This window comes from Leptothrix ochracea (assembly GCF_041083635.1).
GTDB classification, from domain to species: Bacteria; Pseudomonadota; Gammaproteobacteria; order Burkholderiales; family Burkholderiaceae_C; genus Sphaerotilus; species Sphaerotilus ochraceus.
In genome coordinates, this window is sequence record NZ_JBFPHB010000005.1 from 1 (window position 1) to 224,904 (window position 224,904).

General features: G+C 60.4%; 187 protein-coding genes, 5 tRNA genes, 4 pseudogenes and 1 riboswitch. Of the genes and pseudogenes, 102 read left to right on the forward strand and 94 right to left on the reverse strand.

The genetic code is table 11. The features are described from left to right. The 3 genes and pseudogenes from AB3X39_RS01550 to coaBC all read right to left on the reverse strand — a co-directional run. Positions 1–262: pseudogene (locus AB3X39_RS01550) on the reverse strand (ABC transporter substrate-binding protein); the annotation flags it as partial. A 27-nt stretch (positions 263–289) separates the two neighbouring features. Then, positions 290–2,143 carry a TonB-dependent receptor domain-containing protein gene (locus AB3X39_RS01555; RefSeq protein WP_369415599.1) on the reverse strand — a complete coding sequence of 618 codons (1,854 nt, stop codon included), beginning with the start codon at positions 2,141–2,143 and terminating at the stop codon, positions 290–292. A gap of 78 nt (positions 2,144–2,221) precedes the next feature. Beyond that, positions 2,222–2,483, reverse strand: a riboswitch (cobalamin riboswitch). Between the two features lie 6 nt (positions 2,484–2,489). Next, a complete protein-coding gene (gene coaBC / locus AB3X39_RS01560; RefSeq protein ID WP_369415600.1) occupies positions 2,490–3,761 on the reverse strand; it encodes a bifunctional phosphopantothenoylcysteine decarboxylase/phosphopantothenate--cysteine ligase CoaBC in 1,272 nt (423 codons plus the stop codon). A gap of 81 nt (positions 3,762–3,842) precedes the next feature. Between coaBC and AB3X39_RS01565 the strand changes: the two genes are divergently transcribed. The 9 genes from AB3X39_RS01565 to AB3X39_RS01605 all read left to right on the forward strand — a co-directional run bounded on the left by AB3X39_RS01565 (position 3,843) and on the right by AB3X39_RS01605 (position 11,648). Further along, complete coding sequence (locus AB3X39_RS01565) at positions 3,843–6,059, forward strand: TonB-dependent receptor plug domain-containing protein (RefSeq protein WP_369415601.1); 2,217 nt, start codon at positions 3,843–3,845, stop codon at positions 6,057–6,059. A gap of 46 nt (positions 6,060–6,105) precedes the next feature. Further along, positions 6,106–6,273, forward strand: coding sequence for a hypothetical protein (locus AB3X39_RS01570; RefSeq protein WP_369415602.1), 168 nt, complete (start codon positions 6,106–6,108; stop codon positions 6,271–6,273). A 106-nt stretch (positions 6,274–6,379) separates the two neighbouring features. Next, positions 6,380–7,372: a TRAP transporter substrate-binding protein DctP gene (gene dctP, locus AB3X39_RS01575; RefSeq protein ID WP_369415603.1), complete on the forward strand. Its 993-nt coding sequence runs from the start codon at positions 6,380–6,382 to the stop codon at positions 7,370–7,372. Further along, the gene (locus AB3X39_RS01580) at positions 7,369–7,818 is read left to right on the forward strand and encodes a TRAP transporter small permease (RefSeq protein ID WP_369415604.1); all 450 of its coding nucleotides are present in this window, start codon (positions 7,369–7,371) and stop codon (positions 7,816–7,818) included. The genes dctP and AB3X39_RS01580 overlap by 4 nt, the downstream gene beginning before the upstream one ends. Next, positions 7,815–9,110: a TRAP transporter large permease gene (locus tag AB3X39_RS01585; protein ID WP_369415605.1), complete on the forward strand. Its 1,296-nt coding sequence runs from the start codon at positions 7,815–7,817 to the stop codon at positions 9,108–9,110. The genes AB3X39_RS01580 and AB3X39_RS01585 overlap by 4 nt, the downstream gene beginning before the upstream one ends. A gap of 161 nt (positions 9,111–9,271) precedes the next feature. Continuing rightward, on the forward strand, positions 9,272–9,604 hold the full coding sequence (locus tag AB3X39_RS01590; RefSeq protein ID WP_369415606.1) for a hypothetical protein: 333 nt from the start codon (positions 9,272–9,274) through the stop codon (positions 9,602–9,604). Positions 9,605–9,720: 116 nt separating this feature from the next. Further along, on the forward strand, positions 9,721–10,542 hold the full coding sequence (gene queF, locus AB3X39_RS01595) for an NADPH-dependent 7-cyano-7-deazaguanine reductase QueF (protein WP_369415607.1): 822 nt from the start codon (positions 9,721–9,723) through the stop codon (positions 10,540–10,542). 51 nt (positions 10,543–10,593) lie between these two features. Further along, positions 10,594–10,971 (forward strand): ArsC/Spx/MgsR family protein, encoded by a 378-nt coding sequence (locus tag AB3X39_RS01600; RefSeq protein ID WP_369415608.1) that lies wholly within the window; start codon positions 10,594–10,596, stop codon positions 10,969–10,971. Between the two features lie 26 nt (positions 10,972–10,997). After that, positions 10,998–11,648, forward strand: a complete 651-nt coding sequence (locus tag AB3X39_RS01605; RefSeq protein WP_369415609.1) for a riboflavin synthase subunit alpha — start codon at positions 10,998–11,000, stop codon at positions 11,646–11,648. Between the two features lie 56 nt (positions 11,649–11,704). Here the strand turns inward: AB3X39_RS01605 and AB3X39_RS01610 are convergent, their stop codons facing one another. Beyond that, complete coding sequence (locus AB3X39_RS01610) at positions 11,705–13,381, reverse strand: MFS transporter (protein ID WP_369415610.1); 1,677 nt, start codon at positions 13,379–13,381, stop codon at positions 11,705–11,707. Between the two features lie 100 nt (positions 13,382–13,481). Next, positions 13,482–14,330 (reverse strand): hypothetical protein, encoded by an 849-nt coding sequence (locus tag AB3X39_RS01615; RefSeq protein WP_369415611.1) that lies wholly within the window; start codon positions 14,328–14,330, stop codon positions 13,482–13,484. 428 nt (positions 14,331–14,758) lie between these two features. Between AB3X39_RS01615 and AB3X39_RS01620 the strand changes: the two genes are divergently transcribed. Genes AB3X39_RS01620 through AB3X39_RS01630 form a run of 3 tightly spaced genes read left to right on the forward strand, consistent with a single transcriptional unit; the run spans position 14,759 to position 18,451 of the window. Next, entirely contained in the window at positions 14,759–16,453 is a 1,695-nt protein-coding gene (locus AB3X39_RS01620; RefSeq protein ID WP_369415612.1) for a Na/Pi cotransporter family protein, read from the forward strand. Positions 16,454–16,509: 56 nt separating this feature from the next. Next, positions 16,510–17,214, forward strand: coding sequence for a GTP cyclohydrolase I (folE, locus tag AB3X39_RS01625; RefSeq protein ID WP_369415613.1), 705 nt, complete (start codon positions 16,510–16,512; stop codon positions 17,212–17,214). Positions 17,215–17,221: 7 nt separating this feature from the next. Continuing rightward, complete coding sequence (locus tag AB3X39_RS01630) at positions 17,222–18,451, forward strand: BaiN/RdsA family NAD(P)/FAD-dependent oxidoreductase (protein ID WP_369415614.1); 1,230 nt, start codon at positions 17,222–17,224, stop codon at positions 18,449–18,451. Positions 18,452–18,497: 46 nt separating this feature from the next. Here the strand turns inward: AB3X39_RS01630 and AB3X39_RS01635 are convergent, their stop codons facing one another. Beyond that, positions 18,498–20,054, reverse strand: a complete 1,557-nt coding sequence (locus tag AB3X39_RS01635; RefSeq protein WP_369415615.1) for a substrate-binding domain-containing protein — start codon at positions 20,052–20,054, stop codon at positions 18,498–18,500. Further along, positions 20,051–22,762, reverse strand: coding sequence for a hypothetical protein (locus tag AB3X39_RS01640; RefSeq protein WP_369415616.1), 2,712 nt, complete (start codon positions 22,760–22,762; stop codon positions 20,051–20,053). The genes AB3X39_RS01635 and AB3X39_RS01640 overlap by 4 nt, the downstream gene beginning before the upstream one ends. Positions 22,763–23,339: 577 nt before the next feature. Between AB3X39_RS01640 and AB3X39_RS01645 the strand changes: the two genes are divergently transcribed. From AB3X39_RS01645 to AB3X39_RS01670, 6 genes are all read left to right on the forward strand, one after another. Further along, a complete protein-coding gene (locus tag AB3X39_RS01645; RefSeq protein ID WP_369415617.1) occupies positions 23,340–23,660 on the forward strand; it encodes a c-type cytochrome in 321 nt (106 codons plus the stop codon). A 190-nt stretch (positions 23,661–23,850) separates the two neighbouring features. Further along, on the forward strand, positions 23,851–24,063 hold the full coding sequence (gene rpsU / locus AB3X39_RS01650; protein WP_007833691.1) for a 30S ribosomal protein S21: 213 nt from the start codon (positions 23,851–23,853) through the stop codon (positions 24,061–24,063). A gap of 135 nt (positions 24,064–24,198) precedes the next feature. Beyond that, on the forward strand, positions 24,199–24,657 hold the full coding sequence (locus AB3X39_RS01655) for a GatB/YqeY domain-containing protein (RefSeq protein WP_369415618.1): 459 nt from the start codon (positions 24,199–24,201) through the stop codon (positions 24,655–24,657). Between the two features lie 51 nt (positions 24,658–24,708). Beyond that, positions 24,709–25,059, forward strand: coding sequence for a protein tyrosine phosphatase family protein (locus AB3X39_RS01660; RefSeq protein WP_369415619.1), 351 nt, complete (start codon positions 24,709–24,711; stop codon positions 25,057–25,059). A 109-nt stretch (positions 25,060–25,168) separates the two neighbouring features. Next, on the forward strand, positions 25,169–25,774 hold the full coding sequence (locus AB3X39_RS01665) for a TRAP transporter small permease subunit (RefSeq protein ID WP_369415620.1): 606 nt from the start codon (positions 25,169–25,171) through the stop codon (positions 25,772–25,774). Beyond that, complete coding sequence (locus tag AB3X39_RS01670) at positions 25,771–27,456, forward strand: TRAP transporter large permease (protein ID WP_369415621.1); 1,686 nt, start codon at positions 25,771–25,773, stop codon at positions 27,454–27,456. The genes AB3X39_RS01665 and AB3X39_RS01670 overlap by 4 nt, the downstream gene beginning before the upstream one ends. A 98-nt stretch (positions 27,457–27,554) precedes the next feature. Here the strand turns inward: AB3X39_RS01670 and AB3X39_RS01675 are convergent, their stop codons facing one another. From AB3X39_RS01675 to AB3X39_RS01695, 5 genes are all read right to left on the reverse strand, one after another. Then, positions 27,555–27,752 carry a hypothetical protein gene (locus AB3X39_RS01675; RefSeq protein ID WP_009453563.1) on the reverse strand — a complete coding sequence of 66 codons (198 nt, stop codon included), beginning with the start codon at positions 27,750–27,752 and terminating at the stop codon, positions 27,555–27,557. A 103-nt stretch (positions 27,753–27,855) separates the two neighbouring features. Further along, a complete protein-coding gene (locus tag AB3X39_RS01680) occupies positions 27,856–29,154 on the reverse strand; it encodes a DUF3422 family protein (protein ID WP_369415622.1) in 1,299 nt (432 codons plus the stop codon). Between the two features lie 51 nt (positions 29,155–29,205). Continuing rightward, positions 29,206–30,927 (reverse strand): GspE/PulE family protein, encoded by a 1,722-nt coding sequence (locus AB3X39_RS01685; protein ID WP_369415623.1) that lies wholly within the window; start codon positions 30,925–30,927, stop codon positions 29,206–29,208. Next, a complete protein-coding gene (locus tag AB3X39_RS01690) occupies positions 30,924–31,760 on the reverse strand; it encodes a spermine/spermidine synthase domain-containing protein (protein ID WP_369415624.1) in 837 nt (278 codons plus the stop codon). Before AB3X39_RS01690 ends, AB3X39_RS01685 begins: the two co-directional genes overlap by 4 nt. A 16-nt stretch (positions 31,761–31,776) precedes the next feature. Next, the gene (locus AB3X39_RS01695) at positions 31,777–32,622 is read right to left on the reverse strand and encodes a TatD family hydrolase (RefSeq protein ID WP_369415625.1); all 846 of its coding nucleotides are present in this window, start codon (positions 32,620–32,622) and stop codon (positions 31,777–31,779) included. A gap of 48 nt (positions 32,623–32,670) precedes the next feature. Here AB3X39_RS01695 and AB3X39_RS01700 point away from each other — a divergent pair, with 48 nt between their 5' ends. The 5 genes from AB3X39_RS01700 (at position 32,671) to AB3X39_RS01720 (ending at position 37,742) form a co-directional block, all read left to right on the forward strand. After that, positions 32,671–33,579, forward strand: a complete 909-nt coding sequence (locus AB3X39_RS01700) for a hypothetical protein (protein WP_369415626.1) — start codon at positions 32,671–32,673, stop codon at positions 33,577–33,579. A 272-nt stretch (positions 33,580–33,851) separates the two neighbouring features. Next, complete coding sequence (locus AB3X39_RS01705) at positions 33,852–35,114, forward strand: hypothetical protein (RefSeq protein WP_369415627.1); 1,263 nt, start codon at positions 33,852–33,854, stop codon at positions 35,112–35,114. Positions 35,115–35,242: 128 nt separating this feature from the next. Continuing rightward, positions 35,243–35,923 (forward strand): c-type cytochrome, encoded by a 681-nt coding sequence (locus AB3X39_RS01710; protein WP_369415628.1) that lies wholly within the window; start codon positions 35,243–35,245, stop codon positions 35,921–35,923. Beyond that, the gene (locus AB3X39_RS01715; protein ID WP_369415629.1) at positions 35,920–36,720 is read left to right on the forward strand and encodes a c-type cytochrome; all 801 of its coding nucleotides are present in this window, start codon (positions 35,920–35,922) and stop codon (positions 36,718–36,720) included. The genes AB3X39_RS01710 and AB3X39_RS01715 overlap by 4 nt, the downstream gene beginning before the upstream one ends. Before the next feature lie 266 nt (positions 36,721–36,986). Further along, a complete protein-coding gene (locus tag AB3X39_RS01720; protein ID WP_369415630.1) occupies positions 36,987–37,742 on the forward strand; it encodes a hypothetical protein in 756 nt (251 codons plus the stop codon). Here the strand turns inward: AB3X39_RS01720 and AB3X39_RS01725 are convergent. Both AB3X39_RS01725 and AB3X39_RS01730 read right to left on the reverse strand, forming a co-directional pair. After that, on the reverse strand, positions 37,717–38,421 hold the full coding sequence (locus AB3X39_RS01725; protein ID WP_369415631.1) for an ABC transporter ATP-binding protein: 705 nt from the start codon (positions 38,419–38,421) through the stop codon (positions 37,717–37,719). The two genes, AB3X39_RS01720 and AB3X39_RS01725, sit on opposite strands and share 26 nt — an antisense overlap. Next, positions 38,414–39,673 carry a lipoprotein-releasing ABC transporter permease subunit gene (locus tag AB3X39_RS01730; protein ID WP_369415632.1) on the reverse strand — a complete coding sequence of 420 codons (1,260 nt, stop codon included), beginning with the start codon at positions 39,671–39,673 and terminating at the stop codon, positions 38,414–38,416. Before AB3X39_RS01730 ends, AB3X39_RS01725 begins: the two co-directional genes overlap by 8 nt. Positions 39,674–39,768: 95 nt before the next feature. Here AB3X39_RS01730 and AB3X39_RS01735 point away from each other — a divergent pair, with 95 nt between their 5' ends. The 3 genes from AB3X39_RS01735 to recJ are packed head-to-tail and all read left to right on the forward strand — an operon-like array spanning position 39,769 to position 43,927. Beyond that, a complete protein-coding gene (locus tag AB3X39_RS01735; protein ID WP_369415633.1) occupies positions 39,769–41,088 on the forward strand; it encodes a GGDEF domain-containing protein in 1,320 nt (439 codons plus the stop codon). Continuing rightward, positions 41,079–42,077 (forward strand): hypothetical protein, encoded by a 999-nt coding sequence (locus AB3X39_RS01740; RefSeq protein WP_369415634.1) that lies wholly within the window; start codon positions 41,079–41,081, stop codon positions 42,075–42,077. The genes AB3X39_RS01735 and AB3X39_RS01740 overlap by 10 nt, the downstream gene beginning before the upstream one ends. A 53-nt stretch (positions 42,078–42,130) precedes the next feature. Next, a complete protein-coding gene (recJ, locus tag AB3X39_RS01745; protein WP_369415635.1) occupies positions 42,131–43,927 on the forward strand; it encodes a single-stranded-DNA-specific exonuclease RecJ in 1,797 nt (598 codons plus the stop codon). Here recJ and AB3X39_RS01750 read toward each other — a convergent pair. The 5 genes from AB3X39_RS01750 to AB3X39_RS01770 are packed head-to-tail and all read right to left on the reverse strand — an operon-like array spanning position 43,897 to position 49,150. Beyond that, positions 43,897–44,658 (reverse strand): prolipoprotein diacylglyceryl transferase, encoded by a 762-nt coding sequence (locus AB3X39_RS01750; RefSeq protein ID WP_369415636.1) that lies wholly within the window; start codon positions 44,656–44,658, stop codon positions 43,897–43,899. The genes recJ and AB3X39_RS01750 overlap by 31 nt on opposite strands. Continuing rightward, the gene (locus tag AB3X39_RS01755; RefSeq protein WP_369415637.1) at positions 44,655–45,620 is read right to left on the reverse strand and encodes an NAD(P)H-dependent flavin oxidoreductase; all 966 of its coding nucleotides are present in this window, start codon (positions 45,618–45,620) and stop codon (positions 44,655–44,657) included. The genes AB3X39_RS01750 and AB3X39_RS01755 overlap by 4 nt, the downstream gene beginning before the upstream one ends. Continuing rightward, positions 45,617–47,404 (reverse strand): acyl-CoA dehydrogenase family protein, encoded by a 1,788-nt coding sequence (locus AB3X39_RS01760; RefSeq protein ID WP_369415638.1) that lies wholly within the window; start codon positions 47,402–47,404, stop codon positions 45,617–45,619. Before AB3X39_RS01760 ends, AB3X39_RS01755 begins: the two co-directional genes overlap by 4 nt. Before the next feature lie 46 nt (positions 47,405–47,450). Beyond that, entirely contained in the window at positions 47,451–48,398 is a 948-nt protein-coding gene (locus tag AB3X39_RS01765) for an electron transfer flavoprotein subunit alpha/FixB family protein (protein WP_369415639.1), read from the reverse strand. 2 nt (positions 48,399–48,400) lie between these two features. Further along, entirely contained in the window at positions 48,401–49,150 is a 750-nt protein-coding gene (locus AB3X39_RS01770; RefSeq protein ID WP_369415640.1) for an electron transfer flavoprotein subunit beta/FixA family protein, read from the reverse strand. A 101-nt stretch (positions 49,151–49,251) separates the two neighbouring features. On the opposite strand from AB3X39_RS01770, the gene murI reads away from it, so the two are divergent. After that, the gene (murI, locus tag AB3X39_RS01775) at positions 49,252–50,100 is read left to right on the forward strand and encodes a glutamate racemase (RefSeq protein WP_369415641.1); all 849 of its coding nucleotides are present in this window, start codon (positions 49,252–49,254) and stop codon (positions 50,098–50,100) included. 49 nt (positions 50,101–50,149) lie between these two features. On the opposite strand, the gene AB3X39_RS01780 is transcribed toward murI, so the two are convergent. Next, positions 50,150–50,225, reverse strand: a tRNA-Gly gene (locus AB3X39_RS01780). 51 nt (positions 50,226–50,276) lie between these two features. Here AB3X39_RS01780 and AB3X39_RS01785 point away from each other — a divergent pair. Beyond that, positions 50,277–50,810, forward strand: coding sequence for a hypothetical protein (locus tag AB3X39_RS01785; protein WP_369415642.1), 534 nt, complete (start codon positions 50,277–50,279; stop codon positions 50,808–50,810). Here AB3X39_RS01785 and AB3X39_RS01790 read toward each other — a convergent pair. The 4 genes from AB3X39_RS01790 to AB3X39_RS01805 all read right to left on the reverse strand — a co-directional run bounded on the left by AB3X39_RS01790 (position 50,756) and on the right by AB3X39_RS01805 (position 54,809). After that, positions 50,756–51,571 carry a hypothetical protein gene (locus tag AB3X39_RS01790; RefSeq protein ID WP_369415643.1) on the reverse strand — a complete coding sequence of 272 codons (816 nt, stop codon included), beginning with the start codon at positions 51,569–51,571 and terminating at the stop codon, positions 50,756–50,758. The two genes, AB3X39_RS01785 and AB3X39_RS01790, sit on opposite strands and share 55 nt — an antisense overlap. A 4-nt stretch (positions 51,572–51,575) precedes the next feature. Continuing rightward, positions 51,576–51,959, reverse strand: coding sequence for a hypothetical protein (locus AB3X39_RS01795; RefSeq protein WP_369415644.1), 384 nt, complete (start codon positions 51,957–51,959; stop codon positions 51,576–51,578). A gap of 6 nt (positions 51,960–51,965) precedes the next feature. Beyond that, entirely contained in the window at positions 51,966–53,891 is a 1,926-nt protein-coding gene (locus tag AB3X39_RS01800; RefSeq protein ID WP_369415645.1) for an MFS transporter, read from the reverse strand. A gap of 66 nt (positions 53,892–53,957) precedes the next feature. Beyond that, the gene (locus AB3X39_RS01805; protein WP_369415646.1) at positions 53,958–54,809 is read right to left on the reverse strand and encodes an amidohydrolase family protein; all 852 of its coding nucleotides are present in this window, start codon (positions 54,807–54,809) and stop codon (positions 53,958–53,960) included. 144 nt (positions 54,810–54,953) lie between these two features. Between AB3X39_RS01805 and AB3X39_RS01810 the strand changes: the two genes are divergently transcribed. Further along, the gene (locus AB3X39_RS01810) at positions 54,954–55,751 is read left to right on the forward strand and encodes a helix-turn-helix domain-containing protein (protein WP_369415647.1); all 798 of its coding nucleotides are present in this window, start codon (positions 54,954–54,956) and stop codon (positions 55,749–55,751) included. Here AB3X39_RS01810 and AB3X39_RS01815 read toward each other — a convergent pair. The 3 genes from AB3X39_RS01815 to AB3X39_RS01825 all read right to left on the reverse strand — a co-directional run bounded on the left by AB3X39_RS01815 (position 55,700) and on the right by AB3X39_RS01825 (position 58,283). Next, entirely contained in the window at positions 55,700–56,533 is an 834-nt protein-coding gene (locus AB3X39_RS01815) for a DUF2145 domain-containing protein (protein WP_369415648.1), read from the reverse strand. The two genes, AB3X39_RS01810 and AB3X39_RS01815, sit on opposite strands and share 52 nt — an antisense overlap. Before the next feature lie 26 nt (positions 56,534–56,559). Further along, positions 56,560–57,018, reverse strand: coding sequence for a hypothetical protein (locus AB3X39_RS01820; RefSeq protein WP_369415649.1), 459 nt, complete (start codon positions 57,016–57,018; stop codon positions 56,560–56,562). A 71-nt stretch (positions 57,019–57,089) separates the two neighbouring features. Beyond that, positions 57,090–58,283 (reverse strand): CaiB/BaiF CoA transferase family protein, encoded by a 1,194-nt coding sequence (locus AB3X39_RS01825; protein WP_369415650.1) that lies wholly within the window; start codon positions 58,281–58,283, stop codon positions 57,090–57,092. A 192-nt stretch (positions 58,284–58,475) separates the two neighbouring features. Here AB3X39_RS01825 and AB3X39_RS01830 point away from each other — a divergent pair, with 192 nt between their 5' ends. After that, positions 58,476–59,390: a DUF535 family protein gene (locus AB3X39_RS01830; protein WP_369415651.1), complete on the forward strand. Its 915-nt coding sequence runs from the start codon at positions 58,476–58,478 to the stop codon at positions 59,388–59,390. On the opposite strand, the gene AB3X39_RS01835 is transcribed toward AB3X39_RS01830, so the two are convergent. Continuing rightward, positions 59,375–60,553, reverse strand: a complete 1,179-nt coding sequence (locus tag AB3X39_RS01835) for a glycosyltransferase (RefSeq protein WP_369415652.1) — start codon at positions 60,551–60,553, stop codon at positions 59,375–59,377. The genes AB3X39_RS01830 and AB3X39_RS01835 overlap by 16 nt on opposite strands. Before the next feature lie 195 nt (positions 60,554–60,748). On the opposite strand from AB3X39_RS01835, the gene AB3X39_RS01840 reads away from it, so the two are divergent. The 6 genes from AB3X39_RS01840 (at position 60,749) to AB3X39_RS01865 (ending at position 67,119) form a co-directional block, all read left to right on the forward strand. Further along, complete coding sequence (locus tag AB3X39_RS01840; protein WP_369415653.1) at positions 60,749–61,180, forward strand: ExbD/TolR family protein; 432 nt, start codon at positions 60,749–60,751, stop codon at positions 61,178–61,180. A 23-nt stretch (positions 61,181–61,203) separates the two neighbouring features. After that, positions 61,204–62,088, forward strand: a complete 885-nt coding sequence (gene tolA, locus AB3X39_RS01845) for a cell envelope integrity protein TolA (RefSeq protein ID WP_369415654.1) — start codon at positions 61,204–61,206, stop codon at positions 62,086–62,088. 12 nt (positions 62,089–62,100) lie between these two features. Next, positions 62,101–62,388 (forward strand): GNAT family N-acetyltransferase, encoded by a 288-nt coding sequence (locus AB3X39_RS01850; protein WP_369415655.1) that lies wholly within the window; start codon positions 62,101–62,103, stop codon positions 62,386–62,388. Positions 62,389–62,476: 88 nt separating this feature from the next. After that, a complete protein-coding gene (locus AB3X39_RS01855) occupies positions 62,477–63,892 on the forward strand; it encodes a TAXI family TRAP transporter solute-binding subunit (protein WP_369415656.1) in 1,416 nt (471 codons plus the stop codon). Then, positions 63,889–65,256, forward strand: a complete 1,368-nt coding sequence (locus tag AB3X39_RS01860) for a TAXI family TRAP transporter solute-binding subunit (RefSeq protein WP_369415657.1) — start codon at positions 63,889–63,891, stop codon at positions 65,254–65,256. Before AB3X39_RS01855 ends, AB3X39_RS01860 begins: the two co-directional genes overlap by 4 nt. Before the next feature lie 27 nt (positions 65,257–65,283). Beyond that, positions 65,284–67,119 (forward strand): aminopeptidase P family protein, encoded by a 1,836-nt coding sequence (locus AB3X39_RS01865; protein WP_369415658.1) that lies wholly within the window; start codon positions 65,284–65,286, stop codon positions 67,117–67,119. A 9-nt stretch (positions 67,120–67,128) separates the two neighbouring features. Here the strand turns inward: AB3X39_RS01865 and AB3X39_RS01870 are convergent, their stop codons facing one another. The 16 genes and pseudogenes from AB3X39_RS01870 to AB3X39_RS01940 all read right to left on the reverse strand — a co-directional run bounded on the left by AB3X39_RS01870 (position 67,129) and on the right by AB3X39_RS01940 (position 93,778). Then, entirely contained in the window at positions 67,129–68,310 is a 1,182-nt protein-coding gene (locus AB3X39_RS01870; protein ID WP_369415659.1) for a methyl-accepting chemotaxis protein, read from the reverse strand. A gap of 136 nt (positions 68,311–68,446) precedes the next feature. Further along, the gene (locus tag AB3X39_RS13535; RefSeq protein WP_473964881.1) at positions 68,447–70,024 is read right to left on the reverse strand and encodes a zinc-dependent metalloprotease; all 1,578 of its coding nucleotides are present in this window, start codon (positions 70,022–70,024) and stop codon (positions 68,447–68,449) included. Between the two features lie 228 nt (positions 70,025–70,252). Beyond that, positions 70,253–71,269 (reverse strand): annotated as a pseudogene (locus AB3X39_RS13540) (DUF5117 domain-containing protein); the annotation flags it as partial. A 19-nt stretch (positions 71,270–71,288) separates the two neighbouring features. Continuing rightward, positions 71,289–72,992, reverse strand: coding sequence for an NAD+ synthase (locus tag AB3X39_RS01880; RefSeq protein ID WP_369415661.1), 1,704 nt, complete (start codon positions 72,990–72,992; stop codon positions 71,289–71,291). Between the two features lie 149 nt (positions 72,993–73,141). Further along, the gene (locus tag AB3X39_RS01885) at positions 73,142–79,090 is read right to left on the reverse strand and encodes a DEAD/DEAH box helicase (RefSeq protein WP_369415662.1); all 5,949 of its coding nucleotides are present in this window, start codon (positions 79,088–79,090) and stop codon (positions 73,142–73,144) included. Next, the gene (locus AB3X39_RS01890; protein ID WP_369415663.1) at positions 79,071–82,493 is read right to left on the reverse strand and encodes a hypothetical protein; all 3,423 of its coding nucleotides are present in this window, start codon (positions 82,491–82,493) and stop codon (positions 79,071–79,073) included. Before AB3X39_RS01890 ends, AB3X39_RS01885 begins: the two co-directional genes overlap by 20 nt. Before the next feature lie 302 nt (positions 82,494–82,795). Beyond that, positions 82,796–82,885: transfer RNA gene (locus AB3X39_RS01895), tRNA-Leu, on the reverse strand. 79 nt (positions 82,886–82,964) lie between these two features. Then, a tRNA-Cys gene (locus AB3X39_RS01900) sits at positions 82,965–83,038 on the reverse strand. Between the two features lie 56 nt (positions 83,039–83,094). Then, positions 83,095–83,170: transfer RNA gene (locus AB3X39_RS01905), tRNA-Gly, on the reverse strand. An 88-nt stretch (positions 83,171–83,258) separates the two neighbouring features. Then, positions 83,259–85,676, reverse strand: a complete 2,418-nt coding sequence (lon, locus tag AB3X39_RS01910) for an endopeptidase La (RefSeq protein ID WP_369415664.1) — start codon at positions 85,674–85,676, stop codon at positions 83,259–83,261. A 68-nt stretch (positions 85,677–85,744) separates the two neighbouring features. After that, positions 85,745–87,067, reverse strand: a complete 1,323-nt coding sequence (gene clpX / locus AB3X39_RS01915; RefSeq protein ID WP_369415665.1) for an ATP-dependent protease ATP-binding subunit ClpX — start codon at positions 87,065–87,067, stop codon at positions 85,745–85,747. A 48-nt stretch (positions 87,068–87,115) separates the two neighbouring features. Next, complete coding sequence (gene clpP, locus AB3X39_RS01920) at positions 87,116–87,724, reverse strand: ATP-dependent Clp endopeptidase proteolytic subunit ClpP (RefSeq protein WP_369415666.1); 609 nt, start codon at positions 87,722–87,724, stop codon at positions 87,116–87,118. Between the two features lie 137 nt (positions 87,725–87,861). Then, positions 87,862–89,172 (reverse strand): trigger factor, encoded by a 1,311-nt coding sequence (gene tig / locus AB3X39_RS01925; RefSeq protein ID WP_369415667.1) that lies wholly within the window; start codon positions 89,170–89,172, stop codon positions 87,862–87,864. Positions 89,173–89,224: 52 nt separating this feature from the next. Next, positions 89,225–89,311: transfer RNA gene (locus tag AB3X39_RS01930), tRNA-Leu, on the reverse strand. 96 nt (positions 89,312–89,407) lie between these two features. After that, complete coding sequence (locus tag AB3X39_RS01935; RefSeq protein ID WP_369415668.1) at positions 89,408–92,596, reverse strand: efflux RND transporter permease subunit; 3,189 nt, start codon at positions 92,594–92,596, stop codon at positions 89,408–89,410. A gap of 21 nt (positions 92,597–92,617) precedes the next feature. Further along, positions 92,618–93,778 (reverse strand): efflux RND transporter periplasmic adaptor subunit, encoded by a 1,161-nt coding sequence (locus AB3X39_RS01940; protein ID WP_369415669.1) that lies wholly within the window; start codon positions 93,776–93,778, stop codon positions 92,618–92,620. Between the two features lie 80 nt (positions 93,779–93,858). Between AB3X39_RS01940 and hpnC the strand changes: the two genes are divergently transcribed. The 11 genes from hpnC to AB3X39_RS01995 are packed head-to-tail and all read left to right on the forward strand — an operon-like array spanning position 93,859 to position 106,616. Next, positions 93,859–94,707, forward strand: a complete 849-nt coding sequence (gene hpnC / locus AB3X39_RS01945; RefSeq protein WP_369415670.1) for a squalene synthase HpnC — start codon at positions 93,859–93,861, stop codon at positions 94,705–94,707. Further along, positions 94,704–95,540: a presqualene diphosphate synthase HpnD gene (hpnD, locus tag AB3X39_RS01950; protein WP_369415671.1), complete on the forward strand. Its 837-nt coding sequence runs from the start codon at positions 94,704–94,706 to the stop codon at positions 95,538–95,540. Before hpnC ends, hpnD begins: the two co-directional genes overlap by 4 nt. Positions 95,541–95,542: 2 nt before the next feature. Then, complete coding sequence (locus AB3X39_RS01955; RefSeq protein ID WP_369415672.1) at positions 95,543–96,562, forward strand: 2Fe-2S iron-sulfur cluster-binding protein; 1,020 nt, start codon at positions 95,543–95,545, stop codon at positions 96,560–96,562. Between the two features lie 14 nt (positions 96,563–96,576). After that, positions 96,577–97,350, forward strand: a complete 774-nt coding sequence (gene rfbF / locus AB3X39_RS01960) for a glucose-1-phosphate cytidylyltransferase (protein WP_369415673.1) — start codon at positions 96,577–96,579, stop codon at positions 97,348–97,350. 1 nt (position 97,351) lies between these two features. Further along, positions 97,352–98,434 (forward strand): CDP-glucose 4,6-dehydratase, encoded by a 1,083-nt coding sequence (gene rfbG / locus AB3X39_RS01965; protein ID WP_369415674.1) that lies wholly within the window; start codon positions 97,352–97,354, stop codon positions 98,432–98,434. Further along, the gene (gene rfbH / locus AB3X39_RS01970; protein ID WP_369415675.1) at positions 98,431–99,759 is read left to right on the forward strand and encodes a lipopolysaccharide biosynthesis protein RfbH; all 1,329 of its coding nucleotides are present in this window, start codon (positions 98,431–98,433) and stop codon (positions 99,757–99,759) included. The genes rfbG and rfbH overlap by 4 nt, the downstream gene beginning before the upstream one ends. Positions 99,760–99,788: 29 nt before the next feature. After that, entirely contained in the window at positions 99,789–100,328 is a 540-nt protein-coding gene (locus AB3X39_RS01975; RefSeq protein ID WP_369415676.1) for a dTDP-4-dehydrorhamnose 3,5-epimerase family protein, read from the forward strand. Positions 100,329–100,354: 26 nt separating this feature from the next. Continuing rightward, complete coding sequence (locus AB3X39_RS01980) at positions 100,355–101,218, forward strand: NAD-dependent epimerase/dehydratase family protein (RefSeq protein ID WP_369415677.1); 864 nt, start codon at positions 100,355–100,357, stop codon at positions 101,216–101,218. Continuing rightward, positions 101,211–102,173 (forward strand): glycosyltransferase family 2 protein, encoded by a 963-nt coding sequence (locus tag AB3X39_RS01985; protein ID WP_369415678.1) that lies wholly within the window; start codon positions 101,211–101,213, stop codon positions 102,171–102,173. The genes AB3X39_RS01980 and AB3X39_RS01985 overlap by 8 nt, the downstream gene beginning before the upstream one ends. After that, positions 102,170–103,459 carry a hydroxysqualene dehydroxylase HpnE gene (gene hpnE / locus AB3X39_RS01990; RefSeq protein WP_369415679.1) on the forward strand — a complete coding sequence of 430 codons (1,290 nt, stop codon included), beginning with the start codon at positions 102,170–102,172 and terminating at the stop codon, positions 103,457–103,459. The genes AB3X39_RS01985 and hpnE overlap by 4 nt, the downstream gene beginning before the upstream one ends. Before the next feature lie 16 nt (positions 103,460–103,475). Beyond that, positions 103,476–106,616 carry a hypothetical protein gene (locus tag AB3X39_RS01995; protein WP_369415680.1) on the forward strand — a complete coding sequence of 1,047 codons (3,141 nt, stop codon included), beginning with the start codon at positions 103,476–103,478 and terminating at the stop codon, positions 106,614–106,616. A 24-nt stretch (positions 106,617–106,640) separates the two neighbouring features. On the opposite strand, the gene AB3X39_RS02000 is transcribed toward AB3X39_RS01995, so the two are convergent. Both AB3X39_RS02000 and xseA read right to left on the reverse strand, forming a co-directional pair. Next, positions 106,641–107,225, reverse strand: coding sequence for a Fe-Mn family superoxide dismutase (locus AB3X39_RS02000; RefSeq protein ID WP_369415681.1), 585 nt, complete (start codon positions 107,223–107,225; stop codon positions 106,641–106,643). Positions 107,226–107,286: 61 nt separating this feature from the next. Continuing rightward, a complete protein-coding gene (gene xseA, locus AB3X39_RS02005; protein ID WP_369415682.1) occupies positions 107,287–108,504 on the reverse strand; it encodes an exodeoxyribonuclease VII large subunit in 1,218 nt (405 codons plus the stop codon). A 298-nt stretch (positions 108,505–108,802) separates the two neighbouring features. Here xseA and AB3X39_RS02010 point away from each other — a divergent pair, with 298 nt between their 5' ends. The 8 genes from AB3X39_RS02010 to dnaG all read left to right on the forward strand — a co-directional run bounded on the left by AB3X39_RS02010 (position 108,803) and on the right by dnaG (position 115,325). After that, on the forward strand, positions 108,803–109,429 hold the full coding sequence (locus AB3X39_RS02010) for a MotA/TolQ/ExbB proton channel family protein (RefSeq protein ID WP_369415683.1): 627 nt from the start codon (positions 108,803–108,805) through the stop codon (positions 109,427–109,429). A 21-nt stretch (positions 109,430–109,450) separates the two neighbouring features. After that, on the forward strand, positions 109,451–109,882 hold the full coding sequence (locus AB3X39_RS02015) for an ExbD/TolR family protein (protein WP_369415777.1): 432 nt from the start codon (positions 109,451–109,453) through the stop codon (positions 109,880–109,882). Then, a complete protein-coding gene (lpxK, locus tag AB3X39_RS02020) occupies positions 109,842–110,939 on the forward strand; it encodes a tetraacyldisaccharide 4'-kinase (protein ID WP_369415684.1) in 1,098 nt (365 codons plus the stop codon). The genes AB3X39_RS02015 and lpxK overlap by 41 nt, the downstream gene beginning before the upstream one ends. A gap of 9 nt (positions 110,940–110,948) precedes the next feature. Continuing rightward, positions 110,949–111,146, forward strand: coding sequence for a Trm112 family protein (locus AB3X39_RS02025; RefSeq protein WP_369415685.1), 198 nt, complete (start codon positions 110,949–110,951; stop codon positions 111,144–111,146). Beyond that, positions 111,143–111,925 (forward strand): 3-deoxy-manno-octulosonate cytidylyltransferase, encoded by a 783-nt coding sequence (gene kdsB, locus AB3X39_RS02030; RefSeq protein WP_369415686.1) that lies wholly within the window; start codon positions 111,143–111,145, stop codon positions 111,923–111,925. The genes AB3X39_RS02025 and kdsB overlap by 4 nt, the downstream gene beginning before the upstream one ends. 174 nt (positions 111,926–112,099) lie before the next feature. Then, positions 112,100–112,753, forward strand: a complete 654-nt coding sequence (gene adk, locus AB3X39_RS02035) for an adenylate kinase (RefSeq protein WP_369415687.1) — start codon at positions 112,100–112,102, stop codon at positions 112,751–112,753. 36 nt (positions 112,754–112,789) lie between these two features. After that, complete coding sequence (locus AB3X39_RS02040; protein WP_369415688.1) at positions 112,790–113,545, forward strand: 3-hydroxyacyl-CoA dehydrogenase; 756 nt, start codon at positions 112,790–112,792, stop codon at positions 113,543–113,545. 31 nt (positions 113,546–113,576) lie between these two features. Next, entirely contained in the window at positions 113,577–115,325 is a 1,749-nt protein-coding gene (gene dnaG / locus AB3X39_RS02045; protein ID WP_369415689.1) for a DNA primase, read from the forward strand. A 272-nt stretch (positions 115,326–115,597) separates the two neighbouring features. Here dnaG and AB3X39_RS02050 read toward each other — a convergent pair whose 3' ends face one another. Together AB3X39_RS02050 and AB3X39_RS02055 are read right to left on the reverse strand one after the other, a co-directional pair. Beyond that, complete coding sequence (locus AB3X39_RS02050; RefSeq protein WP_369415690.1) at positions 115,598–117,157, reverse strand: metallophosphoesterase family protein; 1,560 nt, start codon at positions 117,155–117,157, stop codon at positions 115,598–115,600. Between the two features lie 276 nt (positions 117,158–117,433). Then, on the reverse strand, positions 117,434–117,787 hold the full coding sequence (locus tag AB3X39_RS02055; RefSeq protein ID WP_369415691.1) for a helix-turn-helix domain-containing protein: 354 nt from the start codon (positions 117,785–117,787) through the stop codon (positions 117,434–117,436). Between the two features lie 83 nt (positions 117,788–117,870). Between AB3X39_RS02055 and AB3X39_RS02060 the strand changes: the two genes are divergently transcribed. Further along, complete coding sequence (locus tag AB3X39_RS02060; protein WP_369415692.1) at positions 117,871–118,746, forward strand: AEC family transporter; 876 nt, start codon at positions 117,871–117,873, stop codon at positions 118,744–118,746. Between the two features lie 26 nt (positions 118,747–118,772). Here AB3X39_RS02060 and AB3X39_RS02065 read toward each other — a convergent pair whose 3' ends face one another. Next, entirely contained in the window at positions 118,773–120,479 is a 1,707-nt protein-coding gene (locus tag AB3X39_RS02065) for a cation acetate symporter (protein ID WP_369415693.1), read from the reverse strand. After that, positions 120,476–120,799, reverse strand: coding sequence for a DUF485 domain-containing protein (locus tag AB3X39_RS02070; protein WP_369415694.1), 324 nt, complete (start codon positions 120,797–120,799; stop codon positions 120,476–120,478). Before AB3X39_RS02070 ends, AB3X39_RS02065 begins: the two co-directional genes overlap by 4 nt. A 257-nt stretch (positions 120,800–121,056) precedes the next feature. On the opposite strand from AB3X39_RS02070, the gene AB3X39_RS02075 reads away from it, so the two are divergent. From AB3X39_RS02075 to purT, 6 genes are all read left to right on the forward strand, one after another. Then, positions 121,057–121,410 carry a TA system antitoxin ParD family protein gene (locus tag AB3X39_RS02075; RefSeq protein WP_369415695.1) on the forward strand — a complete coding sequence of 118 codons (354 nt, stop codon included), beginning with the start codon at positions 121,057–121,059 and terminating at the stop codon, positions 121,408–121,410. Positions 121,411–121,433: 23 nt separating this feature from the next. Beyond that, on the forward strand, positions 121,434–122,015 hold the full coding sequence (locus AB3X39_RS02080; protein ID WP_369415696.1) for an ATPase: 582 nt from the start codon (positions 121,434–121,436) through the stop codon (positions 122,013–122,015). 4 nt (positions 122,016–122,019) lie between these two features. After that, entirely contained in the window at positions 122,020–122,625 is a 606-nt protein-coding gene (locus AB3X39_RS02085) for a DUF4337 domain-containing protein (protein WP_369415697.1), read from the forward strand. 257 nt (positions 122,626–122,882) lie between these two features. Further along, a complete protein-coding gene (gene rpoD / locus AB3X39_RS02090; protein WP_369415698.1) occupies positions 122,883–125,210 on the forward strand; it encodes an RNA polymerase sigma factor RpoD in 2,328 nt (775 codons plus the stop codon). A 116-nt stretch (positions 125,211–125,326) separates the two neighbouring features. Then, positions 125,327–126,268 (forward strand): adenylate/guanylate cyclase domain-containing protein, encoded by a 942-nt coding sequence (locus tag AB3X39_RS02095; RefSeq protein WP_369415699.1) that lies wholly within the window; start codon positions 125,327–125,329, stop codon positions 126,266–126,268. 95 nt (positions 126,269–126,363) lie between these two features. Then, positions 126,364–127,584, forward strand: a complete 1,221-nt coding sequence (gene purT / locus AB3X39_RS02100; RefSeq protein WP_369415778.1) for a formate-dependent phosphoribosylglycinamide formyltransferase — start codon at positions 126,364–126,366, stop codon at positions 127,582–127,584. A gap of 6 nt (positions 127,585–127,590) precedes the next feature. On the opposite strand, the gene AB3X39_RS02105 is transcribed toward purT, so the two are convergent. Then, positions 127,591–128,352 carry an HAD family hydrolase gene (locus tag AB3X39_RS02105; RefSeq protein WP_369415700.1) on the reverse strand — a complete coding sequence of 254 codons (762 nt, stop codon included), beginning with the start codon at positions 128,350–128,352 and terminating at the stop codon, positions 127,591–127,593. Between the two features lie 76 nt (positions 128,353–128,428). Between AB3X39_RS02105 and AB3X39_RS02110 the strand changes: the two genes are divergently transcribed. The 9 genes from AB3X39_RS02110 (at position 128,429) to AB3X39_RS02150 (ending at position 141,451) form a co-directional block, all read left to right on the forward strand. Beyond that, positions 128,429–129,373 carry a hypothetical protein gene (locus AB3X39_RS02110; RefSeq protein WP_369415701.1) on the forward strand — a complete coding sequence of 315 codons (945 nt, stop codon included), beginning with the start codon at positions 128,429–128,431 and terminating at the stop codon, positions 129,371–129,373. Between the two features lie 325 nt (positions 129,374–129,698). After that, positions 129,699–130,946, forward strand: a complete 1,248-nt coding sequence (locus AB3X39_RS02115; RefSeq protein WP_369415702.1) for a CmpA/NrtA family ABC transporter substrate-binding protein — start codon at positions 129,699–129,701, stop codon at positions 130,944–130,946. 25 nt (positions 130,947–130,971) lie between these two features. After that, the gene (gene ntrB, locus AB3X39_RS02120; RefSeq protein ID WP_473964878.1) at positions 130,972–131,805 is read left to right on the forward strand and encodes a nitrate ABC transporter permease; all 834 of its coding nucleotides are present in this window, start codon (positions 130,972–130,974) and stop codon (positions 131,803–131,805) included. 20 nt (positions 131,806–131,825) lie between these two features. Next, positions 131,826–132,623 carry an ABC transporter ATP-binding protein gene (locus AB3X39_RS02125; RefSeq protein ID WP_369415704.1) on the forward strand — a complete coding sequence of 266 codons (798 nt, stop codon included), beginning with the start codon at positions 131,826–131,828 and terminating at the stop codon, positions 132,621–132,623. Between the two features lie 266 nt (positions 132,624–132,889). After that, positions 132,890–134,608: a ShlB/FhaC/HecB family hemolysin secretion/activation protein gene (locus tag AB3X39_RS02130; protein ID WP_369415705.1), complete on the forward strand. Its 1,719-nt coding sequence runs from the start codon at positions 132,890–132,892 to the stop codon at positions 134,606–134,608. A gap of 20 nt (positions 134,609–134,628) precedes the next feature. Further along, positions 134,629–135,753, forward strand: a complete 1,125-nt coding sequence (locus tag AB3X39_RS02135) for a filamentous hemagglutinin N-terminal domain-containing protein (RefSeq protein ID WP_369415706.1) — start codon at positions 134,629–134,631, stop codon at positions 135,751–135,753. After that, positions 135,650–140,176 carry a hemagglutinin repeat-containing protein gene (locus tag AB3X39_RS02140; protein ID WP_369415707.1) on the forward strand — a complete coding sequence of 1,509 codons (4,527 nt, stop codon included), beginning with the start codon at positions 135,650–135,652 and terminating at the stop codon, positions 140,174–140,176. The genes AB3X39_RS02135 and AB3X39_RS02140 overlap by 104 nt, the downstream gene beginning before the upstream one ends. Beyond that, on the forward strand, positions 140,173–140,793 hold the full coding sequence (locus AB3X39_RS02145) for a hypothetical protein (RefSeq protein ID WP_369415708.1): 621 nt from the start codon (positions 140,173–140,175) through the stop codon (positions 140,791–140,793). The genes AB3X39_RS02140 and AB3X39_RS02145 overlap by 4 nt, the downstream gene beginning before the upstream one ends. A 61-nt stretch (positions 140,794–140,854) precedes the next feature. Further along, positions 140,855–141,451: an outer membrane beta-barrel protein gene (locus AB3X39_RS02150; protein ID WP_369415709.1), complete on the forward strand. Its 597-nt coding sequence runs from the start codon at positions 140,855–140,857 to the stop codon at positions 141,449–141,451. A gap of 59 nt (positions 141,452–141,510) precedes the next feature. On the opposite strand, the gene AB3X39_RS02155 is transcribed toward AB3X39_RS02150, so the two are convergent. After that, positions 141,511–142,827, reverse strand: coding sequence for a type IV pili methyl-accepting chemotaxis transducer N-terminal domain-containing protein (locus AB3X39_RS02155; protein ID WP_369415710.1), 1,317 nt, complete (start codon positions 142,825–142,827; stop codon positions 141,511–141,513). A 216-nt stretch (positions 142,828–143,043) separates the two neighbouring features. Here AB3X39_RS02155 and nirB point away from each other — a divergent pair, with 216 nt between their 5' ends. The 5 genes from nirB to AB3X39_RS02180 are packed head-to-tail and all read left to right on the forward strand — an operon-like array spanning position 143,044 to position 150,248. Further along, the gene (nirB, locus tag AB3X39_RS02160) at positions 143,044–145,548 is read left to right on the forward strand and encodes a nitrite reductase large subunit NirB (protein ID WP_369415711.1); all 2,505 of its coding nucleotides are present in this window, start codon (positions 143,044–143,046) and stop codon (positions 145,546–145,548) included. Continuing rightward, entirely contained in the window at positions 145,545–145,874 is a 330-nt protein-coding gene (nirD, locus tag AB3X39_RS02165) for a nitrite reductase small subunit NirD (RefSeq protein WP_369415712.1), read from the forward strand. Before nirB ends, nirD begins: the two co-directional genes overlap by 4 nt. Then, on the forward strand, positions 145,871–148,681 hold the full coding sequence (locus AB3X39_RS02170) for a nitrate reductase (RefSeq protein WP_369415713.1): 2,811 nt from the start codon (positions 145,871–145,873) through the stop codon (positions 148,679–148,681). Before nirD ends, AB3X39_RS02170 begins: the two co-directional genes overlap by 4 nt. 31 nt (positions 148,682–148,712) lie before the next feature. Then, the gene (gene hemH / locus AB3X39_RS02175; protein ID WP_369415714.1) at positions 148,713–149,798 is read left to right on the forward strand and encodes a ferrochelatase; all 1,086 of its coding nucleotides are present in this window, start codon (positions 148,713–148,715) and stop codon (positions 149,796–149,798) included. Between the two features lie 21 nt (positions 149,799–149,819). Further along, positions 149,820–150,248 (forward strand): RNA-binding S4 domain-containing protein, encoded by a 429-nt coding sequence (locus AB3X39_RS02180; protein WP_369415715.1) that lies wholly within the window; start codon positions 149,820–149,822, stop codon positions 150,246–150,248. Here AB3X39_RS02180 and AB3X39_RS02185 read toward each other — a convergent pair. Together AB3X39_RS02185 and AB3X39_RS02190 are read right to left on the reverse strand one after the other, a co-directional pair. Then, positions 150,245–151,783: a DUF5666 domain-containing protein gene (locus AB3X39_RS02185; RefSeq protein WP_369415716.1), complete on the reverse strand. Its 1,539-nt coding sequence runs from the start codon at positions 151,781–151,783 to the stop codon at positions 150,245–150,247. The two genes, AB3X39_RS02180 and AB3X39_RS02185, sit on opposite strands and share 4 nt — an antisense overlap. Before the next feature lie 2 nt (positions 151,784–151,785). Further along, positions 151,786–152,718 carry a DUF6502 family protein gene (locus AB3X39_RS02190; RefSeq protein ID WP_369415717.1) on the reverse strand — a complete coding sequence of 311 codons (933 nt, stop codon included), beginning with the start codon at positions 152,716–152,718 and terminating at the stop codon, positions 151,786–151,788. 251 nt (positions 152,719–152,969) lie between these two features. On the opposite strand from AB3X39_RS02190, the gene grpE reads away from it, so the two are divergent. The 3 genes from grpE (at position 152,970) to dnaJ (ending at position 156,747) form a co-directional block, all read left to right on the forward strand. Next, a complete protein-coding gene (gene grpE / locus AB3X39_RS02195; protein WP_369415718.1) occupies positions 152,970–153,491 on the forward strand; it encodes a nucleotide exchange factor GrpE in 522 nt (173 codons plus the stop codon). A 94-nt stretch (positions 153,492–153,585) separates the two neighbouring features. Beyond that, positions 153,586–155,541, forward strand: coding sequence for a molecular chaperone DnaK (gene dnaK, locus AB3X39_RS02200; protein ID WP_369415719.1), 1,956 nt, complete (start codon positions 153,586–153,588; stop codon positions 155,539–155,541). A gap of 63 nt (positions 155,542–155,604) precedes the next feature. Further along, entirely contained in the window at positions 155,605–156,747 is a 1,143-nt protein-coding gene (gene dnaJ, locus AB3X39_RS02205) for a molecular chaperone DnaJ (protein ID WP_369415720.1), read from the forward strand. An 18-nt stretch (positions 156,748–156,765) separates the two neighbouring features. On the opposite strand, the gene AB3X39_RS02210 is transcribed toward dnaJ, so the two are convergent. The 5 genes from AB3X39_RS02210 to AB3X39_RS02230 form a co-directional block, all read right to left on the reverse strand. Continuing rightward, the gene (locus tag AB3X39_RS02210; RefSeq protein WP_369415721.1) at positions 156,766–158,703 is read right to left on the reverse strand and encodes an LTA synthase family protein; all 1,938 of its coding nucleotides are present in this window, start codon (positions 158,701–158,703) and stop codon (positions 156,766–156,768) included. A 6-nt stretch (positions 158,704–158,709) separates the two neighbouring features. Then, complete coding sequence (gene hisD / locus AB3X39_RS02215; protein WP_369415722.1) at positions 158,710–160,038, reverse strand: histidinol dehydrogenase; 1,329 nt, start codon at positions 160,036–160,038, stop codon at positions 158,710–158,712. 21 nt (positions 160,039–160,059) lie between these two features. Continuing rightward, positions 160,060–160,701 (reverse strand): ATP phosphoribosyltransferase, encoded by a 642-nt coding sequence (gene hisG / locus AB3X39_RS02220; RefSeq protein WP_369415723.1) that lies wholly within the window; start codon positions 160,699–160,701, stop codon positions 160,060–160,062. Continuing rightward, the gene (murA, locus tag AB3X39_RS02225; protein ID WP_369415724.1) at positions 160,698–161,984 is read right to left on the reverse strand and encodes a UDP-N-acetylglucosamine 1-carboxyvinyltransferase; all 1,287 of its coding nucleotides are present in this window, start codon (positions 161,982–161,984) and stop codon (positions 160,698–160,700) included. The genes hisG and murA overlap by 4 nt, the downstream gene beginning before the upstream one ends. A gap of 84 nt (positions 161,985–162,068) precedes the next feature. Next, positions 162,069–162,356 carry a BolA family protein gene (locus AB3X39_RS02230; RefSeq protein ID WP_369415725.1) on the reverse strand — a complete coding sequence of 96 codons (288 nt, stop codon included), beginning with the start codon at positions 162,354–162,356 and terminating at the stop codon, positions 162,069–162,071. A 64-nt stretch (positions 162,357–162,420) separates the two neighbouring features. On the opposite strand from AB3X39_RS02230, the gene AB3X39_RS02235 reads away from it, so the two are divergent. Both AB3X39_RS02235 and AB3X39_RS02240 read left to right on the forward strand, forming a co-directional pair. Further along, positions 162,421–164,733 (forward strand): UvrD-helicase domain-containing protein, encoded by a 2,313-nt coding sequence (locus AB3X39_RS02235; RefSeq protein WP_369415726.1) that lies wholly within the window; start codon positions 162,421–162,423, stop codon positions 164,731–164,733. A 13-nt stretch (positions 164,734–164,746) separates the two neighbouring features. Continuing rightward, the gene (locus AB3X39_RS02240; protein ID WP_369415727.1) at positions 164,747–165,196 is read left to right on the forward strand and encodes an EamA family transporter; all 450 of its coding nucleotides are present in this window, start codon (positions 164,747–164,749) and stop codon (positions 165,194–165,196) included. Here the strand turns inward: AB3X39_RS02240 and lgt are convergent. Then, on the reverse strand, positions 165,180–166,037 hold the full coding sequence (gene lgt / locus AB3X39_RS02245; protein ID WP_369415728.1) for a prolipoprotein diacylglyceryl transferase: 858 nt from the start codon (positions 166,035–166,037) through the stop codon (positions 165,180–165,182). The genes AB3X39_RS02240 and lgt overlap by 17 nt on opposite strands. 62 nt (positions 166,038–166,099) lie before the next feature. Here lgt and AB3X39_RS02250 point away from each other — a divergent pair, with 62 nt between their 5' ends. Continuing rightward, positions 166,100–166,735: a Crp/Fnr family transcriptional regulator gene (locus AB3X39_RS02250; protein WP_369415729.1), complete on the forward strand. Its 636-nt coding sequence runs from the start codon at positions 166,100–166,102 to the stop codon at positions 166,733–166,735. A 3-nt stretch (positions 166,736–166,738) separates the two neighbouring features. On the opposite strand, the gene AB3X39_RS02255 is transcribed toward AB3X39_RS02250, so the two are convergent. From AB3X39_RS02255 to AB3X39_RS02320, 14 genes and pseudogenes are all read right to left on the reverse strand, one after another. Continuing rightward, the gene (locus AB3X39_RS02255) at positions 166,739–168,169 is read right to left on the reverse strand and encodes an oxygenase MpaB family protein (RefSeq protein ID WP_369415730.1); all 1,431 of its coding nucleotides are present in this window, start codon (positions 168,167–168,169) and stop codon (positions 166,739–166,741) included. A gap of 100 nt (positions 168,170–168,269) precedes the next feature. Continuing rightward, on the reverse strand, positions 168,270–169,322 hold the full coding sequence (locus AB3X39_RS02260; RefSeq protein ID WP_369415779.1) for an RNA methyltransferase: 1,053 nt from the start codon (positions 169,320–169,322) through the stop codon (positions 168,270–168,272). A gap of 19 nt (positions 169,323–169,341) precedes the next feature. Continuing rightward, on the reverse strand, positions 169,342–171,627 hold the full coding sequence (locus AB3X39_RS02265) for a YgiQ family radical SAM protein (RefSeq protein ID WP_473964879.1): 2,286 nt from the start codon (positions 171,625–171,627) through the stop codon (positions 169,342–169,344). A gap of 145 nt (positions 171,628–171,772) precedes the next feature. Then, positions 171,773–172,090, reverse strand: a complete 318-nt coding sequence (locus tag AB3X39_RS13545) for a type II toxin-antitoxin system YafQ family toxin (protein ID WP_473964880.1) — start codon at positions 172,088–172,090, stop codon at positions 171,773–171,775. Then, a complete protein-coding gene (locus AB3X39_RS02275; protein WP_369415731.1) occupies positions 172,077–172,343 on the reverse strand; it encodes a type II toxin-antitoxin system RelB/DinJ family antitoxin in 267 nt (88 codons plus the stop codon). The genes AB3X39_RS13545 and AB3X39_RS02275 overlap by 14 nt, the downstream gene beginning before the upstream one ends. Before the next feature lie 53 nt (positions 172,344–172,396). After that, a pseudogene (locus AB3X39_RS13550) lies at positions 172,397–172,625 on the reverse strand (putative Na+/H+ antiporter); the annotation flags it as partial. A 34-nt stretch (positions 172,626–172,659) separates the two neighbouring features. Then, a complete protein-coding gene (locus AB3X39_RS02285; RefSeq protein WP_369415732.1) occupies positions 172,660–173,310 on the reverse strand; it encodes a fibronectin type III domain-containing protein in 651 nt (216 codons plus the stop codon). A 152-nt stretch (positions 173,311–173,462) separates the two neighbouring features. After that, positions 173,463–176,204 (reverse strand): DEAD/DEAH box helicase, encoded by a 2,742-nt coding sequence (locus AB3X39_RS02290; RefSeq protein ID WP_369415733.1) that lies wholly within the window; start codon positions 176,202–176,204, stop codon positions 173,463–173,465. After that, on the reverse strand, positions 176,201–176,389 hold the full coding sequence (locus tag AB3X39_RS02295) for a hypothetical protein (protein WP_369415734.1): 189 nt from the start codon (positions 176,387–176,389) through the stop codon (positions 176,201–176,203). The genes AB3X39_RS02290 and AB3X39_RS02295 overlap by 4 nt, the downstream gene beginning before the upstream one ends. After that, the gene (locus tag AB3X39_RS02300) at positions 176,386–176,904 is read right to left on the reverse strand and encodes an ATPase (RefSeq protein ID WP_369415735.1); all 519 of its coding nucleotides are present in this window, start codon (positions 176,902–176,904) and stop codon (positions 176,386–176,388) included. The genes AB3X39_RS02295 and AB3X39_RS02300 overlap by 4 nt, the downstream gene beginning before the upstream one ends. Continuing rightward, positions 176,901–178,607 (reverse strand): site-specific DNA-methyltransferase, encoded by a 1,707-nt coding sequence (locus AB3X39_RS02305; protein WP_369415781.1) that lies wholly within the window; start codon positions 178,605–178,607, stop codon positions 176,901–176,903. The genes AB3X39_RS02300 and AB3X39_RS02305 overlap by 4 nt, the downstream gene beginning before the upstream one ends. A gap of 140 nt (positions 178,608–178,747) precedes the next feature. Next, the gene (locus AB3X39_RS02310; protein WP_369415736.1) at positions 178,748–179,623 is read right to left on the reverse strand and encodes a DNA adenine methylase; all 876 of its coding nucleotides are present in this window, start codon (positions 179,621–179,623) and stop codon (positions 178,748–178,750) included. Then, positions 179,610–181,316 (reverse strand): ATP-dependent nuclease, encoded by a 1,707-nt coding sequence (locus tag AB3X39_RS02315; protein ID WP_369415737.1) that lies wholly within the window; start codon positions 181,314–181,316, stop codon positions 179,610–179,612. The genes AB3X39_RS02310 and AB3X39_RS02315 overlap by 14 nt, the downstream gene beginning before the upstream one ends. Before the next feature lie 136 nt (positions 181,317–181,452). After that, positions 181,453–181,779, reverse strand: a pseudogene (locus AB3X39_RS02320) (SNF2-related protein); the annotation flags it as partial. Between the two features lie 585 nt (positions 181,780–182,364). Between AB3X39_RS02320 and AB3X39_RS02325 the strand changes: the two are divergent. Together AB3X39_RS02325 and AB3X39_RS02330 are read left to right on the forward strand one after the other, a co-directional pair. Beyond that, positions 182,365–183,669 carry an AAA family ATPase gene (locus AB3X39_RS02325; protein ID WP_369415738.1) on the forward strand — a complete coding sequence of 435 codons (1,305 nt, stop codon included), beginning with the start codon at positions 182,365–182,367 and terminating at the stop codon, positions 183,667–183,669. After that, complete coding sequence (locus tag AB3X39_RS02330; RefSeq protein ID WP_369415739.1) at positions 183,666–184,331, forward strand: HNH endonuclease family protein; 666 nt, start codon at positions 183,666–183,668, stop codon at positions 184,329–184,331. The genes AB3X39_RS02325 and AB3X39_RS02330 overlap by 4 nt, the downstream gene beginning before the upstream one ends. 39 nt (positions 184,332–184,370) lie before the next feature. Here AB3X39_RS02330 and AB3X39_RS02335 read toward each other — a convergent pair whose 3' ends face one another. The 8 genes from AB3X39_RS02335 to AB3X39_RS02370 form a co-directional block, all read right to left on the reverse strand. Further along, on the reverse strand, positions 184,371–185,651 hold the full coding sequence (locus AB3X39_RS02335) for a putative Na+/H+ antiporter (RefSeq protein WP_369415740.1): 1,281 nt from the start codon (positions 185,649–185,651) through the stop codon (positions 184,371–184,373). Positions 185,652–185,750: 99 nt separating this feature from the next. Continuing rightward, the gene (gltA, locus tag AB3X39_RS02340) at positions 185,751–187,061 is read right to left on the reverse strand and encodes a citrate synthase (protein WP_369415782.1); all 1,311 of its coding nucleotides are present in this window, start codon (positions 187,059–187,061) and stop codon (positions 185,751–185,753) included. Between the two features lie 43 nt (positions 187,062–187,104). After that, positions 187,105–187,371: an FAD assembly factor SdhE gene (locus AB3X39_RS02345; protein ID WP_369415741.1), complete on the reverse strand. Its 267-nt coding sequence runs from the start codon at positions 187,369–187,371 to the stop codon at positions 187,105–187,107. An 85-nt stretch (positions 187,372–187,456) separates the two neighbouring features. Beyond that, positions 187,457–188,164 (reverse strand): succinate dehydrogenase iron-sulfur subunit, encoded by a 708-nt coding sequence (locus tag AB3X39_RS02350; RefSeq protein ID WP_369415742.1) that lies wholly within the window; start codon positions 188,162–188,164, stop codon positions 187,457–187,459. A gap of 22 nt (positions 188,165–188,186) precedes the next feature. Continuing rightward, positions 188,187–189,995 (reverse strand): succinate dehydrogenase flavoprotein subunit, encoded by a 1,809-nt coding sequence (sdhA, locus tag AB3X39_RS02355; protein ID WP_369415743.1) that lies wholly within the window; start codon positions 189,993–189,995, stop codon positions 188,187–188,189. Continuing rightward, positions 189,995–190,357: a succinate dehydrogenase, hydrophobic membrane anchor protein gene (gene sdhD / locus AB3X39_RS02360; protein ID WP_369415744.1), complete on the reverse strand. Its 363-nt coding sequence runs from the start codon at positions 190,355–190,357 to the stop codon at positions 189,995–189,997. The genes sdhA and sdhD overlap by 1 nt, the downstream gene beginning before the upstream one ends. Before the next feature lie 60 nt (positions 190,358–190,417). Beyond that, the gene (gene sdhC, locus AB3X39_RS02365; RefSeq protein WP_369415745.1) at positions 190,418–190,828 is read right to left on the reverse strand and encodes a succinate dehydrogenase, cytochrome b556 subunit; all 411 of its coding nucleotides are present in this window, start codon (positions 190,826–190,828) and stop codon (positions 190,418–190,420) included. A gap of 105 nt (positions 190,829–190,933) precedes the next feature. Next, the gene (locus AB3X39_RS02370) at positions 190,934–191,704 is read right to left on the reverse strand and encodes a GntR family transcriptional regulator (protein WP_369415746.1); all 771 of its coding nucleotides are present in this window, start codon (positions 191,702–191,704) and stop codon (positions 190,934–190,936) included. Positions 191,705–191,904: 200 nt separating this feature from the next. Here AB3X39_RS02370 and AB3X39_RS02375 point away from each other — a divergent pair, with 200 nt between their 5' ends. The 3 genes from AB3X39_RS02375 (at position 191,905) to acnB (ending at position 196,701) form a co-directional block, all read left to right on the forward strand. Continuing rightward, positions 191,905–192,891 carry a malate dehydrogenase gene (locus AB3X39_RS02375; protein ID WP_369415747.1) on the forward strand — a complete coding sequence of 329 codons (987 nt, stop codon included), beginning with the start codon at positions 191,905–191,907 and terminating at the stop codon, positions 192,889–192,891. 110 nt (positions 192,892–193,001) lie between these two features. Next, the gene (locus AB3X39_RS02380) at positions 193,002–194,033 is read left to right on the forward strand and encodes an HpcH/HpaI aldolase/citrate lyase family protein (RefSeq protein WP_369415748.1); all 1,032 of its coding nucleotides are present in this window, start codon (positions 193,002–193,004) and stop codon (positions 194,031–194,033) included. A gap of 85 nt (positions 194,034–194,118) precedes the next feature. Beyond that, complete coding sequence (gene acnB, locus AB3X39_RS02385; protein ID WP_369415749.1) at positions 194,119–196,701, forward strand: bifunctional aconitate hydratase 2/2-methylisocitrate dehydratase; 2,583 nt, start codon at positions 194,119–194,121, stop codon at positions 196,699–196,701. A gap of 88 nt (positions 196,702–196,789) precedes the next feature. Here the strand turns inward: acnB and AB3X39_RS02390 are convergent, their stop codons facing one another. Continuing rightward, on the reverse strand, positions 196,790–197,269 hold the full coding sequence (locus tag AB3X39_RS02390) for a VOC family protein (protein WP_369415750.1): 480 nt from the start codon (positions 197,267–197,269) through the stop codon (positions 196,790–196,792). A gap of 136 nt (positions 197,270–197,405) precedes the next feature. Between AB3X39_RS02390 and AB3X39_RS02395 the strand changes: the two genes are divergently transcribed. From AB3X39_RS02395 to AB3X39_RS02405, 3 genes are all read left to right on the forward strand, one after another. After that, positions 197,406–199,661, forward strand: a complete 2,256-nt coding sequence (locus AB3X39_RS02395; RefSeq protein ID WP_369415751.1) for a penicillin-binding protein 1A — start codon at positions 197,406–197,408, stop codon at positions 199,659–199,661. A 90-nt stretch (positions 199,662–199,751) separates the two neighbouring features. Next, positions 199,752–200,420, forward strand: a complete 669-nt coding sequence (locus AB3X39_RS02400; protein ID WP_369415752.1) for a TetR/AcrR family transcriptional regulator — start codon at positions 199,752–199,754, stop codon at positions 200,418–200,420. Beyond that, on the forward strand, positions 200,417–201,553 hold the full coding sequence (locus AB3X39_RS02405; protein ID WP_369415753.1) for a methyltransferase: 1,137 nt from the start codon (positions 200,417–200,419) through the stop codon (positions 201,551–201,553). The genes AB3X39_RS02400 and AB3X39_RS02405 overlap by 4 nt, the downstream gene beginning before the upstream one ends. A gap of 6 nt (positions 201,554–201,559) precedes the next feature. Here AB3X39_RS02405 and trhP read toward each other — a convergent pair whose 3' ends face one another. Both trhP and AB3X39_RS02415 read right to left on the reverse strand, forming a co-directional pair. Next, positions 201,560–202,954 carry a prephenate-dependent tRNA uridine(34) hydroxylase TrhP gene (gene trhP, locus AB3X39_RS02410; RefSeq protein WP_369415754.1) on the reverse strand — a complete coding sequence of 465 codons (1,395 nt, stop codon included), beginning with the start codon at positions 202,952–202,954 and terminating at the stop codon, positions 201,560–201,562. 61 nt (positions 202,955–203,015) lie between these two features. Beyond that, positions 203,016–203,996 carry a hypothetical protein gene (locus AB3X39_RS02415; RefSeq protein WP_369415755.1) on the reverse strand — a complete coding sequence of 327 codons (981 nt, stop codon included), beginning with the start codon at positions 203,994–203,996 and terminating at the stop codon, positions 203,016–203,018. Between the two features lie 127 nt (positions 203,997–204,123). On the opposite strand from AB3X39_RS02415, the gene AB3X39_RS02420 reads away from it, so the two are divergent. From AB3X39_RS02420 to AB3X39_RS02435, 4 genes are read left to right on the forward strand one after another with little or no spacing between them, the layout of a single operon-like run. Beyond that, entirely contained in the window at positions 204,124–205,263 is a 1,140-nt protein-coding gene (locus AB3X39_RS02420; protein WP_369415756.1) for a hypothetical protein, read from the forward strand. Beyond that, positions 205,260–206,927: a vWA domain-containing protein gene (locus tag AB3X39_RS02425; RefSeq protein ID WP_369415757.1), complete on the forward strand. Its 1,668-nt coding sequence runs from the start codon at positions 205,260–205,262 to the stop codon at positions 206,925–206,927. The genes AB3X39_RS02420 and AB3X39_RS02425 overlap by 4 nt, the downstream gene beginning before the upstream one ends. A gap of 10 nt (positions 206,928–206,937) precedes the next feature. Further along, a complete protein-coding gene (locus AB3X39_RS02430) occupies positions 206,938–207,654 on the forward strand; it encodes a hypothetical protein (protein ID WP_369415758.1) in 717 nt (238 codons plus the stop codon). Further along, positions 207,651–208,835, forward strand: coding sequence for a toxic anion resistance protein (locus AB3X39_RS02435; RefSeq protein ID WP_369415759.1), 1,185 nt, complete (start codon positions 207,651–207,653; stop codon positions 208,833–208,835). Before AB3X39_RS02430 ends, AB3X39_RS02435 begins: the two co-directional genes overlap by 4 nt. Here the strand turns inward: AB3X39_RS02435 and tsaD are convergent. Further along, the gene (tsaD, locus tag AB3X39_RS02440; RefSeq protein WP_369415760.1) at positions 208,832–209,869 is read right to left on the reverse strand and encodes a tRNA (adenosine(37)-N6)-threonylcarbamoyltransferase complex transferase subunit TsaD; all 1,038 of its coding nucleotides are present in this window, start codon (positions 209,867–209,869) and stop codon (positions 208,832–208,834) included. The genes AB3X39_RS02435 and tsaD overlap by 4 nt on opposite strands. A gap of 26 nt (positions 209,870–209,895) precedes the next feature. On the opposite strand from tsaD, the gene AB3X39_RS02445 reads away from it, so the two are divergent. Continuing rightward, complete coding sequence (locus AB3X39_RS02445; protein ID WP_369415761.1) at positions 209,896–210,684, forward strand: hypothetical protein; 789 nt, start codon at positions 209,896–209,898, stop codon at positions 210,682–210,684. Between the two features lie 13 nt (positions 210,685–210,697). On the opposite strand, the gene AB3X39_RS02450 is transcribed toward AB3X39_RS02445, so the two are convergent. Further along, on the reverse strand, positions 210,698–210,946 hold the full coding sequence (locus AB3X39_RS02450; protein WP_369415762.1) for a TIGR04438 family Trp-rich protein: 249 nt from the start codon (positions 210,944–210,946) through the stop codon (positions 210,698–210,700). A gap of 165 nt (positions 210,947–211,111) precedes the next feature. Between AB3X39_RS02450 and AB3X39_RS02455 the strand changes: the two genes are divergently transcribed. Next, positions 211,112–211,423 (forward strand): c-type cytochrome, encoded by a 312-nt coding sequence (locus tag AB3X39_RS02455; protein ID WP_369415763.1) that lies wholly within the window; start codon positions 211,112–211,114, stop codon positions 211,421–211,423. A 68-nt stretch (positions 211,424–211,491) separates the two neighbouring features. On the opposite strand, the gene acs is transcribed toward AB3X39_RS02455, so the two are convergent. Continuing rightward, complete coding sequence (acs, locus tag AB3X39_RS02460; protein ID WP_369415764.1) at positions 211,492–213,462, reverse strand: acetate--CoA ligase; 1,971 nt, start codon at positions 213,460–213,462, stop codon at positions 211,492–211,494. 288 nt (positions 213,463–213,750) lie between these two features. Between acs and AB3X39_RS02465 the strand changes: the two genes are divergently transcribed. After that, positions 213,751–215,274: a fumarate hydratase gene (locus AB3X39_RS02465; RefSeq protein ID WP_369415765.1), complete on the forward strand. Its 1,524-nt coding sequence runs from the start codon at positions 213,751–213,753 to the stop codon at positions 215,272–215,274. 13 nt (positions 215,275–215,287) lie between these two features. After that, positions 215,288–215,551, forward strand: a complete 264-nt coding sequence (locus AB3X39_RS02470; RefSeq protein ID WP_369415766.1) for a cysteine-rich CWC family protein — start codon at positions 215,288–215,290, stop codon at positions 215,549–215,551. On the opposite strand, the gene AB3X39_RS02475 is transcribed toward AB3X39_RS02470, so the two are convergent. Beyond that, positions 215,536–216,819, reverse strand: coding sequence for a mechanosensitive ion channel family protein (locus tag AB3X39_RS02475; RefSeq protein WP_369415767.1), 1,284 nt, complete (start codon positions 216,817–216,819; stop codon positions 215,536–215,538). The genes AB3X39_RS02470 and AB3X39_RS02475 overlap by 16 nt on opposite strands. 85 nt (positions 216,820–216,904) lie before the next feature. On the opposite strand from AB3X39_RS02475, the gene AB3X39_RS02480 reads away from it, so the two are divergent. Further along, entirely contained in the window at positions 216,905–217,570 is a 666-nt protein-coding gene (locus AB3X39_RS02480) for an RluA family pseudouridine synthase (protein WP_369415768.1), read from the forward strand. Here AB3X39_RS02480 and AB3X39_RS02485 read toward each other — a convergent pair. The 4 genes from AB3X39_RS02485 to AB3X39_RS02500 form a co-directional block, all read right to left on the reverse strand. Further along, positions 217,546–218,322, reverse strand: a complete 777-nt coding sequence (locus tag AB3X39_RS02485; RefSeq protein ID WP_369415769.1) for an FTR1 family iron permease — start codon at positions 218,320–218,322, stop codon at positions 217,546–217,548. The genes AB3X39_RS02480 and AB3X39_RS02485 overlap by 25 nt on opposite strands. Before the next feature lie 47 nt (positions 218,323–218,369). Further along, complete coding sequence (locus AB3X39_RS02490) at positions 218,370–218,957, reverse strand: rhomboid family intramembrane serine protease (RefSeq protein WP_369415770.1); 588 nt, start codon at positions 218,955–218,957, stop codon at positions 218,370–218,372. A 16-nt stretch (positions 218,958–218,973) separates the two neighbouring features. Next, positions 218,974–219,129 (reverse strand): DUF3149 domain-containing protein, encoded by a 156-nt coding sequence (locus tag AB3X39_RS02495; protein ID WP_369415771.1) that lies wholly within the window; start codon positions 219,127–219,129, stop codon positions 218,974–218,976. Between the two features lie 264 nt (positions 219,130–219,393). Next, positions 219,394–220,611: a glycosyltransferase family 4 protein gene (locus AB3X39_RS02500; protein ID WP_369415772.1), complete on the reverse strand. Its 1,218-nt coding sequence runs from the start codon at positions 220,609–220,611 to the stop codon at positions 219,394–219,396. Positions 220,612–220,821: 210 nt separating this feature from the next. On the opposite strand from AB3X39_RS02500, the gene AB3X39_RS02505 reads away from it, so the two are divergent. The 3 genes from AB3X39_RS02505 (at position 220,822) to AB3X39_RS02515 (ending at position 224,698) form a co-directional block, all read left to right on the forward strand. After that, positions 220,822–222,231, forward strand: a complete 1,410-nt coding sequence (locus tag AB3X39_RS02505) for an O-antigen ligase family protein (protein ID WP_369415773.1) — start codon at positions 220,822–220,824, stop codon at positions 222,229–222,231. Positions 222,232–222,315: 84 nt separating this feature from the next. Then, positions 222,316–223,512, forward strand: a complete 1,197-nt coding sequence (locus tag AB3X39_RS02510) for a hypothetical protein (RefSeq protein WP_369415774.1) — start codon at positions 222,316–222,318, stop codon at positions 223,510–223,512. Further along, entirely contained in the window at positions 223,505–224,698 is a 1,194-nt protein-coding gene (locus AB3X39_RS02515) for a glycosyltransferase family 2 protein (RefSeq protein WP_369415775.1), read from the forward strand. Before AB3X39_RS02510 ends, AB3X39_RS02515 begins: the two co-directional genes overlap by 8 nt. Positions 224,699–224,716: 18 nt before the next feature. On the opposite strand, the gene AB3X39_RS02520 is transcribed toward AB3X39_RS02515, so the two are convergent. Continuing rightward, a partial coding sequence (locus tag AB3X39_RS02520; protein ID WP_369415776.1) for a hypothetical protein occupies positions 224,717–224,904 on the reverse strand: 188 nt, incomplete at its 5' end.

The following is a 224,904-nucleotide window of genomic DNA, read 5'->3' on the forward strand; positions in this document are numbered from 1 at the left end:
CGATCTGCGCGTCTTCCAAGCCGCCCACCTTGGGCAGCGCCAGCACCTGGGCTGGCGCGTTGGAATAGCGGTCCGTGGCCACCAACTGATCACAAGCACCAAGCGCACAGACCGCCTCGGTCAGCGAGGGCAGCAAGGACACGATGCGCTGCGGGGACGGTGGGATGGAAGCAGCCGCCCCGACGTCCACCGTCCCGCCCACGGCCCCGCCCAGCCCCAAGGCCAGCAGCAGCCCGCGCATGATGTTTCGCAGCTGGCCCATCACCGCTCTCAGTGCGCCTTAACCGCCTTAACGCGGGGCGTAACGCAGCGAGACATACACCTCCCGCCCGGGCTGGTTGTAGCCCAGCGCCGTTTGGTACGGTTTGTCGGCCAGATTGTTCAAGCGCGTCTGCACGCTCCAATCCGGCTTGAGCGCCCACTGCGCTTGCAAGTCCACGGTGCCAAAGCCCGCCAAACGCACCGTGTTGGCGGCGTCATCAAAGCGCTCGCTGTAGGCCTGCATCGTCATGCCCGCTGTCCACGCGGTATTCAGCCGCCAGTTGGCGGCCAGCTTGGCGCTGTTCGGTGCCACGCGCGGCAAGAGCTTGTCTTGCTGGGCCCCCACCGTGTCGTTGCGCGCGTCAAGGTGATCGAAGGAGGTCGAGAGCTTCAAGGCGTCTAACTGCGCGTCATACGACCAGCTCAGGCCGTTGCTGTGGGTGTAGGGCAGATTGACCGGCTGTGCGCCTTGGGTGATGTAGCCCCGGATGCGGTTGGTGAACAGCGTGGCGTGCCACTGATGCACGCCCCGGCTGTAGCGCAGGCCGACTTCACGATGCTCGCCTTGCTCGGGCTCCAGCAGCGGATTACTGAATCCCGGCCAGTACAAGCTGTTGAAACTCGGGGCGACAAAACTGCTGCCCGCTGCGGCGGTGATCCGCCAGACCGGATGGAACTGGTAGCCGTAACCCAGCGAGCCGTTGCTTTGTTGGCCGTACTGCGAATTGGCATCGCGCCGCCAGCTCAGCTGCCACGTGTGTGCGCCAGCTTCACCGTTCAAGCCCAAGGCAGCGCTTTTGACGGTGCGCTGGCTGACCTCATAGGCCTGCACGGGCTTGCTGACGTTTTGGCGCAAGTGCTCGCCCAACACCAGCAAGCTGCCCACCGGAGTCGTCACGGTGTTTTCCCAGCTGAGTTGTTCTTGATCGCTGCTGATCGGGCCGAGGTCGCTCCAAGGGCTGGCAGAGACCAGCGTGTCGTAGACGTCGCGGCTGCGCGCCACCCGCACAGTAGTGCGCCAGCCAGCCATCACCCGCCCGGACGTTTCTAGCGCCGCCACTTGGGTTTGCAGCCCGGCCATGCTGTCTACACCCAAACCATCGTCGTAAGCCGAGCGGGCATCCGAATGCAGCAAGTGCAGATTCGTCTGCCAGTCGGCGGGCAGTTTGAGACCGAGGTTCAAGCTGCCCGCGTTTTGGCGAAAGCCGTCACGGTCGGGATTGAAATTGCCAAAGGGTTCTTGCGCATTGGTGGCCGAAAAACCATCGGTCTGGGTACGCGAAAGTTGCAGCGACCCACTCCAGAGCGCATCGGCAAAGCTCACACCGCCCTGAGCTTGGGCGTAACCGTTGCTACCGGCGGTCAACGCGGCGTTGAACCGCTGGCCTTCCGTGGCGCGACGGGTAAAGACGTGGATCACACCGCCCACGGCGTCACTGCCGTACAGGCCCGCCAAGGGACCGCGCACGATTTCGATGCGCTCAACCTCGCCCAAAGGCAAGTTATCCAGCACCGGCTGACCGGCGGTGGCCGAGCCATAGCGCACGCCATCGACCAACAGCAAGGTATGGCGCGACGCCAAACCACGCAGAGAAACCGCGCTCAACTGCCCCAACCCACCTTGGGACTGCATCTGGATACCCGCTTGTTGGGCCAAAAACTCGGCCAAGGTGCGACCAGTGGCTTGCTCGATGTCGGCGCGGTCAAGCACCGTCACGTCGGCCACGCTCTGATCGCTGCGCAAGGGGCTGCGGGTCGGGGTGATGACCACGGGGGTCAAAGCCGGTGCCACAGACGCGGCAACGGTTTGGGCGAAGGCCTGATCGGCGATCAACACAGCGACCGAGGCGGCCACAGCAGTCTGGAAAAAACGGGAGATCATGATAGAAGAAAACAGCGCAGTCAAACGTGCGCACCAGCGTCCCCGCAAGCGCGCACTTCACAGCGATACGGCGTTGAACCGCTCGCCCCATCGTCGGCCGGTATCCGGGCTGACGGACCCACTTGGATGACCTTCCCGGCACTCCCAAGAGTCCCAGTGGCTTGCACACCCAAGCTGAAAGCGCCCGCCAACATGACAAGGAGCGCGCTTTCGTCCGCTTACCGTTGCGGGGGCAGCGCAGGTTGGGCTGAAGGTCCGAGGGACCGTGGCCTTCCTGCTTCCCGTTTAACCGTGGGGGCGAGAACGCCGCACCACGAGCACCAACAGGGGCGCGATTATAGGGAGGCTACTGTGAGCGACTTCCGGGCAGCCGCCGAGCCACCTCAGCCACCAACGCTCGTGCCAGGGTGAGTTTGTCGGTGGGGGTGCCGTCGGCCGGCAAGGGTTGGGCACGCTCAGCGTCCACCAACAACACCGCGTTGTCGTCGCGCCCAAAGGTGGCGGGACCCAGATTGGCCACGATCAGCGGCACTTTTTTGCGCACCAGCTTGGCGCGGGCATGCTCAAGCAGCTTTTCGCTCTCGGCCGCAAACCCCACGCAATAGGGCGGCACCGGCAAGGCCGCCACGCTGGCCAAGATGTCGGGGTTCTCCACCATCACCAAGCTCGGTACGTTGGAGGGTGTGTCATCCCCACGCCGTTCTTTCTTGATTTTTTGCGTCGCCAGCGTCGCGGGCCGCCAATCGGCCACCGCAGCGGTGGCGATAAAAACATCGCCCGGCCCCAGTGGGGCCACCTCTTGCATCACCGCCGCCAGCATCTGTTCCGCCGACTGCACATGGACCCGCCCCACGCCTTGCGGGGTGGGCACATGCACGGGGCCCGCCACCAAGCGAACCTCGGCACCGGCTTCCCAAGCCGCCCGTGCCAAGGCAAAACCCATCTTGCCGCTGGACAAATTGGTGATGCCGCGCACCGGATCCATCGCTTCAAACGTTGGCCCAGCGGTGATCAGCACACGCCGACCACGCAAAGGCTTGGGGGAAAGCGCAGCGATCAACTCGTCAAGGATCGCTTCGGGCTCCAGCATGCGGCCCTCGCCCACTTCGCCGCAGGCTTGCAAGCCGGAGCCCACCCCCAGCACCTGCGCCCCATCGCTTTGCACTTGGGCCACGTTGCGCTGCGTGGCGGGGTGCGCCCACATCTCGCGGTTCATGGCCGGGGCGATCAGCAAAGGCACCGGCTGGGCGCCCACGCCCCAAGGGCGAGCCAAGCACAGCAAGCTGAGCAAATCATCGGCACGCCCTTGGGCCAACGCTGCGATGGCATCGGCGCTGGCAGGAGCGATCAGGATGGCGTCAGCGTCGCGCGTGAGGTGGATGTGCGGCATCAAATCCGCCGTGCGGGCGTCCCAGATGTCCGTCGCCACCGGGTGGCCGGACAAGGCCTGCATGGTCTCGGCGGTGATGAAGCGCTGCGCGCCCGCCGTCATCACCACATGCACCTCGGCCCCGGCTTTCACCATCAGGCGCAGCAACTCAGCACTCTTGTAGCAGGCGATACCCCCGCTCAAGGCCAACACCAGCCGACGGCCAGCAAGATCAAGTCGTTCAGTCATGGGTCGCAAGTCTAATTCGCTCTTCCCATCCATCCGGCCTATTCATGGAGCCGAAACACGCAGCCCCGACAATCGCGCGCCATGATGATCCGCCCTTCCTTCCTGACACTGGCCGGGACACTGGCCGCTATGGACCCCTTCTGGGCCTTGGCACAGACAACCCCCACCCCACCCGCTGCGGCAACCACGACCGCACCCAGCTTGGAGCGGGTCGAGATCACCGGCACCAGCCGGGCGAGCGATACCGAAGAGCGCCGTCAATCGACCGCCGCCAAGATCGTGGTCGGACGGGAAGAGATTGGCCGATACGGCGACAGCTCGGTGGCCGAAGTCCTCAAACGCTTGCCAGGTGTGCAGATCGGTGGCTCACCTGGGCGCGGCGGCGAGATCCGCATGCGCGGCTTGGGCAATGGCTACACCCAGATACTGGTCAACGGCGAACGGGTGCCGCCGGGATTTTCGATGGACAGCCTCAGCCCGGATCAGATCGAGCGCATCGAAATCCTGCGCGCGCCTTCGGCTGAATTCGGCGCTCGGGCCATCGCCGGCACGATCAACATCGTGCTGCGTGAAGACGTCAAGCAACGCCTGAACACCGTGACCGTGGGCGCAGGCTATGAAAACGGTCGCGTCCAACCCGGCTTGTCGTGGACCCGCGCCGATAGCGCCCACGGTTTCAACTACAACGTCTCGGCCAGCACCTTCCACAGCGACCGGGACAACCAGTCGAGCAATCACGTTTACGGGGTCGATGCCAACGGCACGCCGGTGCTGGACCGCACCGAACTCACCACGGGGCGCGATGTGCGCAATGGCTTGCACATGACCGGGCGGCTGCAATGGAAAGGGGCCGGCAGCAACAACGTCACTTTGACGCCTTTTCTGGTCTTCGCTCAGACCCACGGGGACAGCAACACGCAAGTCAACACGGCCCTCCAACCGCCTGCGGGCGCCGGTGTGCCGCTGGTGGGCGACACCCAAAGCCACACGGAGAGCCGCTACAGCTTGGCGCGCCTGAACGGCCAATGGCAAACCCGTCTGGGCGACGGCGCCAAGCTCGAAGTGCGCGGTGGGGTGAGCCGAGGCGACATGCGCAACGATGCCACCACGTCGATTCAAGGCCTCGACACCTTGAATAACAGTGTCACCCAAGACAACGGCTGGAGCACTGGCGGTAAATACAGCCGCATGCTCGATAGCGAGCATCAATTCGCCACCGGCTGGGAAACCGAGTTGGGTCAGCGCGCCGAAGACCGCTTCACTTCGGCGTGGGGCCAAGATCACCTCGGCGCACAAACGCAACGCGCGGCGCTGTGGGCCCAAGATGAATGGAGTCCGACCACGCGCTGGAGCTTCCAAGCCGGTCTGCGCTGGGAAGGCATCAACACCCTGAGCGACGGCACGGGTGCTGGTCAGGTGGTGGCCAGCGAAAACCGCAGCCATGTGCTCTCGCCCTTGCTGCACGCGGTCTGGCGGCCCGAAGACAGCCCCAAAGATCAGGTACGGATCAGCCTGACACGCAGCTATCGCAGCCCCACCTTGCAAAACCTGATCGCCGCGCCAGTGGTTTCGACCCGCTTTGCGGCCAATGGCCCCAATGACTTGGCCAACCCCGACAAGATGGGCAACCCCGATCTCAAACCGGAACTGGCCAGCGGCATCGACGTGGCCTTTGAGCATTACCTCAAGGCCGGCGGCCTGCTCAGCGCCAATGTGGTCCACCGACAAATTCAAGATCGCATCCGCACCCTGATCAGCTATCAGAGCGTGCCGTGGTCGAGCGTGCCGCGCTACGTGGCCCGGCCAGAAAATGTCGGTAACGCCACCGTCAGCGGTTTGGAACTTGAAGCCAAGAGCCGCTTGAGCGACATGATCGAAGGCGCAGCCGCAGTTGATCTGCGCGCCAACGTCAGTGGCTATCGCTCCCAAGTGTCTGGGGTGGCTGGCCCCGACAATCGTCTTGATCAGCAGCCTCGGCAAATCACCAACTTTGGCGCTGATTACCGCTTGCGCAACGGCTGGCCCTTGCAGATCGGCGGCAATTTGGGCTTCACGCCCGGTTTTGCCGTGACCAGCGAGGACGGTCAGCGGATCGAATCCGGTCGAAAACGGGTTTTCGACGCTTATGGCCTGTGGACTTTCAGCCCAGAGGTGTCGCTGCGTTTAGGGGCTGGCAACCTCAGCCCCGAGGCCCAAAGCCTGAACCGAACCTTGAGTGTCGCCAACATCATGGAGTCCGTAGATACCCTGACTTCCACGTGGACCACGTGGAGCCTACGGCTAGAGATGCGGCTGTGATAGGGTTTCACCTTTTCCACATTGCCATACTAAAAACGTGCTCACCATGAAGAAACTGCTGGCCCTCCTGATCGCTGCCTGCTTTGCCACTTGCTCGTTCACTGCCACGGCTGCTACGGCCGGACATCACGTCAAAGCATCGAAGAAAAAACATGCCCACAAGAAATCTCACGTCAAGCGCGTGGCCCACAAGGCCCCCAGCGCCCGTTACTGAGCCCTCTTGCTCCAGCAGCGACCAAACCCGGCTCAGGCCGGGTTTTTTCATGGCTGGTTTGGGATTCGCCGACAATGCCGGCCTCTGCTCTTCCTCACCGTGCCCCATGCGACGCCTTTTTCTGCCTTTGAGCCTGCTCCTTTTTCTCGGGCTGAACTTGATGGGTCCGGCCCATGCCGGATCGCGGGTGCTGCTGCGCGTCTCGACCCCAGCGGTGTCGGACGATTGGCACGCCAAGATGTGGACGGTCTTCAAAGAGTCGCTCGACAAGCAGGCTCCGGGCGAATTCGACGTGCAGATCCATCTGAACGGCACGCTGTTTCGCCAAGGGGCGGAACCCACTGCCATGGCGCGAGGCAATCTGGAGATGGCCTCAGTCTCAGCTTTCGACTTGGCACGCCAAGTGCCCGATTTTTCGATCCTGACGGCGGGTTACGTCATCCGCGACCCCAAGCATCAGCAAGCGGTGCTCAACGGCCCCATCGGCGAGAGCCTCTACCGTCAAGCCAGCGAGCGCATGGGCTTGCATGTGCTGGCCCCCTTGTACTTGGGCACGCGTCAGCTCGGTTTACGCAGTACCCGCAAGGTGCAAACGCCCGCCGACCTTCAAGGGGTGAAGCTGCGCATGCCGTCCAGCAAAGAATGGCTCTTTCTGGGCAATGCTCTAGGGGCTTCGGCCATGCCGCTGAGCTTGGGCGAGGTTTACATGGGGCTCAAGACGGGCACGATCGATGCCGAAGACAACCCACTGCCCACCCTTCGGGCCACCAAATTCAACGAAGTCTTGGCCCAGATCGTTCTGACCCAGCATCTGGTGGATAGCCTGTTCATCACCTTGGCCGACAAAACGTGGCAAGGCCTGAGCCCCACGCAACAAACCAAAGTTCGGGACGCCGCTCAAGCAGCAGCACGCTTCAACAACGACCATCGCCTGCAAGAAGAAGCGCAGTTGCTCGAAGCGTTCAAAAAGCAAGGCCTGACCGTGACCACCCCCGATGTCGCCGCCTTCCGTCAAAAAGTTCAAGCCACCTACAGCCACTCGGATTACGCCCGTAGCTGGTCAGCTGGGCTGCTCGATCGCATTCAGGCCGCCCAATGAAGTCCATCGCCCATGGGGTTGCTGTGGGGCTCTTTGTCGCCCTGTTCACGGTCTTCATCATCCAGATCGGTGCGCGCTTTATCCTTGATCGGCCTCTGCCGTGGACCGACGAGTTGGTGATGGTGCTGTACCTCTGGATCGTGCTTTGGGGCGCAAGTTTCGTCTTGAAAGAAGAAGAACATGTGCGCTTCGATCTGCTCTACAACCTGTGCTCCCCGGGCGTGCAACGCGGGCTGCGCATCGCTGCTCACCTGCTGGTCGGCGGCTTGATGGGTTGGGCGATCCCGGGCAGCTGGGATTACATCCACTTCATGGCCCGTGAGAACACGCCCGTGATGGATCTACCGTGGATGTGGGTGGACGCCCCGTTCCTCTTTTTGCTCTGTGCCGTGGCCTTCAAAAGCTTGCGTGCCCTTTGGAACGAGATCGGGAGCGCCCTTCGATGAGCACCGGTATGTGGACCCTGTTGACGGTGATGACGGTCGGCTTGTTGCTACGCGCCCCGGTCGGCTTGTCGATGCTCGCCAGCGGCGTGGCTTATCTGATCGTCACGCATCAAGAGCTCGGCTTGGTGGCTGAGCAAACCTTGGGCGGCTTGGTAAACAGCTCCGTGTTGCTGGCTGTGCCGCTGTTCATTCTGGCGGCCAACTTGATGAACGCCGGCACGATCAGCGAGCGGATCTTCGACTTCTGCCGCCTCTTGGTCGGCCGCCTGCGTGGCGGGCTGGCGCAGGTGGACATCTTGGTCAGCGTGATCTTTTCAGGCATGAGCGGCAGCGCCTTGGCTGACGCAGCCGGGCCGGGTCTGGTCACCCTGCGCCAGATGCTTAAAAAGCCCGAATACTCACCGGGATTTGCCGGTGCGGTGGTCGTGGCCAGCGCCACCATCGGGCCGATCATCCCGCCATCCATCCCGATGGTGATCTACGCCTTGGTTTCGGGCACCTCGGTGGGGGCCTTGTTCATGGGCGGCGTGGTGCCAGGTCTGCTGATGGCTGGGGCCCTGATGATCACGGTGCAGTGGATCGCCACCAAGCGCAACATGCCCAAAGAAGATCCGGTGCCCTTGGCGCACTGGCCTCGGCTGATCGGCCGCGCCGCGCTGCCGCTGTCCCTGCCCATCGTTTTGCTCACGGGGCTTTACACCGGCGCGTTTACACCCACCGAAGCGGCTGCCGTTGCGGCCCTGCACGCCTTGATCTTGTCCACCGTGGTCTACCGAGCCTTGAGCTGGCGGGACTTGTATCAAGTCTTCCTTGAGTCAGCCCGCGCCAGCGCCGTCATCACGGTGGTGATCGCCGGGGCCTTCATGCTGAACTACGCTTTCACTGCCGAAGGCGTCCCCAGCTTGGTCGCAGGCTATGTGCAAGAGCAACATCTGGGCCCAACCGGCTTTTTGCTGCTGGTCAACGGCCTGTTCTTGGTCTTAGGCTGCTTTCTCGACACCACGGTGATGTTGCTGGTGTTCGTGCCGATGCTTTTGCCCAGCGTGCGCGAGCTGGGGATAGATCCCGTCCACTTTGGCGTGGTGGTGATCGTCAACATGATGATCGGCCTGGTCACCCCGCCTTTCGGCATGCTGCTGTTCGTCACCCATGCCCTCACAGGCATCCCCATCAAGGCCATGCTCAAAGAAGGTTGGCCCTTTTTACTGGCCTTGCTGGTCGTGTTGCTGGCCATGACGCTGTGGCCCGACTTGGTTCTGTGGCTTCCCCATTGGATGACCCCAGCCCGTTAACCACGACATGCCAAAGCTGTCACGGATTCTTGAATAATCCTTAAGTTTAATAAAGATCCAGCGGCCATCCTGACAAAAAGAACCTCATTTGACGTACATTGATTACGCGGGCTTAAACATTCTTGTCCGTAACTGTCAATCAACCTGTTTGGGAGTCTGTGATGAGTTCGAATCTTACTCAGCGTATCGCATCGGTCCTTTGGCCCGCTTTTATGGTCGCCGCAGCAGCAGAGTTGGTTTTCTTTGGCCTTGTAGACCCCTTGGATCTGTCCGTCTACGGCGCACCGATCGGGGAAGATCGGATGCATATTTACAGCCTTGGCTTTTTATTTTTCTGGGCCTTGGGCGCCGCTGTCAGTGCGATAACAGGTTTGCTGCATAAGACCTCCTTCGAGGTTAACCATCCTGCTGTCACCACCGTGAGAACAACCCGGGCGATCTACCGTGCCAAAGTTTCACGCCATGCGGGTGGTCGCCACGCCGTTCACATGTAAATAGGCACCCCATGACACCATGCCCGGCGGGCAAGTCCCGCGACATCCTCTCGGCCCAAAGCCAACAACGCCCGCTACCATCGCGGGCGTTGCCATTTTTAGGCCTAGTGCTTGCCATGATCACTGACTCCCCCCTCGGCCAGGCTGTCACCTACAGCGATACGTACGATCCAAGCCTGCTGTTTCCGCTGCCACGGGCTGACAAACGCGCCGAAATCGGCATCCAAGGCCAGCCCCCCTTTGTGGGTGCTGATCTTTGGACGGCTTACGAGCTTTCTTGGTTGAATCCGAAGGGCAAACCACAGGTGGCCCTGGCGCACTTCGTGGTTCCCAGCGACTCGGTGTCGATCATCGAGAGCAAATCGTTGAAGCTCTATCTGAACAGCTTCAACATGAGCCGTTTTGATTCGCATGACATCGTTCAGCAACACTTGGTCACGGATCTCAGCGCCGCTTGCGGCTTACGCGTGGGCGTGCGACTCACGCTACCCGATCACTTTCATACCCAGATCATCGCCCCCCTGCAAGGCCTTGATCTGGACCGTCTGGATCTGGAATGCACGCACTACACCCCGGCGCCGGAATGGTTGAGCGCGGATCACACTCAACCGCCAGTCACTGAAACCTTTGTCTCTCACTTGCTCAAGAGCAATTGCCTCATCACCCACCAACCCGATTGGGGCAGCATTCAGATCACCTACACCGGGGCCACGATCGATCAGGCGGGCTTACTGCGCTATCTGGTCAGCTACCGGGGTCACGATGAATTCCACGAACAGTGCGTCGAGCGCATCTTCATGGACATCTGGACCCGTTGTCGCCCGACACGGCTTGCGGTCTACGCCCGCTACACCCGGCGAGGTGGCTTGGACATCAATCCCTACCGCTGTAGCCACCCGGCCGCCCTGCCCTCACATGCACGGACCGCACGACAATAACCACGGCCCCATCCACCACCACGACGCCCCAAGCTGGAAGCGAGACCTTTGATGCCCACCATCGTCTACGGGATTCCGAATTGCGACACCGTGAGAAAGGCCCGTGCGGCCCTCGAAGCGGTTGATCGCCCCTACATCTTTCACGACTACCGCCAACTCTCCCATCTGGAAACCTGTCTTGACCGCTGGCTCATCCATGTCGGCTGGGAAGTGCTTTTGAATCGACGCAGCACCACATGGCGCGGTTTGGCCGACGCTGTACGCAGCGCCGTCGAGGGTCCCGCCAGTGCCCGTTTGCTGATGCTGGAGCAACCCATCCTCATCAAGCGGCCGGTGGTCGAATGGCCCGATGGTCACATCAGTGTGGGCTTCGATGCCTCAAGCTGGCAGCAACGCCTGAGCGATCTGGCTCGGCCGTCTTCAACATAAAACCACCGCCCCTCGGGGGCTTTCTCATGTTCACAGGCATCGTTCAGGGCATGGCCCACATCCGCGCTATCACCGATCGTCCCGGTTTGCGCACCTTCACACTGAAGTTTCCCGATGGCTTTGATCAAGGCTTGGAGATCGGCGCCAGCGTCGCTTGCGATGGCGTTTGCCTGACTGTCACCGCACTCAGCACCGGACAAGCCCAGTTTGATGTCATGCAGCAAACCCTGGCGCTGACCACCTTGGGCCGCTTCAACGTGGGCGACCCGATCAACGTCGAACGGGCCGCCCGCGATGGGGCTGAAATCGGCGGACATCCTTTGTCGGGTCATGTGGACTTCACCGCGACCTTGGCCAGCATCCGTCAACCCGAAAACAACCATGTGCTGCGCATCCACGTGCCCGCACCGTGGATGCGCTATGTCTTTGCCAAGGGCTACATCGCCATCAACGGCGCCAGTCTCACCATTGCCGAAGCTGATCGCCAAGCCGGTTGGTTCGAGGTTTGGCTGATCCCCGAAACCCTGCGCATGACCACCTTTGGCCACAAGCAGGCCGGGGATACGCTCAACATCGAGATTGAGCGCAGCACGCAAGTGATCGTCGATACGGTGCGCGACAGCGTGGCCGAGCATCTCGCCCCTTGGCTGCCGGCCCTGCAAAAATTGCTGGCCTGAAAAAGCAAAACCCCGGCCAGAAGGCCGGGGTTGATCGGGCTAGAACCGAAGATGACTCACTTGATCTTGTTCGGGTGCCAGTACAGGTACTTGGCGTAAATGTCCACATCCTTGGTTTCACGGATGAAGAACAGGCCGATCAAAAAGGTCATCGCAATGATGGCGATCGGATACCACAGGCCGAAGTAGATGTCGCCGTTCTGGGCCACCATCGCAAACGCGATGGTGGGCATCAGACCACCGAACCAACCGTTGCCGATGTGGTAAGCCAAGCTCATCGAGCTGTAACGAATCCGGGTCGGGAACAACTCAACCAGCGTTGCTGCGATCGGGCCGTAGACCATGGTCACGTAGATCACCAAGATGGTCAGGATGATGACGATCTTGACGTGGTTGATCTTTTCTGGATCCGCCTTGGTCGGGTAACCCGCCTCCACCAACGCAGCCTTCAGATCAGCCTTGAAGTCAGCAATCGCTTGGGCACTCGAAGCATCGAACTTGTTGCCATCAGCGTTGAGCATGGCATTCGGCGCAAAGAGTTCCTTGTCACCGATCTTCACCACCGACGAACTACCCGAGGGCAGTGTCTCGTTGACATAGCTAGCGGCCGACTGAGCCAAAGCACGCTTGGCGATATCACATGACGATGTGAAGTCGATTTCGCGAGCGATCGGGCTGCCTTGGAAAGAGCAGGTCACCGGATCCGCCTTGACGACCAAGCGCACCGAGGCTTGCGCTTTGGACAGATCAGGATTGGCCGCCTCTGTCAGCTCACGGAACAGCGAGAAGTACGTCAGCGCAGCCAGCGCCAAGCCCAACAGAATGATCGGCTTACGGCCAACACGGTCGGACAAGGTCCCGAAGATGACAAAGAACGGTGTGCCAATCATCAGTGCCACAGCCACCATCATGTTGGCGGTGGTGCTATCGACCTTCAGCACGCTGGTCAGGAAGAACAACGCGTAGAACTGGCCCGTGTACCAAATGACGGCCTGACCAGCCACCAGACCGAACAGGCCCAGCAGCACCACCTTCAGGTTCTTCCATTCGCCAAACGATTCAGACAACGGTGCTTGAGAAATCGTGCCTTCGTCCTTCATCTTCTGGAAAGCGGGCGATTCGTTCATGCTCAGACGAATCCACACCGACACCCCCAGCAGCAGGATCGAGACCAAGAACGGCACGCGCCAGCCCCAGTCAGCAAACACAGCTTCACCAAGGTAGGTCCGCACACCCAGAATCACCACCAGCGACAGGAACAAACCCAGCGTCGCCGTGGTTTGAATCCAAGAGGTGTAGGCGCCACGCTTGTTTTGCGGAGCGTGTTCGGCCACATACGTCGCAGCACCACCGTACTCACCGCCCAGCGCCAGACCTTGGGCCATACGCAAGACGATCAGCAGGATCGGTGCAGCCATACCAATCGAGGCGTAGCTAGGCAGAATCCCCACGATGAAGGTGGAGGAGCCCATGATCAGAATCGTGATCAGGAAGGTGTATTTACGACCCACCATGTCGCCAAAGCGACCGAAAATCAGTGCGCCGAAAGGACGGACGATAAAACCCGCCGCAAAAGCCAAGAGGGCGAAAATGAAGCCCGATGTGGGATCAAGGCCCGAGAAAAACTGTTTGGCGATAATCCCCGCCAGCGAACCATAAAGGTAGAAGTCATACCATTCGAACACCGTTCCAAGTGAAGAGGCGAAAATAACCTTCCGCTCTCCAGCTGTCATCGGTTGATACGAATAGGATTTCTCCTGATCCCCCGGATCTTCAGAACCGGCTGATATGTTTGACATAGATGCCTCCTAGTTTGATCAGATGATCACGAAATCACAGGGATGAAAGCAGTCGCTTGGGTGAGAATTTGCGTGCTTCCGGCATTTTTTCTGCCGCAGCGACACCGCGGCCCAGAATCTGATCTGCACCCACACGGCCAAAGGCTTTACTCAGCGACACAAAAAAGATGCGGATCAACTCAGCCAGTTCGAGGGTCATGCCCTGAACCACCCAGTCATCGTTCATCGGTCGCATCCACGAACGGCTGAACTGCATCTTGACCGCATCTGAAATATCGGAGCGCTCTAACTCAGTCAAAGAACCCGTCCAAACCGTATCGGCGGCTTCACGGTGGTATTGGTAAATTTCCATGATGGCGGCACGCATCACAGCCCCATAGATGATCTGCGGCTCTTGCGGCATGGCTGTCACAGGGGGTGCGACGGGCAGCGGCGGTGGCGGCGGCACAACCACAGGAGGGGCCATGTGCCCGACAGGCACAGGCTGCGGGATAGCCATCGGCACGGGCCTGGGCACAGGTTGAGGCACATAGACCGGGGCCGGTGGTGCTGGCGGCGGCGGTGGCGGTTCAGCAGCACGGATTTCTGCCATGCGCGCCAACTGCTGAGCCTGCATCTTGGGCCACGGATCATCGGGCAGGCCCGCCTCTGGCGCTTTCAACGTGCTGAAAAAACCGCTGTAAAGGCGCTTGCGGGTTGCAGCATCCAACTGATGCTTGGCACCGATCGCATCGACGAATGCGATGACATCGGACACCGACTCACCCCGCATGGACTCATGTTGCAGCCAAAGGGCATCAAGCAGGGCAGTCTCATCGAGCACGTTAGAAAGCACAGCAACCGCTGCGCGTCTTCGCAACGAAGACTGAGAGTCATAGGACATCGTCATCCTCCATCCATGGGGATCTGTCTGTATTCCGCAGGATGCGCCGGATGCACGGCACACAAGCTGCGACTGAACTTCATTTCAGCGCATCCGCGGCGATGGAAATCATGGTGCCTTGATTTTTATCAAAGCCTTGATCACGATTTCATAGTCGCTATGCTGACTGAAACAGGGCGAACGAATCTTGCACCACCAACGGCCAACAGAACCTTACAAGCCGCCCGCTACAGCCCACCCCAAAACAAAATACCGTGAAAGCTCCACATCGTTACGACTCACTCACGCCGTATTACATTCATTTGCATTCAATGCCGAACCTTATGTTTTTAAAGATCCGCAATTACCGTCAAATATCATCAAAAAATAATCATGCGCTGATTTTGTGAACAACTGCACAGTCAATAAAACTGTTTAACAATCACACCATGCTGCATTTACTCAATCTCCTTGCTGCCATCGCCTTGCTGGTCTGGGGAACCCAAACCGTGCGAACAGGCATCCTCAGTGTTTTCGGTGAAAGCCTGCGTCATATTTTGGCGACCAGCCTCGGCTCGAAACCACGCGCACTTTTGGCGGGATTGGGTGTCACCAGCTTGGTGCAGTCCGCGACGGCGACATGCATGATCGTGGCTTCGTTCCTCGACCGCAACCTCGTCACCACCTCGGCCGCACTGACCGTGATGCTTGGCGCCGATGTGGGGTCGAGCCTGATGGCCGTGGTCTTTTCGCTTGATTTGTCATGGCTATCCCCCCTGCTGATCTTTGTGGGTGTGGTGCTCTACGTTTCCCGCCAGAAAACCACGGCAGGCCGCTTGGGCCGCGTCGCCATGGGCTTGGGCCTGATCACGCTGGCCCTGCAACTCATCATTCAAAACACCCGCCCGATGATCGAGGCTCCGGCCATCCGTGGCCTGCTGGTGGCGTTACCCAACGAGGTCCTGTTCGACATCGTGGTCGGCTCCTTCCTGACCGTGATGGCGTACTCCAGTTTGGCCATCGTGCTTCTGACGGCCACTTTGGCGGTCTCGGGGCTTGTCCCCGAAACCGTCGCCCTTGGGCTGGTGGTCGGCGCCAACCTCGGTAGTGGCATTCTGGCGGTCCTGACCACCGCGAAAGCGCCCATCGAAGCTCGGCGCCTGCCCTTGGGAAACCTGCTTTTCAAGATCGCCGGTGCCATCGTCGCGATCCCTTTCTTGCCCCACGTTCACGATTTACTGCTGGAGTGGGTTGGCAGCATTGATCAGCAAGTGGTGCTTTTTCACCTCTGCTTCAATGTGGGCCTGGCAGGGCTGTTCGTCGCCTTGACCGGTCCGATGGGCAAAGCGATGGACCGCTGGATGGTGGCCCCGACCAATCTGGCCAACTTGCGCCCCCAACATTTGGACTTGGTCGCGCTCAGCACCCCGTCTTTAGCGATTTCGTGCGCCGAACGTGAAGCCCTGCATCAAGCCGATGTGATTGAAACCATGTTGCGCGGCGTCTTGCCGGTCATCCGCAACAACGACTTGGTGCTGGCCGAGCAACTGCGTCAGCAAGATGACACGGTCGATGATCTCTACACCGCCATCAAGCTGTATCTGACGCAAATCTCGCGCGAAAGCCTCTCTGAAAGTGAAAGCCGCCGTTGGACCGATGTGATGTCCTTCACCATCAACATGGAACAAGTCGGCGACATCATTGAGCGGATTTTGCAAGACGTTGAAGACAAAAAGATCCGCAAAGACCGCAGCTTCTCGGAAGCTGGTATGGCGGAGATCGTGCATCTGCATGAGCGCTTGATCACCAACTTGCGACTGGGCATGAGTGTATTTCTGAGCAGCAACGTGCGCGAAGCCAAGCGGCTGCTGGAAGAAAAAGCGCGCTTTCGCGAGTTGGAACATGAGTACGCCACCAGCCACCTGAATCGCTTGCAAGACAACACCGCCGAAAGCATCGAAACCAGTTCGTTGCACATTGATTTGATCAGCGACTTGAAGCGCATCAACTCGCACATCTGTTCCATCGCTTATCCGATTCTGGAGTCGGCCGGCGCGCTCTCGCAGACGCGCATCCGCGCCTCACGCTTTGCGCCGCTGGAAGAAGAACCGGCCCGTGACAAAACACGGTCATCCAGAGGCTGATAGGATCCGGCGCTCCTTTTGAACCACGCTTCGCACCACGACGAGCGCACATCAGCATGACCACGGAAGAAGCAGACAACGGCGGTCGGCCCTTGTCCCAAGTGATCCGGGCTCGCATCCAGCAAGCGGGTCGGCGTTTTCACGCCAACGACAACATCGCCGACTTCATCGAACCCGGCGAACTCGATCGCCTGCAAGTCGAGGTCGAAGCCAAGCTGCAAGCGGTGCTCGAAAGCTTGGTGATTGACACTGTGAGCGATCACAACACCCAAGAAACCGCGCGTCGCGTCGCCAAGATGTACCTGCGCGAGGTCTTCAGAGGGCGCTATGAACCCGCACCCAGCGTGACCGAGTTCCCCAACGTCGAGCGCCTCAATCAGCTGATGATCGTTGGCCCGATCACGGTGCGCAGCGCTTGTTCGCACCACTTCTGCCCCATCATCGGCCGAGTCTGGATCGGCGTGCTGCCCAAAGAGGACTCGAACCTGATCGGCCTGTCCAAGTACGCCCGGCTGTGCGAATGGATCATGAACCGGCCGCAGATCCAAGAAGAAGCCGTCACCCGCTTGGCCGATTTGCTGCAAGACAAGATGCAGCCTGACGGTTTGGCGGTGGTGATGGAGGCCGAACACTTCTGCATGAGCTGGCGCGGCGTGCGCGACATGGAATCGCGCATGACCAACAGCGTGATGCGCGGCGCTTTCCTCGACGATGCGCCCCTGCGGCGCGAATTCTTGGCGCTGCTGCACCGCACGCCCTGAAAACGACATGGAAAACTTTGACGCGGTGATCGTCGGGGCCGGTGCTGCCGGCCTTTTTTGTGCCGGCATGGCGGGCCAACGCGGCGTGCGCGTGCTGTTGCTCGACCATGCCACGGCGGTGGCGGAAAAAATCCGCATCTCGGGCGGCGGTCGCTGCAATTTCACCAATCTCGGCGCCTCGCCAGCCAATTTCCTCTCCGACAACCCGCACTTTTGCCGCTCGGCCTTGGCGCGCTACCGCCCGAGTGATTTCACCGACTTGCTGCGCCGCCATGGGGTGAGCTTCCACGAGAAGCACTTGGGCCAGCTGTTTTGTGATCACAGCAGCCAAGACATCATCGACGTGCTGTTGCGCGAATGCGCTGCCGGCCAAGTCACCCGCCGCCAGCCGTGCAGTGTTTTGGCCGTGCAACGTGTGACCAAGGGCTTTGAGCTGACCACCAGCACCGGACCAGTGCACACCCCGCAACTGGTGATCGCCACCGGTGGGCTGCCGATCCCGCAAATTGGGGCCTCCGACTGGGGCCTGCGTTTGGCGCGCGACTGGGGGCTGAAGATCATCGAGACCCGCCCTGCCTTGGTGCCGCTGACGTTTGCATCCAGTGAATGGGCGCCGTTGGTGGAGCTCTCCGGCTTATCGCTGCCGGCGCGGCTCACCTGCGGCGGCGGCAAAGGCTCCCCCAAAGGCGCGTTGAAGGGTGAATTTTTAGAAGATGTGCTGTTCACGCACCGGGGCCTGAGCGGGCCGGGCACGCTGCAAATTTCCAGCTATTGGCGTGGCGGACAAGCTATCCAGATGGATCTCTACCCCCAAGGCGATTTGGCCAACAGCTTGCGCGAGGCCAAAAACGGCTCGCGGCGTCAGCTCGGCACCGTGCTGGCGCAGCACCTGCCGAATCGTTTGGCAGAATTTTGGCTGCAACGACTGGGCTTGAACCCCAGCCAGCCGATGGCCGAGATGAAGGACCGCGACATCGAGCGCTTGGCCCAAGGCGTACAAGCGTGGAGCCTGAAGCCCGATGGCACCGAGGGCTGGAAGAAAGCCGAAGTGATGGTGGGCGGCGTGGATACGCGCCAACTCAGCTCCCAAACCATGGCCAGCCTGAGCATCCCCGGCCTGCACTTTATCGGTGAGGTGGTGGACGTGACCGGCTGGCTGGGGGGCTACAACTTCCAGTGGGCGTGGGCCAGCGGCGCAGCGTGCGCCGAGGCGTTGCGCCCCGGCGGCACCCTGTGAGCCAGCCCTCGTCAAGCGCCCTTATCAAGCGCCTTCGTCAAGCTCGTTACTTCGGGTCTTTACAAGCCGCTGCCGGAGCTTGAACCGGATGATCCGAGATCCAGACTTCGACGCGACGGTTGCGTTCGCGACCGGCTTCGGTGTCGTCCGCAGCCATCGGCACCGCAGCACCGAAGCCGTAAACCACCTTGGCTTTGACGCCATAAGTTGCCAGTTCAGCCGATACCGCTGCCGCGCGCTCTTGCGAGACCTTGCACGGTGCAGCAGCGGTGCCGTCGGTGAAGCCAAGCAGCATGACTTCGCTCTTCTTGCCCCGCGCACCGATCAACTGAGCGATCCGGCCCATGTCACGTTCGGCCTTGTTGTCCAAGGTCATCGAACCGGGTTGGAAACGCAGGTTGATGGACAAGCGCTGCGCACCTTCGACCAACTGGTTGTAGACCGGCGAATTGGAGCTCACCTTGGTGTCCACTGCTTCAGCCGCTTGGCCAATGAAACCGGCCTTCTCGACCGCTTTCTGAGCCTCGGGCGAGACCGAAAATTCGGCAAAGCGCACCGCCAAGGCGTTGGTGGTCATCGGCGGCACATACAGGAACAGGCGACGGGTCAGCGGATAGTCTTCTGAGCTCACCGTCAGCTTGGTCGGGCGCATCGGCTCGTGGGTACCGTCAGAGATTGCCACCACCTTGGTTTGGTGGATGTCGTTCATGGCCGCAAAGCCGATGGCTTGGGGATCCTTGGCCACCAAGTCAGACAGCACCCCATTGTCGTCAGCGATCTTGGCCGATTTATCGACGTCAGCCCCGCCCATCACCAAGCCCTTGAAGGCGTCGTAGGTGCCGGATTTTTCGTCGCGCGAGATCAGCTTGATCGGACCGGGCTTGCCGCCTACCTTGGACCAGTCGGTGATCTTGCCGCCGAAGATGTCGCGCAACTGCGCCAGCGACAAGCGCGTGATCGCGTTGGTCGAGTGCGTCACGATGGCCATCCCTTCCAGGGCGACCACGTATTCGGCACCGTCAGCGCTCAGGTTACCCAGCGCCTTGGTTTGCTCCAACTCGTTTTTCTTGATCGGCCGCGAGCTCATGGCGATGTCCGCCTTGCCCGCGCTCAGATCCGTGAAGCCCGTGCCCGAACCATGACCAAAAACCTCGATACGCACCGGCACGCCATCAGTGCCCCGGGCTGTAATCAACACTTCATCGACCGTCTTGGTGGGGTGCTGCTCAATCTGGGTATAGCCCTCTTGCACCAAAAATGCTTTAAGCAAGGTGGGAGCCAGCGAAACACTCACCGTGCTGGAGCCGTGCAAACGCAAGACGGTGTTTTCTGCGTTGGCTGTCGAGCTGGCCGAGGTTTTACCCCCGCCGCCGCCCGAGCCACTCATGGCCCACCAACCGCCGCCCAAGGCCACCAGGGCCAGTGGGATGGCAATCGCGAGGACATTCATTTTTCCCTTACCCCCGCCAGCGGACTCATCGACCCGCAGCAGCGGCGAGCCGCACTTGGGGCAACGTGAGTTGCTGTCGTCATAGGGCAGTTGCGTGCGTTTTTCCGCATGGGTACACGCGCTGGGGAGATTGGTACAGATACCGTGGGTCATAGCATGGCTTCCTGTCGAACAAAACGCATGGCGGCGCGAGCAGCTTCACTCCACGCCAATGACACGGCATCCAGCTCTGAAGCTGGTGCTGCCGATCGGATTGCTTCGATGCGCCTTCGCATCGAATTACGCAATGCTTCCTGTCGGTCGGCGGCATGAATCTGGCGTATCTGATCCGGCTCAAGCAAAGCCTTCTTCAACGCCTCAAAAACTTCATGCTCCGCGTGGGCAACCGCGTCGATCCAGTCTCGACCCAGCACCTTGCGTGCGATGTCGAAACCGTCCTCATCGATTTGTTGCCACAACAACCGTTTTTCCCCGTTAGCGGGGTCTGTGTCTTCTGAAATCAAGCCCACCGCCTCGGCCAGCAAGAGCACACGGCGTACTTGCAAGAGCCATTCCGGCGAGGGTGCGGGTGCCTCAGGCACCACGGGCGGCGGCACCAGCAGTGCCGGCGCTGGCGCGGGCATCGTGGTGGCCGGCGTCGAGACTGGCGGCACAACCACAGGGGCTGCCGTCACAGCGGCCACCGGAGCGGCTTCAACCAGCTGGGCATCGCCACCGATCTGGAACAGCGGCAGCAAACCGACCAAAGTCAGGCGCTGATCCGAGCGCAAGCCCGGGAAAGATCCACGCTGTTCGAGCTTGGCGTGAGGCCCCTGAGCAAGCAGTAGTTTTTTATCTTTTAAGGTGCTTTCCAGCGACTCCGCAAACGCCGAGAGGTAGCTTGACGGCATCTCGCTGTTGGGCATCAACAGGCTCCAACGTGCCGGTGGGCTATCCGGGCGAAACTGATCGGCCAACGCCGTGTTGTCCACCCAATTGGAAAAAGTCTGCGCCTGCTGGGCTTGATTTTTCAACCAGCGTTGCATCAGCCCATCCACCAAGGACGGCGACGCCTGCCCATCGATGAATTGACGGGCTGTTTGGACACTCATGCCCAACAGATGCTGGCAAATCTTGCCGCCCAACGACGACACCGACGCAAAGGCGCGGAACGTCATGCCTGGGCCGGCCGCTTCAAACAAATCATCTTGCAAGCGCTGCACGTCCAAGGTGACCAACGCCTCACGGGTCAAGAGCCGCTCACGCAACAAATCCATGCGCTTGCGCTCATACACCACCTCGGAACGCCCACGCAACTCGTGTGAAAGCGCGACCAAGGTCTGCTCGGTCGATTCGATCACGTGGAACAAGGCATTGAGTTGCGAGACCAAGCGCTGCGCTTGGTGCTGAGCAAAGCGCCCTGCGGTCACCTGCGTCATGGCCAAGCAGCGTTCACGCCACAACATGACAGCGTTGTCCAGATCCAGGACGCGACTGCGCTCATCGCCACCGGTCAATCGCTTGGCAAAACCGCCAAAACCGCCCGAGCTACCACTGGACTGAGCCACTTTCTGCGTCAACGCGGCCAACTGCATGCCATGGTGGTCCGCCACTTCACTGCGCTGGCGCACGGTCGCTTCGATCTGATCGCTATAGAACGTCAGATCGGCGGCCATGGTGGCAATAGCTTGGCCACAATCGCGCAGCGAACGGCGTCCGGCCTGCCAATCTTTCAACAGGTCGGACTCCATGGCATGGACCCGCGCATCGGTGGTTTGCTCAAGCTCTTCACGGGCTTGCTCAAAGTAAGGCTCCACCCCCTTGCCACGAAATCCCGAACGCAAGGCCTGATCAAAAAGGACAGCGATCTGATCCATGCGTTGCCCATCGGGCATGGCAAAAGCCAAACGCTTGAAGTGATCGGCGTACTCGGTCCAAATCTGTTCAAAAGTGCCCGCAGCCACCACCGCCGCCACTTGCTGGTGCAAGACATCGCCACCCAACGTTTGACGGTCACGGGCGTTGGCATCCACCACCGCGATGGCCTTGGCGGCAGAGGCCTGCGGTGTCTGCTTATCACCACTGGCTTCAGCTTGACCCATGCACAAGCTGTTGAGGACGCGCTGGGCAATCTCTAGGCTCAGGTGTTCTTGCCACGTATCAACATCGGGGCCAAGGCGATGTAAGCCGACCCCAAACAAGCCATCCGCCGCACCCGCCTGCCAGCCTGGGCCGACGAGCATCTTCTGATAGACAAACTCAGCCAAAGCCGACGTGCGCTCATGCAACGCGCCCACGGAAGCCGCGTCATGCGCAAGATAGCCTTGGGTGAAAGCGGTGAGCTTGGGCCGATGCGCCGCCGGCGCAGCCATCAGCTCGTGCAATTCCCGCACATCGGCACACGATGTGATGGCATCCACAGCCGCCAAATGAGCCGGCAACATGCCGTACATCAACACTTTGGCATCGACATTCGCCGAAAGACTGCGCAGCAGGCGCACGACCCCCGGCATCAGCCCCGATTCGCCGGGGGACTGCATATGACCGACCACATGCCAAGTCACCTCGGCGGCACCCGACGCCATCGAGGCCCCTTGCAGCATCGATTCGAGCAACTTGCGGCAAGCCGTTTGGCTATCAACGGGTGCTTGGTTCTCAGGCTTGAGGACCAGCATCTGACGCTCAGGCAGTTGCATCGACTGCCCAAGCACCGTCCAGTCGTTGATATCGACTTTGGTATCTGCCACTGCCTTGGTCAGCAGGGCAAAGTCAACCAACACATCGTCGGGTTGAAGACTGCCGTGGCGCAGCATCAAGCGCTTACGTAGTTCGAAGACAACTCGACGACCTGTGGCGCCGATACCGATGATCAAATGGTTCATGCGTGACAACAAAAGGTGATTTTTGATTCCGAAACATCGGGGAACGAATGTAGCTTGATGTACCCCTCGGGCCTTTCAGACAAAAACTCCAAGCCTTTCATTCAATATAAGCAAACACAAAAATAGCCACCACAAGACTCATGAAGAATCTTAATATTCAACCACTCATGATTTAGAGAACCGTACAGCAGCTATCTCTCTGGGACCGAACGATACGCACTTGAGGCACAGCATTGGTAACTATGAGTCACAGAAATCAAGAAAATCGTGAATCAATTCTTCATTCTTGAAGGTTCGTTCATCATAGACATCCCGTGCGCTGCCGTAACCCAAAGATTCCATGAACAAAATCTGACAACATCACTCGCCATTCGTTAAATACTGACTAATTTCATCACGCCTTATGCGTAACGACATCAAGGTTCACTAAAAGTATCAAAAAAAAGACATCTGCCACAATTTCGGCCTGATTCGTTAAAGGTGTCATATTAGTATCATAGATTGGATATGTACGATCAGAGTCAGTCGGTCCATTCCCGCAATACTCATTCCCCTCGCCCGTAACCGAAAGGATGCCATGAAGCCCTTGTTTGCCGTTATTGCTGTGGTCGCCTCTGCTGCGATTTCTGCTCCCGCGCTCGCGAATCAAGAACTCGCCCAAAAGAAAGGGTGCCTCATGTGTCACGCAATCGATAAAAAAGTCATCGGTCCTGCGTATATCCATGTGGCCGAAAAATACACTGCCGCCGATGTTGAGCGGCTGACACACAAAGTGTTGAACGGTGGTGGTGGCGTCTGGGGTACCGCCCGGATGGTCCCGAACAAGGATCGTGGTGTCACAGAAGCTGAAGCGAAGCAACTGGTCGAATGGGTCTTGTCGCTGAAAAAGGCGCCCTGAACAAGCTCTCCGGGTGGTCTCGAGAAATCCTCTATAATCATCGGCTTTGCTAGCAACTCTTTCTTCGAGTCGGCAAGTGGCAATCGAAAAACTCACGCAATGCTTGCGTTGCAAAGGTGACCAGATTGCCTTGTTGTGTGTCCGGACCACCACCGACCACCGAAGATACAACTGAAGGATTTTTTCGTTCATGACGACCATCCGTGTCAAGGAAAACGAGCCGTTCGACGTCGCTCTGCGTCGCTTCAAGCGCACCATTGAAAAGCTCGGCCTGCTGACCGACCTGCGCGCTCGCGAGTTCTATGAGAAGCCGACTGCCGAGCGCAAGCGCAAGAAGGCTGCCGCTGTCAAGCGTCACTACAAGCGTGTGCGTTCGATGCAGCTGCCCAAAAAGCTGTACTGATCCTGATTCCATCACCCGGCAGCACTTTGCAGTCGGGTGACAGCATCACACCAAGCTCGCACGGGACGCCGCTGCGGGCTTGATTTTTTTCAGCCCGTCCTTTCAGGGACCGACCCACTTTTGCCCCGACGCACCATGAGCCTCAAAGATCGCATCACCGATGACATGAAAACCGCCATGCGCGCCAAGGACACCGCGCGTCTTGGTGCAGTTCGCCTGCTTTTGGCTGCGATCAAGCAAAAGGAAGTGGACGAACGCATCACGTTGGATGACGCCGCCGTCGTCGCCATCGTCGATAAGCTGATCAAGCAACGCAAAGACTCGATCGCGCAATTCACCCAAGCGGCTCGTCTTGATCTGGCCGACAAGGAAAGCGCCGAAGTCGCGGTCCTTCAAGCCTATGTCCCGCAGCGCCTCAGCGCCGAAGAGATCGCGACCGCCGTGACCGCTTTGGTGAGTGAGCTCGGCGCCAGTGGCCCCGCAGACATGGGCAAGGTCATGGGCGCGGCCAAGCAGCGCTTCGCCGGTCAAGCCGACATGGGCCTGTTGTCTGCCGCCATCAAGCGTGCACTGACTCCTGCTGCTGCGTCATAATCACGCCATCGCAACGTACCCTATGGGGTACCTCAACTTGGTTGACCGTCTATGTCCGCTCTCCCGATCCAGCAAATCAGTCCGGATGTCTGCGTCGCACCGCAGCTTGATCCCGCAGCCATGGCCGCCGCCGCTGCGGCTGGGTTCCGCAGCGTGATCAACAATCGCCCCGACTTTGAAGGCGGCCCCGATCAACCCACCAGCGCAGCCGTCGAGGCTGCCGCCCAAGCGGCCGGGCTGATTTACGCCTTTTTGCCGGTCTCGGGGATGTATCAAAGCCCGGAGGAAATTGCCCGCTTCCGCGCCCTGCTCGACACCCTGCCCAAGCCCATTCTGGCGTTCTGCCGCAGTGGTGCCCGCAGCACCAAGCTGTTCATTGCCGCCAGTCAGCTGGCGGACTGATCGCCACCGCAGTCAAGGGTTTTACCTAGGAACTGGCGCCAAAAAGCGTCGGCGATGCATCGACAATGCACGCCTGTGAATGGTTCTTACGGAGAATTCCTTGTCTGCCATGGCTCCCCTGCTCCCGCTTGCCCGCCGGATCGATGCACTCAGTGAGTTCGTCGGCCGCTGGGTCGCTTGGTTGGTATTGGCCGCCGTGCTCATTTCCGCGCTCAACGCGGTGGTGCGCAAGGCCTTCAACACCAGCTCGAATGCCTTTCTTGAAATCCAGTGGTACCTGTTTGCCGGCATCTTTTTGCTGGGTGCTGGCTATACATTGCTGCGTCAAGAGCACGTCAAAATCGACGTGATCCTGAGTCGTTTCTCCAAACGCACCCAGATCAAGATCGACATCTTCGGTATCCTCTGTTTCCTTTTCCCATTGGTGGTCGCGGTGCTCTACCTCGTGACACCCTTGGTGATCGAGGCCTACCGCTCGCAAGAGATGTCCTCCAATGCCGGTGGCTTGGTACGTTGGCCTGTGTTTGCCCTTGTGCCACTGGGTTTTGCCCTGCTGGGCTTGCAAGGCCTGTCAGAACTGATCAAGCGCTTCGCTTTTCTCCAAGGGTTGATCGAGGATCCGACCCAGAAGAAGCAAGAAAAAAGCGCCGAAGAAGAACTCGCTGAAGCCATCCTTGCCGCCGAAGCTGCCAAGAAGAAGGAGGCCGCGCGATGATCGAATTTCTCTCCGCCAACATGGCTCCGGTGATGTTCGCCGGGCTGATCGTTTTTCTGTTGATGGGCTACTCGGTGGCCTTTTCACTCGGTGCCTGCGGCTTGGTGTTCGGCTTCATCGGCATCCAGCTTGATCTGCTCCCCGCCTCGCTGATGCAGGCGCTGCCGCTGCGGATCTTCGGCATCATGCAGAACGACACCCTGCTGGCCATCCCGTTCTTCACCTTCATGGGCCTCATCCTTGAGCGCTCGGGCATGGCCGAAGACCTGCTCGACACCATCGGCCAACTGTTCGGTCCGATTCGAGGGGGTCTGGCCTACGCGGTGATCTTCGTCGGTGCGATGCTGGCCGCGACCACCGGCGTGGTGGCCGCCTCGGTCATCTCCATGGGACTGATCTCGTTGCCCATCATGCTGCGCTACGGCTACGACCGGCGTGTCGCCTCCGGCGTGATCGCCGCTTCTGGCACCTTGGCGCAGATCATTCCGCCTTCGCTGGTGCTGATCATCATGGCCGACCAACTCGGCAAGAGCGTGGGTGATCTCTATAAAGGCGCCTTCGTTCCCGGCTTCGTTCTGACGGGTCTGTATGTGGGCTTCGTCTTGCTGGTGAGCTTCATCCGCCCCACTTGGGTACCCGCCTTGCCCAAGGAAGCCCGCACCATCCGTGAAGACAACGGCGATTCTGGCTTGCCCTCACTGGGACTGCTGACGCTGCTGTCCACCGTCTGTGCGGTGGCCTTTGCGCAAACGCGCCCCGAGAGCACCCCCACCGATGAGCTGATCGTGGTGTCGATGTGCGTCGGCGTCGGCATCGCCTTTGCGTTGTCGGTGCTCAATAAGGTCACCGGCCTAAAGCTGCTCTCCAAGATGGCTGAGCGCGTTACTTTCGTGCTGATCCCGCCGTTGGCGCTGATCTTCTTGGTGCTTGGCACCATCTTCCTTGGCATCGCCACACCGACTGAAGGTGGCGCGATGGGTGCCGTTGGCGCGCTGATCATGGCGGTGGCCCGCCAGCGCCTGAGTCTGAAACTGCTGCGTCAGGCCATGGACTCGACCATGAAGCTCTCAACCTTCGTGGTCTTCATCCTGATCGGCTCCACCGTCTTCAGCTTGAGCTTTCAGGGGGTGGACGGCCCCAAATGGGTCGAGCACCTGCTCACCAGCCTGCCCGGCGGCCAACTCGGCTTCCTGATCGTGGTGAACATCTTGGTGTTCGTCTTGGCGTTCTTTTTGGACTTCTTCGAACTGAGCTTCATCATCGTGCCGCTGATCGGGCCCGTGGCCGAGAAGCTTGGCATTGATCTGGTCTGGTTCGGCGTGCTGCTGGCCGTGAACATGCAGACTTCGTTCATGCATCCCCCCTTCGGTTTTGCGCTGTTTTATCTACGTAGCGTCGCGCCTCATGATGACTACAAAGATCGCATCACGGGGCAAAAAATCCCCAAGGTCACCACCAGCCAGATTTATTGGGGCTCGGTGCCCTTCGTCCTGATCCAAATCATCATGGTTGCACTGATCATCGCGTTCCCGAATCTGGTGTCTGGCGGTCTTGCGAAAAAAGAAGACGTCAACATCGACAACGTTCAAATCGAATTCCAACCGGCGGCCGAAACCAAGCAAGACAACGATCCCAACAAACTGTTTGATGCCGTACCCAGTGCGGCTAGCGGCTCCAAGTGAGCGCTCGGTCGGTCGTCACATCCCGTGACGACCGACGTAAAAAAGCCCCGCGATGCGGGGCTTTTTGCTCAACAGCCCAAAAGGGCTGTGATGTGTGCTTACTTCGAAGCAGCAGAAGCAGCCTTCTCAGCCTTCTTGGCCTTGTGAGCCTTGGCCTTCTTGGCAGGCTTCGAAGCAGCTTCAGCAGCCGGCTTAGCAGCAGCCGAAGCAGCGGGAGCAGCAGCCTTAGGAGCGTCAGCGGCGAAAGCGCCGAAAGCGAACATGGAAGCGATCAGGGCAGCGACGATCTTGGTCATGGAAAACTCCAAATTTGAATATTGACGAGCAAAAGACTCATGAGGGACAACGCCTGGACTGCGCGATCCGTTGACGCAAAATAACATTTTGTTTCAAATGGCCTCAATGAATACCCGCCATCACCTTGTGATGCATCCGTCGCAACCCCAGCCAAACCACCCCCGCAATCAGAGGAACCGCCAAGGCAATGGCCATGTCGGGCGAAATCGGCAGCCCGACAGACTTCAAACCTTTGACGACATACCCCACCAAACCCGTGCCGTAATACGTGATCGCAGCCACTGACAAACCTTCCACGGCGCTCTGCAACAACAGTTGCGCCTCTTGGCGGCGATTCATCGCATCCAGCAAGGACTGACTGCTTTGCTGCTGCTCGATTTCCACCCGGGTGCGCAACAAGTTGCTGGTGCGAGAAATACGTTCCGACAACGCCTGCTGACGCCGCGCCGCCCACGCACACGTTTGCATGGCCGGCGACAAACGCCGATCCATGAACTCCCCCAACGTTTGGAGGCCATGAATGCGCTCTTCGCGCAGTTCTTGAATCCGCCGTTGGACCAACTCAAAGTAGGCCGCACTGGCTGAAAAACGAGCATGTGTGCGGGCGTACAAGCTTTCAACTTGAGCCGCCAAGTGGGTCAGACGCCGCAACAAATCCGGTTCTTGCTGCTTCTGCGCAAAGCGCACCTGTTCGGCCACTTCAGCCAGTTCGCGTTCTGCGAACACCAAAGCGCCACCCACCTCGCGCGCAGCCGGCAAACCCAACAAAGACATCATGCGATAGGTCTCGATCTCGAGAACCCGTTGGACGGCACGTCCCAGCCGACGTGGATTCAGGCTGTCATCCACCACCAAAATGCAGCGCCCAAAACCATCCGCATGCAACCGGAAGTCGGTGTAGACGATCACTTGTCCGTCCATCACCCGAGCAGCCACCAGCGTACTTTCATCCAGCGTACGCCGGACCAAGTCAGAAACAAGATCTGACCCGGATGCGTCAGGCACCACTTCGCTTTGCCGTAGCACCAACACGTGCAAACCAATCAACCACTGACCCGGCATGCCTTGGAGCCAGTCACGCGGCGCATCCGGCAGCACACCCGGCTCGAACCCATTCGGCGCATCCGTGATCGGACGCCAAAAGGTCGCGGTGTGGAACTCTGAGTGCTTTTCCCAGCGCAACCACACGCCCCCCAGATCGGTACTGATGTGATTGGCTTCCTCCGAGGCTAAAGGCAGGTGCCGTTGGCGCAGCAGATGATTCACATGCTCCTTGGCCAACACGCCGTCGCCAGAAGCCCACCCCACATGGGTCAGTGCCAGCGGCGACGAGAGCCGCTCATAGGGCCGGGCATGCACTTCGTTGTGAAGCGCCTCGCGCAGCGGATGCACGTTTTGCATAAAGAAAGTCCTTCGTTCTTGATCTTGAGAGAAAGGCACCCACGAGCGCGTTCACGCTGGCGTAGCCCGCAAAATTTCTTCGGCGCTGGTCAAGCCTTCAGCCACCTTGTCAAACCCAGCCTGACGCAGGGAGCGCATCGGCTCGTCCAACACCAACAATTCCACCAAGCCGCAACGCCCCCGGTAACCCGTCATGCGGCAATCGATGCAACCCACCGCTCGGTAGGGCTGGAAGGGCCGTGCAGGTTCTGTGCCAACAACGCTCACCGCGCCCGCCGATGCACCCAACAAAGCTTCCAAGCGTTCACGTGACATCGTCTCATCGGGCTGTTTGCAGGCGGCGCACAACGTCCGCACCAAGCGCTGCGCCAGCACACCGATCACGGTGGCCTTGATCAGATAAGTCGGCACGCCCAGATCGGTCAGGCGCGTGATGGCACTGGCGGCGTCGTTGGTGTGCAGGGTCGAAAACACCAAATGCCCGGTCAAAGCGGCTTGGACCGCCATTTCAGCCGTTTCAACGTCGCGGATCTCACCAATCATGATGATGTCGGGGTCCTGACGCATCAGGGCACGCACGCCGTTGGCGAAGTCGAGTTCAAGCGCGGGCTGGACTTGGGTCTGATTGAAAGCCGGCTCGATCATTTCAATCGGGTCTTCGAGCGTACACACGTTGACCTCGTCGCTGGCCAGCCGTTTCAGCGTGGCATAGAGCGTGGTGGTCTTGCCGCTGCCCGTCGGGCCCGTCACCAAGATGATGCCGTGCGGTCGGCGCACCAACTCCGCCCAGCGCCCAGCGTCCACGCTGGAAAACCCAAGCGCCTCGACCGGCAGCACAGCGGTGTCGGGATTGAAGATCCGCATCACCACCTTCTCGCCAAAGGCCGTGGGCAAGGTGGACAGCCGCATTTCGATTTCATCACCACGCGGATTGCGCGTCTTGATGCGCCCGTCTTGGGCCCGTCGGCGCTCAACCACATCCATGCGTGCCAGCAATTTGATGCGCGCGGTGGCTGCCGTCATCACGCTTTGCGGCAAGTGATAGACCGTGTGCAGCACGCCATCGATACGGAATCGCACCGCACATTGCTCGCGCCGAGGCTCTAGGTGAATGTCGCTGGCACGCTGTTCGAACGCATAGTTCCACAGCCAATCGACCACTTGAACCACGCCGTGGTCGTTGGCGTCGAGCTGCTTGTGGCGGCCCATCTCCACCAACTGCTCAAAATTAACGGTGGCGCTGTTGGCTTCGCCGGTTTTCTGCGCTTGCCGCACAGAGCGCGCCAAGCTGTAGAACTCGGTGGTGAAGCGGGCAATATCATGGGGATGCGCCAAGGCCAAGCGCACGGTCTTGCGGGTGTGTGCGCTGATTTCTACCACCCAGTCGCGCTCGAAGGGCTCACAGGTGGCGATGGTCACTTCCGTGGGCCCCACTTGGACCGGCAAGACGCGGCGTTTTTCGGCGTAAGCCAGCGACATGACCTCGGTCACCCGCGCGACATCGACTTTGAGCGGATCAATGCGCAAATAGGGCAAACCGACCCGTTTGGCCAACCAGTGCAGCAGCACGTCGGTATCCAACGGCGTTTGGGTGCCCACCCGAATCAGGCCCGCAGAGCCCAATCGCACCAAGGGATGCAAGCTGCTCACTCCCGCTGAAAGCCGCTGATGGATCACCGGTCGATCCACCGCCGTAATCCAGCCGTCTTGCACCAACCAGTCCAGGACATCGGCCCAACGCAAACGCCCCACCGGCACCGGTGTCGTACTCATGTCATGAGCTCCTCGGCGTCGTCGGCCACCGCCACGCTCCGAGGTGGTGGCAAGACCCGCATCCAACGAACCCAAGGCGGTGCTGGCAACTGGAATCGCTCACGCACGGCTTCGGCCCGCCGCTGCAACTCGTCACGCTCGGGCCCATCCACACCCTTGCCCGCCAACACGATGGCGTTGCCTTCGGCCGTCGGGCTGATCTTCCAGACTTGGCCCACCCCAAACACCGCCTCAATGCGCCGGGCACTCTTCATGAACTTGGCCGAGCGCCCGAACAAGTTCACCGCCATCACCCCACCTTCGGTCAGCACGGCGTGACAGGCCCGGTAGAAATCCTCGTCGTCCAGCACCGGCCCCGCTGCTTCGTGGTCATACAGATCGACCTGCAACACATCGGCGCTGTCCCAATTCAAGGTGTCTTCGACCCAAGCACGGGCGTCGGCCACCACCACGTTCAGGCGCTCGTCGTTGGGCGGCAGATGAAACCACTGTCGGCAAGCCGCGACCACCTGCGGATTCAATTCGACCGCCGTGCTACGCCAGCGCAACACGTGATGGCTGAAACGCGTCAACGCCGCTGCCCCCAAGCCCAACTGCACGGCATGGCCCTGCGCCCACGCGGCGGGGGGCTTCAACAGGAGCCACGCCATCATGCGTTGTACGTAATCCAGTTCAAGCATTTGGGGTTTGCGTATCCGCATGGCCCCTTGCACCCACGGCGTATCGCCCAAATGCAAATAGCGCACCCCGTCAAACTCGGACAAGGTCGCCGAGGGCAAAGAAGCATCGGGTGGCGTTTTCTTCTTGCGCGGGCGCGCGTTCACAAGATCCATGGGCAAAGCCGCGAGCTTACGTCAGCCCGCCCAGCTTGGGCAAAGCGTGCAAGGCGTTGGCATGGGTGATGTGTGCGATCTCCACCACGGTCGAACCACGCAATTCAGCCAAAACCGTCGCGATACGCAACAACTCACCGGGCTCGTTACGCATCACGGCCCCAGCCGCCCGCTCAGCCGCCGTGCAATAGCGCCACTGGGGCGCCATGTCGGGCGCGTCGGTTTCCAGCACGAAAGCGTCGGCTGGCAACGAACCCGCCAAGCGACGCAGTTGCAAGGCACGCTCAAAAGTCATGGCCCCGCCAAAACCGAGCTTGAAGCCCAGATCAAGAAAAGCATGCGCTTGCTGATCACTGCCGTTGAACGCGTGGGCAATCCCAGAACGTACCTTGGAGCGCCGCAACAAGGCCAAAAGGCGGTCCACCGCCCGACGTGAATGCAGAATCACCGGCAACCCCACCTCCGCCGCCATGGCCAACTGGGCTGCACACAGCACTTCTTGGCGCGCCTGCGAAGCGGCATCCAAACCCGGCACGAAGAAATCGAGGCCTATTTCACCCACAGCCACCAGATGGGGATCGTCGCGAGCTTGGGCCAGCGCCGCAGCCACTTGCGCCATCACATTCCTTGGCGCGGCCTCGACATACAGCGGATGCACACCCAAGGCGTAAGCATCATGGTGCGCATGAGCCCATGCTTGGACCCTCTTGAAGCTGAACACATCCACGGCGGGCAGCACCAAACGTGACACGCAGGCATCAGCAGCACGGAGGCGAACCTGCGTCCGATCCACATCGAACTCCGGCGCATCCAGATGACAGTGCGTGTCAATCAGGCGCAGTGGGGGATCGGGAGTGGGCATACTGCACGACATCAAAAATATCTTGATGACAAGAAAAGAGGTTCGGTGATGGAACTGATTGAAACCATCGGCGCATTGGCCTTCGTCTACGCCTTGCTCTCGGTGTTGGCATCAAGCCTCAAGGAGGTGATCGAGGCACGCCTGCAACAGCGCAAGGCCGGTCTGAAAAGTGCCGTGGAGGATCTTCTCACGGTCCAAGGCGCTGCGGCCTTGGTGGGCCACGCATCCATTGATGTCATCAATCAGGCCTCCGCCGTCACGGACCCCAGCACACACACCAACTGGCCGAGCTATCTTGACCCGAACACCTTTGCCAAAGCGGTCTATGCACTGGAACTGAGCGATCAGATTCCACCCAACTCGCGTCTCGCCCAAGCCCTGAACGGACTCAAAATTCCAGGCACTGAAAGCGAGCGCGTTCAAGCCATCGTCGGCTTGTACAGCGAACGCATGGACCGACTGCAAGGAACGTTCAAGCGCCAAGCGCAACGTTGGCTTTTAGGCATCGGTTTGGTGTTGGCGGCGGCCCTCAATGCCGACACTGTTGAGCTGGCCCGCGACCTGTCCCAGAACCCAGCTCGGCGCGCCATGATGATGGCGATGGCCCAAAACCAAGCATCCTTCGAGAGCTTGCGCACCAGTTGTCAGCGATCGGCCACCAAGCTTGGGGAAGAGGCCAGCACCGCAGCACATCTGGGTGATACCCGCGCCTTGATGGATTGCTTGACGCCCGAGCTGAGCCGCAGCGGCTTAGGATGGACGCAAGACCGCTGGCATGCTTTGGTCGGATCGGGCTTCAGCATGGCCTTGATCGGCGCCTTGTTGCTCAAACTACTGGGTTATGGGCTGACAGCGTTGGCAGTTTCACTTGGCGCACCGTTCTGGTTTGACTTGCTGGGGAAGGTTTCCAATCTACGCGCCACGCTCAAACCCGCGACCAACCCAGCCGCGTCTTGAGTCCGTCTATTTCATAAAATGTTGCAAAACTCCAACGAGTTGACCTTATGAAGCCCATTTTGTTGCCAAAACACAACGCTTTTGCTCTCCAAAACCCTTGATTCTGGATCAACAGTGCCCCGAGCGTGAAAGATTTGGAAACGTTCTCGATACACTGACGACGTCCCAAGCTGAGGGTCCCGATGAAGAAGTCGTGATAAACGACGCATTCGGGGTCGAAAGCCCAAGATACCGACGCACTGTCCCAAGAAACAAGTTCCCCGGAGAGATTTATGACGAAACGGACCCTCACTGCTGTTTCCGCTGCTGCCGCTCTGGCTGCTGCCCTGCTGCCGATGACCAGCGAAGCTGTTCCCGCCTTTGCACGTCAAACCGGCAAGACCTGCTTGACCTGCCACTTCCAGAATTTCCCGATCCTGAACGCCTACGGCCAAGAATTCAAGGCTGGTGGTTTCGTTGATATCGGCAAGCAAGGCCAGATCAAGGGTCCTGACCTCTCGATCCCCGAAACGCTGAACATGGCCATGGTCGGCAAGTGGCGCGCGGTCAGCACCAATGACTCGGCCAAGACCACGGAATACGGCATTCCCGACGAATTCGGTTTCCTGATCGGTGGCCGTGCTGCGGCTAACGTGGGTTACTTGGTTGAAGCTTCGACGGTGGCCTCGCCTGCTTTGGCCGGCTTCAAGATGCCGATCACTGTGGCCAAGACTGAGGGCGGTACACGCTTCACCGTGGTGCCCTTCGCCACGGGTGGTATCGGTGCCGGCTACGGCATGGAACTGCTGAACACCGGCGCAGTGGCCAACGTTCGTCCCTTCGAACACGGTTTCGCCACCTCTGCCATGCAGTACGTGAACGGCGAATACTCCGCTTGGGGCTTGACTGGCGTGGCGAGCAGCCAAGACTTCTTTGTCAACGTTTCCCGTTGGACTCCGCAATGGAATCCGGCTGGCGTCAAGGGTAGCCCGGATGCCAACTACATCCGCGCAGCATGGCTCGGCAACGTGATGGGCTTTGAATCCGGCGCTGGCGTGCAGATCTTCTCCGGCACCGTGACCGCTGTTGACGCTCTGGCGTCGACAAGCGCCAACACTGGTGGTGCAGCTGGTAGCACCTTTGACGTCAAGTCGACTGCCGTTGACTTCCAAGCTCAAGGCTCCGTGGCTGCGATGCCTTTGGGCATCTGGGCTTCGTATGCCAATGCACCGAAGAGCACTGGCACTGCCGTGAACTTCTTCAACAACAGCACCGTCAGCGACAAGTCGGCGATCGCCATTGGCGCACAGCTGGGTGCATTCCACCACGCTGCTGTCAAGCTCGGCTTCCGCAAGGCGACCGATGGTCAAGGCATGATCGACAACGCTGTGACTGTTGGTGCCAATTACCACTTGGCTCAGAACTTGGGTCTGTTGATTGAACACTCCATCTTCAGCCAAGGTAATAACATTCAGTCGCGGCAAGGTGTGGATGCCAACGGCAACCCGACCGGCGGCAATGCTCGCACCACAGTGATGCTCGAAACGGCTTTCTAATCAAGGATTGCTCCTTCTTTAGAGAACCGCTGAAAAGCGTAGGCGGGATGTCGCAAGGCCTCCCGCCTTTTTCACAATCATTCGCGCCTGTCCCCCTCTTCTCCAACCCTCTTTGTGAAGGACGAACAGTGACCCGCACAAAACCCCAAGCACTGACAGTCCAGCCAGCGGCTCGCTGGTTGCGCTCAGTCGCTTTGACGCTTGCCGCCACCGGCGCGGTTGTCATGGCACCCCACGCCAGCGCAGAGACGCTCGCTGAACGCCTCGAAGTCTGCTCAGGCTGCCATGGTCTTGATGGCAACAGCCCGGTGCCAGACTATCCGAAGCTGGCTGGTCTGGATCAGGAATACATCGTCAAGCAACTGGGTGACTTCAAAGCAGGCCGTCGCGCCAGCATGATCATGTCATCCATGGTTGCGGCGATTGAGCCGAGTGAATTTGCCGGACTGGGCAAGCACTTCTCGGAACAAAAGCGTCAAGCTGCACCGCCAGATGATCCGAAGCTGGCTGCGGATGGCAAGACCATTTTTGATGACGGTATCGTCGGCAGCGCTGTGCCTGCTTGCGCGGGTTGCCACAACGATGACGGTAGCGGCTCGGACAAGTACCCACGCTTGGCACGCCAGTACCCGGCCTATGTCGTTGCTCAACTGAAAGCATTCAAGAGCGGTGAGCGCGCCAACGATGCTCGCGACGCGATGAAAGCGGTCGCCAAGCGGATGTCAGACAAGGAAATCGAAGCTGTCGCTCAATACGTTGCAACCTTGACCGGTGGGGAAGAAGAAGCCGCAGAAGGAGACAAGAAATGAAAAAAGCACTTAAGTGGATCGCACCCCTGCTGGTGTGGGCCGTGACCTTGCCGATGGCGGCCATGGCACAAACCGGTGAAACATCCCCCAGCCCGATCGGTTTTGGCAACAAAGACTACCGCTGGGAACGCATGACGCCCGAGCTGCCCTTGGTGCTGGCTCTGGATCGTGATGCCGCCCGGGGTCGTGAAGCCTATCGCGGCTGCCGTGGTTGCCACAAGGACAGCGGCATTGGCTTGGTTGACGGTACCTACCCGCGTTTGGCGGGTCAGCATGCTCAGGTCATCCTGAAACAAGCCACCGACACCCGTGCCGGGATCCGTGTGAACCCAAAGATGGAACCCTTTGCTGCTGAGCACGTCGTTTCACAACAGGAACTGGCTGACATCGCTGAGTTCCTCTCCAAGGCTCGCACAACCAAGGAAAACGGCAAAGGTGCTGGTGACCCAGCAGAATTGGCCCGTGCCAAGGCCATTTACAACGATCGTGAATGCGGCACCTGCCACGGCGACCTCGGCGAAGGCGTTGCCGGCAAGTTCTATCCGGCTGTTGCTGGTCAGCACTACGGCTATTTGCTGCGCGAACTGGAACAGATCCAAGAAGGCAAGCGTGGTAACGGTCACCCCGACATGATCAAGCGCATGAAGGGTCTGTCAGGCAAGGATCTGGAAGCGCTGTCGGACTACATGTCGCGCATGACGCCTGAATGGGTTCGCAAGGATGCTATGGCTGCTGTCACGCCTGTGGCCGCCCCTGCACCTGCCGCTTCTGCGGGTGCGAAGAAGAAGGCCAAGTAATAAGCTACACACCATCCATTCCCCTGCACCGTACGGTTCATCTGTACGGTGATTCGTGCGAGCATTGGCGCAAGTCATGCTCGCTTTTTCATGCCCATCCACCACAGACAGGGGGCTTGGCGCGACAAGGACCGGAGTACATTCAACACCCCTAGCATGTGCACCACCCGTCATCGAGACCCATTGCCTGCATCTTTGTCATGCACCGCCTGATGCCTCCTCTGCCCCCCACATCGAAGGCTCTTTCGTCCCAGATGAGCGCAAGGATGCCCCTCTTGCGCGGCATGATGGCCCTTGGCCTTGCGTTAAGCAGTAGCTTGCTGGTGTCTTGTGCGAACTACCGGACCCCCGGCATGGGTCTGGCCGTTCATGAGATGGCGGAATCCGGTCATCCTGAAAACAGTGATCTAGACAGCGCGATGCAGCCTCAACCGGCAGCCATGCTTCCCCTGAGACTGGTCTTGGTTCGGATACAGCGAGCGGGCTATCCCTCCATGTATGAACCCTGTTATGGCAACGGTCGGTATTGTGTGTTGACCGTTCGGGAAGTTGAAAGCAATGCCGATTTGGAGCAAATGGCGGATCTACCCCAGGTGGCCAGTCTGATCCCGATCCCGCGCCGATTGATCCCCGATCGCATCAACACCACGCTCGATGTGCGCCGCAATCTTGCCGATGCGCACATTGGTGACATCACCTTGTTCTACTCCATCGATACCCAAGCCCTTGTGGGTGATGACGATGCAGCACCGCTGTCTAAGCTCAAGAAAAGCCTGCAAGTTGATCAGACCGTGACGATGCGATCTCGCATCACCGCCACCTTGGTCGATGTCCGTACAGGGTTCATCTATCTACAGACTCAAACCGATCTCTCGGAAACCCTACCCGGCTGGATTTGGACCCGCCAAGACAGCGCTAACCACGCGCATGAGAACGTCGAGCGCAAAGCTTTTCATGCTTTGGTCGGAGAAATCAGCCGGCACTGGCGCGATGTCATCACGCCCCTTGCTTGGCGTCCCTGATACCGCCTCGGTCCAAGATCAGCTGACGATCACAGCGGGCCGCCAGTCCGGGGTCATGGGTCACGACCACAAACGCCGTGCCCTGCTCACGAGCCAAGTCCAGCATCACCGCAAAGACGCCCGCAGCGGTTTCGCGATCCAAATTGCCGGTCGGCTCATCGGCCAAAACACAGGCGGGCCCACCCACCAACGCCCGAGCGATCGCCACCCGCTGGCGCTCGCCCCCTGAAAGTTCACCTGGCCGATGACGCCCTCTGGCACCCAGCCCAACCCGGTCCAACCACTGACGCGCCTGCACGCGCGCCGCCTCTAGCGGCATGCGGCGAATCAGCAAAGGCATGGCCACGTTGTCTTCGGCGCTGAATTCGGCCAGAAGATGGTGAAACTGGTAGATGAAGCCCAAATAGCGATTGCGCCATTGACCCAACTCGGAAGGTCCCATCTCCGCCAAAAGCCGCCCCATCAACTCGACACGCCCGGTGGTGGGTGTGTCCAGTCCACCGAGCAGATGCAGCAAGGTGCTCTTGCCCGACCCCGAAGCGCCCACCACGGCCACAATCTCACCGCGCTTGATGCACAGATCGACCCCTTGAAGCACCGGTACATCCAGCCCATCGAGGCCGCCTTCGTGGTAACGCTTGCCCAAGTGGGTGGCGATCAAAACCGGCGACTCATTCATAACGCAGCGCTTCCGCAGGATTGACGCGGCTGGCGCGCCAGCTCGGATACAGGGTGGCCAAAAAAGCCAACACCAAAGAAATCAGGGCGATCGGCAGGATGTCGCTCATTTGCGGGTCACTGGGCATGCGGGTGATGAGGTAAATGCTGCCCGGCAAAAAGTTGACGTGCAGCAAGCGCTCCAAAGCCGGCACGATGACGTCGATGTTGAAGGCGACACCCAAGCCCAGCAGCACCCCGGCAGCCGTACCCATCACGCCTGAAGCCGCCCCTTGGACCATGAACAACGCCATGATGGAGCGCGGGCTAGCCCCCAAGGTGCGCAAGATGGCGATGTCGGCACGCTTGTCAGTCACGGTCATCACCAAGGTGGAGACCAAATTGAAGGCCGCCACCGCCACGATCAGGGTCAGGATGATGCCCATCATGCGTTTTTCGATCTGCACGGCGTCGTACCAAGCGGCGTTGGTCCGGGTCCAATCGCGCACACGCCAGCCCTCGCCCAAACGTTGCCCCAAGGCAAAGCCGACCTCCCGTGCCCGGTTTTGATCGGCCAGACGCAACTGCACCCCTTGGGGCCCCCCGCTGCGGAACAGCCGAGCAGCATCGTCGATATGCATCAACGCCATGCTGCTGTCGTACTCGTAGTGCCCAGCGTGGAAGGTGCCCACCACGGTGAGCTGCTTGAGGCGCGGCACAAAACCCGCTGGGGTGGTCTGGCCGTTGGGCGTCACCACCGTGATCACATCACCCTCGGCCACACCCAGCGAGCGGGCCAACTGCGAGCCCAGCACCACGCCCCATCCGCCCGGGACCAACCGACCCGCCAAGGCGCCTTGCTGCAACTGCGCCCCCAACGCCGTCACCGTGGCTTCATCGACGGGAGAGATACCGCGCAGCATCACGCCTTTCATCTCATCGCCACGCGCAATCAAGGCTTGGGAAGAGACAAAAGGGGCCACCGCCTTGACCTCAGGCTGCTGGCGGATCTGCGCGGCCAAGCCTTGCCAATCCCCCAACGGCGCGCCATCCGTTGCAAACACCTCAGCGTGGGCGATCACGCCCAGCATGCGATCACGCACTTCCTTTTGGAAACCGTTCATCACGCTCAGCACGATGATCAAGGCGGCCACGCCCAAGGCGATGCCCAGCATCGAGACGCCCGAGATGAAGGAAATGAAGCCGTTGCGCCGACCGGCGCGGCCCGCGCGGGTATAACGCCAGCCAATGCGAATTTCGTAGGACCAGTTCATGGGATCGGGATCCTATAGGGTTGGCCTTAAGGTCCTACGAAAGCCACTTACCTGTACGCTAGAGGGCTGATAATGCCGAAGACCGTCCCACGACCATGCCCACCCCTTCTACTGCCTGCGTCTCCACGGCTGAAATTCAGGCAGTGCAACTGCGTTTGTTGGCCGAACGAACCCTGATCTCGGTCAAAAGCAGCTTCATCGGCCTGCTCCTCATCGGCATCACCCAAGCCAGCAGTGTCGCTTGGGAGTGGTTATGTGGCTTCATCGTGCTTCGACTGATCAGCATGGCTTACAACCATCAACTCTGTCGCTCGATCCTGAGCCAAGAGCCTCGAACCGCGCTGGGCCAAGGCGCGTTGAATCGCTTGGAATGGGGTTTGTTGACCAGCGGCATCACGTGGGGTCTGGCGGCGTGGATGCTGCCCCATGTCATCGGGGCTGAACTTCCGGCGCATGCCTTGATCATTTTGTTGATTGGCGTCAGCGGCATCATGATGAACACAGCCGCCATCACCCGCCGGGCCTTGCATTTCTTCCTCTGGGGGATGTGGTCGGTGGTTTTAGGACGGGTGCTCTGGGGTAACAACGATCCGTACACCCATTTCTTGCTCGCCGGTGGTGTGTCCTACGCGGGTCTATCGCTGGTTCATGGCTTGCAACTTCATGCACAGAGTTTGGCGGGCATCACCGCAGGCCTTGAAAATCGCCGGCTGCTGACCGCCATGACCGAAGCCAGTCAGCGTGAGCAAGCCCAAGGTCTGGCCCTTGCCCAAGCCAATTTACGCCTCGAAGCGGCCCTGGCCCGCACCAAGACCTTGGCCTCTTTTGATGAACTCACCGGTTTGATGAATCGACGCGCGTTCCACGAAAGGCTGCGGTTCGAAATCGCCGCACAACGGCGCCACGAAGAGCCGGCAGCGTTGCTCCTGCTGGATCTGGACTATTTCAAGAGCATCAACGACCGCTTTGGTCATCAAATTGGCGATGCTGTGCTGCGAAGCACCGCCAACACGCTCAAGAGCATGCTGCGCGAGGCCGATTTGCTCGCCCGCTGGGGTGGCGAAGAATTTCTGATTGTGCTGCCACGCACCCGGATCGATGAAGCCGGCTTCGCGGCCGAACGGCTGCGGCGGGCCCTCGAAAGCACCCAAATTCACGTCACCGCCGACCATGAGATCGCAGAGACCCCCACGCCTCAGGGACAAAGCATCGCCTTCTCAGCCTCTTTCGGCGTGGCCGAAATGCACCCGGGCCTGACCTTGGACACCGTACTCAGTCACGCCGATCGCGCCCTCTACGCGGCCAAAGCGGGCGGTCGCAATCGGGTCTGCTTGGGTGGCCCCAATCTTGAGATCCAAGATCTCACCGCCGCCACCGTTGAACCCGACACCACGCTCTTTGTGCCATGGGCTTGAATTTGATCCTAGCCCATGCCTCGGCGTCCTCCGAAGCCGGTACCGCTGCGCTGGCTCACTTGCATCACCAGCATTTTGAATGGCCCCATCTGCGCCAACTCCTCGGCCTGATGCGCCCAAGCAGGCGGCTTGAAGGCGACGACGACAGCTTGAGCATCCCGCATGAAACCGTGCTGGCCCAAGCCTTGGGGTGGCACGGCGAGGATGGCCGCTGGCCTTGGGCAGCCCGGAGCGCCCAGCAAGATGGCATTCTTGAGGCCTCGATGGCGACGACTGACGCTGCCACCGGCTGGGGCCTGCTCACCCCGTGCCACTGGCATGTGGGCAGCGATCAAATCAGCATGCTCGATCCAGCTGGGTTGAACCTCAGCGCCGCAGAATCCCACGCCTTGCTGGCCGCTCTGCGGCCCTCCTTTGAGGCCGAAGGCTGGCCGCTGGATGGGGGCGCAGCGTTGCGCTGGTACACCCGCCATGCGGTGTTGGCCGATTTGCCCACCGCGTCGCTCGACCGCGCCATCGGCCACTCGATCCATCTTTGGTTGCACGACACCCGCCCGGTGGCGCGCCGCCTACGGCGCTTGCAAGTCGAAGCGCAAATGCTCTGGCACGAGCACCCCGTCAACCAAGCCCGCGAAGCGCGCGGTGAGCTGAGCGTCAATTCCTTCTGGATCAGCGGCTGCGGCCGCCCCCAAGCCCAGCAAGCACCCTCACCCGACATGAGGGTCCAGCTTGAAGACGCCCTGCGGGCGCCGCTGCTGGCGGGTGACTGGGCCGCGTGGTGCCAGACGTGGCGCGAGCTGGACGCCCAGTTGATGGCCGACTTGGTGGCCCGTGTACAACGCGGCGAACAGGTCCGGCTCACGCTTTGCGGTGAGCGGCATGCGCAGACGTTTGACAGCCATCCCCGGCCCTCGTGGCTCGATCAGCTCAAAAGCCTGGGGCAGCGCTGGCAACCGAATCCCGTCGGCCCCTTGTTGGCGGCCCTTTGATGCCTCTTGATCTGATCACGCGCTGAACCCCCTGCGACCCATCACCTTCACCCATGACCTCTCCCCACCTTGTCCGGCGTGATGCCCCGCCACGCACTCTTTGGAGCTTGGAGCAAGCCGGTGTTCATCCGCTCTTGGCGCGTCTTTACGCCGCACGCGGGGTCGGCAACGCCGCTGAGCTGGACGACAGCTTGGGCCAGCTTCTGCCGCCCACGCAGCTCCTCGGTGCCGCAGCCGCTGCCACGCTGCTGGCTGACGCCCTGCAAGCCGGTCAGCGCATGGTGGTGGTGGCCGACTACGACTGCGACGGCGCCACCGCCTGCGCGGTGGCACTGCGCGGCTTGGGTTTGCTGGGTGCACGGCCCGGCCAAGTGGCCTATGTGGTGCCCGACCGCACCGTGCATGGCTACGGCCTGACGCCCACCATCGTCGATCTGGCGCTCGGATCGACGGAAGGTGCCTCAGCCGACGCCCCGGGGCTGCTGATCACGGTGGATAACGGCATCGCCAGCTTGGAGGGCGTGGCGCACGCCCGGCAGCGCGGCTGGCAGGTGCTGGTCACCGATCACCACTTACCCGCAGCCCCGGGCGGCGTGGTGCAACTGCCCACAGCCAACGTGATCGTCAACCCGAACCAGCCCGACTGCCCCTTCGCCAGCAAGGCCTTGGCCGGCGTGGGCGTGATGTTCTATGTGCTGCTGGCCCTGCGGGCTGAACTCCGCCAGCGCGGTGCCTTTGACGCCCGCAACCAGCCTCGGCTCGACGCCCTGCTCGACTTGGTCGCCTTGGGCACCGTGGCCGACGTGGTGGCGCTGGACGCCAACAACCGCCGACTGGTGGCTCAAGGCTTGAAGCGCATGCGCGCCGGTCACCTTCAACCCGGTTTGGCGGCCCTTTTTGCCGCCGCTGGACGCGATCCCGCCCGCGCCAGCACCCAAGACCTGGGCTTCGCCCTCGGCCCGCGTCTGAACGCTGCGGGCCGCTTGGCCGATATGCGTTTGGGCATCGAGTGCTTGCTCACCGACGACCGCGCCCGGGCGGCTGAACTGGCGCAAGCGCTGGACGCCATCAACCGCGAGCGCCGCCACGTCGAAGCCGGCATGCGCGAACAGGCCGACGCCATGCTGGCGCACCTCGACCCGCAAGCCAGCGCAGCCTCAGACCCCAGCACGCACGCTCAAGACCCAAACCGTCCCCCGGTGCTGGTGATCTTCGATCCCGCCTTCCACGAAGGCGTGGTCGGCATCGTCGCCGGGCGGCTCAAGGACCGCTGGCATCGCCCGGTCTTCGTCCTTGCCCGGGGGCTGGACGGGCATCTGAAAGGCTCGGGACGCTCGATTGCCGGTTTTCATCTGCGCGACGCCCTAGATTTGGTCGCCAAACGGCACCCCGAGGTCCTGAAACGCTTCGGCGGTCACGCCATGGCGGCTGGCTGCACCTTGGCCGAAGAACACTTGGGCACCTTCCGCGAAGCGCTGGAACGCATCGGCCTCGAACAACTCGACGCCGCCACCTTGCAACGCAAACTGCTCACCGACGGGCCGCTGGCGGTCGAAAACTTCACCACCGAAACCGTGCAACTGCTCCAGTCGCAGGTCTGGGGCCAAGCCTTTGAAGCGCCGCTGTTCGTCAACGACGTGACCGTGGTCTCGCAGCGCCGCGTCGGCGAAAACCACCTCAAACTCCAGATCCGCCTCGACGACGACCCCCAAGCCACCCTGCGCGACGCCATCTGGTTCCAACACACCCAACCCCTGCCCGACCACACCCGCCTCGCCTTCCGCTTGAGCCTCGACGAATTCCAAGGCCGCCAGAAGATTCAGTTGATGGTGGAGGCCACAGGAGCCTGATCACTGCGCCGCCAGCTGCGCTCGCAAGCCATGGCGAACAGGCCGAGGAGGCAGAGCCACTGGATACCGCTCAGGCCCAAGGGATAGGTATAGGGCACGGGTTTGATCGCGTCGATCAGCAAGCGCCAGAGCAAGTAACTCGCGATCAGGGCGCGAAACGCCAAACCGGCTTCGTGGGCCAAGGGTTGGGCCCACCAGCGGTGCGTGGATAAGGCGGCGGCGGCCAAAAGCCATTCGTACAACTGCGTGGGGTGCCGGGGGATGCCATCGCCGAAATCGATACCCCACGGCATCTCGGTGGGCAGACCGTAGGTGCCGTCGTTCAAGCCGGCCAGAAAACAACCGATACGGCCGATCAAAATGCCCACCAGAATCGGGCGCACAAAATCATCACCCGTTCGGCTGCGGACCCCAGCGATTTTTTTGCCGACTTCAACACCCAGCCAACCACCCAGTAAGCCGCCGACAATCGACTGCCCCGAAAACCAAACCGAGATATCGCCGGCCTGCGCGGCCCACAGATGGGGATACTCCAGCCAAAACACCAGCTTGTTACCCAGTCCCGCCCCGATCAAACACCCAGCCACCACCGGAAAACCTGTGGCACCCAACAGCGGCGACCCGACACTTTTGGCCGCACGAATGCTCCGATACATCCAAAACCCGCCAGCCAAGGCCAACCACTCGAAAACGTAGTGAACGGCGTGGGCAACCAGCGGATCGCGAATCATCCCTTTGCAGCCATCAACCGAGAACGGGCCTCAGCGTATTCGCGTCGCAGGCGGGCGATCCGTTCAGCCGCAGGCAGCACGGCGTCGATGGCACCGATGCCTTGGCCGCAGCCCCAGATGTCTTTCCAAGCTTTGGCAGCGATATCGCCGCCAAAATTCATGGCGCTTGGATCGCTTTCGGGCAGGTGATCGGGGTCGAGTCCGGCCGCCCGGATCGAGGGTTTGAGGTAGTTGCCGTGGACGCCGGTGAACAGGTTGCTGTAGACGATGTCGTCGCTGGTCGAATCGACGATGCACTGCTTGTAGGCCTCGGCGGCGCGCGCCTCGTCGGTGGCGATGAAAGCTGAGCCGATGTAGGCGAAATCGGCTCCACAAGCTTGGGCGGCGAGCACCGCGCCCCCCGTGGCGATGGCCCCCGAGAGGGCCAGCGGGCCGTCAAACCAGGCGCGAATTTCTTGGATCAGCGCAAACGGGCTCTTGACCCCCGCATGCCCCCCGGCGCCAGCCGCCACCGCGATCAGCCCATCCGCGCCCTTCTCGATGGCTTTTTGGGCGAAGGTGTTGTTGATGACGTCATGCAACACCACCCCGCCCCAAGCGTGAACGGCCGCGTTGACATCACTGCGCGCGCCCAGCGAGGTGATGATGATCGGCACCTTGTGCTTGGCACAGAGCGCCAAATCGCGCTCCAGCCGGTCGTTGCTTTTGTGGACGATCTGATTGATGGCAAAGGGCGCGGACGGTTGATCCGGGTGCGCCGCATCCCAAGCTGCCAAAGCCTCGGTGATCTCAGCCAACCAGTCATCCAACTGCTCCGCCGGCCGCGCATTGAGCGCCGGCATCGCCCCCACTACCCCCGACGTGCACTGAGCAATCACCAGCTTGGGGTTGCCGATGATGAACAGCGGCGCACCGATGACCGGCAACGCCGCCCGCCCAAGCCAAGCGGCAAGGGTGTTCAAAACGACTCCAGCGCCAGCGCGCAGGCGGAATCACCGCCTTGGACAATGCTGTCGCGCAAGCCCGGCACCTTGACGAGGATGTGCTCGGCGTAGAAGCGGGCGGTGGCGATCTTGGCTTGCATGAAGGCGGTGTCCTCACCTTCGTTCAAGCTATCTTGGGCGGCCAGCATGGCGCGGCCCATTTGCCAGCCAGCCATCAGGTTGCCAGCCAACATCAGGTACGGCACAGAACCAGCAAAGACCGCGTTGGGCTGCGTCTTGACGTGGGTGGCGACGAAGCTCACCACCTCAAGGAAGGCCATCCGGGCCGCTTTGAGGCGCTGGGCAACGACTTGCGAGGCCGCGTCGCGGGCGTCGAGCGCGGCTTCGGTCAGCTCGATTTGTGCGGCGATGGTGCGGGCCGTTTGACCACCGTCGCGCGCCGTCTTGCGGCCGACAAGATCATTGGCTTGGATCGCGGTGGTGCCTTCATAGATGGTCAGGATCTTGGCGTCGCGGTAGTACTGCGCCGCACCGGTTTCCTCGATGAAACCCATCCCGCCATGGACTTGGACGCCCAAGGACGTCACTTCCAAGCTCATCTCGGTGCTGTAGCCCTTAATCAGCGGCACCATGAATTCGTAGAAAGCTTGGCTGGCCTTGCGCGTCTCGGCGTCGGGATGCTGGTGCGCCGTGTCATAGGCGGCCCCGGCCACCAGTGCCAACGAGCGGCAACCCTCGGTGTAAGCGCGCATGGTCATGAGCATGCGGCGCACATCGGGGTGATGCAGGATCGGGCCGGCAGCCGGCAGCGAGCCATCGACCGGCCGAGACTGGATGCGGTCCCGGGCGTACTGCACCGCCTTTTGATAAGCCCGCTCAGCCACCGCGATGCCTTGCACCCCCACCGCAAAGCGGGCGGCGTTCATCATGATGAACATGTACTCCAGCCCACGGTTTTCCTGGCCGATGAGATACCCCACTGCACCACCGTGGTCGCCAAATTGCAGCACCGCTGTTGGGCTGGCCTTGATGCCCATCTTGTGTTCGATGGAAACGCAGTGCGCGTCGTTGCGTGCGCCCAAAGAGCCGTCAGCGTTCACCATGAATTTGGGCACGATGAACAGGCTGATGCCCTTCACGCCTTCGGGCGCACCCACCACCCGGGCCAGCACCAAATGGACGATGTTCTCGGCCATGTCGTGCTCACCGTAGGTGATGAAAATCTTGGTGCCGAAGATCTTGTAGGAACCGTCCGGCTGCGGCTCGGCCTTGGTGCGCACCGCCGCCAGATCGGAGCCGGCTTGCGGCTCGGTCAGGTTCATGGTGCCGGTCCAACGGCCTTCGATCATCGGCGGGATCCACGTCTGCTGCTGCTCGGGTGAGCCGGCCGTGAGCAGCGCTTCGATGGCCCCGTCGGTCAGCAGCGGACAAAGCGCAAAGCTCAAATTCGCGCTGTTGATCATCTCAATGCAAGCCGCCCCGATGGCTTTGGGCAAGCCTTGGCCGCCAAAGTCCTCGGGATGTTGCAAGCCTTGCCAGCCCCCGGCCCCGAATTGTTCAAACGCTTCCTTGAAACCGGGTGTGGTCCGGACCTCGCCACCGTCAAACGACGACGGGTGGATGTCCCCTTCGCGGTTCAAAGGTGCGACCACGCCCTCGTTGAACTTGGCACATTCCTCCAGCACAGCCGCAGCCGTGTCGAGTCCCGCTGCCTCAAAAGCCGGCAGCTGGGTGAGTTGCTCCAAGCCGGCCAATTCCTTGAGGCCGAACAGGAAGTCCTTGACGGGAGCGCGGTAAGTCATGGCTCGAATCTTTCGTGGGAACGGGTGATAAGGGGGATGGTGTGGTTTAAAGCGCCTTGACCAGCTCAGGCACAGCAGCGAACAAATCCGCCTCCAGCCCGTAGTCGGCCACCGAGAAGATCGGCGCTTCTGGATCCTTGTTGATCGCCACGATCACCTTCGAATCTTTCATGCCGGCCAAGTGCTGAATCGCGCCTGAAATACCGGCGGCGATGTAGAGCTGCGGCGCAACAATCTTGCCGGTCTGGCCGACTTGCCAGTCGTTGGGCGCGTAGCCCGCGTCCACAGCAGCGCGGCTGGCACCCAGCGCAGCGCCGAGCTTGTCCGCCAAGGGCATCAGCACCTCGTTGAACTTGTCGCTCGAACCCAGTGCCCGCCCCCCGGAGACGATGATCTTGGCAGCGGTCAGCTCAGGGCGATCGTTCTTGGTCACTTCACGACCCAAGAAGCGGCTGGTGCCCGCATCCATCACCGCAGCAACGCTTGCCACCGAGGCCGCACCCCCGCTGGCAGCAGCAGCATCAAAACCGGTGGTCCGCACGGTGATGACCTTGATGGCATCCAAGCTCTGCACCGTGGCCACGGCGTTGCCGGCGTAGATCGGGCGCTCAAAGGTATCGGCGCTGATCACGCGGGTGATTTCGCTGATCTGAGCCACATCAAGCTTGGCGGCCAAACGCGGTGCCACGTTCTTACCGCTGGCGGTGGCGGCGAACAGCACATGGCTGTAAGCACGGGTAGCACCGGTGCCCACGATTTGAAGAATCTGCGCGGTGAGGTTTTCGGCTAAGCCGTCTTTCAGGGCGACGCCATCGGCGTGCAGCACCTGGTTCACCCCGGCCACTTGGGCCGCAGCTTGCGCCACAGCACCCGCGTCCAAACCGGCGACCAGCACATCGACGTCGCCCCCCAAAGCAAGGGCTGCCGTCACGGCGTGGAGGGTTGCGGCCTTCAGATGGCCTTGATCATGTTCTGCAATGACAAGAGCGCTCATGTTCAGATCACCTTGGCTTCGTTCTTGAGCTTTTCAACCAGCGTGGCCACATCGGCCACCTTGATGCCTGCACCGCGCTTGGGCGGCTCGCTGACCTTGAGGGTCTTCAGACGCGAGGTCACGTCCACGCCCAAGTCAGCGGGCTTGATGTTTTCCAGCGGCTTTTTCTTGGCCTTCATGATGTTGGGCAGCGTCACGTAACGCGGCTCATTGAGGCGCAAGTCGGCCGTGATGACCGCCGGCAAGTTGATCGAGACGGTTTCCAGACCACCGTCCACTTCACGCGTGACCTTGACTTGGCCCTCAGCGACTTCCACCTTGGACGCAAACGTGGCTTGCGGCCAATCAGCCAGCGCAGCCAGCATCTGCCCGGTCTGGTTGCAGTCATCGTCGATGGCTTGCTTGCCCAGCATCACCAAACCCGGTTGTTCCTTGTCCACCAGCGCCTTGAGCAGCTTGGCCACGGCCAGCGGTTGCAGCTCTTCGCTCGTCTCGACCAGAATGGCCCGATCCGCACCCAGCGCCAAAGCGGTCCGTAGGGTTTCTTGACACTGCGCAACACCGCAGGACACGGCGATGATCTCGGTGACCACGCCTTTTTCCTTCAGGCGGACGGCTTCTTCAACGGCGATTTCGTCAAAGGGGTTCATGCTCATCTTGACGTTGGCGATATCCATGCCAGTGCCGTCGGATTTGACGCGAACCTTGACGTTGTAATCCACAACCCGCTTGACGGGTACCAATGCCTTCATGCGACGTGCTCCTCAAGTTCACAAGTTGACGTTAACGTTAACTGGATTCTACGTGCCCGCCAAGGCATCGGCTAGACTGCCGCACCCATCACACTTTGCGCATGACTCGTCCGACTTGCCCCCATCCAGCTCGCTTCGGGGTGTTCGACTCCGGCTTGGGCGGGTTATCTGTCCTGAAAGCCCTGCGCCAACGTCTCCCGGCAAGCGAGTTGATCTATGTGGCCGACTCGGGTCACGCTCCCTACGGCGAACGCAGCGATGCTTTTATCCAGCAGCGCTCTGAGGTGGTGGCCCGTTTTTTGGTCGAGCAACAGATCGATGTGCTCGTCATCGCCTGCAACACCGCCACCGCCGTGGCAGCCCAAAGCTTGCGCGCGCAATGGCCCGATCTTCCGGTGGTCGGGGTGGAACCAGGCTTGAAGCCGGCCGTGGCCCAAAGCGCACAGGGCCGGGTCGGCGTGCTCGCCACCGAAGGAACGTTGCGCAGTGAAAAATTCCAACGGCTGGCGGCCAGCTTTACCGATCAAGCCACCTTGGTCTTGCAAGCCTGCCCCGGTTTGGCCGGCGCGATTGAAGCGGGGGATGTCGATGCCTTGGCGGTGCGTGAGCGGGTCGAAGCCTGTTGCGCGCCGCTGCGCCAGCAGCAAGTCGATACGGTGGTGCTGGGTTGCACGCACTACCCCTTCGTCGCCCATCACATCCAAGCAGCCCTTGGCTCGCACGTGACGCTGATCGACACCGCCGAGGCCGTGGCACGGCAGGCCGAGCGACTGCACCTCGCCATGCCCGCCAAAGGCCACAGTTCAAGCCGCAGTTCAAACGCTCGAACCGCTTGGGGGGCTTTGGCGGTGCAGCTTTACACCAGTGGGTCTGTGACGGGATTGCGTGACATTGCCAATCGCTGGCTCGACTTTGACTGCGAGGTCAGCATGCTGCCCATGCCAAGGTAGGCCAGAAAGCAAAAAGCGCCGCTTGAAAGCGACGCTTTTTAACTTTGTTTGGAGCGGGAAACGAGGCTCGAACTCGCGACCTCAACCTTGGCAAGGTTGCGCTCTACCAACTGAGCTATTCCCGCAAAGAGAACGTAATTGTAGATGATAATCTGAGCGTCTTGCAAGGGGTCTTGGTGCAATTTTTTTTCAAGCTGATCAAAAACACCTTCGGGCTGCTCTTGGCCATGGTGGTGATCTTCGAAGAATGGGGCTGGGAGCCCTTGATGCGCTTCATGGGCTGGCTGGCCCACATACCCTTGGTGGGCTGGATTGAACGCCGCATCGCCGCTTTGCCGCCCTACGGTGCCTTGGTGGCTTTTTTTGCGCCCGGCACCCTGCTTTTGCCGGTCAAGCTGTTGGCGCTATGGGCCATCGGCCAAGGGCACACCGTGCTGGGTGTCGGCGTGATCGTCGCGGCCAAGCTCGTCGGCACAGCAGTGCTGGCCCGCATCTTCATCCTCACCCAGCCCGCCTTGATGCGCATTCAATGGTTCGCCAACCTTTACCGGCGCTGGGTGCCGTGGAAGGACGCCCTGCTGCTCAAGGTGCGCTCATCGCACCCTTGGCGTTTGGGACGCTTGATGAAACGCCGCTTTCAGCGCCAGATTCGGCGTCAAACCAAGCGAATCGGCCGTTGGCTGCGAGCCTCGGCACGTTCACCCCGGTAAAAAAGGTTGTAGGCCTCGAAAGGGATCATCCGACCGTCCGGCTGAGCCATCTGGATGCAACTCTTCTTCAGCGCACGGATATCGAGCGAGCGCGCATCCATGAACTGCACGATCAGCACCCGAAACACATCGGCGTAGCTCAGATGCGGCGCGTTGACTTGCGGCAAGCAACACAGCAAATCACTCAAGCAACTGGCACTCGACTCCGGAGAATGCCCCGTTGAAAGCACCTTGAAGAGTCGCTCGCGCAAGCCCGGATCACGCTCAAAGACGATGGTGTTGGCCGCACCAGCCACCAACGTCGCCGGATCCAGCCAGCGCGTCAGCGGCTGCAAGCCAGCAGGCGTGCGCAAGGCGTAACCCATCGCCAAGGTATCGGGGTTGCAGGGCACCGGCACCATGTCAGCAGCGCTGAACAGGTTGCTTTGATCGACCACCTTGCGCCGCACCTCGCTCAGGGTCAACCGGTGCTGGGGGGCGCTGTAGCCCTCGCAACGCCCTGCATCCGAGACCGGCTGCAAGGTCACGCCGCGCACGCAGGCGTGTTGCGTGGCGTGGCGGATCACCGCGCCGATCTCCTCGTCGTTGACCCCACGCTGCACCGTCATCACCAAGGTGGTCGAAAGCCCCAGCGCATCGAGCCGCGCCAAGGCTTGCTCGTGGACCCGGCGTAAATCGGCCCCGCGCAAATGCATCAAGGGCTCGCGCTCCAGCGAATCAAATTGCAGATAGATCTCAAACCCCGGGGCGTAACGCGCCAACCGCTCAGCAAACTTGACGCTCAGGGCCGGACTCGGCGTAGCACACGGGGCAGCGCAAATTGCAGTGCTCGGTGATCTCCACCACTGCCAAGCAAGCATGCTGCATGTGATCCGGGCACAAGCCGCAGTCAAAGGGGCAGCCGTGCGCCATCTCGGTGGCAAAGCGCTGCGGCATGTCGGGCGGTTTGAGGTATTGCTCGCGACAGCTGCGGTAGTACACCTCGTCATCGCTGATCAGCACCCGCTCGGTGCCGTGCTCGGGACACCACTTGTCCATGTAGACGCTGCCGTCCTTGAACAAGATCTTGGCCTCGATGCGCCGCAGGCAGGTGGTGCAGACACTTTGGGTGGTGTCGTAAAAAAGATAGGGTCTGGCTTTGCGGCTCATGGCTCATCAACCGTCCAAACTCACGGGGCAAATGCCATCCACGCCTTCTTTGAGCAAGTCCTGCACACGCTCGTGCAAGATCTCCGGCGTCAGGCCTTCAGGGGCCAAAGCAGGCCCAGCCACCATGCCGACTTGGTTGAAACAGCCGCGCCGGAAGGGGCGACGCATGGCATGGCCCTCGACCCGCGAGAAGAATGATCCCCACAGATTGATCAGCGCCACCGGCACCACCGGCACGGGATGGCTGGCGAGGATCTTGATCACCCCACCCTTGAAAGCTTTGAGCTGACCGTCAGGCGTCAAGCCCCCCTCGGGGAAGATCCCCAGCAAGTCCCCCTCATCCAGCACCTTGCGCGCCTCGACAAAAGCGCGCTCATAGGCCGCAGGATCTTCGCTATGCGGTGCAATCGGAATCGCCTTGGCCATGTGGAAGATCCAACCCAGCACCGGCACCTTGAAGATGCGGTGGTCCATGATGAAACGAATCGGCCGGGGGCTGGCGGCCATCAAAAGGATGGCATCGACGAAGCTGACATGGTTCGACACCACGATCGCCGCCCCTTCCGCCGGAATGTGATGCACCGCATGGGCGCGAAAGCGGTACATGAAACGCGTCAGCAAGAAGGCGACGAAGCGCAGCAAATACTCGGGCACCAACAAGAAGATGTAGATCCCCACCAAGGCGTTGGCGATGCCGGTGGCCAAAAAGACCTGCGGCACCGTGGCCCCGGCGCTCAACATCAAACCGGCCGCCAAGGAGCTCACGATCATGAACAGAGCGTTCAAGATGTTGTTGGCCGCGATGATGCGCGCCCGGTGCGTCGGCTGGCTGCGCAGCTGAATCAGGGCATACATGGGCACGCTGTAGAGCCCCACGCACAGGCTCAAAAGCAGCAAGTCGGCCATCACATGCCAGTGCGCGTTCTGGGCCAAAAACTGCGCCACCGTTTGCAGAGCCACCGGCGGCAGCGCGCGCGAGGAGAAATAAAGGTCGATGGCAAACACGCTCATGCCGATCGCCCCGGCCGGCACCAGCCCGATTTCCACCCGCCGGCGCGACAGCATCTCGCACATCAACGAGCCGATGCCCACCCCCACCGAGAACACCACCAGCAGCAGCGAGGCCACATGCTCGTCGCCATGCAGCACCTCTTTGGCAAACACCGGGAAGTTGCTCAAGAACACCGCGCCAAAAAACCACATCCAGCTGATGCCCAGCAGCGAGCGAAACACCACGATGTTTTCGTGCGCCAACTTCAAATTGCGCCAAGTCTCGGAGAAGGGATTCCAGTTGATGCGCAGCCCCGGATCGGTCGCGGGGGAGACCGGCACGTACTGCGCCGTGATGCGCCCCAGCACCGCCACCACCAAACACGCCACCGCCACCACGGTGGGGCCGATGCCGGGCAAGGCGATCAGCAAGCCGCCCGTCACTTGGCCCAGCAAGATCGCCACGAAAGTGCCCATCTCGACCATGCCGTTGCCGCCGGTCAGTTCACGCGCATTCAAGTGCTGGGGCAAATAGGCAAATTTGACCGGGCCAAAGAGCGTCGAATGCAGTCCCATGCCGAACACACAGACCAGCAGCACCGGCACGTTTTGGCTGACATAGCCCACCGCCGCCAACGCCATGATGGCGATTTCAAGCGTTTTGACGGCCCGGATCACGGTGGTTTTGTCGAGCTTGTCGGTGAGCTGACCGCTGGTGGCCGAGAAGAGTACGAAGGGCAAAATGAACACCGCCCCAATCACCAAGCCCGCCATCGCCGGCGGCAACCAAGTCACGTGGACTTGGTAGGTGATCATCACCGTCAAAGCGAATTTGAAGAGGTTGTCGTTGCCCGCACCCAAAAACTGGGTCCAGAAAAACGGCGCAAACCGCCGCTGACGCAGCAGCTGAAACTGGTTGGGATGCTCGTGGTGGGCGCTCATCAAGGTCTCACTGGCTCTTGAGAAAACATGGGCATATCGTCTCACGCCGTGGGGGCCACAAAGTGCCTACGCGTGGCAAAGACCGCTGGATCCAACCCCTGACCACGCCAGCGAACACGGCGCTTCAAGCAGCCCAGCACGCACCAAAAGCGGATTGCCCAGCTCAGCGCGACCCGCGCCTGGCACCGCCTTTTCTTCACCGCCATGCACGATCAACGGCAAGCGCGCTGCGGCCATGCGTGCATAAAAAGGCCTGAGCCGAGGGGCACGCAAATCAATGTTCATGCTGCTCGGCAGCCATTTCAGCGCCAGCGCGCCGGCACCGATGGCAGCGTCCAAACGTTGGAGCGCGTCCTCACGGTAGGGGTGGATGGAGGCCACCCAGCCAAAACGATGCGGCCGGCGGGCGGCGATTTCCGCTGCGTAAACGTTGGGCACGTGGAAAGTTGTCCAGTCGGGCCGGGCCTGAGGTTCTTGATCGTCCCAAGCCTCATCAAAAGCCAGTAAAAGCCAACGCGCCCCAGCGGGAAAATCTTGCGTCAACTGCATCAAACGCTGCACATAGGCCCGGTCCACACTGGGCGCTTCTGGCGGCACACAAGCGCCATCCAAAATCACCCGCCGGCGCAAGCTCTCCAACGGATGCCACCACTGCGTCATCTGCTCATGGATACGGCAACCGCTACCCGCATCACCCGTACCGAGCAGATGGGCATGCACATCCCAAAGCTGGGTTGGATCCAAACCGTCCCACGCTCGTACGACCAAGGGATGCTCCCGCAGCGCTGGCGGCAAGCCGCCCTCCTCGCAGGGATGAATCAGCATGGCCTGGGCCGTGTTGGGGGCCACCAGCGCACTGAACAAACCAGCAGCGACAGCCGCACCGCAGCAAAGAAGATGGCGTCGCGGCCGGTTCATCGTTCCCATCCTTGTGCGATCCGTGGCATTCATGCCGCGCATGATCGGTGCGCTCGACCCGCCACCGTGGCCAAAACCCACCAAGTGGCCCACGACGCGCCTGTCGGTAGCATCCCAAGGGACTTTTCAGCGACCATGGCGACCATGCCCAGCACCCGCACCCTTTTGGATCTGATCAAGCTCGAACTCAAACACGCCCAGCTCAGCTACGCCGATCTGGCGCGTGAGCTGGGCTTGTCCGAGTCAAGCATCAAACGCATGTTTGCCCAAGGCGGCGAGATGCCGTTGTCGCGCGTGGACGAAATCTGCCGCGTGCTCAAAACTGATTTCGCCGAGCTATCGCGCAAGGTCGCCGCGACCCAACCGCTGCGCCGGGAGCTGAGTCTGGCGCAAGAGCGCGCCGTGGTGGCCGACCCCAAGTTGCTGCTAGTGGCAGTTTGCTGCCTGAGCCAGTGGAGCTTCGAGCAGATGACGGCCATGTATCGCCTGAGCGCGACCGAAGCCACGCGCCATCTGGCCGAACTGGATCGCTTGGGCATCATCGAGTTGCGGCCCCTGAACCGCTACAAGCTGCAAGTGGCCAAGACCTTGCGCTGGCGTCCCCAAGGGCCGGTGATGCAGTTCTTTCGCGAGCGCGTGATGGCTGATTACTTTGCCGGGGGCTTCGACGGCGAACACGAACTGCTGATGCTGGTGCATGGCCAGCTCGGTCACGGCATGGCCCGCGAACTGACCGAGCGTCTGCAACGAGTGGCCGACGACTTTGCCCGCCAGCACTTGCTCGATCAAAAACTGCCCGACGCCGAAAAGCGCCCCTACACCTTGGTCATGGGCATGCGCTCTTGGCTGTTCGAGCCCTTCCGTCACCTACAGCGGCCAGAAACAGCCTCTCAGCGCACTTCAATCACCTCACCGCCCAAACCCGAAGCGCGCAAGAACTGAAACACTGAGTCCACCGTGATGGTGTCGATCTTGCCGCTGTAGCGACGCGCATCTGGATGGTCATCGAAAGCCACGTTGGCGCGGGTCACACGAGCACCGAGCCGCGTCGTGGCATCTAGGTTCAGGGTGGTTGGTTCGTACCCCTTCAGGCGCAACCACGCTTGGGCCTTGTCCCGGCTATTCACTGCCGGATCCATGGCATAAGCCATGGTTTCGATGGCCCACTGGTTGCTTTGCTGATAACGCGTCGCCCATGGATAGGCCAACATGTTGTAAGCCGGTGTGTGCAGCATCCCAATGCGCAGGTTGTCTTGCAGCACCGGCAGCAAAGCAGTTTGAACTTCAGGTTTCAAAACCACGATCGCGGCTTGGTAGCGATGGGGGTTGTCGAAAAAGAAATCCGCCAAACCTTGGCGAAACAGCTCGGACCGATCTGTACCGCACTGGTTGAGCTTGTGGACAATGCGCCAGACCTTGGTCGATTCATCGCGATACACGAACCCAAGGTGCGACCAGCGCAAGTGATAGGCCGATAAATCCTGCCCAGCACGGGCAATCACGGCCACCTTGGCGCCTGTGGCATCCAAGGCCTGCACCGTACGTACCGCCAAATCCAAGCCCTTGCGCAACTGAGCAGCACTCATGTTTTGCTCTTCACAAGGCTGACCTGCCTGAGCCGGCAATGCGGCCATGACAGCCCAAGCCATCACGACTGCAAACCCCACGGATTGCAGACGGCGGCCCTTGAAACGCATCGTGTTGTCTGTTTTGATGACTTTCATGGCGATCTCTCCTTCGCGTCGGTTTTTTAGTAGGTCATCTGCTCGTGATAGATGAGCGTGCGGCCCACATCGTTGGGGATGAACCCAATCACCTCGCCCGACACAGACAGCAGCTGACCGGCCGAGGTCGCCGTGACCTCGACCACCTTACCCACGCCGTTCGAAAACGATTTCGCAGCCTCGCCCCCCCAACGCACCACGACCCGACTGCCATCACCCACGCGCTCCAACACCCAAGCCGTACCGGTGGCTGAAGCTTGGATCGACACAATGGTGAAAGTGGCCCCGGCAGACAACAGTGCGATCGGTCCGATCACTGAGATGGCGACCGGGATGGCCAAAGAGATCCCCGAGGCCTCACTGGCCTTGGACGGCGAATCGGCAGCTTGCGCCCGTGTCGGCACACCCATCCAGCTCAGTGGCAGCATCACGGCTAACGCCGTAACGCACACCCGCCGTGTCCAGCAACGTGACAGAACGTCCATGACAGCACTCCTTCAATGATCTTGGTGCGACCATTGGGCACTCAATCGAGCGCCAACGCTATTGACGCATCTCAATCAAGAACGGGGCGGGGCGTGCGCTGTAGGGCCAGCACTGCCTCGGTGTGTTCACCCAAGCTGGGCGCCAAGCTTCGGATGGATCCGGGCGTGGCGCTGAGTTTGGGGATGATGCCGGGCACATCGAGCTGCAAGCCGTCGGCGGTGGTGATGGTCTGGATCATCTGGCGCGCGCGGTAGTGCGGATCGGCCGCGATGTCGCGCACGGTGTAGATCCGCCCCACCGGCACACTCACCGCCTGCAAGGTCGCCACCACCTCTTCGACCGAACGCTGCACCGTCCAAGCGGTGATCGCTGCGTCGATCTCATCCACCCGTGCGGCGCGACCGGCGTTGTTGGTCAATCCCGGGTCCTCAGCCAGTTCAGGACGACCGATAGCATGCATCAACCGCTTGTAGATGGAGTCCCCATTGCCGCCGATGACGACCTGACCATCAGCGCAGCGATAGGCGTTGGAGGGTGCAATGCCCGGCAAGGCCGAACCCGCAGGCTCACGCACCGCGCCAAAGGCGCTGAACTCGGGCAGCAAGCTTTCCATGCAGTTGAAGACCGCTTCATAGAGCGCCACATCCACCACCTGGCCACGCCCCTTGGGCGCATCCAGGCTGACACTTTGGCTGCGGGCTTGCAGCGCCAGCAGCACGCCGATCACACCGTGGAGCGCGGCCAAGGTATCGCCCAAACTGACGCCCGCACGCACCGGTACGCGGCCCGGCTCGCCCATCAGATGGCGCATGCCGCCCATGGCCTCAGCCACCACGGCAAAACCGGGCAGATCACGGTAGGGCCCCGTCTGACCGTAGCCACTGATGCGCAGCATGATCAGGCCCGGGTTGATGCGACTGAGCTGGTCAAAACCCAAGCCCCACTTTTCCATGGTGCCGGGCTTGAAGTTCTCGATCAGCACATCGCATTCGGCCGCAAGGGCGCGCACGTCGGCACGACCTTCCTCGCTGCGCAGATCAAGCACCACGCTTTGCTTGTTGCGGCTTTGCACCTGCCACCAAACGCTGGTGCCGTTGTGCAGCAAGCGCCACTGGCGCAGCGGGTCGCCCCCTTGGCCTTCGCCGGTTGCGGGTGGCTCGACCTTGATCACCTCGGCGCCGAAGTCGGCCAGTGTCTTGCCCGCAAAGGGGCCGGCAATGAGCTGCCCCAATTCCACAACTTTCAAACCTGACAAAGGACCCATCGCAAGAGGCTCGTTCGTATTCATCGTTAAGATCGTACCTTTTAAGCAACACCTCAACCAACCTTACAGAATCGCAAGCCAAGGTTTCTAAAATACGTCTGCTCGTCGTCTTTCTCGACGATGCGGCCCGTGTCGCTTGCAACCCCGTCCCTCATGCTCGCCAATCCCCGATTTTTTATTCCCTCCGCACCCGTGCTTTTTAACCGCACGGATGACGGTGCGGGTGGCGTCCTACAGACGTGGAAACGCCAGCTCAAATTTCAGTGGCGCTACTGGCGCTTTCGCACCCAGATGCAAGGCATCGCGGCGATGCTGGATCGTCACGGCCTGACCTCTTTGGTGAACTCCGACCCGCAACTCTTGATGCGGCCCCTGCGCAGCTATCTCTGGGGCGGCTTGGATGCTGAGGCGCGCACCGAGGCCATGACCAGTCATTTCAACTGGCTGGTCGATAGGCATGGTCGAGACACCGTCCTGTCGCTTTACCTTGAAGGCCGGATCACGGTGGCCCGCTTCACGGCTGAAGAGCAAGAAATTCGCTTTGATCTGGAACCCGGCCGTCGTTTGGGTCGCGAGGGTGAGCTGGAATTGCACTTGCGCTTGCACGATCAAACCGCCTTGCGCTGTGCCTTCAGCATCCTGCCCGGCTCTTTGTGCGCAGAGCCCACGCAAGCACGGCTGATGGTGATCGGCAACATGCAAGGTGGCGACCACGGCGCTGATTTGGTCAAAGAAGTCACCCACCTGAGCCAAAAAACCCGACCCCGTACCCTTTTGCTGACCGCCCTGCAAGGCTTGGCCCAAGGCTGGGGCGTGACAGGCCTGCGAGGTGTCGCGGCAGAAGCTCACGCCTACGCCAGCTATCGCAGTCTGTCCAAGCGCGTCATGGTCGATTACGACGATCTATGGAAAGACCTCGGCAGCACCGAGCGGCAAGGCGCCCATTGGCTGATCGAGCCCCTGCCACACCTGCGCCCCGCTGAAGAGGTGCCTTCACGCAAACGTGCCGAACTGCGCCGCCGCAACGCCCTGCGCCAAGATCTGTTCGATCAATGTGCGCAGTGGGGGCAAGAACAACGGCAAAACGCTGATCAGCGGCGTTCCTGAGCGTAGTGGCGCACCACCTGCTCGCAAACGTGCAGGGTCTCCGTGGCCACATCGTCCCAAGTTCGGCCCATCGCTGCGGCCAGCGAGAACTGATCCCACTCGCGTGAGAGCACGTCTTGAAGCGCCGTCGCAAGCTGGCCGGCATCCTTGGCCGGAATCAGCACGCCGTTGGTCTCGTCGATGATTTCGCGCGTGCCGCCCACATCGGTGGCCACCACCGGGCGACCACACGCCAAGGCTTCAACCACCACGTTCGGGTAGCCTTCGCTCCAACTGGGCAGCGTCAACACATGGGCGGCGTTGATCCACTCCGCCACCCCCGCCGGTGACTGCCCACCCGGCCAGTGGATGCGCCCATCCAAACCGCTGGCGCGCACCATCGACTGCAATTCATCCTTCATGACGCCGTCGCCCACCAACGCCAAGGTGACCTTGGGATCGGCTTGGGCCAGTTGCGTGAAGGCGGTCATCAACTCACGCAGGCCTTTGGCTTCGACAAAGCGGCCCACATAAACGATCATCTTTTCGTCTTGCTTGACCCCAAGCTTGTCGCGCAAAGCGACTTGATCCATGGGCAAAAAGACATCGGTGTTAAAGCCGTTGACGATGGTGTGGATCTTGTCCGAGGCCGCATTGAAGGTCTGGATGGTGTATTCACGCATCGCTTCGCTGACGGTCAGCAAGGCATCAGCACCGTCGATGACGCGCTGCGTCATGCGCTCGTTCACACCCGTACGCACATGAATATCCGAGCCCAACGCCCCGACCACGCACGGCACGCCCAAAGCTTGAGCCGTGCGCATGGCCGCAAAACCATCGGGATAGACCCAATAGGCCAACACCAGATCGGGTTTAAAACGCCGCACCCGGGGGGTGAGGAAATGGCTGGCAATGTGACCGTTGACACCCCGTGTCAGCGCGGGCAAGCCGGGATAGGTGAAGGCTTCGACATCACAGCCTTCGAGGGTGTAATCCTTACCCACCGTGCCGTAAAGGTAGGTTTGGGCCTTGATGCCCGGCAAAGGCGGGTACTTCAGGGTTTGGAAGAATGTCTTGACCGTCGCAATTTTTCCCAATGAACGGGCCGTTTCGTGGATGAACCTGCCGCGTGTCAAATCAAATGGCACGGGCAACATGGGGGTGACGAGGGCGATGCGCAACATGACGCCAGATTGTGGCGATGAACCAGCGCTTTGGCATATCTGCATGCACCTCGTTACCAACAGCGAGGGTTCACACCTGTGGAACGTGGCGAAATACCTGCCCGATGTTGCGTTGCAGCCAAAACACAGCTTGCAAGGGCACAATCGCGGCTCGCTGCCCCAGATCAGCCCTTCCCTTGCCTCAACATCACTGACATGCCCGCTCCCAATCGTCGTCCCGGTGCCCGACGCCGCACCATCAATGAGATCAACATGGTGCCGTTCATCGATGTGATGTTGGTGCTGCTCATCATCTTCATGGTCAGTGCTCCGCTGATGAGCCCCGGCGTGGTGGATCTCCCTAGCGTTGGCCAAGCCCAGCGCCAGCCCGATCACCTGATCGAGGTCATCATCGAGAACGCTGAGCGGGTGCGGGTGCGCTTGGATGGTCAAGGCCAAGGGGAACGGGTGGCCCTGAAGGGCTTGGCCGGACAAGTCGAGGCCCTGCAAGGCGGCAGCCGCCATACCCCGGTGGTGATTGCCGCTGACAAGGGCGTGGCCTACGAAGTGGTCGTCAAGGCCATGGACACCTTACAACGTGCGGGCGTGCAACGGGTCGGTCTGGCCGTGCGCACCACAGGCACCTGAGTCTCATCAAAGTCTGCACACCCATGGCTTCACACGCCTTGCGTTACCCCAGCTCCACCGATGGCATCCGGCTCGGCGCGAGCGTGGCCCTACTGGCACATGTCGGTTTGATCGTCGCTTTGTCCTTGAACGTCAACTGGCGTCGCCAAGAGGTGGCAGTGGTTTCGGCCGAGTTGTGGTCCAGCCTGCCTTCGATGACGCAGCAAACATCTCCGGCTCCGCCGCCGCCCACGCCTGCGCCCCCACCCGCGCCCAAGCCCATCCCGCGCCCCCAACCGCCTGCACCGCCGCCCAAAGCGGCGCCAGCGCACGAGGCGGACATCGCCACCGAGAAAAAACACGAGAAGCAACCGCCCAAGCCCGACCCAAAGAAGGAGGCGGCCGCCAAGGAAGCCGCGCTACTGAAGGAAAAAGCTGAAAAAGCGGCCGCCAAAGCTGAAGCGGAGGCAGCAGCAGCCAAAGCCGAGGCCAAGGCGAAAGCGGACGCCAAGGCGAAAGAGGCCAGAGCCAAAGCAGCCGAAGCCCGCGAAGCTCGGCTCATCGAAGAACAACGAACGAAAAATCTGGACCACATTCGCAACGGCGGCATGGCGGGTGGCTCGGCCACCCATGGCGCCCCCGCCGTGGCCTACAGCCCTTCAGCGGGCTACGCGGGTCGAGTCCGTGCCCGGATTTTTCCGAACATCGTCTACACCGGCCGCGTGATGGGCAATCCGACGGCCGAAGTGGAAATCGGACTTTCACCGGATGGCACGATCCTCAACACCCGCCTGATGCGCTCCAGCGGCCTGAGCGACTGGGATGAAGCTGTGCTGCGGGCCATCGACCGCACGGCCCAACTCCCCCTCGACATCGACGGGCACATCCCCGCCAAAATGGTGCTGAGTTTCGATCCGAATAAACGCTGACCCCGAGGTTTTATGGTTGCTTCGCTTGCCCCTTCGATCCAACACGACACCCAGCGCCAGCGCTTCACAGCCGAAGTGGCGGGCTTGACATGCATCGCCACCTATCAACGGCGGGGCCACCACATCGTCATGGACCACACGGGGGTACCCGCCGAGTTACAAGGTCAGGGGCTGGCGGCGCTGCTGGTCCAAGCCGCCTTGGATTGGGCCCGACAAGAAGGACTGAAAGTGGTCCCACAGTGTTCTTACGTCGCGGTCTACATGCGGCGACATCCTGACACACACGATCTGTTGCTTTAGCCAACTCGGCTTCAGCATTCTCTTGATCACATGGCGGCTCATGGGTAGCCCCGATGCCACGCAAGGTATCCCTTCTTAACATCGCCCCATGCTGATCAATCGCACCCAACTGTTTGTGCAAGGCGCTCGGGACATGGCGTATGCCAGCTTGCCCTTGCTGCTCGTGTCAGCTTTGCTGGTTGGCATCGCGTTCTATGTCATCGACCCCATGCCTCCCAGCCGCGTGGTGTTGGCCACCGGCCCTGAAGGCAGCACATACGCCAATGTCTGCCAAAGCTATCAGGCCTTTTTGCAGCAGCATCACACGGAAGTGGTCTGCCTTCGCACCCAAGGCTCGGTCGAAAATATCCGTTTACTGCGTCAGACCGACTCCGCCTCACCCACGTCGCCCCTAGAAGGGCGCGTCGATGCCGCTTTCATTGGCTATTTGCCACCCGAACACGATGCCCCCGATTCCGAGGTCGATCTGTTCAGCTTGGGGCTCGTTTTCAGGCAACCGTTATGGGTGTTTTATCGCAAGGATGTCGCCCAACGCCTGCAAGGCACAGCACAGCTGACGCAAATCAACCAACTGCTGGGCTGGCACGTCAACATCGGCCCACCCAGCAGCGGTGGTCATGCCTTGATGACCGAGTTGCTCCGGCTCAATCACATGAAACCCGCGATCGAGCTGAGAACCGCTGAACTCTCGCCGCGCGAAGCCAGCGACGCCTTGATCCAGGGCCGCATCGATGCCATGGCGTTCGTTGCTGCACCAGACACCCCCATCCTCAAGGCCCTGTTGGAGAACCCACGCATGGGTCTGCTCGACATGCCACAAGCCAAGGCCTATGTGCACAAGGTATCGAACCTGATCGCCGCCCAGTTACCGCGAGCCACCGTGAGCATGGTCCCTGAAATCCCAGACCGTGATGTGCGCATGATCGGCACGGCTGCCTCGTTGATCGTGCGTGAAGACACCCATCCAGCCCTGCAAAACCTCCTCCTGATGGCGGCCCACAGCATCCATCAGGAACTGACTTGGACCCAGCATGAGGGTGAGTTTCCGATCGGCAAACCCAGCTGGTACCCGCTCTCGCACGAGGCTGAACGCTTTTATCGTCAAGGCCCCAGCATCAAAAATCAGGGCGTTCCGTTTTGGTTGGTGAACTTTTTTGAGCGCATGTGGATGGCCTTGATTTCGATTCTCGCCATCATGGCGACCCTGTCGCGGGTGGTGCCTTCGCTGTACACCTTTCAAATCCGCTCGGGCATCTTCCGCTGGTACGCCGACTTACAGCAGATCGAAACCGCCTTGACGGTGGGCCAGATTCCTTGGACCGTGTTGCGACAGCACTTGGACGAGATTGAAAGCAACGTCAGCAAAATGACCGTCCCACTGGCGCGAGCGCACGATCTCTATGCCCTGCGCAGCCATATCGCCTTGGTGGGCCAACGCATCAACGCCGCCACCATGAGGGCCGCCTTTCATCCCTCCGAAGACGTCACCGGAGTCACGCCGTGAAGCCCACGGTTCACGTCACGCCGTGGCTTCAGCGCAGTTACGACCTGCTTTGGACGGTGCTGCCCTTGGTGCTGGTCGCGGCCCTGCTCTTGGGACTGGCCTTCATGGTGGTGAACCCCGCCCCACCCAAAATACTGCGACTGGCCACCAGCCAGTCAGGGGCCAGTTACGCGCTGATCGCCCAGAAGTACCAAACAGCCTTGGCCACCTACGGCATCACGGTCGAGACCACCCCTTCAGAAGGCTCACTGGCCAACATCGACAAACTGCTCAAGCACGAGGTCGATGCTGCTTTTGTGCAAAACGGTGGGCTGCCCAAAGAACTGGGTGAGCAGGCGCAACTCGCCAGTTTGGGCGAGTTTTTTCGTCAGACGCTCTGGATCTTCTATCGCACCGACAAGCTCAAGCCTCTGGGCAGTACGAGCAGCAGCGCCACCGCCTTGCAGTTGAGCCAGCTGACCGCGATGAAAGGCTGGCGGATCAACATCGGCAAGGAAGGCAGTGGTAGCCGAGCCTTGGCGATCCAACTGCTGGAGCGTCATGGCCTGCGGCACGACCCGAGCACGGTTTTATCCTCCCTGGGCGTTGACGAGGGTGTGAGCGCGTTGTTGAACGGCACCATCGATGCCACCCTCTTCGTCGCCACCGAGGACGCACCGTCAGTCGATCGCCTGCTCAAAGCCATGGGGGACAAGCGATCAGCCCTGCGTTTGCTCGATGTGGCCCAAGCCGATAGCTACGTCCTGAACATCGCGCACCTCACGCCCACCGTGTTGCCACAAGGCATCCTCAACTTCGAGGCCAATATTCCTGATCGGGACATCCATCTGCTGGCGACCACTGCGTCCTTGGTGGTGCGCAAAGACACCCATCCGGCGCTGCAAAACTTGCTCATGATGACGGGCCGCCGCATCCACCAGCCCTCCACACTGTTCCAATCGGAAGGCGAATTCCCCATCGGCAAACCGAGCTTGTATCCCTTGGCTGACGAGGCAGAACGCTTTTATCGCCATGGCAACACGCCCAAGGGACGTTGGCCAGCGCATCTTTTCTGGATCACCAACTTGATCGATCGGATGTGGATCGCCTTGGTCACCATTGCGGCGGCCATGATCCCGATCTCGCGCATGATTCCGCCCTTCTACGCTTGGCGTATTCGGCGACGCATCTACCGCTGGTACGGTGAGCTTTATCGGATTGAACACGCCATCGATATCCCTGCAACCGATCGTTCAAGCCTGCGCAAACAGCTTCAAGCCTTAGAAATACGGGTTGGACAAGTCAAGGTGCCGCTCTCAAGAGCCTATGAGCTGTACAACCTGCGCAGCCACATCGAACTTGTCCATCAACGCCTTCATACCTGAATCACACCTGAATCACCCACGCCACGCATGACGTCTTCCCACACACGCCCCACCACAGCTTGGCTGCTGCGCCTACGCCAAGCCCTCAGCGAGCAAGGCCTCGACGCCTTGATGATTCCTTCGGCTGATCCGCACTTGTCGGAATACCTGCCGCTCCGTTGGCAGGGGCGTGAACACGTTTCGGGCTTCACGGGCTCGGCGGGCACGCTGTTGATCAGCGCAGAACACGCCGCCTTGCTCACCGACAGCCGTTACTGGACCCAAGCCGAAGCCGAACTGGCCGGCAGCGGTATCGACCTTGTGCGCCAAAGCGGTGCCTTGGTGCCGGCCTGCGTGGCGTGGCTACAAACCCAACAACGAGCGTCAGGGGCGACCTTGGCGGTGGACGGTATGGTGCTGGGCCTGGCCAGCGCAGAGGCACTGCGCAGCGCCTTGGCCGCTGTGGGCATGACGCTGCGCACCGATTTGGATGTGCTCGGCAGCGTCTGGCCCGATCGCCCGGCCCTGCCCGCTGCGGCGGTTTTTGAGCACATGCCGCCACACGCTTCGACCCCACGCACCGCCAAACTGGCCGCCATTCGCGCCGACATCGTCAAGCATGGGGCCACGCATCACTTCATCTCGACCGTCGATGACATCGCTTGGCTGACCAATCTGCGCAGCAGCGACGTGGACTACAACCCGGTCTTTCTCGCGCACTTGCTCATCGACGCCCAGCGCGCCACGCTCTTTGTCGCCGAAGGCAAAGTGCCGCCCGAGATCGCCCAGCGCTTGGCCCAAGATCAGATTGAGCTGCGGCCCTACGATGCGGCCCGGGCTGCTTTGGCGGCCTTGAAGGCCGAGGACCGACTGCTGATCGACCCCAAACGCATCACGCTGGGTCTGCGTCAGGCGGTGGCCGCCGGCGTCACCGTCATCGAAGCGCTGAACCCTTGCGTACTGCACAAGAGCCGCAAGACCGACGCCGAAGCCGCTTGCGTGCGTGAAGCCATGGAACGCGATGGCGCGGCGATGTGTACTTTCTACGCGTGGTTCGAGGCCGCGCTGGGCCGTGAGTCGATCAGTGAATTGACCGTCGATGAGCACCTGAGCGCTGAGCGCGCCCGCCAGCCCGACTTTGTTTCGCTGAGTTTTCCGACCATCGCCGGCTTCAACGCCAATGGGGCCATGCCGCATTACCGCGCCACACCCGCTTCGCACGCGCAGATCTCGACCGCGCACGGCTTGGTCGCGGAAGGCTTGCTGCTGATCGACTCGGGCGCGCAGTACTTGGGCGGCACCACCGACATCACCCGTGTCTGGCCCATCGGCACGCCCAGCGCGGCCCAAAAGGCGGACTACACCCGCGTGCTTCAGGGCACGTTGGCCCTGTCACGGACGCGTTTTCCGCAAGGGCTGCTCTCGCCCCGGCTCGACGCCTTGGCGCGCGCACCGCTGTGGCAAGCCGGCCTTGATTTCGGTCACGGCACCGGCCATGGGGTGGGCTACTTTTTAAACGTCCATGAAGGGCCGCAGAGCATCTCGGCGGCGCAGCCGGAGCCCCACATGGCCATGCAGCCGGGCATGATCACCTCGATCGAGCCGGCGCTGTACCGTCCGGGCCGCTGGGGCGTGCGCATCGAAAACCTGGTGCTCAACGTCCCCAGCCCCAGCGCCGAAGAGTTCGGCCCCTTCTTGGCCTTTGAAACCCTGACGCTCTGCCCCATCGACACCCGCTGCATCGCGCTTGACCTGCTGCACCCGCATGAGCGCCAGCAGCTCAACGCCTATCACGCCGACGTTTTACGCCGCCTGCGCCCGCATCTAAGCGGCGCAGCACGGGCTTGGCTGGAAGCGCGCACCCAGCCGATCTCGCTGCTTTAAAGCGCAGGCTTATAGCGCCGGTCGCGAAGCGTTGCGCCCTTCGCGGGCGCTGTCTCGGGCCATATCGCGGGCTTGGTGAATGGCGCGGTGGGTCAGCCAAGCGGCGGCTTGGGTTTGCTGCAAGATTCGAAAGGCCCCAACCACCTTGTGCAAACGATCCGCTTGGGCATTCAAAGAATGCGCCAAACAAGCACTGTGATGCGCCCATGTGTTTTGGCGCGCAATCACGCTGTCCATGCGATTCACGGGATGATCGGCTGGACCACCACCCTGCACCGCAGGTCGCGCACCAGCCACAGGAAGGGGCTCATGGAGTTCATCCAAGCACGCCAACATCGCTTGCGCATCGGCCACCAAAGCCTCGACGTGGATGTCGGCCACCACTTGGAGCACCACAGGATCCATCTTGGCCTCGGTCGCCTGCACCACGCCATGGATCTCGCGAGCCGCGCTGGCCGCACGCTGCGCCAAGGTCCGCACCTCTACCGATTCGACCGCCGCCCCCCGCAGCGCAAGGTTCGACTCGACGTCAAGCACGGCTTGCAGGGCCAACGCGTTGGTTTCAAGGGCGATGGTGTCGATCACGGCCAAGGCCTCGGCAATGCGCTGCCGCGCTTGGGCCACCCGGGCCAGATGCTCACCAATCTTGGCACCCAAAGCATGGCTATGCCGGGCCGAACGAAGAGCCCTTTGCCAATGTTCTTCAGTGTGGCCCGCAAGAGGCATGGCAGCCCACGCCTCCTCGATGGTCGATGGCTGAGCATGCCCACCACCACCACCATGCCCATGCGGATGGGCATGGCCGTCCATCACCAAGTCCAAGTCGAACAAGGTGTCCGACAGGGGTAAGGCCTCTTCGCCCATCAGACCGGCCACCATCGGCTCATCCTCGGCCATGTCGTGGACGCCATCATGGGCTTCGACCTCTGTCGGCACGATCGGCCACAGGCGCATCAAACCCCAAGCCATCAAAGGCACCATCAGCAGCACGCTCGCCAGAGCCGCCAAGGCCACCCACAATCCAAGATCGATGGCATCACCCACGTGGCGTTCACGGACCAAGCCCCAAGCGCCCACAGCGATGATCCCCCCCAGGGCACAGCCCGCCAAACTGATCCATCCGATGCGGACTTGTGGGGGTGTTCTTCGACCCCAAGCCCGAAGCTGCGCGCGAAACCATCCCTTGACCATGCACCTCTCCCATGAACGGCCCCATTTTGGCCAGATTGCGCCAGATAGGAACCCCATCCACGGTATCGAATCCCCATCCACGGGACTATTTCCCGCCATGGCCCAGTGGAGGTTGCAACCGGGCCACGAACCCGGGTCAAGGCGAGGTGCGCACCAGCCTTGCCGCCAAGGCTTCACGCAACCAATCGGCGTTGTCTTGCAGGTGGCTGCGGGTGGCTTCGCTCAAGTTGCGCTTGCCCAACGCGGTGTTGATGCGATCGAGCAACTGGTGCGCCCGTGAGCGCATCAAGCCCCGGGTCTCGGCCCGGCCGGCCGAAACCGGCCGCATCAGGATCGCCACCACACGCTGGACATGCTCGCGTTGCAGATCGCGCCGCGCCGGGACGATGTCTTGCACCAAGGTGCCAGACAACTCGCTCCAGATGTCGCGGTCCAGCCGGGTGTAGAGATCGGCCAGCGTGAGCGGGTTGGCCCCACCGTCTTGGCGTGCAAGGCCGTCGAGCAAGCGCTGCGCCACGCTGTCGCTCATCAACTGCCCCAAGAGCGCGCGTTGAATCTCCAACAAGACTTGCTGCGGCACGTAGTCGGTCACCACCGGGCCGTCACCGCTGCTAAGCGCTTCGGCGCGCTCCAGATAGTCGGGTGCCAAACGGCGCTGCAAAGGGGCTGAGAGCGTCAGCCCTTCAGCCGACAGGATGTTGCGGGCCAAGGCATCAAGGGCTGCGCGCTGGCGCTCGGCCGGCACCGATTGCAGCGGCTCGCGGCCCGACTCCGGGAAGTCGCGCAAGGTGCGCACCCCGCCGATCTGACGCGCCAAGATGCCGGCCGAGCGGCCCACGTCGCGCAGGGCATAGGCCACGCTGCGGCGCAAGATCGAGTAGTCGTGCTTCGGGTCGAGCTTGCGAGTTTCGAGCCGCTGGATCAGATCACGGGCGATGTCGAAACGGCGCAGCGCAAAGGCCACCGGATCGTCGCCCAGATCGAACTGCAAAGCCTCGGGATCGACGCCGAGGAAGTTGTCCTCGTCGGTCGCAAAGGCCAGCTCAGGCTCGGCACTGCGCGCAGCCAACGCCGCCAGCGCATCGGCTTCTTGGTCGGGCGCAAACACCCCGTAGGCGTAGGCAATCGCCCATTCGTCGTAAGGGCCAAGGGTGGTCTGGAACGGCGAGGCGGCTGTGGCCAAGGCGGTGCCGGGCGGCGGCAGGTTGATCGGGGTGTACTCCATCACCGAGCCACTGAACGAATGCGTCTTGGTGAAGGCCGGATCGCTCAAAGTCGCCAAACTGTAGGCGGTGGAGGCGCGGAAGTTATGTCGCAGCCCCAAGGTGTGGCCGACTTCGTGCATCACGGTGTCGAAGATATAGGCCTGCACAAAACGTTCAGCCTCCGGGCTGTCGGGTTCGATCTCACCGCCTTGGGCGGCGGCCAAGACATCCAAGGCATAGCCGAGTTGCTCGGCGGCAAAGTCGGCATGCTCACAGGCTTCACCGGCGGCGTGGCGATGGGTCGCTTGGGGCGCGGCGATGTCGGGCGTGAGCTGCATCAACGCCGGCCAATCGACCAAGGCCGCCGGGGCCAGCACTTGGCTGCGCAGGGCGCGGATCGAGCGCGACGACAGGCTCTCGATACCGATGTCGGCGTCCAAAATCTCACCGCTGCGCGGATCAACGTGACTCGGGCCGATGGCCCCAAAGCTCGGGCTGGTGTTGGTCATCCAGCGCACCGAAGCCACGCCAAAGTCGAGCGTATCGAAGTCTGCGTTGTCGGGCTGCTGCTTGACGACGATGGCGTCCTTGAAACCGATTTTCTCGAAAGCCTTGTTCCACGTCAGGATGGCCGCACTGATGGTCGGGCGGTACTTGGTCGGGATGTTGCGATCCAGCCAGTAAGTGATGGGGCGCAGCGGCTCAGACAGCGCCGCCTTGGCATCTTTTTTCTCCAAGCGCCAGCGGTTGATGAAGTAGCGCTTGGGCGAACGCAGCACGTCGTCGCTGAAGTCGCTCACGTGGCTGACAAAGTGGCCCAGACGTTGATCGGCCGCCCGGGTGCGCATCGGCTCGGCCGGCAAACGGGCCAGCGAGTAGTGGACGCGCATGAACAAGCTGCGCACATCGGGCACGTTGCCCGGCACCGTGGGCACGGGCGCATTGGCCGGCGCCCCCGGCTGCGGCACAGCGATGTTGGCGCTGGCGAAATGACCATCGACTTCAAACACCACTTCTTCAGGCTTGGCGCGGGCTTGCAGCAAGGCCGAATGGCGCGGATCGAAGGCGTAGCTCTGGCGGTAATGGCGCTGCAACTGCACCGCTAAGCCCAGCAGATCAGCGGTGAACATGGGCCCGACTTCGATCAACACGCTCTTGCGCTGCGGGTGCGGCAAGCTGGCCAGCGGCGCGCTGGTGATCAAGCTGGGCGAATAGCCGGCCTTGACGGCTTGGGCTTGGGGGGTGCCCTCCTTGGCGACCACCTCGGTGTTGAGCGCAATCAACTGGACTTGGTTGAACACCTTGCGAAACGACACCAGCTGCGGCCGGCCGAAATTGCCCCAGCGGCTGGCCATCAAACCGCCGTAAAACCCGCCCTCGCCCAAGCCCGTGGCCAGTTTGGGCGAGAGGAACAAGGGGCTGCCGAAATCCTTTTCCGTCAGCTCAAGCCAGACTTTTTCGTCCTTCTTCCAGAGCGGAAAAGCACCCTCGACCCGCTTGGCCCCGCGTGTCAGCACATCGAACGCAGGCGGTTGCGGGGTGGCCGGAGGAGCCCCCACCACCGCCCCGGAGGCGGCTACGCCGGGCTGCGACGCAGCCACTGCGGCGGCTGAGGCGGCTGGGGCGACAGCGTTGGGGGCGGTTCCCGGAGCAGTCGGTGGTCCCGGTGGCCCCATTTGCACACAGGCCGTCAAGCCACCCACCCCCAGCGACACCAAGGCCGAAGGCCACCACAGACGAGATCGCATAGCCATAAGACGTGGCGCGCGCGGTTCAGGCGCGGAATTTGGAGGTGATGGGATAGCGCCAATCGCGCCCGAAAGCGCGGTGCGTGATGCGGATGCCCACGGGCGATTGGCGCCGTTTGTACTCGTTGAACTTGATCAGCCGCGTGACGCGCTCGACATCGGCGTGCAAAAAGCCCGCCGCAAGGATCTCTTCAAGGCTTTGGTCTTCTTCCATGTAGCGCGCCAAGATCGCGTCGAGCACCTCGTAGGGCGGCAAGCTGTCTTGATCGCACTGATCGGGGCGCAGCTCAGCCGACGGTGGGCGGGTGATGATGCGCTCAGGGATCACTTCGCCCTCGCCCGCCAGCACCCCTTGGGCGTTGCGCCACGCGGCCAAGCGATAGACCAAGGTTTTGGCCACGTCTTTGATGACGGCAAAGCCGCCGGCCATGTCGCCGTAGAGCGTGCAGTAGCCGGTGGCCATCTCGCTCTTGTTGCCGGTGGTCAGCACGATGGCGCCGAACTTGTTCGACAGCGCCATCAACAGCGTGCCACGCACCCGGGCCTGGATGTTTTCTTCGGTCGCGTCTTCGGCTCGGCCCGCAAAGTCGTCCGCCAAGGTGGCTTTGAAGGCCTCAAACATCGGCACGATGCTGCGTTCGTCGTAGCGCACACCCAGACGCTGGGCCATGTCACGCGCATCGATCCACGAGATTTCAGCGGTGTAGGGGCTGGGCATCATCACGCAGCGCACCTTGTCCGCGCCCAGCGCATCGACCGCAATCGCCAGCACCAAAGCCGAATCGATGCCGCCCGACAAACCGATCAGCGCTCCCGGAAAACCGTTTTTGCCGATGTAGTCGCGCACGCCGCAGACCAGCGCGCCCCAAGCTTGGGCTTCGAGCGTGGGCACATCAGCCACCGCCCCGGCAAGGCGACCATCGAGCGCCCAATCGATCAAAAGTTCGGTCTCGGCAAACATCGGTGCCCGCACTGCCACGTGGCCTTGGGCATCGACGGCGAACGATGCGCCATCAAACACCACCTCGTCTTGGCCGCCGGTGAGGTGGGCGTAAAACAGCGGCAAGCCCACGTCTCGCGTCCGCTCGGTCATGCGCGCTTCGCGCTCGGTTTGTTTGTTCAGGTGGAAGGGCGAGGCGTTGAGCACCAACAGCGCCTCAGCCCCCCTATCGCGCGCCGCCCGCGCCGGCTCATCAAACCACGCGTCTTCGCAGATCAGCAGCCCCAAGCGCCGCCCACCCGCTTCGATCACCACCGGCTCCAACCCCGCTTCGCGCCCCGAGACGAAATAGCGTTTTTCGTCAAACACCTGATAGTTGGGCAGCTCCCGCTTGGCATAGGTCGCCTGCACCCGCCCGGCGCTGAGCACCGACGCCGCATTGAGGCAACGCTGCATCGAGCCTGAGCGCGGGTGCGCATCACCGGCCGGCACCGCCACCGCATCCAACGCTTTGGGATGCCCCACCACCAACTGAAAATCCACCAGATCAGCCAGATCAGCCGCACACGCCGCCAAGGCCTCATCACAAGCCGCTAAAAACGCCGGCCGCAGCAGCAGATCTTCGGGCGGATAGCCACACAACGCCAACTCCGGCGCCACCGCCACCCGCGCCCCCAACGCATACACCCGCCTCGCCGCCTGCGCGATGCGCCGCCGATTGCCGCTCAGATCACCAAGCACCGGATTGATTTGCAACAACGCCAACCGCAACGAAGAAAGACCAGACATGACCCCAACGCCCCAAAGCGAAAAGCGGCCATGGTAACGGGTGCGTGGGATGGGACAGGTGGCTTAGTTGCTCGCTTGTAAACAAGAGATCACTGCCCACCATTCGCCATCACAACTGATGCGAGCACCAAACCACCCAAAAAGCTTTTTCAGCTGTAAATCTTGGTATGGAACACTTTGGTGTCGCTTCTATCGTCAAGTAAATAGTCGATGCCACCAGTCAGGAAGTACCGATGAGTGACATCACACCCCGCAGCATCAGCACATTCGAAACTGAGCTCTCTGTCATGGAATGAGCGATTTCTCCCAAACTCTTTGACAAATGCTTCGGACTTCGGGATCCCCAGCTCGTCTATCAGGGTCTCCAGCTTTCTAGATACGTCATAGCGATGCTCCACATCACCATCACGGTCGCGAACCTCGGAGCAGTAGATATGCACAGCTTCCAACGCAGTCGTATGCCTCTTAACAAACTGCAAAAACGCTTGGATGCGGCATCTGTTCGGCGGCGTTCCGCAATACGGATCCTTGATAGTCAGCTGCTTCACATGCAGCCCCGACACATCTCGAAAAATGTCTGTCAGGTCACGCCTCTGTCCTACGGCAAGCTCCCACATCGACATGCTGGCCCCTTCTGCGAAGAGGTCTGCCGAGATCCATGTTGACTCTTTGAAAACCGCTTCAACCCTAGCGCGCACATCTTGGTCTGAAGCACCCAACAGTGCTGGTGCACTGACAAGCCCTTGGAAGATTGCCTGCACAGGGAACGCCTGTTTAACGAGCAGTCCACCATCGTCAAGCGAGGCAAACAACCTCGGTAATTCAGAAGCCTGCATTCCAATCTTCGGAATGTGATGCACTGTCAACTTACCTTCCTTGGCCCACGGGTAGAGGTGCCGATAGAGCATGAGGATCGAATAATCGGTTGGCCGTTGCTGTGGCTCGTTGACCACACAAAGCCGAACCTTCTTGCCTGCCTGCAACCAGTGAAGAACCTGATTGAGATCTGCCTCGGAATAGCCTTCCGAACTTGTTAGCGACGATGCGATGACCGTGATGCTCGGATAGGGTGCAAATCGCTCGCTCAAGCCGGCCATGCTCGGCTTCGCCCACGGAACGTAATTTCCAGGACCTTCGGTCACCGATGGGCTGTCAAGCAAGCTATCCAACCATGCCAACGCGTCAAGCCGCTGAAAGCTATCCCAGTAGCGCTGGTTGCCGTAATCACATAGGCAGGACCGACACGCAGAGTCGCACGATGCAGGACATTTCAATCGTTTCTGGGCGGATTCAATCAGCTTTCGGAAGCTGAACTGCGGCTCCCCCAACTTTGCGCTGTAGCCAGCTCCTCCCGGAACGCCGTCGTACAAGACAACCTCCACGAGACTCCCTGCCTTGCTGTACAGCCGATAGGTTGAACGCAATTCACCTGGATGAAGATGCAGCAGGTCTGAAGCCCCCAGACGACAGGCCTCGGCCACTGTTCGAGCCAACCGCTCTTGGTATCGGCGCAAATCCCCGGCAACATCTTCGGGTTCCGGCAGCGGCGCAAGGAACCGCAGCAAGCGCACATCGGTGTTAAAGGTGTGTGCGAAGTCCAGACCAATCTTTGGCAAGGACTCGTTCTGGCACTTCTGTCCCGTTGCAGGGTCTTGGTGTACCCACTTACGGGTTGCAATCCCAGCGCCAGCTTTCCCTTTCACAACCTTGGGTGCTTTCACCTTTTTGAACGGTTCGCAGAAGTTGCAGAACGAACACCTGTAGTAGCCCTCACCATGCGTGCCACGGTTCGCGACGAAAAGGCTTCCACGAGGAACGCTACTCTCCGTTGCCCGAGCCAGAAGCAGCGCTGCGTTCAAGAGCGGAAGTTCAGTCGGTTCGAACTGTTCATCTCGGGGTGAAGCAATCAATCTGGCCTCATCCGCAGGCTTCACCCGCCGCCGACTGACTCCTGGGTCACGCCCTCTGCTGTTAGCTGCACTGGTAACGAATCCCTTGGGCTCGACGTACATGCGCTTGCGACGGCCCTCCGATGATCCGCAGTTACTGCACGCACCAGGCAGATCCTGATGAGCATCGCCCACATCAACATGGAAACACTCTGGGCAGGCTGCGTACCAGCGAGTCGGCATGAAAGCCTTGGGATACTTGGCTAGACCCGAGCTTTCCCAAATACGACCATTCGCAACGACCTCTGCTCCAGGTGCATATTCACTGATGCCATAGCTGGCATCCCGACTCAACGACACCTTTGCCTGACTCTGGAACCTATCGAACCTACTGCCATCTTGGACTTCAAGGGTCAGCGAGTGAACGGGGAAAGAGTACGTAGGGATGAGCCCACGCCGTGATAACTCATTGACCAAGAACTGGTCCATGTACTGCTCACGCTGCTTCTTCCAGTAGTCGGCCTTCCCGTAATCGCTCGCATCAGCAGCTTCTTTCATCCGACCGATATAGGCCTTACATCTCTCCGCCACATCTTCGGCGAACTCCCTTAAACGGTCGACGATGGCACGACACAGATCCGGCCCACGCGCCACCAGCGAAGACGCCAAGTCCGCCGGAAGTTGATCACCAAGAGCCTCAGCTTCTGCAAATGCATGCTTACCGTCATCCCCATCGACCCACGCATAGAGCTTGTCAAAGAAAGCCGTTTTCGCATCTGAGCTAAGAACTTCACCGAATAGATGCTTCAATGAGGGAGCATTGACGTCCTGCTTTACTGCATAGCGAAGGAAGTGGGACAGGACGACCGAAATCTGGTGGCGTAGGAACAACTCAGCGTTCCCAAGATTGATGAAAGGAGTAGCAGGTGATGAAGCTAGGTATTCCTTGAGTTCACGAAATACAGCTTGGTCATAGCTGCTGTTACGCGCAACCGTTACGCAAAATGGGGCAGCCTGAGCCCTGCGACCGGCCCGGCCGGTCCGCTGCTGGTAGTTCGCAATACCTGGTGGGACATTGAGGTTAACGACGGCCTCTAGGTCACCAAGATCAACGCCCATTTCCATAGTCGTCGTGCAACTCAGAAGATTCAGGCGGCGCTCGGAAAACTGGCCTTCGATTTCTTCGCGAAGCTCCGTTGACAGTGACGCCGTATGCTCTCTGGCCCGAAGCGTCAGGTGATTTGTCTCCTCATAGGAGGCTAGGTAATGATTCTCTCGATGCAGCTGCTTACGCTCGTCTTCGCCGATTTGTACGACGTCCCCATTGCAGCCGAAACCTGAACATTTCCTCGTCACAACGTACCGCTGGAACAAGCCACAACTCGGGCACTGATACAGAGGAGCCTGCAACCCACTCTTCACACGAATGAGGTTCCCATCCATACCGAATCCGGGAGGAAATCTCTTCAAGATCGTCGTAGGTGGCTTCGTGATGACCACCCAGAACGCCATCAGGAACTGAACAGCCACATCGCGTTCCAACCCAAGCTGCTCGATGAGATACCACGACCGGCGGTTGTGTCGTTTGACCTGTTGGTTCGGTAGCCACTTGAAGCGAACACCGGTATCGCCAGCTTCGATGTCAAACGTCCTGTGCTGGTTGTAATCACCCCAGACGGCGCTGTCCTTCATCGAAACGTCGTGCAGCTGTGACAACGCACGCTCTCGCCGAATCGTTTCGAGCAACATGTGACACAGCGCTGAAACCGTCTCCGGATCGTCCGGTAGCCCGGCAGGCCAGAACTGTTTGACCTGTTGGTACAGCCCTTTCAGTCGTACTTCGTCGTAAGTGACCAAGGCTACCCCTAGACTTTCGAGTGAATTTCGACGGCCGCTCGGCGTGCAGAACTCGTACCCAAGGGTATTTTGAAGAAGCTGGGATATGTCTTGTTTATCCGTTCGGATATCCCCTGAATCGTTCAGGAGCAGCGGCTGACCACCATCACGCCGCCATAGCTCGTACACACGCTCCGCCAGTTGAGGCAAGCTCATCGGGGTGCTGGCTTCGCTAAGTACCTTTCGAACTGCTGATCGCAAAGCAACGTTTGCCGCCGTGCGCTCAAAGTAAGGAGCGAAGAACGCCGCATCCTGCCGGTTATCTGAGAACGTCAGAAGGCTGCGACCGAACGACGGTTTTGGATCGGCATGGTTGATGAGACTGGGCGGCAACGCCTCCAGAACGCGCTGCGCCACCACAGCTCCAAGCGCTTCGTTACCAGGATGCATACGCGTCACAACTTCTGCGTCAGCACCTGTTGCCCTGCCACCACAGGCCGGACAACGCCTCACATACAACGCTCGCTCCTCTTCGTCCTTCTCCGTGCGAACCGAATACAGCGGCACGACAGCCTCTGCTGCGGTGGTGATCTCACCTGTCTTTAGATCAACAAAGATGCGTTCAATTTTTCCAGAAGTGTCATCACCATCGGGGCTTTCAACCTCGTCGTCCTCGTCTTTTGTTCCACCAATGGGCTGTCCGAGCCAAAACACCATACGCTCGGCGCTGACTTCTGAAGAGTCAGGACGCCGTGGATGAACAAACCGTCCGTCCTTCCAGCCCTCAAGAAATGGCTGCCCACATTTACGGCATGTCAACACAGGGAAGTAGTGCCCATCGTCATCGGAGTAGGTTCGTCCGACTCGCACTTGCGCCCATCCCTCCCCGTGCGCGTTGGGAAGTGCCACAAGCCCTTCAATGCTGTTGACCGCGATGTGGTATCGGCCTGGCAAGAGTGGGAACTCGCCGGAATCTCGGCGCACCAGCATTCCGATATGAATGACATTGCTGAGCGCCGCTTCACGTATCCGGGCATCGCCAGTGAAGGTGTCAAAAACTAGTTGGGCCAAGTGAGCAAATGGCACCACTTGTCCACTTTCGAGCGTTGCTGCAACTCGACGAATTTCTCGGTTTCTACTGAACAGCGTAACGAGCCCCTTCCATGCCCGTTCGCTTCCTGTCCCAGGAAGTCGGACTTGGTTGAAGTCATCGCCCTGCATATCAACGAAGACGTTCCAGCAGTCGCCGGTCTGGTCCTCAGGTTGCTGCTCAAGCATCTGCTTAAGCACGTCACCCAGCTTGAACCACTGGTCCGCCGTGAGGCCAAATTCGTCGCTCGCGGGACGAACTAGGTCAGCATGCGTAACACGTTTGCCACGGATAACTCGATTCACTGGCTCGCCTAGAAGATCGGAAGCGAACTTCTTGAGGTCATCATCAGCGCGATCTTCTTGGGACAAGCTCGCACTGGTGCCGAATACTTGGATGGGACCGTCTGCACCAAGCCGGGTCTTCAGTTTTCGAAGGAGGAAGGCGACTTCTGTCGCCTGGGCACCGTAGTAGGTGTGAATCTCGTCCAGAACGATGGTACGTAGTGAGTTCGTAGCAAAGAGCCCGGAGTTACGCGGAAGGAGCAACAGGTGCTCCAGCATGGCGTAGTTGGTGATGAGCACCTTCGGCGGATCGGCCAGCATCTCATCACGGGTGAGCATCCAGTTCTTCGGGATGGTCGACGGATGGTCAAGGGCCTCCATCAGCTTCCGGTTATTCCAAAGGCGAGCCTCTTCCTCATCTCGCTTGGCACCCGCCTTCACTTGGCCGGTGTATCGACCGAAAGTGATGCCGTACTGCTTCAGGTACCGAGCAAAGATGGGCGCAACCCGGTAGTACAGCTGGTCGTTGGCAAGCGCGTTCATGGGATAGATCAAAAGTACCCGTACACCCGGCCGCGATGGATCAGGGTCTGACAGCAGGTCATGCACGATGGGGAAGAGAAAGGTCTCTGTCTTTCCACTACCCGTACCCGTTGCCGTCAAGAAGCTCTCACGGGCCACAACCGCTCGGCGAAGCGCTTCCTCTTGGTGAAGATGAAGTCTGCGGTCTTGGTAGGGAAGCAGACCCATTCCGTCGTGTAGGAAGCCACCGGCAGATTTAAGGAGTGTTGACAGTGGCTGCCCCTTCTCAAAGTCTGGCAGTGCCTCGACATAGGGGCCTTTAACCAGCTCTTGTTTGCCCAAGAGATCCCGAAACTCCGCTGCGAGCATCGGATAGCGCCGAGATATAGGTAATGTGGTCGCTATGTAGCGCGACAGGACCGAACGAAGGCTGTTTGCGAAGGCAATCGGGTTGGTTTCAGACATTTTGAACACCATGGTCCAGCTCAACGGTAAGCACCAGCTCCCAGAGCAGTAGGTAATAGGCAAACATTGCTGGAGCCACATGCAGGTAGTAAGCAATGCAATCGCTGACACCGTTTGGCTGTAGTTCGATGCGCCAACGTAGCCGGTTCAGGTTGTCGTAGAGCTTCGCAAGCGAGCCTTCCTGCCGCACTTCCAAACGGCAATACCAAGCGAACCAACTGCATGCATTGGCGATTCGCAGGAGGGTTTCTTGCCTTTCCTGCTCCGACTCTTCAACGACTTCCGAGTTGAATAGTTTGATTTCAATGACGACTTTCTGTCCTTGAAGTCCCTTTGGAGCCAAACCATCGAAGACCGACGATTGCTGCATGAGGAGCCTCGCCAGAGCAATCCCAAGTGACTTTCTTGGCCCCGGCATGGCCGCACTCGTAGCGTAGCCCCTCTCTAGGTCCAGCCAAGCATGAGCGAGGTGCATGGGACCGAGAAGTTCGCCGGGACCTGGCAAAAAGCTCTGATCATCGAGTCGCGTAGGGTCCCCGATAGTTGTCACTCTGATGGATTCGCGATAGGCGGCCAAGTCGAATTCCTTGGGTCGTCGGCCTTGCATCATCTCCTTAATGTTCGAGAAAGCCCCGGCGACGACCTGATGAAGCGTCGTACCGAAGGCTCCTACAACGGTCCCCCTGAGCTCGGGCATAGCACGCAGGGCCACAGATAGCGGATGAGACTTGGCATGGACCTTTCGGTACTCCAACTTCGGCAAACAGAAGATCTTTGTTAGCAAGGCACCTACTGACTGCTTCGGCTGGAAGCCCTGCCGCACATCAGCAGCAGCCTTAGCCATGATCATGTCAATAAGCTCGGTGACGTAATCAGCCTCCCGCTCCTTGAAGCGGTTGAGAAGAGTGCTCCAGTACTGGCTGAGCCAGCTCTGCTGCTCCCAACAAACTGGTGACCAATAGCTCCTGAAATGCTCGTTGAGCAGCCCAAGACGCTGGATAGCGTCCCGTTCTTCTAGGAATTCGGCTGCTTTGACTACCTCGACACCCGGTATCTCTTGGCCAACGACATCCACTGCGAAGGCAACAGCAATGCGGCCCTCATCCGCATCCTCAAGTCGGCCCCAAAGACCTCCGATGCGCGCACCGAAGCCCAACGTCCACACGCCGGGAGGGAGCGTCGTTACGTCCACCAGAACGTAGATGACGTGGGCAGAGCCGTTGGTCACGTTGTAGACCTGCATGCGTGCCAACTCATTGGTGTGCCAGATGCCTGCCATCAGCTCGTGCTCAGCTCGAGCCTCGCGTCCGCTGCCAAGATCCTTGCCGGTGACCGCGACCTCGGTGGGCTCGCCCTGCACCGTTACCCGAATTTCGAAGACATTTGCCAGCTTCGAAGTGGAGATGGTGGTGGCGACATGCGGTTGTGACAGGACCAAGAGATCTGCCGACGCGCCACCACTTTCAGTCTCGTAGGTCAACGTTCGCGCGCCCGGCTCAAGGCGACTGGCAAGGAACGATGCGGGGAACACCTTGCTCGGGCGATGGCCAAAGTCAACATACTGTTTCCATGTCCCGAGCGAGATGTAGCCGGGCTCAGAGGCGCTGACGATGATGGACTTCTGCGTCGTCAGCGAAACCGTCTCTGTCGCACCCAAGGGTCTGGAAGACACCGTCGAGCCACCATCCTTCCCGGGCACTTCGACCTCGACGAACACGCCTGGGCGGTTCCAGCTGAAGTGAACGAAGTAACCACCACCTACGTCGAAGCCAATACGGAGGACCCTACTCGCATCATTCGAAGCTTCCGCGCCAGACGGCCCGAACTTCAGCCCGCTGCATGCAGCCTTAAGCAGGTTTACCGGCCTCGCCGAGTAGCTGAACTTAAGGCCATAGCTGACCGATTGAAGTCCGTGCCAATAAAGCAATGACTGGCGCTGCAAGGTCCGCGCTTCTCCGACGCGAGCAAGCTCGACCACAAGCCGAAGCACACCGGGCTGAACATCGCCCGTGGTCAGCGCCTCATCCAGTCGAACGGTCCCTGTGCCATCTTGATCAAGGACTACGTGAATGGGACACGAGAAGCTGCCAGACGATACCCGCATCTCGTAGGCCTGCGCTTGCCTCCAGTCTTGGGGAATCTCCACGGCAGCACTGAGCGCACCGTAATGGAATTCAACCCTCTCCAAACCCGCCTTTAATGTGCCTTCGAGGCGAAACGAAGGTAAGTTCTGCCCTGCCAGCCGAACATAGGCTGATCCGTTGACTATCGAAACGTCCGAGCCTGGATGCAACGTGACGAGCACCTCGACAAGGTGGGGGGCGTCACTGACCTCATCCCAGTCATGAAGGTTCGTCGGGGCGAACCGACACAAAACGATGTAATGACCGGGTGGCAACTCAACAGGGTCACCTTGGCCCAACTGAGCCGTAGCACGAAGTCGACCTGCATCGTTAAAGACGAGCAGACGATTCGATGCACGATCAGGCCAGAGCTTTGCGCTCAGCAGTCGCTCTCCATCAGGCCCAATGACCTGGACGTCGGCAGGTAAATCCACCGGAAGAGCTCGGAAACTCCCCCCTTCACCGCTACGAACCGAAACCGTTCGGCCACCACAAAGCACTTCAAAGGTCGTTTCCTTGCCAGTTGGCGGAAAGAAAACACCGAGCACACCGTCTCTATAGAGCAGCTGTGGAAGCGCTGCACGTTTGATACCTCTGGAGCCCTCGTCACGAACGAAGGCCTTTGCCAGAGATTCATCGAGCGCCTCCCCTTGAAAAGGCACACCGCGATTGCTGAACACTCGAAGAAACGAACGGGTGTAGTAGCCCAGCCCATCACGTTCAACGGCCTTACGGGCCGTTGAACTGAACGGTGGCTGGAGCCGGTGGAGCAGTGTTGACTGCCACGTGAGGATGCCTTCCTGATCTTCTTCATCTGGAAGACCGATACGCTTGGCTAGCTGGAGCATCCGGGCCGCTAGATCATCTGCAAAAGCCACAGGAACACCAGCCTGACGCGCATATTCGTCAATCATGTAATGGCTGCCGTAAGTTCTAGGCAACGGCTGAATACCCAGCTTGAACATAGCGCGCCGGAAAGCCCGCCAAAGAAGCTCTTTTTCTGGCGTACTGAGTTCTTGAACGCCACCCAATGCTTTCCGCACGTGTGGATAAACATCAAAATGCCCGGACAAACCGAGACCATTCATGACGTGTTCAGCGAGCCAGATCCCAAAAAGGGCGGGGTATTGATCGAGTCGCCGGGAAAAGTACTTTGCGCTTGGTGAGACGCGGAGATCGGCCTCAATAGCTTTACGCGCAACACTTGGGATAAGTCCCCCAAGCAGCCCCAATACGGGGGCATTTGCCTTCTTAATCAGTTCTCGGACGAGTTTTTCTTCCTGGTCGAACATTGCACTCCCTGTGCATTTGTAGATGTTCGACTACTTTACCGGGAGTTAACGCGACGAAACGGACTTCACTCAAGTCATTGAGATGAGGCAGTCAAAATCATGGTGAATGGCGACATATGTCAGCTGTCGGTGGCCATGGAGTGGGCAACTCCTGAAGGCTTATTTGTGGTTACCCCCATTTTTGCCCCCTCATGGTGGTAGGTTCAAGCGTTGTTATGCGGTGCTCTATGGGCAAAGAAAAGCCCCAGAGCGTTGATTCTCTAGGGCGTTCAGGGGGATGCGGTGCAATGTGTTGCTTGATTTGGTGCCCGGAACCGGAATCGAACCGGTATGACCGTTTTAAAGTCGGCGGATTTTAAGTCCGCTGCGTCTACCTATTTCGCCATCCGGGCAACCCGATCTTCAGAGGCTGAAGACGGAGGGTTCTAATGATAAAGCCCCGCGTGAGCGAGGCTTTAAGACCAGTTGAACTGGAGGCGCGGGCCGGAGTCGAACCGACCTACACGGATTTGCAATCCGGTGCATAACCGCTTTGCTACCGCGCCGTTATGACTTGCTACTGCGAAAAAGGGAAGCGATGGGCTTCCCTTTTTTCAAGTTCTGGAGCGGGAAACGAGGCTCGAACTCGCGACCTCAACCTTGGCAAGGTTGCGCTCTACCAACTGAGCTATTCCCGCGTATTTTGTTTAGCGCTTTGCATCAAACAAGAATTGAATTGTAGAGCGATTTCCCCAAGTAATGCAAGCCCTTGGGGAAATTAACCACTCAATGTTTAAGGGAATCCGTCACGACGGTCGAAGCTTCGGCCGCTTTGGGCGGCTCGGCCTTGACCTCTTCCTCGGGCAGCGGCTGAGGCTTGCTGGCCAAGGCGATCTCCAGCACCTTGTCGATCCACTTGACGGGGATGATTTCGAGCTGGCTCTTGACGTTCTCGGGGATGTCTTGCAGATCCTTGGCGTTTTCTTCCGGGATCAACACCGTCTTGATGCCGCCACGGTGCGCCGCAAGCAGCTTTTCCTTCAGGCCGCCAATTTCGGTGACTTCGCCGCGCAAGGTGATCTCACCCGTCATCGCCACATCGGCCCGCACGGGAATGCCGGTGAGCGCCGACACCAAAGCCGTCGTCATCGCAGCACCCGCGCTCGGACCATCTTTGGGTGTGGCGCCATCAGGCACGTGGATGTGGATGTCGCGCTTTTCGAACAGATCTTCCCGAATACCAAGGCGAGCAGCCCGGCTGCGCACCACCGTGCGAGCCGCTTCGACCGACTCCTTCATCACGTCCCCGAGCGAGCCGGTGCGGATGATGGCGCCCTTGCCGTTCATCACGGCGGCTTCGATGGTCAGCAGATCGCCACCCACTTCGGTCCATGCCAGTCCATTGACCTGGCCGACTTGGTTTTGCTTCTCGGCTTCGCCGTAGCTGTACTTGCGCACACCCAAGAAGTCGTTCAGGTTGGCCGCGTTGACCTCGACCTTGCCGACGTACTTTTTGAGCGACAAGCCCTTGACCACCTTGCGGCAAATGCGCGAGATTTCGCGCTCCAGCGAACGCACCCCAGCTTCACGGGTGTAGTAACGGATGATGGCGCGGATCGCGTCTTCGGCGATGTCGAGCTCTTCGTCCTTCACACCGTTGTTGGTGCGCTGCTTGGGCAGCAAATAGCGCTGCGCAATCGAAACCTTCTCGTCTTCGGTGTAGCCCGAGAGACGAATCACTTCCATCCGGTCGAGCAAGGCGGGCGGGATGTTGAGCGAGTTGGAGGTGGCGATGAACATCACGTCCGACAAGTCGAAATCGACCTCGACGTAATGGTCGGCAAAGGTGTGGTTCTGCTCAGGATCGAGCACTTCCAGCAGCGCTGAGCTCGGGTCACCCCGGAAATCCATGCCGAGCTTGTCGATTTCGTCCAGCAAGAACAGCGGATTACGCACCCCAGCCTTGGTCAGGCTTTGCAGCACCTTGCCGGGCATGGAGCCGATGTAGGTGCGGCGATGCCCCCGGATCTCGGCCTCGTCACGCATGCCGCCCAAGGCCATGCGCACGAACTTGCGCCCCGTGGCACGCGCCACCGATTGCCCCAGCGAGGTCTTGCCCACGCCCGGGGGGCCGACCAAGCACAGGATTGGCGCCTTGACCTTCTCGACGCGCTGTTGCACCGCGAGATATTCCAAGATGCGTTCCTTGACCTTGTCGAGCCCGAAGTGGTCTTCATTCAAGACTTCTTCAGCCAGCGGCAGATCGTGCTTGACCTTGCTCTTCTTGGCCCAAGGCAGGTTGATCAGCGTGTCGATGTAGTTGCGCACCACCGTCGCTTCGGCCGACATGGGCGACATGAGCTTCAATTTCTTGAGCTCGCTGTCGGCCTTTTTGCGCGCTTCCTTGGGCATCTTGGCGGCGGCGATTTTCTTCTCGACTTCTTCGAGATCTGCGCCCTCTTCGCCTTCGCCCAGTTCCTTCTGGATCGCCTTGACCTGCTCGTTCAGGTAGTACTCGCGCTGGCTCTTTTCCATCTGGCGCTTGACGCGGCCCCGGATGCGCTTTTCGACTTGGAGGATATCGACCTCGTGTTCGAGCAGCTCCAGCAGCTTTTCCAAGCGACCAGCGATCGGGAACAAATCAAGGATGGCTTGCTTGTTTTCCAGCTTGAGCGGCAAATGCGCCGCGATGGTGTCGGCCAGACGGCCGGCATCGTCGATGCCTGCAATCGATGTCAGGATCTCGGGCGGAATCTTCTTGTTGAGCTTGACGTACTGATCAAACTGCTGCGTCACGGCGCGACGCAGCGCTTCGGTCTCCGGCGCACTCAGGTCAGCCGGCGGCACGGGCACCACTTCAGCTTTGAAGAACTCGCCGCTGTCGTCGATGGTGGTCGTGTTGGCGCGCTGCAAACCTTCGACCAACACCTTCACGGTGCCGTCGGGCAGCTTGAGCATTTGCAAAATGTTCGAGACACAGCCGGTCTCGAACATGTCTTCGGCTTTGGGCTCATCTTTGCCCGCAGCCTTTTGCGCCACCAGCATGATCTGGCGGCCCGACTCCATGGCCGATTCAAGGGCCTTGATGGATTTGGGGCGGCCCACGAACAGCGGGATGACCATGTGCGGAAACACAACCACGTCGCGCAGCGGCAGCAGCGGCAAGGTGATCGGATCAGGGGGAAGTACGGGGTGACCGGACATGGGAACCTCTCTTTCTACGCGCCATGTGGGAGCGTAGCGGTTGAATGCAAGGACAAGTGCCGAAAATCTCAGGCTGCACTGCTGATCTGAGCGTCTTCTTTCTCGATCATGCGCGGCAACTCGCCGTTCTCAATGGTGTTTGCATCCACAACCACGGTGGCCACCTGTTTCAGGTGTGGCAGATCAAACATCGTGTCCATCAAGGCTTGCTCAACGATGGAACGCAAACCGCGCGCTCCTGTCTTGCGTTTGAGCGCCTTGCGGGCGATGGCGGTCAACGCTTCCATGCGGAACTCCAGCGTCACCTCTTCCATGCCGAACAGCGCTTGATACTGCTTGACCAGCGCGTTTTTGGGCTCGGTCAGGATCTGCACCAACGCGTCTTCAGTCAGCTCACCCAAGGTCGCCACCACGGGCAGGCGACCGACCAGCTCGGGGATCAGCCCAAACTTGATCAGATCTTCCGGCTCGATTTGCTTGAACAAATCGGTGATGCTGCGCTCGGATGGCCCTTTGACCGTGGCGCCAAAACCAATGCCTGATTTCTCAGAACGGTTCTGGATCACCTTCTCCAGCCCATCAAAGGCACCGCCACAGATGAACAAGATGTTGGTGGTGTCGATCTGCAAGAAGTCCTGGTTAGGATGCTTGCGGCCGCCCTGCGGTGGGATCGAGGCCATCGTGCCTTCGACCAGCTTGAGCAGCGCTTGCTGCACGCCTTCGCCCGACACGTCACGGGTGATGCTGGGGTTGTCGGCCTTGCGGCTGATCTTGTCGATTTCGTCGATGTAGACGATGCCGCGCTGAGCGCGCTCGACCTCGTAATTGCAGTTCTGCAACAGCTTTTGAATGATGTTTTCGACGTCCTCACCCACGTAACCGGCTTCGGTCAGGGTGGTGGCGTCGGCCATCACGAAAGGCACGTTGAGCATGCGCGCCAAGGTTTGGGCCAAGAGCGTTTTGCCTGAACCGGTGGGGCCGATCAGCAAGATGTTGCTCTTGGAGAGCTCGACCGCATCGCTGATCTTCTTGCCGCGCTCGGGGCTCAAGTGTTTCAGGCGCTTGTAGTGGTTGTAAACCGCCACCGACAAGATGCGCTTGGCCTGATCTTGGCCAATCACGTACTGATCGAGCAGCGCTTTGATCTCACTGGGAATGGGCAAATCGCTACGGGCGTCAAGCACGGCGGGAACTGCACCGTCAGCAGCGGCGCCGATGGCCGCTTCAGCCGCCGGAAGCTCGTCGCGCACGATGTCATTGCACAAGCTGATGCACTCATCGCAGATGTACACCGAAGGGCCGGCGATGAGCTTCTTGACCTCATGCTGGCTCTTGCCACAAAAGGAGCAATACAGGGCCTTCTCGCCGGGAGAGCCTTTTTTGTCAGCCATGGGAACTACCTTTGTCCAAAAGAAGAGCGGGTCTGAGCACCAACAACCTCAGCCCCGACGGGTCAGCACCTGATCGATCAAACCGTAGTTGCAGGCGTCATCTGCCGACATGAAGTAATCGCGCTCGGTGTCGTTCTGGATCTTCTCCAGCGTTTGCCCGGTGCGCTCGGCCAAGATCTTGTTCAAGTTCTCGCGCAGACGCAGGATCTCACGCGCTTGGATTTCGATGTCCGTCGCCTGACCCTGTGCGCCGCCCAAGGGTTGATGGATCATGACGCGCGAATTGGGCAGCGCAAAACGCTTGCCCTTGGCGCCCGCTGCCAGCAAGAAAGCCCCCATGCTGGCCGCCATGCCCATGCACAGGGTGGAGACCGCCGGCTTGATGAACTGCATGGTGTCGAAGATCGACATGCCAGCACTCACCGAGCCCCCCGGCGAATTGATGTAGAGCGAGATGTCCTTTTCAGGGTTTTCGCTCTCAAGGAACAGCAGCTGAGCCACCACAAGGTTGGCCGATTGGTCGTTGACCGGACCGACCAAAAACACCACCCGCTCACGCAAAAGCCGCGAGTAAATGTCATACGCCCGTTCACCCCGACCGGACTGTTCAATCACCATGGGCACCAGGCCCAGATTTTGTGTATCGATGGCGCTCATGTTTCTTTCCAGGATTCCAGACAACGGCGGGGATTATGAGGGCGCGAGCCCCTCCCTGCCGCAGCCATCAAGAACAAGGGCGCCGAAGCGCCCTTGCATGGTGCAGATCACGGAGGCCCTGAGGCCTCCAAGCCACATCAGTTCATGGCCATCAGTTCGTCAAAGCTCAGGGCCTTGTCGGTCACGCTGGCCTTGCCGAGCACGAATTCGGTGACGTTGTTTTCCAACACCGCCGATTCGATTTCAGCCAGACGCTGACGGTCGCTGAAATACCAGCGCACCACTTCAGCCGGGTTTTCATAGCTTTGGGCCAGATCGTCGATGTGCCCAGTGAGCTGTTCCGGCGTGACCTTCAGGTCATGCGCACGCACCATTTCGTTCAGGGCCAAGCCCAAACGCACACGGCGCTCGGCTTGGGAGGCGAACATTTCAGCCGGCACGGGCATCTTGTCGGCGTCCTTGACACCACGCGACTTCAGATCTTCGCGGGCACCGGCCACCAGACGTTCGCTTTCAGCGTCGATCAGGGCCTTGGGCACGTCAAAGGTGGCCAAGGTGTCGAGCGCGTTCAAGACGGACTCGCGATTGCGTGCGGCCAAACGGAACTTGACTTCACGCTCCAAGTTCTTGCGCACATCAGCACGCAAACCGTCCACCGTGGCCTCTTTAATGGCCAGCGAAGCCACGAACGCTTCGTCGATTTCGGGCAGATGCGGCTGCTCCACCTTGGTCAGGGTGACGAGGAAATCCGCTTCCTTGCCAGCCACTTCCTTGCCTTGGTAGTCGGCCGGGAAAGTCAGCGGGAAGGTCTTCGACTCGCCGGTCTTCATGCCGGTGACGGCTTGGTCGAACTCGGTGAGCATGCGACCGTCGCCCAGCGTGAACGAGAAATCTTCGGCACGGCCACCGTCAAAGGGTTCGCCGTCGATCTTGCCTTCGAAGTTGATCGTGACGCGATCACCCGGGATGGCCGCTTCAGCGTGTGCACGCTGGCTGAAGGTTTGACGTTGCTTGCGCAGGATGTCGATGGTGCGATCGACGGCTTCATCGGTGACTTCGGCGCTGATGCGCTCGACGCTCAAGGTCGCCACATCGCCGAGTTGGATCTCGGGATAGACCTCGAAGGTCGCGTCGAAGCTCAACTCACCCGCAGCAGCGCCTTCGCGCTCGTTGATGCGCGGCGTACCCGCCACGCGCAATTGGGCTTCGTTGGCGGCTTGAGCGAACGCTTCGCCGACCTTGTCGTTCATGACTTCGTATTGCACCGAGTAGCCATAACGCTGGGCCACCACCGTCATCGGCACTTTGCCGGGACGGAAGCCGTCCGCCTTGACAGTACGGGACAAACGCTTCAGACGGGTGTTCACTTCCTTCTGGATGTCCTGAGCGGACAACGTCAGCGTGATGCGACGCTCCAGCTTTTCGAGGGTTTCCACGGTAACGGCCATGATCTTGTGCTCTTTCGATTTCAGTCCGGCTGATGAATCAGCCGGGGTCAACTGGTGCGCGGGGCCGGACTCGAACCGGCACGCCCGTGAGGGCGTCAGGACCTAAACCTGGTGCGTCTACCAATTTCGCCACCCGCGCAGTTCGTTCGGGATGGCCCCTTGCGGCCATCCTCCAAACATGAAGGCAGTCTCGAAGACTCGAAACTGCCCTCTTAGATCCTTGAGGACCCGTATTCTAGCCACCTGTGAGCGCCTTGGGCGCAGGTCGTTGGATACGGAACCACGCCGCGTACATGGCGGGCAGCGCCAGCAGGGTCAAAGCGGTGGCCACAATCAGCCCGCCCATGATGGCCACAGCCATCGGTCCCCAGAACACGCTGCGGGATAAAGGGATCATCGCCAACACCGCCGCTGCCGCTGTCAGCACGATGGGCCGGAAACGCCGTACCACCGCTTCGACGATCGCATCCCACGCCGCCACGCCGCGCGAACGGTCCTGTTCGATCTGATCGATCAGGATCACCGAGTTACGCTGGATCATGCCCATCAAGGCCACGACGCCCAGCAAGGCCACAAAGCCGAAAGGCCGGTCCAAGATCAGCAGCGCCGCCGCCACCCCAGCAATGCCCATCGGCCCGGTCAGGAACACCAGCACGGCGCGCGAAAAGCTCTGCAATTGCAGCATCAAAAGCGTGAAGATCAGGAACAGCATCACCGGCACGCCCGCAGCGATCGAGCCTTGGCCCTTGCTGCTCTCAGCCACCGTGCCGGCCACTTCGATGCTGTAGCCCGGCGGCATGCGCTTTTCCAGCAGCCGCAAGGCCGGCTCGACTTGCTTGCTGACCGTCGGGCCCTGCACGCCTTCGACAACATCGCCTTGCACCGTGACAGCGAACTGCCGGCCTTCGCGCCAGAGCACCCCGGGCTCCCACGCCGGTGACAGCTTGGCCACTTGGGTGAGCGGAATCATCGCCCCAGTGGCGGTTGCCACATAGGCGCCCGCCAGATCGGCCAGCACCCGGCGCTCTTGGGCGGGCTGGCGCAGCACAATGTCCACCAGTTTGTCGCCCTCGCGGTACTGGCCCACGGTGTTGCCGCCCAGCAAAGAGCGCACCGCCACCGCCACCGATTGACTGCTGACGCCCAGCGTGCGCGCCCGGTTCTGGTCCACGGTCAAGCGCATCACGGGCACAGATTCGTTCCAGTTGTCGTTGACGCCACGCAGTTGTGGCTCAGCCGCCATGATGGCCTTGGCCTGATCAGCCCAAGCGCGCACCCCGGCCACATCGGGCCCCATCACCCGAAACTGCACCGGATAGGCCACCGGCGGACCGTTGGAGAGCAGCTCAACGCGGCTGCGCGACTCCGAGAACGACTCGGCCAAGATGCTCGGTAGCAGCTTGCGCAAACGCTCACGCGCCTTGAGATCCGTCGGCATGACGATCACTTGGCTGACGTTGCTTTGCGGAAAGACTTGGTTGAGCGGCAGATAAAAGCGCGGCAAACCGCTACCGACCCACGACGTCAGGCTCTCGACATCCGCTTCGGTGCGGACCCGGGCCTCAAAACGCTTCACCAACGCCTCGCTGGCTTGCAGGGTGGCTCCTTCGGGCAACCACAAGCTCACGAGCAATTCGGGTCGGCTGGAATCGGGGAAGAACTGCTGCTGCACCCGCCCCATGCCGGCCAAGCCCAGCACAAAGACCAGCAGCGTCACGCCCAAGGTGATCCAGCGATGCGCCAAACACCACGACACCGTGCGCCGCAGGCGGGCATAAAACGGCGTGTCGAAAAGATCGTGTTCTTCTCCTTCTTGGGCCCCATGCTGCGGCGCATGCACCTTGAGCAAACGCGCGCCCAAATAAGGCACGAAATACACCGACACCAGCCAAGAAATCAGCAAAGCGGCGGCCGTCACGGCAAAGATGGCAAAGGTGTACTCCCCCACGGTCGAGCGCGCCATGCCAATCGGCAAGAAGCCTGCGGCGGTGATCAAGGTGCCGGTGAGCATCGGCATCGAGGTCACCTCGTAGGCAAAGGAAGCCGCACGCAGCTTGTCGTAGCCTTCTTCGAGTTTGCGCACCATCATCTCGACGGCGATGATGGCGTCGTCCACCAACAGGCCCAGCGCGATGATCAGCGAGCCGAGCGAGATCTTGTGCAGGCCCACGCCCCAGTAGTACATGACCACAAAGGTGATCGCCAGCACCAGCGGGATGGTGATGCCGACCACCAAGCCTGGACGCATGTCCAAGCTCCAGCCTTGGTACCAGCGCCGATCGGCAAACGCTGCTGAGCGATGCAGCCCCAAGCTGATGAAGCTCACCCCCAGCACCACCAACACCGCTTCGATCAAGACGCTGACAAATTCGCCCACCGACTTGGCCACCGCTTTGGGCTGATCCTGCACCTGCTCCAGCTCAATGCCATGAGGCAGCTCGGCGCGGGCGGCTTGAACTTCGGCCTGCAAGGCGTGCCCCAAGCGGATGATGTCGCCACCCTTGGCCATGGCCACGCCCAAAGCGATGACGTTTTTGCCTTGGTAGCGCACCTTCACCGCCGGTGGATCGATCAGCCCGCGCCGCACTTGGGCGATGTCGCCCAGACGCACGGTGTTGGCCATGCCCGTGGCCGGATTGACCGCCCGCACCGGAAGATCACGCAAGGCTTGCACCGACTGCAACGCGCCGCTCAAACGCACTTGAACGTTGCTTTGCGTGGTTTCCAGCACGCCTGCACTTTCAACAGCGTTTTGCGACCCCAGTTGTGCGATCAGTGCATTGAGGTCGATGCCCAGTTCGGCCAGCCGCCGGCCGCTGATCTCGACAAAGATCTTTTCGGGCTGCACGCCAAAAAGATCGACCTTGGCCACATCGTTCAGATGCAGCAGCTTGGAGCGCACGCTCTCGGCAAAGTCGCGCAGTTCTTCGTCGCTGAAGCCGTCGGCCGAGAGCGCAAAGATCGAGCCATAGACATCGCCAAACTCGTCGTTGAAGAACGGCCCCTGCACCCCTGGCGGCAAGGTCGAGCGCATGTCACCGATCTTTTTGCGCACTTGGTACCAAAGGTTGGGGACCTCCTTGCCAACCACGTTGTCCTTGACCTGGAAGATCGTGACCGACTCACCCGGCTTGGTGTAGCTGCGAATGATGTCGGCGTTGGGCACGGCTTGCAGGGTGCGCTCGATCTTGTCGGTGACCTGCTCGGCCACTTGCTCGGCGGTGGCTCCCGGCCACGCGGCCTGAATCACCATGGCGCGGAAGGTAAAGGGCGGATCTTCGTCCTGACCCAGCTGGAAATAAGCCACCCAGCCGAGCAGCAACAGCACCACCATCAGGTAGCGCGTCAGCGCCGGGTGCTCCAACGCCCAACGGGAAACATTGAATTTGGAACGCCCCGAAGGGTCGTGGGGATGCGGTTGCATGGCTCAGCGCTCCTCAGGCGTTCAACGCGTGGCCGAAGCCGCTGCAGGCGATTCGACATAGCGTCGCACTGCCAAACCGGGCGTCAACACATGCACACCCGCCGTCACCACCACCTGTCCGGCCTGCAAACCCGCCTTGATCTGCAAGCGATCGCCAACCACCACGCCCAACTCGACCGGCTGCGGCTTGACCGTCATGCTGGCTTCGTCAAGCAACCAAACCACCGTTTTGCCCGCTTGCTCGGACAACGCCGTCAAGGGCAGATACAAACCACCGGCTTCCACCGTGCCACCCAGCCCACCCGGCATGCTCAGCGTGGCGGTTTGGCCCAACGGCACGGCAGCACGGCCCAGATCAGCTTTGACTTGGAAGGTGCGTGCCACCGGGTCGGCCACCGCAGCCACTTCGCGCACCGTGGCCGGCAGGCTCTGATCGGAGCCCCACACTTGAACACGCAGCGCCTCTTTGCGCCCCACCAACGCCTTGACGGCGTTGACTTGGTCTTCTGGCACCGCAAAGACCGCGTCACGCGGGCCGTCATGGGCCAAGCGCAGCACCGATGTTCCGGCCGTCAAAACCTGACCGACTTCGGCTTCGGTGGCGGTGATCACGCCTGCCACATCGGCCGATAAAGCAGCGTACTGCGCCTGATGCTGCTGCACGCCCGCTTGGGCACGCGCAGCCTCCAGCTGCGACTTGGCCGCCTTCAAGGCGGTGTCGCTACGCTCCAACTCCGCCGCGCTGATGAATCCTTGGGCTCGCAGACCCTGGAAGCGCTGGTTGTCCGCGCTCACCTGATCGAGATTGGCTTGGGCCGCTTGCAACGACGCCTGAGCGGCATCCTGCCCAAGCTTGAGATCGACCGCGTCGAGCTGCGCCAACAGCTGTCCCGCCTTCACATGCATGCCCACCGCCGCCAAGCGTTGCACCAGCTTGCCACTGACCCGAAAGCCGAGGCGTGACTCGGTTTGAGGGCGGATGTCGGCCGCATAGAGCATGGCGTTCATGCGCGATTCGGTTTGAACCGTCATGACACGCACGGCGCGCACCGCTTCCGGCGCGGGCGCTTGGCGACCGCAGCCACTGACCAACAGCGCCAAACCCGTCGCAAAACCGAGGGCCACACCAAGGCGACTCCATCCAGCGCTTAACTTGCCCGCGTCGGACTGCACACGATCCATGACAGCTTCCTTGATTTTTAATGTCTTAATGACCACTTGGTCAGCAATAAGAGTCTACCCGAGGCCGGATAATCCGAGCGATGTCGGTCGAACACTACGAAAATTTTCCCGTCGCCTCATGGCTCTGTCCCCCGGTCTTCCGACCGGCCGTGGCCGCACTGTACGGCTACGCACGCACGGCCGACGATTTGGCCGATGAGGGCGACGCGCCGGCGCAGACCCGATTGGCCGATTTGGCCGCTTACCGTCAGGATCTGCATGCCATCGCGCAGCATCAACCGCCCTCACTGCGCTGGGCTCCGGTGTTCAACGCTTTGGCTCCGGTGTTGCATCGCTACCACTTGCCGCTCCATTTGCTCGAAGATCTGCTCTCAGCCTTTGCGCAAGACGTGCATGTGCACCATTACGCCGACCGCGCGCAGCTGCTCGACTATTGCCGTCGCTCGGCCAATCCGGTGGGCCGCTTGCTGCTGCACATCTGGGGCGTGGAGGATCCGCAGGCCCTGCGCGAGTCCGATGCGATTTGCACCGCCTTGCAACTGATCAACTTCTGGCAAGACTGCACCATCGACCTGCCCCGAGGCCGGCTCTACATTCCAAAGAGTGATTGCTTGGCGGCGGGCGTCGATCCCGAAGCCCTTTTGGCCGGTCAAGACAGCCCCGCTGCACGCCGACTCATCGCCACCGAAGTCGCTTGGGCGCGGGACTTGATGATGGCAGGTGCCCCGTTGGTGCACCGTCTACCCGGCCGCTTGGGCTGGGAGCTGCGGCTGGTCGTTCAAGGTGGGCTGCGCATCCTCGACCGAATCCGGGCGCTGGACCATGGCACACTGCGCACGCGTCCGACGATCCAAGCCGTGGACGCGCCACGCTTGCTGTGGCGTGCCTTGCGCATGCGCCCCGACAACCTCTCGCACCGCCCTTCATGAGCCCTGAACAATACGTGCAGGACAAGGCCGCCAAAAGCGGCTCTAGTTTCTACTACGCCTTCCTGTTCCTGCCGCCGCCGCGCCGGGCCGCCATCACGGCGTTCTATGCCTTTTGCCGGGAAGTGGACGATGTCGTCGATGAAGTCAGCGACGCTGGTGTCGCCGCCACCAAACTGGCGTGGTGGCGCACCGAAGTGCAACGCGCCTTCGGCGGCAGCCCCAGTCACCCGGTCACGCAGGCGTTGATGCCGCACGTCAAGGACTACGGCATCCGCGCCGACCACCTGCTCGCGGTGATCGACGGCTGCGAGATGGATTTGTCTCAAACCCGTTATCTCGACTTTGCTGGCCTAGAGCGCTACTGCCACTTGGTGGCCGGCGTGGTCGGTGAGGTCGCCGCCAACATCTTTGGCCGTCAAGCCGAGGCCACCGTGACGTACGCCCACCGCATGGGCCAAGCTTTCCAGCTCACCAACATCATCCGTGACGTCGGTGACGACGCCCGGCGGGGTCGCATCTACCTGCCAGTCAATGAGATGCAGCGCTTTGATGTCAAGGCGCACGAGATCTTGAACCGCGATTACAGCGAGCGTTTCTCGGCCCTGATGCGCTTTCAGGCTGAGCGGGCCCACCAAACCTACGACCAAGCGTTGGCCTTGCTGCCCGAGATCGACCGCCGCGCCCAACGCCCCGGGCTGATGATGGCCAACATCTACCGCACCTTGCTGCGCGAGATCGAAGCCGGCGATTTCCAAGTCCTGCACCAACGCATCTCGCTCACACCGCTGCGCAAGATCTGGATCGCCATGCGGACCAATTGGCAGGGACGTTAACCATGGTGCAGGTGACTCTTGCTGGCGGCCGCAACTTTGAAGCTGGGCCGGACGAATCGATGTTGGCAGCCGCCCTGCGCGCTGGCATTGCGCTCGAACACAGTTGCTTGACGGGCCGCTGCGGCGCGTGCAAAGCGCAGATCAGCCACGGCCAGACCCGAAGCCTCCACGAAGAGGTCGGTCTTGAGCCCCAAGATCGCGACGCAGGCTGGATCCTGAGCTGTGCCCGCTCAGCGCTCACCGATGTCCACCTCGACGGCATCGAGGATCTGGGTGTGCCGCTGCCGCCGGTCAAAACCCTGCCTTGCCGCATCCAGAGCCTGAGCTTGCTGGCCCCCGATGTGATGAGGGTGGTGCTACGCCTAGCACCGCAACAAACGTGGATGCATCACGCAGGTCAATCCATCGACGTCATCGGTCCCGGTGGCTTGCAGCGCAGCTACTCGGTGGCCAACGCGGTGAGCCAAACCCAAGGCATTCAGCTTGAACTGCACATTCGACACGTCCCCGGCGGGGCCATGAGCCGCTACTGGTTCGAGCAGGCCAAACCCAACGATCTGCTGCGCCTGCGCGGGCCGCTGGGCACCTTCTTTTTGCGCGCCGTGGCCGAGCGTGACTTGATCTTCTTGACCACTGGCACCGGCATCGCCCCGGTCAAAGCCATGCTGGAAAGCTTGGCGCGGCTGCCGCAGACTGAGCGCCCCCGCTCCGTCGCCCTGTACTGGGGCGGCAGGCAAGCCGCTGATTTGTACTGGCAACCGCCCTTGGAGCACCTCCAGCGCTATGTGCCCGTGCTGTCGCGCGCCCACTCAGACTGGGCGGGGGCACGCGGGCATGTGCAAGACGTTTTGCTCGCTCCATCACCCCACCCGTCGCCCATCTTGAGCCAAAGCACGGTCTACGCCTGTGGATCGGACGCGATGGTCCACGCGGCTCGCGAGCGGCTGATCGAAGCGGGCCTGCCCCCCCGCCATTTCCACGCCGACGCCTTCGTGTGTTCGGCACCGAACACCGCATCCTGACGACAAGGCCTCCTATGAAAGCTGTGATCTTGGCCGGGGGCTTGGGCACACGCCTGAGCGAAGAAACCGCCACCCGTCCCAAGCCGATGGTTGAAATCGGCGGGCAGCCCATCCTCTGGCACATCCTCAAAACCTACGCCCATCACGGCGTCAATGACTTCGTGATCTGCTGCGGCTACAAGGGCTACGTCATCAAGGAGTACTTTGCCAACTACTTCTTGCACATGTCGGATGTCACCTTTGACATGCGCAACAACTGCATGGAAGTCCACAGCAAGCGCGCCGAGCCGTGGAAAGTCACCTTGGTCGATACCGGCGACGAGTCGATGACCGGGGGGCGCCTGCGCCGAGTTGCACCCTATGTGCAAGACGAAGAAGCTTTCTGCCTGACCTACGGCGACGGCGTGGGGGACATCAACATCCAAGCCACGCTGGACTTTCACCGCAGCCATGGCAAAGCGGCCACCCTGACCGCCACCTATCCGCCGGGTCGCTTTGGGGCGCTGGACATCCAAAGCCGCCAAGTCATGCGCTTCAAAGAAAAGCCGCAAGGTGATGGCGCCATGATCAACGGGGGCTACTTTGTGCTCTCACCCAAGGTGCTGCCCTACCTCAAGGACGACAGCACGATCTGGGAGCAAGAGCCCCTGATGCAGCTGGCCGAAGACGGCGAACTGATGGCCTACGAGCACCACGGTTTCTGGCAGCCGATGGACACCCTGCGCGACAAGATTCACCTCGAAAAACTCTGGGACAGCGGCCAAGCGCCTTGGAAGGTTTGGGACTGACATGCATCCAGCGTTTTGGCGCGGCAAACGCGTTTTTCTGACCGGACACACCGGCTTCAAAGGCAGCTGGCTCAGCCTGTGGCTGCAAGCCCTTGGGGCCGAGGTCCACGGGCTGGCGCTGGCGCCGCCGACCACGCCGCACCTGTTCGGCACCGCCCGGGTGGGCGACGGTATGGCCAGCACGACCCAAGACATCCGTGACTTGGATGGCGTGCTGCAAGCCATGCAAGCGTTTCGCCCCGAGATCGTCATCCACATGGCGGCCCAACCGCTGGTGCGCTTGTCCTACGCCGAGCCTGTGGCCACCTACGCCACCAACGTGATGGGCACGGTGCATGTGCTTGAAGCAGCGCGCCACACCGACAGCGTGCGGGTGATCGTCAACGTCACCACCGACAAGTGCTACGAAAACAACGAGTGGGTCTGGGGCTACCGCGAGAACGAACCCATGGGCGGCCATGACCCCTACAGCAACAGCAAGGGTTGTGCCGAACTGGTGACCCGTGCTTATCGGCGCTCGTTCTTTCAGAGCCGAGGCCAAGGCAGTGGGATCGCCTTGGCCTCGGCGCGCGCGGGCAACGTCATCGGTGGCGGCGACTGGGCGGCAGATCGCCTCGTGCCCGACATCCTGCGGGCCTTCGAACGTCACACGCCCGTGGTGATCCGCAATCCACACTCGACCCGTCCTTGGCAGCATGTGCTGGAGCCGCTTTCGGGCTACTTGACCTTGGCCGAGCATCTCTGGCAACACGGTCAGACGTATGCCGAAGGCTGGAACTTCGGCCCCATGGATGACGATGCTCGCCCGGTGCGCTGGATCGTGGAGCGGCTGGTGCAAGCGTGGGGCGGCGACGCCTGCTGGCAGCTTGACGGCACCGATCACCCGCACGAAGCGGGCTACTTGAAACTCGACATTGCCAAAGCCAAACACCGGCTCGGCTGGCAGCCTTGCTGGTCCTTGGACCAAGCCTTGGAGCGCATCGTGCATTGGCACCAAGCCTGGTTGGCCGGCCAAGACATGCAAGCGCTTTGCCTCGAACAGATCCAGAACTACACCCAAGCCATGAATAGGAAAGCAGCATGACGACAGCGGCCAAGACCCCCGATCAGTTGCGCGCCGAGATCGCCCAGCTCGTGCAGCAATACGCCGACATCACCTACGCCCCCAAGGCCTTCGAACCGGGTCAATCGGTGGTGCCGGTCTCGGGCAAAGTCATCGGGGCCAAGGAATTGCAACTGATGGTCGAAGCCTCGCTGGATGGTTGGCTCACCACAGGCCGCTTCAACGCGGCCTTTGAAGCCCGCCTAGCGCAATACCTCGGCGTCAAGCATCTCATCACAGTCAACTCAGGCTCCTCGGCCAACTTGGTCGCCTTCTCGACCCTGACCTCGCCCCGCTTGGGCGAACGCGCCATCCAGCAAGGCGACGAGGTGATCGGTGTGGCGGCGGGTTTTCCAACCACCGTCAACCCGATCTTGCAATTCGGCGCGGTGCCGGTGTTTGTCGATGTCGATCTGGCCACGCACAACATCGACGCCAGCCTGATTGAAGCCGCCATCACGCCCAAAACCAAGGCCATCATGCTGGCCCACAGCTTGGGCAATCCGTTCAACCTAGAGGTCGTCACCGCGCTTTGCAAAAAGTACAACCTCTGGCTGGTTGAGGACTGCTGCGACGCCTTGGGGGCAACCTACAAGGGTCAGATGGTCGGCACCTTTGGTGACATCGCCACGCTGAGTTTTTACCCGGCGCACCACATCACCATGGGCGAAGGCGGGGCGGTGTTCACCAACAACGCCGAGCTCAAGCTGATTGCCGAATCCTTCCGTGATTGGGGCCGGGATTGCTACTGCCCACCCGGCAAGGACAACACCTGCAACAAGCGCTTTTGCTGGAAGCTCGGCAACCTGCCCGAAGGCTACGACCACAAGTACACCTACAGCCACCTGGGCTACAACTTGAAGATCTCGGACATGCAAGCGGCCTGCGCCTTGGCGCAGTTGGACCGGCTTGACGAGTTCATCGCGGCGCGCAAAGCCAACTTCGCCTACCTCAAGGAACGCCTGCAAAGCTGCGCCGAGTTCTTGCATTTGCCCGAAGCGACCCCGCACTCGGATCCATCGTGGTTTGGTTTTCCGCTGATCTTGAAGGAAAGCGCCGGGGTCAAACGGGTCGATCTGCTGAACTATCTGGATCAAAACAAGATCGGCACGCGGCTTTTGTTTGCGGGCAACCTGACCCGTCAGCCCTACATGATCGGCAAGAACTACCGCGTCAGTGGTGAGCTGACACGCACTGACGTGGTGATGAACCAGACCTTCTGGTTGGGCGTCTATCCGGGCCTGAGCACCGAACAACTCGACTTCGTGGTGCAGCGCCTCGAAGAATTCTTCGGCCTCAACTTCTAAGCGTCTAAGCGAACCGTTTCGCCGCCCCCATGGACTTCACCGAAGAACTGCTGCCCGGCGCTTGGCTTGTGAAGCTGCGCCGCATCGACGATGCCCGAGGCCATTTCGTCAAGACCTATGCCCGCTCGGTGTTTGAGCAAGCGGGGGTGGTGATCGAACACGCCGAGTCGTTCTATTCGCTCTCAAACCGCAACGTGATCCGGGGCATGCATTTCCAAGTGCCGCCGCGCGATCACGCCAAGCTGGTGTACTGCCCAGCCGGGGCCCTGTTGGATGTTTTGCTGGATCTGCGCCCCGGCCCGGGTTTTGGACGCTCGGCTCGGGTGGTGCTGAGTGCCGAAGAGCCTCGTTTGGTGTTGCTGCCCCCGGGCATCGCCCACGGTTTTCGGGCCCTGCAAGACGGCACCGTGGCGGTCTATCACACCAGCACCGAGCACAGCCCGGCCCATGACCAAGGCGTGCGCTGGGACAGTTTTGGCATGGATTGGGGCTTGGGCGATGCCCCCGCCATCGTCTCGGCCCGCGACCAAGCTCACCCAAGCCTGCGCGATTTCGCCAGCCCGTTTTGACCTTTTCCGAATTTGCCCGGCACACCATGAAGCTCTTCGTCACCGGCGGGACCGGCTTTGTCGGCTCGCATGTTCTCCAGCAAGCCTTGGCCGCAGGGCACGAAGTCATCGCCCTGCGCCGTCCCGGCAGCCAAACACGCATCCCCCTCGACACTGAACCCACATGGCTTGACGGTGCCCTCGACGGCGATCACCGTGAGGCCCTGCGCGGTGTGGATGTTTGGGTGCATCTGGCCTCCCATACCCCCAACCCGCCCTACGCGCCGCTGGACGCCTGCCTGTACTGGAACGTCTACGCCCCCATCAAGCTGGCGCAACAAGCCTTGCAAGCCGGGGTGGGTCGCTTCATCGTCGCGGGCAGTTGTTTTGAATACGGCCGGGCGGCCGAAGGTATGGATGAGATCCGCACCGACACGCCCTTGGCACCCACCCTGTCCTACCCCAGCTCCAAGGCGGCCGCTTCCCAAGCCTTTGCCGGCTTTGCCCGCGAGCATGGTGTGCAGTTGAAGCTGCTGCGCATCTTTCAGGTCTACGGCGAAGGTGAACAAGCCAGCCGACTTTGGCCCAGCTTGCGTCTGGCTGCCCGCAGCGGCGCTGATTTCCCGATGAGTGCGGGTGAGCAAGTGCGTGATTTCGTCGATGTGGTCGATGTGGCGCGGCAATTCATCCGCCATCTCGATTTCGACGCCCACCCCAGTCCCAAGGGTGAACCCTCCATCCACCACATCGCCAGCGGCCACCCTCAAACCCTGCTGGCTTTTGCCCAGCATTGGTGGGCCCACTGGGGCGCCACCGGCAAGATCTTGCCGGGTGCCATGCCTTACCGAAAGCACGAAATCATGCGTTTGGTGCCGCACCTTGATCCCGACACGCTCCACGACCATGCCTAAGATCAGCGTCATCCTGCCGACATTCAATCGCATCGATTACCTGCCCCAAGCGCTAGAAAGCATCTTGGCGCAGCAGGACGCTGATTTTGAAATCATCGTTTCCGACAATGCGTCCACCGACGGGACCGAAGCGTACATGCAGCGATATGCCGCTGATCCCCGCATACGCTACTCACGCAACACCGGCAACATCGGCATGGTCGGCAACTGGCGCAAAGCTATTTTTGAGCTGGCGCAGACCGAATGGTTTCTGCTGATGTCGGACGACGACTATTTCACCGACCCAACGTACCTGCGCGATGCCTCAGCCCTGATCGACGCTCATCAACCCACCTTTGTCTATGCCGGCGGTGAAGTCCTCGACACCGTCACGGGCGTGGCGACCCGCATGACCCCGCCCTTCGACGGGGTGGTGGATGGCAAACAGGTTTTTGCCTCACGCGGCACCGTGGCACCGCAGGACATCATCCTGTGCAACATGCTTTTCCGGCGCAGCGATGCACGCCGTTTGGGCTTTTTGCTCAATGAGCACAACCTCAGCACCGACTCGGAGCTGTATCTCAAGCTCGCCGTGGAAGGTCCTGTGGGCGTGATCCCTCGGCCGGTGTGCGTCTACCGCTGGCACCCGGGCAATTTGATCAAAACCGTGCATGAGTCGCCCAAGTTGCTGCGCGGCAACCTTGAATTTTTGGTTTTGCCCTACGCCCACGCCAAACAGCTCGGTGTCGATCAAGCCACGTTGACGGCTTATCGCCAGAACGTTCAGTTGCCGCAACAAATCGAGCACACCCTCAAACGTTTGCAGCAGACCGACGAAGCGCTTTACCAAGAGTGCCTCGCGTTTGCTGAACGCCATGTGCCCGAATTCATGGCCAAGATGCGCCGGCGCTTACGCCTCAAACAGATCCATCGTCGCCTGCGATCGTGGCTCGGCTTGCAGCGCGCCCAGCCATGAAACCCCGCATCGCCGTTGTCGGTGGCGGCTGGGCGGGGCTGGCGGCAGCGGTGGCAGCGGTGCAGCGCGGGGCGCAAGTCAGCCTGTTCGAGATGGCCCCCACCTTGGGCGGCCGGGCGCGCAGCACGGCGCCCAAACACCCCGGTGCCCCGGCGCTCGACAACGGCCAGCACATCTTGATCGGGGCCTACAGCGCCACCCTTGACTTGATGCGGACGGTGGGCGTGGACCCAGAACAGGTGCTGCTGCGCCGCCCGTTGAGTCTGGTCAACGCCCACGGCCAAGGTCTGCGCTTGCCCCAAGGCCCGGCCCTGATCGCACTCACCCGAGGGGTGCTAAGCCATCCCGCTTGGACGGGGCCCGAGCGTTTGGCCTTGCTGGCCCGGTCGGGCGTTTGGGCGCTGCGCGGTTTTCGTTGCGACCCGCGCTTGAGCGTGACGGAGCTCTGCCGTGGCATGGCCCCGGCGCTGCGGCGCGATCTGATTGATCCCTTATGCGTGGCGGCGCTCAACACACCGGCCGATCAAGCCAGCGCGGAGGTGTTTTTGCGCGTGCTGCGTGACGCGCTCTTTTCAGGGCCGGGTGCCGCCGATTTGCTGCTGCCCAAAGCGCCGCTGGCGGAACTGCTGCCCCATCCGGCGCAGCGCTGGTTGAAGCAACACGGCGCAACGATCACTTTGGGGCAGCGCGTCGAGGCCTTGAGTGCCGCCGACGCACCAGGCGCTGACGGCATCATCTTGGCGTGCTCAGCCCTCGAAGCCGCCCGACTGACCCAAGACATCGCGCCCACGTGGTCCCGAGAAGCAGCGGCCTTCGGCTACGAGCCAATCGTCACGGTCAATCTGCAAGCCCACGGTCTTGACGGCCGCCCGCTGAACCTGGCCGCACCGATGGTGCAACTGCCCGAGCACACCGAAGCGCAGCCCAACCCGGCGCAGTTCGTGTTCGATCAAGGCCAGATCCAAGGACAACCGGGGCGGTTCAGCTTCGTGATCAGCGGCGCAGCGCCTTGGGTGGAACGCGGCCAAGCCGCAACGCTGGCGGCGATTCAAGCTCAAGCCGAGGCCCTGTGGCCCGGCGGCGCCAGCTTGGTGGTCGAGAGCTATGTCGCTGAAAAACGCGCCACCTTCCGCTGCACACCGGGCCTGCATCGCCCCGCCGCACGCCCCGACCCGCGTCTGAGCCCGCGCTTGGTCGTCGCAGGCGATTACATTGAAGGGCCTTATCCGGCAACCTTGGAAGGTGCGGTGCGCAGCGGTCAAGCCGCCGCCCACGCCTTGGTTTAAGCAAAGGATTTTTATGTTGTCCCACCGCACTGGCATGGTCTTGATGGCTTGGCTGATCACTGTATGGATCGCTTTGCTCAGCGGCTGTGGGGGTGGATCAGGGGGCAGCAATGGCAGTGGTGGCGGCAATGGTGGCAACAACGGCGGCACGTCCAGCGCCGCACCCGCCAAGCTCTACGTGCTCAACGCCGGCAGCCGTTCCATCTCGGTGATCGACACCACCACCCAAAGCGTGGCGCAGACGATCACGCTCGCCGGGGTGCCCAACGCCATCGCCGTGGACGACCCCGCCGAGCGCGCCTATGTGACCACCAGCGACAGCGCCAGCGGCGTGCATGCGCTGGTGAGTCTCGATACCCGCAACCATGCCACCCTCGGCACCCTGCCCCTTAGCGCGGCGCCCGGCGGCGTGGCCATCGATCCGGGGCGCCATCAGGTGTATGTGGCCACGGGCAACAACGTGGTGGTGCTGGCGGGCAGTCCGCTGACGGTCCAGGCGACGATCAACGTGGGGGCGACTTGGTCGGCACTGGCGCTGGACCCATTGCAGCAGCGGCTCTACGGGGTCTCCGGGGTCTCCGGGGTCTCCGGGGTCTCCGGGGTCTCCGGGGTCGGTTCGGTGATGGTGATCGACACCAGCACGCGGGCAGTGATCGGTAGCGTGACCGGCCTGTCGGCGGCCGTGGTGACGGCCTTGGCCACCGATCCGGCCGCCGGGCAGGTCTACGCCAACGCCTACACCAGCAACCAAATCTTGGTGATCGACGCCGCCAGTCTGAGCGTGCGCAGCAGCGCCCCGGTCGGCGCCATGCCCACCGGCCTGACGATCAATCCGACGGACAACCGGATCTACGTCTCGAACGCATTCTCGAACACCATCTCGGCCCTGAGCCCGGAAGCTTCGGTGCTGGCGACCTTGCCCGGTCGTGCCGGCTTTTTTGCCAATCCGGCTGGGCTGGCGGTGGAGACGACCACACAGCGGCTCTATGTCGCCAACCAGAACGTCAACACGGTCAGCGTCTATGACACGCTCAACCCCGGTTCACCGATCGCCGACGTGACGGTGGGCATTGGACCGATGGCGGTGGCCCGGGTGGCCGCTGGCGAAGCGGCGCCGAGCTATCCCACCGCGCCCGGCCTGGGCGTGCGCTGGATGGTGCAGACCCCCACCGCCGCCAGCGGCGATCTGCTCTCGGTCACGACCGATGCCAGCCGCTTCGTCGCCGTGGGGCGCGGCGGCCTGATCCGCACGTCCGCCGACGGCGAGGTCTGGACCCCTCAAACCAGCGGCACGACGCAGGATCTCAACCAGGTGGCTTGGCTGAACGGCCAGTTCATCGCGGTCGGCCAAGCTGGCACGTTGCTCAGCTCGCCCGACGGTTTGAGCTGGACAGCTCGCAGCAGTGGCGTGGCGGTGGCGCTCAACGGTCTGACTTGGGGCGCCGGCAGCTACTGGGTGGTCGGCCAGGGCGGCACGCTGCTGAGTTCGACCGACGGGCAGATCTGGACCGCCCGCACCTTGGGCAGCGCCGATCTGCTGGCGATCGCCATCGACCCGGCCAGCGGCCGCATGGTCGCCACCGGCGCTGCGGCCACAGTGCTGAGCTCAGCCGACAGCGGTGCGACTTGGGGCGGGGCCTCGACCAACGCCTACATCGCCGCCACCCGCAATCCGGGCACAGCCAGCGCCCAGCCGGCCCGACTCGACGCGGTGGTCTGGACCGGCAGCCAGTTCGTCGCCTCGGGTGGACTGGCGGACCCGTTGTCCGGTCTGGCTTGGAGCGTGGTGATGCGCTCAGCCGATGCGCAAACATGGACGGCAGTGGCCAACGGCGCCAGCTACGGCGGTGGGCGACTCTCGTGGGTCAACGGGCAACTGCTGCAAGCGGTACCGGAGATGAACGGCTTTCGCAGCTCGGCCGATGCCGTGACCTGGAGCTATCGCAACAACCACCCGGTGCTGTTGCAGGCGCAGGACTTCAAGCCGGTCCAAGTCGCCTATGCGAAAGGCCTGTACGTGGCGGTCGGGCCGCTGCAAGGGCCGAATCTGGGAGCAGCTGCGCCGACGCTTGGCATGGGCGCGCCCTTCTGTGTTGGCACCTCGCTGGACGGGCTGGACTGGGTGCACAGCGCGCCGGGCTCGGCAAAGATCCGCAGCTCGGTGGCCTTCGACGGCCAGCGTTTTGTCAGCCGGGTCCAGACCTACGACCTGGATTGGTCGGCCGATGGCGCGACCGACCTGGTGCGCTCACCCCTCGGCTTGGTCAACCCGACGATGGTGACGGCCGGAACCGGCAGCGGTGGCATCGTCCGCTTCCTCAACGGACGCTATGTGATGCCCGACAACCAAGGGCGCATCGCCAGCTCGACCGACGGGGTGCACTGGAGCGAGTCCTTCGTGCCGGGGCTGTCGGTCAACGGCCAGATGACCAGCGTGACGTGGGGCAAGGGGCTCTACGTGGCTGTGGGGCAGTACGCCACCATCGCGACCTCACCGGATGCGGTGACTTGGACGGTGGTCAACCGCCTGCCGGGCACGCTCACCAACAACGTGTTCCTGAACGAGGTGGTCTTTCTCAACGGCCGCTTCCTGACGGTGGGCCAAGGCGGCTTGCTGATGAGCTCCAGCGACGGCATCACCTGGGCCACCAGCCATCCGCAAGCCCCCAACGTCAACACCAGTCTCAACACCCTGACGATGAACAGCTCGCCGCACCAGCCGAACGATTTCCGCAGCATCAGTGAGGGCAACGGGGTGCTGGTGATCGCCGGGCTCAACTCGTCGCCCAACACCCAGGCCGGTGCGGGTTATCTGAACTTCTACCCGGCGCTGCTGGTCTCTGTCGATGGCGGATCGACTTGGACTGAGCGAGCCGATTCGCCCGAAGGGTTGAAGGATGGTCTGTCGATTCCCGGTGTGGTGGGCTACGAGCGGGTGCTCTTTGGCGGCGGGCGCTTCCACTTGATGGCGAAGAACCGCTCTCCCAGCTTGGGCGGCGTGGTACTGAGCTCGGCCGACGGCCTGCGCTGGGCCGACCACACACCACCCGGCATCGCCACCTTGGCTTACGACTTCAACGACATTGCCTTCGGCAACAACCGGCTGATGGTGGTGGGCGGTAGCAGCAACGGCGGGCTGGTGCTCACCAGCCCGTGAACCCGTGAACGACTCGCGTCAGGATCAGGCCGCGAAGTTGGCTTCAGCAAACGCCCAGTTGGCCAGCGAGGTCAAGAAGGTCTCGACGAACTTCGGGCGCATGTTGCGGTAGTCGATGTAGTAGGCGTGTTCCCAGACGTCGATGCACAGCAGCGCCTTGTCGGCGGTGGTCAGCGGGGTGCCCGCAGCACCCATGTTGACGATATCGACCGAGCCGTCGGCCTTCTTCACCAGCCACGTCCAGCCCGAACCGAAGTTGCCCACCGCCGAAGCTTGGAAGGCCTTCTTGAAGTCGTCGAACGAACCCCACTTGGCGTTGATGGCGTCAGCCAAAGCGCCGCTCGGAGCACCGCCACCGTTGGGCGTGAGGCAGTTCCAGAAGAAGGTGTGGTTCCAGACTTGGGCCGAGTTGTTGTACACGCCGCCCGCAGAGGTTTTGATGATGTCTTCGAGGGACGCGTTCTCGAAAGCCGTGCCCTTGATCAAGTTGTTCAAGTTGGTGACATAGGCCTGATGGTGCTTGGCGTAGTGATATTCGAAGGTTTCCTTCGACATGTGGGGGGCCAAGGCATCGGTGGCAAAGGGCAGAGCAGGCAGTTGGTGTTCCATGAAAACTCCTTGAGGATGTGGAAAGGATGGGATCAGTGTGAGCGGGCGATTGTAGGCAGCCTCAGGCCGATGCACCGGGCAGCGCGGCGGTCACCACAGCCTCGATCCGGCCATCGCTCAAGACCACGCTGAACGCATCACCCACCGATAAAGCCGCCGTGGTGCTGATCGGCTGACCTGCGCCGTCGCGCACCCAAGCGTAACCCCGCGCCAACACATGGGCCGAATCAAGCGCCGCCAGCCGGGCCTGCAAGACATCGAGACGGGCGCTTCGACGGGTTTGCTGTTGCCGCACCGCCTCGACCAGCCGCCGCGCTAAGCGGTCCAGCCTTTGCTGCTGCCGCTGTAAGCCATCGCCCGGGCGCGCCAAACGCAGTTGCAGCCGATCCAGCCGCTGCTCATCACGTTCCAAACGGCGCTGCACCCGGCCCTGCGCTTGGCGCGCCAAAGCGGCCAAGACCGCGAGCGCATCGGCACGTGCCACCGCCACCATCTCAGCAGCAGCGGTGGGCGTGGGTGCGCGCACATCGGCGGCAAAGTCGGCCAAGGTGATGTCGGTTTCATGGCCCACACCGCACACCACGGGAATGGGTGAAGCCGCGATGGCCCGCACCACCCGCTCGTCGTTGAAGGCCCACAGGTCTTCCATCGAGCCCCCGCCCCGGCAAACGATCAAGGTGTCGATGACGGTGTCGGGATCGGCATTGCGCCCGGCTTCGCGGATCGCCTGCGCCAGCAGAGGCGGTGCCTCCACGCCTTGAACCGGCGCGGGGTAGATCAAGACTTCGACATGCGGCGCACGCCGCTGCAAGGCCGTGACCACATCGTGCAGCGCCGCTGCCGCCAGCGAGGTCACCACGCCGATACGCCGTGGGTAGGCGTTGATGGCCCGCTTGCGCGCGGCATCGAACAAACCTTCCAGCGCCAGCCGTGCTTTGAGCTGCTCAAACTGCGCCATCAAGGTGCCCGCACCCGCTTGGCGCATCGCTTCAACGATGAACTGCAATTCCCCGCGCGGCTCAAACACCGCCACCCGGCCCCAGATCTCGACGTGCTGGCCTTCTTGGGGATAAAAATCCAGCCCGCTGGCGGCGCGGCGGAACATCGCACAGCGCAAACTGGCTGCGCCGTCGCTGGATTTGAGCGTGAAGTAGCTGTGGCCACTGGCGGCACGGGTGAACTGCCCCAGCTCGCCTTGCACCGTGACGGCACCAAATTGATCACCGAGCGTCTCGGCAATCGCCCGCACCAAGGCGCTGACATCCCACATTGCTTGCATGTGCCTCATGAAAGAGCAACCTAATTAAATACCAATAACAACAAGGACTTAGAGTGCAAATACCCAGCTTGTCAACACACTTATCCACAGGAAACGGGGATGAAATAGGCAAAGATTCAACCCTATCCACAATGCGTCACCCCCTGTGGATAACTTGAGAACCCAGCCCTTGCGCGACGAATCCATACACAAGCCTTGCAGGAACCCCAGCCCTTGCAGCGATAATCCGCGCGGCTGACTGTGGCCTAGCTAGGCCCATGACAGTCCGAAGCTGGACCCATCACCTCCGGGGGAAACGTTGTTTTCGATCATACAAGCGGCCGGTTGGCCGATCTGGCCCTTGATTTTGTGTTCGATCACCGCCTTGGCGCTGGTCATTGACCGATTCATGAGTCTACGCACGGTGCGTGTGGCACCGCCACGCCTGCTCGACGAAGTGCTCAATCTGAGTCGCAACGGCTTGCCGTCTGACGATGTCATCACCAAGCTGGCGCAGAGCTCTGTGCTCGGCGGTGTTTTGGCCTCAGGCCTGAACGCCGCGCAAGCCGATCCACGTTTGCACGAAACAGGCTTGCGCAACGCGCTTGAAGCCGGGGGGCGTGCTGCCGTGCATCAACTTGAGCGCAACCTCAACACCTTGGGCACCATCGCCTCGGCCGCGCCGCTGCTGGGCCTGCTGGGCACGGTGGTCGGGATGATTGAGATCTTTGGTTCGCAATCGCCCGCAGGCGGCACCAACCCGGAACTCCTCGCCCACGGCATTTCGGTGGCGCTCTACAACACCGCGTTCGGTCTGATCATCGCGATCCCTTCGTTGATGTTCTACCGCTACTTCCGTGGCCGAATTGATGCCTACGTGCTGGATCTGGAACAAGCCAGCGAGCGCTTGATCCCGACCTTGCTGCGTAACTTGCATCGGCACTGATAAGGACCGACTCTCATGGCCTTGAATTTCAGGCATCGGCGCAGCGAAGAGCCCGAGATCAACCTGATCCCGTTCATCGACGTGCTGCTGGTGGTGCTGATCTTTTTGATGCTGTCCACCACCTACACGCGCTTCAACGAGTTGAAGGTCACGCTGCCCATGGCCGACACCCAAAAGGTCAAGCAAACGCCGCATGAAATCACCGTCAGCATCGCTTCAGATGGCCGCTTCAGCGTCAATGGTCGCTTGACCGAGGGCGCCAGCGTCGAAGTCATGACCGCCGCCTTGATCGCTGCCGCAGAAGGCCAGCTCGAAAGCCCGGTGGTGATTTCAGCCGATGCGCTCGCCACCCATCAAAGCGTGGTCACGGTGATGGACGCTGCCCGGCGGGCGGAGCTCTTGCACCTGACCTTTGCCACCCAAGGCTCGCGCACCGGCGCGTCAGCACGCTGAGCGTGCGATCTGCGCGCAGCATGTGGTGAAAACCACCCTCGGAGCCCGCATCGAAGCAAGCTGGCGCACCGGCGGTGCCTTGCAGTGGAGCCTGCGGCCGGCCGCCTTGCTGTTCAGCACCTTGGTGGCCACACGCCGGACCTTGTACCGCTGGGGCTGGCTGGCCAGCCAAAATCTGCCGGTACCGGTGGTGGTGATCGGCAACCGCGTGGTGGGCGGCGCCGGCAAAACGCCGCTCACCATCGCGCTTGTGGAAGCCCTGCGTGCTGAGGGTTGGCACCCCGGCGTCATTTCACGCGGCCATGGCCGGCGCAACGCGTCCAGCGTCTTGGCGGTCCAGCCGCAAAGCCGCGCCGAAAACGTGGGCGATGAGCCCTTGTTGATTCAGCGCCGCACCCACGTGCCCCTGTGGGTGGGTCGAAACCGGGTCGAGGCCGGCCAAGCGCTGCTGCAAGCCCATCCCGAAGTGGATGTCTTGCTGTGCGACGACGGTCTTCAGCACCTTCCCCTGCGACGCAATGTCGAGATCGTGGTCTTTGACGAGCGCGGCGCGGGCAACGGTTGGCTGCTACCGGCCGGCCCCTTGCGCGAGCCGATCCGCGTGCACAGTGACGTGCCGCAGCTGGTGTTCTACAACGCCGCACACCGCAGCACCGACTTGCAAGGGCCTTGCGGCGAGCGCCAATTGGATCGCCTGCTGAGCTTGGCGGACTGGTGGCAAGGCGGCAGCGACTCCCCCGATCCGCTGGCCGAACTGATCCAACGACCCGTGCTGGCTTGTGCCGGCATCGGTCAGCCCGAGCGTTTCTTCGAGGCCCTGCGCCAACGCGGTTTGGCGCACTTGCAGACGCTGGCCTTGCCGGATCATCACGATTTCCAGACCGCCCCTTGGCCCTGGCCAGCGGACACCCCCGATGTCATCGTCACGGAAAAAGACGCTGTCAAGATCGACCCGGCCCGGCTGGCCCAAGACTGCCCCGGCCTGCGATTGTGGGTCGCCCCCTTGACCCTTAAGCTACCCCCGGCCTTCATCAAGAGCGTGATGGCCTCCCTCTAGGATTACGCCATGGATAACCGACTGATCGCCCTGCTGGTCTGCCCCTTGTGCAAGAGTGCTTTGCGGCTGGATCACGACCACCAAGAACTCATCTGCGCCGCCGATCGGCTGGCCTTTCCAATCCGCAACGGCATGGCCGTGATGCTCCCGAGCGAAGCGCGCGAAATTGAAGCGGGCACCACGGACGTCATGCCCCTGAACCCATGAGCTACACCATCGTCATTCCCGCCCGGCTGGCCTCAACCCGGCTGCCGCGCAAGCCTTTGGCCGATATCGAAGGCGCTCCCATGGTGGTGCGGGTGGCGCAGCGCTGCCGACGCACCACCGCGCGCACCGTGGTGGTGGCCGCTGACAGCCCCGAGATCTTGGCCGTTTGCCAAGCCCACGGCGTCAGCGCACTTCTGACACGGCGTGACCACGCCACCGGCAGCGACCGGCTGGCCGAGGCGTGCTCGCTGCTGGGCTTGGGGGATCAAGACCACGTGATCAACGTCCAAGGTGACGAGCCCTTCATCGAGCCCGACTTGGTCGAAGCCTGCGCCCGGCTGCTGATCACGCATCCCGAATGCGTCATGAGCACCGCTGCGCACCCCATCGACTCGGTGGAAGAGTGGCTCAATCCCAACGTCGTCAAGGTGGTGACCGACCGACTCGGCAAGGCGCTTTACTTCTCACGCGCGCCCATCCCTTGGTGGCGCGACGGCTACTTGGCCGAGCCCGGCGGCTACGCCCAACTGCCCAACCCGGCGCCGCTGCGGCATGTGGGTTTGTACGGCTACACGGCGGGCTTTTTGCGGCGCTTTCCGACCCTGCCGGTGAGCCCGCACGAGCAAACCGAATCGCTGGAACAGCTGCGCGTGCTCTGGCACGGCGAGCGCATCGCGGTGCACGTCAGCAGCCAGCGTCCCGGCCCCGGCGTCGATACCCCCGAGGACTTGGAGCGGGTGCGCCAAATGGCACGGGAAAGGCCCCATCTTTGGGACTGATCTGGGAGGAAATACCACCCTGCTGCGTCAGTTTCAAGGCAGGCATAGCGTGGTATTCTCGCCCGCGTTTTTTTGTATTTTCTGTATTCCCGCACGGGCGCAAGGCACGGGTTCTGGGTCGATGAGGCTGATGACGCCGCAGCCGTGACGCCATCAAAAACACCGAGGAGATCCATGAAACTGATCCTGTTGGGCGCCCCCGGCGCCGGTAAAGGCACCCAAGCCACCTTCATCTGCCAAAAGTACGGCATTCCGCAAATTTCGACCGGCGACATGTTGCGCGCCGCCGTCAAGGCGGGCACCCCACTGGGCGTGGCCGCCAAGAAGGTGATGGACGCGGGCGGTTTGGTCAGCGATGACCTGATCATCGGTCTGGTCAAGGAACGCATTGCACAAGCCGACTGCGCCAACGGCTTCTTGTTCGACGGCTTCCCCCGCACGATTCCGCAAGCCGACGCCATGAAGGCCGCCGGTGTCAACCTCGACTTGGTGCTCGAAATCGACGTGCCCTTTGAGGCCATCATTGAGCGCATGAGCGGCCGGCGCTCGCACCCGGCTTCGGGCCGCACCTATCACGTCACGTTCAATCCGCCCAAGGTGGCCGGCAAAGACGACGTGAGCGGCGAAGATCTGGTGCAACGCGACGACGACAAGGAAGAAACCGTCAAAAAGCGTTTGGACGTCTACCAAAGCCAAACACGCCCCTTGGTCGATTACTACTCGGCGTGGGCCGCCACCGGTGATGCTGCTGCGCCGCGCTACGCCAAGATCCACGGTCTGGGCACGGTCGAAGAAATCACCGCGCGCGCCTTGGTGGCGTTGGGTTGATCGCACTGGGTTAAATCCGTTCAAGGAACCACGCTCATGGACATCGCCGGCAAGGTTTTCATCGTCACCGGAGCTGCCTCCGGTTTGGGCGAAGGCACGGCCCGCATGCTGGCCCGTGAGGGTGGCACCGTGATCGTGGCCGATCTGCAAGATCGGGGCGAACAGGTGGCCGCTGAGATCGGTGGCGCCTTCGTGCGCTGCAACGTGGCCTTGGAAGACGATGGTCGCGCCGTTGTCGCCAAGGCCACCGCCTTGGGCAAGTTGATGGGGTTGGTGAACTGCGCGGGCATCGCCCCAGCGGCCAAAACCGTCGGCAAAAACGGCGCGCACGCGCTGGAGCTGTTCAGCAAGACGATCAGCGTCAACTTGATCGGCAGCTTCAACATGATTCGCCTCGCCGCAGAAGCGATGGCCCAGAATGCGCCGGAAGCCACCGGCGAGCGCGGCGTGTTGATCAACACCGCCAGCGTCGCGGCCTATGACGGCCAAATCGGCCAAGCGGCCTACGCCGCCAGCAAAGGCGGCATCGTCGGCATGACCTTGCCGATTGCGCGCGACTTGGCGCGTGACGGCATCCGCTGCATGACCATCGCCCCCGGCATCTTCGGCACACCGATGCTTTTTGGCATGCCCCAAGAGGTGCAAGACGCCCTCGCCGCTGGCGTGCCCTTCCCCAGCCGTCTGGGTCGGCCCGAGGATTACGCCAAGCTGGTGCAGCAGATCATCACCAACGAGATGCTCAACGGCGAAGTGATCCGCCTTGACGGCGCGATTCGCTTGGCACCGCGCTGATTCTTTCCTTCAGGCCGCTAGACTTGCGGCCGTGATTCCACCCGCCTTCCTCCAAGATCTCCTCAGCCGCACCGACATCGTTTCGGTGGTCGGACGCACGGTGCAGCTCAAAAAAGCCGGCATCAACTACAAGGGCCTGTGCCCCTTCCACGGCGAAAAATCGCCCAGCTTTGTCGTCAGCCCCACGCGCCAGACCTACCACTGCTTCGGCTGCGGGGTCCACGGCAACGCGGTGGGTTTTTTGATGGAACAAAGCGGCTTGGGCTTCATCGACGCCGTCAAGGATCTGGCCCGCGAAGTGGGCATGAACGTGCCTGAAGAAGAAAGCTCGCCCGCTGAACGCGCCCGCGCCGCCGAAGAAAAAAGCCGCCGCATCACCCTGACCGAGGTCATGAGCCGCGCCGGCGACCATTACCGGGCCGAGCTCAAGGCCAGCCCACGGGCCATCGCCTACCTCAAAGGCCGGGGGTTGTCGGGCGAGATCGCCGCGCGCTTCGGTTTGGGCTACGCCCCCGCTGGGCCGCACAGTTTGGCCAGCGCTTTTGGGCAATACGACGATCCGCTGCTGATCGAAGCCGGGCTGGTGATTCACCGCAACGAAGAGGGCGAGGACGGTCGGCGCTACGACCGTTTCCGCGACCGGATCATGTTCCCGATCCGCAACGTGCAAGGCGAAACCATCGGCTTTGGCGGTCGGGTGCTCGACCGGGGCGAACCCAAGTACCTCAACTCGCCCGAAACCCCGCTGTTCGTCAAAGGCCGCGAACTTTACGGCTTGTTTGAAGCCCGCAGCGCCCTGCGCGAGCACGGCCACGTGCTGGTCACCGAGGGCTACATGGATGTGGTCGCCTTGGCGCAACTGGGCTTTGCCAACGCCGTGGCCACGCTGGGCACAGCCTGCACCGCCGACCACGTCGCCAAGCTGTGCCGGTTCACCGATCAAGTGGTGTTCAGCTTCGACGGCGACGCCGCCGGCCGCCGCGCCGCCGTGCGCGCCATGGAAGCCGCCCTGCCCCACGCCCAAGACACGCGCAGCTTCAAGTTCCTCTTCCTGCCCACCGAGCACGATCCCGATTCCTTCGTCCGCACCGAAGGGGCTGATGCCTTTCGCGAGCGCGTCGCCGCTGCCGTGCCCTTGTCGCTGCAAATGATCGAGGTCGCCTCGGCCGACTGCGACTTGGCCAGCGTCGAAGGCCGCGCCCGCCTGATCGCCCAGGCTGAGCCGCTGTGGCGCGCCCTGCCCGAAGGCGTGCTGCGCTTGCAAATGGTGGCCGAATTCGCCCGCAGCGCCCGCATGGAAACAAGTGACTTGGGCCAACGCTGGGGCACCGAAAAACCGCAGCGCACCAAGTCGCGCTCAGCGCCCTACGACGGCACGCACGCCGCGCGCCCCCCGCTGCCCATGCCAATGTCCCGGGGCAGCATGGGCGGCAGACAGCCCCTGATCGCCCGCCGCCCCGAAGACCGCGCCGCCACCCTGCTGCTCCAAGCCAGCCACTGGTGGAGCGACCTCAGCGACGCCGATCACACCCTGCTGTGCGAACTGCCCGACTGGCACGGCGAGCTGTTCCGCTGGCTCGACCAATGGCTGATGCACGACGACCCCGCCCCCTGGTCCATCCTGCAAACCCACCTCCAAGACCAACCCTGGGCATCGTCAGCCCTCCCCTTGGTCGAAGCCGCCCTGCGCGACGGCATCCCCCCCATGCAAGAAGACCTCCCGCCCACGCTTCAGCAAATAAGACGCGGGGATTTGTTCAAGTTGCCGGGGCGGGGGTGAGTGCATGAGTGCAGGGGTCATGTTTGACACACAAGAGGTGCATGCACGGATGCACTCAGGTCGATGTACGGGTGCAGTGCGTGGTTGTCCAGTCATCCTGAGCTTGGCTCACCTAGGGCTTCGACATTCCTCCGGGCGAATGGAGAAGACGGATCAACAGGTAGCCGTCTTCTCTCGCCCATTGGAGAAGGGGCTTGGGGAGATTTGATCCGGCCATGCTCGGCCCATCGTATCCTTGAAAACATGGGCCACTTCAATTTTGAGCTTATTCGCTAGGCGGCTCTGCGCGGCGGTGCCTGAAACACTTTGGAGTTCAGAATGGCCTCATGCTGTTCATCAGATGTCATGCCACCGCCTGGAATTCTTTCCGCGCGGAGTCGGCAAGAAATTCGGCCGCGTGGTGCGTCAACGGTCACCACGTTCATTGACATGTAGGTCGTACCTGGCCTATCTGTCTCGACTTTGCCGACGGTCGATCCGCATCCAACGATTGTCATCTCCTCGTGGGTTTCAACCCGAGGAATGTGCTTGTGTCCGTGCAAGACGAGGCCGATCTTGCGGGCCTGTAGCCAACTGATGAATTCTTCGGATGACTCCAACGACTCGGTCTTCTCGAAGGAACGCCCGAGGAAACGTTCGTACCAAGGTTGGTGGTACCAAGTTGGGCGCTCGACCGGTATTGGGTGATGGTGGAGCAGCGCACCGAGAACGAACTCTCGAGCAAACTCCGGCGATCGATCTAGGGCCTGACCGACATCCAGATACTCCGTTTCGTCGATCCGACCGCGTGCAAGATTTCCGCCCCGCACAGAGTTGAAGCAAGCGAAACCGACCTGGCACTGCTCGATCCAACGGACACGGTCGACTTGAATCCGAAGAGCGTTATGAAGCTCGGTGCCTAGCCATCCGTCCCTTCGGACATCGTGGTTACCGAGGACGACAATTGGGTCTTCGCTTCCGACGTTGTGAAGGAACTCAAGAAAGTCCCGAACGGCATCGAGGTGCGCGTCGTCCGGGGTGTCCATGAGATCTCCCGTGACCACTGGGAGAATAGGTGCTGACTCTCCGAGGTCGGCCGCAAGTTGCTGGATCAACTGCTTGACTCGTGGAAGCCGTCGCTGTGCGATTCGACTGCCCAAATGAAGGTCACTGAGATGGATGATTCGAAGCGGAGGAACATGATCGGCGCCTGGCCCGAAACGCTCCACGAACTGGCCTCGAAGGAGCTCAAGGTCCGGAACTCCCGGCATAACGGAGAGGTGAGAGAACAGCCATTCCAGAGAGTGCATTGCATCGGGCACGTTCCGTTCTAGTTCGAAAAACGCAGCATCGCCATGCGACGTCCAGAGCAGCACGCCTGGCCAGCGAGTAGCGTTGGCCATGGCAACGCGGAATGCCGGAAATAGGTTGTCTAGCTCCAGACGGTGATCATCATTGAGGCTCTCGTCTATCTGTAGGATGAGGCCGGGATCTGAGGGACGTATGTCGACGAGGTCACGCAGAAGTTTCCTTGCACTCAGAAAGCGGTCGAACTCCCAATCTCCACTTGGCACAAGCAAGGCAGTCCAGGGAATGTCACGAAAGTGTTCGCGCAGCGGGCGCAAAACTTCGCCGATGTCTCGATCATGCAGGTGTCGTTCAGCTTGCTCAATGGCACGGCGGAACTCGAAGCGCCTGTCGTGTGAGGCGTAGAAGTCACTAGGTGCCGCATCGAGCAACGCCCTCAGCGCCGACCTTGCCTCCCAGTCGTTCTCAAGGGTCGGCGTCGTGCCCATTGGCTGGAGGATGTGCGCCAGCCAATTTGCGCTCCTCCAGGAAAAGTGAAATCCCATGACGAGGCCTCCTCTGGTTGTGATTGAGAACGAACAGCGGTTATCAGGTACTAGGCCGAACCAAGAACGAAACCAGAGTGAGTCATGGCACCGGATAAACCTTCTTGGACTGATCAGCTATCAGGACAGTCGCGTAGGCAGTGTATGTTTCAGATGTCGAGCTTGACAACCACAAAAGCAGACAATGCGCCCGGGACAGTGACCAACAGGCTTCACCACCTACGGGATCAGATCACCTGGGGCGTCGACAGGCTCAGCCCGAACAGATAAAACGGATCAAAGGGCTGGGGGAGTTTTTGGAACACGCCTCGACCGCACCCGCTGGCGTTGCAGGGCGGCTTGGACGTCGCGCTCAAGGGCACCTCGGTCGTGCTCGGGCGCGGCCAAATCGGCCAAGGCATCGGTGCGGCTGATCATCCACAGCGCGGTGGCGACGATGCCCACACCGACCCCCGGATCACCTTGTTCCAGCCGGATCAAGGTCGGCACGGACACCCCCAAGCGCTTGGCCCAACTGCGCTGCGACTCGTTGCGCCGCACCCGGGCTAAAGCCAGATCTTCACCCAACTTGCGCAGGGCGTTTTGCGCGATGGCCGGCAACATCGAAAGGGCTTCCGGGGATTTGGGCATGGGTTTAGAAGCACATAGAGTTCATCAAATAGGCTTTGATGTTAATTTCTATGCTACCTCAAAGACATGGTTATCCTCACTCCATGCTTTTACGAATCATCGCCATCCTTTTTCCGCTGTTTGCCATCACGGCCTTGGGCTTTGGGGTGGGTCGGCGCAGCAAGCCGGACATGTCGGTGGCGGGGCGGTTGAACATGGATGTGTTCACCCCGGCGCTGATCTTTGGGGCCTTGGCGAGCAAGGACTTTCACATCCAGGCCTACGGCCCTTTGCTGCTGGCCTCCTTCGGGCTGATTGTGGGCAGCGGCTTGCTGGCGTGGTGGGTGGCGCGGCTGCTGGGGGTTGAGCCCAAGACGCTGGTGCCGCCGATGATGTTCAACAACTGCGGCAACCTTGGCTTGCCCTTGGCGGTGCTGGCCTTTGGCCCGGCCGCGCTGCCCCCGGCGGTGGTGATGTTCACGGTGTCGAACATCCTGCACTTTTCCTTCGGCGCTTGGCTTTTGGACCACCACACGCGCATCACCACCGTTTGGCGCTCACCCTCGGTGCTGGCGTCACTGGGCGGGCTGGCTGTGGGCGTGTTTAACCTCGAAGTCTGGCCGCCGCTGCTCCAGGCTGTGCGCATGGTGGGCGACATCGCCGTGCCGCTGATGCTGTTCATGCTGGGCGTGCGGCTCGCCACCTCCCGCATCACGGCCTTGGGTTTTGGCCTGATGGGCGCGGTGCTGCGCCCCGTCAGCGGCATGGCCTTGGCGTGGGGGCTGATGCAAGCCATCGACTTGCCCCGCGACCAACAAGCCCTGCTGCTGGTGTTCGGTGCCCTGCCCCCGGCGGTGCTCAACTTCATGTTCGCTGAACGCTACCGCCAAGAACCCGACAAAGTCGCCTCCGTCGTCCTCATCGGCAACCTCGCCGCTGTGGTGTTCATGCCGATCGCGCTGGGGTTAGCACTGAGATAGCGGCACTGGGGCGGCGAGGGCAGCGATCAGTGATTCGACGCTGACGCCGCACCGTAGCCGGTTTGGGCGCGGACGAATTGGTCGTCGAAGGCGGCGATTTCAGCTTTGGAGCGGGCTGAGTTGGCGTCGAGCTTCGAGACGATGAAGCAGACCAAAAAGGCCACGGGCATCGAGAAGAGTGCGGGTTGTTCGTAGCCGAACAGCGGGGTCGGATAACCCAGCACGGTCACCCAGACGGCCTTGGAAAACACCACCAGCAGCACAGCGGAGATCAAGCCGATGTAGCCGCCAGCCAAGGCGCCACGGGTGGTGAGGCCTTTCCAGTACATCGAGAGCAACAGCACGGGGAAGTTGCTTGATGCGGCAATGCCGAAGGCTAAGCCGACCATGAAGGCGACGTTTTGCTTTTCAAAAGCGATGCCCAAGACCACGGCAATCACGCCCAAGGCGATGGTGGCCATGCGAGAAACGCGCATTTCGTCGAATTCAGACGCCTTGCCTTGCTTGATCACGCGAGCGTACAGATCGTGCGAGATGGCCGAAGCACCGGCCAGCGCCAGACCCGAGACCACCGCCAAGATGGTGGCGAACGCCACCGCCGCCAAAAAGCCCAGCAGCAGATTGCCCCCCACCGCCTTGGACAGGTGCATCGCCACCATGTTGCCGCCGCCCAGCAGCTTGCCGCCGACCTTGCCGCCTTCAAAGAAGTCCGGCGACTGGCCGACGATGACGATGGCGCACATGCCCATCAAGAAGATGACGTTGAAGAAGTAGGCAATGAAGCCCGAGGCGTAGAGCACCGACTTGCGCGCTTCCTTGGCGTTGGTCACCGTGAAAAAGCGCATCAGGATGTGCGGCAAACCAGCGATGCCGAACATCAGGCCCAAGCCCAGCGAGATGGCGTTGACCGGGTCCTTGGTCAGCGGACCGGTGTTCATGATGGCCCAGCCGTTTTTGTGCGCGCCGGTGGCTTTTTCGATCAGCATGGTGTAGCTGAAGTCGAACTGGCTCATGGCCAGAATCATCACCAGCGTGCCCCCGGCCAGCAGCAAACAGGCTTTGATGATCTGCACCCAGGTGGTGGCAAGCATGCCGCCCTTGGTGACGTAGACGATCATCAGCGCACCCACCACCACCACGGCGATGTTGTAGTCCAGCCCGAAGAGCAGCTTGATGAGCTGCCCGGCGCCGACCATTTGTGCGATCAGATAGAAGCACACCACCGTGAGCGAACCAATGGCGGCCATGGTGCGCACCTTGCTTTGCTCCAAGCGGTAGGAGGTGATGTCGGCAAAGGTGAAACGACCCAAGTTGCGCAGACGCTCAGCCATCAAAAACAGAATCACCGGCCAACCGACAAAGAAGCAAATCATGTAGATGTAGCCGTCCAGCCCTTGGCCGTAGACCATGGCGGTCAGGCCCAGCAGCGTGGCGGCGGACATGTAATCACCGGCAATCGCCAAGCCATTCTGGAAACCGCTGATACCACCGCCAGCGGTGTAAAAATCGGCCGCCGACTTGGTGCGACGCGAGGCCCAGTAGGTGATGACCATGGTCATGGCCACGAACAACAAGAACATGACGATGGCGTGCACGTTCAGCGGTTGCTTCTCAGCAGCTTCGATGGCCGGGCCGGCGTGGGCCGCAGCGCTGGCCAACAGGCTACCCAGTCCGGCCGAAATCAGCGCCCACAGCGAACGGGGGCGGGCACAAAAGCAAGCAAAGCGATTCATGAACGATCTCCCCGGATAGCGTCGTCAACAATCTTTTGGGTCAGGTCATCAAACTCGGTATTGGCCCGACGGACATAAAACGCCGTGAGGATCCAAAACAAGATGAACATGGCCAAGATCAGGATCACGCCCAAGGTAACCACCGAGCCTTCAGCAAGGCGCTGCCCCATCAACGAGGGGTTGAACGCCACCACCAGAATCAGACCGTAAAACAAGATCAGAACCACAGCCACCAGCGTCCAAGACAACTGGCTGCGGGCTTTGACAAGCGTGTCGAAATGGGGGTTCTCGCGAATGCGTTGATAAATCTGCTGATTCATGGGCTTCCTGAAAGGCATGGGGAGCATGTGGGACATCGACTGATGTCTTACAGCCGACAGGGAGCACCATACTAGGGTAAACGCTTAAGCGTGAATATCCCCTTGGATCAAGATTTATTGCTGAGCCTTGCAAGGCTTTTGAAAGTTTGCTGACATTCGCTGCGCTTATAAAGCGCCTCATGTAGCATCGTGCTGCACACTTGCGATCACCCAATCTCTCACCGCGACCCTCAACGCGCCCATCCCCGGAGACCGTCATGTCCGCTGCCGCCGTTCCCATCCGCCTCGACCATGAGCTTGATGCCTCTGCCCGTGAAGTCGCCCGCATGATGAGCCGCAGCGTGGCCGAACAGGTCAGCCATTGGGCGCGGCTCGGGCGCGAACTTGAGCGCAGTCCAGACGTCTCAGTCGCCAAAGTTCAGGCGGTTTTGGCGGGTCAAAGCAGCTACGACACGCTCGGGGCGACCGAACAAGCCAGCGTGCGCACCGCTTGGGACGAACAGCTCAGTGCGCAACTTGAAACACTCAATCTGCACACCCTGTTTGTGGCGGAGGGCCACCGTCACGCCGAACTCGACGCCGAAGGCCACGTGCGCATCTTGCATCCTTGAATCTCTCTCGAACGCTCTGATCCATGCCGATCCTGCACCTGCTTGTCGGCCCAAACGGCGCCGGCAAAACGACGTTCTTCGAACGCGTTCTCGCACCCATCACCCACCTGCCCTTCATCAACGCCGACATCTTGGCGCGCCAGCATTGGCCGGGCGACGAGGAAGCGCATGGCCATGACGCGGCGGCGCTGGCCCGGCAGGCCCGCGACGTGGCCATTGCGGAGCGGCGCTCGTTTGTCGGTGAAACCGTCTTCTCCCACCCTTCCAAACTCGATCTGGTTCGTCAGGCTCAAAGCGCGGGCTATTTGGTCACACTGCATGTGATCCTTGTGCCGCTGGAGCTGAGCTTGGCGCGGGTGCAACTGCGCAGCCAGCAAGGGGGCCATTCGGTGCCCGAAGACAAGGTGCGCGAACGCTATCAACGCCTGTGGGTGCTGGTGGCCCAAGCGATGCGCATGGCCGATACCGCCAGCGTCTACGACAACAGCAACAGCCGCACGCCTTATCAGCGCGTGGCCCGCTTCGAGAAGGGCCGCTTGCTCGGCCCGGCCCATTACCCCGCTTGGTCAGCCCCCCAAGCCGCCCTTTGGACCCAAGAAAGTTAGCCCTTTGAATATCGAACCTCAAGACGTGCTGGAAACGGCACAAAAAGCCGCCCAAGCGGCCAAAAACTCGGCCCGCATCAACGCCGCAGTGGCGGTGACCGTGGCGGTCCTTGCGACCTTCATGGGGATTTGCAAAGTCAAGGACGACAACATCGTTCAAGCCATGCAGCAGGCCCAAGCTGACAAGCTCGATCACTGGAACTTCTACCAAGCGCGCCACATTCGCCAAGACATGGCCGAAGCCACGGTGGTGCAATTGCGCTTGGCCAGCGCGGATCGATCCGGCCCTCAAGCCGCCGCCTACGCTGAAGCCGTTGAGCACTACCGCAAAGTTGCGCAAGAACAACAGCAGAAAAGAGACGAGCTCAAAGCCCAAGCCGAGCAGGATCAAAAGAACTACGACGCCTTGAACTTCCGTGACGACCAGTTCGATCTCTCGGACGCGCTGCTGGCGATTGCCATTGCTTTGCTCGCAGTCACCGCCTTGACGCAGTTGTGGTGGCTGTATCTGCTGGCTTGGTTGCCCATCAGCGGGGGTGTTTGGATGGGGTTGGCCGGCTTGCTGGGCGGCTCCTTTCATCCGGATGGTCTGGTGAAGCTGCTCTCCTAGTACAATCAATGCTTCGTCTTTGATACGGCAAGAGTGACAGCAGCGTCTGCCGGCCCCGGCCACCCGCGAAACGGGCCCCCCAAACAGGCCAAATCCCCCGCCAGCGCTGCACAAACTTTGTTCACGCCAGCTTGCCCGCCCATCGCGAAAGTCACCGGCCCAAAAAAGAGGGCGTGCGGTGTCTTTTGCTTTGGGCTTTTGTTGTTTAGACCAAGCCCTACGCCCCTCCCTTGCCGAGCATCCAGCCGAGGAATCGCATGACTGCCAAGAAAAGCGCCGCAAAGAATTCTGCCCCTGCCACCACGGATGAGGCCCTGAGCCTCCCCGAAGGCGCTACGCCTGCCGAAGCGGCCCCGAAGAAGGTCCGTAAAACCAAGGCGACCGCAGCCAGCAGCGAGACCTCGACCGAGGAAGGTGCTGCCGCAGCAACCACCAGCACGGGCGCCAAGCGCGGCCGCAAGCCCAAGGCTGAAACCACCGCCAAGGTCGAAAAAACCGAAACCCGCAAAAAGGGTATCGAAAGCGCTGAGGATTTCTCGGACCTTGAAGCGGATGGCGATCTCGAAGGCGCAGACGCTGAGATCGACGCCGATGTCGAAACCGCCACGGAAGTCGAAACCGCAGGTACCGAGGAAGGCAGCGTTGAAGGCAGCACCGAAGGCAAGACCAAGGTCAAGCCGCTGCGCATGAAGGTCAGCCGCGCCAAAGAGCGCGCCCTGATGCGCGAATTTGGTCTGGAAGAAACCACCCTCACCGAAGAAGAAGCCGCCAAGCGTCGCCAAGAGCTCAAAACCCTCATCAAGATGGGTAAGACGCGCGGCTACCTGACGCACCAAGAAATCAACGACCACTTGCCCGAAAAGCTGGTTGAGGCCGAAATCTTTGATGCCATCGTCTCGATGCTCAATGACATGGGCATCGCCGTCTACGAGCAAGCCCCGGACGCCGCCACGCTGCTGATCGCCGGGGGCAACACCTCGACCGCGACCGAAGAAGAAGCCGAAGAAGAAGCCGAAGCGGCGCTCTCGACGGTGGACAGCGAATTCGGCCGTACCACCGACCCGGTGCGCATGTACATGCGCGAAATGGGCACGGTGGAGCTGCTGACGCGCGAAGGCGAAATCGAAATCGCCAAGCGCATCGAAGGCGGTCTGCAAGCCATGATGATGGCGATCTCGACCTCGCCCGCCACCATCAACGAGATCTTGTCGATCGCTGACCGGATGCGCGCTGGCGAGATGACCATCTCGGAAGCGGTGGATGGCTTTGTCTCCGACAGCGAGGCTGACGACTACGTGGCCGAGGAAGACTTCGACGAATTCGACGAAGACGACGAAGAAGGCAGCTCCAAAGCGCTGACCAAGAAGCTCGAAGAGCTGAAGAACACGGCGCTGACCAAGTTTGACAACCTGCGCGCGCATTACGACAAGATGCGCAAGGCCTACGAAAAGGACGGCTACCGCACTGCGGCTTACAACAAGTCGCAAGAAGCCATCAGCGCCGAGCTGATGACCATCCGCTTCACCGTCAAGACGATTGAAAAGCTCTGCGACTTGCTGCGCTCGCAAGTCGATGACGTGCGCCGCTACGAGCGCGAACTGCGCAAGATCGTGGTCGATCGCTGCGGCATGCCGCAGGAATACTTCATCAAGACCTTCCCCAACAACATGCTCAACCGAGCTTGGGCCGAAGTTGAAATCGCTGCGGGCAAGTCCTACAGCGGCGTCTTGAGCCGCAATCTGCCGGCCGTGCAAGAGTTGCAGCAAAAGCTGATCGACTTGCAAGCCAAGGCGATCGTGCCGATTGAAGATCTGAAGCTGATCAACAAGCGCATGAACGAAGGCGAGGCCAGCTCGCGCGAAGCCAAGCGCGAGATGATCGAAGCCAACTTGCGCTTGGTGATCTCGATCGCCAAGAAGTACACCAACCGGGGTTTGCAGTTCTTGGACCTGATCCAAGAAGGCAACATCGGCTTGATGAAGGCGGTCGATAAGTTCGAATACCGCCGGGGCTACAAGTTCTCGACCTACGCCACTTGGTGGATCCGTCAGGCCATCACCCGCTCGATCGCCGATCAGGCCCGCACCATCCGCATTCCGGTGCACATGATCGAAACGATCAACAAGATGAACCGCCTGAGCCGTCAGCACTTGCAGGAGTTCGGCTTTGAGCCGGACGCGCCAACGCTGGCCGAGAAGATGGAGATCCCCGAGGACAAGATCCGCAAGATCATGAAGATCGCCAAAGAGCCGATCTCCATGGAAACGCCGATCGGCGACGACGACGACAGCCACTTGGGCGACTTCATCGAAGACAGTGGCAACACCGCCCCGATCGAAGCAGCCATGCAGTCGGGCCTGCGCGACGTGGTGCGCGACATCCTCGACAGCCTGACGCCGCGCGAAGCCAAGGTGCTGCGCATGCGCTTCGGCATCGAGATGAGCACCGATCACACGCTCGAAGAAGTCGGCAAGCAGTTCGACGTGACCCGCGAGCGCATCCGCCAGATCGAAGCCAAGGCGATTCGCAAGTTGAAGCACCCGAGCCGTTCGGACAAGTTGCGCACTTATCTCGACAACGTTTGATCGGGGTTTGATCAGGGTTTGATCGGCGCCTGACCCGCGACATGAGCCCGTGGGCCGATCACGGGCTCGGTCAACTCGGCTCAATCCTTGTTACTTCTGCTGAGTACACTCAAAGCATGAAGCAAAACGTCACCTGCACTGTCTTGTTCGCCGACCTGCGAGGCAGCACCTCGATGTATGAGTCGCTGGGCAACGCAGCCGCAGCCACCATCGTCACGCAAAGCGTGGCGATGATGTCCAAGGTGGTCGAGAAAAATGGCGGCGCCGTCATCAAGACCTTGGGCGACGGCCTGATGGCCGTGTTCATCCACCCGACCCGCGCCATCATTGCCGCCCAAGAGGTTCAAGAGGAACTCGAACGCCTCAAGGCCCGTAACGCGCAAAACAACATCCCCAATCTGCGCATGCAGCAGGCCTTGGCCCATGGCGAAGTGATTCAAGTCGCGGGCGATTGTTTTGGGGATGCGGTCAATGTGGCGGCCCGCTTGCTTGATCATGCGGGTGACAACGAAACCTTGGCCACTGCGCAGACCCTGCGCATGCTGCCCACCGAGTTGGCTTCCCAGTTCCGCCGCTTGGATGTCTTCCATCTGCGCGGCCGCTTGGAGCCCGTCGAGGTCTGGCGACTCGACAACCACGCCAGCGGCGACAGTGTCATGGCGACCATGTTTGGCGACACCGCCCCCGTGGCACCCGTCCCCGAAGGCTTGCGCTTGTCGGTCGAAGGCATCTCGCGCATCCACACCGCGCGCAATTTGCCGGTGGTGTTGGGCCGCAGCCACGAAGCAACGTACTGCATCGACGACAGCCGCGTCTCGCGCATCCACGCCCGCATCGAGTGGCACAGCGGCAACTTCCAGCTGACCGATTTCAGCTCGAACGGCACCTTTGTGCGTTTTGGCCGCCAAGCCGAAGTGGTCACCCTGCGGCGCGCCAGTTGCACCTTGCATGGCCGAGGCGTCATCAGCCTCGGGCTGAACACCTCCCAAGCCCAAACCCCCATGGTCAGCTTTGAGGTTCTGCGCTTTGCCGAAACCGATCCACAACCGTTGGACTGAACGGCCGGACGGATCACGCTGACCGGTCTTTTTCCTCTTTGTTTGTCCCCACCATGACTGCACCGACATCTCCGGTTACCCCGGCTTCCCCAGCCTTGCCCGCCATCGGCACCCCCCTCACCCCCGCCGCCTTGCGCGTCATGCTGCTGGGCAGCGGTGAACTCGGCAAAGAAGTGCTGATCGCCCTGCAACGCTTGGGCATCGAAACCATCGCCGTCGATCGCTACGACAACGCCCCCGGCCAGCAAGTAGCGCACCATGCCCGCACCTTGGCCATGAGCGACCCCGTGGCGCTACGCGCCCTGATCGACGCTGAAAAGCCCGATCTGGTGGTGCCTGAGATCGAAGCCATCGCCACTGGCGTGCTTGAAGAGATGGAAGCGGCCGGCCAAGTGCGCGTCATCCCGACGGCCCGCGCCGCCCGGCTGACCATGGACCGCGAAGGCATCCGCCGCCTCACCGCTGAAACCCTGGGTCTGCCCACCAGCCCTTACCGCTTCTGCGACTCGCTGGCCGAGCTGCAAGCCGCCATTGACGGCAGCGATGATCAGCCTGCGATCGGCTACCCGTGCATCGTCAAGCCGGTGATGAGCAGCTCAGGCAAGGGTCAAAGCAAGATCGACACCCCCGCCGACGTCGCCCGAGCTTGGGACTACGCCATGGCCGGTGGTCGCGTCGCCAAAGGCCGGGTAATCGTCGAAGGCTTCATCGACTTCGACTACGAAATCACCTTGCTCACCGTGCGTGCCTTGGGCGCGGATGGCCGGACCGAGACCCATTTCTGCGACCCCATCGGTCACATCCAAGTCAGCGGCGACTACGTTGAAAGCTGGCAGCCACACCCGATGTCGGCCAGCGCGTTGGACAAGGCCCGCACCATTGCCAAGACCGTCACCGACAACCTCGGCGGCTTGGGCCTGTTTGGGGTCGAGCTGTTCGTCAAGGGCGACGAGGTCTGGTTCAGCGAAGTCAGCCCGCGCCCGCACGACACCGGCATGGTCACCATGATCACCCAGTGGCAAAGCGAGTTCGAATTGCACGCCCGCGCCATCCTCGGCCTGCCGGTCAACACCCAGCTCAAGAGCCCGGGGGCCAGCGCCGTGATCTACGGCGGCGTGACGGCCCAAGCCATGGTGTTCGACGGTGTGGCCGATGCGCTGCGCGTGCCCAACACCGATCTGCGCCTTTTTGGCAAGCCGGAAAGCTTCGTCAAGCGCCGCATGGGTGTGGCTTTGGCCTTCGACGCTGAGGTCGAAGTCGCCCGCCAGCGCGCCAAGGAAGCCGCCAGCAAGGTGCGCCCGCGCAAGCTCGACTAAAAGGCATCACGCCCCAAGCAGCTCGGCCAGCGCCAGCAAGTCGGGCACGGTGTGATGGGGCTGTGAAAACGGCTGTGATAGCGACACGTTGAGCACCCCAGCCGCCAACGCGGCTTGGGCCTTGGCATCTTCGGGCCGCTGCACCCACACCGTGGGCATGCCCGCGGCCTGCGCGCCCAGCACATCCAAGTGCCAGTCGTCACCCACATGCAGCACGCGCTGCGCAGGCAACCCCAGACGTTGGCAGGCGTGCTCAAAAATCTGCGCCGCCGGCTTGGGCACGCCGCAGTCCTGCGCGTGGACACAGCCGATCAGCCAGCGGTCCAACCCCGTGGCCCGCAAATCAGCGTTACCGTTGCTCAAACCCAACACCGGCCAGCGGGCAGCCAGCCGGTCCAAGGCGCTGGCCACATCGGCAAAAAAGCGCACCTTTTGGCGCTCAGCGATGAAGATGTCAAAGGCCGCCTCGGCCAAGCCCGGGTCATCGCCCGCCGCGTGCAGCGCTTCTTGCAAGGTGATGCGTCGCAGCGCACCCAAGTCGTGCGCCAGCGCCGTCTCACGCTCACCCACTTGGCGGCGCAACTCGCGCATTCGTGGCAGCGGAAACATCGCCGCTGTCGCCGGCGCATGCTCGACCAGCCAGTGATTCAGCACCCGCTCGGCCTGATGGATCACCGGCGCAATCGGCCAAAGGGTGTCGTCCAGATCCAAGGTGATCGCCAAGGGTGAGAACGCCATGGGTTCAGGGAGCAACAACAGGGTGGACATGGATGGGCCCGAAGGACAAAGCAGCGCCCGAGCTTACCTACAATCACCCGCACCGCCCCTGATCCGGACCGTTCCCATGAAGCCCTTGGCCCGTTTGGCTCTTTTCTCGGCAAGTTCGCTGCTGTCCTTGCTCCTCCTCAGCGGCTGCCCAAGCATGGCACCCCCGCTAGGCACGCCCAACCCGCCAAGCCTACCGGCCGACACCTCAGCCGCCGTCGCCGATTTCGAAGCCATCCTCGGCACACTTGAGCCGACCGGCGCAGGCAGCGGCTCAGGCATGGGCTATGGATCAAGCTCCGCTTCTGGCCGTGGGCAACGCGCCAAGCCACACGTCGAAGTGACCCTGGACATGCCAGCCCCGGCGCCAAAGCCTGAACCACACCCACCAGCACCGCCGGTGCCACCTGCGGCCGCCCCCAAGGCCACAGCTGCCACCGCAACCGTGGCCCACCAAAAAACCGCACCCACAGCCGCCCCCGCCGCCGCCCCGGCTGAAGATCTCCAGCCTGCCAAGGTCGCTTGGAACACCCCCGGCAGCATGCTGATGGGCGAATCCGCCACCATCACGCTGCGAGTCACACTCAACCCAGCGCACTTTGACGAGCTGGCAAAACACCTGCCCAGCAGCGGTACCACCCAAGCCACCACGCTCGATCTCAGCAGCCAGCTCAGCGCTGAGCTCGGCTCAACCGATTTCGACATCACCCCACCCGGCAAACAAGCGCAGCAAGTGCTCGAAGGCCGCGATGTCGAATGGAAATGGATCATCCAACCCAAGGTCGCGGGCGAGCGCACCTTGCTGCTGACGATCTACTCTGCCCTGAACGGCGGCGCGCAAATCATCCAATCCCTCGACCGCAAAATCAGCGTCGCCGTCCTCACCCCACCGCCTGAGCCCGCCTTCAGCGCCCAGGTCCTGGGTTTCGCCCTCAAAAACTGGGACAAGCTCCTCACCCTGATCCTGATTCCGCTGGCCGGCTGGGTGTGGAAGCGCTTTGGCAAGAAGAACGAGGCGAGCTAAAGACGCAAAGACGCGCGCACCACACCGGGGCGCTGATCGCGCCAAGAGCGCTTGATCGCCCGCTAGGTCACCCGCCGCACCCCCAAAAGTGTGCATCTCAGCGGTCCTCGGGTTCTCCCTAGGCTGGCATGGATCTCGCTAGAGATAGCGGCATGAGCCCTTTGTGGGTTCAAGCGCAAGGCGAGCTGCCCAACGGCGGGTGAGCGAGCTTTTCGCCAACCGGACCCCAGCGTCCGTGTGGATCAACGTCTCACCCAATGCGGGTGAGTGCTTGGGACGCACGGGCGCTTTTTGTTTTCTGCCTCACCCTTTGCTGGAGCCCACCATGGATCTGAAGCCCACCTCGACCCTGAGCCGCCGCAGCGTGCTGCAAGCCGCTGCCGCTACCTTGGCTCCATTGGCGCCGTTGGCAGCCCCGCTGTCAGTGTTCGCGGCCGGCTCAGACGCACCAGAGAAGAAGGAAGTGCGCATCGGCTTCATTCCGCTCACCGACTGCGCCAGCGTGGTGATGGCCTCGGTGCTGAAGTTTGACGAGAAGTACGGCGTCAAGATCATCCCCACCAAAGAAGCCTCGTGGGCCTCGGTGCGCGACAAGCTGGTCAACGGCGAGCTGGACTTCGCCCATGTGCTCTACGGTTTGGTCTACGGCGTGCATCTGGGCGTGGGCGGCACCAAAAAAGACATGGCGGTGCTGATGACGCTGAACCAAAACGGCCAAGCCATCACGCTCTCGAAAGCGCTGGCCGACAAGGGCGCGGTCGATGGGGCCGGGCTGGCCAAGCTGATGCAGCGCGAGAAACGTGAATACACCTTCGCGCAGACCTTCCCGACTGGCACGCACGCCATGTGGCTCTACCACTGGCTGGCCACGCATGGCATCGACCCGCTCAAGGACGCCAAGGTCATCACCGTGCCGCCGCCGCAAATGGTGGCCAACATGCGCGTGGGCAACATGGACGGCTACTGCGTGGGCGAGCCCTGGAACCACCGCGCCATCGCTGACGGCATCGGCATCACCGCCACCACCAGCCAAGACATCTGGACCGATCACCCTGAAAAAGTCTTGGGCAGCACGGCTGAGTTCGTCAAGAAAAACCCCAACACCTGCCGCGCGGTCATCGCCGCCATTTTGGAAGCCAGCCGCTGGATCGACGCCAACGCCGCCAACCGCGACAAAATGGCTGCCACCATCGCCGACAAGTCCTACGTCAACACCAGCGTGGACGTGATCAACCAGCGCATCCAAGGCAAGTACCAAAACGGCCTGGGCAAGACTTGGAGCGATGCGCACCCGATGGCGTTCTTCCGCGACGGCGCGGTCAACCTGCCCTACCTCTCGGACGGCATGTGGTTCCTGACCCAGCACAAGCGCTGGGGCTTGCTCAAAGAGCACCCCGATTACCTCGGCGTGGCCAAGCAGATCAATCAGATCGAGCTTTACCGCCAAGGCGCGTCGGCGGCCGGCGTATCCGTGCCCAAGGAAGTGATGCGCAGCAGCAAGCTGATCGACGGTACGGTCTGGGACGGCAAAGAACCGAAGAAGTACGCCGACAGTTTCAAGATCCACGCCTGAGCCAGATCACGGACCACACACCTTGATGGACCGCGCCATGAGCAGCCCCGACTCTTCCACGCTTCGACTTCGCCGCCGCCGTCTGCGCAAGCTGGCGATGCGCTTTCTGCCCCCCATCGCCGGCTTTGCCCTGCTGATCGGCCTGTGGTTTTTGCTGACGCAAAAGAGCGAGAGCTTTCCCACACCGGCCAGTACCTGGGCCTCAGCGGTCGAGCTGTTCTCAGACCCGTTCTATCGCAAGGGGCCCAACGATCAGGGCATCGGCTGGAACTTGCTCGGCTCGCTGCAACGGGTCGGGCTGGGCTTCGGCTTGGCAGCCTTGGTCGGCATCCCGCTCGGCTTTGCCATCGGCCGCTTCGAGCTGCTGCATCGCATGACCTCGCCCATCATCAGCTTGCTGCGCCCGGTCTCACCGCTGGCGTGGCTGCCGATTGGTCTGCTGGTCTTCAAATCGGCCAACCCGGCGGCCATCTGGACGCTGTTCATCTGCTCTATCTGGCCGATGGTGATCAACACCGCTGCGGGCGTGCAGCGCATCCCGCAGGACTACATGAACGTGGCGCGGGTGTTGCAGCTCTCGGAGTGGAAGATCTTCACCACCATCTTGCTGCCCGCCACCCTGCCCCACGTGCTGACCGGCGTGCGCTTGGCCGTCAGCACCGCTTGGCTGGTGATCGTCGCCGCCGAGATGCTGACGGGCGGTGTGGGCATCGGCTTTTGGGTTTGGGATGAGTGGAACAACTTGAACGTCAACCACATCCTGATCGCCATCGTCGTCATCGGCGCGGTTGGCATGGCCTTGGAATACGCCCTGATGAGCTTGGCCCGCGCGCTCAGCTACAGCGACACCCCATCCTGACCCCTTCAAGGTAAAGCTTTATGCAACGCTATCTCGACATTCAGCAGGTCGAACAAAGCTTCGACACCGACCGGGGGCCGTTCTGTGCGCTCAAGGACATCACCCTCAGCGTCGCCCAAGGCGAGTTCATCACCCTGATCGGCCATTCGGGCTGCGGCAAATCGACCCTGCTGAACCTGATCGCCGGCCTGACCCTGCCCACCGAAGGCGTGCTGCTGTGCGCCAACCGCGAAATCGCCGGCCCCGGCCCAGAGCGCGCGGTGGTGTTCCAAAACCACTCGCTGCTGCCTTGGCTCACTTGCTTTGAAAACGTCTATCTCGCCGTAGAGCGCGTTTTTGGTGCGCGTGAAAACCGCGTGCAACTGCGCCACCGCACCGAAGCCGCCATCGAGATGGTCGGCCTGAGCCACGCCGCGCACAAACGCCCCGGCGAAATCTCGGGCGGCATGAAGCAGCGCGTCGGCATCGCTCGGGCACTGTCGATGCAACCCAAGGTCTTGCTGCTCGACGAGCCCTTCGGCGCGCTCGACGCCCTGACCCGCGCCAAGCTCCAAGACGAGCTCCTCACCTTGGTGGCCAAGAACCAATGCACCACCGTGATGGTCACCCACGACGTCGATGAAGCCGTGCTGCTCTCAGACCGCATCGTCATGATGAGCAACGGCCCCGCCGCCACCATCGGCGACATCCTCCACGTCGATCTCCCCCGCCCCCGCGAACGCGTCGCCCTGGCCGAAAGCACCGCCTACCTCAACCACCGCAAAGCGGTGATCGACTTCCTCTACACCCGGCAAAGGCATGTGGAGCGACGTGACTGAAGCGCGGAGAAGCGCACATCGCTTAAAACTCATCAAAATCACACAGCCCAACCACAATTTGCAAAAAATTACATACATGAAAACCCCAATTTTTCACTTCACCCCCCGTGTAACAATGGAGTCAACAAAAATAATTTATCAATATGACTTGCCGTAGGTAATTAACGCTGACCTTGGCATTTTTAATCCAATTTTGGCGTTTAAGGGACGGACTGCAAAACATCTCTACGGTTAATCCGAGAAGATAGTTGGCAGTGATAAAAAGCATGAAGCAAGTCAATGCAGGTTTGCCGCCTTCGCTCGAAGCACATCGCATATATGCTCATCGGCTAGCAGTTAAAAAACATTGCAGAGCGACGCTAGTGCTCTTCATTCTGCTTAGATCAAGCATCGCACAATCTGCTGATTTCTCTAGTATAGATATTCAGCGTCGCCAAGCTATCCAGCTTGAACAATCTCAGATTAAGTCGCCGGAGCGTAGTGAAAATCTGCGCTCATCTCCTATTTTTGGAGTCCCGGAGCAAGTCATTGTTTCAGAGCCAGAATGCTTTCAAATTCAGGCCTTTGTATGGCAAGGAGCTGAGTCATTTGATTGGCTGACAGCAGAATCGACTCATTTTACTGGAAAATGCCTAGGAGCACAGAGTCTTGTACGTTTGCGCGATTACCTGACCTTAGCTTTACTAGGGCACGGTTATGTGACGAGCAGAGTAATTTACCCAGAACAGAATCTTCGTCAAGGTACGCTTACCATTCAAATCATTCCTGGTCTGATTTCATCTATTAAAAATAATGGAACGCCCATTGGAAAAACATGGTTTCCATTAGCCATAAATTCCGGAGAAATCCTCAATCAACGCGATCTAGATCAATCGCTTGATAATTTCCGGCGCCTGACAAGCCAAACAGGTACTAATTTTGACATACTACCTGGAACAGAGCTTGGCGACTCAAGCATCGTCATAGTTAATCCAAAATCACGACTATGGCAAGGCGTTATTGGTATAGACAACAGCGGCGGCGAAAGCACTGGGAAATATCAGTTATTTGCCAACCTTAGCATAGATTCCATCTTTGGCATTTACGACAATCTAGCATTAACATATAACAGTAATGCCAACTACTACAATCAAGCCACCGGAAACCATACATCATCACTTCAATGGTCATTTCCACTTGGATACACATTAATATCATTAGGTATAAATCAGTCTGACTATAAACATACAGTTGCAGGATTTGTTGCTCCTATTGAATATACTGGAATTAATGCAACTTCAGATCTTGGTTTAAGTTATACCACTTATCGTGCAAATAATTACAAAGGGCAAAGTCAAATCAAAATTTTCCGAAAGACAAGTCAAAACTCAATTGACAGCATCAACATTGATGTTCAAGCACGAGATGTGCTCGGCTGGGAAATAAATCATCAACACAAGCAACAAATTCATAGCTGGTCAACAACCATGAATTTAGCTATTAGAGGTAGTCTGCCCAAGCAATCCAACAATATTGGTATACTAGTTGGCATGCCTGATTGGGACGGTCATTATCATACAACAAACATCAACTTTAATGCGGCACATGAATTCATTTTTCCAAATGGCAATTTACATTACGAAACTCAAATACGCTGGCAAGACAGCGCCAATTCATTACCGCCATCAGAATACCTCAGCATCGGCGGAAGGTATTCAGTACGCGGATTTGACAGCGAAGCAACTTTATCATCGGAATCAGGGGGATATTGGCGCAATGAAATAGGATTATCTTTATTTGATACACATACATCATATTTCAGTTTCGATATCGGCAAAATAGCTGAGCAACAAAGTAATTCGAATACCATTTCAGGATTTTCTATGGGTGAACGCGGCTCATTTTTTAATCTATCTTATGACATAAGTATAGGATGGCCTATAGTTAAGCCTGATTATTTTACTAAGCACCCGACTATCGCTGGAACACTCAGCATTCAAATTTAAAAATACCGGATTTGTACAAAATGCAAGCAAATACAAAATCATTCAATGTCAAGCAATCTATTTGCATCATTTTAATATACATGCAAATTATGCCACTGCAAGCCTATGCAGCAACGGCATTGGGTGCAGATGCTGCGGTAGCAGGTGCAAAACCTATTATTAACAGCAGCTCAAATGGTATACCTATCATACAAATTGTACCGCCAAATACTTTGGGCGTTTCTCATAATCGATTTACACAATACAATATTGGACCTGAAGGTCAAATTTTAAATAACAGTGGCCTTACCAGCTCAAGTGTATTAGCTGGTACAGTAGCAGGCAATCCCATGCTTGGGAATAGCAATGCACGGATGATTCTCAACGAGGTAACTTCAGCGAACCAAACTACATTGAATGGCGCGATAGAAATTACCGGAAAACGCGCTGATCTCGTTATTGCCAACCCCAACGGCATTACCGTCAATGGGGGTAGCTTTATAAACACTGGGCGGGCAGTATTGACGACAGGTAGATCACAACTTACCTCAGGTATGGTCGGCGATACTTTTAGTATTCAGCAAGGATTGATTAATATTCAAGGGTCTACCGGGCTGGATGCACGAGGAGCAGATCAACTTTTGTTGCTATCACGTAGCCTACAAATAAATGCAAACCTATATGCCAATCAGTTAAATGTAGTAACTGGGCCCAATCTAGTTAATAGCAATACCGGAACAATAACAACACAAACAGGAACAGGAGCAAATCCTACTATTGCAGTAGACGTTAGCAATCTTGGCGGCATGTATGCCAACAGTATTTATTTAGTTGGTACTGAATCCGGTGTTGGTGTAAATAGCAAAGGAAAAATGCAAGCCTTGACGGGCGACATTCAGCTTTCTAGTGCTGGCGATATTACTGTTACTGATGGAAAAATTAAGGCAGCATGGGATATTCGCGCTAATGCCAAGCACGACATGACACTGCAAGGAACAGATATTCAGGCTGATGGTAATATTGAACTGATAACTGGTCACAATCTGAATGTTACAGCAACACGTGTCGATACATCGTCGACCGCTGTATTACCTATTGCGAGCGGCACAAGTACCACGACCAACTCCACCACTGAATACAGGTTCTGTTTTACAGGCTGCAGGTGATATTTCATTAGTTGCCAATACAGCTATAAATTCAATAGCAACACTTACAGCAGCATCCTACGCTACGCTACGCAGCCAACAAGAAGCAAATATTTCCACCTTACAAAGTCAAGTTGTAAGCGTTAAGCCAGCTTATGATATAGCTTTAACTCAACCTTCAAGTATTTCATCAGCAGCTGCTATCACAACATACAATTCTGCTATCAATAATCTTCAGATTGCTCAAACTAATTTTCAACAACTTATAGACACCTACAGTGGTGGCAAAATTACATTAAGTGGTAGTGGCTTACGAAGTGAAAGCAATATTATGGTCAGCGCGGCCGATATCATCATTAATAGCGTCGCCAATAGCAAACTAGCAAGAAATGTCAACTATACAAACTCTACCAGTTGCTCATGGTTAGGTCTCGTCTGTAATACAACTACAACCACAGCCACCACACAAAAATTAGAAGAAAATCTTAAAGGCGGTGATGTAACATCATTAGGTGATTTAAGTATATTTGCATTAGGTAATCGAGATCCATCTGGAAACCTATTTACAGAGTCTGGAAATTTTCTGGTACTGGGTGCCAACAAATCAAAAATAAGCTCCGATGTAGGTCATATCCAATTGACAGCGGCCAATGATATCGCCATCGAAGCTAATCAGAGCCGTCATTCTCAGTTAACAAATGCACAGACAAGCTCTCAATCAAGTTTTATATTTATTCCTATCACAAACAGCAGTAATCTAGCCTTGGATGCTGGTGCTCAATACACCGCAGAAGGAAGCACAGTAACAGCCAATAGTATTCAGATAAGATCTGGGCGAGATACTCTAGTACGTGGGTCTATATTGTCAGCAGATCGTGATATTCAGATCGTGACTGGACGTGATATAGATATCGTGGAAGCACGTGATCTCGTCAGCTACCAGACGATTAGAGATAGCAAGAAATCAGGACTATTCAATAATGGTGATGGTCTGTTTGGCATCACACTTGGTAGCACTAGCACTACACAAGCCAGCAGTACAACAATTGATACCGCCAGTGCCAGTCAGATAGCCAGCATTGCTGGTGGTATATCGATTTTTGGTGGTCGCAATGTACTGCTTCAAGGTGCAGACATGACAGCCGGCATGAATATTGACATCATTGGTGACAACGTCAGTATCATGGCCGCAAAGAATGTCTATAACCAAGAAGATAGCTACAAAGCTCGCACCAGCGGCCTAACTCTGGCCCTGAAAGGTGCAGCACTAGGCCACTTTGAATCAGCTTGGCAGGCATCACAAAAATCTAAACGTGCAGAAGACAGTCGCCTTAAAGCCGCGTATGACTTCAAGGCCGGATATGATTTATACCGTGCTGTACGAGAAACACCTGACCTAGCCAGCTTGAATAAAGGTTTTAATGATTTATTGAGCGGCAATCCAACGACTGCGTTACAAGCCACAGGTATCAATCTCGAATTAAGCTTGGGATCGAGTAGCATTACTTCCAGCGCTGTTCAAAAACAAACCGATTGGCGCGCAACCAATCTATTCAGCAACGGCGATACCACGATCATTGCTCGCTCACCTGTTGTCGGTCAAACCGGGGTTGGCAAGCTCGATATTATGGGTAGTAATCTAGATGCCAACAATATTACTATATCCGCTGGTACATCACTCAGCGCACGTAACTCGGTGCAAACCACAGTCAGTCGTGAAACAAGCAGCAATACCTCTGCTAGCGTTGGTGTCGGCCTAGGCACACAAGGTTTATATGCAACAGCCAGTGGGCAAATTGGTAATACCCTAGGTCAGGCATTCAAGGAAGATAATGGCGAAAGCCATCTCACTGCAAGCAATAAGCTGACTCTCCTGTCTGGTGGTAATGTTGATCTTAAGGGGGCCGTTGCCAGAGCTAGTCGCATTGAAACCGATATTGCGGGCAGTCTTACTGTCACTAGTTTGCAAGACAGTGAACGCTATCAATACAAAAGCAGCAACGCTGGGGGCAGCATTTCGGTACCAATTTATGGTGGGACAAGTACGCCCAGTGGCAGCATTAATAGCAGCACTCAAAATATCAGTAATCAATATCAAAGTGTGGTTCAGCAAAGTGGTTTATTTGCTGGAGACAACGGTTTCAGTATCAAAGTTGGTGGTTTAACCAATCTGGTAGGCGGAGCTATTATTAGCAGCGCCCCAGTCACAATGAATCAAATTATCACTGGCGACTTATCTTACAGTGATTTATCAAATAATGAACAAACCAGTGTTTCTGGATATACATTTGGCTTAGGCACGGGCGCAGGTAGCAACTACATCACTCCAGTACCTAATTTAGGTGGAGTCAATCGAAATAGCATTACTCAATCAGTCGTTTCATCTGGAACAATACAATTTGCATCTTACGCTCCGAGACGGGCCGTACTTACTAATCAACAGAATGTTTTACAAACACAGATATCAAATCTGACACAACAATTGATTGGATATCCAGCAGCACAGACTGCGGCAGCCCAGAGTCAAGCCAAGCTTGATTACTACGTTAATGCAATTAATTATTATTTCAGCACTCCAAATCCATCACCAGCGAATTACTACATCAATCTTTATAATTTGGAGAAAGCCAATCTAATTCAATTGCAATCTTCATTAGTCACCTACCAAAATACACAAACACTTCTCACTGCCGCCCAAAATAGTCTAGCCACCACAAGTGCGAACATATCTGCACTTGATGGCATGGTTCCTACCCTTACCACACGAACCATCGCTACAGCTAATTCGTCACTGAACAATACCTTCGATATTGCAAAAACGCGCAACGCCATCGAAGCTATGGCCGTTTTTAGTGAAACGGCTATGCGTGCGGTTGGCGACAGTTTTCAAGCACCGATTGATGTCGCGCAAAAGAAGATAGCTGATTCAACTGTCGCATTAAATGTAGCCAAACAGAGTGGCAATGCTACGGCAGTTGCTGCCGCACAAACTACGCTAGATAATGCCAATGCATCACTAGATACCTTGCGTGGGCAACAGATTCTTGCCCACGGCATTGTCGGTGGTCTCACAGCCACACTGGGTGGAACTAATCCAACGACTGGCTTTGTAGGCGGTGTAGCAGGGAAAACTGTGGCACTTGTCGCTACTGATATCTTAGCCAAAAGCAACATAGATCCCCAATCAGTTCTCTATCAACAACTTATCACTTTGGCAGCTACTGCTGCCGGATCAATTACTGGTGGAACAACGGGTGGATTCATTGCCAGCCAAGGTGATCGATTTAATCGGCAACTGCACATATCCGAACAAAGCCGCATTAAACAACTTGCCAATGGTGATCCACAAAAAGAAGCCAGACTTACGGCCGCCGCATGCGCCCTAATAAAATGCTACGCCGAATATCCAACAGATAGTTTGGCATACCAAGAACTCAAAAAATTCGCTGACATTGGAACCACCTTTACAACAGAAACATCTATTCTATCCACTCAAAAATATGATGGTGAACAGATGTTCGGTTATAGCGGCTATCAAAGCATCAAAGATGCCGCAAAAAACCTTAGCAATACTTATCAAGCATCATCCAGAGCATGGGGGGCACTTCAGGCTGGCATGGGCACTGCTGGAATATATGCATCCTTCATGGCAATACCAACATGCATTACTATTATTGGTTGTGCAGGTGTTACAGGTGGACTAACAATAAGTACTGACTCAGCTTACGCTGGTTTTAAACAACTCATCTATGGCGATCCTCAATCGACCCAACTCAACCAAGCTTTATTGACGCTAGGTTTAACCCCACAGGCTGCGGGAATTGTAGAATTTACCTTAGGTGTTGGTACAGGCGCAGCCATGGTAAATGGCTTAAGCAAAGCAAGTGCACAGGCATTAGCCACAAACACCACAGCCACCGCTTCCAGCCAAGCATTTAAACCCCTTGGAATAACCGTAACACCTAGCGTCCTAGCGTCCACAGACGCACAAGCACTATATCAAGCGGTCAAAACAGGCAACCCAACTTTGGAGACACAAACCATCCGAAATATAACCAATCAATTCATTGAGTCCGGAACCACCATTCCAACTGGACTCACAGCGTCCGACGCAACAGTTCTATTAAAATTTGTCCCCAAAGGCTGGGGTGTCAATGATTCAACAGGATATTTTGTCTCCCTAGCCGAAGGAAGAAAACTATCTACGATGGAACCAGCAAAAATTGCCGATTTACTGGCCTTGCCACCAGAAAACACGAAGGCGATGCTAGCCAATGGATTTGATCTGTACCAGATGACTCCTAAAGCCGGACAAAATCCAACAGTATTCCTGTCAAAAACAGCACCAAGCAACACAGGAGCCAATGGGGGCGCAAATCAGACAATAGTTCCCAATCGACTTCAATGGAATGCCCCAATTCCCATCAACATCAATCAACCATGAATCAATCACAAGTATTAATAAGTGCCAAAAAAGCAAAACGCCTCCGAGAGAAGGCAATGTTTCTAAAACTAATCATGGAGAATTATTCAACTAAAGACCCAGATGTTGCCAAGCTCTTAGACAGGATGAACCCGTTATTCAATAGAATTGAATTCCATCAAATTGAGCCCCCAATTCTCGGAGAATACAATGTTTTCGACTTCTCAGCTGAACACCACAAATACAACACAAAATACCCAATAATTAGCAGAGCATCAGCTCATTTCGCAAGTGTATTGGAAGACTGGGACGACCCTTTTCCAGCCGATGAAAGAGACACAAATGCCTTACTCAAAGAAAGGATCCAACCATTCATTACTACGTTAAGCAAATACGCCAAAGACGACCAATACGCCCAAATGCTCCTCACCGAAATAACCCATCTATTGACAGACATCAACATTAATAATCTACGGCCACCCATTGCAAACACACACAACTGGTGGTTCACGGACAAGGCATCTCCTTTATTTAATAAATATCTCGACCTCACCGAGGCCGCCATCATATTTGATGGCTACCTTGAGGACGAATGGTTCCTCTCAGTCAACCGAGAAAGATTCCTGGCCAGCCTGTGATGTAACAGGTGTACATGCCACAACATATCAATACAGCACCAACGACGCGCAAAGGAAATTCATGACCCCCATCAAATCCATTTTTATTTCTTCGCTGCTCATCCTGACCACCTGTGCCATGGCCAACGATGGCAGCAGTGGCTTTTACGGCGCGCTGGATCTCGGGCAGAGTGATATTCAAGATGCATGCAACAAGGTTGCTGCTGGTGAAAGTTGCTCAAAGACCAGCACCGCGACACGCGTATCGCTGGGGTACCAGTTCGGCCCCACCTGGGCGGCAGAAATGGGTTTTCTAAGCGGGGCGAAATCCAGCTACAGCGGGCCGGGGTTCCAAGCCGAGAAGAAGGCTGGTTTCCAGCTTGCGCTGCAAGGCACGTGGCCGGTGGCGCATCGGGTGGCGTTGCTGACCAAGATCGGTTTTGCCGACGGCAGCACCAGCTACAACGCTGCGTCACCCGGCTCCTCGGTCACGCAGACCAGTTCTGGCAGCTACTTGCTGATGGGCGTCGGGGCGCAGTACGAGATCAACGGCCCCCTCGCGCTGCGAGCGCAGTATGAAATCCGCAACATCGGTGGCGACACCTTAAGCACCCCGCTGCCCAACGAAGGTCCGACCCGCATGTCGCTGATCAGCGCAGGGCTGGTCTACAAGTTCTGAAGGGACACTGTGGTCGAAGGGTTCGAGGGGCTGACACCCAACGGATATGCCGACCATCCTCACGCCATGATCACCTGCAAGCTGTGCTCGTAAGAGGCGGTCATGCGGTCGAGGAGATCGAGCAGGGTGTCGGCGGCGTGGGACAGGGCGGTGCGGCCGTCGGGGGTGTCGAGGCTGCGCAGGCCGCGTAGCAGGTGCAGCCAAACTTCGCGCACATCGCTCAGGGCGGCGCGGATCTCGGCGGTCGAAAGGGGGGCGCGTTCAAGCTCCAGCAAGGCGGCCTCAAAGTCGTTGAGCAAAGCCGGCACGCTATCCGTCGTGGCACGGTCGGTGGCAGGGTCATCAAGGAGGCCCGCCAGCAGGGCTTCCTTGGCCAGACGTTGGACTCGCATGCGCTGGCGGCCACACACGTTGATGATGTGCAAGGCGCGGCGCGCACCGCCGTCTTCGAGCGCGCTGGTCAGGGTTTCAGCGGCGTGCAGCAAGGTTTCGGCGTGGGCATCGGCCCGGCGCAGCATGGTCGGGCTGGGGCGCTGGGCCAGCAGCGGCTGCAAGGCGGCCCAAGCCGCCAAGGTTTGCTGCCAAGCGGGTGTCCAAGCAGCCTCCTGTGGGTTGGCATCCAGCGCGCCCAGCAGCGCCAAATTCTCTTGCACCCTCTGCGCGGCTTGCTCTTGCGCTTGACGGGCAGCCGTGACCTCGATACCCGCCAAGCGTTGCGCCGCCAGTTTGATCAACCGCTGCGAGAGCATGCGCAACTGCCCGGCGCGGTTGATGGCCTCGGCCCAGCGCGCCGCCTCGACCACCGAACGTGACACCTCGCCCATGCGCGCATGGGTGTGCATCGCCGCGCCGCGCAGCAGCCGAAAGGCCTCGTCTTCATGGATACCGCGCGCCTGCATCAGCAAGCCCTTGGCCCGGTCCACCCACTTGCGCTCGTCAAGCTGTTCGCGCACCCGCCCCAGCTCAGCGTGCTGTGCGCGCTGGCAACGCCAGCGCGCCGCATCCAGCGCCAGCGCGGCGTGCAACGCGGTGGGGTCCGCCAACACCGCCAGCGGCCACCAGCCACTCACGCCCTGCGCCAGCAGCTCGGTCATCAAGGCCACGTCAAAGGGCGCGCAGATCAGACTGACCGGCCGATGCGCCCCGATCTCTGCGGCCAAGGCGCACCACTCAGGTTGCAAAACGATGAGCGGCCTCGGTGCCTCAAGCACAGCAGGCGCACCAGCTAAGTGCATGGGCAACGCCGCCAGATCGCTGATCAGCGTGACAGCGTCATCCGCAAATCGGCTCGCCCCAGCGGCACGGCCCTGCCAAAGCGCCTTGGCGGCGCCGTCAGGGGTCCAAACATACAAAGCATCACGCAAGGCATCCGTCATGCGGGCATTCTGAATCAGGATGGCATGGGGCTTGCATAAGACGGACCAAGGTGCAACGACGCACCGCCTTGGTGAACACGGCCCCTGCACCACCTTGCACCGCCCCTGATGCCGCTCGGCCTCAGCTTCACCACCTCACCCCCGCTTATCCCTGCTCGCCCCCCGCCGATTGCCGGCGTGCGGACGGCTGCCGCCCTCAGAAAGGACTGATCTGTCATGGCGATCACGAAGCCCCAAAAACTTGTGCTCATCGGCAACGGCATGGCCGGCGTGCGCACGCTCGAAGAGCTGCTCAAACTGGCCCCTGAGCGCTACGACATCACCGTGTTCGGCGCCGAACCGCACCCAAACTACAACCGCATCCTGCTGAGCCCCGTGCTGGCCGGCGAGCAGACCCTCGACCAGATCATCCTGAACCCCTTGAGCTGGTACGCCGAGCACGGCATCCGGCTGCACGTGGGCACCCAAGTGGTCAAGGTGGATCGCAAGCAGCGCGTCGTCCACGCGGTCAACAGCGAAGGCCAACCCTTGAGCGCCGACTACGACCGGCTGCTGATCGCCACCGGCTCGACGCCCTTCATCCTGCCCGTCCCCGGCAAGGACTTGGAAGGCGTGATCGCCTACCGCGATATCCAAGACACCCAAACGATGATCGACACCGCCAAGACGCATCGCCACGCGGTGGTGATCGGCGGTGGGCTGCTTGGGCTGGAAGCGGCCAACGGCTTGATGCTGCGCGGCATGCACGTCACGGTGGTGCATCTCTCGCCGTGGTTGATGGAGCGCCAGCTTGACGACGTGGCGGGCCGGCTGCTGCAAAAGTCGCTTGAAGAGCGCGGCCTCAAGTTCGAACTCGGCGCGCAGACCGCCGCCCTGATCGGCGACAAAGAGGGCGGCAAGTCAGGCCGGGTGATGGCTGTGCAGTTCAAGGACGGCCGCGAGATCCCGGCCGATCTGGTGGTGATGGCGGCCGGCATTCGGCCCAACACCGCGCTGGCCAAGTCGATGGGCTTGCTCTGCGACCACGACGGCCGGGGCGGCATCAAGGTCAGCGACACGCTGCAAACCACCACCGACGCCCGCATCTACGCCGTGGGCGAATGCGCCAGCCATCGCGGCGTGGCCTACGGGCTGGTGGCACCGCTGTTCGAACAAGGCAAGGTCTGCGCCAACCATCTGGCTGAGCTGGGCATCGGGCGCTATCAAGGCAGCCAGACCTCGACCAAACTCAAAGTCACCGGCATCGACTTGTTCAGCGCGGGTGACTTCACCGGCGGCGACGGCACCGAAGACATCGTGCTCAGCGACCCCGTGGGCGGTGTGTACAAAAAGCTGGTCATCAAAGACGACAAACTGGTCGGCGCGTGCCTGTACGGCGACACGGTCGATGGCAGCTGGTACTTCAAGCTGCTGCGCGAGGGCCGCCAGATCCACGACATCCGCGACAAGCTGATGTTTGGTGAAAGCCACATCGGCGACGTGGGCCACCAAGGTCACAGCAAAGCGGCGGCGATGGCCGATGCGGATGAGGTTTGTGGCTGCAACGGTGTGACCAAGGGAGCGATCTGCAAGGCCATCAAGGACAAGGGCTTGTTCACCTTGGATGAGGTGCGCAAGCACACCAAGGCCAGCGCCTCGTGCGGCTCTTGCACCGGGCTGGTCGAGCAGTTGCTGATGTTCACAGCCGGAGGTGACTACTCCAGCACGCCGAAGAAAAAGGCGGTCTGCGGCTGCACGGATCTGAGCCACCAAGACGTGCGCGACGCCATCCGCAGCCAAAAACTGCTGCGTCTGGACGGCGTCCACGGCGTCTACCAAGCCCTGGGCTGGAAAACCCCCAGCGGCTGCCCCAGCTGTCGCCCAGCGCTGAACTACTACCTGATCTCGACGTGGCCCAAGGAGGCCGAAGACGACCCGCAAAGCCGACTCATCAACGAGCGCAGCCACGCCAACATCCAAAAAGACGGCACCTATTCGGTGGTGCCGCGCATGTGGGGCGGCGAGACCAACGCGGCCGATCTGCGCCGCATCGCCGATGTGGCCGACAAATACGCCATCCCGACCGTCAAGGTCACCGGCGGTCAGCGCATCGACTTGCTCGGGGTCAAGAAAGAGGATTTGCCCGGCGTCTGGGCCGACCTTGGCATGCCTTCGGGCTTTGCCTACGGCAAGTCCACCCGCACCGTCAAAACCTGTGTCGGCAGTGAGTGGTGCCGTTTCGGCACCCAAGATTCGACCGCGATGGGCCAGCGGCTGGAGCGTGCGCTCTGGGCGATGTACGCCCCGCACAAGGTCAAGCTGGCGGTCTCGGGCTGCCCGCGCAACTGCGCCGAAGCCGGCATCAAGGATGTCGGCGTGATCGGCGTCGATTCGGGCTGGGAAATCTATGTCGGCGGCAACGGCGGCATCAAAACCGAAGTCGCGCAGTTCCTCGTCAAGGTCAAGACCGCTGAGGAGGTGATGAGCCACGCCGGCGCTTTTCTCCAGCTCTACCGCGAAGACGGCTGGTACCTGGAGCGCACGGTGCATTACATCGCCCGCGTTGGCTTGGATCACATCAAGGCGCAGATCGTTGAGCGGCCCGAGCGACGGCTTGAGCTGTGGGAGCGGCTGCAATTTGCCCTCGACGGCGCGCCCGATCCTTGGCTGGAGTCGGCCAAGGCGGGCGTCGATGTGCGCCAGTTCCAAGCCCTACCCACCCTCCAAGGAGCCCAAGCATGAGCCGCCGCTGGATCCCCATCTGCCGTGTCGAAGACATCCCGCGCCTTGGGGCGCGCCGCGTCCAACGCCCGGGCGACATCGATGTCGCGGTGTTTCGCAACGCCGAAGACAAGATCTTCGCCTTGGTGGACCGCTGCCCGCACAAGGGCGGCCCGCTCAGCCAAGGCTTGGTCCACGGTGAAACGGTCGCCTGCCCGCTGCACAACTGGCAGATCGACTTGGCCGACGGTTGTGCCCGCACCCCCGATGTGGGCTGCATCCCGCGCTTTGCGGTGCAGGTGCAAGACGGCCAGATCCACCTCGATGCTGACGAGCTGATGTCATGAACCCCCGCACCACTCGTTCCACTTGCCCGTACTGCGGGGTCGGTTGCGGGGTGCTGATCGAGTCGGACGGCGTGCAGATCACCGGGGTGCGCGGTGACCCGGAGCATCCGGCCAACTTCGGCCGGCTCTGCACCAAGGGCTCGACCCTGCACCTGACCGCAAGCGCGCCGGTGACGCTGGCGACTCGGCTGCTGCAACCCATGCAGCGCTTGGTGCGCGGGGCAGCGCCCCAGCCGCTGGGCTGGGACAGCGCGCTTGGTCTGGCCGCCACGCGCTTGGCCGACACGATCACGCAGCACGGGCCCGATGCGGTCGGTTTTTACCTCTCCGGCCAGCTGCTCACCGAGGACTATTACGTCTACAACAAGCTCGCCAAAGGCCTGATCGGCACCAACAACGTCGATACCAATTCGCGCCTGTGCATGAGCAGCGCGGTGGCGGGCTACAAAGCCACGTTGGGGGCCGACGCGCCGCCGTGCAGCTACACCGATCTGGACCACGCGGACACCGTCTTCATGGCGGGCAGCAACATGGCCTGGGCGCACCCGGTGCTGTTTCGCCGTTTGGAAGACGCCCGGCGGGCCAAGCCGGCGGACCGGCCGCAGCGCTGGATCGTGGTCGATGTGCGCCGCACCGAAACCGCCAGCCAAGCCGACTTGTTTCTGCACATCCAGCCCGGCACCGACGTGGCGCTGTTCCACGCCATGCTGCATCTGATGCTCTGGGAGGGCTTGACCGACCCGGCCTACATCGCCGCCCACACCCGTGGCTTTGAGGCGCTGCGCGACGCTGTGCGCCTTTGGACACCACGCGAGGCGGCGCGGGTGTGCGGCATCCGCGAAGACGATCTGGTGCAAGCGGCCCGCTGGTTTGCGCAGAGTGATCGCAAAGGGGCCACGACACTGTCGCTCTACTGCCAAGGCCTGAACCAAAGCAGCGCCGGCACCGACAAAAACGCCGCGCTGATCAACCTGCATCTGGCCACCGGCCAGATCGGCAAGGCCGGCGCTGGGCCGTTCTCGCTCACGGGGCAGCCCAACGCCATGGGCGGGCGCGAGGTCGGCGGGCTGGCCAATTTGCTCTCGGCGCACCGCGATCTGGCCAACCCGGAGCACCGCGCCGAAGTCGCCGCCCTGTGGGGCGTGGCCGATGTGCCGTCCAAGCCCGGCAAAAGCGCCGTTGAGATGTTCCAAGCCGCCGCCGACGGCGAGATCAAGGCGCTGTGGATCGCTTGCACCAACCCCGCGCAGTCGCTGCCCGATCAAAGCACCGTGCGCCGGGCGCTGGAACGAGCCGAGTTCGTTGTGGTGCAAGAAGCCTTTGCCACCACGGCCACCGCGTCCTATGCCGACTTGCTGCTGCCGGCCACCACCTGGGGCGAAAAGATCGGCAGTGTCACCAACTCCGAGCGCCGCATCAGCTTGGTGCGCCCCGCCATCGCCCCCCCCGGCCAAACGCGCCACGACTGGCGCATTGGCGTGGATCTGGCCCGGCGGCTGCAAGCCCGCCTCACCCACCGCCCAAACCATCTTTTCCCCTACGACAGCGCGGAAGAAATCTGGAACGAACACCGCGCCAGCACCCAAGGCCGCGATCTCGACATCGGTGGCCTGAGCTGGGCGCAGCTCGACGCCCAAGGCCCGCAGCAGTGGCCCATGCCCACGGGTGCCAGCAGCGGCCAAGAACGGCTTTATGCGGACGGTCGGTTTGCGACCCTAGACGGCCGCGCGCGCTTTGTCGCCATGGCGTACCGGCCGGTCGCCGAGCCGCGTGATGCGCGCTTTGCCTTCGCGCTCACCACCGGGCGGCTGCGCGATCAGTGGCACGGCGGCAGCCGCACCGGCGTGCTGGGGCGGCTGTTCGGCCACGTGCCCGAGCCGGTGGTCGAGCTCAACCCCCTTGACCTCGAACGCCGTCAGCTGAAGGAGGGCGATCTGGTCGAGGTGCGCTCACGCCGAGGCAGCGTGGTGCTGGCCGTCCAAGCCAGCGCCAGCGTCGCCCCCACCCAAGCGTTCATCCCCATGCACTGGGGCGAGGAGGTGCTGGGCGGCCGCGACGCCCAAGGCCAGCCGCGCCTTGGCGTCAACGGCCTGACCTTGTCCACCTTTTGCCCAAGCTCAAAGCAGCCCGAACTCAAACACACGGCGGTGCGCATTGATCCGGTAGCGCTGCCGTGGCGCATGCTGGGCTTGGCGTGGCTGCCGCAGGCGCAGATGCTGCAAGCGCGCGAACAGCTCAAAAGCCTGATGGGCGAGTTTGGCCACGCATTGGTGCTGCCCTTTGGCCGTGAACCGCATGACCAAGGCTTCAGCGGCTTGCTGTGGCGCGCTGCCGCTGCGGCCCCGGCACCTGAGGCCTTGGTGCAGCGCATCGCCACCCTTTTGGGGCTGGAGCATCCGCACACCCTGCACTACCGAGATCGCCAGCGCGGCCAACAGCGCAGCATCCGGCTCGAACACGAAGGCGAAGAAGGCAATCAGCGCATCCTGCGCGGCGTGCTCTTGGCCGGTGACACCCGCGCCGAAGCGTGGATCAAGACCTTGCTGCAAGACGAGCTGCCCGCCCAGAGCTTTGGCCGTGCCCTGCTGGCCGGCAGCGCCACGCCGCCGGTGGCGGTGGTCAGCCGGGGCAAGCAGATCTGTACTTGCTTCAACGTCAGCGAGCCGCAGATCATGGCCGTGCTGGCCCAAGGCGGCAACCACGCCGAGGCGCGTTTGGCGCATCTGCAAAACACCCTGAAGTGCGGCACGAACTGCGGCTCGTGCCTACCGGTGCTGCGCAGCCTGTGCGCGGGCACCGCAGCTTAAACCGGCCTTGGATGGTAGAGTCCGCGCCGATATGAGTTACGCCACCGAACCCGCCCATCACCATGGCCGCCCCGCACGCGTTGGGGTGCTGCTGGTCAATCTCGGCACGCCCGAGGCCCCGACTCCTGCGGCGCTGCGGCGCTATCTGGGGGAATTTCTCAGCGACACCCGGGTGGTCGAGATCCCCCGGCTGATTTGGTGGCCGATCCTGCACGGCATCATCTTGCGCGTGCGCCCCAAAAAATCAGCCGCCAAATACGCCAGCGTCTGGACGCCCCAAGGCTCGCCCTTGGCGAGCTGGACGGCCAAGCAAAGCGAGCTGCTCAAGGAGCATCTTGGTTTGCCAGCAGGCAGCGTGGTGCGCCACGCCATGCGCTACGGCCAGCCCTCGGTGGGCAGCCAGCTTGATGCGCTCAAGGCCGAAGGCTGCGACCGGATCTTGATCCTGCCGCTCTATCCGCAGTACTCCGCCACCACCAGCGCCAGCGTGTTTGACGCGGTCTACGCTTGGGCCGGCAAGGTGCGGCGCGTGCCTGAGCTGCGCTTCATCAACCGTTACGGCATGGACGCCGATTACATCAACGCCTTGGCGCTGAAGATCGAAGCCCATTGGCAGCAGCATGGCCGGGCCGACAAGCTGGTGATGAGCTTTCACGGCGTGCCCGAGCGCACCTTGCATCTGGGCGACCCTTATCACTGCGAATGCCATCAGACCGCACGGCGCTTGGCTGAGCGGCTGGGCTTGGCGGCCCAAGACTGGCAGTTGACCTTCCAGAGCCGCTTTGGCAAGGCCAAGTGGCTGGAGCCCTACACCGAACCCACCTTGCAGGCCCTGGCCAAGCAAGGGGTGCCGTCGGTGCAGGTGGTTTGCCCGGGTTTTGTCGCCGATTGCCTCGAAACGCTGGAAGAAGTGGCGATGGAGTGCCGCACGGCTTTCCTGACCGCTGGGGGTCAACGCTTTGAATACATCCCGTGCCTGAACGACGACCCGGCTTGGATCGGCACTTTGGCCAAACTGGTGAGTCAGCACACCCAAGGTTGGTGGGGCGATGCGTTGTCGGTGGAAGAACGCCAAGCCGGGCGTGAACGCGCCTTGGCAGCGGGCGCTAAAGACTAAAAAACGGCCACCGGAACAGCGATGCGTCTGGATAAATGGCTTTGGGCGGCGCGTTTCTTCAAAACCCGCAGCTTGGCCACCGAAGAAGTGGGCCGCAACCGGGTGCTGGTCAACGAGCAAGCCGCCAAGGCTTCACGCGAGGTGCGCGTTGGGGACCGGCTCAGCTTGCGTCAGGGCGACTGCCCGATCGCGCGCGTCGTGACGGTGCTGGGAGTGTCGGAAGTGCGCGGCCCGGCTCCGATCGCGCAGGCGCTCTACAGCGAAACGCCGGAAAGTCTCAAAGCCCAAGCGGACTGGCGCGCCAACCGGGTGTTTCTGCGCGACCCCGCCCAAGGCATCGAGCAAGGCCGCCCCACCAAACAAGATCGCCGTCGGCTGGAGGCTTGGCAAAGCGGCCCGATGAGCCACAGCGACAACGACAACGACAACGACAACGACGATGCCGATTAAAGCCCGAGCTTGATCTTGCTGGCCACCAGCACCGCGCTGGCGCCGGTACCGTTCCACGTGCCTTCCACACTGATCGGCTGCATCGGCTTGCCGTTCAAGAGCTCATCGGCGCTGGTTTCGCGGAAAAAGCTGTGCTCATTCCATGTCACATGCAACACCGAACCATCGCTCAAAGTCAGCTCCAACCACTGAGCCACTGTGTCGATGCGGCTCAAAACGCCGCTACGCTCGATCACGGCGCCCGGAACAGCCAATTCGTTTTCGCAACGGATGTTTTGTGCCCGCACACCTGAGGGCATGCCCACACCATCGACCACCACGTACTGACCGTTGCTGAGATCGGTGGCGCCGCACAAGGCGAGGTTGAAGTTTTCGAGCAACGTCGAAGTGGATGAGGCATCGATGACCACATCACGCACCGTGAACTGACGTGTGCCCGGCAACCAGTTGGTCACCGTGCCGCGTACTTCAGCCGCTTTTTCGGTCACCACGTTGCGCAGTTGGATCACATGCGACTGGAAACTGCCGTCGATGTCAAAGCGGCCCTGAACACGCACATAGGTGCCATCGAGCAAGTTGGAGGCTGTGCCGCCGCTGATCACGGTAGCGCCGTCCCAGCGCACCGTGACGCCGTCCAGAATGAATACGCCGTTGACACCGTCACTGCCACTGACCACCCCACCGATGTAGTCATCCACCGCCGCAGGACCCTTGCTGGCCAAACGGTCGCGCATGCGCACCGCCTGCGCCGTCAAGACCGAACGGACAGGATCGAAGGCTGCGGGATCGGCAAAGATGGTTACCACCTGACCATGGGTGAGCGGCGTGGCCGGCGTCAGCAACTGCACAGGCGCGCTGAGCTGCACCGTGACGGCCCCCAGTTGGAAGTGCTGATTGGGTGTGACCCCCGAAACCCCGGTCACAGCGCCGTGCAGCCGGGCACTGGCCATGGGCACACGTTGTTCAATGCGGGTTGCGACCCAACTCGGTTGACCCCCAGCCACGGCAGGCACAGCGATCGCATGCACCTCGACCCAATCGGCCGGTTTGACCGAACTCAGCGCAAGGTAAGGCGGCTCAAACACCGTGACCGGACCAAAAGCCGGGTCGGTGTTGATTTGTACGGTCTGACCAAGCAACGTCAAGGTTTTCAGACCGACTGAACCGACCGGGCCAATCAGTGCGGGTTCGATCTGGATTTGCCGTGCCACACCCTGATGGGTGCCAGCCCCATCAACATCAAAGCCAATCTCAACCCCTTGACCGAGTTTGACTTCAGCTCGGTCGAGCTTGCCGGGTTGCCGTTCGATGAGGACATTGGCGACCGTATCGTCAAACCGGGCACCATCGACGATCACGCTGCCAAAACCGGTCACGGTGCCGACACTCAACCCCTGTGGAGCAGAGCCGGTACCGTTGGTGCCCACCCCACCCCCTCCACAAGCCATCAAAACAGCCAAGGTCAGGGCGGTGGCTACCCAGATCGGACGACGCCTGGTCCAGCGAGGAAGACTCGATTCAGACAGGCCCCACATGATCAACTCCCGGACTCATTCTTCGGGTGATGGAACGGGTCCGCTGCTGGCGCTGCTGGTGCTGTGGGCGCCGGATCCGCTGTCACCGCTTCGTGGTAGTAATAAACGCCAAACCGCACCCGCATCGGCGTGTCTGATTGGGCTTCATCCCGCTGAACCCGCGCAGTCGCGGACGCCACCATGGCTTCAAAGGCGGGAGCCCACAACTCACGTGCACGGGCGGCAAGGTAAGCGGCCGAGGCTTGACTCAGGCCATCGGCAAAAACACTTTGTTCCAGAAACCGCTCGTCAACGGGTGCCGTGAGATTGTGCACTGCAGCAGCCAAATGATCGGCAGCATTGACGGCCAACGTGCGCGCAGCGTTCGTATCACCCGGTTGACTGATGAATCGGTCGGTTTCAAGCAACACGTCTTCGTCCTCAACGCGCACAAAGCCCAAACGTTGCAGCTCTTCAAGCAAGGTGCGCGGATGCACATCGCTCGACACATCCCGCGCCAAGGCCTCAAAACTTGGCGGTGGGCCATGTCGGGGCAAGCGCGACAAGGGCACGGTGCGGCTCAGTGAATCGGGTGCCACGCCTCGGTAACCGGCATCGGTGATCCAGCGCGTGAACAACATGGCAGCCGGTGTCGGTGCGTGGGCAGCAGCGGTGGGTGCAGCCTGTGAAAACAACCGTACATCCTTGCGATGCACACCAGACAGCACACTCAAGGCTGAATCGGTCACTTTGCTGCCGCGCTGCTCTAGCTCAGCACGAGCCTGCGTCAGAAAGACGCCTTTCAGCGCTTGCGCAAGAGCACCGTGATGAACCCCGTTGCGCAACAGCCAAGACACCAACGGCTGGATGACCACCAGCGATTGCTCCAAAGCCAACTGCGCCCGGGGATCAGAGCCTGCGGGCAATTCAGAAGGGTCTGGCGAGGTCTCTGTCATACGCGTCATAGTCTGGAGTCTCTTTATGGGATTATTTCCCATTTGAGGCAATCCACACACCCCCGATTTGGGGCGGAGATGTCACTCTCCACCGGAGAGCATCGATTTGATCACGCTTGCTACGGCTGGAAATTGGGCAAAGCTGAAAAAATCACCCTCTGACTTGAAAAATCACGCCCTCATCCCCAGCTTGTCGAAAGAGCCTGATCTTCAGGAATTTTTTAAGTTCAAAGCCTTTTCAGGATTCGCACGTGACGACTGAAACCCATCCCACCGAAACCGCCATTCCCGCGACCGAAATCGTCGATGATTTCCCTGCGCGAGTTGCTGAGCTCGAAGCCAAGAACGCCCAGATGGCGGATGCCTATCTGCGATCCAAGGCCGAAGTCGAAAATATCCGTCGTCGTGCCGAAGAAGAAATTGCCAAGTCGCGCAAGTTCGCCGTGGAATCCTTCGCCGAGAGCCTCCTGCCCGTGAAGGACAGCTTGGAAGCCGCCATCGCCAACCAAGCCACGGGCAAGGTGGCGTCAGAGCAGGTGCTTGAGGGTGTGCAACTCACGCTGCGCCAGTTGGCGCAAGCCTTGGAGCGTAACAAGGTGCTGGAGATCAATCCGCCCGTCGCGACCAAATTCGACCCCAAGCAACACCAAGCCATCAGCGTGGTCCCGGCAGAGCAAGACCCCAACACCGTGGTGAGCGTTCTGCAAAAGGGCTATCTGATCGCTGACCGCGTGCTGCGCCCCGCCCTTGTGACGGTCAGCGCTGCCAAGTAAGCCAAGTAAATACCACGGCAAACCAGCGACCCCTTGAAAGGGGTCGGCTTGCCCGCACATCCAACACAACATCCATTCCATCCGGAGCACAAACATGGCCAAGATCATCGGCATCGACCTCGGTACCACCAATTCCTGCGTTGCCATCATGGAAGGCAACACCACCAAAGTGATCGAAAACTCGGAAGGTGCACGCACCACACCGTCGATCATTGCTTACCAAGAAGACGGTGAAGTGCTGGTCGGCGCCTCGGCCAAGCGCCAAGCGGTGACCAACCCGCGCAACACGCTTTACGCGGTCAAGCGCCTGATCGGTCGCAAGTTCACCGAAAAAGAAGTGCAAAAGGACATCGACCTGATGCCCTACACCATCGCGGCGGCCGACAACGGCGACGCATGGGTGGAAGTGCGCGGCAAGCGTTTGGCCCCGCCGCAGATCTCGGCCGAAGTGCTGCGCAAGATGAAGAAAACCGCTGAGGACTACCTCGGCGAAGAAGTCACCGAAGCCGTGATCACGGTGCCGGCTTACTTCAACGACAGCCAACGCCAAGCCACCAAAGACGCTGGCCGCATCGCCGGTCTGGACGTCAAGCGCATCATCAATGAGCCCACTGCCGCAGCGCTGGCCTTCGGTCTGGACAAGCACGGCAAGGGTGATCGCAAGATTGCGGTCTATGACTTGGGCGGCGGCACCTTCGACATCTCGATCATCGAAATCGCCGATGTGGACGGCGAAATGCAGTTCGAAGTGCTCTCGACCAACGGTGACACCTTCTTGGGCGGCGAAGACTTCGACCAACGCATCATCGACTTCATCATTGCCGAGTTCAAGAAAGAATCCGGCGTTGACCTGACCAAGGACGTGCTGGCCCTGCAACGCCTGAAGGAAGCCGCTGAAAAGGCCAAGATTGAGTTGTCGAACTCGTCGCAGACCGACGTCAATCTGCCCTACATCACCGCTGACGCTTCGGGCCCGAAACACCTGAACATCAAGTTGACCCGCACCAAGCTCGAAAGCCTGGTCGAAGAGCTGATCGAGCGCACCATCGCTCCTTGCCGCACCGCCATCAAGGATGCTGGCGTGGCCGTGAGTGCCATCGACGACGTGATCTTGGTTGGCGGCATGACCCGCATGCCCAAGGTGCAGGAGAAGGTCAAGGAGTTCTTCGGCAAAGAGCCGCGCAAGGACGTCAACCCCGATGAAGCCGTGGCTGTCGGTGCCGCGATTCAAGGTCAAGTGCTGGGCGGCGACCGCAAGGACGTGCTGCTGCTGGACGTGACACCGTTGTCCCTGGGTATCGAAACCTTGGGCGGCGTGATGACCAAGATGATCGCCAAGAACACCACCATTCCGACCAAGTTTGCCCAGACCTTCTCCACCGCCGACGACAACCAGCCGGCCGTGACGATCAAGGTGTTCCAAGGCGAGCGTGAACTGGCTTCGGGCAACAAGAGCTTGGGTGAGTTCAATCTCGAAGGCATCCCACCCGCGCCGCGTGGCATTCCGCAGATCGAAGTGAGCTTTGACATCGACGCCAACGGCATCTTGCACGTCGGCGCCAAGGACAAGGGCACCGGCAAGGAAAACAAGATCACCATCAAGGCCAACTCCGGCCTGTCGGAAGAAGAAATTCAGAAGATGGTGAAGGACGCCGAGCTCAACGCCGCCGAAGACCACAAGAAGGTCGAACTGGTCCAAGCCAAGAACCAAGCCGACGGCTTGGTGCACAGTGTGCGCAAGTCGCTCACCGACTACGGTGACAAGCTGGACGCGGCTGAAAAGGACAAGATCGAAGCCGCCATCAAGGACATGGAGACCGCGCTCAAGAGCGACGACAAGGCTGAGATCGATGCCAAGTCCGAAGCGCTGATGAGTGCCAGCCAAAAGCTGGGCGAGAAGATGTACGCCGACCAAGCTGCTGCGGCTGGTGCGGGCTCTGCCGAGGCACCGAGTGGCATGGGTGGCGCCGGCGGTGGCACTCAGGGCGGCAACGCCAAGCCGGCCGACGACAATGTGGTGGATGCCGAGTTCAAGGAAGTCCGCAAGTGATCCGGGTGATCCTGCGCCTTTTGAACACGATGGACACAGCACCGGCACGTCAGGGAATGATGCATGGCTAAGCGCGATTACTACGAGATCCTCGGGGTGGCTAAAAACGCCTCCGATGATGAGATCAAGAAGGCCTACCGCAAGCTGGCCATGAAGCATCACCCTGACCGCAATCAGGGCGACAACGCCAAAGCGTCGGAAGAAAAATTCAAGGAGGTCAAAGAGGCCTACGAGATGCTCTCCGACGCCCAAAAACGCTCGGCCTATGACCAGTTTGGTCATGCTGGTGTGGATCCCAACGCCGGTGGCGGTGGGGGGTTCCGTCCGGGCGGTGACGGCTTTGCGGACGCCTTTGGCGATATCTTCGGCGACATCTTCGGCGGGGGTCGCCGGGGCGGTGGCGGCGGGGGGCAGCAGGTTTATCGCGGCGCTGATCTCAGCTACGCGATGGAAATCACCTTGGAGGAAGCGGCCAACGGCAAAGAAAGCCAAATCCGCATCCCTGCTTGGGAAAGCTGCGGCACCTGCCACGGCAGCGGTGCCAAACCCGGCACCAGTGCCAAGACGTGCGGCTCCTGCCAAGGCTCAGGCACGATTCACCTGCGCCAAGGCTTCTTCAGCATCCAGCAGACGTGCCCGCACTGTCACGGTTCAGGCAAGGTGATCACCGATCCGTGCACCAGCTGCAACGGGGCCGGCAAGGTCAAAAAGCAAAAGACGCTGGAAGTGAAGATCCCCGCCGGGATCAACGAAGGTCAGCGCATTGCCTTGCGCGGTCACGGCGAGCCCGGCACCCAAGGTGGACCTGCTGGGGACTTGTACGTCGAGATCCGCATCAAGCAGCACGAGATCTTCGAGCGCGATAACGATGACTTGCACTGCACCATCCCGGTGAGCATGGTCAAGGCAGCGTTGGGCGGTGCGATCCAGATCCCGACCTTGGGCGGTGGGCAAGCTGAAATTGATTTGCCGGAAAGCACCCAGCACGGCAAGACCTTCCGCTTGCGTGGCAAGGGCATCAAGGGTCTGCGCTCGGGCTATCCCGGCGACTTGTACGTGCACGTCTCGCTGGAAGTGCCCGTCAAGCTCACCGAGCATCAGCGCAAGCTGCTCAAAGATCTGGACGACTCGCTCACCAAGGGCGGTGATCGGCACTCACCGGACGCCAAAAGCTGGACCGACCGGGTCAAGGACCTGTTCAAGTAAGTTCTGACGTGCCGACCGCTAGCGGCCGTTGCGCAGACGGCCGCTGCGGTAGGACTCCGCCGCCATCTGGTAGTAACTGATGGCGTCGGTCAGCAACTCATCGGTATGCGCGTCGGGTTTGAGCACCTTGCCTGTCCCGGCTTCGACCAACCGATAGCGCGCGTTCGGGCGCAGCTCCACCACCACCCCATCTTCGTAATAACCCACCGTGCGCTCATCCGAGAGCAAGGCACGCTGATGCTTCACGCCTTCTTTAAGAATGTTCTGTCCAAAAAAGTGGCTGCGATAGCTCATGTTGAGCAGCGCCAGCACGGTCGGCGCCACATCGATCTGTGAAGCCACGGTGTCCACACGCCCCGGCTGAACCCGGCCTGGGGCATACATCAGCAGCGGAATGCGGTAGTCCTCCAGCGTCATCGGGTGAGCTCCACGCTTGCTGCTGGCGGTTGCACGGTCGGCGACGAAGACAAAAATCGTTTGGGCAAACCAAGCTTGCTGCCGAGCTGCCGCCATGAAACGCCCCAAGGCGGCGTCGGTGTCCCGAACCATGTCTTCGATCCCAAGAGGTTGGCCTGCACGCCCAGCACCCCGCATCGAACGGGTCATGATCTGTGCCAACACCGTTTGACCAAGCGCGTGCTGCCGATGGATCTCCGGCAGCACTTGGCGGTAGAGCTCATCGTCATCGACCGCACCCGGCAACGGCACCACGCCGTACCCGTGCTCAGCAAAGAAAGGCTTCATGTTGCCCAGATGGTCATTGCCCGCATAGAAGTACAAGGATTCATACCCTTTGCTGCGCAACACATCGGCCAAACTCACCGCCCCCACCGCTGCCGACACGCGCGTCAAGACCCGTCCACTCGGTGATGGCGGCACAGACAGCGTCAAAGCCTCTTGACCCACCGTGCCACGTCGACTGGTGGCATAGACCCGCGTGAAAAGCAGGCCGTCGGCCGCCAAGGCATCCAAGGTGGGTGTCAGATGGCGACCATCCCCCAGCGCACCCACAAATTCGGCCCCCATGCCGTCCAGGGTCACCAACACCACATGGCGTCGTTGATCACCGCCGGGCAGGTCGGCGACCACATCTCGCGCCAACGGCTCAGGACTTTGGGCGACGGGCTGGGAGGGCTGGGACGCCGAAGCCGCCAGCTCAAGAGCCAATTTGCGTGCGACTGCTTCGTGCGGCAGCGTTTTGTAGGCTTGGGCGTAATCGGGTTCGCTGTGGCGCAAAGCATGGGCGAGCTCAAAGTACCCATTGGCAGCCAGCTCATTGAGCGCAGCGTTGCCAGAGAAGTCCTTCGCGCTGACATCCAGCATGTGATACGACAACACCGGCGCCAAACTCCACAGCAGCGCCGCGATGTAGCGCTCGCGCTTGCGCCCCCGACGCGCTCCAAGACGCGGCAACAACAGCCGCATCAAGGCCACCCATGTCAAGGCGGCAACACCCAAGCCTAGGCCCAGCAAAAAGCCCAAGGTTTGGCTGCCGTGAGCACTGAGCAACTGATCGAATGCTTCGTGCGGATAGAACAGCCACTCGACCACAATCATGTTGAAGCGCACGCCGTGGTCATGCCAGAACAGCAATTCGAGGCACGCGACCCAGCCCCAAAGAAGGCACACCGGCACCATCAGCACGCCCACCAAGCGGATCAGCGAGCCGCTGTTCCGGCTGCTGGAAAACGCCAGCAGCCATGCGATCGGCGCCAAGAAATAGCTGGCAACACCCGCGTCAAACAAAGCGCCCACGCTCAGCGCTGGGATCAGTCGTTGCGGTGCAAACAACTGGGCATCGCCGTTTTGAACCGCCAAGACCAAGCGCAAGCAGAAATTAAAGAAGATAAAAACAGCCAGCAAGGTCACCAAAGCCCGCATGCGTCCCGGTCCAATGCGGTTGGCGAGGGTATGCAGGCTGCGCCGCAGCGCAAAGGAGAACACCAAAACGCGCATATCAACTCACGGTGTGGGCGGACAACGCAACCGCATCTCGGCCGACTGCGCATGGGCTTGCAAACCTTCGCCATACGCCAGCTCAGCAGCGATCACACCCAGCACTTGGGCACCGGCTTCGCTGACCTCGATCAGGCTGGAGCGCTTTTGGAAGTCGTAGACCCCGAGCGGCGAGGAAAACCGCGCCGTCCCGGACGTGGGCAAGACGTGATTCGGCCCGGCGCAGTAATCGCCCAAGCTCTCGCTGGTGTAGGCCCCAAGGAAGATCGCGCCGGCGTGCCGGAGCAGCGGCTCCCAGCGATGCGGCTCCGAGGAGCTCACTTCGAGGTGCTCGGGCGCGATGCGGTTGCTGATGGCACAGGCCTCTGCCATGTCTTTCGTCAGGATCAAGGCGCCCCGCCCTTCCAGGCTGGCGCGGATCACGTCGCGACGCGGCATGGCGTCGATCAAGCGCTCGATGGCCGCTTGCACTTGATGGATGTAATCGGCGTCGGGGCAAAGGAGGATCGACTGCGCCAGCTCGTCATGCTCGGCTTGGCTGAACAGATCCATCGCCACCCAATCCGGCGGCGTCGAGCCGTCGGCCAAGACCAAGATTTCACTCGGGCCGGCGATCATGTCGATACCCACTTGGCCAAAGACGCGCCGCTTGGCGCTGGCCACATAGGCGTTGCCCGGGCCGGTGATCTTGTCCACGCGCGGCACCGTGGCGGTGCCATGGGCCAACGCCGCCACCGCTTGCGCGCCACCCACGGTAAAGGCGCGCGTCACGCCCGCCACATAGGCCGCAGCCAGCACCAAGGCGTTTTTCTCGCCCTTGGGCGTGGGCACGACCATGATGATTTCACCCACCCCGGCCACATGAGCCGGGAGCGCGTTCATCAGCACACTGCTCGGGTAAGCCGCTTTGCCGCCGGGCACATAGATGCCCACGCGGTCCAGCGGCGTGACCTTTTGGCCGAGCAAGGTGCCGTCTTCGTCGCGGTAGCTCCACGAGAGGCCACAGGCTTGCAACTGACGCTCGTGATAGCTGCGCACCCGCGCCGCCGCCGCCTCCAGCGCCCCACGCTGCGCTGGGGTGATGGCGTCAAACGCTGCTTTGAGTTCGTCGCGGGTCAATTCCAGCTGAGCCATCGAGGCCACGCTCAGGCCGTCAAAGCGGGCGGTGTACTCAAGCACCGCCGCATCACCACGCTGGCGCACGTCGTCCAAAATCGCCGCCACACGCTCTTCGATGGCGTGATCGGTCTCGGCCGACCAGTGCAACACGCGCTGGAATTCAGCCTCGAAGTCCGCCGCAGCGGTGTTCAGATGACGGATGGCAACGTGAGACATAGGACAACAGCAGCAAAAAAATCAATCACGGGGGATGGCTGAGGCAAAAGCGTCGATCAAGGCACGCAGCCGATCACGCTTGAGCTTCAAGGCCGCGTGGTTCACCACCAAGCGCGAAGAGATCTCCATGAAGGGCTCGACCTCCACCAGATGGTTGGCACGCAGGGTTGAACCCGTCGAGACCAGATCGACGATGGCGTCGGCCAAGCCGGTGAGCGGGGCCAGCTCCATCGAGCCGTACAGCTTGACCAGATCGACGTGCACGCCCTTGTCGGCAAAGTGCTGGCGGGCAATGCGGGTGTACTTGGTGGCCACGCGGATGCGCGAGCCTTGCTTGACGGCCGCTTGGTAATCGAAATCGGCGCGCACCGCCACGCTCATGCGGCACTTGGCGATGTTCAGGTCCAGCGGCTGCACCAAGCCGTCGCCGCCGTGCTCGATCAGCACGTCTTTGCCGGCCACGCCCAAATCAGCGCCGCCGTGCTGCACATACGTCGGCACGTCGGTGGCGCGCACCAGCACCACACGCACATCGTCGCGGTTGGTCGGCAAAATCAGCTTGCGCGACTTTTCTGGGTCTTCCAGCACCGTGATGCCAGCTGCCGCCAGCAGCGGCAAGGTTTCTTCAAAAATGCGTCCTTTGGACAAGGCCAGCGTGATCATCCCTTGATCCTTTCAATGTCGGCACCCACGCCGCGCAACTTGGCTTCCATGCGGTCATAGCCCCGGTCGAGGTGATAGATGCGGTCCACCACCGTTTGGCCTTCGGCCACCAAGCCCGCAATCACCAAGCTGGCCGAGGCGCGCAAATCGGTGGCCATCACCGCCGCACCCGACAGCCGGGGAATGCCTTCGACGATGGCGGTGTGGCCATCGACTGCGATGTGCGCCCCAAGCCGCACCAGCTCATTGACGTGCATGAAGCGGTTTTCAAAAATGGTCTCGCTCACCCGCGCCACACCTTCGGCGATGCAGTTCACGGCCATGAACTGGGCTTGCATATCGGTCGGGAAGGCCGGGTATTCGCTGGTGCGAAAGCTCACCGCCCGCAAACGACCTTCAGATTGCACCCGGATCCAATCCTCACCCGCCGCACTCTGGCCCGACTCGATGTGCGCCCCGGCTTCGCGCAGCTTGTCGATCACGGCGTCGAGGTGATCAGCGCGCGCGCCGCGCAGCGTCACATCCCCGCCGGTGGCCGCCACGGCACAGAGGAAAGTGCCCGCTTCGATGCGATCGGCCACGATGCGGTGCGCCACGCTGGGGCTGTGCAGGCGCTCAACACCCTGAATGCGGATGCGATGCGTGCCGTGCCCTTCGATGCGCGCGCCCATCTTGATCAACAGCTCGGCCAGATCAGGAATCTCTGGCTCTTGAGCGGCGTTTTCAAGGATGGTTTCACCCTCAGCCAAGGTCGCAGCCATGAGCAAGTTTTCGGTGCCCGTCACCGTCACCATGTCGGTGGTGATGCGCGCACCCTTGAGCCGTGCGGCCCGCGCCACGATGTTGCCGTGCTCAACACGGATATCCGCCCCCATGGCTTGCAAGCCCTTGATGTGCTGATCGACCGGCCGTGAACCGATGGCGCAGCCGCCTGGCAACGAGACCGTGGCTTGGCCGAAGCGTGCCAACAGTGGCCCGAGCACCAAAATCGACGCCCGCATGGTCTTGACCAGCTCGTAAGGCGCTTCCGGCGTGTTGATGGTGGACGCATCGATCAGCACCTGATCCGGCTGGCTGCTGCTGCTGCGCTCGGCCGTGGCACCCATGGTGCGCAACACCTTCAAGGTGGTGGCCACATCTTGCAAGAGCGGCACGTTGTCCAGCGTCACCGGCCCCGCGACCAACAAGGCGGCGCACAGCTCGGGCAAGGCAGCATTCTTGGCGCCCGACACGATGATGTCGCCCGAAAGACGGTGGCCGCCCCGGATATTGAGTTTGTCCATGATGTGACGATGTTCAGCAAGGAAAGGTCGGCGGCAAGGCCCACGCGACCGGATGGGGCTGAGCGGAGGATGGACGCGCTTTGCTTAGCGCGCACTCCCCGCGGCTACCTTGGCAACCCCTTCAGCAACCCCTTCAGCAACCCACTCGGCAGGCGTGAGGGTTTTCATCGACAGGGCGTGGATTTCCTCGCGCATGCGCTCGCCCAAAGCACCGTAGACCGCCTGATGACGACGCACCCGGTTCAAGGTCTCGAAACGCGAGGACACGATGGTGGCGAAGAAGTGACGCCCGTCACCTTCGACGACCAGATGCTCGCAGGGCAAGCCTGCGGCGATGAATGCACGTACTTGATCGGGAGTCGGATCGGCCATAGGGTGGGGATTGTATCGGGCCAGACAGCCGGCTCACGACCCGCGCTTCCTACAATCGGGCCCCATGCCTGATTCCATCCCACAAAACACCACCGCCCAACCCCCTCACGGCTTGCTTGCCGGCCTGAATCCCGAACAACTCGCCGCGGTCACCCTCCCTGCTCGCCCGGCCCTGATTTTGGCCGGGGCGGGTTCGGGCAAGACCCGCGTGCTCACCACCCGCATCGCTTGGCTGCTCCAGACCGGCCAAGCCGCGCCCGGCGGCATGATGGCCGTGACCTTCACCAACAAGGCCGCCAAAGAGATGGGCGCCCGTCTCTCAGCCATGTTGCCGGTGAATGTGCGCAGCATGTGGATCGGCACCTTTCACGGCCTGTGCAACCGCTTTTTGCGCCTGCACTGGAAACTCGCGGGCCTGCCGCAAACCTTCCAGATCCTGGACTCCGGCGACCAGCAAAGCGCCGTCAAACGCATCATCAAGGGCATGAACCTCGATGAAGAGCGCTTCGTGCCCAAGCAAATCAGCCACTTCATCGCCGCCAGCAAAGAAGACGGTAAGCGGCCCAAGGATGTCGAGGTGCGCGACCCGCAAAGCCGCACGTGGCAGCAGATTTACCAAAGTTACGAAGACCAGTGCCAACGCGAAGGGGTGGTGGATTTTGCCGAGCTGATGCTGCGCTCTTATGAACTGCTGCGCGACAACGAGCCGCTGCGCACGCACTACCAAGAACGCTTCCGCCACATCTTGGTCGATGAGTTCCAAGACACCAATCGGCTGCAATACGCTTGGCTGAAGATGCTGGCTGGCACGCCCGCAGAAGCGGCCCAAGGTCGGGGCAACGCGATTTTTGCGGTGGGGGACGACGATCAGAGCATCTACGCGTTCCGGGGCGCACGCGTGGGCAACATGGCCGACTTTGAGCGCGAATACCGCATCGACCACATCGTCAAGCTGGAGCGCAACTACCGCAGCTTCGGCAACATCCTTGATTCGGCCAACGCGCTCATCAGCCACAACAGCCGCCGCTTGGGTAAGAACCTGCGCACGGAGGCCGGCCCCGGTGAGCCAGTGCGGGTGATGGAGTCACCGAGCGACTTTGCCGAAGCACAGTGGCTCTTGGAAGAGATCCGCGCCCTGCACCGCAGCGGCACCCATCTGCACGAAATCGCGCTGCTCTACCGCAGCAATGCGCAATCGCGGGTGATCGAATCGGCGCTGTTCAACGCCGGCGTGCCGTACCGGGTTTGGGGCGGCTTGCGCTTTTTTGAGCGCGCTGAAGTCAAACACGCCCTCGCCTACCTGCGCCTGATCGAGAACCCCAACGACGACACCAGCTTCTTGCGCGTGGTCAACTTCCCGGCGCGCGGCATCGGTGCGCGCTCGGTCGAGCAGTTGCAAGACGTGGCACGCCAAAGCGGCCAAAGCCTGCACCAGAGCGTGAACGCGCTGAGCGGCGCAGCCGGCACCAAGATGGCCGCCTTCAACCAGCTCATCGCCACCCTGCAACACGTCACCCAAGGCCAAACCCTGCGCCAGATCATCGAAAAGATGCTCGATCTGAGCGGTTTGCTGAGCTTTTATCGCACCGACAAAGACGGCACCGACCGGCTGGAAAACTTGGACGAACTGCTCAACGCCGCTGAAGCCTTTGTCACCATCGAAGGCTTTGGCAAGGAAGCGGTTGGCCGGACTTCCAGCCCGGAGATGCAACCTGACACCGGCGAAATCCTCTCGCCGCTGGGCTCTTTCCTGACCCACGCCGCCTTGGAGGCCGGGGACAACCAAGCCCAAGCCGGCCAAGACGCGGTGCAGCTCATGACCGTGCACGCGGCCAAGGGTTTGGAGTTCGACGCCGTCTTCATCACCGGCCTAGAAGAAGGTCTCTTCCCGCACGACAACGCCGTCAACAGCTTCACCAGCGCGGGGCCCGAAGGCTTGGAAGAAGAGCGCCGCCTGATGTATGTGGCCATCACCCGGGCCCGCAAGCGGCTTTACCTGAGCGCCAGCCAAACCCGCATGTTGCACGGCCAGACGCGCTACAACGCCCTGAGCCGCTTTCTCGACGAGTTGCCGCCCGAAGCGCTGAAATGGCTCTCGGGCAAGCACCGCCATGAAACCCCTTCCGCCCCAAGCTGGGCCCAGTCAGGCTTCACCCCACCCGCCTTCGTCCGGACCAAGCCGACGGCTTTCGCGCCAACCCAGACGTCCAGCACCGGCCTGCGCCGGGGGCAGCATGTGTTCCACACCAAATTCGGTGAAGGCACCGTTTTGACCCTGGAAGGCCAAGGCGACGACGCCCGCGCCCAAGTCAACTTCAACCGTCACGGCACCAAATGGCTGGCGCTGAGCATCGCCAAACTGACGCCGATTGATTGAGAGGAGAGCGTTCATGTTGACGTGGTCATCCACCACCCCTTGGCTCATCTGGGCCCTGCTCTCAGCGGTGTTTGCCGCCCTGACCGCCCTCTTTGCCAAGCTCGGTCTTCAAGGGGTGGACGCTGATCTGGCCACCTTGGTGCGCACGGTCATCATCTTGGGGGTGCTGAGCGTGTTCATCACCGTCAAGGGAGGGTGGCAAAACCCGTTCCAGCTCTCGGCCAGAACGTGGCTCTTTCTGGGCTTGTCAGGCTTGGCCACGGGGGCGTCTTGGCTGTGCTACTTCCGCGCCCTGCAAATGGGCGAAGCCTCCAAGGTGGCGCCGGTGGACAAGCTGAGCTTGGTGCTGGTCGCGATCTTCGCGGTCGTCTTTTTGCAAGAGCGCCCCAGCCTGCGCGAATGGCTCGGCATCGCCATGGTGGCTGGGGGCGTGCTGGTCTTGGCGATCAAGCGTTCGGCGTAGCACTCACCTTGGCCCGGGTGAACCAGAACATCCCCAGACCCAGGGCGATCATCGGCAGGCACAGCCACTGACCCATGCTGAGGCTCAAGGCCAGCAATCCAAGGAAATCGTCGGGCTCGCGGAAGTATTCGGCGATGAAGCGCAAGCTGCCGTAGCCCACCAAAAAAGCCGCCGAGACCCGGCCCCAGACGACACGGCTGGAACCATCCGCTTGCACCTGTGACGCCGGCAAGGTCCGTTGGGCGTAGAACCACAGCAGCACGAACAGCAGCAGGCCTTCCAAGGCGAACTGATAAAGCTGCGAGGGGTGGCGCGGCCACGCCACACCGGACTGCGGGAAGACCATCGCCCAAGGCAGGGACGGATCGGCCGCCCGGCCCCAGAGTTCACCGTTGATGAAGTTACCGATGCGCCCACAGGCCAAGCCGGTGGGCACGCACGGGGCGATCAGGTCGGTGACTTGCAAGAAGCTGCGCTGGCGATGCCGGGCAAAGAGCGCCATGGCCACGATCACCCCCAGCAAGCCACCATGAAAGGCCATGCCGCCTTTCCAGATGGCAAAGATGTCGAGCGGGTGCGCGAGGTAGTGATCGAACTTGTAGAACAACACATAGCCCAACCGCCCCCCCAACACCACGCCAAGCACGCCGTAGAAAAGCAAATCCTCGATGTCGCGACCCGTCCATGCCGAGCTTGGGGCGGCAAAGGCCGGATGCTGCAAACGGCGCAAGCCGAGCCAGTAAAACAGCCCAAAAGCGGCCATGTAGGTCAAGCCATACCAGTGAATCTGGAAGACCCCCAAATGGAGGGCAACGGGGTCGAATTGGGGGTGGACTAGCATGGTCGCGGATCATACCCACGTAAAATTGTTTCTTTCACACGTCCGTTGCGGAGCCTTACACCATGCCCAATTCACAGCTCAACCCTTTGCAGCGCGTCTTGGCCAGTTTGAGTGGGGGTCGGTCCGGCCCTCAAACGCCGCAAACCACCGGTCCTTTGGACCCCCGGGTCGGGCTGTTGATGCAAATGCCGCTCTTTCAGGGCTTGCGGCCGGACACCGTGCAGCGTCTGCTCTCTGAAGCACGCATCGTCACCTTGAGACCCGGTGAATTTTTCTGCCGCCAAGGCGATGAAGCCTTGCATATGTACGTGCTCGAAACCGGCTTGGCCAGCGTCACCAAGGTTTGGGAGGATCACGGCTTGGAGCGCGATGCCTTGGGGCCCAACGATCAGTTCGATCTCGGCATGTTGGAGCGGGGGCAATCCTTTGGCGAACTGGCCTTGATTGAACGCACCCCTCGCAGTGCCTCGATCTGCGCCAAAACCAGTTGCGTGGCCATCGAGATCGCCGCAACCAGCTTGCGACGCATCCGCGAGTACGACGTCGATCAGTTCATCTTGATCCTGTCGAACATCTCGCTCACGCTCTGTCAGCGCGTCCGTGAAGCCGATGAAAAACTGATGCGCAACATACCGCTCAGCAAACCCGCACGCACCGCCAGCTTTCAAAACAGCAGTTACCCCAATTCCACCTACTGAATCTCAGGCTTCGACCGGGGGCCGTCGGCCCATCCGTTGCTCGAAGCGATTCATCCAGCCCGGGGCCTTGGTGTCTTCGTGCCACGTGCCCATCATGGTGTTGACCTTGTTGAGCAGGTGATCGGGCAGCTTGAGCGGTCGAGCTTCGTTCATCAGCACCTGGCTGAGGTACTGATAGCTCAACAAGCGGGTGATGAGGCGCGAGATCGAAAAGTCTTTCACCACCCAGCGCATCACGGTATCGACCCCCCGTGCGATGCCCAACACGGTGCTAAAAAGCAGCCGCGAGGGCCACGCCACGTGGCGTTGCAAGCCCAAAATTCGAGCGGCTTTCTTGCCGCACAGATGGGTCACCAGTTGAGTCGGGAAGGCTTTGATCCAGTTCACCGGGATCGAGTCCGCCATGGTGTTGACCAAGGCTCGGCCAAGCTCCGGACGCGGATCGTTGGACGGGATCTGACGCGCCAACCCCCGGGACTGGAGCCGGTCGAATAAAAACGCCGCTTCGTCCATGGTGTGTGCCATCAGCTCGCTGCGAATGCCCAAGATGTGACCCGCCACGTTCCACATGTGCAAATAGGCCCGCTCGTCCGCCTCGCTCAAGCCAAGCCCCAACTTGCGCAAACTGCGCAGATACACATAGCTGAAGGTGAGCAAGGTGTAGGCCTGCTCTTCTTGGCTGCAAGGCAGCCCCTCGGCCAAGTTCCAGCCGTGGGCAAAGAGCGATTGATGCATCCCTTGCGAACCGCCCAAGGTGGGCAGCGCGGGCACGGCGGGGGAGGTGGCGTTGAACTCTGCGGGATGACCACGCAGGATCAGGTTGCGGATCGTGGCGTGGATCAGGCGCACTTTCAGGATCTGCGCGATGCCTGAGCCGCTTGGATCGGTCAGTCCGCCCTTCATCATCACCGGGAACACCATGGCGGCAGTGCTACGCACACGGTACTCGGTGTGCTTTTCGAGCTGACCCGAGATATGCAGCACGGTGGCCAGATCAGGCACCAAGTAGCACTCGGGCAAGCTGGCACAAAACAGCAAGGCGATGGACAACAAGCCACTGTCCATGAACAGCGCCTCAGCACGTTCGATCTGGGCCTTGTCCGCCCATGGGGGCAAGACCCGAGCTTGCTGGACGTAGCTGTCGAGCGCCGCTGCGATCTCTAGCGGCAATTCAGCCTCGTCAGCGTGCCACGTACCCAGCGTTGCGTTGGTGGTCCAAGCGTCAAACTGCTTGGTGGCCAAAGAGAGGTATTCCCACTGCGTGCGGTGCGCGGCCAGATGATCGGCCCGGCTGGCCCCTTCCGGCAGGACGGTCCAAGGACCGACAAGGGTTGCCACCGTGTCATCGGCCAGCGGGTCAGCCTCGTGGCTCATGCGATCAAGCAAACCCGGTGAGAGGGTTGGAATGGGGGCGTGGGTGGGGATAGAGCTCATGGGCTGCGATTTTCTGAGCCCCTCAGGCACCCTTCACAACCGCTTCGTCACGGCTCGTGACGGGGCGCGTACTTTGCAACACCCTGCGAAGAAGTCGCCCTCAGCGGTGCTGGAAAACAACAGGTTGGCCCTCGGGACGCGCGCCCTCACGCGCCCCATCACGCGCCCGAAGCTGCCCACAACCGGCGTCCACGTCTTGGCCCGCCGACTGGCGAAGCTTGGTCAGCACCCCGCGTCGATGCAGGCTGCGCGCCAGCTCAGCCGCGCGCTCCCAACTCGGACGCTTGAAGTCCAAGTCGTCGGCCTCGACCGTGTTGAAGGGGATCATGTTCAAGATGGCGTACTTGCCGCGCAGCAGCGCCACCAAGGCATCAAGTTCAGCCTCGCTGTCGTTGACGCCTTCGATCAAGGTCCACTGCACTTGGATGGGGTAGCCTGTGGCGCGGGCGTAGCGCTCGCCTTGTTCGATCAACTCGACCGGGTCGATGCGCGGCGCACGCGGCAGCAGCTGTACGCGCAGCTCCGGCCGGGTGGTGTGCAAGGACAGCGCCAGCGCGGGCTTGACCACGCCTTGGGGCAGTCGCTCAAAGACGCGCGGATCGCCCACGGTGGAGAACACCAAGTTCTTGTGACCGATCCCGCCCAAGGTGCCAAGCAGCTCGATGGCTTCCAGCACGTTGTCGAGGTTGTGGGCCGGTTCACCCATGCCCATGAAAACCACTTTTTTGACCGGACGCAGCGCCCGCGCCAGCACCACTTGGGCCACGATCTCGGCGCTGCCAAGTTGACGCAGCAAGCCGCTGCGACCGGTCATGCAAAAGACACAGCCGACCGCACAACCCACTTGGGTCGAGACGCACAAACCGTCGCGCGGCAAGAGCACGCTTTCAACCCGCTGCCCGTCGCCCAGCTCGATCAGCAACCGCGCCGAGCCGTCTTCGCCCGAATGCACCGAGTGCACCCGCGCCAAAGCCGCCAGCTCAGCGGCCAGCGCGGGCCAAGCGTCGCGCAGCTCCAGCGGCAAAAAGTCTTCCGCCCGCCGCCGCCCGCCCTCTTGGGGCTGGGCTTGGGCCCAGCGCCGCAAGACCCGCTCTTCGTGGCAGGTCTTGGCACCCAAGGCGCGCAGCCGCTGGCGGATGTCTTCGATACGCATGGGCGACATATCTGGTCCTTCAGCGCCGCTTCTTGGCGGTGGCGGTGGCGGTGCCCGCACGCGGCGGCAAGCCGGTGTGTTGGGTCAAAACACGGCCGGGGTTTGGGCGGGAGTTTGGGCGGGGTGCGGGGGTGGAATTTTTGCGCCGCGCACTCTCATACGAGCCGTCGGTGGCCGGCTGCCACGTTGGGATCAGGTGCTGCTTGCCGTTGCCGATCAAATCAGCACGGCCCATCGCTTGGAGCGCTTCGCGCAGCAAAGGCCAGTTGTTGGCGTCGTGATAGCGCAAGAACGCTTTGTGCAAGCGGCGACGCTTGTCACCACGCACGATGTCCACCGCATCCGCACTGCTGCGCGTGACCTTGCGCAGGGTGTTGCGCCCCGAGTGGTACATGGCCGTGGCGGTGGCCATCGGGCTGGGGTAGAAGGTCTGGACCTGATCGGCGCGGAAGCCATTTTTCTTCAGCCAGAGGGCCAAATTCATCATGTCTTCGTCGGTGGTGCCGGGGTGCGCGGCGATGAAATACGGCACCAAGAATTGCTGCTTGCCGGCCTCCGCACTGAACTTGTCAAACAGCTGCTTGAAACGGTCGTAGGTGCCGATGCCCGGCTTCATCATCTTGGAGAGCGGCCCCTCTTCGGTGTGCTCCGGGGCGATCTTCAAGTAGCCGCCAACGTGGTGCGTCACCAGCTCGCGGATGTACTCGGGCGATTTGATCGCCAAGTCGTAGCGCAGGCCCGAGCCGATCAAAATCTTCTTCACCCCCTTCAAGGCCCGGGCGCGACGGTACATCTTGATCAACGGGCCGTGGTCGGTGTTGAGGTTTTGGCAGACATCCGGCCAAACGCACGACGGCTTGCGGCAAGCGGCCTCGATCGCCGGCGATTTGCAGCCGATACGGTACATGTTGGCCGTGGGGCCGCCCAAGTCCGAGATCACGCCGGTGAAGCCCTTGACCTTGTCGCGAATGGCCTCAATCTCTTGGATCACCGAGTCTTCCGAGCGGCTTTGGATGATGCGGCCCTCGTGCTCGGTGATCGAGCAGAAGGTGCAGCCGCCAAAGCAGCCCCGCATGATGTTGACGCTGAAGCGGATCATTTCCCACGCTGGGATTTTGGTCACGCCGTCATGACCGCCCAGCTCATCCGCGTAAGCCGGATGCGGCGCGCGGGCGTAGGGCAGATCGAAGACGTGATCCATCTCGGCGGTGCTGAGCGGGATCGGTGGCGGGGTGATCCAGACATCACGGGCGCTGGCGCCCTCACCGTGGCGTTGCACCAGCGCGCGGGCGTTGCCGGGGTTGGTTTCTAGGTGCAGCACGCGGCTGGCGTGGGCATAGAGCACCGGATCGCTCTTGACTTGCTCATAGGAAGGCAAGCGGATCACCGTTTGGTCACGCGGCGGCAGCTTGATGCGGCCGCTGAGCTGCGGTGCAGGCACAAAGGTGATGGTTTTGTAGAGCGCGTCGCTGGATGGCGCACCCGTGGGTGGCGTCGTTGCGGCCCCCGGCCCTTCTTCCTTGGCGCAACTGCTGCCTTGGGCCGCCGCTTGTTCAGCGGTGGTTTGGTAGGGGTTGATGTGTTCGTCGATGCGGCCCGGCATATCGACTTGGGTCGAGTCGATCTCGAACCAGCCTTGGGCGCTCGGATCATCGCTGCGCCGCACAAAGGCCGTGCCGCGCACATCGGTGATGTTTTGCACCGGCTCGCGCCGGCTCAGACGATGCGCAATCTCAACGATGGCGCGCTCGGCGTTGCCGTAGAGCAGCAAATCGCACTTGGCGTCCACCACCATCGAGCGACGCACCTTGTCTTGCCAATAGTCGTAATGCGCAATACGGCGCAAGCTGGCTTCGATGCCGCCCATGATGATGGGCACATCGCTCCAAGCTTCTTTGCAGCGCTGCGCATACACCAGCGAGGCCCGATCTGGCCGCTTGCCGCCGACATTGCCAGGCGTGTAGGCGTCATCCGAGCGAATCTTGCGATCAGCGGTGTAGCGGTTGATCATCGAATCCATGTTCCCGGCGGTGACGCCAAAGAACAGATTCGGCTTGCCCAACACCTTGAAGGGCTCGGCGCTTTGCCAATCGGGCTGCGCAATGATCCCGACCCGAAAGCCCTGCGACTCCAGCATCCGGCCGATCACCGCCATGCCAAAACTGGGGTGATCGACGTAGGCGTCGCCCGTCACGATGATGATGTCGCACGCATCCCAGCCGAGCTTGTCCATCTCGGCGCGGTTCATGGGCAAAAACGGTGCCGTACCCAAGCGCTTGGCCCAATACGGGCGGTAGCTGGTCAAGGCTTTAGGCGGGCTCGCAAGCCCAGCAGAAACAGTAGAGGCCAAGGTCAAAGCGCCGAAAACAGCGCACCCAAATCAATGCAAGGCCGCCATTGTCCTTGTTCCCCCTTACCCGCAGCCGAAGGAGGCTATCGGGGAGATGTGGTCACTGGTGCGGAATAGTGCGCCGGTCGTGACAACAAGCTGATTGAACAAGAAGGGGGATGTACCTTGTCCGACGTATCGACAAGAAATCAACCAAAAAGTGCGCTGTGCGAGCCAAGTCGGGTTTGACGTGGCATTCGCGGTAGCTTGCCCAATTGCCAATCAGGTCGTGATCACGTTGACGTGGATGCAGAGGCTGATCTTCGGCAAGCGCCACCAAGACTGGAACCAAATCAGCATCAAGCGTTACCCGGTGAGGGCCCTTTGCTTCGCGCTTGTAATCCCGCCTAAACGCGGTTGAACGTTCAATCGTCCGCATGCAAATCGGCCATCAAGGCGTTAAGATCAGGCAGTCGCTTGCCCTTGCCCGCATCCAACTCGGCCATCGCTTGACGCGTAACGGCATTGGGTGCCTTGATCTCGAAAGGCAATTTTCGCTCATCGGCAATACGCAGCATCAGCAATCGAATCGCATCGGAAATCGACAAGCCCATAGCTTCGAGCGCATCTGCGGCACGCTCTTTGGTCTCGGTGTTGATGCGAGCACGCACGTAGGTATCAGCGGTGGACATGGCGGCTTTCTGGGGAACGATGACAAATCATTGTAGTCACAATAGAACCACGCTCACAACCCCCTGAACGCCACCACGGCCATCAAGGTGGGTGGCAGAGCGGCGAGGAGAAGGCCCAAAGGGTGGATGGCGCCGTCGTCGAAGCGGTCGCGCAGGATGGCGAAGCCCGCAGGGTTGGGGGCGTTGGCGATGACGGTGAGCAAGGTGGCACCGATGTAGACGCCTTGGGCGTCCATGCGCCAAAAGCGCCTCCAGCCACCATTGCTGCTGCCCGCCCAGCACCTCAACAGGCCTTCACACCGACCCACGGATCAATCTACAGCACGACGATGCTGGCCGGCTCGCTCCAGCGTCCGGCGCCCTGCCCGTCCACACCGCGCACCCGCACCCAAGCCCATTGCAGGGGCGCAATGTGATCGAGCAGGATGCGCCGCACCGACATCGACACCAGTGCGTAATGCCAATTGCTCTCGATCAACGGGTCGCCTTGGGCGGTGTGTACCTCGTAGCTGCCCGCGCCTTCGAGCCGGTCAAGCTTGAGCTCGACCTGCCCGGTAGCCAGACCATGACTCAGTTTGAGCCCGCTAGGAGCATCCAACGGGCCGCTGTGGCCGCCGCCGTGTCGCGCATTGCTGCGCCGCAGCTCGAAGCCGGTGGAGCGCAACGGTATGCCATCGTCGTGGGTGATGAACTCCAGATAACTTGCCAGCCGCTGGAGCAGCGTGGTCAGCTCAGTACGGATGGCATCGCGCTCAGCGATGCGGATCTGATCACGCGTGGCGCTGGCATCCAACGCCTGCCGATATCGTTCAAAGGTCGCCGTCAAAACCCCGATGGCCGGTGCTGGAGCCGGCCAAGGCTCAGGGAACTGCGGGTTGTCGGTCATCGCCGAAACGATCCGACCTGCTTGCGCGAGGAACTCCGATTCGCCCATTTGGGCAAAACGGGTGATCAGTCTGGGATGCATGTGAACCTCCGAGAGAGGGTTGAGAAGTGGTTGAAGGTGACTTCATTCTCGGAAACAACTTGCTCACATGCACCCCCTCCAAAGAGGGACACATCGCAAAATAGTTGGCAGCTGGATACCCCCTAAAGGGGGATGCCGCTCGGTTTTTTACATCACCCCTTGACTTCGAACCGCAAAAAATCGACGAGCCGTCTCGATTCGGTGATCTCGTCGTGCGGAACCAGTAGGTAACGCCAAGGCTTGCTGCCCACCGATACCGCATGGTTTGACGCATGCATGCACCAACGGGCCGCTGCGGTGGCCTTGGCTTGCACGTCTTGGGTATCGATGTCGATTCTTGCCTTGGTTTCGACCATCAAGATCCTTGAATCCGTCTCAGCCACAAAGTCGGGAACGTATTCCGGCTGCTCCGTGCCCAGCTTGTAGTAAATCTGGAACTGACCCTTGGCAGGCTTGAACCATTTCAAGGCGTCCCGCTCCAAGATGACCGCGAATCGCCGTTCGGTATCAGAGTCGAACTTCTGCAACGGGTACAGACAGCGCGCAAAGCCGCCGAACAACATTTGCTTGATGCGGCCCAGCTCGGTGACGGTTTCCCGGTAGTGATGCGCGGTCTGGCCTGCAACGGCGGTGTAGTTGCAGGCTTTCAGTTCCGTGAAACCACGGCTGACTTGGACTTCGTACTCGGTCGCTTCCTCCCAGAAGTGCGCCATCATTTCCGCTCGGATCAGCCGAGCCAGCTCTGCGCTGTAAGTATCAAAAACCTCGTGCAGTTCGTTGTCTGAATAGTTCTGCGCTTGGTAATGGGCGACGGCCTGACCGGCCAAGTCGTACAGCAACGCAGCCTGCGTGAAGTAGTCGATGTCGTCGAAGTCAATCAACTTCTTGACGATGTAGTCCTCGAACCGTTGCTCCCTGATGCCGGCCTCACGGCTCATGGTGAACTGGCGATTGGTGCGCAGCTCCTGCCCCACGATTTCGCGCTGACCCGGCTGGAAATTGGGCAGCGTGCCCAGCTTGAACGGGTGGAAGCCCGTGGTGACTTCACCTGTGGGCACCACCGCGATGCGGGGAATGTCGATGGTTTGCTGGACGACGATCTCAGTGGTCTTGGCCACCACGGCCGAGAGGTCAAGTGCAGGCATCCCGTCGTCGGCATCCGCCAGCAAGTCACCTTGGGCAGGTTTCAACCGCTCGGTCACCTCAGCCAGGATCGCAGCCTGCACGTCTGCGTTAAGCAGTGCGCCGCTGGTCGGGACGAGATCGCGCTTGACCTCGTACTTGCCGATGACGTCCATCACAACGCGGGCGGCTTGGCGCTCGCTCGCCGTGGCGAACACCGGTGTGAACGACTCCCCTCGCCCACGTTCAGGAGCGGTGGCGTGAGAGAGGTCGGGGGTGAGGGCCAGCACATCGGCAAGCCCCAGGCGCGTCATCGCCCCCGAGCCGACCTGGACGCTCACTTTCTTGTCATCAGCGCTCGGCGCTTCGAGGATCACCTGTTTCAGCCTGATCGGTGAATCGCCCCGGTTGGCTTCATCAATGATTTCCTGAAACTTGTCGTGCGCGACGATGTTGAGACGATCAACCGCTGCCACGCCTGTCCGTTTGCCATAGGGCAGCCGCAGCCCGCGACCAATGGATTGCTCGATCAGCGTGCGCGCATTGGCTGCACGCAACGGCACGATGGTGTAGAGGTTGGTCACGTCCCAGCCCTCTTTGAGCATGTTGACGTGAATAACGATCTCAGTCGGCTCGTCCACGCTTTCCACCGCAAGGAGCCTAGCGATCATGGCCTCTTCTTCAGCCCCGGTGCGGCTGGAATCCACCTGGATCACCTTGTCCGCGTAGCGTCCCTCATAGAAAGCCGTGGATTCGATCAGCGCCTTGAGCTGCGCGGCGTGGGTGGTGTCCCGCGCAATCACCAGCATGAAGGGCTTCACCACCTTGATGCGGTTCTCACGGGAGTAAGTCAGCAGCTCGACCTTGGTGGTTTCGTGCAGGCGAATGCCGTCTTCCAGCTTGATCTTCTCAATCTCCTCGGGCGTGTGAGCCTTGGCATCGAAGTTGCGCTGAGTCACGGCGGCGGGCTCTTTGACGAAGCCGTCTTCCATCGCCCGTGCCAATGGGTAGTCCATCACCACGTTCTTGAACGGCACAGGGCCACGCGTGGATTCCACGAACGGGGTGGCCGTGACCTCAAGGCCAAACAAGGGCTTCAGTTCGTTGATAGACCGCACTCCGGCGCTGGCCCGGTAGCGGTGCGACTCGTCCATCAGCAGCACGAGGTCCGGCAAATTCGCCAGATGGTTGAAGTAGCTGTCGCCCAGCACTTCCTTCATCCGCTTGATGCGCGGCTCTTTGCCACCACGCACTTCGGAGTTGATCTTGGAGATGTTGAAAATGTTGATGCGTACATCATGGGCAAAGCCCATCGTCTGATCTTGAACAACCGCACCGGTTTGGTCGTAGTTGTCGCCCGTGATGATCAGCGGTGGCTGCTGAGCGAACTCGGCGATCCCCTTGAAGACGTACTTGGGCGTGTTGGGCGTGAAGTCGGCGATCAGCTTGTTGTAGATCGTCAGGTTCGGGGCCAGCACAAAGAAGTTGTTGATGCCATGCGCCAGATGCAAGTAGGCGATGAACGCCCCCATCAGACGGGTCTTGCCGACACCCGTCGCCAGCGAAAAGCACAGCGAGGGGAATTCACGCTCGAAGTCTTCAAGCGTGGGGAACTCAGCTTTCAGTGTGGCCAGAATGGCCGCAACCTCTTGTTCGTGGCCGAGCAAACTGGGGGCAGCATCAAGCGCACGCACCAACTTCGCCAGAGATTCAGCCTGCGGCGGACGCAGAGACAACCGGCCCGTGACAGCGTTTTGAACGCGTGCATTCATGCTGGCTTGTCCTGCTGCTGAAGCTTATGGGCGGACAGGCGCACGATTTGCTGGTTCTCGACGATCACGATGTCCGTGTCCGTCTGCATCGCCGTCTTACGCGCCAGCTCAGCGGCACGCAACATGGCCTGCAACGAGGTACGCAGATCCGGATCTTTGGCTTGTGACAGTTCTTGCTGAGTCATTCATTTTCTCCCCATGCCAGCAAAGCTGGTGTAGCGCTGCTGTTGTCGTACAGCGCCCAAGCATGCACAACAGCGCGGTAATGATGGTCAAAATGATCGCGTCCAGCGGCAAAGCGCCGACGAATCACGTCTTCAGGAATATGGTGACCGCCCTGCTTGACACGTTCAGCCACCCGAGCCACGGCCACATCGGCTGAAGGCAGGGCCAAGAAGAACAGGCTAACGTGATAGCCGAGTTGTCGCCACTGGCGAATATGGCGTAGATACATCAGCCCCGAGAGGGTGGTCTCCACCGCAAAGCTGTCACCGTGCTCAGTGCATTCCGCAATTTCTTGCAACATCAGACGCCCGGCCTTGATGGCGGCTGTTTCTGGTGCAAAGGGTGCCAAGCCGGCAGCGATCAGGTCGGCATTGATGAAGCGCGGGCAATGCGCCTCGGCAGGCAGGAAGGATCGGGCGAACGTCGTCTTCCCCGCGCCATTCGGCCCAGCGATGATGATGACCTTCTTGCTCACGCCTCGTCCCCAAACAAGCCACCCTGCCCGGCTTGGGCCGCAGCAGCCTTCTTGCGCTGACCGCTGCTCCCCTCACCCGTAGGCGGGAGAGGGGCCGGGGATGAGGGTGCTGAGAGAGGCAGGTTGCTCACATTGAGGCTGTAATCGTCATGGCCCCACTCACAACGGGCCAGCACCATCTTCGGGATCTTCTTGAGCGTCAGGTTCGGCCAACGCTGTGATCCCGCCGCCGCCGTAACGCCGTGGAAGGCCGCACAGCACACCAGCAGGCTTTGATCGCCACCGACCTCATCCGACAACGCTTGCAATTGCTCGGCCGACAGGTTCTGAGTCGTGACATAAATGAAATCGCGCTCGCTTGAATGACCGTGCTGCCACCATTGCGCCTCAGACGGGGCGTAACTGAAGCCCTCCAACTTGGCCAGTGCCTCAGCCAACTGCGCAGCGTTGTATTCCGGGTTGATGACCGGGTTGCCCCAGCGGTCGTTGACGATCAGGCTAGGCGCGAGCTTGTAATAGCGAAAGCCCCCGCCGCCCTGCCACCCAGTCGCCTCGGTCACACCACCCTTGTCCTCGCCATCGATGACCTTCTTCAGGCGCGGGATGACATGCGTATGGCAATGCCCGCCCAACTCGACCATGATCCAGCGCCGGCCCATCTTGTGCGCCACCGCGCCTGTTGTGCCGGAGCCAGCAAAGGAATCCAATACCAAATCGCCTGGGTTGGTCGAAAGATCCAATATTCTCTTAATTAGTCTCTCAGGTTTCGGCGTTTGAAATACATCTACTTCTGGTGGAACAACGGCAATAACCTCTTTTTTTGCTTCTTGTGTGTGCCCAACTTCATCGTGGGGCCAGATGGACTGAGGTACTACGCCATCCATAACTTCATTGAGGAAACGCTTAATCCTAGGTACGTTATCACCACCTTTTCCCCACCATATTCGACCGTCGTTATCAAGCGCCCGGAACTTATCGAATGAGACGCGCCAATACATACCCTTTGGTGGCCCTGGTATTAATCTACCAGAAGGTCCAGTGATTGGATAAATGCCTGCGGAGTATGCGTTTCTTGCTGACATATCTCCTGATGTCCAAGGACCTCTTGGGTCATTATCTGGATTTTTGTAGCTCTGATTGTGCTTTTCATCTCTTGGCAATAATTTTCTCTGCCAGCATGATTTGTATTTTGCGTACAAAAGTACATGATCATGTGAGTCGGAAATGTATTGAGCCGTACTGTTTGGTGCAAACCTTTTTTGCCACAAAACATTTGCCACAAAATTCGCACGACCAAAAACCTCATCACACATTACTTTGAGATAGTGCGCTTCATTGTCGTCAATTGTGATCCACAACGAACCATCCTCCGACATCAATTGCCGAATTATTTCCAGACGATCACGCATCAGCCCAAGCCAGATCGAGTGTTCCAGCCCGTCGTCATAATGCGTGAACGCGCTTCCAGTGTTATATGGCGGGTCGATGAAAACGCATTTCACCTTGCCGGTGAAATCCTGCTCCAAGGCTTTCAGTGCCAACAAGTTGTCACCGAAGATCAAGCGGTTATCGAAGATATCTTGTTCAGAAACCCGGTGCTTGGCGTGGTATGACTTGTCCGGATCTTCGAGAAGGATGCGCGGCTCTAGCTTGGGGCGCTTTTCCTTGCCGATCCAGGTGAGTTCGAGTTTTTGTTTGGGCATACAGTCATTAAAAATAGCGATCAATAACATCTCAAAACGCGCAGGCTGCGACAAGAATCAACCGTCGTGCGTCAACTCTACCTAATTCGAGGTAATTAGACGAGCAGCCGAGTGGCATCAAAATACCAAGTCAATGGATATCAAGCCGCTTTTTTAGTCTGAGGGATGTTCTCGTCTGGAACCACCAGGTCATCGCTGAAAAACATAACCTCATTGCCCACATAGCGCCGTTGCGCTGTGTAGTTGAGGCAGTAGGTTTTTTCACTGATCAGTTGATACATTGCACGTATTTCATCGGCATTGTCATACGATACAATCCAATGCCGCTCGAAGCCTTTGGCCTTGATGGTTTCAGCAATTGAAACATGATCATCGTGCTCGTAATAGTTGCGGTACAAGCCCTTGCCCTTAAAGTAATAAGGGGGGTCAAGATAGATCAGGGATTCTTTAGGCAGAAACTCTTTACAGCGCTTCAACAATGCCAGCGCGTCTTCGCTGTACACCGTGATGTCTTTCGCTCGTTTGGCAACGGCAATAATACGCGCCGAAATCACGTCTTTCTTGAAACGTGCATCCAGCTTGTAGGCGCCTTCTTGGCCCTTGCCGCCAATGACGCCCGCCTTCAGAATCCCCGAGCGGTTGGTTCTGTTCATGAACAGCGTGGCAAAGCCCTTCTCGACTAGGCTGGCGTTGCAGTCCTCACGAAGTACAGACCGCCACTTAAACCATTCGTCGATGGTGATGGGGGTGGACGCCAGTAACCCAATCAATTCATCGGGATGCTTTGTCACAGACACCCAAAACGCGTATACAGCCGGGTCGGCATCATTGATGTGAATGTGGCTCGCGCGCCCTTGAAAAAGCAAATCCAGCGCGACCCCAGCACCGCCCGCGTAAGGTTCTAGGTAATGACCACCCACAACGCCATTGACCTCCATCACCTTGGCAATGAAGGGCGCAAAAGGCGCTTTGCCGCCAGGATAGCGCAGTGGGCTGTAGAGCCTATTTGAGAACATGGGGCACCTTCTTCAAATTGACTTCCAACGCTGTGAGCTTGGCATCGTCAACGGCGTAAGCGTTTTTCATCACACCATAGATTGTGGCCTTAAATTGCTCCAAAAAGTCATTGGCCAACTTAGGGTTGCTTTCGATCCAATGCTTCCATGCGCTGTAAGGTTTGGCTCCGCATCCCAGTACTTTTTGAATCTCATTGCCTTTGTAGAAATTCTTGAAAATATCACGTGTGATCAATGTGCCTTTGTATACCTTGATACGTTCACCGAGATCAACTTTAGTTCCTGTAATTTTCAGTTCATTGATTGTTTCGCGTGCATCATTGGTGAAAACATCACGAGTAAATTGCAATTCATTTTTCCAAAAAATATCTTCAACAGGAAGATTGTATAGATGTTGGAAAATTAGTTGATCCGGTGGTAATTTGCCGGGCAACAAAACGACTGTTTTAAAGCTTTTACCCTTGACATGTGAATACGCATCTGAATCAAGACAAATCACACTCTTCTCTGCAAACTCGGGCACATTTTTCTTAATTAGATTAAGGTAATTATCACAACCAAGAGTCACCTCCGACATTGAGGTGATGAATTTCTTAACTGGCTGTCTATTCATCAGTGCATCAAAAAAGTTCTCTGCCTCTTTGTCTTCAAAATAAACATTGACGTACGGCAGAGCCGTCTTTGATCCTGCATTTAAAGTTTTCGTATGTATGTCTGCACTGATTCTTGCCCAAGACCAATCATGCATTACCTGAACGGCACCGTGTGTATTACTCAGATAAACCGTCTTGAATTTTCTGCTGTGCTTGTGCTGGCTCTGTTCAAATGCATATTCGATCATAACTGGCGAATGCGATGTCATAACCACTTGCAAATCGAGCTTCCTGCACTCACGGCCTAGAATTTTCAAGAGATTGATTTGCGCCGTCGGAAACAAGCCAGCATCGGCTTCATCAATCAACAGCAGCCCACCTTTGTAATCAACGTAGTCTTCTTTGAGTTTTTTGAACGACATCAAGGCCATGATGATTTGTCCGGCATTGTCCTCGCCTGCAGAGACCGACTCATGGTCATAGTTGTCACCGTGAGCCACGGCAGAAGTGATGGTGCCACTGGTACCAGTGGCTTGGGAGGATTGACGATTTAGAAGTTCGTTGGTAAGGACGATGAACTCGCCTTTATGAGCGTTGAGGTATTCATAGTCCCCGACTGAGTATTTTCGTGCCGCAATCGGAAAGAGCCGCTTCAAGCTCAAGAAAATGACTGGGTGCGTGAAGTTTCTGCTGGCTTCGTTCGATGTGGGGGCTGTACTGTTTTTGCGAACCACAGGTCGAGGTACACTCCCTCTCTTGTCGAGTTGGAGGGTCGCGGTTGCACTCTGTTCGGTGTATCCATCGAAGAGATCAATACTGACCTTCATTGATCCCGGTGGATCAAATCGCTCTGAAATCCGAAAATGGTCACTGTATTGGGACTTGAAATTTCCGCCTGCGATCTCTGAGTACAGCAAGTCTTCGTCTTTGAGGTAGTTTTTTTCAAAGCTGAAAATTTGTGCTGCAACCCCAAGAATAGAAGACTTTGAGGTGCCATTCTTCCCACAAATGACTGTTATGTAATCGGCAAACTCAATTTCTACATTATTCAGTGCGCGAAATTTCTCAATTGTTATTTTTTTGAGTTGTGTCTTTGTCATGATGCGTCCCTCATGGTTTATTGAAATTTTCACTCAATCATGAATGAATTTTCTTCATCGATTTGGTTCTGAAGCTGCACTTCTAATTAATCGATTAAGTCGTTGCGCGCAGCCTCAATAGTATCGGGCAGCAGCGCCCCTGCAAGCTGAACTTGTCCTGCAACTCCTGGTGCCACTGCTTGCGCAAATTGGCAGGAACGATGATCAGGATGCGGCGACGGCGCTCGGCCCAACGCTGCGAGATGACCAGCCCGGCCTCGATGGTCTTCCCGAGCCCAACCTCGTCCGCGAGGATGACACCACGCGAAAGGGGATTACTGCAAGCAAAGAGCGCAGCCTCAACCTGATGGGGATTGAGATCAACTTGCGAGTCCACCAGCGTGGATGCAAGCGACTCCACCGTATCACCCGCTGTTCGTCTTGTCAGAAGCCACGCGTAGTACTGGCTTTGGTGCTGCGTTATCAACGGCGATCCTCTCTTTATTTCTTCCCAGACCGGCACATGATCAAGATTTTGCACCCAACTCCGCAGCCATTCCATGTGTTCTTGGGGGCAAGCCTCAGCTGCTTGCCCGTTATCACAGCACGCATTGGGTGCAAGACCGGGGTACTTGCCCACTAACTTGCCGTGCTTGGGGGCAAAAGTCATGCGCATGGGATGCAAGGTTTCCACGCTTGGGGGCAAGCGCGTCCTGCTTGCAGGCAAAAGTCAGGCGAATGGGGACCAAGCACAAGGGTATTGGGGGCAAGCTTTGTGCGCTTGGGGGCACTGGGTCAGCGCTTTGCCCTGTTGCGCAGGCAGTTTGCTCTGGTGGGCCGCCTCACAACCCCCTGAACGCCACCACTGTCGCCCGGGGGGCATGGGCTGGGCGCTGTGGCATCGTTCTTAAACCCGTTTGCAGGCACGTATGATGCCCGGCCAACCGTCAAACCAACCATAGAACCAGATGCCCATCGAAGCACACGAGCCGGGCAGCGAAGTGCGCCAGCATGTGATGGATGCTTGGATCGCCATCAACAAAACCGTGATCCTCGGAGAACAACGCGCATGTTGAACCAACTCACGCTGACAGGTGTCGGCCCGGCTCAGCGGCTGCTCATCCACTTCAAGCCTCGTCTGAACTTCCTGACTGGAGACAACGGCTTGGGCAAGAGCTTCGTGCTCGACATGGCTTGGTGGGCGCTGACGCGTACATGGGCACGCGGCGTCATGGCAGCGCCTCGCCAAGATGCAGCGGATGAGTCCAGCATTGGCTACAGCTACATGGGCAGCAAAGGTGCCCCTGACGACTACGCAGACACGCGCCCATTCGATCATCAAGCTCAACAATGGGCGATCAGCCAAGGGCGTCCAGCCGTCCCCGGCGTGGTGATCTATGCCGGCGTCGATGGCAGTTTCTCGGTCTGGGATCCGGCTCGCAACGACTGGAAAAGCGACAAACGTGAAACTGCAACGCCCAACCGCCCCCGCAGCTTTGACTTCACCCCCGAAAACGTCTGGAACGGCCTGCAAGCCAGCGATGGCAAGACGCAGTTGTGCAATGGGCTGCTGCATGACTGGGTGTTGTGGCAGGAAGGGAGGAAGCCGGCCTTCGATGACTTGGTCAAGGTGCTGGATGCCCTTTCGCCATCAGGCGTCGAAAAAGTCCAACCCGGCACCCCCATGCGCGTCGGCGACAGCGTCAGGGATTTCCCATCACTGCGCATGCCATACGGCCAAGACGTGCCTTTGATTCACGCTTCAGCCGGTATGCGCCGAATTGCCGCGTTGGCGTATCTGCTGGTGTGGACTTGGCGTGAGCATCAACTGGCCTGCGAGCGTTTTCGTGTGGATCCAGCACGAGAAGTGATCTTCCTGATCGACGAGATCGAGTGTCACCTTCATCCACAGTGGCAACGACGCATCGTCCCCGCCCTGCTGAACGTGATGGACGCCCTGACCGGCGCCCGCAGCGTACCCGTCCAGTTGCTGGCTGCCACGCATTCCCCTTTGGTGCTGGCCTCTGTTGAACCCAGCTTCAACCCGGAGAACGACTGCATTTGGGACTTTGACCTGATCGATGGTGAAGTGCATGCGCACCTCTACCCTTGGTCACGCAAAGGGGATGTGAATGCTTGGCTGGCTTCTGAGGTGTTCAACCTGAAGGAGCCGGTTTCAGTGCAGGCAGAAGAAGCACTGGGCTTGGCCCGTGGTTTTCTACGCACGGTGGCGCTGACGCAACACGCACTGACCGACCCGCAAAGGCAGCAATTGCAAGACATTGACAACAAACTTCGGGCAAGCCTGAGCGATGTGGATGCATTCTGGATTCGCTGGAGTCAGTTCCGTGACCAACTAGCGGGCCGCGCATGATCCGGGTAGCGCCAGCCCCCGAGCCTGAAGACTTTGACGGCAAGGTCCGGCAGCCCGGCCGACGGGCGATTGCCGAGATGGTCGGTGCCCCCGGTTTGCCCAAGCGTCCGGGTAGACCGAGGGCCGTGATAGCGGTATCCGAAGACGCCATACCCGCCGACAAGTTTCCTCCCATCTGGACAGCAGCTCTGCCTGAGCTCCTCGCCGCTTATGGCCGCGTCTGCGCTTATATGAGCTTCTACATTGAACGCGTGACTGGGGCGGCATCGGTAGACCACATGCTGCCCAAATCGGTTGACTGGCTCGACATCTACGAATGGCGCAACTACCGATTGGCATGCTCGCTGATGAACAGCCGCAAAAACGACTATCAGGATGTGCTCGATCCCTTCGAGATCGACGACGGCTGGTTTCGTTTAGAGCTGATCGGGTATCAAGTGATCCCCGACCCTAACCTGCCACCGGACATGGCCCAAAAGGTTCAAACCACCATCGACCGCCTCAAGCTCAATGACTATGAATGTCTGAAGCTGCGCGAGGAATATGCAGAAGCGTTCCTCCGAGGCGACGTTAGCCAAGCCCATTTGCACAAGCGTGCCCCTTTTCTGGCTCGGGAAATTGAACGAGCAGCCCTTCAGGAGGAGGAGGTGGTGGTGGCGTGATGCATGCGTGCCACGGTTGCTGGTCTGCTCTGGTGGGCCTCACAACCCCCTGAACGCCACCACCGCCATCAAGGTGGGTGGCAAGGCGGCGAGGAGAAGGCCCAAGGGGTGGATGGCGCCGTCGTCGAAGCGGTCGCGCAGGATGGCGAAGCCCGCAGGGTTGGGGGCGTTGGCGATGACGGTGAGGCCGCCGCCGGTGACGGCTCCGGCCACCAGGGCGATCTTGAAATCGAGGCTCAGGCCGGGGACGAGGGAGCCGAGGTAGGTCAAGGCGGCGTTGTCGGTGATGGCGGTGAGCAAGGTGGCCCCGATGTAAACGCCTTGGGCGTCCATGCGGCCCAGAAGCGCTTCCAGCCACCATTGCTGCTGCCCGCCCAGCACCACCAGCCCGGCAAGAAAGAAGGCCACCAACAGGCCTTCACGCAGGATCAAGCGGTCTTGATAGCGCGCGTAGGCTTGGGCAAAGCCGAGGAAGAACAGCAACAGCCCCATGAAGATCGCCGGGTGATGGGAGAAAACCACCACCCCGGCCAACAACAGAGCATGAACCGCCGGCACGATCCATGGCATGCCGTGCTGAAACTGGCTTGACTGCACGCTGGGTTCGGGTGGGCGCATGGCCGCCAGTTCATGCCGAAACAGCACCGCCGCTGCCACAGCGTTGAGGCTCACGGCCAAGGCAACCTTCCAGCCAAAGGTCACGAGCATGAACGACAGATCCCAACCCCAGGCCTTGGCCACCATCAGCACGGGTGGCGCGGCATAGGGGGTGAGCAGCCCACCAATGGAAACGTTGACGAACAACACGCCCAAGGTGGCGTATTTCAAGCGGGTGGAAAGCGGTTGAAGCGGCTGGTGATAGACCCGGTCACGCAACAACACGGCGGCCAGCGTCATGGCGGCAGGCTCAGTGATGAAGGAGCCCAGCAGCGGCACGACGCTCAGGGCCACGATGTAGAACGCCATGCTGCCGGGCAAGAACGGCAAAGCCCGCGCCACCAACTGCACCCCCGTCAACGCCAGATGACCGATCGGGCGGCTGCCCGCAATCACCATGATGGCAAAGACGAACATCGGCTCGGTGAAATTGCGCGTGTCGATGTAGTGGATGGTGGCGTCATGGCCCATCACCCCGAGCATCAGCGCCATCAGCACCATGGCCCAAAAACCGAACACCACTTCGACCTCGCCCAACAGATGGAACAGGCCGGCGTGTTGCGGGCGCACATGCGCCAGTCGCTCGAAGGCCTTGGTCGAGAAGGTGTGCAACACCGCCACCCCGAACAGGGCCGCGCCGATGATTTCGATGAGGGTGGGCATGGCGGAGACAACGAGTCCAAAAGAAAAACCCCCGCAGCTTAACGCTGCGGGGGTTTGGCATCGACGCTACGGCGTGATCAGATCACATCAGAAGCGCGATCAGCGTTCGCCGACCGGCTTGACGTTGCGCGGCGCAGCGCCAGAGAAGAGTTGACGCGGACGGCCGATCTTGTATTCCGGGTCCGAGATCATTTCATTCAGCTGGGCGATCCAGCCAACGGTGCGAGCCAAGGCGAAGATGCCGGTGAACAGGTTCACCGGGATGCCGATGGCGCGCTGCACGATGCCGGAGTAGAAGTCCACGTTCGGGTAGAGCTTGCGCGACACGAAGTATTCGTCTTCCAGCGCGATCTTTTCCAGCTCCTTGGCCAGCTTGAACAGCGGATCGTTTTCCAGACCCAGTTCAGCCAAGACCTCGTTGCAGGTTTCTTGCATCAGCTTGGCGCGCGGGTCGTAGTTCTTGTAGACGCGGTGACCGAAGCCCATCAGCTTGACGCCGCTGTTCTTGTCCTTCACCTTGTTCATGAACTCGCCCACCTTGGCCACACCGCCCATTTGCTGGATGTCTTCCAGCATGTTCAGGCAGGCTTCGTTGGCGCCGCCGTGAGCCGGGCCCCACAGGCAGGCTACGCCAGCGGCGATGGCGGCAAACGGGTTGGTGCCCGACGAGCCACACAGACGCACCGTCGAGGTCGAGGCGTTTTGTTCGTGATCAGCGTGCAGGATGAAGATGCGGTCGAGCGCGCGCTCGATCACCGGGTTCACCTTGTACTCTTCGCACGGGGTGGCGAACATCATGCGCAGGAAGTTGCCAGCGTAGGACAGGTCGTTCTTCGGGTAGATGAACGGCTGGCCGACACCGTACTTGTAGGCCATCGAGACCAGGGTCGGCATCTTGGCGATCAAGCGGATCGCGGCGATTTCGCGGTGTTCGGGGTTATTGATGTCGGTGCTGTCGTGATAGAAGGCCGACAGAGCACCGACCAAACCGGTCAACACAGCCATCGGGTGCGCATCACGACGGAAGCCACGCAGGAAGAACTGCATCTGCTCGTGAACCATCGTGTGGTTGATCACTCGCGAATGGAACTCGTCGCGCTGGGTTTGATTGGGCAATTCGCCCTTGAGCAGCAAGTAGCAGGTATCGAGGTAGTCGCAGTTGACGGCGAGCTGATCGATCGGGTAGCCGCGATAGAGCAGTTCACCCTTGTCGCCATCGATGTAGGTGATGGTCGATTGGCACGACGCGGTGCTCAGAAAGCCCGGGTCGTAGGTGAACTTGCCGGTCTGGGCGTAAAGCTTGCGAATATCGATCACGTCCGGACCGATCGTGCCCTTGTAAACGGGCAGATCCATGGCGGCGCTACCGTCGGAAAACGACAGTGTGGCCTTGACGTCAGAGAGGGTCATCATGTGGCAGGTTCCTCAGGAGTTGAATTCAAGCTAAAGCCCTTTAAGGGCGCTGGCGCATCAAGGCAAGCACATCTCGTACCGCTGCTTGATCAAGATCGCCTTGGAGCTCTTGGCGACCCATCAACAGGTCCAGCAAATCGTTATCAGCCAAGTCCATCAGGGACTCGATGCCAAGAGCCTGCCCTTGGGTCAGCGTCGATGCGTAACGCTGGAAAAACCGCTCGATGAACAGATCATTTTCCAGCATGCCCCGACGACAACGCCACTTAAGCCGGCTTAAAGCATTTGCGTCTAGGAGAGTGTCCATGGATGGTCTTGCAAGGGGCTGACCCTAGCGCACCGAGTGCGTGCACCGGGTGCGCCAAGTTGGGGCAAAGGGTCGGGCGTGTGGTTTAAACAGCGCGGCGAATCATCAGTTCCTTGATCTTGCCGATGGCCTTGGTGGGGTTCAAACCCTTCGGGCAGACATCGACGCAATTCATGATGGTGTGGCAGCGGAACAAACGGTACGGATCTTCGAGATTATCGAGCCGGCCAGCGGTGTCTTCGTCACGGCTGTCGGCGATGAAGCGATACGCCTGCAACAAACCGGCCGGACCGACGAATTTGTCGGGATTCCACCAAAAGCTCGGGCAGCTGGTGGAGCAGCTGGCGCACAGGATGCACTCGTACAGGCCGTTGATCTCTTCACGCGCTTCGGGCGACTGGAGGCGTTCCTTCTCCGGCGGCGGCGTGTCGTTGACCAAGTACGGCTTGATCGAGTGGTACTGCTTGAAGAACTGCGTCATGTCCACGATCAGATCGCGGATGACCGGCAGACCCGGCAGCGGCTTCAACACCACCACGCCCGGCAGATCGCGCATGTTGGTCAAACAGGCCAGACCGTTCTTGCCGTTGATGTTCATCGCGTCAGAGCCGCACACGCCTTCACGGCACGAACGGCGGAACGACAGGGTCGGATCGACCGCCTTGAGCTTGATCAGGGCGTCCAGCAACATGCGCTCGTTGCCGTCGAGTTCAACCTCGATGGACTGCATGTAGGGCTTGGCGTCTTTATCGGGGTCGTAGCGATAAATTTGGAAAGTGCGCTTTTGAGCCATGTGTTTCTCCTCGTGGCGCTTCTTAGAAGGTACGGACCTTGGGCGGCACCGAATCCACTGTCAGCGGCTTCAGGTTGACCGGCTTGTACGACAGCGAGTTGGTGGCACTGTCCCAAAGGGTGTGCTTCATCCACTCAGCGTCGTTACGCCCCAAGGGGAACTGCGCATCGTCTGCACCGCGTTCGTAGTCCTTGACGGTGTGGGCACCACGGCACTCATGACGGGCAGCAGCCGAGGTCATGGTGGCTTGAGCGGCTTCCATCAGGTTGTCCACTTCGAGCGCTTCGATACGCGCGGTGTTGAACACCTTGGACTTGTCCTTCAAGGTGATGGCTGCCACGCGTTCACGCAAGGCATTGATCTTCACCACACCAGCGTCCATCACGGCCTGGGTGCGGAACACACCGGCGTGCTGCTGCATGGCGGCGCGCATATCGCCGGCCACGTCTTGCGAGTATTCGCCTTGGGTGCTGCTGTCGAGGCGCGCCAAACGCGCCAGCGATGCATCCGCCGCATCTTTGGGCAAGGGCTTGTGTGCCTTGGCGCCGTCCTTGAGGCTTTCAACGATGTGATTGCCCGCAGCACGGCCAAAGACCAGCAAGTCGAGCAGCGAGTTGGTGCCCAAGCGGTTGGCGCCGTGCACCGACACGCAGGAGCATTCGCCCACGGCGTAGAGACCGTTCACCACGCTCTTGTAGTCGTCGCCTTTCGGTACCACCACTTGGCCGGTGATGCCCGTCGGGATACCGCCCATCTGGTAGTGAATCGTCGGCACCACCGGGATCGGCTCCTTGGTGATATCGACGTTGGCGAAGTTGTGACCGATCTCAAACACCGACGGCAGGCGCTTCAAGATGGTGTCGCCACCCAAGTGAGTCATGTCGAGGTTGATGTAGTCCTTGTTCGGACCACAGCCGCGACCTTCCTTGATTTCTTGGTCCATGCAGCGCGACACGAAGTCACGCGGGGCCAGATCCTTCAAGGTCGGGGCGTAACGCTCCATGAAGCGCTCGCCGTTGACGTTGCGCAAAATCGCGCCTTCGCCCCGGCAACCTTCGGTCAGCAACACGCCAGCGTTGTGCACCCCCGTGGGGTGGAACTGCCAAAACTCCATGTCTTGCAGCGGCAAGCCGGCGCGTGCCGCCATGCCCAGACCGTCGCCGGTGTTGATGAAGGCGTTGGTCGAAGCAGCGTAGATCCGCCCTGCGCCGCCGGTGGCCAGCAGCGTGGTCTTGGCTTCGAGGACGTAGACCTCCCCGGTTTCCATTTCCAGCGCGGTGACACCCAACACATCGCCGTCCGCGTCGCGGATCAAGTCCAGCGCCATCCACTCGACGAAGAAGTTGGTCTTGGCCTTGACGTTTTGCTGATACAGCGTGTGCAGCATCGCGTGACCCGTGCGGTCAGCAGCTGCGCAGGCGCGTTGCACCGGCTTTTCACCATAGTTGGCGGTGTGGCCGCCGAACGGACGCTGATAAATCGTGCCGTCGGCGTTGCGGTCGAACGGCATGCCGAAGTGTTCAAGCTCGTACACCACCTTGGTGGCTTCACGGCACATGAACTCGATGGCGTCTTGGTCACCCAGCCAGTCCGAGCCCTTGATGGTGTCGTAGAAGTGGTAGTGCCAGTTGTCTTCGCTCATGTTGCCAAGCGAAGCACCGATCCCACCCTGCGCCGCCACGGTGTGCGAACGGGTTGGGAAGACTTTGGAGAGCACCGCCACGCTCAGACCCGCGCGGGCCAATTGCAGGGATGCGCGCATGCCGGAGCCACCGGCACCGACGATGACCACGTCGAACTTGCGACGCGGCAGAGTAGAACCAACAGCCATCAGAGCCTCCAGAGAACTTGCACCGCCCAGCCGGCACAGCCGACGAGCCACACGATCGAAAACACATGCAACGCCAAGCGCAGACCGACCGGCTTGATGTAATCCATCCAGATGTCGCGGATGCCGACCCAAGCGTGCTGCAACAGCGCCAAGATCGTGACGAAGGTCAGCACCTTCATCCACTGCGCCGAGAAAATGGCGGCCCAACGGTCATAGCCCATGGCGGGGCCAAACAACACTTGAGCCAGCACCACCAGGGTGAACAAGGCCATCAGAATGGCGGTGACGCGCTGCGACAGCCAGTCACGCAACCCGTAATGGGCACCGACGACGATGCGCTGGGAGCCAAAATTTTTGGACATGGTGAAAGTCAACCTTGAGAGAGCAACGTTGGAATAAGTCAGAAAGGCATCAGGGATGCATCAGATCAGGCCGAACAACTTGGCACCGAGCACCACGGTCAGCCCCAAGCTCAACGCCAACGTGACGATGGCCGAGCTTTGGCCCTGCTCCTTGCTGACGCTATGGGTGAGGTCCATCCACAGATGGCGCACGCCAGCGATGAAGTGGAGCAAATAAGCCCAAGTGAGCGCAAAACAGATCAACTTGACAAAGAAACCCTCGAACGCATGCGAAAACTGTGCGAACGAAACCTCAGAGGTCAAGGTGGTGTCGAACATCCAAACGATGAACGGCATCAACAGGAACATCATTGCGCCGCTGACGCGGTGCAAGATCGAGACGATGCCCGCCAAAGGCAGACGATAGTGACGCAGATCGAAAATATTGATATTGCGAAAGACCGGGCGCTGCCGCTTGCTTGTGTCTGCCATGAAGCACCTTTGTAATGGGTGTGAAACCGAACGATTTTATTTCAAGGACAAGGGAGAACCCTGACCCGAGACTGACCCGAGAAAGGATCACGAATCCTGCTTCTTTCAGCTGAGGTCATTGCGATAGAAATGCCGCGAGGTGTTGTATAAGCCGCGCCGCCATTCCACCGGCTTGTCACCATAGGTCATCGAGAGCCGCTCGACACTCAACAAGGGCGTCCCCTCGCTCAGGCCCAGCAACACAGCACTGTCAGCGTCAGCCGCCACAGCGCGGATCTGTTCTTCGGCGCGGATCATGCGCACACCGAATTCCGATTCAAAAAAACCATACAGCGGGCCTGGGAAAGCCTCCAGCCGCTCAAGGCTCAGCCCCTTGAACAAAGCCCCTGGCAACCAGATGTCATCCAACACCACCGGCATACCGCCACTGGACAAAGTACGCCGCACTTGCACGGCCGCATCCCCCGAGCGTAGCCCCAACACCCGAGCCACATCCGCCGGAGCACGCACCCGACGGCAATCGAGGAAATGGCGATCCATCGAGGGGCCCAACGCCCTATCGTCGGGCTGCAAGCGCAAAAACCGATACTGGGTATGCGCCTCGCTGTGGGTGGCCACGAAAGTGCCTTTGCCTTGGCGACGCACCAAGAGGTTCTCGGCGGCCAACTCGTCGATGGCCTTGCGCACCGTGCCTTGGCTGACCTTGAAGCGCGCCGCCAATTCAAACTCACTCGGAATCGCTTCCCCCGGACGCCACTCCGAATCCTGCAAACCGCGCAGAATCAACGCCTTGATTTGCTGATAAAGCGGACTGAACGCTGGCGCGGGCTCGGCGGCATCCGACAACATCGGCGCAGACGCGATATCCGAGGACATCGACGCATTCTGAACGAGAAGAGAGGGCGAAGCAGGCATCGGCATCAAGGGTGATTGCAGCACAGCCGATGATCGGCCAGCACATATATCCTACATGACATCTTATATAAGACATAAGACTATTGACATCCCACCGGGTGAACCCCTAGACTGCCCCCGATTTTTTCCTTGTTTCCTTGTTTCCTTCTTGGAGCCTCCTCATGAGCAAGTCCCCCGTTCGCGTGGCCGTCACTGGCGCCGCAGGTCAGATCGGTTACGCCCTGTTGTTCCGCATCGCCTCTGGCGAAATGCTGGGCAAGGACCAACCCGTCATCCTCCAGTTGCTGGAAGTGCCGATGGAGAAGGCTCAAGAAGCCCTGAAGGGCGTGATCATGGAGCTCGAAGACTGCGCCTTCCCACTGCTGGCCGGCATCGAAGCTCACAGCGACCCGATGCAAGCCTTCAAGGACACCGACTACGCCCTGCTGGTCGGTGCGCGTCCGCGTGGCCCGGGCATGGAGCGTGCTGATCTGCTGGCCGCCAACGCCCAGATCTTCACTGCTCAAGGCAAGGCCCTGAACGCCGTGGCTTCGCGCAATGTCAAGGTCTTGGTCGTCGGCAACCCCGCCAACACCAACGCCTACATCGCCATGAAGTCGGCGCCGGATCTGCCGGCCAAGAACTTCACCGCCATGCTGCGTCTGGACCACAACCGCGCTGCCTCGCAAATCGCGGCCAAGACGGGCAAGCCGGTGTCGGCGATCCAAAAGCTGGCCGTGTGGGGCAACCACTCGCCGACCATGTACGCCGACTACCGCTTTGCGACCATCGACGGCGCTTCGGTCAAGGACATGATCAACGACGAAGCTTGGAACCGTGATGTGTTCCTGCCGACCGTGGGCAAGCGTGGCGCAGCCATCATCGCCGCTCGTGGCGTGTCGTCGGCCGCTTCGGCCGCCAACGCGGCCATCGACCACATGCGCGACTGGGCCTTGGGCACCAACGGCGCTTGGGTCACCATGGGTGTGCCTTCGAAAGGCGAATACGGCATCCCGGCTGATACCATGTTCGGCTACCCCGTCACCTGCGAAGGCGGCGAATACAAGCTGGTCGAAGGCCTGCCGATCGACGCTTTCAGCCAAGAATGCATCAACAAGACGCTGGCCGAGCTCGAAGGCGAAAAAGACGGCGTCAAGCATCTGCTCTAAGCCGCCGTGCCGCCTTTCCAAGGCTTCTTGAAGGCTTTTTGTTGATTGTCTGAATCGGCCGGTTGTGTCCTTGCGCAACCGGCCTTTTTCTTGCTTGGCCCTCCCCCACCATGCCTGTCATCCATCCCCGTGAAGCCCTGTTTGGTGCCGATGAGTCGGCCCCCTCGCTGCCGGTCTGCGACCACTACTGCGGTGTGGAAGTGCGTATGCGCAAAAGCTTGGCCTTGCAAGCCGAGCTGGGGCCGGTGTTCGACATCACCTTGGATGGCGAAGACGGCGCGCCGGTGGGCGGTGAGGTCGAGCACGCGCACCTGATGGCCGAGCTGATCAACTCGGCTGAGAACCGTTTTGGTCGAGTCGGTGCTCGGGTGCAAACCGTCGATCACCCCGCCTTTGAGGCCATGGTCGATGTGCTGATCGGTCAAGCGGGTGCGCGCATGGCCTACCTGATGCTGCCCAAACCGCGCGACCGCAACGATCTGGAACGCGCTGTGGCCATCATCGAAGCCGCAGAAGCACGCCACAACGTGCAGCGGCCCAAGGATCTGCCTTTGCCTTTGCACGCGCTGGTCGAAACCCACGGCGCGCTGCGCGATGTGCACGCCTTGGCAGCGCATCCGCGCATCGAGTCGCTCTCTTTTGGGCTGATGGATTTCGTCTCCGAGCACCGCGGCGCCATCCCGCAGCAAGCCATGACGGTCCAAGGCCAGTTCTCGCACCCCTTGGTGCTGCGCGCCAAGCTGGAAATTTCTGCCGCTTGCCACGCCTACGGCAAAACACCCTCGCACTGCGTGGTGACTGAATTCAAAAACGCCGCCGCCTTGCAAGACGCGGCCCGGCGCGCCGCCTCGGAGCTGGGCTACACCCGCATGTGGAGCATCCACCCGGATCAGATCCGTCCGATCGTGGCGGCGTTTGCGCCCAGCACCGAAGAAATCCAACTCGCCGCCGACATCTTGCTGGCCGCCCAAGCGGCGCAGTGGGGGCCGATCCGCCATCGCCACGGCGGCCAAGATCAGTTGCACGACCGCGCCAGCTACCGCTACTTCTGGCATGTGCTGGAACGCGCCCACCACACCGCCATGCTCCGCACGTCTGGCCCATCGCAAGGTGCATTGGCCCACTTTTTCCCCAACCCGTGATTTTGGACAAGTCTTCTATAAGACCTAGAATGCACGGATTCCGTTCCACCACCTTCTTTTCCCACCTTCCTTTCGGAGAGCCCCCATGCTGCAAGCCTATCGCCAACACGTGGCTGAACGCGCCGCCCTCGGCATCCCGCCGCTCGCGCTCGATGCCAAGCAAGTCGCCGAACTGATCGAACTGATCAAGAATCCGCCCGCTGGCGAAGACGCTTTCTTGCTGGATCTGCTGACCCACCGCGTGCCCCCAGGCGTGGATGACGCGGCCAAGGTCAAGGCCAGCTTCTTGGCCGCTGTGGCCCACGGCGACATCGCTGTGGCCCTGATCAGCAAGTCGTTGGCCACGGAGCTGCTCGGCACAATGGTGGGCGGCTACAACGTGCACCCGCTGATCGACTTGCTGGACGATGCAGACGTCGCCAGCGTGGCGGCCGAAGGTCTGAAGAAGACCTTGTTGATGTTTGATTACTTCAACGACGTCGCCGTCAAGGCCAAGGCGGGTAACGCCAAGGCGCAAGAAGTGATGCAGTCGTGGGCCGACGCTGAGTGGTTCACCACCCGTCCCGAAGTGCCCAAGTCGATCACCGTGACCGTCTTCAAGGTGCCTGGCGAAACCAACACCGACGATCTGTCGCCGGCTCCGGACGCCACCACCCGCCCGGACATCCCGATGCACTACTTGGCGATGTTGAAAAACACCCGCCCGGACGCTGCGTTCAAGCCCGAAGAAGACGGCAAGCGCGGCCCGATGCAGTTCATCGAAGACCTGAAGGCCAAGGGCCACCTCGTGGCCTACGTCGGCGACGTGGTCGGCACCGGCTCCAGCCGCAAGTCGGCCACCAACTCGGTGGTCTGGGCCACAGGCCAAGACATCCCGTTTGTGCCGAACAAGCGCTTCGGTGGCGTGACCCTCGGCGGCAAGATCGCGCCGATCTTCTTCAACACCCAAGAAGATTCCGGCTCGCTGCCGATCGAAGTCGATGTCTCCACGCTGGAGATGGGCGACGTCATCGACGTGCTGCCCTATGACGGCAAGCTGCTGAAGAACGGCGCCGAAGTGGCCAGCTTCGCCTTGAAGAGCGACGTGCTGCTCGACGAAGTGCGCGCTGGGGGCCGGATCAACCTGATCATCGGCCGCTCGCTGACCGCCAAGGCCCGTGAGTTCCTCGGTCTGCCCGCCTCCACCCTGTTCCGTCTGCCCTCGGTTCCGACCGCCACCAACGCCGGCTTCACGCTGGCGCAAAAGATGGTCGGTCGCGCTGTCGGTCTGCCCGAAGGCCAAGGCGTGCGCCCCGGCACTTACTGCGAACCGAAGATGACCACCGTGGGCTCGCAAGACACCACCGGCCCGATGACCCGCGACGAGCTCAAAGACTTGGCTTGCCTGGGCTTCTCGGCCGACTTGGTGATGCAGTCCTTCTGCCACACCGCCGCTTATCCGAAGCCGGTGGACGTGAAGATGCATCGCGAGCTGCCCTCGTTCATCTCGAACCGTGGCGGCGTGGCCCTGCGTCCGGGCGACGGCGTGATCCACTCGTGGCTGAACCGTTTGCTGCTGCCCGACACCGTGGGCACCGGCGGCGACTCGCACACCCGTTTCCCGATCGGTATTTCCTTCCCCGCTGGCTCCGGTCTGGTGGCCTTCGGCGCCGCCACCGGTGTGATGCCTCTGGACATGCCCGAATCGGTGCTGGTGCGCTTCAAGGGCACGATGCAACCGGGCATCACGCTGCGCGACTTGGTGCACGCCATTCCGCTGTACGCCATCAAGGCCGGTCTGCTGACCGTGGCCAAGCAAGGCAAGAAGAACATCTTCTCGGGCCGCGTGCTGGAAATCGAAGGCCTGCCCGATCTGAAGGTCGAGCAAGCGTTTGAGCTCTCTGACGCTTCGGCTGAACGTTCCGCCGCCGGTTGCACCGTGCAGCTGAACCCAGAACCCGTGGCCGAATACCTGCGCTCGAACATCGTTCTGATGAAGAACATGATCGCCAACGGCTACGCCGACGCCAAGACCTTGGCCCGTCGCATCGAGAAGGTCGAAGCCTGGCTGGCCAGCCCGAACCTGCTCAAGGCCGACAAGGACGCCGAGTACGCTGCCGTGATCGAAATCGATCTGGCCGACATCAAAGAGCCGATCGTTTGCTGCCCGAACGACCCGGATGACGCCAAGTTCGTCTCCGAAGTCGCCGGTACCAAGATCGACGAAGTCTTCGTCGGCTCCTGCATGACCAACATCGGTCACTTCCGCGCCGCAGGCAAGATTCTGGAAGGCAAGAAGGACATCCCGGTGCGCCTGTGGATCGCCCCGCCGACCAAGATGGACGCCGCCGAGCTGACCAAGGAAGGCTATTACGCCACCTTGGGCGGCGCGGGTGCTCGCATGGAAATGCCGGGCTGCTCGCTGTGCATGGGCAACCAAGCGCAGATCAAGGAAGGCTCCACTGCCATGTCCACCTCGACCCGCAACTTCCCCAACCGTTTGGGCAAGAACACCAACGTGTTCCTAGGCTCCGCCGAACTCTCGGCCGTAGCCGCCAAACTGGGCAAGATCCCGACCGTCGAGGAATACTTGGCCGAAGTCGGCATCGTCGCCAAAAACGCCGCCAGCATCTACAAGTACATGAACTTCGACCAGATCGCTGAGTACGCAGAGACGGCCAAGGCTTAAGCCAAAGCCTGAACGTTGAAAAGCCCGCCGGGGATGATCCTCGGCGGGCTTTTTTGTGGGGTGGCGATCAGCATCCTCGCTCCAAACCTCACCCCCTCCTCGCCGCCTCAATCAGCGCGATATCGATCTTGGTCATGTCCATCATGGCGGTAAAGGCACGTTTGGCGGCGGCGGGGTCGGGGTCGCTGATGGCCTTGATGAGGGCGCGGGGGGTGATCTGCCAAGACAGGCCCCACTTGTCTTTGCACCAGCCGCAGGCGCTGGCTTGGCCGCCGTGGTCGAGGATGGCGTGCCAGAGACGATCTGTTTCTGCCTGATCGTCGGTGGCGACTTGGAACGAGAAGGCATCGGTGTGCGGGACGCCCGGGCCACCATTCAAGCCAAGGCACGGGATGCCCAGCACGGTGAATTCGACGGTCAGCACATCGCCTTCTTTGCCGGCGGGATAGTCGCCGGGGGCACGATGAACGGCGCGAACGGCGCTGTCGGGGAACGTGGCGGCATAGAACTGCGCAGCTTCCAAGGCGCTACCGTCATACCAAAGACAAATCGTGTTCTTGGGGCTCATGTCGGGTCTCCAGTTGGAGATGAAACTGTAGCGGCTTGGTGAGGGTTGGGATGGGCCGCCGCCATAATCGCCCCTTGTGCTTTGGGCCTCAAAACCACAGCAACCCCTGATCAACCCCTTATTTCCGATGGATCCGATGAGTCGTTCAATGCGTGTGTGGCAGTCCCTGCGGACGGGGGTTCGGAGTTGGCGGTGGTGGCTCACCGCTGGGGTGGTGGCAATGGGCGCGGGCTTGGCCATGCTGGGGCTGACGGCGGCGGTGATCTATCCGCAATTGCCCGATGTGACACAACTCAACGACTACCACCCCAAGCTGGCCTTGCAGGTCTACAGCAGCGACGGGGTGGAACTGGCGGCGTTTGGGGCGGAGCGGCGCTACTTTGTGCCCATCGAGCAGATCCCGGCCTCGATGCAAAACGCCTTGTTGGCGGTGGAAGACTGGCAGTTTCGTGAGCACAGCGGCGTGAGTTTGCGCGGCGTGGCCCGGGCCGTCGTGACCAACTTGTTTTTGGGCCGCAAACGCCAAGGCGGCTCGACCATCACGCAGCAGGTGGCGCGCAATTTCTTCCTCACCAGCCGCAAAACCTACATGCGCAAGATCTCGGAGATCTTGTTGGCCTTGAAGATTGAGCGCCAGCTCAGCAAGGACCAGATCCTTGAGCTGTACATGAACCAGATTTTCCTTGGCCAAAAGGCCTACGGGTTTGAAGCGGCGGCGCGGGTTTACTTTGGCAAATCGCTCGCCGCCCTGAGCAGCGCCGAGTGCGCCATGCTGGCCGGGCTGCCGCAAAACCCGTCCTACGCCAACCCGATGGTCAACCTGGAACGGGCCCGGACACGCCAACTGGTGGTGCTGGAGCGCATGCACGACGTGGGTGTGCTGAACGACGCCCAGTGGGCCACCGCCAAGGCTGAGCCACTGCGCGTGCGCCACGCGGGGCAGTCGATGCACGCCGAGTACTTGGCAGAAATGGCCCGCCAAGCGGTCTTTGCCCAATACGGCGAAAAAGCCTACACCGAAGGCTTCAAGGTCCACACCACCCTGCGCAGCGACGACCAGCAAGCCGCATGGGCGGCGCTGCGTAAAGGGGTGCTCGACTACAACCGCCGCCAAGCTTGGCGCGGTCCTGAAGCGGAAGAAGAACTGCCCGAGGACGCCAGCGAGAGCGACATCGCCCGCGTCCTAGGCGAACACCGCGACGACGACGATTTGCGCGTCGCCATCGTGGTCGAAGCCACCTCGAAGCAGATCGTGGCCACGCTGGCCAACGGCGATCAGGTCAAGCTCGGCAACGACCACCGCCTGCGCCGGGGCGCGATCATCCGCGTTCAAAAAACCGGCAACGCTTGGGCACTGACCCAATGGCCGCAGGTTGAAGCGGCGCTGGTGTCGATGGAGCCAAACAACGGCAAGGTGCGCGCTTTGGTGGGTGGCTTTGATTTCGCTGAAAACCAGTTCAATCACGTCACCCAAGCGTGGCGTCAGCCGGGGTCGAGCTTCAAGCCTTTTTTGTACTCAGCCGCGCTGGAAAACGGCGTGATGCCGGCCTCAGTGATCAACGACGCGCCCATGGACGCCAGCTTGCTGGGCGGCTGGGACCCGAAGAACTCGGACGACAAGTACGAAGGCCCGATGACGCTGCGCCAAGCGCTGGCCAAGTCGAAAAACATGGTCACGATCCGCTTGGTGCAACTGCTCGGCCCGGCCACGGCGCGCCAGTGGGCCGCGCGCTTTGGCTTTGATCTGGAGCGTCAGCCCGACAACCTGACGTTGGCGCTGGGCGCAGGCTCCACCACGCCGCTGCAACTGGCAAGCGCCTACGCGGTGGTGGCCAACGGCGGCATGCGCATCAACCCACTGGTGATCGAGCGCATCACCGACGCCAACGACAAGGTGCTCTTCCAAGCCCCGCCGGTGGTGCTGGATGAAAGCATGCGGGTGATCCCGCCGCGCAACGCCTTCCTCACCGCCAGCTTGCTGCAAGAAGTGACCCGCAGCGGCACAGCAGCCCGCGCCCAAGCCGCTTTGCAGCGCACCGACATCTACGGCAAAACCGGCACCACCAACGACGCCGTGGACGCTTGGTTCGCTGGCTTCCAACCCGAACTGGTGGCGGTGGTCTGGATGGGCTACGACACGCCGCAAAGCTTGGGCGCGCGCGAATCAGGCGGCGGCCTGTCACTGCCGATCTGGATCGAGTACATGCAACGCGCCCTGCGCAATCGCCCGGTGGTCGATGTGCCCATCCCCGAAGGCGTGCAACACAGCGGCGGCGACTGGCTCTACAGCGAATGGGCGGACGGAAGCTTCCAAAGCCACATCGGCATGAACGACAGCTCGCCCACTTCCGCCAACTCCCCCGGCATCCCCAGCTCGACACCGGGGTTCTGAGCCAAGGCATCTCAATCGAGCGGCCCCTCTTGATTGACGAAACCAGACCCGCTGTGGCTGCGGGGTGGGTACGCTCGCGTGCATTCACCTATGAACCAAGACACGCCACTTGACACCCCCACGCCCGTGCGTGAACGCTTGCTGCAAGCCGCCAAGGCGTGCTTTCTCGCCGACGACTATCACGCGGTCAGCACCCGGCGCATTGCTGAGGCGGCGCAGGCCAATGTGTCGATGATTCGCTACTACTTCGGCAGCAAAGAGGGCCTGTACGAAGAGATGATTCGCACCAACTTGCTGCCGATGTTGGAGGTGCTGGACGGCGACATGCTCAGCAGCCTCGACGGCTTTGCGGGTTACTTGGATCTGTACTACCGGACCATGGCGACGACGCCGGACTTTCCCAGGCTGATCTTGAAAGTGCTGGCGTTGAAGCACAGTCCCGGGCGGCGTTTCGTCCATCAGTTGCTGGAGCGCGGTCGCACCCGAGGGGCCAAACGACTCGACGACCTGAAGCACAGCGGTCAGCTGCGCACCGAGGTGGACCCGGACGTGCTGCGCATGGCATTTGTCAGCTTGGCGATGATGCCGATGCTGCTCAAAGACGTTTTTGAAGAGCAGATGGAGCGCCCGATGGACGCGACCTTTCTGCACCAATTGGCGCGCTTCAACGGCCAACTCATCGCCGCCGGGCTGAGCACGAGCCTGATGCCGCCCTCCACATCACCCACCCCGCCCACGCCACCCAAGGACACCCCATGAGCCGCAGCCTGCAACGTCGCCCCCTGATCGCCCGCGCCTTTGCCGTCGCCGCCCGCTTGGCCGACCGCATGGCGCAATGGCCGAACCGCATGACACCCCCGGCGTTTCGGCTTTTGCAGATCGGCTCGGCTTTTTGGCAGTCGCGCGCGCTCTACGTTGCCGCCCGGCTGGATGTGGCCAGCGTGATGGCGGATGCACCGTGCACGGTCGAAACCATCGCCACCCGCGTCGGGGCCGATGCGGCGGCGCTGGCCCGGCTGCTGCGTATGTTGGCCGCGATGGGGGTGTTTGAGGAAGTGAGCCCCGGCGTCTACCGCAACAACAAGCTCTCCAACGGTTTGCGCACCGACCAGCAACCCAACGTGCGGGCGATGGTGCTGATGCACAACTCACCCGAGATGAGCGCACCGTGGTTCAACACGCTCGAAGCAAGCATCCGCACAGGCTCCGTGCCGTTTCAAAGCCAGCACGGCCAAGAGTTGTTCGACTACATGGACAGCCATCCGGCCTTTGATGCCTTGTTTGCCGAAGCGATGGACAGCGTCGAAGCCCTGACCGGCGACAGCTTCGCCACTGAATTTGACTGGAGCGCCTTTGATCGCCTGATCGACGTCGGTGGCTCCAAAGGCACCAAGGCCATGGCGATCCTGAAACGCCACCCGCACCTGCACGCCGTGGTGGTGGACCGCGCCTCGACCATCGAGGCCGCCCAGCGCGACTGGGCCGCGCAGCAAACCAAGGCCAAGACGGCGGATCTCGGCGCTTGCCTAGCCCGCATGCGCTTTGAAGTGGGCGACGCCCGCCACAGCCTGCCCAGCGCCCGCAACGACCGCGACGCCTACTTGCTCAGCGCCGTCCTGCACGGCTTCGACGACCCCACCGCCCTCACCATCCTGCGCCAAGTCGCCACCGCTGCCAAACCAGCCCAAGCTCGCATCATCTTGCTCGAAATGGTCATGCCCGCGCAGCAAGCTGACTTCACCTTGGCGTCGTTCGACATGCAAATGTTCATGGGCACCCGTGGCCGCGAACGCACCCACGCCGAATGGCAAGCCCTCTTCACCCAAGCCAACCTCACCCTCACCGAAGTGGTTCAGCTGGCGTCTTTTGGGAAGATGATGGTGCTGCGCTAAAGCTCATCACATCATCCGTGCCACCAGCGCGCCGTCGCAGGGGCCGGAGAGGGGCATGCGGACGCGGTGGGGGTTGCCGGGGGAGACGGTGATGGGGCGGCCTTCGGCGTCTTGGAGGGTTTCGAGGACGATTTGACGGTTGCCGCTGGGGTGGATGATTTCCAGGGTGTCACCGACGCTGAAGCGGTTCATGGTCAGCAGTTCGGCCCAGCCGTCGGGGTGGGTGGCGACCACTTCGGCGACGAACTGGCTGCGGTGCATTTCAGAGTGGCCGCTGATGTAGTTTTGATAGTCCTGCGTCGGGCGACGCTCCAAGAAACCAGCGGTGTAGCCCCGGTTGGCCAAGCTTTCCAGCTCCAGCAGCAACTCAGGGTTGAACTCACGACCGGCCACGGCGTCGTCGATGGCGCGGCGATAGATCTGCGCGGTGCGTGCCACGTAATAAAGGCTCTTGGTGCGGCCTTCAATCTTGAGCGAATCGACGCCAATGCGTGCCAGCCGCCCCACGTGCTCGATGGCGCGCAGGTCTTTGCTGTTCATGATGTAGGTGCCGTGCTCGTCTTCCATCACCGGCATCAGTTGGCCCGGGCGCTGGCTTTCTTCCAGCAAATACACCTTGTCAGCCAGCGGATGGCGTGGGCTGCCACCACAGGCGGCAAAGGCGCTTTCGTCTTCTTGTTGGGCTTGGGCAAAGTTGAAGTCATCCGCCATCTTGATCGGCTGAACCTCACCCGCGTCGGTCTCGTCGGTGGCGGCTTGGGTCTTGTAGTCCCAGCGGCAGGCGTTGGTGCAGGTGCCTTGGTTGGGATCACGCCGATTGAAGTAGCCCGAGAGCAAACAGCGGCCCGAGTAGGCGATGCACAGCGCGCCGTGCACAAAGACTTCGAGCTCGATGTCGGGGCATTCGTTGCGGATCGCTTCGACCTCGTCGAGGCTCAGTTCGCGCGACAAGATGATCCGGGCCACGCCCACCTTTTGCCAGAACTTGACCGAAGCCCAGTTGACGGTGTTGGCCTGCACCGAGAGATGGATCGGCACTTCAGGCCAGCCGCGCTCCATTTGCTCACGCACCATCATGATCAAACCGGGGTCGGCCATGATCAGCGCGTCGGGCTTCAAGGCGATGACCGGCTCGATGTCGCGCAGATAGGTGCGCACCTTGTCGTTGTGCGGCAGCAAGTTGCTGGTGACGAAGAACTTCTTGCCACGCGCGTGCGCCTCACCGATGCCTTGGGCAATTTGCTCCAAGCGGAATTCGTTGTTGCGCGCCCGCAGGGAGTAACGCGGCTGGCCCGCGTAAACCGCATCCGCGCCGAAGTCGTAGGCCGCCCGCATCTTGGCCAGCGAACCGGCAGGCAGGAGGAGTTCGGGAGAGCGAGGGGAGGTGGTAGGCGATGTCATAGGCTGAATGTTTAGGGCGCAATTATCGGGGCTCCCCCTGTGTTTGGCTCCCGAAGGGCCTTCAGGACTCGGGCTGGCTCGCTTTCGGATCAGCAACGTTCAGCCGGGTTTTCTCTTCCTCATCATCCAACACCTCTTCGGCACGCTTAAGCAGCAAACCATAGGCGTGCTCAGACAGCAGCCCGGCGGCAAACGCCAAGAGGTAAAGCGTTTCGTTGCGCACGAACTGAATCGGAGCGCTGGATAAAAGAGAGTGCGCCGCCAGATCAAGGACGAACATCGCCAGCGCCAAAAACATACCCAAAATAGGCCGGAAAATGTAAGACGATAAGCCAGCATTCTCATTGGGAAGCAAATAATCCTTCGTCAAGAAAATCAAACTACCAAAGGCCCCCAGCACCAGCAAAATGGTAAAGGTATCCATCAGCTTGATTTTTTTATTATCAGCATCGGCCCGATCGGCATATTCTGACATCCATAACTTCACATCCAACGGAACATCAACCATTTCCACCAGATGGTCGTTCAGAAAATATTTTGGCACCATCTCTTTGTAGGCGATGGCTTTTTGATCTTTTTTGTCTGGACTCAACGCTTGGGCGATCAAAAGATCGCGCACATTGCTGAATAGACTGATGTAAGCGTCATCTTCGACCGTCATCCGACGGCTACCGCTCGTAGGCGTTGCAACATCCTTGATTTGCGGATCAATTTTTAGATTTTCATACCCAATCGCCCGAAGCATCGATTCAATCGGCGGACTACCGCGCGAATTCAAGTCATTTTCAACAATGAAACAATGCAAGCGGCTGCCGACACTGGATCGACAGGCCTCCAAACTATGGGCATCGCTGGAAATGATCTGATTCACCGACATCTTGGAAATAATGTTGGCGATTCCAAAATAAAGCGCATACCAAGAGGACACAGAAAGAACCACGATCCAGCCCATCAAGATGATGCCTTTGGCCAACTTGATGGCATATCTTTCAAAACCAGCCAGCCACGACAAGGATGCAACGAATTGTTTTTTCACGTTCATGGCCTACCTCCAAAGAAGGTGGCATCGTACTTGAGCCACCTCATCCACCACGCAGATAGCGTTGACCGAAGTCTGAGCTGAAGGGGATACTGCCTGCAAAGCACCACAAAACACAAGGATCTTGACCATGGCCATGACGACTGCAAGACGGGCAACGATCACTTTGGCCCTCCTCGCGGCTTTTGGTGGGGTTCTTTTTCTGGCCCTGCGCGGTGAAAAACAGGTGCAGCATGACAAGGTCCAGCAAGCGGCAGACATCGCCGCCACCGTGACCCTCAAAGGGCTGATCGCGGTCGATGTCGAGGGCTATTTCAAGGATGAGCGCGTCACGCGCCTCTTGGCGGCCAAGCACATGGTGGTGAACGTGACCCGGGTGGGCAGCCGCGACATGGCGGCCAAAGTGGTCGCAGGCGGAACGGGCCCGGACTTTCTCTTTTCCTCGGGCGTGGTCGCCGCCAATCAAATTGTCGATGCCGCCGCCCAAGCACATTTGAGCGCCACGCAGATCACACCTTTTCACTCACCCACCGTGATCGCCTCTTGGGAGCCGATTGCCAAAATCTTGGTGGCCAACGGTTTGGCCAAAGCCCTTTCGCCCAAGGTCTACAGCGTGGATATGGCACAGCTCACCCAGCTGATGCTGGCGCGCAAGAAGTGGAAGGATCTGAAGGGCGCCGAGGCCTACCCCGTGAGTCGCAGCGTGCTGGTCTCGACGACTGATTTACGCCGCAGCAACTCCGGCGCGCTCTGGCTGGCGCTGACCAGCTACGCCTTGAACGGTGATGTGGTGAGCGACCGCCCCACCGCGCAGCAACTGGCGCAAAAGCTAGCCGAACTCTTCAAGCGGCAGGGTTACCAAGAAAACTACGTCAACGGCAACTTTGACGACTACGTGGCCATTGGCCTGGGCAAAACGCCCATGGCGTTCATCTATGAAAACCAACTGGTGGCCTACGCCCTCGCCAAGCAAGGCGTGGGGGCTGACATGGTGTTGATCTACCCGCAGCCGACCATCGTCAACAAGGAAGTGTTTGTGGCCCTCAATGAGCGCGCCAAAGCCTTGGGCGAATTGCTGGCCAGTGATGCGGAGCTGCAAGGCTTGGCGGTGCAGTACGGCTTTCGCATCGCCGATACCGAACGCTTTGTTGCCGCCGTCAAGCCCACCGGCTTGGCGGTGGAGCCGCGCCTGACCCAAGTGGTGGACCCACCGGCTTACAGCCTGATGGCAGAGATGATTGAGACGGTTGCCAAGGAGATGACCCAATGAAAACCCCGCGCTGGCTAGCAATCGCCGCCTTATTTGCCTTGGCTCTCCTGGCGACGGCCTGCGATAAAAAGGATCCAGCGACCGTTGCAGCGGCGACGCAAGCCGCACCGGCCGTGCAAACCACGCTCAGCGTGCTGGCCACCAGCGATCTGCGCGACATCGAACCCTTGGCCGAGATGGTCGGCAAGGCCACCGGCGTGCGCTTGCAGTTCAAGTTTGGCGGCACGATGGAAAGCACCGAGGCGGTCCTCAACGGCGCTTCGCAAACCGACGCGGCTTGGTTTGCCAACGCCAAGTACCTGCTCTCCAGCCCGCAAGGTCAAGGCCGCGTCAAGCTGCAAGAAAAAATCATGCTCTCGCCCATCGTGGTGGGCGTGAGTGAGTCGGATGCGCATAAGCAAGGCTGGGACAAGGCCGATCTGAAGCTGACCTGGAAAGACATCGCCAACGCCGCCAAGACCGGCAAGCTGAACTACGCCTTGGCCAATCCCGCGACCTCCAACCAAGGCTTCATGGCCTTGATGGGCGTGGTCGCGGCGGCTGGCGGCAAAGCAGAAGCACTCACCGCTGCGGACGTGGACCGGGGCGCGATTGCTGACTTTCTCAAGGGCTACAAGCTGCCGGGCGATAACTCGACTTACCTGTCAGAGCGCTTCATCCAGCAACAAGGCAGCCGCGTCAATGCGTTCATCAACTACGAAAGCTGGCTGCTGAGCCTGAACGCCAGCGGCAAGCTGCGCGAAAAACTGGTGCTCATCCACCCCTTTGAAGGCGTGAGCACCGCCGACTACCCGCTGATGCTGCTCAACGAGGCCAAGCGCGAGGCTTTCCTCAAGGTGGTTGAGTACCTCAAGGGCGACGAAGCCCAGACGTGGCTGGCGCGCCAAACCCTGCGTCGGCCCATCCAACCGGCGGTGGCGGCCCGGGTCGAAGACATCTTGCCGCGCCAAGGCATGCAGATTGAACTGCCCTTCTCGCCCGACCGTGCCTTGGCCGATGGCCTGATCGCCGCCTATTTGAACGAGTTCCGCACGCCCATTGCCAGCACCTTTGTGCTCGACACCAGCGGCAGCATGAACGGTGAGAATCGCCGCCAGCAACTGGTCGATGCCATCCAGTACATCGCCGGAGCGGACGCCTCGCTCACCGGCCGCATCGCCAAACTGACCAACCGCGAACGCTTGTGGCTGCAACCCTTCTCCTCCGAACCATATGGACTGACCGCTTTTGAGATCCCTGCCGGAGCGGCCACGACCAAGGGTGTGCAGGAACAAAGCGACAGCGCCGCCAAGCAAAAGGTCTTGGCGGAAGTACGCAGCTTTGCCGACCATTTAGAGATGAAGGGCAGCACCGCCCTGTACGACACGGTGCTTATGGCGCTCAAACACATGCTGGAAGAGCGGCAAAGCCACTCCGGGTTTCAGTACTCGGTGGTGGTCTTCACCGATGGTGAAAGCAACGTCGGGGGGCGGATCGAAGATTTCCGCACCAGCTACGCCGCTCTGCCCGAAGACGTGCGGGCGATCCCGGTGTTTTGGGTGCTGTTCGGCGAAGCCAACGAGGCCGCGTTGAAAGATCTGGCCAAACTGACCGGCGGGCGGGTGTTTGACGCGCGCAAGACCCCCCTTTACAGCGTCTTCAAAGACATCCGGGCGTATCAGTGAGGGCGCAGTGATGGATATGTTGATGCGGGTGCTGCTCTCGGCACCCAACTGGTTCGGCCTAAGCTTGGCCATTGCGGTGCTGCTGCTTCAAATCATGGGGCTGCTCAACACGTCGCTCGGGCTCGGATTGGCCGGACTGGGTTATGGCGCGGGGTTTGTGATCGGTGGGCTGTGGTTGGGCTTTCCATCGCCCAACACCCCGCAAGATTGGCACCCCTTGGCCTTCGATGACGACGGCAGCACCCGCGAGGTGATGGAGCGCGCCTTGGCGGGCGTGCGCAGCCTGACACAATTCAACCCCGACAACCGCATCCCGGCCAGCTTGCAGGCGCGGGTGTTGGCGCTGTGCAAAAACCTCGACGCCCTGCTGGCGCAGTGGGAGCGTTCGCAGGGCACCTTGTCGATGGAGCACAGCTTTCACGCGCGCCACATCGCCATCAGCTATCTGCCGGAGATGCTCAACACTTATCTGGCCATTCCAGCCAAGTTCGCCACCACCCGCGTGCTGGACAACGGCAAGACCGCTGCGCAGATCTTTGAAGCCTCCTTGGCGGAGTTGGAAACCGAGGTCAGCCAACTGGGCGATGACTTGGCCGCCCAAGACGCCCACGCTTTCTTGGTTCATTCGACCTTTCTCAAGCAAAAGTTCGCGCCCCAAGGCTTGGACGCACCGGCGCTCCATCTGCCACCCAACACACTCAAAGCATCCAAGGAACCCACCCCATGAGCGCTGTGCCGACCTTCACGTTAGAACCGCCCGAAGTCCTCGCCCCTGTCCCGGTCGAATCGGCGCGCGAAGCCGTGCCGCTCAAGGCGGAACTCAAAGCCCAAATCGATGATCAGGTGCTGCGCTTCATCGACGCACTGAGCACCGAAGACCTCCACTCCGACGCCTTTCGTAGCCGACTCGACAGCGCCTTTGCGCTGGGCAAAGAAGACATCTCGAACGCCTCCAACCTGATGCAGGGGCGCTTCATGCAGCGCAACTTCGTCGGCGTCGAAGACTCGCCCGCCTTCAAAGCGATCCAAGACATCCGCGCCCAACTTGACGAGCTCAATCCCGGCAACAAAGGCGATTTGCTGCAACCACGCAAGCTGCTCGGGCTGATCCCCTTTGGCAACAAGCTGGAGGCTTACTTCCAGAAATACCAAAGTGCAGCCGAGCAGATCAAGACGTCGATGAGCCAGCTCTACGCCGCACGCGACGACATGCAAAAGGACGTGATCGACATCGAAGCCACACGGGCCAAGCTCTGGGAAGCGATGACCAAACTGGCCAGTGCAGCCCGTTTTGCCACCCAACTCGACACCCGACTCGACGAAAAAGTCCGCAGCCTTGAAGCCGCCGACCCACAGCGCGCCCAAGCACTGCGCCAAGAGGTGCTGTTCTACGCCCGCCAGAACCTGCAAGACATCCAAACCCAGCAAGCGGTGTGCGTCAACGGCTACTTGGCGCTGGATGTGCTCAAAAAAACCGGGCGCGAAATGATCAACGGTTGCACCCGTGTCGCCACCACCGGCATGAGCGCCCTAGCGGTGGCCCAAACCGTGGCCCGCGCCACTGGCAATCAAATCAAAGTGATGGAGATGCTCTCGGGCGTCAACGCCACCATCGGCAACTTGATCAGCGAAACCGGCCGCCAACTCAACCAACACGTCGAGCAAACCACCCAGTTCGCGCAGAACCCGATGCTCGGCATCGACAAGATCAAAGAGATGTTCGACCAGACCTTTCAGGCCATGGACACGATGGACAACTTCCGCACCCAAGCCATCGAGGTCATGGGACAGAACAACGCCATGATCCGCGACCAACTCAGCCGCGCCGATGGTTATCTCGACCGCACCCGCCAGCAACAGGCGCGCGAGGCAGCAACCGGGATCACGGGCGGGCCGGTGAACCTTTAAAGATCATCAAGGGGCCAGCGCGGCCGGACGTTGAAGTCGTATTCGCGTCGGGCTTCAGCCCGACCGGTTTGCAGACGCATCGCTGCCGCCATGGCGATCATGGCGCCGTTGTCGGTGCAGAAATCAAGCTCGGGGTAATGGACGCGGATACCGCGCCGGGCGCACTGCTGGTTCAAATCAGCACGCAATTGCCGATTGGCTCCCACGCCGCCAGCCACCACCAAGCGCTTCAAGCCGGTCTGCTTCAAAGCGATGAGCGACTTGGCCACCAAGACTTCAACAATCGCCGCTTGGGTGGAGGCGGCCAAATCAGCGCGTGCTTGGACGTCGCCCTCGGGCAAACGCCCCAACTGGGTCCAAACCGCTGTTTTGAGCCCGGCAAAGGAGAAATCCAACTCCTCGCCCCGCAGCAAAGGCCGGGGCAATTTGTAAGCCTTGGGGTTGCCCGACTCGGCCAGCCGCGCCAAGGCCGGGCCGCCGGGATAACCGAGACCGAGCATCTTGGCCGTCTTGTCAAAGGCCTCGCCGGCCGCGTCGTCGATGGTTTCTCCCAGCAAGGTGTACTCACCCACGGCGGTCACTTCCATCAGCTGGGTGTGGCCGCCGGAAACCAGCAAGGCGACAAAGGGAAACTCTGGGGGATCGGCTGAGAGGAAAGGCGAGAGCAAATGGCCTTCAAGGTGATGCACGCCCAGCACCGGCCGATCCAGCGCCAGCCCCAGCGCACAGGCAAACCCAGCACCGACCAGCAAGGCCCCGGCGAGTCCGGGGCCGCGTGTGAACGCCACCACGTCAATGTCGGCTTGGGTGCAGCCCGCTTGCGCCAAGGTGTCACGCAGCAACGGCATCACACGACGGATGTGATCGCGTGAAGCCAATTCAGGCACCACGCCGCCATAGGCTTGGTGCATCTCAATTTGACTGAACAAGGCGTGACCACGCAGCACAGGCCGCTGCGCAGACCCAGCCGTGTTCAGTTCAACCAGCGCCACGCCGGTTTCGTCGCAAGAGGATTCGATGCCGAGGATTAACATGGCCGCAAGTGTAGAGGGCCCGAAAGATGATTTTCAAACGCCTCGCTCGGTACAGCATCGGTCTATGCGGCATGGGTTTATGGATCCACACTGCCATGGCGGCCCCTGCGGCGTTTCAATCGTGGCGCCAAGACGGTGCCTGTGACGTCAAACCGCAGACCCTGCCGGCCCCGGTCGTTCGGCACGGTTGCGCTTTGGCTTGGCGTATCGCGCTTGAGCCGGAGCAACAACTGGATATCTGCCAAGTCGAAGAGGATGTGAGCCGGGTAACGTTTGAGCTAAGCAGCCCCGACGAGGATCCCAGCCTGTGGGAGCTGGCAGTGATGGGCGCCACCTTTGAGGCCAGCGCCGTACGCATAGAGCGCGCCCGTCGGACTGAAGATGGTCAGTGGCGCACGCTCTTGGCCGTACGCACCGCCCAGACCCAAGGCATGGGCGTGAGCCGCTGGTCGCTCCGCAGCTTGGAGACGACATCCCAAGTGTCGGAATCCATCGAAACCGAGGACTGGGGCGTCATGAGTTTTGCAACCCAACTGCCGGCCGCCAAGGGTTGCCATGTGCTGATCAGCCGCTGGCTACCCGGCCATGAACCGGGCGAAGGTGCGGGCCGAGGCGATGGCCTGTATGTGGTGGGGCGCTGGTATCAATGGGGTGGCGATGGTTTTCTGCCGCAAGCCAACCGGCCGGTGGTTTATCGCCGTTATCGGCGTGAACTGGAACGCCTACGTGATGACGCACTCGACGCAGGCCACCCTGTCCACTGGGCAAACAGCCCTCGGACGAAGACCGTGATCGGTCCTTACCCACTTCCATGAGTCCCTGCCTGCATCAATCCTTTTTGTGATGCCGACCACCCATGCCAAGGGCTTGAAGCGATTTCTTCCGACGTGCCTTGCGCTTGGATTCATGCTCTTCCATGGCTTTGCGCTCAGTGCGGCCACTCTTGTCACTCCAAGACCACCAGAGGATGGCAATACCCAAGGGTGACAGGATCCACCACCAAGGCCAAAGCGCCACAGGAACGATGTCCAGCAGCTTCAGAACGATCAAAATGGCGCTGATCAGAACGAACAACATTTCTCTTTACCTACGCGTCAGGAGCTTGCCGGGAAACCGTCTGATTTAGTTTGAGTTCCTATGGTTTTCCCACCCATTCCCTGTCAACGGCCAATTATCTCACTCCGTTAGAATAAGCGAGTCTTACCGACTTTACAGTTCTCCAACCCCTGTGAAAGGATGCCCATGAAGGCTTTGCTCGTTATTGCAGCCGCTGCTGCTGTTGTTTCCGCTCCCGCATTCGCTGACGCTGGCCTCGACATGGCCAAGGCCAAGGGCTGCTTGGCTTGCCACTCGGTGGACAAGAAGGTTGTGGGCCCTGCCTATAAGGACGTCGCTGCCAAGTACAGCGCTGCTGACACCGACAAGCTGACCCAAAAGGTCCTGAACGGTGGTTCAGGTTCGTGGGGTGCTGTGCCAATGCCTGCTAACAAGGCCAAGGTTTCAGAAGCTGAAGCCAAGCAATTGGTGACGTGGGTTCTGAGCCAAAAGAAGTAATCGGCACTGAAGTCGTAAAAAGCCCCGCCTAGGCGGGGCTTTTTATTGGCCGATCAGCTCAGCAAGGCTCAATAAGTCTGGCCCAGTTGATCCAAGATAGCCGGGTTTTCCAGCGTGCTGGTGTCTTGGGTGATGGCTTCACCCTTGGCGATCGAGCGCAACAGGCGACGCATGATCTTGCCCGAACGGGTCTTGGGCAGGTTTTCACCGAAGCGGATGTCCTTGGGCTTGGCAATCGGGCCGATTTCCTTGCCGATGTGATCACGCAGCTTCTTGGCGATGGCCTTGGCTTCGTCGCCCGTGGGCAGCGAACGCTTCAACACCACGAAGGCACAAACGGCTTCGCCAGTGGTGTCATCCGGACGACCGACCACAGCCGCTTCAGCGACCAGCTCGGTGCAGCTCACCAGCGCGGATTCGATTTCCATCGTGCCCATGCGGTGACCCGACACGTTCAGCACGTCGTCGATACGGCCCGTGATGGTGAAGTACGCCGTGTTGGCATCACGGATCGCACCGTCACCGGCCAAGTAGTAGCCCTTCAGCTCCGACGGGTAGTAGCTCTTGACGAAACGCTCGCCGTCGCCCCAGATGTTGCGGATCATCGACGGCCACGGCTTCTTGACGACCAAGATGCCACCTTGACCGTTGGGCACATCGTTGCCGGTTTCGTCAACGATGGCCACTTGGATACCCGGGAAGGGCAGCGTGCACGAACCCGGCACCAGCGGTGTCGCACCCGGCATCGGTGTGATCATGTGGCCGCCGGTTTCGGTTTGCCAGAAGGTGTCCACGATCGGGCAACGGCCGCCACCGACGTGCAGGTGGTACCACTCCCAAGCAGCAGGATTGATCGGCTCGCCGACCGAACCCAGCAAACGCAGGCTCGACAGGTCATAGCTCTTCGGATGCACAGCATCATTGGCTTCAGCAGCCTTGATCAGCGAACGGATGGCCGTCGGTGCGGTGTAGAAAATCGAAACCTTGTGGTCTTGAATCATCTTCCAGAAGCGGCCAGCGTCCGGATAGGTCGGCACGCCTTCGAAGACGATCTCGGTGCCACCCAAGGCGAGCGGGCCGTAGGTGATGTAGCTGTGGCCTGTGACCCAGCCGATGTCGGCCGTGCACCAGAACACGTCGTTGTCCTTCAGGTCGAAGGTCCACTTGGTGGTCAATGCAGCGTGCAGCAAATAGCCGCCGGTGCTGTGTTGCACGCCCTTGGGCTTGCCGGTCGAACCCGAGGTATAGAGCAGGAACAGCGGATGATCTGCTTCAACCCAAGTCGGTTCACACGTGGTCGATTGCTGAGCCGCCAGATCACCCAACCACAGGTCACGGCCTTCGGTCATGGCGATTTCAGCACCTGAGCGCTTCACAACCAGCACGTTTTGAATCTTTTCGCAGCCGCCCAAGGTCAGGGCTTCGTCCACGATGGATTTGAGCGGCAGCTTCTTGCCACCACGCACTTGGTGGTCAGCGGTGATCACGATCTTGGCGCCGGTATCTTCGATACGGTCGCGCAGCGATTGGGCCGAGAAGCCCCCGAACACCACCGAGTGGGTCGCGCCGATACGGGCACAAGCTTGCATCGCAGCCACGCCTTCGATCGACATGGCGATGTAGATGACCACGCGGTCACCCTTTTGCACGCCCATCGACTTCAGCACATTGGCGTACTGGCTGGTCTTGGCCAAGAGTTCGCTGTACGTGACCTTGGTGACTTCGCCACCGTCGGCTTCGAAGATGATGGCGGTCTTGTCGCCCAGACCACGCTCAACGTTGCGGTCCAAGCAGTTGTAAGAGGCATTCAGCGTGCCGTCTTCAAACCACTTGAAGAACGGTGCATTGTCTTGATTCAGCACCTTGGTGAACGGGGTCTTCCAAGTGACGAATTCGCGAGCCAAACGGGCCCAATAACCTTCGTAATCGGTCTCGGCTTCCTTGCACAGCGCCTCATAGGCAGCCATGCCGGAAACGTTCGCAGCAGCAGCAAAAGCTGCATCCGGTGTGTAAATCTTGGTCTGGTTTTCAGTCGTCATGCCTATGTCTCCTCTGGGCAGATAAAGTCAAACGGCCGAACACCCTCGCTCGGCCGACGTATCAATGCAGGACATTAGGCAGGGGCTCTTACGAAGTGCTTACTTTGACCCATTGCCTTCAGCCAAACCAACACTTAGCTTGATCAATATCGGTCAGGTCCTTCTTTTCACAACGCGGCGCATTGCTGCTGATCCATACTGGCGGGCTGTCGTGAAGCCAGACTGGTGCAAGCCAAGCGGAGCACCATAAGCGCCGATTTTTAGCGTCGCTCAACCCGAGACTGAACCATGACCATCATTCGCCAGGCCGACCTGATCGAAAGCGTCGCCGCTGCCCTGCAATACATCAGCTATTACCACCCGGCCGACTACATCGCGCATCTCGCGCGCGCCTACGAGCGCGAGCAAAGCCCCGCCGCCAAGGACGCGATCGCCCAGATCCTGACCAACTCGAAGATGTGCGCTGAGGGCAAGCGCCCGATCTGCCAAGACACCGGCATCGTCAACGTCTTCCTGAAGATCGGCATGGACGTCACGTGGGAGGGCTTCACAGGTTCCATTCAGGACGCCGTCAACGAAGGCGTGCGCCGCGCCTACAACCACCCCGACAACCGCTTGCGCGCCTCGGTGCTTTCCGACCCGATCTTCGAGCGCAAGAACACTCGCGATAACACGCCCGCCGTGATCTTCATGGACGTGGTGCCGGGCAACACGGTCGATGTGATCGTCGCGGCCAAGGGCGGCGGCTCGGAGAACAAGTCCAAGGTCTACATGCTCAACCCGAGCGACAACATCGTGGACTGGGTCTTGAAGACCGTGCCCACCATGGGCGCGGGCTGGTGCCCGCCGGGCATTTTGGGCATTGGCGTGGGCGGCACCGCAGAAAAAGCGGCTCTGCTGGCCAAAGAATCGCTGATGGACGACATCGACATGTTTGAACTGCTCGAACGTGGCCCAAGCAACAAGCTCGAAGAGCTGCGCATTGAGCTGTACGAGAAGGTCAATGCTTTGGGCATCGGCGCGCAAGGGCTGGGGGGACTCACCACCGTGCTGGACGTGAAGATCAAGACCTTCCCGACCCACGCCGCCTCGAAGCCGATCGCCATGATCCCGAACTGCGCCGCCACCCGCCACGGCCACTTCGTGCTTGACGGCTCGGGCCCGGCCTTCATGACCCCGCCGAGCTTGGACCTGTGGCCCGACGTCGCTTGGGCGCCCGACTACAACAAGTCCAAGCGTGTTGATCTGAACACCCTGACCAAAACCGAAGTGGCCAGCTGGAAGCCGGGCGACACCCTGCTTTTGAACGGCAAGATGCTCACGGGTCGGGATGCCGCGCACAAACGCATCCAAGACATGCTGGCCAAGGGCGAGACCTTGCCGGTGGACTTCACGAATCGCGTCATCTACTACGTCGGCCCGGTGGACCCGGTGCGCGATGAAGTCGTCGGCCCGGCAGGCCCCACCACCGCCACCCGCATGGACGGCTTCACCCGCATGATGCTGGAGCAGACCGGCCTGATTTCGATGGTCGGCAAGGCCGAACGTGGCCCGGTCGCCATCCAAGCGATCAAGGACAACCAAAGCGCTTACCTGATGGCGGTGGGCGGTTCGGCCTACCTTGTCTCCAAGGCGATCAAGGCCGCCAAAGTCGTCGGCTTTGCGGACCTCGGCATGGAAGCGATCTACGAATTCGACGTGGTCGATATGCCGGTGACGGTGGCCGTCGATGCAGGCGGCACCAGCGCCCACATCGAAGGCCCCAAGACTTGGGCGGCCAAGATCGGCAAGATTCCGGTCGTCACAGCCTGATCAGGCGGCACAGATGGGTTGCGACGACACCGCCTGTGCCGGCTCGGCCTGCACGACCCCGCTGGCCGAGCACCGCTGCCCCCTGTGCGGTGGCCCAAACGGCTGCGCCCCCGCCGCCTCTGGCCACTTTGACGGGCCCTGCTGGTGTACCACCGTCCACTTCCGCCCCGAAATACGGGCCCTCATCCCCAGCGCACAACGCAACAAAGCCTGCCTTTGCCAGCGCTGCGCTGAGGGCGAATCCATGACACACCAAGCAGATCAAGACGCCAGCTGACGCACCACCCGTTGCGGGTAAGGAATCTCGATGCCGCGACGGTTCAATTCGTGGAGGATGGCCAGGTTGACATCAGAGCGCACACCGCTGATGCCCTTTTCGGGATCGTTGATCCAGAAAGCGATGGTCAGCTCCAACCCATCGGCGGCAAAGGATGACAACGCAATGCCAGGGGCTGGGTCTTTCAGCACCCGTGGAACCCGGGAGATGGCAACAATCAGCGCGGGAAAAAGCGCCGGCAGATCCGTGCCGTAAGCGACCTGCACCACCGTCGTGAATTGCACGTTCGGGTCGGCCAAGGAGGAGTTTTCGATGCGTTGCGAAATCAGCATTTCGTTCGGCACGATCGACTCACGACCATTCACCGAACGAATCACGGTGTAGCGCGTGGCAATGTCAGTGATCCGACCTTCAAAACCATCGACTTTGACGACATCCCCGATGTGCAACGACCCTTCAGCCAAGATCACAAAGCCGCTGACATAGTTGGCCGCGACCTTCTGCAAGCCAAAACCAAGGCCCACGCCCAAACCACCGCCCAGCACCGAGAGCGTGGTCAGGTTGATGCCGACCGAAGACATCGCCATCAATAAGCCAAGAAAAACCAGCACCACCCGGACCAGATTGGCCGCGATCTTGCGCAGCGACATCTCATCGGCCGGGCCGTCGAGCAACCGACGCTCAATCGCCGCTGACACCCACAAGGCCAGCACCATGACGATGCCGCCAGTCAGGCTGCCTTCAACCACGTTGCGCAGCGAGACGTGACTTTCACCAAACTGCCAAGTGACCGTTTCCATCTCCTTCATCAGGCTGGGCAGTAAATCGGTCAACCAAAGAACCACCGCGCCCCAAGCGAGCCAAGAGATGGTTTTCTCGACCGAAACCACCCAAGCACGCTTGGGAAAGGCTGCGCTCAACACCTTGGCGGCCATGCGGATCAGCGCCAGCGACAACAGCACCGGCAGAAGAAGTTTGAACACCACCAAGGTACTCATGGACGCCTTCAGGACGTACTGCGCCATCAAGGCCAACAGCCAAGCCAAGGCCGGAAACAGCACACCATCGACCACGTGCTCTCCGTAAAGCACCGAGCCGGCCAAGACCTTCCGCTGACCCCGGCTCAGACGCACCAAAAACCAAGCCAAGGCCAAGGCCATCAAGGCAACGGCGACTTCAATCAACGTGTCACGCCGAAACAGCAAGTGCAGCCACTCGTCAAGATTGGCCGGGCCAAGAGGCAAAGGGGGCGTATTCGTGGTGGACATAAAACGGGCAACTTAGGTCAACAGATAGGCCGCCATTGTCGGATACCGCCAGCCTTCACAATGGCTCTTGTTTTGAGGCCCTCACATGACTTTTGAACTAAGTTACCTCCACGTGGACGAGTCCTTGCTGGTGATTGATAAGCCCAGCGGACTGCTGGCGGTGCCAGGGCGTGGGGAGGACAAGCAAGACTGCGCCCTCACAAGGGTCCAGCTGCGTTTCCCGGAAGCCTTGGTGGTGCATCGACTTGATCAACCCACATCGGGTTTGATGATGCTGGCCCGCAACCTTGAAACTCAGCGGCGCTTGAGCACGGCCTTCGCCGAGCGTCAGGTACGCAAGGTCTACCACGCGGTGGTCGCGGGCCGCCCTGCGGGCATCAGCGGGACCGTGAATCTACCGTTGTGCTGCGATTGGCCCCATCGCCCCAAGCAAATGGTGAACTGGGAACACGGCAAGCCTTCTGTGACGCATTGGCGGGCTCTTGGTCCACACGCTCAAATTGAAGACAGCATCTGCATGGAACTTCGACCGGTGACCGGGCGATCCCACCAACTGCGGGTCCACATGCAGGCCTTGGGTCATCCCATCTTGGGCGATGGGCTCTACGCACCGGAAGAGATCCAGCAAAAAGCCTCCCGGCTTTTGCTCCATGCCACTCTGCTGGAAGTGATCCATCCGAGCAGCGGTGAGAAGCTCGTGATCCACAGCCTCTCACCCTTTTTCGATCAGACCGGCTTGGGCTGCTGCTGACGCGAAGCGTCGATCAAGCGTGCACCCAGCAACCAAAGCACAGGCACGACCACCAAGCCCATGCTCATGACTTGACCGATCCAACCCGAGGCAAAGGGTTCGGTGGCGTCATGCCATGCTTCGTTGTTGACGAAAGGTAGCAACGCGGCCTCACTGAACTCGTGAACAGCCAGCAAGACCAGTTGGAACGCAAACAGCACCATGAACACAGCTGTGACCTGGAAAAAGCGCGACAGGTTGACGCGATGCCCCTGCTTGAGCCAAGCGTAAGCCACAGCCCCCGCCAAGGCAAAGCCCAGAACACCCCCCACCGCCAAACCACGCATCTCAGCGTTCTTGGCCAAGGAAGCCACAATCGTGGCCGTTTCGATGCCTTCGCGCCCCACCATGAACAAGGCGAAAACCGCCACAGCCCACCAAGCGCGCCGACCTTCATGGCGGGTCGCAACCTGAAGTTGCAGATCGATCTCACCCTTCATCTGTTTGCCCATACGCATCATGTGCAAGGTGCAAGCCATGACGGTGACAGCAGCGACCAACGCCATGCCGCCTTCCAAAGCGGGCGACAGAGCACCCACCTGAGCCAAGATCACCCCCAGCAACACAGAAAGCGCCAAAGCCGCACCTGTCCCGACACGCAAGGCCGCCACCAGTTCGGCTCGCCCAGTACGCCGCAACAGCATGGCGGCGATGGCAATGATCAGCAACGACTCAAGGCCTTCGCGAAAAGTGATCAACACGGTCTGAAACATGGCTGGCTCAAGAAAGTGACTCGGTGCAAAAGCGCACAGGCCCCATCTTAATGGGAATCAATCTCATTTGCGAATGATTTACACATCCAAGCACAGCCCACCGCGCACAGGTGAGCGGACCAAGCCACTTGGACACCTTCGGGTAACGTGCCGCCCGAAACACCATACCCGCCAAGAGCATCACTCACGGTCTTGGTGACAAAAAGACCCGCCGTGAACGCTAACCAAGGTCGTGGGATCGCCGTTTGCCGCCAAAAACTGAGCCAAGCAGCCGCAAGACCAAACACAGCCAGTGCCGAGGCACCTCGAACATGGGTCACGTCGGGCTGTAGCCATGACACACAAAGCACCGCCAACGGCGCCACAACCATCCAAGCCAAAGCCAAACGCCAAGGCCCAAGTTGTCGCTCAACCCAATAGCCGCCAATCAACAGCCCCAAAGCATCGCCCAAGGCATGCATCGGACTGAAGTGCACCAGCGCACAACTCCAGAACTGCCAACCAGACCCGGTCGATCGCTGCCAACCCAGAACACTTGCCTCTCGTTCTGCCTGAGGCTCTAAAGCCAGAACAAGCAGCAAGGCAGCAAAAAGCAGACTCAACCAAGGGATGCGGGTACCAAGGCGGTCCCCCATATCCCCTCAGCAACCATCAACGCTCGCCGCGAGCAGCAGCCTTGGCAGCGTCTTCACGGATATTGCGCAGAAAGAACCGTGTGTAGAAAACGATCATGCCCGCAGAAAAAGCAATGACCGCAGCACTCATCAGGCCGTAGTCGGTCGAAAAGAAATCCATCAATGCACGCATGGGTGTCTCCAGTAGGTTGAGGACTCCGATCAGACAACGAACAACCCTTCAAACATTTGTCGCGCATCAAACTCTGTGCAAGATGTCACCCTCAGACAAGATTCAGATCAAAAAAAGCCCCCCGGATCATCCGGGGGGCAATGCTCTGATGCGCCGACCGAGGGCTGTAGCCCGGTGACCGACTTTGCTGAGACTAGTCCGATTCGTTTCAATACGTATTAGGGATTGCGTGAGATACCGCACGATCCGTGCATAGTGCACGAATCAGCGGGTCGGGCGCACCCGTTGGAACAGCGCCAGCAGATCAACGATGTTGTGCCGCCATTGGCGCTCATGGGCGATGTAGTCCCGTGCCGCCCCCCCCACACGTTTGAGTTCCTCGGGCTCTTGGCTGCGGCGAGCGACCATCGAGACGGCCGCTTTCATATCACCGGACTGGAACATCCAACCCGTCTGGTCCTCTTTCAACACTTCCCGAATCGGTGCCAGATCAGGCGCCACCGGGGCGATACCACAGGCCATGAATTCAAACAACTTCACAGGAGAGGTGTAGTCGCCGGCGCTGGGCAACACGGCCATATCCATGGCAGCCAGCAGTCCCGGGACTTCGTCGTGCGCCACCCGCCCGGTCATCACAACTTGACGTTCAAGGCCTTGGGCTTTGATGAAGGTTTGCATCGCCTCGAAGGTGATGCCATCACCGACCAAAAGCAATTTCAGATTGGGCTGCGCTTTAAGGGACTCGGCTGCCGCCATCACGAACTGATCGATGGCGTGCCAAGGCAAGAAAGCCCCCAGATAACCGCAAACCACGTGCCCCTCCAAACCCCATTTGGCACGGGCTGCTGCACGTTGCTCAGGGGTAAAGCTGAACTTATCGATGTTGGCAGCGTTGTGCGACACGATCGCCGGCGCCAAGGGAACACCGTGCACTTGCTGAACGCGGTCACGGAAATTACCCGAGACGAAAACCAGCCCCGCACAACGACTCAAGGTCCAACGCTCTATGGCCATGGCCATTTTGAGAAAGAACAAGGCGCGAACCCGCTCCACGGAGGCTGAATCGTTGATTTCAAGGATCACGGGAATGCCCCGAGCACGTCCGATCAAGACCGTGATGGCCATGAACAGTGAATAGCGCTCATAGATCATGTCCACATCAGGATGGGCATTCAGGTAGCGCCGCAAGCGCCAACCAGCCACCAAGTTGTAGCCAAGTTCAGCCAATTCAAACAAGGGCTCAGGCAATTTGGCGACCAACTTCATCCACGGCCGAGCTTGCCGAGTGGGCGACATGGCCTTGGGGGAAGCGTAAGGGTCGGCACCGGGCAAGGAGATCACATCCACGGGAATGCCTTCAGCCCGCAGGGCATCCGTGATGCCACGGATGTGCACACCCTCGACCGCTTTACCTTGAGTTCGATGGTGATAAAGGACGCGGCGGGGTTGAAGAGCGGAAGGCGCAGGAGAGGTCTGGGTCATGAGAAGTCTTCATTTTGTCGTTAGGGCGGATCCTACGTGGAGCGCCGCCCCCGAAACCGGAAGGATTTGTTTCAATCATCGACCGATAGGCGGCCATGATGACAAGAAGACACACCACCGTGAAGGATGGCGCACACACCCAGGGCTTGGGTGGGCCATCCGAGTGGAACCCGATAGCATCCGAATCGACATCGCCCTTGGACTCTGTGAATGAGCTTTGCTCTATACCTCCTGTACGTTTTCATGACCTTTTTCCGGCCGGTCGAGATGTACGCCCCGGATCTCGCGTCGCTGCGGCCCATGCTCACGCTGAGCATGGTCTGTCTGTTTTTGTCATGGCGCAACGTCCGAGCAGGCAGTCCGATCGCGGCACGCAACATTCATTTCAAGCTGTTCTTTGGCTTCTGCACCATGATCTCGCTCTCGCAGATCGCCAACGATGGGGGTCCCAACGGCGCGCTGCAAGCCATCAACGAGTTCACGCCGTCCATCATGTTGTTCGTGCTGACCGTGCTGAACGTCAACACCTTGGATCGGCTGCAAAAGACTTGTCTTGCCACCATCATCGGACTCGTGATTGCAGCCGGCTACGGGATCTCAGCCTTTCACACGGGGGAGCGCTGGACCGATCTGGTCATGATCCAGAAGCACCCGGACCACGACTTGGACGACATGAGCAAGGCCCCGCCTTTCGATGCTCCTGCCAATGACGATTCAGGCTGGTACGTGTTTCGCGTTCGAAGCCTCGGCCCGTTGAGCGACCCGAACGACTTTGCCCAAGCCATGGTCATGGCTTTGCCGATGCTCATGGGGCTCTACCGCAAAGGTCAACTGCTGCGCAACCTGATGCTGATCGCTGCCCCTGGGGGGGTTTTGTTCTATGCCATCAAACTCACCCAGTCGCGTGGGGCGCAGCTTGGTATCGGTGCAGCTTTGCTCGTGGGCTCGCTGAAAATGTTTGGGCTCAAAAAGACCTTGATTGGCGCAGTGGTCATGGGTGTTTTGGTCTCCGCTGGCAGCATCGGTGGCACCAAACGAGAAATCTCTGGCAAGGACAAATCCTCCGAAGACCGCATCCTGTCATGGTCCTCCGGTGTGGACATGCTCGGTAACAACCCGATCTTTGGCGTCGGCTACGGCAATTTCGAAGACAACAACCCGGTCGATCACCTCACAGCCCACAACTCCTTTGTGCTTTGCTTTGCCGAATTGGGCCTGAGCGGTTATTTCATTTGGATGGGACTGATCGCGCTCACGATCAAATGCGTCACCAGTTGCACCCGACCGCCCAATCCCCCCAACACAGAGGTCAGTCAGATGGCTGTGCTGCTGCTCGCAGCCATGGCGGGGTTCTTCACGTGCGGCTGGTTCTTATCGCGAACCTATCAATCGACGCTCTACTTTTTGCTGGCCTTGTGCATCGCTTGTTGGCACATCAGTGAAACCCAACGCGATGAGGAGACCGCCCCAAAATCAGCCGAGCTGCTTCCACCCACCAGCAATCCGGCGATGGAAGACAAGCGCCTCAGCTGGCGCTTGGGGGCCCTCATCGGCATGGCCATCACCTTCGCAGTCGTGGAAGGTTTCATCATTAATCAACAAATGAGCCCCAGTGAATAAACCACCGTTACGAACAGCCACGCATGGCCTAAAAGGCGGTGCTAGAGTCCGGCGGGCTTTCAATGAGGGTGGATCAAGGTGTTGATGGGCTTGCTTATTTTTCTGATGGTCGGCGTGTTGCTGGCTGGGTTTGGGGTGGCGATGTTCATGCGCAAGCGCAACATCCATCTCTGGTTGGCGAGCTATCTGCGCCAAGACTGGCGCGCGCGCCCCCCCCCTGGCAAAACACGGCATTTGATGTTTTGTTTCGTCGATCACTACGAGCCGATGTGGGCCCGTCCGACCTACGCCACCGAATGCGCCCGGGTGCAGCGTTGGCGCGATGAGTACCCCAAGCTGTGCGCGCCGTTCAAGGACGCCGACGGCCGCTCGCCCATCCACAGCTTCTTCTACCCCGAAGAAGAATACCGCCCGGAACACCTTGAAAAGCTGGTCGAACTCTGCCGCATGGGCTTGGGCGAAATCGAGATCCACCTGCACCACGAAGACGACACCGAAGCGGGCTTGCGTGAAAAGCTCAAGCGCTTCACCCAGATGCTGGTGGATCGGCACGACGCCTTGCCGGTCGATCCCGTGACCAAACAGCCGCTTTGGTCCTTCATCCACGGCAACTGGGCTTTGGACAACAGCCATCCTGAGGGTTTGGGCTGCGGCGTGGACCATGAACTCGTCATCTTGCGTGAAGAAGGCTGCTACGCCGACTACACCCTGCCCGCCGCCCCGGACCCCTGCCAGACCCGCACCATCAACCAGATCTACTACGCCAAGGATCAGCCCCACGGGCGCAAGTCGCATGACAGCGGCACCCGCGTCCAAGTGGGCGGCACGCCCGAGGGCGACTTGATGATCCTGCAAGGCCCCTTGGGCTTCATGAAGCACAGCCGCAAGTGGGGTTTGCTGCCGCGCATCGAAAACGGCGATGTGCGCGTCAATCAAAAGCCCACCCCTGAGCGCATCGACGACTGGGTCAGCACCGGCATCCATGTCGAAGGCCGCCCGGAGTGGATCTTCGTCAAGATTTACACCCACGGCACCCAAGAACACGATATGGACACCCTTTTGGGCGAGCCGATGCGCAAGGCCTACGAGCACCTGCATCAGCACTACAACGACGGCACCGACTGGAAGCTGCACTACGTCAGCGCCCGCGAGATGTACAACATCGTCAAAGCCGCCGAAGCCGGACTGGACGGCGAGCCCGGCCAGTACCGCGATCACGTCATTGCACGACCGGGCTACCAACCGCAGACCGCACACGCACAAGAGGCTCACCGTGCTTGACCTGCTCTTGATCAGCGTGGTGGTGCTCGGCATCGGCGGGGTGCTCTACTCCTACGCGCTCTACCCCTTCGTTTTGTTCGTCGTGGCCGCCATGGCCCAAGCCAAGCGCGACGCCGCCTTCGTCTTCAAAAAACAAGATCGCCGCAAGACCCGCGCCCAAGCACAGGACTTGCCCCACGTGGCCATCGTCATCTCGGCTTTCAACGAAGAGCGCCACATCGTCGAGCGCATCGACAACATCTTGGGCCTCGATTACCCCGCCGACAAACTGCACGCCTACATCGGCTCGGACGGCAGCAAGGACCGCACGGCGGAGCTCATGGCGCGTTTTGACGACCCACGCTTGCATGCCCTGCCCTTCGTCGAGAACCGGGGCAAAGCCAACGTCTTGAACGATTTGGTCTCGCGCGTGCAAGCACCCATCGTGGTGTTTTCAGACGCCAACACCTTCTTTGCCACCGATGCCCTGCGCCGGCTGGTCGAAGATTTCGAAGACCCCAAAGTGGGTGCAGTGACCGGCGAGTTGCGCCTCAACGGCAGCGGCGGCGACAACCAAGACAGCCTGTACTGGCGCATCGAACAGTTTCTGAAGTTCTTCGAAGCCCGTCTGGGCGGCCTGCTCGGCGCCAACGGCGCCATTTACGCCATCCGCCGCGAACTGTGGATGCCGCTGGAACCCGACACGATTTGCGATGACTTCTGCGTCGCCATGAACGTGGCGGCCGCTGGCTACCGCGTGGTTTACGAGCCCCGCGCTTGGGCCAACGAAGACACCCCCGAGCACATCGGCGAGGAATACCGCCGCCGCGTGCGCATCGGTATCGGCAACTTCCAAGCCCTGATCCGCCACCCCGAGTACCTGCTCAAGACCTCGGCCGCCACCGCTTTCGCTTACCTGTCGCACAAAGTCCTGCGCTGGATCGCCCCGCACCTGCTGATCGCCGCCTTGCTGGCTTCGGCCATCTTGGCGCTCGACTCTTGGGCATGGGCCCTGTTCACCGCCTTGCAAATCCTCAGCTACGCCGCCGCCGCCGCTGCCCTCGCCGCCACCAACCGAGGCGTACGCCTGCCCAAACTGATCCGCCTAGCGGCCTTCCTCTACGCCCTCAACCAAGCCTTCTTGGTGGCTTCCTTCAAATACGCCACCAAGCGCTACACCGGCGCTTGGGGGCGGAGCAGCCGGTAAGAGCCGCAATGAAGCCCCTCAGAAATACTCACCCCGCCGAGCCCTCGGGGGGTTTCTAGGGGGCGTGCCCTGAAGGAGGGCGGCTTGGGTTTGGGTGGCAAATTGTTGGATACCCGTCTGAATGACTTGGCGCAGCGCAGCGCCGTCATTGGCAGCCCAAGCGCTGAGCTTTTTGGGGCTTGGGCTGACAAACCGCAGCGGGATAT

Bases quoted from the DNA above. Each gene is read 5' to 3' on its own strand.
- AB3X39_RS01555 (WP_369415599.1), bottom strand. From the start codon at position 2,143: ATGATCTCCCGTTTTTTCCAGACTGCTGTGGCCGCCTCGGTCGCTGTG.
- coaBC (WP_369415600.1), bottom strand. From the start codon at position 3,761: ATGACTGAACGACTTGATCTTGCTGGCCGTCGGCTGGTGTTGGCCTTG.
- AB3X39_RS01565 (WP_369415601.1), top strand. From the start codon at position 3,843: ATGATGATCCGCCCTTCCTTCCTGACACTGGCCGGGACACTGGCCGCT.
- AB3X39_RS01570 (WP_369415602.1), top strand. From the start codon at position 6,106: ATGAAGAAACTGCTGGCCCTCCTGATCGCTGCCTGCTTTGCCACTTGC.
- dctP (WP_369415603.1), top strand. From the start codon at position 6,380: ATGCGACGCCTTTTTCTGCCTTTGAGCCTGCTCCTTTTTCTCGGGCTG.
- AB3X39_RS01580 (WP_369415604.1), top strand. From the start codon at position 7,369: ATGAAGTCCATCGCCCATGGGGTTGCTGTGGGGCTCTTTGTCGCCCTG.
- AB3X39_RS01585 (WP_369415605.1), top strand. From the start codon at position 7,815: ATGAGCACCGGTATGTGGACCCTGTTGACGGTGATGACGGTCGGCTTG.
- AB3X39_RS01590 (WP_369415606.1), top strand. From the start codon at position 9,272: ATGAGTTCGAATCTTACTCAGCGTATCGCATCGGTCCTTTGGCCCGCT.
- queF (WP_369415607.1), top strand. From the start codon at position 9,721: ATGATCACTGACTCCCCCCTCGGCCAGGCTGTCACCTACAGCGATACG.
- AB3X39_RS01600 (WP_369415608.1), top strand. From the start codon at position 10,594: ATGCCCACCATCGTCTACGGGATTCCGAATTGCGACACCGTGAGAAAG.
- AB3X39_RS01605 (WP_369415609.1), top strand. From the start codon at position 10,998: ATGTTCACAGGCATCGTTCAGGGCATGGCCCACATCCGCGCTATCACC.
- AB3X39_RS01610 (WP_369415610.1), bottom strand. From the start codon at position 13,381: ATGACAGCTGGAGAGCGGAAGGTTATTTTCGCCTCTTCACTTGGAACG.
- AB3X39_RS01615 (WP_369415611.1), bottom strand. From the start codon at position 14,330: ATGTCCTATGACTCTCAGTCTTCGTTGCGAAGACGCGCAGCGGTTGCT.
- AB3X39_RS01620 (WP_369415612.1), top strand. From the start codon at position 14,759: ATGCTGCATTTACTCAATCTCCTTGCTGCCATCGCCTTGCTGGTCTGG.
- folE (WP_369415613.1), top strand. From the start codon at position 16,510: ATGACCACGGAAGAAGCAGACAACGGCGGTCGGCCCTTGTCCCAAGTG.
- AB3X39_RS01630 (WP_369415614.1), top strand. From the start codon at position 17,222: ATGGAAAACTTTGACGCGGTGATCGTCGGGGCCGGTGCTGCCGGCCTT.
- AB3X39_RS01635 (WP_369415615.1), bottom strand. From the start codon at position 20,054: ATGACCCACGGTATCTGTACCAATCTCCCCAGCGCGTGTACCCATGCG.
- AB3X39_RS01640 (WP_369415616.1), bottom strand. From the start codon at position 22,762: ATGAACCATTTGATCATCGGTATCGGCGCCACAGGTCGTCGAGTTGTC.
- AB3X39_RS01645 (WP_369415617.1), top strand. From the start codon at position 23,340: ATGAAGCCCTTGTTTGCCGTTATTGCTGTGGTCGCCTCTGCTGCGATT.
- rpsU (WP_007833691.1), top strand. From the start codon at position 23,851: ATGACGACCATCCGTGTCAAGGAAAACGAGCCGTTCGACGTCGCTCTG.
- AB3X39_RS01655 (WP_369415618.1), top strand. From the start codon at position 24,199: ATGAGCCTCAAAGATCGCATCACCGATGACATGAAAACCGCCATGCGC.
- AB3X39_RS01660 (WP_369415619.1), top strand. From the start codon at position 24,709: ATGTCCGCTCTCCCGATCCAGCAAATCAGTCCGGATGTCTGCGTCGCA.
- AB3X39_RS01665 (WP_369415620.1), top strand. From the start codon at position 25,169: ATGGCTCCCCTGCTCCCGCTTGCCCGCCGGATCGATGCACTCAGTGAG.
- AB3X39_RS01670 (WP_369415621.1), top strand. From the start codon at position 25,771: ATGATCGAATTTCTCTCCGCCAACATGGCTCCGGTGATGTTCGCCGGG.
- AB3X39_RS01675 (WP_009453563.1), bottom strand. From the start codon at position 27,752: ATGACCAAGATCGTCGCTGCCCTGATCGCTTCCATGTTCGCTTTCGGC.
- AB3X39_RS01680 (WP_369415622.1), bottom strand. From the start codon at position 29,154: ATGCAAAACGTGCATCCGCTGCGCGAGGCGCTTCACAACGAAGTGCAT.
- AB3X39_RS01685 (WP_369415623.1), bottom strand. From the start codon at position 30,927: ATGAGTACGACACCGGTGCCGGTGGGGCGTTTGCGTTGGGCCGATGTC.
- AB3X39_RS01690 (WP_369415624.1), bottom strand. From the start codon at position 31,760: ATGGATCTTGTGAACGCGCGCCCGCGCAAGAAGAAAACGCCACCCGAT.
- AB3X39_RS01695 (WP_369415625.1), bottom strand. From the start codon at position 32,622: ATGCCCACTCCCGATCCCCCACTGCGCCTGATTGACACGCACTGTCAT.
- AB3X39_RS01700 (WP_369415626.1), top strand. From the start codon at position 32,671: ATGGAACTGATTGAAACCATCGGCGCATTGGCCTTCGTCTACGCCTTG.
- AB3X39_RS01705 (WP_369415627.1), top strand. From the start codon at position 33,852: ATGACGAAACGGACCCTCACTGCTGTTTCCGCTGCTGCCGCTCTGGCT.
- AB3X39_RS01715 (WP_369415629.1), top strand. From the start codon at position 35,920: ATGAAAAAAGCACTTAAGTGGATCGCACCCCTGCTGGTGTGGGCCGTG.
- AB3X39_RS01720 (WP_369415630.1), top strand. From the start codon at position 36,987: ATGCCCCTCTTGCGCGGCATGATGGCCCTTGGCCTTGCGTTAAGCAGT.
- AB3X39_RS01725 (WP_369415631.1), bottom strand. From the start codon at position 38,421: ATGAATGAGTCGCCGGTTTTGATCGCCACCCACTTGGGCAAGCGTTAC.
- AB3X39_RS01730 (WP_369415632.1), bottom strand. From the start codon at position 39,673: ATGAACTGGTCCTACGAAATTCGCATTGGCTGGCGTTATACCCGCGCG.
- AB3X39_RS01735 (WP_369415633.1), top strand. From the start codon at position 39,769: ATGCCCACCCCTTCTACTGCCTGCGTCTCCACGGCTGAAATTCAGGCA.
- AB3X39_RS01740 (WP_369415634.1), top strand. From the start codon at position 41,079: ATGGGCTTGAATTTGATCCTAGCCCATGCCTCGGCGTCCTCCGAAGCC.
- recJ (WP_369415635.1), top strand. From the start codon at position 42,131: ATGACCTCTCCCCACCTTGTCCGGCGTGATGCCCCGCCACGCACTCTT.
- AB3X39_RS01750 (WP_369415636.1), bottom strand. From the start codon at position 44,658: ATGATTCGCGATCCGCTGGTTGCCCACGCCGTTCACTACGTTTTCGAG.
- AB3X39_RS01760 (WP_369415638.1), bottom strand. From the start codon at position 47,404: ATGACTTACCGCGCTCCCGTCAAGGACTTCCTGTTCGGCCTCAAGGAA.
- AB3X39_RS01765 (WP_369415639.1), bottom strand. From the start codon at position 48,398: ATGAGCGCTCTTGTCATTGCAGAACATGATCAAGGCCATCTGAAGGCC.
- AB3X39_RS01770 (WP_369415640.1), bottom strand. From the start codon at position 49,150: ATGAAGGCATTGGTACCCGTCAAGCGGGTTGTGGATTACAACGTCAAG.
- murI (WP_369415641.1), top strand. From the start codon at position 49,252: ATGACTCGTCCGACTTGCCCCCATCCAGCTCGCTTCGGGGTGTTCGAC.
- AB3X39_RS01795 (WP_369415644.1), bottom strand. From the start codon at position 51,959: ATGAGCCGCAAAGCCAGACCCTATCTTTTTTACGACACCACCCAAAGT.
- AB3X39_RS01800 (WP_369415645.1), bottom strand. From the start codon at position 53,891: ATGAGCGCCCACCACGAGCATCCCAACCAGTTTCAGCTGCTGCGTCAG.
- AB3X39_RS01805 (WP_369415646.1), bottom strand. From the start codon at position 54,809: ATGAACCGGCCGCGACGCCATCTTCTTTGCTGCGGTGCGGCTGTCGCT.
- AB3X39_RS01810 (WP_369415647.1), top strand. From the start codon at position 54,954: ATGCCCAGCACCCGCACCCTTTTGGATCTGATCAAGCTCGAACTCAAA.
- AB3X39_RS01815 (WP_369415648.1), bottom strand. From the start codon at position 56,533: ATGAAAGTCATCAAAACAGACAACACGATGCGTTTCAAGGGCCGCCGT.
- AB3X39_RS01820 (WP_369415649.1), bottom strand. From the start codon at position 57,018: ATGGACGTTCTGTCACGTTGCTGGACACGGCGGGTGTGCGTTACGGCG.
- AB3X39_RS01825 (WP_369415650.1), bottom strand. From the start codon at position 58,283: ATGGGTCCTTTGTCAGGTTTGAAAGTTGTGGAATTGGGGCAGCTCATT.
- AB3X39_RS01835 (WP_369415652.1), bottom strand. From the start codon at position 60,553: ATGTTGCGCATCGCCCTCGTCACCCCCATGTTGCCCGTGCCATTTGAT.
- AB3X39_RS01840 (WP_369415653.1), top strand. From the start codon at position 60,749: ATGCCCGCTCCCAATCGTCGTCCCGGTGCCCGACGCCGCACCATCAAT.
- tolA (WP_369415654.1), top strand. From the start codon at position 61,204: ATGGCTTCACACGCCTTGCGTTACCCCAGCTCCACCGATGGCATCCGG.
- AB3X39_RS01850 (WP_369415655.1), top strand. From the start codon at position 62,101: ATGGTTGCTTCGCTTGCCCCTTCGATCCAACACGACACCCAGCGCCAG.
- AB3X39_RS01855 (WP_369415656.1), top strand. From the start codon at position 62,477: ATGCTGATCAATCGCACCCAACTGTTTGTGCAAGGCGCTCGGGACATG.
- AB3X39_RS01865 (WP_369415658.1), top strand. From the start codon at position 65,284: ATGACGTCTTCCCACACACGCCCCACCACAGCTTGGCTGCTGCGCCTA.
- AB3X39_RS01870 (WP_369415659.1), bottom strand. From the start codon at position 68,310: ATGGTCAAGGGATGGTTTCGCGCGCAGCTTCGGGCTTGGGGTCGAAGA.
- AB3X39_RS13535 (WP_473964881.1), bottom strand. From the start codon at position 70,024: ATGACCAACACCAGCCCGAGCTTTGGGGCCATCGGCCCGAGTCACGTT.
- AB3X39_RS01880 (WP_369415661.1), bottom strand. From the start codon at position 72,992: ATGTCTGGTCTTTCTTCGTTGCGGTTGGCGTTGTTGCAAATCAATCCG.
- AB3X39_RS01885 (WP_369415662.1), bottom strand. From the start codon at position 79,090: ATGGTGTTCAAAATGTCTGAAACCAACCCGATTGCCTTCGCAAACAGC.
- AB3X39_RS01890 (WP_369415663.1), bottom strand. From the start codon at position 82,493: ATGTTCGACCAGGAAGAAAAACTCGTCCGAGAACTGATTAAGAAGGCA.
- lon (WP_369415664.1), bottom strand. From the start codon at position 85,676: ATGTCCGGTCACCCCGTACTTCCCCCTGATCCGATCACCTTGCCGCTG.
- clpX (WP_369415665.1), bottom strand. From the start codon at position 87,067: ATGGCTGACAAAAAAGGCTCTCCCGGCGAGAAGGCCCTGTATTGCTCC.
- clpP (WP_369415666.1), bottom strand. From the start codon at position 87,724: ATGAGCGCCATCGATACACAAAATCTGGGCCTGGTGCCCATGGTGATT.
- tig (WP_369415667.1), bottom strand. From the start codon at position 89,172: ATGGCCGTTACCGTGGAAACCCTCGAAAAGCTGGAGCGTCGCATCACG.
- AB3X39_RS01935 (WP_369415668.1), bottom strand. From the start codon at position 92,596: ATGCAACCGCATCCCCACGACCCTTCGGGGCGTTCCAAATTCAATGTT.
- AB3X39_RS01940 (WP_369415669.1), bottom strand. From the start codon at position 93,778: ATGGATCGTGTGCAGTCCGACGCGGGCAAGTTAAGCGCTGGATGGAGT.
- hpnC (WP_369415670.1), top strand. From the start codon at position 93,859: ATGTCGGTCGAACACTACGAAAATTTTCCCGTCGCCTCATGGCTCTGT.
- hpnD (WP_369415671.1), top strand. From the start codon at position 94,704: ATGAGCCCTGAACAATACGTGCAGGACAAGGCCGCCAAAAGCGGCTCT.
- AB3X39_RS01955 (WP_369415672.1), top strand. From the start codon at position 95,543: ATGGTGCAGGTGACTCTTGCTGGCGGCCGCAACTTTGAAGCTGGGCCG.
- rfbF (WP_369415673.1), top strand. From the start codon at position 96,577: ATGAAAGCTGTGATCTTGGCCGGGGGCTTGGGCACACGCCTGAGCGAA.
- rfbG (WP_369415674.1), top strand. From the start codon at position 97,352: ATGCATCCAGCGTTTTGGCGCGGCAAACGCGTTTTTCTGACCGGACAC.
- rfbH (WP_369415675.1), top strand. From the start codon at position 98,431: ATGACGACAGCGGCCAAGACCCCCGATCAGTTGCGCGCCGAGATCGCC.
- AB3X39_RS01975 (WP_369415676.1), top strand. From the start codon at position 99,789: ATGGACTTCACCGAAGAACTGCTGCCCGGCGCTTGGCTTGTGAAGCTG.
- AB3X39_RS01980 (WP_369415677.1), top strand. From the start codon at position 100,355: ATGAAGCTCTTCGTCACCGGCGGGACCGGCTTTGTCGGCTCGCATGTT.
- AB3X39_RS01985 (WP_369415678.1), top strand. From the start codon at position 101,211: ATGCCTAAGATCAGCGTCATCCTGCCGACATTCAATCGCATCGATTAC.
- hpnE (WP_369415679.1), top strand. From the start codon at position 102,170: ATGAAACCCCGCATCGCCGTTGTCGGTGGCGGCTGGGCGGGGCTGGCG.
- AB3X39_RS02000 (WP_369415681.1), bottom strand. From the start codon at position 107,225: ATGGAACACCAACTGCCTGCTCTGCCCTTTGCCACCGATGCCTTGGCC.
- xseA (WP_369415682.1), bottom strand. From the start codon at position 108,504: ATGCAAGCAATGTGGGATGTCAGCGCCTTGGTGCGGGCGATTGCCGAG.
- AB3X39_RS02025 (WP_369415685.1), top strand. From the start codon at position 110,949: ATGGATAACCGACTGATCGCCCTGCTGGTCTGCCCCTTGTGCAAGAGT.
- kdsB (WP_369415686.1), top strand. From the start codon at position 111,143: ATGAGCTACACCATCGTCATTCCCGCCCGGCTGGCCTCAACCCGGCTG.
- adk (WP_369415687.1), top strand. From the start codon at position 112,100: ATGAAACTGATCCTGTTGGGCGCCCCCGGCGCCGGTAAAGGCACCCAA.
- AB3X39_RS02040 (WP_369415688.1), top strand. From the start codon at position 112,790: ATGGACATCGCCGGCAAGGTTTTCATCGTCACCGGAGCTGCCTCCGGT.
- AB3X39_RS02050 (WP_369415690.1), bottom strand. From the start codon at position 117,157: ATGGGATTTCACTTTTCCTGGAGGAGCGCAAATTGGCTGGCGCACATC.
- AB3X39_RS02055 (WP_369415691.1), bottom strand. From the start codon at position 117,787: ATGCCCAAATCCCCGGAAGCCCTTTCGATGTTGCCGGCCATCGCGCAA.
- AB3X39_RS02060 (WP_369415692.1), top strand. From the start codon at position 117,871: ATGCTTTTACGAATCATCGCCATCCTTTTTCCGCTGTTTGCCATCACG.
- AB3X39_RS02065 (WP_369415693.1), bottom strand. From the start codon at position 120,479: ATGAATCGCTTTGCTTGCTTTTGTGCCCGCCCCCGTTCGCTGTGGGCG.
- AB3X39_RS02070 (WP_369415694.1), bottom strand. From the start codon at position 120,799: ATGAATCAGCAGATTTATCAACGCATTCGCGAGAACCCCCATTTCGAC.
- AB3X39_RS02075 (WP_369415695.1), top strand. From the start codon at position 121,057: ATGTCCGCTGCCGCCGTTCCCATCCGCCTCGACCATGAGCTTGATGCC.
- AB3X39_RS02080 (WP_369415696.1), top strand. From the start codon at position 121,434: ATGCCGATCCTGCACCTGCTTGTCGGCCCAAACGGCGCCGGCAAAACG.
- rpoD (WP_369415698.1), top strand. From the start codon at position 122,883: ATGACTGCCAAGAAAAGCGCCGCAAAGAATTCTGCCCCTGCCACCACG.
- AB3X39_RS02095 (WP_369415699.1), top strand. From the start codon at position 125,327: ATGAAGCAAAACGTCACCTGCACTGTCTTGTTCGCCGACCTGCGAGGC.
- AB3X39_RS02105 (WP_369415700.1), bottom strand. From the start codon at position 128,352: ATGTCCACCCTGTTGTTGCTCCCTGAACCCATGGCGTTCTCACCCTTG.
- AB3X39_RS02110 (WP_369415701.1), top strand. From the start codon at position 128,429: ATGAAGCCCTTGGCCCGTTTGGCTCTTTTCTCGGCAAGTTCGCTGCTG.
- AB3X39_RS02115 (WP_369415702.1), top strand. From the start codon at position 129,699: ATGGATCTGAAGCCCACCTCGACCCTGAGCCGCCGCAGCGTGCTGCAA.
- ntrB (WP_473964878.1), top strand. From the start codon at position 130,972: ATGGACCGCGCCATGAGCAGCCCCGACTCTTCCACGCTTCGACTTCGC.
- AB3X39_RS02125 (WP_369415704.1), top strand. From the start codon at position 131,826: ATGCAACGCTATCTCGACATTCAGCAGGTCGAACAAAGCTTCGACACC.
- AB3X39_RS02130 (WP_369415705.1), top strand. From the start codon at position 132,890: ATGAAGCAAGTCAATGCAGGTTTGCCGCCTTCGCTCGAAGCACATCGC.
- AB3X39_RS02135 (WP_369415706.1), top strand. From the start codon at position 134,629: ATGCAAGCAAATACAAAATCATTCAATGTCAAGCAATCTATTTGCATC.
- AB3X39_RS02145 (WP_369415708.1), top strand. From the start codon at position 140,173: ATGAATCAATCACAAGTATTAATAAGTGCCAAAAAAGCAAAACGCCTC.
- AB3X39_RS02150 (WP_369415709.1), top strand. From the start codon at position 140,855: ATGACCCCCATCAAATCCATTTTTATTTCTTCGCTGCTCATCCTGACC.
- AB3X39_RS02155 (WP_369415710.1), bottom strand. From the start codon at position 142,827: ATGACGGATGCCTTGCGTGATGCTTTGTATGTTTGGACCCCTGACGGC.
- nirB (WP_369415711.1), top strand. From the start codon at position 143,044: ATGGCGATCACGAAGCCCCAAAAACTTGTGCTCATCGGCAACGGCATG.
- nirD (WP_369415712.1), top strand. From the start codon at position 145,545: ATGAGCCGCCGCTGGATCCCCATCTGCCGTGTCGAAGACATCCCGCGC.
- AB3X39_RS02170 (WP_369415713.1), top strand. From the start codon at position 145,871: ATGAACCCCCGCACCACTCGTTCCACTTGCCCGTACTGCGGGGTCGGT.
- hemH (WP_369415714.1), top strand. From the start codon at position 148,713: ATGAGTTACGCCACCGAACCCGCCCATCACCATGGCCGCCCCGCACGC.
- AB3X39_RS02180 (WP_369415715.1), top strand. From the start codon at position 149,820: ATGCGTCTGGATAAATGGCTTTGGGCGGCGCGTTTCTTCAAAACCCGC.
- AB3X39_RS02185 (WP_369415716.1), bottom strand. From the start codon at position 151,783: ATGTGGGGCCTGTCTGAATCGAGTCTTCCTCGCTGGACCAGGCGTCGT.
- AB3X39_RS02190 (WP_369415717.1), bottom strand. From the start codon at position 152,718: ATGACAGAGACCTCGCCAGACCCTTCTGAATTGCCCGCAGGCTCTGAT.
- dnaK (WP_369415719.1), top strand. From the start codon at position 153,586: ATGGCCAAGATCATCGGCATCGACCTCGGTACCACCAATTCCTGCGTT.
- dnaJ (WP_369415720.1), top strand. From the start codon at position 155,605: ATGGCTAAGCGCGATTACTACGAGATCCTCGGGGTGGCTAAAAACGCC.
- AB3X39_RS02210 (WP_369415721.1), bottom strand. From the start codon at position 158,703: ATGCGCGTTTTGGTGTTCTCCTTTGCGCTGCGGCGCAGCCTGCATACC.
- hisD (WP_369415722.1), bottom strand. From the start codon at position 160,038: ATGTCTCACGTTGCCATCCGTCATCTGAACACCGCTGCGGCGGACTTC.
- hisG (WP_369415723.1), bottom strand. From the start codon at position 160,701: ATGATCACGCTGGCCTTGTCCAAAGGACGCATTTTTGAAGAAACCTTG.
- murA (WP_369415724.1), bottom strand. From the start codon at position 161,984: ATGGACAAACTCAATATCCGGGGCGGCCACCGTCTTTCGGGCGACATC.
- AB3X39_RS02230 (WP_369415725.1), bottom strand. From the start codon at position 162,356: ATGGCCGATCCGACTCCCGATCAAGTACGTGCATTCATCGCCGCAGGC.
- AB3X39_RS02235 (WP_369415726.1), top strand. From the start codon at position 162,421: ATGCCTGATTCCATCCCACAAAACACCACCGCCCAACCCCCTCACGGC.
- AB3X39_RS02240 (WP_369415727.1), top strand. From the start codon at position 164,747: ATGTTGACGTGGTCATCCACCACCCCTTGGCTCATCTGGGCCCTGCTC.
- lgt (WP_369415728.1), bottom strand. From the start codon at position 166,037: ATGCTAGTCCACCCCCAATTCGACCCCGTTGCCCTCCATTTGGGGGTC.
- AB3X39_RS02250 (WP_369415729.1), top strand. From the start codon at position 166,100: ATGCCCAATTCACAGCTCAACCCTTTGCAGCGCGTCTTGGCCAGTTTG.
- AB3X39_RS02255 (WP_369415730.1), bottom strand. From the start codon at position 168,169: ATGAGCTCTATCCCCACCCACGCCCCCATTCCAACCCTCTCACCGGGT.
- AB3X39_RS02260 (WP_369415779.1), bottom strand. From the start codon at position 169,322: ATGCGTATCGAAGACATCCGCCAGCGGCTGCGCGCCTTGGGTGCCAAG.
- AB3X39_RS13545 (WP_473964880.1), bottom strand. From the start codon at position 172,090: ATGCGGACGATTGAACGTTCAACCGCGTTTAGGCGGGATTACAAGCGC.
- AB3X39_RS02275 (WP_369415731.1), bottom strand. From the start codon at position 172,343: ATGTCCACCGCTGATACCTACGTGCGTGCTCGCATCAACACCGAGACC.
- AB3X39_RS02285 (WP_369415732.1), bottom strand. From the start codon at position 173,310: ATGCATCCCAGACTGATCACCCGTTTTGCCCAAATGGGCGAATCGGAG.
- AB3X39_RS02290 (WP_369415733.1), bottom strand. From the start codon at position 176,204: ATGAATGCACGCGTTCAAAACGCTGTCACGGGCCGGTTGTCTCTGCGT.
- AB3X39_RS02295 (WP_369415734.1), bottom strand. From the start codon at position 176,389: ATGACTCAGCAAGAACTGTCACAAGCCAAAGATCCGGATCTGCGTACC.
- AB3X39_RS02305 (WP_369415781.1), bottom strand. From the start codon at position 178,607: ATGCCCAAACAAAAACTCGAACTCACCTGGATCGGCAAGGAAAAGCGC.
- AB3X39_RS02310 (WP_369415736.1), bottom strand. From the start codon at position 179,623: ATGTTCTCAAATAGGCTCTACAGCCCACTGCGCTATCCTGGCGGCAAA.
- AB3X39_RS02315 (WP_369415737.1), bottom strand. From the start codon at position 181,316: ATGACAAAGACACAACTCAAAAAAATAACAATTGAGAAATTTCGCGCA.
- AB3X39_RS02325 (WP_369415738.1), top strand. From the start codon at position 182,365: ATGTTGAACCAACTCACGCTGACAGGTGTCGGCCCGGCTCAGCGGCTG.
- AB3X39_RS02330 (WP_369415739.1), top strand. From the start codon at position 183,666: ATGATCCGGGTAGCGCCAGCCCCCGAGCCTGAAGACTTTGACGGCAAG.
- AB3X39_RS02335 (WP_369415740.1), bottom strand. From the start codon at position 185,651: ATGCCCACCCTCATCGAAATCATCGGCGCGGCCCTGTTCGGGGTGGCG.
- gltA (WP_369415782.1), bottom strand. From the start codon at position 187,061: ATGACCCTCTCTGACGTCAAGGCCACACTGTCGTTTTCCGACGGTAGC.
- AB3X39_RS02345 (WP_369415741.1), bottom strand. From the start codon at position 187,371: ATGGACACTCTCCTAGACGCAAATGCTTTAAGCCGGCTTAAGTGGCGT.
- AB3X39_RS02350 (WP_369415742.1), bottom strand. From the start codon at position 188,164: ATGGCTCAAAAGCGCACTTTCCAAATTTATCGCTACGACCCCGATAAA.
- sdhA (WP_369415743.1), bottom strand. From the start codon at position 189,995: ATGGCTGTTGGTTCTACTCTGCCGCGTCGCAAGTTCGACGTGGTCATC.
- sdhD (WP_369415744.1), bottom strand. From the start codon at position 190,357: ATGTCCAAAAATTTTGGCTCCCAGCGCATCGTCGTCGGTGCCCATTAC.
- sdhC (WP_369415745.1), bottom strand. From the start codon at position 190,828: ATGGCAGACACAAGCAAGCGGCAGCGCCCGGTCTTTCGCAATATCAAT.
- AB3X39_RS02370 (WP_369415746.1), bottom strand. From the start codon at position 191,704: ATGTCCTCGGATATCGCGTCTGCGCCGATGTTGTCGGATGCCGCCGAG.
- AB3X39_RS02375 (WP_369415747.1), top strand. From the start codon at position 191,905: ATGAGCAAGTCCCCCGTTCGCGTGGCCGTCACTGGCGCCGCAGGTCAG.
- AB3X39_RS02380 (WP_369415748.1), top strand. From the start codon at position 193,002: ATGCCTGTCATCCATCCCCGTGAAGCCCTGTTTGGTGCCGATGAGTCG.
- acnB (WP_369415749.1), top strand. From the start codon at position 194,119: ATGCTGCAAGCCTATCGCCAACACGTGGCTGAACGCGCCGCCCTCGGC.
- AB3X39_RS02390 (WP_369415750.1), bottom strand. From the start codon at position 197,269: ATGAGCCCCAAGAACACGATTTGTCTTTGGTATGACGGTAGCGCCTTG.
- AB3X39_RS02395 (WP_369415751.1), top strand. From the start codon at position 197,406: ATGAGTCGTTCAATGCGTGTGTGGCAGTCCCTGCGGACGGGGGTTCGG.
- AB3X39_RS02400 (WP_369415752.1), top strand. From the start codon at position 199,752: ATGAACCAAGACACGCCACTTGACACCCCCACGCCCGTGCGTGAACGC.
- AB3X39_RS02405 (WP_369415753.1), top strand. From the start codon at position 200,417: ATGAGCCGCAGCCTGCAACGTCGCCCCCTGATCGCCCGCGCCTTTGCC.
- trhP (WP_369415754.1), bottom strand. From the start codon at position 202,954: ATGACATCGCCTACCACCTCCCCTCGCTCTCCCGAACTCCTCCTGCCT.
- AB3X39_RS02415 (WP_369415755.1), bottom strand. From the start codon at position 203,996: ATGAACGTGAAAAAACAATTCGTTGCATCCTTGTCGTGGCTGGCTGGT.
- AB3X39_RS02420 (WP_369415756.1), top strand. From the start codon at position 204,124: ATGGCCATGACGACTGCAAGACGGGCAACGATCACTTTGGCCCTCCTC.
- AB3X39_RS02425 (WP_369415757.1), top strand. From the start codon at position 205,260: ATGAAAACCCCGCGCTGGCTAGCAATCGCCGCCTTATTTGCCTTGGCT.
- AB3X39_RS02430 (WP_369415758.1), top strand. From the start codon at position 206,938: ATGGATATGTTGATGCGGGTGCTGCTCTCGGCACCCAACTGGTTCGGC.
- AB3X39_RS02435 (WP_369415759.1), top strand. From the start codon at position 207,651: ATGAGCGCTGTGCCGACCTTCACGTTAGAACCGCCCGAAGTCCTCGCC.
- tsaD (WP_369415760.1), bottom strand. From the start codon at position 209,869: ATGTTAATCCTCGGCATCGAATCCTCTTGCGACGAAACCGGCGTGGCG.
- AB3X39_RS02445 (WP_369415761.1), top strand. From the start codon at position 209,896: ATGATTTTCAAACGCCTCGCTCGGTACAGCATCGGTCTATGCGGCATG.
- AB3X39_RS02450 (WP_369415762.1), bottom strand. From the start codon at position 210,946: ATGTTGTTCGTTCTGATCAGCGCCATTTTGATCGTTCTGAAGCTGCTG.
- AB3X39_RS02455 (WP_369415763.1), top strand. From the start codon at position 211,112: ATGAAGGCTTTGCTCGTTATTGCAGCCGCTGCTGCTGTTGTTTCCGCT.
- acs (WP_369415764.1), bottom strand. From the start codon at position 213,462: ATGACGACTGAAAACCAGACCAAGATTTACACACCGGATGCAGCTTTT.
- AB3X39_RS02465 (WP_369415765.1), top strand. From the start codon at position 213,751: ATGACCATCATTCGCCAGGCCGACCTGATCGAAAGCGTCGCCGCTGCC.
- AB3X39_RS02470 (WP_369415766.1), top strand. From the start codon at position 215,288: ATGGGTTGCGACGACACCGCCTGTGCCGGCTCGGCCTGCACGACCCCG.
- AB3X39_RS02475 (WP_369415767.1), bottom strand. From the start codon at position 216,819: ATGTCCACCACGAATACGCCCCCTTTGCCTCTTGGCCCGGCCAATCTT.
- AB3X39_RS02480 (WP_369415768.1), top strand. From the start codon at position 216,905: ATGACTTTTGAACTAAGTTACCTCCACGTGGACGAGTCCTTGCTGGTG.
- AB3X39_RS02485 (WP_369415769.1), bottom strand. From the start codon at position 218,322: ATGTTTCAGACCGTGTTGATCACTTTTCGCGAAGGCCTTGAGTCGTTG.
- AB3X39_RS02490 (WP_369415770.1), bottom strand. From the start codon at position 218,957: ATGGGGGACCGCCTTGGTACCCGCATCCCTTGGTTGAGTCTGCTTTTT.
- AB3X39_RS02495 (WP_369415771.1), bottom strand. From the start codon at position 219,129: ATGCGTGCATTGATGGATTTCTTTTCGACCGACTACGGCCTGATGAGT.
- AB3X39_RS02500 (WP_369415772.1), bottom strand. From the start codon at position 220,611: ATGACCCAGACCTCTCCTGCGCCTTCCGCTCTTCAACCCCGCCGCGTC.
- AB3X39_RS02505 (WP_369415773.1), top strand. From the start codon at position 220,822: ATGAGCTTTGCTCTATACCTCCTGTACGTTTTCATGACCTTTTTCCGG.
- AB3X39_RS02510 (WP_369415774.1), top strand. From the start codon at position 222,316: ATGGGCTTGCTTATTTTTCTGATGGTCGGCGTGTTGCTGGCTGGGTTT.